The following is a 230,686-nucleotide window of genomic DNA, read 5'->3' on the forward strand; positions in this document are numbered from 1 at the left end:
AAGATGGGATAGGAATAATATTTCATTCGCTGGTACCGTCGGTACTCCATTGGATTCCCCTCCTTATCAGCCTTAACCCTGCCGGCTTCCATTTCTTTTGAATAGGCAATGGCCTCAGCTGCCTCAAGTGTCGCCCATTTGTTATGTCTTTCGGTAAATGTGCTCAGAGACTCAGTAATAATGTCAATTACGTTTGACTTTAATACTATTGACTCACCATGAATAATAAAATGCTGATCGTAGTTTTTTTGTTCACACTCTCCATGCCCTTTCCTGAAAATAATGGCGTGATAGACTGGGTAATGTCCACCTTTTTTAATCCAACGGCCAAGGAACATGGTTCTACGAGAAGCCATAAAACCATTGATATTTTGTGGTATCCCGATTGAGAAATGATTTCTTAGTTCATCAGCCAGCTCAGGCATTGCCCGGTGATCAGCATCAAGATTAAAAATGAAATCATTAGCAATGTCAAGATTTTGGAAAGCCCAGTTTCTCTGGGTACTGTAATTCTCAAAATCATGCTGAACCATCTTTACATCAGGATATTCACTTATTATCTCAAGAGTTCTGTCCGTTGAAAAGGAGTCTACCACATAGATTTCATCCAGCCAATGATAAACACTTTCGATGCAATCTCTGATATTCTTTTCTTCGTTATACGTCAGAATGATAGCAGTGATCGGAAGTTTAGAACCTGATTTTTCTGAAGACATGAAGCAAAGATATATGATGTTTTTCTAAGCCCTGCTCAGCCTGAGAATTTTAAATCCTTATTTTTGCCAAAACCTAAAGACCCTTCTCTCTGAATGAGAATATTGATTGTTCACCAGTTTCTCTGGTCGCATTATAAAGCTGGAATTTTTAAACAGTTGGAAAAGCTGATTGGTAAAGATCAATCAAGCGAGCTACACATCATTCAGACCGCCAAATACGAAAAATCTAGACTTGATTTTGGCGAAGCGGATACTACAATTCACGATTATAAATACGAGCTCCTTTTTGATGATGTTTACGAAAACACAGGACTTTTAAACAGGGTCAAAAGAGTGTTTCACCGGATCCGCAAATTTAAACCGGAGGTAATCAATCTACCCGGTTACTATGAACCCGCTATGATTCTGGTTCACTTTATCTCGAAATTCCTTGGGATTAAAGTTATTCTTTCGATTGACTCTACCGAAGGCGATAATCCGAATACCTGGTATGGTGAATTGATAAAGAAAATCATTATCGGTGCAGCTGATGGCTTTTTCTGCTATGGCACTATGGCTGCTGACTACATGAAAAAGCTGGGTGCTAGCGAAGATGAAATTCTGATGAGAAGAAACTCTGTTAATAACGACCGGGTATTCAAAATATACAGCAATCATAAATTATCTGAAGAATTTAAAACAGAGCGTCCTAAATACCCTAAGCACAATTTCATTTTCGTTGGAAGGTTTCTGGAAATCAAAAACCTCATCATGCTCATCAATGCATTTCAAAAACTGGATACGGGAGAAGAATGGGGTCTGATACTTGTTGGAGATGGGCCTCTGAAACCTCAAATGAAAGAAGTCATCAATGGTAACCCTCAAATTTCTATTCTACCTCCTCAGGAATGGCACGGAGTTCCGAAAAAGATGGCTTTGGCAGATATCCTGATTTTACCTAGTTATTCGGAGCCATGGGGACTGGTAACAAATGAAGCCATGGTATGCGAAATGCCTGTCATCGTTTCGCAGAAATGTGGTTCTTCAGCTGATTTGGTTAAAAACGGTTATAATGGCTTTACCTTTGATGCGTATAACGAGACCGATTTGATTGAAAAAATGAGATTCTTTGTAAAGGATTCGTCGAAAATTCAGGAATTTGGTCAAAACTCCTCTGAACTGATCAAAACATTCAGTCCTGAGAGAGTAGCCCAAGATATGCTAACAGGTTTCAAAAAAGTAGTGAATAAGAAATGATGCTTTTCGATAAAATATTGAAGCATCGTGATGCCATTGCTATCAGTATGGTTTTCTGTAGTGGCCCTCTGAATTATGGAATCAGGGATGGACTGGGTGTAGCTCCAAACAGTGCTATTTTCACTCTAATCTTTATGTTTGGTGGAATTTTTCTTGCATTACCCTACCGTGATCTTAATAAACTGTACAGAAATGATACTCCTCTGACTTTTCTGGCTTTGGTATATTTAGTTGTGACATTGCTTTACATGTTCGTTTATGTGAAGGAATACTATTTCCCCATCACGGTTAAGATATATGATTGTATAGTCATCGGAATTACCCTTTATTTCCTCTTTTACCTTTCAACAGTTAAGGCAAAAACTCTTCGGTTTAATTTCCTCCGCTTTTCAATTTTTATCTCTTTTATTGGTTGTTTAGGCCTTTTGGCCTACGCCGTTTTGAATCCTGACTTCGTATTGGGTCAACGTCTTGCTATATCCTTTAAAGGCGATTCCGAAATGGATTCTATGGGTAACCCGCATATTTTCGGGAGAGGAGCATTTTTCGGAATCATTTCGGCATTGATATATCTCAAATACGAAACAAGAAGCATTTACCGCAACCTGACCTACCTTTCACTTCTGGTCTTTTTGGCCGTCCTTGTTCTTTCTCAGGCAATGTCCAGTATCATGGCTGGCTTCGGGGCCATAGCTTTTTTTGTTTGGCATAATTCATCATTTCTTGGCCTTATAAAAGGAGCCAGAAAATTATTAACCAAATGGTATTTCTGGGTTATACTCATTGCCTTGATCGGGAAAGGGATTGATGTTTTCAGAAAAAATGAGGCTATAATTGAGCTCGGTTATAATGTCATAGAACGAAGGGTTGAGAAACTGGTCAATACTATTTTTGCCTCTGAAGATGAGAACGACATTACCGCTGAAGAAGTAGTTACTGACGAGTCTGCCGAAGGTCGAGTGGCCACACTCAAAATTGTCAGAGAAAGTCTTATCGAAAACTTTGAAGAAGGCTGGTATCATAAGATTTTTTTCGGTCATGGGTATTTTGCTCTATATGTAGATGTCCCCATAGTTGAAGTTTTTCACTCTTATGGCTTGGCCGGGCTAAGCATTTTCCTTGTTTTCTTTATCAGTATGATCATTTACAGTTGGCGGGAAATGAAAAACCCTCAAACGATAATTTCGGAATGGACAGCTTATGGTTTTGTCTATTTCTTCATTTTTACGTTTACCAATGGCTTGATCATGGATTACAACCGGTGGACTTTCTTTATAATGGTCTGCAGGTTTATGCCGCCGGCAATTAAATATGTTACCCAGCTAAAAGTATCTAAAGCTTGACCTATTCGAGAGAAAATAATTTTGACCTTATCAGGTTGGTGGCTGCAATTCAGGTCATGCTTTTCCATGGCTTCACTTTTTTTAACATGACAAATGTCAGTTGGGGAAAAGACTTCCAGATGTTTGTCTATTTGCTTCCGGGTGTACCTATTTTTTTCACCATCAGCGGGTTCCTGATTTACCAGTCTCTGGAAAGAAACAGAACCAGGCTTAAGAAATACTTTGTCAATCGGGGATTACGAATTTATCCGGCTCTTTATGTTTGTCTGGCCTTTACTATTCTTTTGCTTTTAATCTCCGGCAAAATTTACTGGCCGCTAATTTTCAGTAAATCTTTTATTGGATGGCTTGGAGCTCAGTTGACCTTTTTCCAATTCCTCAAAATTCCTGCTTTTGAAAGCTGGGGCGTGGGCCACCCAAATGGGAGTTTATGGTCTATTTCAGTGGAAGTTCAGTTTTACTTGGTTTTACCTCTGATGGTTATTTTTCTTTTAAAAGAAAAGACAAGCCTTCGATCAAAGAATCTTATTCTAGCTGCCATAGTTGCTATTTCGCTGGCTTACAACATTTGGGTGAAAAGAACATTCCCTCAAGATACTCCTGAGTTTAAATTGCTGAGCTTATTTATACTGGAGTATCTCTATTTCTTCTGTACGGGCATTCTAATTCACTTGAACTTCGATTTTCTTAAAAAGTACCTTGTTGGCAAAGGCTGGATTTGGATTCTTATTTTCGTGCTTTTCACAGCTATCTTTCATAGTTGGCTGAATCTTTTCGAAAATGTATACGATGCCTCTATTTTAGGAATAATTGGAGAAATAATTCTTTCATTAGCCACCATATCCGCAGCTTATAGCATGCCTTCGTTAAGTAAAAAGCTGCTAAATGGTAACGACCTTTCTTATGGTATTTATATTTACCATATGCCAGTCTTCAATTACTTTTATAATCAACAGCCAAACATTACCTTACAAAAGTTTATAGTCATTTGTGCGGCTATCATTTTCATTGCTTTCCTTTCATGGAGAGTTGTCGAAAAAAATGTACTTAAATTGAAGACGAAAATACAGTTATAACCTATACCGAGATATGTCAGACAATCAAAACGTACTACCCCATAGTTTATTCACCGATTTTGACATTCACCTTTTCAAATCGGGGAAACATTTCAAGTTGTATGAAAAAATGGGCTCTCATGTCCTAACACATGAAAATCAGAAAGGTACGCTTTTCTCTGTCTGGGCTCCTAATGCCAATGCTGTTTCTGTTATAGGTAACTTCAATGGCTGGAATAAAGAATCTCACAAATTGATGCCTCGCTGGGATCATTCAGGTATTTGGGAGGGTTTCATACCTGGTCTTGAAAATGGCGAGGTTTATAAATATGCTATTGATACCAAACATGGAGAGTGGATTGAAAAAGCTGACCCGTATGCTCTGATGTGGGAACTCCCCCCAAGAACGGCAAGTATTGTTTGGGACACCTATTATGAGTGGGAGGACAAAGACTGGTTGGCTAAAAGAAAAGACAAAAACTCGCTTAAATCTGCCTATTCGGTATACGAAGTACATTTAGGTTCATGGAAACGTGACCCGGCTGACAATGACCGAAGGCTTACTTATCGTGAAATTGCAAGAGATCTTGTACCATACGTGAAAGAACTCGGTTTCACTCATGTAGAGTTTATGCCAGTCATGCAGCACCCATTTGAGCCCAGCTGGGGATATCAGGTTACAGGATACTATGCTGCAGCAAGTCAATTTGGCAATCCTCAGGACTTGATGTTTTTGATTGAGGAACTGCATAAGAACGATATTGGAGTTATTCTCGATTGGGTACCTTCTCATTTCCCGGGCGATCAACACGGACTATACAGGTTCGACGGCTCAGCTTTATATGAGCATGAGAACCCTTTGGAAGGCTATCATCCGGATTGGAAGAGCTATATATTCAATTACGGTCGTTACGAGGTAAGGTCTTTCCTCATCAGCAACGCCTTATTTTGGCTTGACCGTTTCCACGTTGACGGTCTTCGAGTTGATGCCGTGGCCTCTATGCTTTACCGAGACTACTCAAGAAAAGAAGGCGAGTGGATTCCAAACCAGTTCGGCGGACGTGAAAATCTTGAAGTTATTTCTTTACTTAAAGAACTCAATGAAGAGGTTTATAAACAATTCCCCGATACGCAGACTATTGCAGAAGAGTCGACTGCTTTCCCAGGAGTTTCAAGACCGACATTCAGCGGTGGACTTGGTTTCGGTATGAAATGGATGATGGGTTGGATGAACGATACATTAAGCTATTTTGAGAAAGATCCGGCTTACAGAAGGCACCATCAAAATGATATCACGTTCAGTACCGTTTACGCCTTTTCTGAGAACTTTATGCTGCCCCTATCCCACGATGAGGTAGTCTATGGTAAAGGTTCTTTATTAGACAAAATGCCGGGTAATGAATGGCAGCAATTTGCCAACCTTCGCTTGCTATACACTTACATGTTCACCCATCCGGGAGCAAAACTCATTTTTATGGGTGGTGAATTTGGCCAAAGAGCCGAGTGGAATTTTCAATATAGTCTTGATTGGCATGAGGTGGAGAAGCCTTTAAATAAAGGAGTTTCAAAACTGTTGGCCAAGCTAAATAACTTGTACAAAACAGAGTCGGCCCTGACAGAATATCAATTTGAAGGAAAAGGATTCAGCTGGCTGGACACTTCTGACAATGAAAACTCTGTACTGTATTACAAAAGGAAAAGTGATGACGAAGAAGTCTTTGTCATTCTCAACATGACCCCGGTTCCAAGGGAGAATTACGAAATAGGCGTACCTAAATCGGGTACTTATACCGAAGTATTTAACAGTGACAATGGTGATTTTGGTGGAAGCAATATAACCAATGGGAAAATGAAAGCCTCAAAAAAAGAGATTCATGGAATGGATTATTCTATTTCTATCAACCTACCTCCTCTGGCTGGCGTAATCTTTAAACATCAGAAATAAAAGGCCAATATTGAAAATGAGCCGCTGGTAAAGTTATTCTGGTCAAGTCCGGAAAACTTTTATAAGTTGAATGAAATCAAACTATAAAAATTCATGAAAAACATTGTTTTGTCATTTACACTAATGGCAATATCTTTCAATCTATCTGCCCAAACAGCTGAAGAAATTGTTGCCAACTACATTGAGAAGATTGGCGGGAAAGAGAACCTTGAAAAGCTCCAGAGCATTAAAATGGAAGGCGACGCAAATACAAACGGTATGGAGTTTCCCCTAACCATTTTATTAAAAGGAAAAGATCACTACAAAAGCTTTGTTTCATTTCAAGGAATGGAAATTGTACAGCCGGCCTCATATGATGGTGAAGAAGTTTGGAACACCAATCCAATGACCATGCAGAATGAAAGAATGGAAGGAGATGCAGCTGAAGCCGTAAAAAAAGAAGCTCAGGATTTTCCTGACGCATTGCTAACGTATAATGAAAACGGGTACGAATTAGAACTTGGTGAAGAGGCTGAGGTAGAGGGTGAAGCTTGTTACAAAGTCACTTTAGTAAAACCAGATCAGACCATTCAAGGAATGGAAGTTAGTGGCAGAACTGACTTTTATATTAGTAAAGACTCAGGTTTAGTTCTCAAAAAATCCCAAAACTCTGGTATGGGGCCATTAGAGACCATACTCAGTGATTATCAGGAAGTAAATGGGATTTTGTTCCCATTTCTGATGGAAACGAAAATGGGGGGTAATGTTGTAAGCTCAGTGAATATTAAAAGCATAGAAACCAATATCCCAATTGATGATACGCTATTCAGTTTTCCTGAATAAACAATAAAAAGAGGATCTTGGACAATTAAAAAGGAGCTTTAAAGCTCCTTTTTAATTTATAATACTTTTTCAAGATAAGCTTTAAAAGCCGCATATTCGGTGGTCATTCCTTGAGCGACCTTTTCTTTAGAGATGAGTTCTTCCAGCCTTTCAGGGATTGGAAGCTTGCCTCCCAAAACGGCCTCTACATCTGGTAAAAACTTGGCATAGTGTGCGGTTGAAAGAAAAACTCCCGTTGCTTTTGAGATGTCTACCAGATAGTCTCGCAATCCTAAATAGGCAATGGCTGTATGTGGACAGACTACATAATTAAAATTATCCTTTAGTTCTTTAATAGCTACTTTCGTTTCTTCATCTGTATAAGCAAAGCCAACAATTTGATCTTTGATTTCTTCAAATTGATTTCCAAAAAGAGCTTTAAGCCTTGGGAAGTTACTTGGGTCACCTACATCCATAGCATTTGAAATGGTACTGATAGAAGGTTTAATCGGACTGTATTCTCCAGATCTCAAATATTCCGGAACGACCTTGTTTACGTTGGTAGCAGCCACAAACTTCTGAACCGGCATACCCATTTTGTAGGCAATAACACCAGCACTCAGGTTTCCAAAATTTCCACTTGGCACTGAAAAAACAATAGGTAAGCCTTTACCTTTCAATCTTGAATAGGCATAAGCATAATAAAACGCCTGTGGGATCAGACGAGCAATATTGATAGAATTAGCCGAAGCTAAGTGATGCTTAGCTCTCAATTCTTGATCCAGAAAAGCCGTTTTGACTAACTTCTGACAATCATCAAAAGTACCGTCAACTTCTAGGGCAGAAACATTCTTACCTAGAGTTGTCAACTGCTTTTCCTGAATTTCGCTGACTTTACCTTTAGGGTAAAGAATAATTACATTAATGTTGGGCGTTTCATAGAAACCTTGGGCCACAGCTCCCCCAGTGTCGCCGCTGGTTGCCACCAAAATATTGATCTTTCTACTTTTCTTCTGTAAAAAATAAGACATCACCGCCGCCATAAAACGGGCACCGAAATCCTTAAACGCCATCGACGGACCATGAAAAAGCTCCAAACAATACAAGTTCTCCCCTACCTCAACCGATGGTGCATCAAAATCAATAGCTTTCTCTATGAGATTCTGTAAATCCTTTCTCGGAATTTCTTCTTCAAAAAATGCGGCAGCAATCTCCAGTGCTATCTCACTGAGACTCATTTTATCAGAGTTTTCCCAAAAAGAGGAAGGTAAAACCGGAATACTTTCAGGCATATATAGACCATTATCTGAAGGTAGTCCCTGAAAAATGGCTTCCTCAATCCCGACGGATTCACTAATCTGATTTGTGCTGTACAACTGCATTTTTGAGTATTTCCTTAAAGAGCCGCAATTTTAGGAAATTTATTTCCTTATGGCTAAGCTTTGCTTACAAATAAGCTAGTTTTGCCTCATGGAGCCGTATTTGATGACCGCCAAAACCCTCTCAGGACTCGAAAGTATTTTGGCCAAAGAAATTGAAGAACTGGGTGGTTTAAAAGTAGAAAAAGGTAAACGTATCGTATACTTTGAGGGTAATGATGGTCTGATGATGAAAGCAAATCTGGGACTACGCACAGCTCTCTCGATCCTTATTCCGTTTGCGGAATTTCAGGCCAAAAATGAAAATGAACTCTACCAGGAAACACTTGACATCCCTTGGGAAGATATTTTCAGTTTGAGAAATACCTTCTCAATTCAATCTGTTGTTGGTGGCGAATATTTCAATCACTCAAAATATGTGGCTCTTAAAGTCAAAGATGCCATAGCTGATCGATTCAGAAAGGTGACTGGCCGCAGGCCAAATGTTGATCCCAAGGATGCTGATTATCAAATTAACGTACACATCAATCGTGACCGCTGCACACTATCTTTTGACTCTTCTGGCAAAACACTCGATAAGCGAGGCTATCGTTTAAAATCTAACGAAGCTCCTATCAATGAGTGCCTTGCTGCAGGTATAATTTTAAAATCAGGCTGGGATAAAAAACGATGCATTTATGATCCCATGTCTGGTTCAGGAACTTTCGGGATAGAAGCGGCTCTGATTGGCCGGAATATGGCTCCAGGTATGAAACGCCGTTTTTCATTTCAAAATTGGGCCGACTTCAACCAAGAGCTTTTCTATCAAATAAAGGATGAATTAAAAGCTCAAGAAACTGAACTGCAAACAGAAATTTATTGCTCAGATATCGAGAAGCAAAATCTCTCAATAATTACCGAAAACGCTGTGCGAGCAGGTGTAATCGATGATCTGACGATTGAGCATCTTGACTATTTTAAATCCTCGAAAAGATGCGACAGCGGAGTTGCATTTCTTAATCCTCCATATGGCGAAAGAATGAACCTCGACCATAGTAAGGAAACCTATAAAGCGATTGGTGATCAGCTTAAACAGCACTACACTAACTGTGATGCCTGGGTAATTAGTTCTAATATGCCCGCAATGAAAGCTTTTGGCCTAAAAGCCGAATCAAAAGAAATGGTGTTTAATGGCGGCCTTGAATGCCGCCTTCAACACTACAAACTTTTTTAGAGCGTACTCACAAAATCGTCAAAAAGGTATCTTGAATCGTGAGGCCCGGGAGCGGCTTCAGGGTGATACTGCACAGAGAAAACAGGTTTCCCTTTCACTTCCATTCCTTCAACGGTGTTATCATTGAGATTGATGTGGGTAATCTCCACGGTATTTACCTTCTTAGCTTCTTCAATACTCACCGCAAAACCGTGATTTTGAGAGGTAATTTCAGACTTACCTGTTTTCAGGTTTTTCACCGGATGATTCAATCCTCGGTGGCCATTGTGCATTTTATAAGTATCAATACCACAAGCTCTGGCAATAATCTGATGACCCAGACAAATACCAAACATAGGCTTACCGCTATCAATCAGATCTTTTACAGTATCCACCGCATATTTCATAGCGGCAGGGTCGCCAGGTCCGTTAGATATGAAGTAGCCATCTGCACCCCAGGCCTTGATTTCATCTGCCGGAGTTTTGGCATTGAAAACCTTCATATAACAGCCTCTTTGAGTAAAGTTTCTAAGAATATTGGTTTTGCAACCCAAATCCAGAACAGCTAGTTTTTTACCGGCAGTTTCCTCACCATAAAAGAAAGGCTCATTGGTACTTACTTCACTAGAAAGCTCCAGGCCTTCCATTGAAGGACATTTCTTTAACTCAGCCATCAATTCATTCACATCTTCAATTTCAGATGAAATGATACAGTTCATGGCTCCGGCATTTCTGATATGTCTTACAATCTGACGAGTGTCAACATCACAAATACCAACGATTCCGGCCTTCTCAAAATAGTCTTCCAGCGAACCATCAGCGGTTTTTCTCGAATAATAATGCTCAGCATAAGCATTGCATACCATCCCCTTGATTTTTACACTTGATGACTCCTCCTCTTCTCCGAGTTTAATACCATAATTTCCAATATGAGAAGTGGTATTCACGATGACCTGACCAAAATAAGACGGATCAGTGTAAATCTCCTGATAACCTGTCATTCCAGTGTTAAAGCAGATTTCTCCGGCTGAAGTTCCTCTTTTCCCTAATGCTTTACCTTTGAATAGTGTACCGTCTTCTAAGAGTAAGTAAGCGGCTTTCGTCTGAGTGTTGTCCATTAAGACTCTATGATTTCCGATTGAGTAGTATAAATTATCGGAGCGTAAAGTTAGATAAAAAATACGCAATCAAATAACCTTTTGGTAAATTGATGAACAGAACAAACGTTTATGAAACGAAAAATAAGAATTATCATATTTGTTAAAAATGAAACTCATAGTCCTTTCTAACTCATAATAAGAACTTTAGTACATAAACAATTACTCCCATGAAAATTCTTATCGGAACAGATTTTAGTAAAGCATCTGAGAATGCCATTGAATACACTACTCAAATAGCTCGTAATTTTATTGCTGAGGTGGTTTTAGTTCACTCTTACTTACCACCTATGGTAGACCCTTCTATCCCAGTGGGTATGTTGGAGGCCAATGAAATTACAGTTATCAAGGAGTTTGATGAAATTCTGGAGAAGAAGGTTCGCAAACTTCGTGAAAGCGGTGTCAGAGCTTCATACAAGGTTGTTATCGGTGACCTGAGACATGCCTTTGAAGAAGTAACTAAAGACACTGAGCCAGCAGATTTGATAGTACTCGGAAAAACTGAGAATCCTGATTTTTTGGATAAACTCATAGGATCAACCTCTCAGCATCTGCTGAATCAGGTTCAGGTTCCACTTTTGGTTGTTCCTGAGAATTATCCTGTTACTCTTCCAAAGGCATTTGCCTATGCCACTCAATTAGAATTCGAAGAGTCTGATATAATCAAAAAAGTTAAAGAAATGTCAGGAAGGTTAAAGTCCAAACTTCATTTCGTAAAGGTTCAGTTAGATAATGACCTTGATATTAACCCCGACTTGCCTTTAATCAAGGAAATCAATGGAATAACAGGATTGGAGAAAACAGAAGTTGATTATGTTAATGCAGAAAGTCTCAAAGAAGGACTCTCAGCTTATATCAAAGATCATGATATTTCACTTCTGGTATTGGCCTCACATAAGCGAGGGCTTCTTGACGGAATACTGGCTCCAAGCCAGAGCAGAAAGCTTTTGAGTAAGATCAAAATACCCGTTTTAATCTATCACTTTACATAAAAAAAGGGAGGCAAAAGCCTCCCTTTTAGTTTTGCTGCTTATTGATTGATTAATCTTCTTTCTCTTCTTCAGAAGAATCATTAGCTTCTTCAGCCGGAGCTGCTTCCTCAGCCACTACTTCTTCAGTAGTTTCTGCCACAGCTTCTACTGTCTCTTCAGATGATTTCTTCTTACCTCTACGACTTCTTCTTGACTTACCAGCACCAGAAGAATCACCGTCAGTAGAAAGAAGGTTCTCATTGAAATCAACAAGCTCGATAAGAGCCATCTCAGCGTTATCACCAAGACGGGTTCCTAACTTAATGATACGAGTGTAACCACCATTTCTTTCAGCTACTTTTTCACTAATTGTAGTGAAAAGCTCAGTAACGGCTTCCTTATCCTGAAGGTATGAGAAAACAACCCTTCTTGAATGCGTAGTATCATTCTTAGATTTAGTAATCAAAGGCTCAGCATACTTACGTAGTTCTTTTGCCTTGGCTACCGTTGTTGTAATTCTCTTTGACTTGATCAAAGAAACAGCCATGTTACTTAACAAAGCACTGCGGTGAGATTTTGTTCTCCCCAGATGATTTACTTTTTTTCCGTGTCTCATTTTTGTAATTCGTAAGTATCGGTTAAGGTTGCGTATCGCAGCTGGCAATCCCCACCTATTACGATTTTAAAGGTTAATAAAATCCGCGATTATTCTTCGTCCAGTTTGTATTTTGATACATCCATACCAAAATGCAATCCTTTTTCAGCTACAAGCTGCTCAAGCTCAGTAAGTGACTTCTTGCCGAAGTTTCTGAACTTCATCATATCTGCAACCTCAAGCTTCACAAGATCACCAAGTGATCTGATATCTGCTGATTTAAGACAGTTATAAGCTCTAACTGAAAGATCAAGATCCTGAAGAGATGTTTTCAGAAGTTTTCTCATGTGCAAGAATTCTTCGTCAACCATATCGTTCTCATCATCACCAGTGGTATCAAATACCATGTTTTCATCAGTGAACTTCAGGAAGTGTTGAATCAAAATGTTTGCAGACTCCTGAAGAGCCTTCTCAGGGTGAATAGACCCGTCTGTTTTGATTTCAAGCAGAAGTTTTTCAAAGTCAGTTCTTTGCTCAACACGAGTGTTTTCTACATTGAACTTAACGTTTTTAATTGGAGTGTAAATAGAGTCTACAGCAATAAAGCCTACCGGCAATTCCTGATTTTTCTGCTCCTCAGAAGGAACATAACCTCTACCTTTATCTACAACAATCTCAAACTCTAATTCTTTTTTAGAGTCAAGTCGAGCAATTACAAGATCAGGATTCAAAATTTCGAAACTCTGTGTGAATTTAGAAATATCACCAGCTGTAAGCTCTGTTTGGTTTTTAACCTTGATAGAAATTTTATTGTCTACATAGTCTGAAACCTTCTTAAATCTTACTTGTTTAAGATTCAAAATAATTTCAGTTACATCATCCACAACACCTTCAATCGATGAGAATTCATGAAGAACTCCAGGAAACCTTACAGCCGTAATTGCATAACCCTCTAACGAGGATAGCAGAATACGACGCAAAGCATTTCCTATAGTTACCCCATATCCTCTTTCAAGTGGTTTAAACTCGAAAAATCCATGAAAGTCGTCAGCTTTTTCCATCACGACTTTATCGGGCATTTGAAATGCTAAAATTGACATACTATGGCGTATTTTTTCGTTAACGAAAGAAGATTCAGGAATTTCCTAAATCTGAGAAATGCTGGTCGCTTTGGAAGCGACCAGCTATATATTATTTATTGTACAATTCGACTACCGCCTGATCATTGAAGTTTTCAGGAACAAGTTCTCTTTCAGGATATGAAATGAACTTACCAGTCATTTCTTTAGCATCATACTCAAGCCAGCCGTATTTACTTGCAGAGTTAAGGCTTAAGCTTTCAAGGATTGAATCCATAGCTTTTGACTTCTCTCTTACGCCGATTAACTGACCTGGCTTCACTAAGTAAGAAGGGATATTCAAAACCTCACCGTCAACTACGATATGCTTGTGTGAAACCAACTGTCTCGCAGCTCTCCTTGTAGGAGCGATTCCTAATCTGTAAACCAAATTATCAAGTCTTGATTCACAAAGTTGTATAAGGTTTGTACCAGTTTGACCCGGTCTTACAGCCGCAAGGTGGAAGAAACGAGCAAATTGTTTCTCTAGCATACCGTACGTATACTTCACTTTTTGCTTTTCCTGAAGCTGCAATGCATATTCAGATTTCTTACTTCTTCTACCGCGTCCATGCTGACCCGGACCATAATTTTTCTTTTGTAAGGCTTTGCTTGGACCCATTACTGGTTCACCAAACTTTCTTGAAATTTTCGCCTTTGGACCTGTGTATCTTGCCATTTTTAAAATTTAATACTCATGAGAACTTCTGGCCCCAATGTCCAAACCAGCTTTCTCTATGAGCCATGAAACAAATATTAATTAAACTCTTCTTCTTTTAGGAGGACGACAACCGTTATGAGGCAACGGAGTCTTGTCGGTGATAGATACCACTTCGATACCTACACTTTGAATAGTTCTGATAGCAGACTCTCTTCCTGAACCCGGACCTTTCACAAATACGTCAGCCTTTCTCATTCCAGCCTCGTACGCTTTTTGTCCACAGTCCTGAGCTGCAGTTTGAGCAGCATATGGAGTGTTCTTTTTAGAACCTCTGAAACCCATTTTACCAGCAGATGCCCATGAGATTACCTGACCTGTGCTGTTGGTAACAGAAATAATAATATTGTTGAATGAAGCCTTGATGTGAACTTCACCATGAGGTTCTACAACTACTACTCTTTTTTTAGCCTTGTCTTTTCTTTTAGCTTGAGCCATTATCTAATTTAATTAAGCAATTTGGCGGGTTTATTAACCCCTGATCAACGATTAAATCTTATTTAGTAGCCTTCTTCTTGTTAGCCACAGTTTTTCTTCTTCCCTTACGGGTTCTTGAGTTGTTCTTTGTATGCTGACCACGTAACGGTAAACCTTTACGATGTCTCAAACCTCTGTAACAACCAATATCCATCAAACGCTTGATGTTTAGCTGAACATCTGAACGAAGAGCACCTTCAACCATATATTCTTCAGCAATAATGTTACGAACAGCGTTCGCTTCATCATCAGACCACTCTCCTGCTTTCTTGTCAACTGAAACTTCAGCCTTTTCCAAGATTTGCTGAGCTGAACTACGGCCCACACCAAAAATGTACGTAAGGGCAATAACGCCTCTTTTGTTATCCGGAATATCTACACCTGAAATCCTCATATTTCTTAACCTTGTCTTTGTTTAAACTTTGGATTCTTTTTATTGATCACATAGATTTTTCCTTTTCTACGGATAACCTTGCAATCTGCACTACGCTTTTTTACTGATGCTTTAACTTTCATGATCTGAAAAATTAGAGGCAAACCTCATTGATTACTTATATCTATAAACTATTCTCGCTTTTGAAAGATCATATGGAGACATCTCCATCTTCACTTTATCTCCAGGCAAAATACGGATATAGTGCATCCTCATTTTCCCTGAAATGTGAGCTATAACCTCGTGCTTGTTTTCCAATTCCACTCTAAAGCGGGCATTAGAAAGTGCCTCCGTTATAATTCCATCTACTTCTATATTTGCTTGTTTCGCCATATTACACAAAAAACATTTTCTTTTCTTCCAGTACTTTTTCAATGTACTCGAAGGTGGTTAAAATATCATATCCATTTTCAGTAACCATAACGGTATGTTCATAATGAGCAGCAGCGGATCTGTCTTCTGTTCTGATGGTCCAGCCATCTTCTTCCTGAAGAACAAAACGCTTACCTAAAGTCACCATTGGTTCAATCGCAATAACCATCCCTTTTTTCATTCGGGGTCCGTTACCTCTTTTACCAAAGTTTGGAACTTCGGGAGCTTCGTGTAAATGTTTACCTACACCGTGACCTACTAACTCACGAACAATACCATAACCGTTCCTTTCATTGTATGACTGAATCGCGAAGCTTAAGTCACCAATTCTATTTCCTGGTTTTACCTGATTTATACCTTCATATAATGATTCTTTGGTAGTCCTCAACAATTCTTTAACCGAATCATCAACCTCACCAATCATGTAGGTATAAGCACTGTCTGCATGAAAGCCATTTTTATAGACTCCGCAGTCAATAGATATTATGTCACCACTTTTAAGAACTCTATCACTCGGAAAACCATGTACTACAACTTCATTCACCGAGATACATAATGAAGCTGGAAAACCTCCGTAACCTTTGAAGGAAGGAACACCACCATTATCTCTGATGAACTGTTCCGCAACCTCATCTAATCTGGCGGTAGTTACACCTTCATCCAGAATTTTGGCTACTTCAGCATGGGTTTTACCTAGAATATCTCCGTTAGCTCTGATTATTTCAGCTTCCTCTGCAGACTTCAGGTAAATTGATCTTTTACCCATGAAATTATTGAGCTACAACAGTAGTCTGTCTTCCTTGAAGACGACCAGACTGCATTAAGCCCTCATATCTTTTCATTAACAAATAACTCTCAATCTGCTGAAGGGTATCCAAAACAACACCTACAAGTATTAGCAGGGAGGTACCGCCAAAGAATTGAGCAAACACATTACTAACACCAAACAAACTTGCGATCGCCGGGAAAATTGCAATTGCTGCTAAAAGTACAGCACCAGGCAATGTTATTCTATCCAGGATAGCAGCAAGATAATCCGATGTTGCAATTCCAGGTTTTACACCAGGAATAAAGCCACCTCCTCTCTTCATATCATCTGCCATTTGATTAGGATTAATCGTAATCGCAGTGTAGAAGAAAGTAAAGGCGATAATTAAGAATGCATAGAGAGCATTATACTGCCAGGAAGTGAAATCAGAGAAAACAGTCTGAACATTAGCCCAGAAATCACTCTTCTCAGCAAACAAACTCGCAATAGCAGCCGGAGCAAACATCAAAGCCTGACCGAAAATTATTGGCATTACACCTGAGATGTTCACTTTCAAAGGAAGATATTGTCTTTGACCAGATACTACCTTATTTCCTACAATTTGCTTTGCATACTGAACAGGAACTCTCCTAACAGCTTGTGTTACAGCTACAGCAAAAACAACTACAAGGAACAATATTACCATCTCAATGATGAAGAACAAGATTTGTCCACTATTGGCTCTTGAGCTAAACTCCTGAACCAAACCAGCTGGCAAACTTGCAACGATACCGATCATAATGATCATTGAAATACCGTTACCAACACCTTTCTCTGTCATTCTTTCACCTAACCATACACACATCATTGTGCCTGCCACAAGAATAATAACAGAGGAAAAGTAAAATAATCCCTGATTTATTGTGATCGCGTCCGTTGGTATAGCCGTTTTAAGATATGTAAAACCTTGCACAGCTGTAACCGCAATGGTCAACCATCTTGTGATCTGATTTAACTTCTTTCTTCCAGATTCACCTTCTTTTTGAAGTTTACTGAAATAAGGTAAAGCTAAGCCCATCAACTGAATGGCAATAGAGGCAGAAATATAAGGCATGATACCCAATGCCATGATGGAAGCGTTACTAAACGCACCACCTACAAGGGTATCAAGCAATCCAAGAAGACCATTCCCTCCTGTCAGATCCTGTAAACGCGTAGGATCAACACCAGGAAGAACGATAAAGGATCCCACTCTGAAAATTACAATGATCAATAGAGTATTGAGAATTCTGTTTCTCAATTCTTCAATAGACCAAATATTCTTAAGGGTCGTAATCAGTTTATTCATCGTCAGAGTCTTCTGTGGTATTATTCAGGTCTTCCGCCTTTTAATCTGTCTTGTAGTTCGTTTAACTCATCCCACTTACCAGCCGCAGCAAGACCAGCCTGCTCAGGCCATGTAGTTGGGTTATGTGAGGCATATCTTGACCCAGCTTCAGCTAAGATATTCGCGATATCATCAGCACTGGTTTCAGATAATTTTGCAAAGGTACCAATTCCAGCATCAACCAGCAATTCTGCAATTTTAGGTCCGATTCCCTCAATTTTTTTAAGGTCATCGCCACCTTTAGAAGCCTTCTTCTTTGGTGCAGCTTTTTCCTTCGCAGGAACGGCTTCCACTTTAGAAGTAGCTTTCTCTTCCTTAACTGACGTAGTCGCTGCTTTCGGAGTCGATTTCTTCTCTTTCTTTGTTTCCATTGCCACTTCCTTACGAGAAGAAGAAGCTTTAGAATCCAACTTCAAACCTTCTGACGTTTCAGGGCTAAAAGAAGCATCAACAACAGCCGAACCACCGGCTTTTTCAATTGCTTCAACAGCTGACTTTGAGAAGGCATTAACTTTAACTTCCAATGAAGAAGTTAATTCGCCTCTACCAAGTACTTTTACTGTATCTGACTTTTGAATGAAACCTGTATTGTATAGGACTCCTAAATCCACAGCCTTAACACCGGCATCAGCCAAAGATTGAAGTGTATCAAGGTTAATGGCCTTGTGAACAACTTTGTTTGGATTTTTGAAACCAAACTTAGGAACTCTTCTCTGAAGTGGCATCTGACCACCTTCAAAACCTCTTTTTTGAGAGTATCCTGAACGAGATTTTGCACCTTTATGTCCTCTTTTGGCAGTTCCACCACCACCAGAACCTTGACCTCTACCTACTCGCGTGTTCTGCTTATTTGAGCCTTCAGCCGGCTTTAGATTACTTAAATTTATCATTACTCTTGTATTTACGCAGATTTTGAATCTACTCGGTTATCCCTGTTTACTTTTCTACTTTTACTAAATGCTGAACCTTGTTAATCATGCCTTCAATAGCCGGATTCAATTCAAGTTCAACGGTACGGTTGATTTTACCTAAGCCTAAAGCCTCAATCGTCTTCTTTTGCTTTTGAGATCTGTCAATCGTACTCTTAATCTGAGTAATTTTTACAGTTGCCATTATCTATTACTAATTAGCTAAATCTTGGAAATTATCCGTTAAACACTTTGCTTAACTTCACTCTTCTCTGAACAGCCACCTCATGAGGAGCTCTCATCTTAGAAAGAGCATTGATCGTTGCCTTAACAACATTATGCGGGTTTGAAGAACCTTTAGACTTTGCAAGTACATTGTGTACACCTGCAGCCTCAAGCACCGCACGCATCGCACCACCGGCGATTACACCTGTACCGGGAGCAGCCGGTTTAACGAAGACGTAACCACCAGAGTACTTACCATACATTTCGTGGGGCACTGTATCGTTGACGATAGGAATTTTCACCAAATTCTTTCTCGCATCATCTACTGCTTTAGAAATAGCATCGGTAACTTCATTAGCCTTACCTAGACCATGACCCACAGATCCTTCTCCGTCGCCTAAAACAACTATCGCTGAAAAACTGAATCTACGACCACCCTTTACCACTTTGGCAACACGGTTTATCGCTACTACTTTTTCCCTTAATTCAGATTCGTTTACTTTTATTCCTTTACTCATCGTGATAATCGTTTCAGGTATTAAAATTTAAGTCCGCCTTCTCTGGCACCGTCAGCTAACGCCTTCACGTTGCCGTGGTACAGATATCCGCTTCTGTCAAAAACACAAGAAGAAACACCGTTATCAACGGCTTTTTTAGCAAGGCCTTCGCCTACTTTCTTCGAGTTTTCAACACTCACAGAAGTTAAACCAAGCTCTTTGGATGAAGCAGAAGCAAGAGTTACCCCGTTCACATCATCAATTAATTGAGCGTATATTCCTTTATTAGAGCGGAAAACAGACAATCTCGGAGTCTCAGCGGTTCCCTGAACCTTCTTTCTGATTCTCCATTTTACCTTTTGTCTTCTCTTTGCTTTAAAAGTTGACATTATATATTCGTTAATATCTTAAATACAATAATTAAAATTACTTCGCTGCAGTTTTACCAGCCTTTCTGCGAATCTGCTCACCAGTGAAGCGAACACCTTTACCTTTGTAAGGCTCAATTTTTCTAAGTTCTCTTAGTTTAGCCGCAACCAAACCGATCAATTGCTTATCAGAACCTTCAAGGATAACCTTTGGGTTTTGTCCTTTCACCATTTCAGTCGTCACCTTCAACTCTTCAGGTACAACAAAAATGATATTGTGAGAGTAACCAAGAGATAAATCAAGAACATTACCTTGGTTGGTTGCTTTATAACCTACACCAACAAGCTCAAGCTCTTTCTTATAACCTTCGCTCACACCTACTACAGCGTTATTCACCAAGCTTCTGTACAAACCATGAAGAGCCTTGTGTCTCTTCTGTTCTGTTGGTCTTAACACTTTTAGCTCTTCTCCTTCCTGCTCCAGCTTGAAGTCAGGATCAATTGGTTGTGAAAGCTCACCCTTCGGGCCTTTCACAACAACATTATTATCACTTCTACTAACGGTTACACCAGCAGGAAGCTTAATAATTTTATTACCGATTCTAGACATTATAAAAAGTTTAAGGCCACGCTGTCTGCGTGGCGGTCAACAAAAAATTACTTAGTAAATATAGCAGAGAACCTCTCCGCCAACGTTTAGAGTACGAGCCTCTTTGTCAGTAATGATACCTTTAGAAGTAGACAAAACTGCAATACCGAGACCATTCAAAACTCTTGGAAGAGCAGAAGCTTTGGCATACTTACGCAAACCTGGCTTTGAAGCTCTTTTCAAATCTACAATCGCAGATTCTTTTGTAACAGGATTAAACTTCAAAGCGATCTTGATGTTCCCTTGAGGACCCTCATCTTCGAACTTGTAGCTCTGAATATAACCTTTATCATAAAGTACTTTTGTAATTTCCTTCTTCACGTTAGAAGCAGGAATATCTACAACTCTGTGTCTTGCACTTATAGCGTTTCTTATCCTTGTTAGATAGTCTGCTATTGGATCCGTCGTTACCATTCTTTTACAATTAAATATTGGATACCTTAGCCGTCACTGAGTAGTTTCACGGGCGTGACTTTCTCAATTGGGCTGCAAAGATAGTGATTCTAAATTAATTTAAAAATATATTACCAAGAAGCTTTTGTAACTCCTGGGATAAGACCTGCACTCGCCATTTCACGGAAAGTCACACGGTTAATGCCGAACTTACGCATATAACCTTTAGGTCTGCCAGTAAGCTTACATCTGTTATGAAGACGTACCGGTGATGCATTTTTAGGAAGTGCATCAAGACCTTTGTAGTCTCCGGCAGCTTTAAGAGCTGCTCTTTTATCAGCATACTTTGCTACTAACCTTTGTCTCTTTCTTTCTCTTGCTTTGACTGCTTCTCTAGCCATCTTTATCGAAAATTAATTTATTATTTTTTTGAATTTGCGAATGGCATACCTAATGCCTTAAGCAACTCATAACTTTCTGCGTCTGTAGGTGCAGAAGTTACAAATGTGATGTCCATACCCTGAATCTTTGATACTTTATCAATTGAGATTTCCGGGAAAATGATTTGTTCTGTTACACCGAAAGTGTAGTTACCACGTCCGTCAAATCCTTTGTCGCTGATACCCTGAAAGTCTCTTACACGTGGAAGAGCAACAGATACCAATCTGTCAAGAAATTCATACATAACCTCACCTCTCAAAGTAACTTTAGCACCGATAGGCATACCTTCTCTTAACTTAAAGTTAGAGACCGCCTTTTTTGAAACTGTAGGAACCGCCTTTTGACCAGTGATGATTGAAAGCTCTTCAACACTGTTATCTACAAGTTTTTTATCACCGGTAGCATCACCTACACCACGGTTTACTACAATCTTCTTTAATGTAGGAACCTGCATTACTGACTTGTAAGAGTATTTCTCTCTTAAAGCAGGTACGATATCTTTTAAATATTGTTCTTTTAATCTTGCCATTTTTATTTTGTGGATTTCCGACCCACTTTTAAATATTAAATGAATTTGCCGCTTGATTTAGCGAAACGTTGAAGTTTGCCTTTATCATTAGCTTTTCTTCCTGTACGGGAAGGCTTACCAGACTCAGGATCTAAAACCTGTACATTACTGATATGGATGCTACCTTCAACCTCCTGGATTTCGCCTTGTGGGTTTTGAGCATTTGGTTTCACATGTTTCTTGATCATGTTAATACCTTCTACAATAACGCGGTCTTTCTTGGTCAAAACCTCAACCACTTTACCCTGCTTGCCCTTTGAGTTACCGGCAATAACCTGCACAGTATCTCCGGTGCGTACATGACGTTTTTGCATCTTATTATTTTTTGTTTCCATTTTCTCAGATATTTTCCAGAACGGAATGATTATAAAACTTCAGGTGCCAAAGAAACAATCTTCATAAACTGCTTCTCTCTTAATTCACGGGCTACAGGTCCGAAAATACGGGTACCTCTAGGCTCATCATTATTATTCAAAAGAACGACTGCGTTCTCTTCAAATCTGATATAAGAACCATCTTTGCGTCTTACCTCTTTTTTGGTTCTAACCACCACAGCTCTTGATATACTACCTTTTTTCATGTTAGTAGATGAAGAAAGGGCCTCTTTAACAGTAACCACTACTTTATCACCAATACCTGCATATCTCTTTTTGGTACCGCCCAAGACACGAATAACTAATACTTCTTTGGCACCGCTATTGTCAGCTACGTTAGCTCTTGATTCTTGCTGTAACATTTCTAATTATTTTAAACTTTTCTTATTTCTGGCTTCAAAGAAGATTACTTGGCTTTCTCCAAAACTTCAACAAGTCTCCAGTTTTTTGTCTTACTCAAAGGTCTTGTTTCCATGATCTTTACAGTATCACCTATACCGGCTTCACCATTTTCATCATGAAACTTAAATTTTTTCGTCTTGAGCATAAATTTACCATACTTCGGGTGCTTCACTTTACGAACAACCTCAGCTACACCTGATTTGTCCATTTTGTTGCTAACAACTACCCCGATACGCTCTTTTCTTACTTGTCTTTCCATTTGCGGTAACAGATTAGTGGCTTTCACCACGGTATTAGTATTCTGTGTAATTATTCAGATTTTAACTGATTATCTGCTGGTAAGTTCAGTTGATAATCTGGCAATCACCTTTCTTGTTTCAGTGATTCTTTTAGGATTTTCAATTGGCGTAATAGCGTGAGCAAATTTCATTTTTTGCAATCTGTCCTTCTCGGCGGCGATCTGCTCCTGAAGTTGCTCTACTGTCAAACCTTTCAAATCTACTTTTTTCATTGTCCTATCGTTTTACCGGCGACAGCCGATGTATATATCAAATGATAATTGATGCTTAAGCCTGATAATCTCTTCTAACAACAAACTTAGTCGTCATCGGAAGCTTCTGAGCAGCTAGTCTCAAAGCCTCTTTTGCAGTTTCAAGAGAAACACCACCAGCTTCAAACAAAACTGTACCAGGGTAAATATTGGCTACCCAATACTCAGGAGCACCTTTACCCTTACCCATCCTTACCTCAAGAGGCTTAGCGGTGATTGGCTTATCAGGGAAAACTCTGATCCAAACCTGCCCTTCACGTTTCATTGCACGTGTAACGGCAATACGAGCGGCCTCAATCTGGCGAGAGGTAAGTCTACCCGGCTCCAGAGATTTAATTGCGAAGCTACCAAAAGCAATCTGATGTCCTCTGGATGCAATACCCTTGATTCTACCTTTCTGCTGCTTACGAAACTTAGTTCTTCTTGGTTGTAACATAATTGTATAATCTTATGAGACTCAGGGTCTCTTCGGTTCTTTGAATTTTCTTAGTTTCTTCCTCTTCCGCCTTCGCCTCTTCTTCTTCTAGGACGATCATTTCGATCTCCTCTGTCGTTTCCTCTTCTTCTCTTATCGCCGCCACCAGCTTCAGCTATTGCTCCGGCAGGTGTAAGATCTCTCTTACCATAAACCTCACCTTTGAATACCCAAACTTTGATACCGATGATACCGTAAACCGTTAGAGCTTCTGAAACAGCATAGTCGATATCAGCACGAAGTGTATGTAGAGGAATTCTACCCTCCTTGTACATCTCAGTGCGAGCCATCTCAGCTCCACCAAGTCTACCAGAAAGTTTAATCTTGATCCCTTCAGCTCCTACTCTAACGGCCGACTGAATCGCCTGCTTCATAGCTCTTCTGTATGAGATACGGGCTTTAAGCTGCTGAGCAATGGTTTCACCAATCAACTTGGCATCAAGCTCCGGCCTTTTGATTTCAAAGATGTTAATCTGAACATCTTTACCCGTCAACTTCTTAAGCTCTTCTCTAAGCTTATCCACTTCAGAACCGGCTTTACCGATTACAACACCCGGACGGGCTGTGTGAATAGTAAGAGTAATCCTCTTAAGTGTTCTTTCAATTACTACTTTAGAGATCGATCCTTTCTGAATACGAGCATCGATATATTTTCTGATCTTGTTGTCTTCAACCAATTTGTCAGAAAAATCTTTTCCGCCATACCAGCTAGATTCCCAACCTCTGATGTAACCAAGTCTTAGACCAACAGGATTAACTTTTTGTCCCATGTTTCTACTTAAATATTAGTTCGGGGTATATTATTCTTCTTCAGATTTAACTTCTTCAGCCTTCACTTCCACTGGAGCCGCGTTGTCAACAACGATGGTCATGTGAAGGGAACGCTTTCTGATTCTGTAGGCACGTCCCTGAGGAGCGGGTCTCAATCTTTTTAAGATTCTTCCACCGTCAACAAAAACACTTTTCACAACAAGATCAGCGTCTTCAATGTCTACGTCTTCGTTTTTTCCCTGCCAATTAGCCACGGCCGACATCAGTACATTTTTCATTACCGGAGCGGCTGCCTGAGGCTGATGACTCAAAATACCTAGAGCCTGACTTACTTTCTTACCTCTGATCAAATCAGCAACCAATCTTGCTTTTCTTGCAGAAGTAGGGAAATTATTAAGTTTTGCTACTGCTTCCATTTTTCAATAATTTATTATTAAAAAGCCGAGTACTCTAAGATTACTTACGACCCTTATCTTTTTTGTTAACGTGACCTCTGAAATTTCTGGTTGGAGCAAATTCTCCAAGCTTATGACCTACCATGTTATCAGTAACATACACAGGGATAAACTTATTTCCGTTATGAACAGCAAAGGTGAAACCGATGAATTCAGGAGTAATCATTGATCTGCGTGACCAGGTCTTAATTACAGACTTCTTGCCTGATTCTGCCATCTTCTCGACCTTATTTTCAAGGCGAAAATCAACGTAAGGTCCTTTTTTAAGCGAACGAGCCATTATTTATTTCTTTTTGCTACTATTAAACGATTTGAATACTTGTTTTTAGAACGGGTTTTCTTGCCTTTGGCGATCAAACCTTTTCTAGATCTTGGGTGACCTCCGGAAGAACGGCCTTCACCACCACCCATTGGGTGATCAACAGGGTTCATTGCCACACCACGAACGCGTGGACGACGACCCAACCATCTTTTTCTACCGGCCTTACCAAGAGTTACGTTCATGTGATCCGGGTTAGACACAGATCCCACAGTAGCGATACAAACTGACAATACCATTCTCATTTCACCAGAAGGCATTTTCAAAGTCACATACTTACCATCTTTCGCTAAAAGCTGAGCGTAAGTTCCGGCACTTCTTGCAAGCTGAGCACCTTTACCAGGATTCAGCTCAATATTATGAATAATAGTACCCAAAGGCATATTTTTCATTTGCATTGCATTTCCTACTTCAGGAGCAACAGCCTCACCAGAAACTACTGTCTGGCCAACTTGTAAGCCCTGAGGAGCAATGATGTATCTTTTCTCACCATCAGCGTATTCCACCAAAGCAATTCTTGCAGAACGGTTTGGATCATACTCAATAGTCTTAACTTCCGCCTTCACATCAGCTTTGTCACGTTTGAAGTCGATAATACGATATCTTCTTTTGTGACCACCGCCAATGTATCTTGCGGTTCTGTGCCCTTCACTGTTTCTACCGCCAGTTCTTTTAACTACAGTAGTCAGGCTTTTCTCCGGTTTGTTCGTTGTGATGTCAGAGAAATCAGGAGCAATCCTGTTTCTTTGACCCGGAGTCGTTGGTTTAATTTTTCTAACTGCCATCTTCTTTAATTTTGCAACCACTCAACTCGTGGCTTTACCTATTAAATTCTTATTATAAATCAGCGTAGAAGTCGATCATCTCGCCTTCAGCTAATGTTACTATTGCTTTTTTGAATGTTGGAGTTCTTCCGGTTGTAACCTTTGATCTCGTCATTCTTGACTTGCTTTTCCCAAACTGACGGATAGTAGAGACACTGTCTACAGTAACTCCGTACATTGACTCAACTGCCTTGGCTATCTGAATTTTATTAGAACCCATTGCCACCTCAAAAGTGTACTTACCTTTAGCGTTAAGTTCCTGAGATTTTTCTGTGATTATTGGTCTTTTTAAAACACTCATTTTATTAAGCTTTTAACCTTCTGGTTCTTTATTTCAAAATTGTTTCCAGGTGAGCCAAAGCGTTCTCAGAGATCAGAATGTTCTCTGCGTTCACTAAGTCATAAATATTAACCTCATTTTTCTCTGACACCAACGTCTTTGGTACGTTTCTGGCAGACAAATAAAGGTTATTCTCGTTACCGTCAACTACGAAAAGGCTTTTGCCATTTACACCAACTGCGTTTAGGAAATTGATGTAGTCTTTAGTTTTAGGCGTATCAAGAGCGAAATCTTCAACAACAATCACTTTTCCTTCTTTAGCTCTTTCAGAAAGGATTGACTTCTTAGCCAATGACTTAACTTTCTTATTCAGCTTGAAGCTGTAGTTTCTAGGGCGTGGTCCGAAAATTGTACCACCACCTACGAAGATTGGAGATCTTCTGGAACCATGACGAGCTCCACCTGTTCCTTTTTGTCTGTGAAGTTTCTTTCCTGTACGGCTAACTTCAGCTCTTTCTTTAGCCTTATGAGTTCCCTGACGCTGATTAGCAAGAAATTGCTTAACCTCAAGCCAGATCACATGCTCATTAGGCTCAACACCGAAAACCTCTGGAGAAAGACTTACTTTCTTTCCGGTTTCTTTACCTTCTTTGTTAACTACTTTTATTTCCATTTGATAATCCTATTTTTTCGATGTCGTCAGGATTCGACCTTATTTTTATTTATGTAACATTACAACGGAGTTCTTAGGGCCAGGAACTGATCCCGAAACCACGATAAGATTCTTATCCGCCATTACCTTTACTACTTTTAGGTTCTGAATGGTAACCATAGTATTACCCATTCTTCCAGCCATTTTCAGTCCTTTAAATACTCTTGCAGGATACGAACAGGCACCAATTGAACCAGGGTGACGCTGTCTGTTGTGCTGACCGTGAGTAGTCTGACCAACTCCACCAAAATTGTGACGCTTTACAACACCCTGAAAACCACGACCCTTTGTTTTACCACTAACATCAAGGAATTCACCTTCAGCGAAAACATCATCCACCTTAATGGTATCACCCAGATTAAAATCAGTGGTGAACTCTTTAAATTCAGCCAGTTTTCTTTTCGGAGTGGTGTTAGCTTTTTTGAAGTGACCTTGAAGAGCCTTAGAGGTTCTCTTCTCTTTTTTCTCACCATAACCTAACTGGACAGCTTTGTAACCATCCTTTTCCTCAGTTCTTATTTGAGTAACCACACATGGGCCAGCCTCAATAAGCGTACATGGAACAGCAGCACCATCTTCAAAGACGGTCATCATGCCAATTTTCTTTCCAATAATTCCAGACATTGTATTATCTTTTTCGCTTTAAAATTGTCTCTTCTCTAAATCGGGCTGCAAAAGTCTGACTTTCTGCAGTCTTATACAAGATTTGTGACCAAAACTTTTCTTGTCAGTGGTTGAACTCAACTTGACCATTGCATTACAAACCCAAACAGGTAAGGCGTAAATTACTGAGGGTACACCTTGTTACCTTGTAATGATTCCCAAAATTTAATTTCATGCGAACTTCGGAGACTGTGCAAATCTTAAAAAGCTAAACATCTTTTCTCACAGTCGAAATCAGATCGGTTTCACGTGGATGTGACTTCGTCTAATTTGTTTCAGAGAGAATCTCCTCAAATCGAGGTGCAAAAGTATATGTTATTTTACTAATAGCAAAGAGCTAACTGAAAATAAATGAAATATTTTCAAAATGTGTGAATTGTCAATTTCTAAAAGCCAGAATGGCTAAATCGGTTCCAGTGGGAAATTGACTATCCTCCTTTAAATGAAGAGCCAGCTTAATTTCAGCCTCACGATGGGTTTTGTTCGGGACTGTTCCATGCTTGTAAGGATCTTGAGGAAACTGCATAGAGACATTCATCAATACCTCGCAATCACAATGCCCACCCTCTTGAAATAGGAAGGAGACTATGGCATCCTCATCCAAACCCCGCTCAGAAAGAAATTTTCGGGTTATCGTGAATTTCATGTCGCAAGGATTTTGCTCAAGGGATGCCTGCAGGTAATCAAACATTTCCTCAAACTCAACAAGATCCATCGGAAGTGCAGCCATAAAAGCTTCTTGTCGGGTCGGTTCTTTAATATCGGCCTCTGAACTAGCTGTTACATTATTTTCAGTATCTCCTAAGAAATAGATATTAGCCAGGATGCTACCAATAAACAAAATAGAGGCCGCAAGCCTGAAAATACTCGTTTTGTAAAAAGGAATAGGCTTCAGAGACTTATCTTCATTATTAAACAACTGTTCCTTAGCGGCAACACCCAAACCAGTGGGTGATTCTACGGCGTTCTCAAAAGCCAACTTCTCCAATGCATCCTGAATAGCCTCGTATTCTTTTAATAAGGTTTCGTTTTGTTCTATGAGAAGAAAAAGCTCCCGCTCTCTTCTGGCAGAGAGTTGACCAAGTGCCAACATCTCCAATTCGCCATCTTCTATGTTATACGTACCCATTATTCTTCCTTAAAGTTTTTCCTCAACTCCTTCAAAGCCGCTCTAACTCTGGTTTTTAAAGTACCCAAAGGGATATCAAGTTCTTCTGCGAGGTCAACCTGAGTATATCCTTCAAAATATATTTTTTGAATCAAAACTCTCTGATTCTCTTTCAGCTCATTAACCTGCCCTTTCAGACCTATAGTATTAATATTCTGTTCGGTGTTAAACTTCCTGTTAACACTACCTACGTTATCATCTCTTACGAAATAATTGAGATTGTGGTTTTTATAATCTGCAGACCTGATTCGGTCAATCACAAAATTTCTGGTGAGATTAGCCATCCACGTAAACAAACGACCTTTTTTCGAATCGTAACTATCCATTTTTGTCCAGATTCTGACAAAAACCTCCTGAAGCATATCAGCTGACTCATCCGGATCCTTCAACATGCGAATAATCATACCATAAATTACATCAGAGTAATTTCGGTAAAGGATTTGAAAACCTTCCTCATCTTTAGTTTTGAGAAGTTTAAGAAGTTGTTTTTCTTCCAATCGTTATTTCACGTGAGTATTTGTACAGCAATATATGGGCAAATGATTATTCAAAAAAAGACGGAAGATAAAATCCTCCGCCTTTCTACCAATCATTTATTCAACCACTCTTAAAATGCTTAATCTAAAACACAAGCAAAAAAAAGGTATGCTTGCATAACATTGGGCAAAATAAATAAATCATGACCGTACTCGCAATTCTTTTTTAGCATTTTAACTTTGCAACAAAACGACAAATTAATGACTCCCAACGAAGAAGGCTACTTTTTCCCAGCCGAATGGCACCCTCACCGAGCTACCTGGTTAAGTTTCCCACATAACATCGATACATGGGAAGACCGCCTTCCAAGGGTCTATGAGGCATACTTTAAATTTATTGCCGAACTAGCCTCCGAGGAAACAGTTTGTATTTCTTCCGGAAATGATAAGACAAAATCCGTAATAGAGTTGGGACTAAATCAACGAGGTATACCGACTCAAAATATTCAATTGTTCGATTTCAAGACAAACGATAGCTGGTGTCGGGATCACGGGCCATCTTTTGTTATTAACCCTTCGCTAGGCGAAAAAGCTATTGTAAACTGGGGATACAATGCCTGGGGAGGAAAATATCCACCGTTTGATGCTGATGATGCCATCCCCTCTAATGTTGCCAAAACACTGAATCTCAAACTTTACGAACCGGGAATTATAATGGAAGGCGGATCAATTGAAGTTAACGGAGACGGAACATTGATGACCAGTAAAAGTTGCCTTTTGAATAAAAACAGAAATCCTCATCTATCTCAAAAACAAATTGAAGAAAAACTTAAGCTTTATTATAATGTAGAGCAAATACTTTGGCTTGAGGAAGGTATCGTTGGTGACGACACCGATGGCCATGTAGATGACATGACCCGCTTTATTAATTCTGATACCGTGCTCACAGCCTTAGAAACTGATCGGCTTGATGATAATTATTCTCCTCTTCGTGAAAATCTGGAATTGCTAAAGAAGATAAAGCTTGCCGGCGGAACCAAGATAAATATTGAAACCCTACCCATGCCAGACCCTGTACTAGACAGTGGCCTGAGACTACCGGCTTCTTATGCGAATTTTTACATACTGAACAATAAGGTTATCGTCCCTACATACAGATGCAAAAAAGATGATGAAGCTCTAAAGATTATTGAAGGGTGTTTCCCCGATCGTAAAATTGTCGGCATAGACTCTACTGATATTATCTGGGGCCTGGGAAGTTTCCACTGCCTTTCTCAACAGGAGCCAGAGGTATAATAATTGTTAAATTCAAGGCTTTTTCGCAATAAATAGTCAATTTCGCGAATTATTCAATAAAGACGTTTGGTTTAGGTAAACCAAGGCCACATTGTATGCATCGATTAGTCATCCTGTTCTGTTTCATTTTTTCACTTTATTCTTGTAAAACAGTTCAGGTTAGTAGCTCAAAAAGTACTTCTGAAGTTCAATCTAACGAACCACCTTCAGATCCGGTGGTGATAGTTGGTGATAAAGCCCTCACTGAGCCAGAGCTTATTCAGGCTTTTGAAGAGTATCTTATAGCTGACACTACTGGTTTTGAAGAACTAATTGATGAGCTTATCAAAAGAAAAAGAATCTATTTGGCGGCTCAGGATGATGGCTACTTACTGGACGAAAGTCAACTAGAAGAACTGGAAACCTACTCCAGAATCACTGCCAAAAGCTTCATTATTGACACTGGTTTGGTGAATTCCTTGACAAGATTAACCTATGAACGCCTGAAAAGGGAAATCAAAGCCTCTCATATTCTACTAACAGTTCCCAAGTATGCGGCTCCTTCTGATACACTGCTTGTTTACAATCAAATACTAAATCTGAAAAGGGAGGCCGAAGAAGGTGCTTCTTTTGATTCATTAGCTACTCTGTATTCTGCAGATATTAATACTAAAGGTAAAGGTGGCGATATGGGCTATTTTTCTGCCCTGCAATTACTATTCCCGCTTGAAAATGCGGCTTATTCTACTCCTGTTGGCAAGATATCAGAACCTGTCAGAACTTCTGCTGGATATCACATTGTCAAAGTTGAAGATAACAGACCTTTCTCGGGTAAAGTTGAGGTAAAGCATCTTTTAAAATCAGTACCTGCAGATGCCGGACCTGAAATGGATGAATATCAAAAAGCTAAAATCGATTCACTTTACCAACTCATAAAAAACGGAGCTGATTTTGAGGTCATTTGTTCGGCAAATTCTGATGATTTGAATTCAAGGGAAAGTGGTGGACTCTTACCGCCTTTCAGTATTGGAAGCTGGGCGGAGCGAAACTTTGAAAAAGTCGCTTTCGAACTGAAAGTGGGGGAAGTTTCAGGGCCTGTAAAATCTTCTATTGGCTGGCATCTGATAAAGAAAGTAAAGAATTTCCCTCTTGAGCCTTTTCAAGAATTGGAAGAAAAAATAAGACGCAAAGCCACTACGGACTCAAGAGGCGAGTTTTTGGAGAAAAGTGGCTATGCCAAATACAGGAATAAACTAAATATAAACATTGATCAAAAGGCATTTGAAAACCTTCTGAAACTGGCAAATAAAGGCATCATTGACAGGTCCTGGAAACCAAACCGAAACCTCATTGAGAACACTATGATTCTACAAATAGATGATCAGGTCCTCTCATCAATGGATTTTGTGGAATACGCTGAATACAAGCAGGGATTTGAAAAGCAATTCAGTGGATATACGCCTGAAATGTACCTTAGATGGTACTTTGAAGATTTTAAAGAGGAACAAATCAATGCCAGAATTCTTCAAAAGTTGCCGGATTGGAATGCCAATTTTAAAGCTCTGACTGACACTTATCGGGAAAGCCTGATTGTGACAAACTATCTGAACGACAAGCTCTACGAAAAGTCTGTTTCTGACACGACCGGGCAGCGTGAGTTTTATGAACAGCACATTGGTAATTATCAATGGCCAATGGCAGCAAAAGCCACTATTGTCAAGACCAAAAATGACACTTTGATTCAGGAGTATTATGAAATTCTCAACGGTGAAACTCCTTATCGGTTAAAACGTGGAATTCTTCCTTCCTACTACGAGAAAAATGAGTACTCTTTAAATGACGAACTCAAAAGAAAGCTAACAGGTTTGGTTCAAATCCTTGAACAAAATAAAGGATATGTAGTTGAAATTGGTGGTCATAGAGATGTTAATGAAGAGCCGAATATTAGCGGACTACGCATTCGAAGAATAGTGGATTATCTTACCCAGAACGGAGTAGACATCACCAGAATCAGAGAATATGATTATGACGTCAATAAACTTGTTGATCGTTTTGACTGGGTTCAAAATCAGCGGGTGAGCTTTCAGTTTTTCTCAACTGACAAAGCCGACATCGCAAGAATACTTCAGCTAAAAGATACATCCTTTGAGGTGGCCCATGGTACTTATTTCAAAGGTGAGAATGGACTGATAGACGGAACAGGCTTTGAGACAGGAGATTTCGAAGCAAGCTTCGACGGCTTCAGCTACAGAATCACTATTGATGAAATCAAACCAGCAAGAGCAAAGACCCTCAGAGAAGCCCGGGGAGCTGTGATAAAAGATTATCAACTGGAACTGGAGAAGCAATTGGCGGCCTCTTTGGCCGTTAAATATCCGGTGGAAATTGACAATGAAAAAGCTAAAGCCTTGTATGGGGCTCAAAAATCAAAGAATTAAACAAAAACAAATGATTAAGAAGGTACTTTTCTTATTTCTCATTCCTGTTCTAACCCAAGCTCAGCGTGTGGGTACCAATGTCGACAGAATAGTCGCAAAGGTTGACAATTACTACATCCTAAGATCGGAGGTTGAAACGATAATGCAACGCTCAAAAGAACAGGATCAACCGGTAGACAAATGTCAGGCCTTAGAATCCTTGGCCGTTCAGAAATTGCTTGTTGCCAAAGCGGAAATTGACTCGGTAATTGTAGAGCCTGATGTGGTAGAGAATCAGCTAGATGCCAGAATGGGTGAAATGATCAGGATTTATGGTAGTGAGAAAAACATTGTGGAACAGTTCAATAAATCCATTGAATCCTTAAAAAGTGAGGTTCGTCAACAGGTTACAGAGCAATTAACTGCTCAGCAAATGCAACAAACTATCACTGAAGGCATGTCTGTTACACCAGCAGAGGTTAAAATTTTCATGGATAATATTCCAAAAGATAGCTTACCAACCATTCCTACCGAAGTTAAAGTGGCTCAATTAGTTCGGTTGGCCAAACTAACTGTGGCTCAAAAGTCTGAACTTAAGCAAAGACTGGAAGATCTGAAACTACGTGTAGAAAAAGGGGAGAGTTTTGAAGAATTGGCCAAGGAATACTCAGAAGATCAAGGGTCAAGAACCTATGGTGGTGATCTTGGTTGGGCTAAAAGAGGTCAAATGGTACCGGAGTTTGAGGCCGCTGCTATGCGTCTGGAACCTAACCAAATGAGTGAAGTGGTGGAAAGCTCTTTTGGTTTTCACTTAATTCAGCTTCTAGAAATCAGAGGACAGGAATACCACGCACGTCATATTCTTTTAAGACCTGAGTATAATCGTTTAGATATGACTGCACCAACTCAGTTTCTTGATAGCCTGAGAAACTTTATCGTTACCGACTCAGTATCTTTCAGCGACGCAGTACGACTTCATAGCGAAGATGAGAACACTAAATATACTGGTGGCATCCTTCAGGATCCTAGTACGGGCAGTGATAGAATGGCACTGGATCTAAGTATGGAACCAAATCTATACTTCACAGTGGATACCATGAAGGTTGGCACAGTTACTGCACCTCTACCCTATCGTAGTGCTGACGGGAAAACCGGAATGCGATTGCTTTATCTGAAAGACAAGTATGCCCCTCACCAGATAAACATGAAAGACGATTATGAAAAAATCAAGCAATTTGCTTTGATCAATAAACAAAATACAGAAATTGATAAGTGGTTCAAAGAAGCCATTGCTGAGGTATATATTAAAATTGACCCTGAATATCAGGTGTGTAAACTATTTGAATACTAAAACTCAATTCCTAATAAATGGGTAAAACGACATTCAACTCTGACGTAGAAGCAGCTGATGCTTTAAAAGAATCATACGAAAAATTAAGAAAAGAAATAGGGCAGGTTATTGTGGGTCAAGATGAAACCGTTAGGCTTCTGTTGACGGCTATTTTTTGTCAGGGGCACTGCCTTTTGGTGGGCGTACCTGGTTTGGCCAAAACGCTTTTGATTCAAACCATTGCTGATGCCCTTGATCTGGATTTTAACCGTATTCAGTTTACACCAGACTTAATGCCGAGTGACATTGTGGGCTCTGAAACCCTGGATAATGAGCGTAATTTTCGCTTTGTTAAAGGCCCCGTTTTTGCCAATATTATCCTTGCTGATGAGATCAACAGAACACCGCCTAAAACGCAATCGGCTCTATTAGAGTCTATGCAGGAGTACGCCGTGACTGTGGCTGGTGAAAAGCATAATCTTGAGAAACCATTTTTTGTGCTGGCTACACAGAACCCTATTGAGCAGGAAGGAACCTACCCACTTCCTGAAGCTCAGCTTGATCGTTTTATGTTCATGGTCAATCTTGATTATCCTTCTTTTCAACAAGAGCTGGATATTGTAAAAGCCACAACAACAGATATCAAAAAGAAGGTCAATAAAGTACTCGGCGGTGATGAGATTATCAATTTCCAGCATTTGGTAAGAAGAGTACCAGTTGCCGATAATGTTGTGGAGTATGCGGTCAATTTGGTACACAAGACCAGACCGAATTCAGAGAGAGCATCCGCTCAGGCGAACGAATTTCTTGATTGGGGTGCAGGACCCAGAGCCTCACAAAACCTTATTCTTGCCGCAAAATGCAATGCCTTAATCAATGGAAAGTATTCTCCAGACATCGAAGATGTTAAAGCCGTGGCAATTGCTGTTTTACGTCACAGAATTGTAAGAAACTTTAAGGCTGAAGCTGAAGGGATGGGCATTGAGAAAATTATCAATGACATGCTTTAAGGCTTAACCTTTTTCAAATAAGCTTCGATTTCACTTAAAGGCATGGCGTTAAACGTCATGCTTTTTGTTAATCCGGCTTTTCTTGCCACTGCCACCCCGTAATGCATATCCAGGAACCCTTCAATTTTATGAGCATCAGGATTTATCGATAGCATCACCCCTTTTTCCAGACAATAGGGAATCCATCTCCAATCTATATCCAGTCTGTATGGGCTCGCATTGATCTCCATTACTACCTGATTAGCGGCACACGCATCAATCACTTTTTTGTAATCAATAGGATAACCTGCTCTGGAGAGCAAAAGTCGACCCGTTGGATGACCCAAAATTGTGGTATAAGGATTCTCAATAGCTTTCAAAAGCCGTGAAGTAGCCTTTTCGAGGTCCATATCAAGATTAGCATGAACAGAGGCTACAACGTAATCAAAAGTAGCCAGAATATCATTTTCGTAATCCAAACTCCCGTCTGAAAGAATATCCGATTCAATACCCTTTAGGATTTTAAAGGGCTTCATTTGACTATTCAAAACGTCAATTTCTTCCTGTTGCTGAATCACCCTTCCTGCTGTTAAACCACTGGCATAAGCTGCTGTCTGTGAATGGTCGGCAATCCCGAAATATTCTAACCCGAGATCACGACAGGCTTCGGCCATTTCCTGCAAAGTGTTTTTGCCATCGGAGTACTTTGAGTGATTATGCAAACTTCCTTTCAAGCCTTCCCATGAAATAAGCTCATCATTTGTGTGTTCTTTGACCCAGTCAAACTCCTGAAGACCTTCACGCATTTCCGGAACGATGAATTTTGAGCCAAAACCCTCATAATAGGCCTCAGAACTCTCGAAAATATTAGACTTTATATAGTGATGGAAGCTTTGGCCATCGACCACATAATTGAAGTGTTCCCGGGCCCCGTTTCTCAGTAACTTCTCCTGCGAAAACTTCTCCTTATCAACAAAAGAGATTTCTACCGGTATCTTATGCCCCTTTACAAAACCTCTCCACGTATACGGCGACGAAAGCTTCATATCTTCCTCTAAAGGCTCTATGATTTCCATTTTGGCTGTAAAATCAGCACCGACCAAAAAGGAAAGCTTGTCAACAGTTTCCAATTTTCTTGGGATTGCCCCCACTACCGCCAATTGGTCAAATTTAGGACGTAGAAGTTCTTCAATAGCAGCAGAAAGTTCCTCAGCCTGATTCATTTTCAGCTTTCCACTTTGCTGTTTAATAAAAGCCAGAGACTCCAGAATTTTAACCTGGGTTTTCTCTCCAAAACCTTTTGTTTCGGCTATTTTACCAGATTCACATGCAATCTGCAGATCATTGAGGTTATCAATTCCCTGCTCTTGCCAAAGCAGTTTAATTTTAGAAGCACCCAGTCCTTTCACCTTAAACATATCCAAAACACCCTCCGGGGTTTGGGCGATCAAATCTTCTAATTCCGGAGAAGTACCTGAATCAATAATTTGACGGATTGTTGCCAAAAGACTTTTGCCGAGACCTCTTTGTTTCAAAATCTCCTCGTCAGACATTTCCGCCAGCTCTGTTTCCAGTTTATCTATATTGAAAGAAATGGCACCAAAAGCTTTCGCCCGATTGGTATCCATATCATGGAGTGTCAAGAGCTTTCCGGTCAGTTCTATAATATCTGCAATCTCAGAATTTGTGATCATTCTATTTCTCAGTTAGGGTTTTGATTTTGATGCTCAATGCAGCAAAAAGAAGAGTCATAAAGGGTGAAATATAATTGAAAAATGCGAAAGGAAGGTAGGTCAAAACATCAACTCCCAAAACATTTGACTGATAAGCTCCGCAAGTATTCCATGGTACCAAAACCGAGGTTACTGTACCACTGTCTTCAAGAGTACGGCTTAAGTTTTCAGGTGCCAGACCTTTCTTTTTATAGGCTTCTTTAAACATTTTGCCTGGTACTACAATAGCCAAATATTGATCAGAAGCCGTAATATTTAAGGTTAAACAACTGGCAACTGTACTTGCAAAAAGGCCGAAAACACCTTTAGCAGCTTTCAATAAAGCAGCAGAAATTTTATGTAAAGCTCCTATTGCTTCCATGAAACCACCAAAAACCATCGCACATACAATTAGCCAAATAGTATTCAGCATTCCTGACATCCCTTTCGAAGAAAACAAATCGGCCAGTTCTGTATTCGAAGTTTCTACCATAGCAGGCACAGTAATAGCATTCATCAAGCCTTTATAGGCCGTGGGTAAATCAAGCTGAGAGCCCTCTCCTACTTTTATCACAATACCTGGTTGAAAAATTAAAGCAAAAACTCCGGCCAGAATTGTTCCCAAAAACAAAGCAATCAAGGGTTCAGTTTTCCTGACAATTAGAGCAATGACTACCACCGGCACAATAAAAAGCCAGCCGTTTATGTTAAAGGCATCAGTAATGGCCGCCTGCATGATAGAAGTATCTACCTCTCCCTTGGCCGACTGACTGAAGCCAATTACAGCAAAGATGATTATTGTAATCACGATGCTCGGGATAGTCGTATACATCATATAGCGAATGTGTGTAAACAAATCTGTTCCAGCCATTGCGGGAGCAAGATTAGTGGTATCAGACATTGGGGAAAGTTTATCACCGAAGTAAGCTCCTGAGAGTACCGCTCCGGCAACCATTCCAAGGTTAAAGCCCAAAGAATTACCAATAGCAATAAGGGCGATCCCAACCGTCGCAGATGTTGTCCAGGAACTACCGGTAGCCAGTGAAATAATAGAACAAATCACCACCGTGGCAGGCAAAAAGATAGAAGGACTCAAAATATCAAGACCATAGTAAATCATGGCGGGAATAATGCCACTGATGAGCCAGGTACCCGAGAGTGCCCCTACAAAAAGAAGTATTAAAATAGCTCCGGAAGTGCTTTCAATATTTCCGGCAACCGTTTTAATCATCTTATCAAAACTGATCTTCTCTTTGAATCCCATCAAAGCGGCCACCCCACCAGCCAATAAAAGTGCAAACTGATTAGAGCCTGAGAGAGCTCCATCTCCAAAAACATAAACATTAAAAGCCAGAAGGCTGATAAGAACGATAACCGGAATCAGTGATTCAAATAAACTGATGGAAGTTTCAGGGGCGTTAGAGTCTGTCATTTAGCTGATATCAAAGTGTAAAGCCAAAGATAACATGATGACTCAGTTTGACCCTAATTTTCATTTTTTGATTTTCGAATGAGGTCTGTTTGAGATTTTTTATCGTACTTCGCTAAAATTTTTACTGAACCATGGTAATAATGATTGTTTGTAAGCACCGAATCTAGGTGCAACTCCCCTTTCGAGTTTTTTCTTTCACGACAGAACAATCATTTCTCATGTCTAAATTTTTTCAATTGATAAAAGACGCCCTTAAAGGCGACGAAAATACTGATTTTACAACTCTCAGTATAAACAGAGCCATTGTTTTACTCTCAGTACCCATGGTTATTGAGATGTTTTTTGAAGCTCTTTTTGCATTAGCTGACGCTTTCTTTGTAGCCCGATATGTCGGTACTCTTGGTGTGGCGGCTGTGGGTTTAACAGAATCTGTTTTAACCTTAATTTACTCGGTAGCGTGGGGTTTAAGTGGAGCCGCCACGGCCATAGTCGCCCGACGAATCGGTGAAAAAGATAACCGCGGCGGGGGTGTGGCTTTGGCACAGGTCATTCTCATCTCACTTTTACTCGGAGCAGTCATTGCCTTTTTCGGGACATTTTATGCCGAAAAGGTTCTTGAACTGATGGGAGGTTCTCCGGAACTCATTGCTCAGGGTAAATGGTATACAAGGATTCAATTTTTAAGCTCGCCGGTTATCATCCTGATTTTCACTTTGAGTGGAGCTCTCAGAGGATCGGGTAGTGCCTCCCTGGCTATGAAATCGGTAATTATTGCCAACATTCTCAACATCGGTCTTGATTTCCTTTTTGTTCCCATCATGGGCATGGGAATTAAAGGAGCAGCATTAGCAACGCTAATCGGAAGATCTGTCGGGGTAATTTATCAGCTCTGGATGCTTATTAAATTTAGTAAGCTACAGCTTCGCTGGCCTGATTTTACACCTGTTAAAAAGATTATTGTCAATATCATAAAGATTGGCTCAGGTGGAGCAGGTCAATTTCTCATCCAGTCAGCCAGCTGGGTGTTTTTAGTCAGAATTCTTTCAGAGTACGGTAGTGAGGTCATTGCGGGTTACACGGTTGCATTAAGAATTATCGTATTCACTATTTTACCATCATGGGGACTTGCAAACTCTGCCGCAACACTTGTCGGTCAGAATCTTGGTGCGGGAAAACCAGAAAGGGCTATCAAGTCTGCCTGGACCGTTTCTTTTTTCAACATGGTCTTTCTAGCCATTATTGCAGTAGTTTTCTTTCTCTTTGCCGAGGATTTTATCAGCTGGTTTGACCCAACACCACAGGTAGTGGCAACCGGTGTACTTTGTCTTAAAATTCTGGCAGCAGGCTATGTTGTTTTTGGAATCGGGATGGTAATTACTCAGGCTATAAATGGTGCCGGAGACACTCTTCCTCCCACACTGTTTAACATCATCTGCTTCTGGATTATTGAGATACCCTTAGCCTACTATCTGGCGGTCATGATTGACTGGAAAGAAACTGGTGTTTTCTTATCCATCATTATTGCTGAAACCATTCTTGCTATTATGGCGGTGGTATACTTCAGAACTAATCGCTGGCAACGAAAACAGGTATAAAAAAAGCCTTCCCGGATTTTCCCGGGAAGGCTTTCCAATTAAATCATAACGAGTTAATCGGCGATCACAAATCGTTTCGTTTGTCTTCCTTCCTCTGAATTCAGATTGAGCAAGTAAGTACCTGGTAACAAAGACCTTGTATCTACTCGGTAATTGATTTCGTTATTCTCCACCTGAATACGCTCCGTTGACATTTTAATACCCTGGATGTCGTAAATCTCAACCTCCGCTTCGTTAACCGAAGCCATTTTGGCTTTAATATCGATAAAATCCGTTGATGGGTTTGGAGAAATCGCCAAATCAAACAGCTCTTTCTCTGTAGCCAAAGGAGCCGGCTTGGGTACCTGAATAGCAAGATTATCAATGGCCCAGCCCCAGCCTCTAACCCATTGATCGGCATAAAGTCTGAAACGCATCAAAACCTCTGCACCTCCAATGTCACCTGTAAAAATCTCATTAAGGTTAATTTCGCGTGTTCTGAAAAGTGCAGGAGAGCCTTCACCATTACTTGTAGGATTGGAAGCATTGGCCGGAGTTAGGGTAGAATTATAGAGTTCCTCCCAATCTTCGTCCTGACGACTATCATAGCCATCAATTACTTCAAACCAACTTTGACCAAAATCCTGAGAAAACTCTACAACCACAAAGTCCCAGAAATTACTATCCTCATACTCAGATCCATCTTCCCCGGGTTCAACAAGAACAATCTCATCCCAGCTCAGAATAGCAGAGTCAGCTTTAAGGGTAATTGGCTTTCTGAACAAAGCTATAGCGTTGTAATCAAAATCAAGATAGGTCTGACCACTGACAGGGTCATATAACCCAAGACCATTCTTATAAGGGTTTTCTGTATGTAAGTTACCATCACCAAAACCCGAAGGAGTATCAACACTAAAACCTGTTACAGCAAAATCCTCATTAGGTTCATTGAAATCAGTAAAATATTCATCTATCGGATCTAATAAGGATGTGGCCACAAAAGTGTACTCATCCACAACGGTTGGATCATCGGTATTTACTCCACCAGCTGTAGTAGGTATTACCGTCTCGTTTCCCCCAGCATCTATTGCTGTTACCGTAAACCGAACAATATCATTATCATTTAAAGCTGGTACTCCCTCATCAATAACCCAAGCGAATTCATCAGATGAACCTTGTGAAAATAGAGTATCTGTTGCCGGATTAAACCTTCTTAAGCCAAAAGAAGGCTGAGGAGTTCCGTTAATAGAGTATTCAACAAAAACAGTATCAATTCCGCCCTCATAATCATCTTCGACATTGGCTACAAAGCTTATAGGAACCTCAGAACGAATGATTGTTGGCGGGTAATACTCAATTACAGGCCCCCATTGATCCGGAGTACCGACAAAGAAAAGATATGGCCTTTCAGGCATTGATGCAGGTGAAACCGCAGAGTTACCATCGGCATCATTTACACTAAGGAAGTAAGCCACTACTGTATTACTAAACCCGCCTGAAATTGGCAATATGGCTGAAAAATCATCGGTACCCGGAGATCTGGTGAGCGGAATCTGAGCTGGATTTTGCAAACCCGCTTGCAAATCTTCCAGAGTGGCAGTTTCCAGGTCAAGAATAACGTAATTCAATAAGGCAGACTCCTCTATAATCGAAGTATCACTAATAATTTTCGCATTAATAGTAACATTTGACGCAGTCTCAAAATCCTTCAAAGGCGTGTGAATAATAGATGATGAACGCCAACCCATTTCGTTCATCATATTGATAGTGACCGGACCCGGATCGTAATTAATCTCCCTAATACCCGCTGAAGGAGTCATTAAAGAGTTCGGGGTTCCTGCCGGATACTGTCCGTCATCAAGGTGAAAAATACTGGAACCTGCATCGAAAATCGTTGGTGCGTACAAACGAACTCTATCACCATTATTAGCATCAATTGCCGCAGGGGAGTTGAAAAAGAGATTTTCTGATATTAATTCGTTTCTTAAGGCGTTTGATGGGTTAGCAAATTGATTCGTGTCTGTTACCGACTGTCCCTGATCATTGATGACGTATGAATCAAACAATACCGGTATTCCGGAACCAAACCCATAACTACCTTGTGTACCTTCAACATCAAGCGAACCCACGAAACCTAGTCCATGACAAAGCTCGTGAAGAACCACCGAAGTAAAATCAAACTGCCCTACCGCAGGCGTACCTGTAGTACCGTAATACCAGTTCTGATCTGAACTGAAACGAGCGACAATATCAAAATCATCAGGAGAGTTTAGTTCCTTCCCAGCCATCTTTTCAGCCAGGGCAATTGGGTACCAGGTATTCGATTTCTGTGCTCCCGAGAAATTTCGGTAATATGTGCCAGGCCCTGCAGAACCAAGTACATTTGGACCCAATTCCTGCCAAAGAGCGATCACGTTAATTTTAACTGAAGAATTCAGAATTTCCGACCAGATATCAACAGCTCTTTGAAAGGCTTCCTGAGCCACTTCAGGCATATCAGGATCATAAAGCACATCAAATTGAGCAGAGTTAATACCTTTAATACCTCTTAACTTTTTGCGGTTTGCTAATGCCTTTTCAATTTCAGGAGCCATTCCGCGATAGGTATTTTCATCAATATGACTCGCAGGGCAGATAACTTCCGTTCCTTTTTTAAACTCGGGCTTGAGATCAGATCTCAATGCTTTAAGGGGGTGCTGTGCAAAACCAACTGCCGAAAAAGCAAAAGTCAGTGCAATCAGTAATAATCTTTTCATAATCTTTGAAGTACAGGTTTTAAATCCCTATTTCGGGTTTAAGGTTATTTGGTAAATATAAATGTTAATTGGTGAATTCCTTAAAACCATTTCCATTTAATAAGACCTAACAAAATTCATATACGAAAGTTTCCCTGAAAAGGTATGCTGAGCAGTTTAGAAATTCTAAAGAAATACTGGGGCTATCCCGGTTTCAGGCCCTTACAAGAAGACATAATCAGCTCAGCTCTTGCCAGAAAAGATACACTGGCACTCATGCCTACAGGAGGTGGTAAATCTATTTGTTTTCAGGTTCCCGGATTACAGGAAGAAGGTGTAAGTATTGTAATAACTCCTCTGATTGCTCTCATGAAAGATCAGGTAAAACAGCTTAGAGACAGAGGAATACGTGCAGCAGCCATTTATTCGGGAATGCCCCATAATGATATAGACCGAACCCTTGACAACTTTGTACTGGGGGATTATAAATTTCTCTACGTTTCTCCTGAACGCCTATTAACTGAAATGATGATAGAGCGGACCAAGCTCATGAATGTCCGTTTTCTGGTGGTGGATGAAGCTCATTGTATCTCAAAATGGGGGCATGATTTTCGTCCCAGCTATCTCAAAATTAAAGAGTTCAGGCAGTTTTGCCCAAAAGTCAGCGTAATTGCACTTACAGCTACTGCAACAGAGATAACACAAAAAGACATCATCAAACAGTTGGAACTTAAAGAGCCGGTTGTTTTAAAAATGAGCTTTAAGCGGAATAATCTGGCCATTTTCTGTACAGAAACAACCACTAAGGCTCGTGCCATAGCTCAGGTTTTACAGGACAAAAAAGAGTCGGCCATTGTCTATGTAAAAACCCGAAAGCAAACCCAGGAAACAGCTCAGTTCCTTAAAAAATGTGGTGTATCCGCTGATTTTTATCATGCCGGACTCACCAATGAGTTAAGATCAGCAAGGCAAGATGCCTGGATCAATAATGAAACGCAGGTTATTGTTTCTACCAATGCTTTTGGAATGGGTATTGACAAAGCAGATGTGCGGTACGTTTTCCACCTTCATATTCCACAGAATATGGAAGCTTATTATCAGGAAATCGGAAGGGCCGGTAGAGACGGAAAACCTTCTGAAGTCTATTTATTTTATAGTGAGGTGGATATTGAAGCTTTGCAATTACAACTTGAGCAGCGATACCCGGCAGTTGAAATGTTGAGTAAAACCTATCAATCGCTATGCAACTATTATAAATTGGCCTATGGCTCAAATCCTCAAGATAGATTTGACTTTGACCTTAACGACTTTATCACGGTTTTTGGGCTAAAGGCAATCCCTACCCACTTTGCTCTAAAACTTCTCGAAAGCCAGGGCATCATTGAGTTATCTGACTCGTATATGGCTCCATCAACGCTAAAATTTACGGTAAGCAATACTGAGCTTTATAAATGGCAGCTAAAAAACGAAACACTTGAGGCTTTCACCAAAACATTGCTTCGCATATACGGTGGTGAAATTTTCACTGATTTTTGCATGATTTCTGAAACAGAAATTGCCCGAGTTTACCATAGTCCGGCATCCACAGTGGTTAAATTGCTGGATCGCCTGCATCAACTCAAAATCATCCACTACCGCAAACAAATCAGCAAGCCAGGAATCCATTTTCTCGGCAACAGGTTTGACGCTCAAAAGCTACCTTTGAATTTTAAGGAAATCAAAGCAAAAAAAGCTCAGGATGAGTCTTCTGTAAATCTGATGATTGACTATGTTCAAAGTAAGAGAAGGTGTAGAATGGCTCAACTGCAGGATTTTTTCGGAGAGGAAAATGCTGGAAACTGCGGCATATGTGACCACTGCAAAACTAAAGCGAAAGAAGAGATTGTGGTTGACAAGATCATAAGGATTGGAAAAGAGATGGAATTGCAATTCCCTGCTAGCCTTAGCGATTTAGAAAAAACGTTTAAGGGTGAGGTAGAACTGGAATATGTGGTTCATTTTTTTATTGACCGCAGCGAGTGGCTTCTCTCAGATGGAAAACTTTTGAAAGCAAACTAACTTCCGCAAAGCTTTCACGTGTTTTTCTTTATTTTTGCTTTACGCAAACTTCTCTTGGATTTGAACAGAACAGAAAAGAAAATAGCTCTCAACAAGCAAATCAGTGATTTCTCAGACGAGCTTAAAGAAAAGGCGGGAGATTTTAAAATTCTTGGAAGAGACCTTCTGATTATTGGGGGTATCCTTACGGCTGGTTTCGCCCTTAGTAAAATGTTCGATGAAGACGAACCTGAAACCCGAACAGAAGAACGAATTCAGCCCGGAGACTCTATATTCGCTTCTGCTTTCAAAGGAGCTGCCACATCGATACTGTTGGCCGTGGCCAAACAAAAGCTTTCTAATTACCTGGAATCCCTGGATGAAGATGACGAATAGTATTCTGGAACATATTCGCTCATTGAGGAAAAAGGGACTTGCTGTTCTCATTGACCCAGATAAGGTCAACGAAGAACAGCTGGAAGAGCTCATCCTTATTTCAATCAATGCTAAAGTTGATTTCTTTTTGGTGGGTGGAAGTTTGATCAACTCAGACCAGTTGGAAAATGTCGTGACTAAACTCAAAGAAGTCAAAAGTATCCCTACCGTACTATTTCCGGGAAATTCACAACATATCAGCTCTGAAGCTGACGCTATTTTGCTACTTTCTTTAATCTCAGGTCGTAACCCGGAGTTTCTGATTGGTCAGCATGTCATTGCGGCACCGGCCTTGAAAAGATCTGGACTTGAGATTTTGTCAACAGGTTATATGTTAGTCGACGGAGGAAGACAAACTACCGCCTCTTATATCAGCAATACTACTCCATTACCGCATAATAAACCTGATATAGCAGTAGCCACCGCCATGGCGGGAGAAATGCTGGGGCATAAATTAATCTATATGGACGCCGGCAGTGGAGCAGATCAAACTATATCTGCGGAGATGATCAGTGCTGTAAAAAAACAGCTTGACATTCCTCTTATCATTGGTGGTGGAATAAATACGCCTGAAAAGGCAGAAAAAGCCTGGCAAGCCGGTGCCGATATTATCGTTATTGGCAATGCCACCGAAAAAGAGCCCGGCTTTATTACCGAAGTTTCAAAAATTGCAGCAGAACCCTCTTACAAATAAAAAGCATCGGGCTTTTCTTGCTCTGGGCTCAAACCTGGGAGACCGGCAAAAGACTCTCCTTCAGACTGTTGGCCTAATTGAGAGACGGATTGGACAAGTATCCCAAAAATCATCTGTGATTGAAACGCCCGCTTGGGGAGTTACTGATTTACCGGATTATCTTAATCAGGTGTTGGAGGTCTACACCGAACTTTGGCCTCTGGATTTGATAAAAACCACTCTGGAAATTGAAAATGAATTAGGTCGCGAGCGAAAACAGAAATGGGGTAGCAGAAGCATTGATATTGATATATTATATTTCAATGACTGGCATTTTAGTACGCCGGGTTTGATTATCCCGCACCCCTTTATTGCTCAACGCGATTTTGTTCTCAGACCCCTATGTGAAATTGCTTCGGATTTTGAGCATCCTGTTTTAAAACAGAACAACTTCTCTCTTTTTAGTGGCTTAAAACATGAGCAATAGCAGCTTCTGACCTAATTCGTGTGCCTTTAAAGTCTCCTATTGTTTGATACATTTACATCAAAACAAAGCCGATTATGAAACCTTCAAATGAAACAATGCTGGCATTTTATCAGCAACTGGGTAAAGTCTTTTATGGAATCGCACACGTTGATGGAACCGTGAGGTTTGACGAAGTAGAAAAACTAGATACCATTGTAAAAAATCATTGGCTGCCGCTGGAAGACACTTTTGATGAGTTTGATACTGACTCAGCCTACCAGATAGAAATTGTTTTTTCATGGTTGAATGAGAACGATTGGGATCAAAGCTCTATTCTTTCAGATTTCAAAGATTACATAAAAGAACATCCAAAGCTATTCTCAAAAGCGAATCGTCAGCTCATTTATGATACTGCGGAGCAAATCGCTGAGTCATTTCATGGAATGAACAAAAAAGAGAAGAGTTATCTAATAGAACTCGGTCACCTGCTGGATGACTAAACCGCTACGGGAGCTTTGATGAGTGGATGCGGATCATACCCCTCCACTGCGATATCATCATAAGTAAAGTCAAAAACAGACTTCACATCTGGATTTAAAACCAACTTTGGAAGAGGTTTGGGCTCGCGTCCAAGCTGCTCATTTACTTGCTCATGATGATTTGAGTAAATGTGAGTATCGCCCCCAGTCCAGACAAAATCTCCGACATCGAGGCCACACTCTTGAGCAATCATGTGTGTCAGAAGAGCGTATGAGGCAATATTGAAAGGCACCCCAAGGAAAACATCTGCACTTCGCTGATAGAGTTGACAACTCAATTTCCCTTCGGCCACATAAAACTGAAACAATGCATGACAAGGCATTAAAGCCATTTCTGAGAGCTCGCCGACATTCCAGGCAGAAACAATAATTCGACGAGAGTCCGGTGAATTTTTGATCTGATCAATGACCGTTTTCAACTGGTCAATACTCTCTCCAGTTGGTGTTGGCCAATTTCTCCATTGTTTACCGTAGACAGGACCAAGGTCACCGTTTTCATCGGCCCACTCGTTCCAGATTCTAACCTTGTTCTCGGTTAGATATTTGATGTTAGTATCGCCTTTGATAAACCATAATAACTCATGAATCACAGAAGGAAGGTGAATTTTTTTGGTGGTCACCAAAGGAAAACCCTCCTGAAGATTGAAACGCATCTGATAACCAAAAACACTCTTGGTTCCGGTTCCGGTACGGTCTTCTTTCTCCGCTCCGTGGTCAAGAATGTGCTGTAAAAGGTCCAGATACTGTCTCATTTTATTTCAAGGGTTTATTTAGTCAAGGATTTCGTAGGAATGCGTAATTTCAGCTGAAGCACTTAACTGAGCTGTGGCTGAGCAATACTTCTCCATTGAGAGTTTGATGGCTCTTTCAAGACGTTTTGGATCAACCTCACCTTTCAATTGAAAATGCAGATTGATTTTGGTGAAAGGCGACATTTGGGTTCCTTCAATGGTTTCCCTCTCACCTTCAACAATCACTTTGTAATCTTCAATCACCTGCTTTTGCTTTTGCAAAATAAGCACAACATCAATGGAAGCACAGCCTCCAAGACCCATCAAAAGCAATTCCATAGGCCTGTTGCCCAAATTATGACCACCAACTTTCTCGGAGGCATCAATATGTGTCAAAACATCTGAAGAACCTTTCCCGGTAAAATGGAAGGCGTCATCAACACGCGTTAGTTCTATTTTCATCAATCCAGTCTTATATCTTGCGTCTTTTATCTTATATCTTATACCGACCCCTCAATCGCCTGCGTAAAGTCCTCAATCAAATCATCGATATCTTCAAGGCCAACGCTTACTCTCATCAGCCCTTGGGTGATACCCAAAACGTCTTTTAAATCCTGAGCCACCTTGGAGTGGGTTGTGGTATTCGGGTTTGTAATGGTCGTGCGGCTGTCACCGAGATTCGATGTCTTTGATGGTATTTTTAACAATTTCGTGAATCGAATAATTCGCTCAAAACCACCTTCAAGGTCGAACGTTACCAAGGCACCGCCGCTTTTCATTTGCTTTTTCGCCAACTCAACCTGTGGGTGAGAATCCAGAAACGGATAATTGACGGTTTTCACTCCTTTCAGCCCCTGCAAGGCATTTGCCAGCTTCTCCGCATTACTGCAGTGACGCTCCATTCTGAGGTAGATGGTCTCCAAACTTTTTGACAAAACCCAGGCATTGAACGGCGACATGGCCGGGCCGGTATGACGGCAAAAGAAAACAATGGGCTCCATCATTTCTTCGGTACCACAGATGATTCCTCCCATTACACGCCCTTGCCCATCCATAAACTTGGTTGCAGAATGTACAATCAGATTTGCTCCGAATTCGCCTGGTTTTTGAATAATAGGCGTTGCAAAGCAGTTATCGACGTAATAAATCAAATTATGTTTTTTTGCTACCCGACCAATCATTTCCAGATCTACCAAAGCCAATCCAGGATTTGAAGGCGTCTCCAGATAAACCATTTTAGTGTTTTCCTGAATGGCGGCCTCCCATTCCTCCTCAGAGGCTGAAGAATCTAGATAAGTATAAGTGATACCCCACTTGGTCAAAATTTGAGTGATAATCTGATGAGCAGAGCCAAACAAAGCATTACTCGCCACCAAATGATCGCCTGACTTCAAATGTGCAGCAAAGCCCGCAAAAACGGCGGCCATACCAGAAGCAGTGGCAAAACCGGCCTCCATGCCCTCCATCATACACACCTTATCAATAAACTCCTGAACTGAAGGGTTTGAATATCTTGAGTAAATATTCCCCTCAATCTCGTTATTGAAAAGGGCCTGTCCCTCACCGGCGTCTTCAAACGTAAAACTACTGGTAAGAAACAAAGGCGTCGAATGCTCTTTATGCTGTGAGCGTTCGGTTTGAATTCTGATGGCTTTTGTTGTTTCTTTCATTCTTGTTTGAGTTTCATGATTGAAACTCTTCTTTATTCAAAAATTCCTTTTTCGTAATTGGTTATCCAATCTTTATTGACATTGTGAATGGTCTTAAAAAATGGCACAAACCACTCCTGCATGTCTTTTGCAAAGTTACCGCTTGGGCTAAAAGGATCACCAATAATCACGTCCTTTTTCTCAAAATCAAAAGCGACCGGAATGATTGGAATTTCACCTCCGACGGCCATGTAGTAGAACCCGGTTTTGAGTTTTTGTACATTTCCGCGTGTACCTTCCGGAGCCAGAGCAAAAAGCATATCATCAGCCGATTTTATGGCTTTGGCGTAGCTTTCCACAAGATTCATGTTTTTTGATCTTACCACTGGAGTACCACCCAAAGCTTTGAAAATAAAGCCAAAAGGCGGCTTAAAAAGCTCCTCTTTACCCAAATAACCTATTTTCTGCCGCATAGTGGCACGGGCACCTAATCCCACAAAAAAGTCCTGCCATTTGGTGTGCGGACAAACAGCCAGAACCGCCTTCTTCAAATCATGAGGTACTGAACCCGTGACTTTCCAGCCGGCGAGTTTGAAGAAAAAACGAAAAATGGCATTCATCAGTAAAATGGATAAGGGCTAAAGCAAAGCACAAAAATAAGCAGACTTAGCCAACCTAAGATTATACGGCCTGTACTTAGTGGTTCTTTATCCTCTACTGGCGGGTGGTAAACTCCTAAAACCCTTCCTAATAAAAATGAAAAAGCGAGAAAGCCCGAAAAGCCCACGGCATTTGGGAAAAACTTGCTCACCAAAAGTTGAGCAAAGACCACTGCCAGAGCCACTACCCAATTTGTCTTTCGATTTCTACTGATTCGACTAAAGCAGAGATAAATGAAATAGATGTAGAGCAGGAAATTGAAAAGACCTGAAAACCCTTCATCAAACGTCTTTTGCTGGAGTTCGTCGACTGTAAAAAAGCCAAGACCGGAGAAGAAGACAAAGCCTGTAAAAAGAACAGGGGATACCTGATTAAAACGTTTTTCACCAATAAGGGAGAAGAGAATATGCCCTCCATCCAATTGCCCGATGGGCATCAGATTTAATGCCGTAAAAAAGAGACCCAGAAAACCAGCCAGAATAAAAGGATAATGCGGAAGCTCGTTTGGATGGGGCAAGAGACTGGCATCACCAAAATAATCACGAATGAAACCTGATAAGAAGCTATCCCCTACTCTAAGAGCAAGGCCTTCATCCAGTTCATCATACACGTATTTGCCATAATCTGCACCATATTGCTCATACTCGGGATGAATGTCAAAAACGAAATCTGTACCCGGCATGGTGGAATAACCATAAATCAATGCCGCCAAGGCAATCACAAAACCTGCAAGTGGTCCAGCTATTCCAATATCGAAATAATTGACCCGGTTTTTAATCTGATCTTTAATACGGATGAAGGCCCCCATTGTGCCAAAACTCCCGATTATGGCAAACCAAAAAGGAATATAGTAAGGCAATGTGACATCCACTTTTTTCTTTTTTGCCATAAAATAGTGGCCGAACTCATGAACTGTCAGAAAGCCCAAAAACGGCAACGCATAGCCTACGAAACCTTTTCTGAGATACATCCAGTTTAAACCTTCATTCAGAACGGACTTTCCGGTCACCCATTCCATCCCGGCAAAAGTGGTCACAATGACCGTTGCCAAGAAAAGTCCGAGTTGAATAAGTAATGTCTTTTGCTTTTTTTCCAAAATGATCAGAGATCAAAATAATCTGTTAGGTCCCTGCTTTGAGGGTCATGAAAAATGGTTTGAAAACCTATCTCCTTTGCCGTTTGTATGTTCAGCTCATTATCATCAATAAACAAAACATCGCCTGCCGGCATTCCGATTTCTTCCAGAACTTTGAGATAAATTTCTTCATCTGGCTTCCAGAGTCCCATCTCGTAACTCAAAAAAAGTTTATTGAAAAGCAACTCTATAGATGAAATACCATGCCGTGCCTGAAAAATCTTGTTGGAGGCTTTGATGTGAATGTTATTGGTATTGCTTAGTAAATAAAGCGGATAACGGCCTTTAAGCTCCAGCAAGAGTTCAACTCGTTTATTCGGTACGTCAAGTAAAAGACTGTTCCAGGCTTTGTCTATCTCGTGATCACTGAACGGATATCCGATCGTTTGCCGCACAATTTCCCTGAACTCATCATCATCAAACATACCGCTTTCATACCGTCTGAAAAGTTGGCTATCTGTGATTTTTTGCCTGATTCGCTCCACAGACTTCCCTGAAATTTCAGCAAAAGCTTCTACGGTCAATTCAGGATTGATATTGATGATGACATTCCCGAAGTCGAGTAAAACCGCTTTGTAGTTGCTCATGAATTTACTATTCCACTACCACACCCATAGAACAGAACTTGTCAATTCGGGCGTCAATTCGGTCTGAGGGCTTTTGCTTTGCAAGCGTCTTAATTTCTGAAAGAATGGTCTTCTTTAAGGTCTCGCCTGCTTTTTCAAAATCAAGATGAGCACCTCCGCGAGGTTCAGGTATGATGCCATCAACGAGACCAAAGCCCTTCATATCTTCTGCAGTAAGTTTAAGGGCATCAGCTGCCTGCTCCTTAAAATCCCAGCTTCTCCATAAGATGGTTGAGCAGTTCTCGGGTGAGATAACAGAATACCATGAATTCTCCATCATCAGCACACGGTCACCGATACCAATTCCTAAGGCTCCACCGGATGCACCCTCACCTATCACGACGCAGATCACAGGTACTTTTAAGGTCATCATTTCTTTGATATTTCTGGCGATAGCCTCTCCTTGTCCCCTTTCCTCAGCCTCAAGACCTGGAAAAGCACCAGGAGTATCTATTAAAGTCACCACAGGTATATCAAACTTTTCAGCCATATGCATCAGACGCAAAGCCTTTCTATACCCCTCAGGATTTGGCATACCGAAATTGCGATACTGACGTTCCTTAGTTTTACGGCCTTTTTGCTGGCCGATAATCATCACCGTTTGGCCATCAATATTACCGAAACCACCAACAATTGCCGGGTCATCTCCTACGTTTCTGTCTCCGTGAATTTCATGAAACTCCTCACACATCATTTGAATATAATCCAAAGAATAAGGTCTGTCAGGGTGCCTTGAGAGCTGCACACGCTGCCAGCGGGTCAGATTAGTAAAGGTTTCTTTTCTCAATTCTTCAATGCTGTTCGTAAGATTTCTCACTGCTGAGCTCACATCTACATTATTCTCAGAAGCCAGTTTCTTCATGTCTTCTAATTTAGCTTCTAACTCAGCAATGGGTTTTTCAAACTCAAGTAAAGTTCTCATTTATTCTATTTTCGGTGGGCTTCAGCCCAAACAATTTTCAAATTCAACGGAGGGTCAAAACTACAATTCAAATTGTTCTCCCCAGTCAGGCATCTCAATATTTTTGAAGCCTTTTTCTTCAATAATAGATTTAAAGTTAAGCATGGAATCTGTTTCGCCATGAACCAAAAACACCTTTTTTAGTTTTTCAGGGTCTTGCTGATCGATAAAGTCGATCAAATCATCGAGGTCTCCATGACCGCTGAAAACATCCGTAGAAATGATATTCGCATTAACCTCTTTTCTTGCTCCTTTAATAACCAACTCTTTAATATCCTTACTTCGAAGTTTAGCCCCAAGGGTGTTTTCAGTGGTATAACCAATGAACAAAATGGTAGCGTAAGAATTTTCAATATTCTCAGCCACGTGATGCTCTACACGTCCACCCTGGACCATTCCTGAAGAGGAAATAATGATACAAGGCTCTGAATGAGAGGATACCGCCGCTGACTCCTTACTTGACTTTAAATAATGAAGGTTTTCAAAGTCAAATAATCCTTCTTCCAGTTCCTTAAACTCCCTTGCTTCTTCATTGAGGTACCTTGAGTATTTCTCATGAATTTCGGTACTTGATCTAGCCAAAGGGCTATCCGTAAAAACTTTAATCGGCTTTATGCCCTGACTTTCGTAAAGTTTATTCAATGTATACAATAAAGCCTGCGTCCGTCCGACACTGAAAGATGGAATGATAATCCGGCCCGGTTTATCTATGCAATTTTCCTGAATTATTTGTTTTAGCTTATCAACAGGATCGTCCTGATCAGAGTGCCTGCGTTGTCCATAAGTGGTTTCACAAACCAAATAATCGACCTCCGGTACGGGATCGGGATCGCTTAGAAGGGGATAATTTTTACGACCAACATCGCCTGAGAAACAAATGGATTCAATACCTCCATCTTTTTCATACTCAATTAGAATATGAGCGGCTCCTAATAAATGTCCTGCCGGAATAAAAGTGACCCAGGCATTGTCTTTAAACTTGAAACGTCGGTTAAACGCCAGCGGAACAAAATTGTCGATAGCGATCTTCACATGATTACTCATGTAAAGCGGCTCAGTCTCAATTGACTTATACTTTTTTGAAAGTTTCCCTGATTTTTGAATCTTTTTTATTCTCCGTTGATGCAAACCAGCTGAGTCATAAAGCAGAATTTCTGCCAGATCAACGGTAGGTTCAGAGCATAAAACCTGCCCTTCATAGCCTTCTCTATATAAGTTCGGGATTTGACCACTATGATCAATATGAGCGTGGGTCAGTAAAACAAGATTGATCATACTGGCATCAAACGGAAACATACCGTATTCCATTTCCCGCTCTTCTTTAGATGAATCCAGATCTGTTCCGCAGTCTATCAAAATACGGTAATCATCAAGTTCAAGCAAAAACATACTGCCTGTTACTTGTCTTGCCGCACCGAAAAAGGATAATTTCATGTATTCAACTACGTATTGTACCCGGGGCCGGGGTCGAACCCCAGTTTTTCCGACAAAATTGTGTATTGTTGTTACAGTCTTGTCGTTTAAAGGCGACAAAGATAAGTGATTTAGTTTTACCTTTTTCTCTATGAAGTTTATTGCCCTTATCCTTTTACAACTCTCCGGTCTGCAAAGCGAGCTGATCCGCGAACTCACCGATTTTCAGAATCAACCTGATATTCAGCATGGTACTGTTGCAGCTCACATTCAAAGGGTTTCTGACGGTAAGGAAATGGTAAATTTCAACGCCAACAAAGCTGTAAACTCTGCCAGTACGCTAAAACTAATTACCACCGCCACCGCCCTGGGGTCGCTCGGTGCAGAATATAAATTCAAAACGGATGTCGGTTATTCAGGAAAAATTAGCGGAAATCAACTTAACGGCGACCTGATTATCATTCCTGACGGTGACCCAAGCCTGGGATCAGAAAGGAGTCCACTTCAATTTAATGAGATCATCGAGGATTGCATTACCCCACTCAAGGCTCTGGGAGTTCAAAGAATTACCGGCAACGTAATCATCAGAGACTTAAGCATATACTCTTATGACGTGCCCGACTCCTGGATATGGGGTGATTTAGGGAATTACTATGGAGCTATACCCCACCAATTTAATATCAATGAAAACAAGTATACTGTCTATTTTAACCCGGGACATTCGGTAGATGAACCTACCGAGATCTACAGTATTATTCCCATGAATCCTAACTGGCGAATAATCAATAACGTTAAAACCGGTAAGGCAGGAAGTGGTGATCAGGTTTACATTTACGCAAGCCCTTCTTCAGAAACTATCCTGATGAAGGGAACCGTGCCTTTAGGAGAGAATCGCTTTGAGGTAAAAGGGTCAATTCCTAACCCCGCCGGGCTATTCAGATATGAACTTATTCGACAACTAAATGAGAATGGTATTGAGGTGGAGCAATCAGCCATTGAGCCTAACCCCGCTGAGATTATCGAAATCACGGACTTTCATCTGCTGCATCGTTTTCTCTCTGAGCCATTATCAAAACTTGCTCAGGATTGTAATTATAACAGTATCAACCTATATGCCGATGCCTTTTTACACCAATTTGGAGATAGTGGATTCAGCAATTTTGAGTCAGGCCTTGAAAATATGAAGGACTACTGGCTACAAAAAGGGCTTTCACTTGGAGGCTTCAACCCTAAAGATGGTAGTGGCCTTTCACCTTCGGGTGTGATAACCACCCAAAACATGACTGACATCTTGGCTAAAGCCAGTAAAGAAATTTTCTTTCTCCCGTTTTTTGAGTCCATTCCTGTATACGGCGAAAGTGGATCCGTGAGATATAAAGACCGTGGAAATGCTACCAGAGGACGCGTCAGAGCCAAAAGCGGGTATATTGACGGCACCCGTGCCTATGCCGGTTATGTAGAAGATAAAACCGGTGAGCTCTATGCTTTCATGATTTGCGTGAACCGTTATGAACCTGAAGCCCGAAATAAGGTCCGTTTGTTCCTGGATAATTTTGTGGTAAAAATGGGTTCAAGATAAGTTTAGTTTTCGCTTAATTTGAAAACACTTTTGAGTACAACCCTATGAAAATTTTATCAGCAGAACAGATTCGCGAAGCGGATCAATATACCATAAAGTACGAACCCATTGTTTCTTCAGAGCTGATGGAAAGAGCAGCATCTAAATGCTCTGAATGGCTCAGAAAGAAATATGACATACATTACAGCTATCAGATCTTTTGCGGAGTAGGCAATAATGGCGGTGATGGCCTGGCTATAGCCCGTCAGCTGTTTCAGAAAGGTTTTGATGTCAAGGTCTATCAGGTGGCATTTTCATCAAAGAAATCACCTGACTTTATTCTGAATGAAAAGCGAATTCAGGATATGGATATTCCATACAAAATTATCAAAAGACCTTCTGAGTTCCCACCGATTAAGCAGCAGAAAAATATTGTCATCGATACGCTTTTCGGAAGTGGCCTTAACAGGCCTGCCAGAGGTTTGGCGGCTGACATGATCAGCTACTTGAATCAGGAATCCAGGCACACGATCAGTATTGACTTGCCTTCGGGACTCTTCCCTGAGGACAATTCTGAAAATGACATGGACTTTGTGATCAAAGCCAGGCATACGTTGACTTTTGAGTTACCAAAACTCGCCCTTCTTTTCCCCGAAAACGGCCCCTTTGTTGGTCAGTGGCATCTTTTACCAATAGGACTTCACCCAAGATTTATTTCTGAAGCTGAAACGAACTATCATTTCCTTACTCTGGAAGAAATCAAACCATTGCTACAAAAACGTAAAAAGTATACGCATAAAGGGAGCTTTGGTCATGTCAAAATTGTAGCCGGAAGCCGGGGAAAGATGGGTGCAGCAATTCTCGCCACGAAAGCAGCCCTGAGAAGCGGAGCCGGGTTGGTAACCGCTCATATTCCGGGTTGCGGTCTGGAAAGCATGCAGACTAGCACCCCTGAAGCCATGGTTGAAGAAAATTCAGGAACTAATATTCTTCAGGAGAGTTCGGTAGAAACAACTGGTTATTCACTTGGGATTGGCCCGGGAATCGGCAAGGACCATTCAACCAAAAACTTTCTGAGAGCCCTTCTAAAAAACTGTAAATCTCCGGCTGTTTTGGATGCCGACGCCTTGAATATAATTGCAGAAGACGAATCCTGTCAAAAACTGATTCCTGCTCTAAGTATTCTGACGCCCCATCCTAAAGAATTCCAACGTATTGCCGGCGAGTACAAGGGCGATTTGGAAAAACTACAGAAACAGAAAGATCTGGCCAGAAAATTAAATTGCATTGTTGTTTTGAAAGGGGCACACACCAGTATTTGTATGCCGGATGGAAGAATTTACTTCAATTCTACCGGTAATCCGGGTATGGCAACCGGAGGCAGCGGAGATGTCTTAACCGGTCTCATCGCTGGTTTACTGGCTCAAGGGTACTCCCCCGAAAACACCGCATTGATTGCTGTTTTTCTTCACGGAATGGCCGGGGATTACGCCGCTGCTGAAGAATCAGTAGAATCGCTCATCGCCAGTGATTTAATCCATCAGTTCGGTAAAGTCTTCAGAAATCTGATAGATTCTTAATTCTACTGAGCGTAAGATGAGAAACGCCTATGAGTCAGCCCAAAAATAAGGGCTCACTTGCTATATGCTGCCCGTTATATTTCATAATTTTGCAGGCAATTACACTTTCAAAGAAATCCTGAGCAATCAGGAAACCTTCTCAACAAAATGACAGATAATAAACTAGTGGATAATGCCCTCCACCTGGCGGGTAAATTACACGTATCCGAACAGGCAAACTCTAAAAATGAATTTGCAGCACGCCTGGAGCCTATTCTCCGAGAACCTTCATCTAAGAACTTTTTGATTCGATTGATGGATGTGGCCTTTCGTTCAGAACAGTACGCAAAGGTTTCAAATTATGTCTTGCGACTTTTCGACAAACATCAAAATTACCGCATTCTTTTTAGCCCCTTTGAAAAGGTTCTTGTAGCGGCCTACCGATCAATCGGGAAATACTTTCCTGGAATTAGCATTCCTTTAATGCTTGCCCAAATTAAGAAAGTAACAAGCCCCATTCTTTTCTTTGTTGACGACCCAAAATTCAGGAATCATGCACACAAAAGAGCATCCGAAGGGGTAAAACTGAATGTAAATCTCATTGGCGAGGCCCTAATAGGAGAAAATGAAGCCGCAGAACGTATTGACCAATACCGTCAACTTTTGAGACAAAAAGATATCAATTACATATCGATAAAAATCTCAACCATTTACTCACAAACTTCGGCACTGGCTTTTGAACATACAGTAAATGTTTTATCACAAAAACTAAGTCTGATTTATGATGAATTGATTGCCATTCACGGAGAAACCGGTGAGTGGAAGTTCGTCAATCTTGACATGGAGGAATATCGTGATCTGCATCTTACGATTCACACGTTCATTCAAACCCTGAGTCAGGAAAAGTACAAAAGCCTGAGAGCCGGCCTTGTACTTCAGGCCTATTTGCCAGACTCATATGAACAGCTGGACAAGGTTCTCTCTTTTGCTCAGCAAAGATATAAAAACGGGGGAGCTCCGATAAAAATCAGGATAGTAAAGGGAGCAAATATGGAAATGGAGAAAACAGAATCTTCACTTGAAGACTGGCCTTTAGCTCCTTTTTCGGAAAAGGTAGAAACTGATGCCAACTTTAAGAAAATCCTTCTGAAAGTTTTGAAGAAGGAAACTCTTGAGGCTATGCAGATCGGAGTTGCTTCGCACAATATTTTCGACCTGGCATTTGCCCTGCAAATCGTTCAGGAAAATGGTTTGAAAGACTATGTCGATTTTGAAATGCTGGAGGGGATGGCGAACCAAACCGTGAATAAATTGATGGAACAGGGAGCTAAGGTTCTTCTGTACACACCAATCGTTAAACCTCAAAATTATAATTCGGCAATAGCCTACCTGGTTAGAAGACTTGATGAAGGTACTCAGGATGGGAACTTCCTTAAGGAGGGTTTTGACCTTCAGCTGAATTCCGCCAAATGGGACGAACTGAAAACTCAATTTTTGAATTCAATTGAACTGATCGAAAAAATTGACAACCGTCAGAAACGAAATCAGGACAGAGGAAACCAAAAGCCCGAAAAACAGAATTCATTCCGAAATGTTCCAAATACAGACTGGAATTTGAAGGCGAACCGCGACTGGCTCAAAGAAGTAAAGAGTGGCTGGGAGAATCCCGAAGATATAGAAGGAACGGTAATTACTATAATAGGTGGAAAAGCCGGAGAAACACGCGAAGAAATCAGCCTGGAAGGATGGAATGGAAAGCATCCATGGAAGTATCAGCTCGCAACGACTGGTGACTATTCCCACTTTTTAGGTCTGGAGTCAACCTGGAATAAAAAAACAGCTAGCGAAAGAGCCGAACTGCTTAAGATGGCTGCTGTAGAGATAGAAAAGAACCGGGGTGAACTAATGGCCGTAGCTGTAAAAGAACTCGGAAAAACTTTTGATGAGGTCGATGTTGAGGTTTCGGAAGCTATTGATTTTGCCAACTTCTATGCTGAGTCTGCCAAGGAGTGGGAAAATTTGGCTGAGCGAAATATTGGTGACGGAGTTCATTTAATATTATCACCCTGGAATTTCCCTTTGGCTATCCCTATCGGAGGAGTACTGGCTTCTTTGGCAGCAGGAAAACGGGCAATTCTAAAACCATCAACCAATGCAACAGCCACAGCCTATTTGATTTCAAAATGCCTCTGGGCCGCCGGAATAACTCAGGAAGACTTTGCTTTTCTACCTACTGAGGAGTCGAATCTGGATGAGTTTTTGTCTTCAGGAAACACCTTTGATGCTGTCATTCTTACCGGAGGAACTGATACTGCGAAATTTCTTCTGAAAAGAAATCCCGAATTGAAATTATATGCCGAAACAGGAGGTAAAAACAGCACCATTGTTACCAGCCTTGCAGATCGTGAGCAGGCAATAAAAAATGTAGTTCAGAGTGCTTTCGGTAATGCCGGTCAAAAATGCTCGGCCACTTCCCTGCTCATTTTGGAAGAAGAAGTTTTTGAAGATGCTCATTTCAAAACACTCTTGAAAGACGCCACTATGAGTCGCTATTTTGGAAACCCATGGAATAATGAGACGAACATTGGCCCCTTGGGTATGCCAGTTTCGGACAAACTAAAATATTCCATTGAGCATACACCGGATGAGCAATGGCTAATAAAGCCCAAACTTAACGGAGATTTCTTTTTGAGTCCCGGAATCAAGTGGGGAGTGACTTCCGAAGACTACGAATATCAAAACGAACTTTTCGGACCAGTTCTTTCTGTTATGAAAGCAAAAAACCTTAAAGAAGCCGTTTCTCTGGCCAACGGAGTTGAATACGGTCTTACAAGTGGTTTGGAGAGTCTGGACCCACAAGAGGTGGAATATTGGAAGCAAAATATAAAGGCCGGGAACCTCTATGTCAACCGTTCTACTACCGGAGCTATTGTTCTCAGGCAGCCCTTCGGAGGGATTAAGGCCTCTTCTTTTGGTTTCGGGATGAAGGCTGGGGGACTGAATTATGTCGGACAGTTTATGACATTCAATGAACCTGATTTGACTCTTGAAGAAATCCAAAAAGACTACCAAAAATGGCACACTGAGTTCTTTTCAAAAGAGATCGACCCTGTAGGTTTAAGGGGGCAACATAATATCAGCCGTTATCTCAAATCAGAGAAAATCCTTCTGTTAATTGATGAGTCAACTTCCAAAAAGGATATTCAAATGGTAGTTTTGGCCGCTAATGCTCTGAATATTCCTTTGGAAATATTTTCTCAGAAAGATAGTCCCGTTCCCGAATCTGTCATTATTTCAGAATGGTCAGACCTCAAAGACAAGCTTGGTCATGATGTTTGCATACGGTCTTTGACAGGAAGGCCTTTGACAGGAGCTTTTACTGAATTTTGTATTGACCATGCTTACGACATTTTTGACAGAAAGCCTTCTGTTTACGGTCGTCTTGAGCTCCTGAATTATTTAAGCGAGCAATCTTTCTCTTATAATTATCACCGATATGGCAATCTGCTCGGTGAAAAAAGAGATTAGCCTAATAAATAGCCTAAACCGGCTGGTTGATACAGCAGCCAGCCGGTAAGGCTTTTTCTTCCTTTACGAGTTGTAAGAACTTCATGAGGCACATCAGCACTTTTGAAAAGAATGGCTCTGTTCAGCAGTGGCTTAACTAAAAAGTCACCTTCTTCTTTGAAAATTTTCAGCTCTCCCCCATCACCTTCAACCCAGCCTTCATTAAGATAGATAATGAAGGAAATCATTCGGTTTGACCTACCCTGAAACTGATCGAGATGACGGTGATAAAAGGAACCCGGAGGGTAATAAGCCAAATGAAATTCAAAATCGGTAAGGCTTAGATAACAGTATCTGTTCAGAACACCGATAGTTTCAGAGACCAATTCAAAGAAATCATTCATTTCCTGATCGACTTTTGAATCAAGCCAATAGGTATAATCTCCACGAATTTCAGAGACAATTTTGCCTTCGGTCCCAATGGAGGCCTTTGTAAAATCATCATCGGTCTTTTTTTCCCTGAAATAAGTTAATACCCTTTCAAGGAGAGTTTCAGAAAGGAAATCATCGATGATAACGTAATCATTATCAGAGAGTTCATCAACCCATTGAAGCCACTGCTCTTCGCTGAAAAAGCCCATATAAAAAATTTAAGCCCGCGAAAGTAGATAAAAGTGAGTTGACCTGATTCTTCTTCTGATAAATATTTGTGAAAAAAGTAACACTCTAAATTTCTCTACCTGAAAGACTTAAGTGCTTTTTAGATCAATCCCTGACAAAGATCACCAAACCGCTGTTTCAAAATTTATATATTGCTAAAAAAAACGATATGCAATTATTCGGAATAGACGTTGGAGGTTCAGGAATTAAAGGTGCACCGGTAGATCTGGAAACAGGTGAGCTGGCAGCTGACAGATTCAGAGTTGAGACCCCCCGGCCGGCTACTCCGGAGGCTATGGCTCAGGCCGTAAAAAAACTTGTGGATCATTTCAACTGGAAAGGACCCATTGGCGTTGGTTTTCCCACTATCGTGGCCAACGGTCAATGCAGATCGCAAAGTAATCTTCACAAAGACTGGGTTAACGTTCATATTGATGAGCTCTTCAATAAAGTATGTGGAAATGACTTTAAGGTCATCAATGATGCGGATGCCGCCGGCCTTGCCGAAATGGAATATGGGGCTGGAAAAGGTGAAGGTGGATTGGTAGTGACCGTAACGTTAGGAACCGGCATAGGCTCAGGTGTTTTTTATAATGGAGAACTGATTCCAAATTTTGAATTTGGGCACCTGCGATATAAAAAGCACAAACCGGTAGAGAAATATGCCGCTGATTCCATTAGAAAAAAGAAAAAACTGAGACTGGTGGAATGGGCTGAACGACTTGATTACTTCTTTGATTATGTCAATAGAGTTTGTTCTCCCGACCTTATCATTGTGGGTGGCGGTGCCAGCAAAAAGTGGGCAGAATTAGAGCCAATGCTCAATACCAATGTAAATCTTAAAGTAGCCGAAACACGGAATGAGGCCGGTATTATTGGAGCAGCAATGGCGTCTAAAGGGATGAAATAATTTTATCTAACCTCTTTAGAACCTTCTTACCCCGGCTTCGGATTCCTGCCGAATCTGAGCCATACTTTTCAACTACTTCCTGCATGAGAATTTTAAACTCTACGGCCAAATCAGGATATTTCTCTACGACTCTCATACAGACATACATGGCATGGGCTTTGGCAGCAATGCTATGAGGGCCTTCAAGAACCTGAAATCCAAACTCGTAAAGCTCTCCTTCAACTTTCTCTGAAAAACCGAAAGACGCCCAATGCCGAAGAAAGTTTCTCAACACGGCCTCATGGTTATTTTCCGCTTTTACTTTCTCAAGCATGGCCTGCTCGTAGGGTAAAATAAGCCCGGGATTTCTATCTGTTAAAGAGGTAACTACCCAAGCAGCCATTTCGCTGAGTTTAGGCTCAGGAGAAAGCACGCTTTGCATGAGCTCATCAAGTTTTTGAGCGTCCTCACCTATGTAAGTAACAATTTCGTCACAAGTTGCTTTGCTTCTTTCACGCAGTAAGGTCTCCCTGATGTTCATTGCTATTCTTCCTCATCCCGCTCAGGATCAGGCTCAAGTTGGTGAAGATCAATCAGATGATCCAGCAAAGCTTCTGAGCTTCTTTCCAGAAGTATGTAAACCTCCTCAAAAGCTTCAATTGGTTCATAATATGGGTCAGGCACCTCATGTACACCTCTTACCTCGGGATCAAAATCACGGATAAGAAACAGCTTTTCAGGAGCCGGGGGCCTTTTTAGCTTTTTATGAAGATAGTTATGGACATCTTCAAAATTGGCCTCATCCATAACGGCAATATGGTCTGCCTCACTCAAAAGCTCATCATCGATTTTTTGTCCGTGATGGGTCGTTTTTAGTCCATGAGTCTCCAGCACTTCTAAAGTTCTTCTGTCAGGCTGTTTGCCAATATGATAACCAGCCGTACCGGCCGAATCTATCTTAAAGCTGCCACTGTATCCTCTTTTCCTGACCACTTCTCTGAAAACTGACTCAGCCATGGGAGAACGGCAGATATTGCCGAGGCAAACAAATAAAACGTTGATCATAGTTTCTGATTGATTATTCTACCTCTTCCATCATTTCCCCGTTTTCGTCAACAATGACAAAAACCGTTTCTCCTTCCTTTTTCATGAGGTATTTTTCACGGCCATAGGTTTCAAGAGCGTCTTTGTCGCTCAGAATAGCCCTTTCTTTCTCTTTGAGTTTGGCAAGCTCCTCGTCGTAGTACTCAATCTGAGCTTCATAATCCTGAAGCTTATTCCAGAGTTTAAACTGGGTAATAAAATTGGCTCCATCAAAAAAAGTGAGCCAGACCAATAAAAATAGGGAGGAGTAAACGTAATAACCGTTTTTACGAAGAAAAGCAGACCAGTTCATTTTTGAAAGCACAATTGTATTGACTCAAATGTAAGCAAGTCTTCTGAAGTGTAAAAATGGATTTCTGGAAATAAGATGAAAACAGGATGGTTTTGAACCATTTAGCTTTTGTTTCCCCACTACCCCGTTGATAATTTTTAGAAGAAAGCATTCTGATTATTTTTGGTAAAATACCAAACTGCTATGCTTCAAACTCCCTCTCTGAAAACACTTATCTTTCTGCTATTACCATTTGGAATAATGGCTCAAAAGAAAACACCAAGAGAATATGGATTAGAAATTGGAATACTAAAACCCGGAGTATCGAATGCAATTACTGATGTGCCCGGCGTAAAAGTAGGACATACCACTAAAATTGAAGGATCAAATACAAGGACCGGCGTTACGGCCATTTTGCCACATTCGGGTAACATATTTCAGGAAAAGGTACCTGCCGCTATTTTCGTCGGAAACGGATTTGGTAAACTGGCGGGCTCTACTCAGGTCAAAGAATTGGGAACGCTGGAAACGCCCATTGTGCTGACCAATACGCTTGGGGTTGCCACTGCTGTAAACGGACTAATTACACATACACTTTCTTTGCCTGGCAATGAGGATGTAAGAAGTCTGAATAGTGTGGTGGGTGAGACAAACGATGGCTATCTCAATGATATAAGAGCACGTTTTGTCAAAGAAGAAGATGTGCTAAAGGCTATAAATTCTGCATCAGATGGCCCTATTCAAATGGGTAATGTTGGTGCCGGAACAGGCACGGTTTGTTTTGGCTTCAAAGGAGGAATCGGGACGGCTTCCCGTAAAATTCCAAAAGTCAAAGGTGGTTACACTGTTGGTGTTCTGGTTCAAACCAACTTTGGTGGTGTTTTACAGGTTGCAGGAGCTCCGGTGGGACAGGAGCTAGGTCAATACAGTTTCAAAAACCTACTGGAAGAATACAAAGAAGATGGCTCGTGCATGATTGTCGTGGCTACAGATGCACCTCTTCTGGCCCGAAACCTTGAGCGACTCACCTCCAGAGCCCTTCTAGGTCTGGGAAGAACAGGTGGTATAGAAGCCAATGGCAGTGGTGATTATGTCATTGCTTTCAGCACCAGCGAGTTGGTTAGAGTACCCCATCGTTCAGAATCTTCGCTTCAACAGTTTTCAGAACTGCGTGAAGAGGAAATCAGCATTTTATTTGAAGCCGTTATAGAGGCCACTGAAGAAGCTATTCTTAATTCCCTTTTCATGGCTGAAACCATGACTGGTCGTGATGGCCATACTGTTAATGAATTACCGGTGGAGCGGACTTTGGAGGTTTTAAGGAAGTACAATTTGTTAAAATAACAACATCTGAATATTACTCCGTTCAGTAATCATCCTTTCTGAGGCCAATTCGGGCGGAGTTGTGGATTGTCAGTTCGAGCGGAGTTGTGGATTGTCAGTTCGAGCGGAGTCGAGAACCTCTCTCTTGTAAAAAAACAAATCCGACGAAAGCGGCTTCACTTCGTCTTTGCTCAGTGCAAGCTTTTCCGCTCAGCCAGATAGATTCAAACAAAAAAACCCTCACAGTTTCCTGCGAGGGCTTCGAATTTATGGTTGGGTTATTTACCCTCTAAACTTCAAACCTGGGAAGTAAGCAGAATCACCCAATTCCTCTTCGATACGGAGAAGTTGGTTGTATTTCGCCATTCTGTCCGAACGTGAAGCAGATCCGGTTTTGATCTGACCTGTGTTCAATGCTACGGCCAAGTCAGCGATGGTAGCATCTTCTGTTTCACCAGATCTGTGAGACATTACCGATGTGTAGTGTGCTCTGTGAGCCATGTTTACCGCGTTGATGGTCTCTGTCAATGAACCGATCTGGTTAACTTTTACAAGAATAGAGTTCGCAATACCTTGCTCAATACCCTGAGAAAGACGCTTCACGTTTGTAACGAAAAGATCATCACCTACAAGTTGGATTTTCTTACCAGCCAATTTGGTCAATTCAGCCCAGCCAGCCCAGTCGTCTTCATCCATACCATCTTCGATAGATACGATCGGGTATTTATCAGCCCAGTCGTTCCAGTAAGCAGCCATTTCAGCAGAGCTCAATTGCTTGCCTGAAGACTTTTTGAAGGTGTAAAGACCAGTTTCTTTATCGTAGAACTCAGAAGAAGCAGCATCCATCGCGATGAACACCTCTTCACCCGGCTTATACCCAGCCTTCTCAATTGAAGTCAAAATGATTTCCAAAGCTTCTTCGTTAGAACCGATGTTAGGAGCAAATCCACCTTCGTCACCTACGTTTGTAGAATATCCTTTTGAAGAAAGTACTTTCTTAAGATTATGGAAAACCTCAGTACCCATTCTCAAAGCCTCAGAGAAGGTATCAGCCTTTGCAGGCATAACCATAAACTCCTGGAAATCAATTGAGTTATCAGCGTGAGAACCACCGTTCATGATATTCATCATTGGAACAGGAAGCGTGTTAGCATTCACACCACCGATATAACGGAAAAGTGGAAGACCGGCCTCCTGAGCAGCAGCTTTAGCCACAGCCAAAGAAACACCAAGAATTGCGTTAGCACCCAGTTTACCTTTGTTAGACGTTCCGTCAAGATCAATCATCGTTTGATCAATCAGGTTTTGCTCGAATACATTAAATCCAAGAAGATTCTCTGCAATGGTTTCATTTACATTGGTAACGGCTTTCAAAACACCTTTACCTACATAAACACTCTTGTCTTCATCTCTTAGCTCTACCGCCTCATGAACACCAGTAGATGCTCCTGAAGGAACAGCAGCACGGCCTAAGAAACCGTTTTCAGTCAATACGTCAACCTCTACAGTTGGGTTACCTCTTGAATCCAGAATTTGTCTGGCATGTACTCTTACAATTTGACTCATCACAAAATTTTAAATTATCAATACAATATTTTCTTCGAATAAGAATATTTCAACCCTAAATTGGTCAAAACGGTCACAAAGTAAGCAAATTATTTACATTTATGTTCTTAAAAGAGATGACGGAATTATCATGAAATCGTTAAAAAGCTTTCTATTTCTCTTCGTTTTAATACAAGTCATTGCCTTCAGGGCAAAGGCACAAGATTTATACGGCCTTTCACCTGACCTTTTTCAGCAATCTTTGAGAAACTCCACTGATCCTCAGTTAATTGACCTTCGAGAAGAAGAAGAGTTCAGAAAGGCTCATATCCGAAATGCTCAGTTCATTGATTATGCTCAGAAAGACTTTAAGAACATGGTTACGACCAAGCTCCAAAAAACTGAACCTGTTTACCTCTATTGCTTCACGGGAACAGTTGCCAAAAATGCCATGCTTTATTTAAAAGACCTTGGCTTTCAAGAGGTCTACTACTTATATGGAGGCCTTACCGGCTGGATATCTCAAAGCAAACCATATGTTTCTCAAATTCAGAGTACAAAACCCATTGCGGCTCTAACTAATCAGGACCTGGATAAGATCATAAGCCGTAATCAGAATGTGTTTATTTTCCTATCTGCCCCCTGGTGCAAATACTGTAAGATCATGGAACCCATTGTCAAAAAAAATACCGGTGACCTTTATGACATAAAACTGGTCAAAATAGACGGCAGCAAAGAACTAAGCATAGCAGAACGTTTTCATCTTACGGATACTCCTACTTTTGTCTATTTTCAAAACGGCAAGCAGGTCTGGCGTTATTCAGGCCAAATAAGTGAAGACAAGCTTCAGGATGTTCTGTTTAGATAGAAGCCCACCTAATTTCTATATCTTTGTACCGCACCCCTAAATTGTGTTTACAGAATGATTGCTTTCTTAAGCGGGAGATTGATAACCAAAGAACCTACGCATCTGCTTATTGATGTATCAGGAGTAGGTTATCTCGTGAAAATATCCCTACAAACCTACTCTTCTTTACAAGTCAAAGATGACCACATTAAAATTCACACGTTACTGATAGTAAAAGAAGACTCTCACACCCTTTACGGTTTTTCTAAAATTGAGGAAAAACAGCTTTTTGAACACCTGATTTCTGTTTCAGGGATCGGACCCAATACGGCCATTGTGATGCTTTCTTCACTAACATCTGGTGAAATCATGCAGGCACTGGTTTCTGAGGATGTTAAAACTATCCAAAGTATCAAAGGAATAGGGGCTAAAACAGCCCAAAGGGCAATTATTGAACTCAAAGACAAACTCAAAAAAGAGTTGATTTCTGACGGGGTCAATCCTACGGTTTTTGCCAATCAGGACCTCAACCTAAGAAGTGAGGCTCTCACGGCTCTTACTACTTTGGGTATCCCTAAAGCAACCGCCGAAAAGTCTATTGACACTATTCTGAGAAGATCCGGTGGTGATATCAGTCTTGAAGAACTCATAAAGCTAGCCCTTAGATAAAATTTAAGCCTTTGACTAATAATGGCAGGATTTTAGACGTTTAAATCGCAACAGTTGCACACAGGAAAATCACTGTATGTTTCAAGACAATACTCTATTTAACAAATACATACTCCTAATACTGCTAATCACAGGAATAATTGCCCCGGCCGCCGGACAGCAAATAACCCGAACTATACCCACAGCAGACAGCGTATCAAGAAGTAGTCAGGCCCCGGCTTTCAGATGGAAAGATTCGTACCTGAACCGCTTTTCGTTTGACCTTCCTCGTTCTCCCCTCTTTTTTATTCAGTCTGATAGCCTCAAAACCTCTATTCAGTACGCTCCATCAAACAGTCAGATAGAAATTGACGAGAAACTGGCAGATGATATTGAGGTTAAAATACCGCAGGCGATGTCTTTCAATGAGTATTCCAGCATTCAGAATGCCATGGTTCGTAAAAGTATCATGAGAGAGTACGAGCAAATGCAGGATGGTAACAGTGCGACCTCGGGAAGAGGTCTTTCTCCACTCCTTCAAAAAGCTCCGCTGGTTGATCGAATTTTCGGCGGTAAAGTTCCTGAATTCAAACCTAACGGTTTCGTAGCAGTCGATTTGAGAGTGGGTAGCCAATTTATCAACAATCCACAAATACCTCTTTTTCAGCGTAGAAGACCAATTTTTGATTTTGATCAGCAGATCTCTATCAACTTTAATAATAATGCAAACGGAGGTGCCGGACCCGGTGGTCAAAGTGGCTCCGGAGGATTTGGGAATAATAGTGGAAACAACGCTTTTGGAAACCGGGGAAATCAAGGTGGCGGCCTCAATGATTTGAGAAGAATAGCTCAAAGTGGTGGTGCTTTAGGAGGTTTAGGTAACCGAAATCCATACCGCGAGAAGATGGGTATTCTCGGAAACTTCGACACCAAATCTGCCTTCAATTTTGAGAATCAGTTTAAACTCAATTTCAAATCTGATCCTGAAGACATTCTTCAATCCCTAGAAGCTGGTAATGTGAGTTTTCCTTTGAGAAGCCAGTTGGTACCTGGTGTTGAAAACCTTTTTGGAGTGAAAGCCGGAATGCGTTTCGGTAAATTGGATGTTTCCACGGTTTTTGCTCAGCAACGCTCCCGAACAGAATCGATTTATATCAGCGGTGGTGCCAGAAACAGGCCTTTTGAGATTCGCTGCGATGAATACGACGAAAACCGACACTTCTTTCTTTCTCATTTTTTCAGAGAGAAATATGAAAGCAGCCTGAGAAACCTGCCAATGATCACTTCAGGCATTCTCATCACTCGTGTAGAAGTCTATGTAACTAATCGTACCAATACTGTTACCAGCATGCGAAATCTGGTGGGGGTGACTGACCTTGGAGAGGTTAATCCTTTTAGCGATGCAGTTACCCCGGGTTCCGGAAATGCGGCCTCAAATGATGCCAATTCCCTTGGAAACTTATTAGAAGTACAAAACGGCGGCTTCCGCCAAATAGACAATACGAACAGTGCTTTAGAAAGTGAAGGATTGAACAAAGGGATTGATTTTGAAATCCTAAGAGGAGCCAAAAGATTGACCGAAAGAGAGTTCGATTTCCATCCTCAATTGGGGTATATTTCACTGCTAACGCCATTGAGAAATGACGAAATACTAGCTGTTTCGTATGAATACGTTTACAACGGAAAGAATTATAAAGTAGGAGAACTTACAGAAGACTATTCGTTCAGAAAAGAGGATGACGTTATCATGCTCAAGCTCCTGAAGTCATCAACGGTTAGAAATCGTCTGAATCATCCGATGTGGGATTTGATGATGAAGAACGTTTACTCACTTTCTCAAGGTGAAATTGAACGTGAAGGTTTTCAGCTGAGAGTCGTTTATAAGGATGACCGAACAGGAATGGATACCCCAAACCTCCACGAAGGTGAGAACCTTGAAAATGTTCCTTTAATCTCAGCTTTGGGCCTTGACAGGCTCAATTATAATAATGATCCTCAATACGATGGTAACTTTGACTACGTGGAAGGTATTACGGTTAATGAACAGCGTGGTGTGATTATCTTCCCTGTTCTGGAGCCTTTCGGGTCATATCTGGAAACCAAGTTTACTGATGGAGAAGAACGCTTGAAGCAAAAATATGTTTTTGACGAACTCTATGACAAAACCTTAACTGATGCTCAGCAAGTAAATACAAAAAACAAGTTCTTCCTTCAGGGCTCGGTACAAAGTAACAGTTCTGATATTCCGCTTCCTCTTGGAGCCTCCGGCGGATCCGTTCGCGTTTACTCTGGTGGTACAGAATTACAACAGGGAGCTGATTATCAGGTTGATTCTCAACTGGGAAGAATAAGAATCACTAACCCAAGTATTCTGGCCAGTGGAAGACCGATTCGTATTGATTACGAACGACCGGATCTTTTTCAGGCTCAGATCAGACGACTTTTCGGTTTACGTCTTGATTACACCGTTGGCAGAAATCTTCGTTTGGGTGGTACTTTGATGGACCTCAAAGAAAACACACCAGGCTTTTTAACCAGAACGGCTATCGGTAACGAACCGGTGAACAATACGCTCTGGGGACTTGATTTAAATTATAAACAGGAAGGTTCAGGACTAACACGCTTGTTGGATAAACTTCCATTGGTCCAAACCAAAGAGCCTTCGGCCATTTTGCTGAGTGCTGAGTTTGCACAGCTTATTCCGGGCGTAAACAATAAGAAGATCAATGGCAATGCCATGATCGATGATTTTGAGGCTGCAAGAAATATCAATGACCTTACCCGCCAGCCGCAAAGGTGGCGTCTTGGATCTACTCCGGATGAATTCAGACAAGAACAGGAAGGCATTTATGGCTATAACTATAAAAGAGCCAAGATTTCTGCATACACCATTGACCAGACCACTTTTGTGAATAGTCCTTTTGGTGGTGGTAACGGACTTGTTCCATCCGAACTTACGAACAACGCCCGAAACAACCTTTATGAGCGATCTTTTGTTATACAGGACATCTTCCCTGGTCGCTCAAGACCCGTTTTAGGTCAAAACCTACCAACAAGCATTCTTGATATTTCCTATTTCCCGGAGGAACGCGGGATGTATAATTATAACCCGGATCTGACTAACGAAGGATACCTGAAAAGTCCTCAGGAGAATTTTGGGGCCTTAATGCGGGGAATCACTTTTGATGCTGATTTTGACAATTCCAATGTGGAATATCTGGAGTTTTGGCTTCTCGACCCATTTAAAGATAATGTACGTGACGGCCGCAGTCCTGATGGTCGTCCAAATCAATCGGGTGGTAAACTTGTTTTTCATCTTGGTGACATTTCAGAAGATGTGATTCCTGATTCTCGCTTCAATTTTGAGAATGGCATTCCGCCGTCAGACAGTGGTTTTTCTCAACCGGTGGTTACTGCCTGGGGTAAGGCACCAAAGGTTCAGTTTATCACTGATGCTTTTGACAATGACCCCGATAGCCGTGAAAGACAAGACGTTGGCCTTGATGGATTGAGCAATGAGGAAGAAAGGCAATACGAGCATATCAGAAATTTCCTGGATGAAATTCAGCCAAACCTGACCCCTGAAGCTTACAATAGAATTTCAGAAGACCCTTCAGGTGATGATTTCAAATTCTTTCTCGATGACTCTTATCGTACCGATCAATACATTGTAGAGCGTTTCAAGAACTATCTGGGCATGGAGAATAATGCCCCGCCGGTTCAGGAAAATCAACAGATTACGCCTGCTACATCTATTACAGCCGATAAGGAGGACATAAACCAAGATAACACCATCAATGATGTAGAGAGCTACCATGAATATGAAGTTAATCTTGAAAACGGTGGGCTCGCTATAGGGAATAAATACATTGTTGACAAGGTTTCTTCAGGTAATGCAGACTGGTATCTGTTCAGAATTCCATTGAGAACCGCTGACCGCAAGGCGGTTGGAGATATAACCGGTTTTAAATCCATCCGTTTTATGCGAATGGTAATGAAAGAATGGCGTGAGCCTGTGGTTTTACGTTTTGCAGCTCTTCAATTGGTGGCCAATCAATTCAGGGTTTATACTCAGGATTTAGACAATCATGACTTTGTTGATGTTCCAGAACCTTATGATGCCCAATTTAAGGTCACCACTGTTTCTGTGGAAGAAAACGGGTGTAGTGTGGAAGGTGATTGTAATGTCAAAGTTGGTGAAACACCTTATGTAGTACCTCCGGGATTCCAAAGAGATCGTGACTTCTCAACAACCCTTACTAATCAGTTTTTCAACGAACAATCCATCAGTTTAGCAGTAGATAACCTGCGGGATGGAGACAAAAGAGGGGTTTTTAAAAACACTAAACTTGACCTCAATATGTATAAACGCCTTCAGATGTTTGTGCATACCGAGAACGATAATGACGAAAACGGACTGGCTGGTGCTTTCATGAGAATTGGTACAGACGTCAAAACCAACTATTACGAAATTGAGATTCAAAACCTTAGGGCCACACCAAGAGGCTCTCAAGACCCTACGGTTATCTGGCCTGAAGAAAATGAATTTGACATCCCTTTAGATGAGCTCCGAAACCTGAAAATTGATAGAAATATTCAACTAGGACGTGATTCTGTTTCTTTAGACAGACCATTTTCAAGAGTTGTCATTGTATCCGGTGAAGGCGAGGGTGGCTCGTTGATTAGTCGTACTTACAAAATATCAGTCATCGGTAATCCGGACCTCAGTAATATCTTAACCATCATGACCGGTGTTAGTAATCCGGAAGGAGGAAACACCAGCCCGGCAAAATTCACGATCTGGATGGACGAATTAAGAGCCAATGGTTTTGATGAAACCAAAGGAGAAGCCGCAGTGCTGGCTGCTGATATCAAACTAGCCGACCTTGGGACAGTTTCAGTTTCGGGTAACCTCAGCACTTTTGGGTTTGGTGGTGTTCAGGATCGTATTTCATCAAGATCCCGTGAAACGGCCAAAGGTTTTGGTATCGCCTCTTCATTTGAAATAGACAGACTTTTCCCGGAGAAATGGGGTTTAAGCATTCCTCTTTTCCTTAATTATGATCAGCAGGAAATCGTCCCGCATTTTAATCCACTCGACCCTGATATTGTGCTTGAGCGAGCTTTGTCGAGATTTGAAACTGCTGCAGAACGTCAGGCTTACCGAGACTTAGTCATTGACCAAAATGTGAACAAGGGTTTTAATCTGGCCAATGTCAGAAAAATTAAAACCGATCCCAATGCTGTAAACCACTTCTATGATATTGAGAATTTCTCTTTTTCATATGCCCAAAATAGCGTCAATCGAAGTAACATTCTCATTCAGCAATACCTGGCAGAGCAGAAAAAAGGAGCCATCACTTACCAATTTCAACCAAGAACTTTCCTTTGGGAGCCATTCAAAGATTCGGAAGGGCTTCAAAAGCCGATGTTCACATGGATTAAAGATTTTAACCTCTCTCCTATTCCAGATCTTTTTGCGTTTAGAACAGATTTTAACCGGAATTATACCAAAACGCAGTACCGGAATTCTGACCTGACTACAGATGGTATTGAGCCAAACTTCATCAAATACTTCCTGACAAACAGGTTCTACGATATGCAGTGGAACCTGACGAAATCGGTCAATATCACCTATTCCTCTCAGATGAATTCAATCATTGATGAGCCATATGGCGACATTGATAACCCGGAAAATCAATCGGCGATATGGGATCATTTAAAGTCATTTGGTCGTGCTAAAAACTTTAACCAAAACATACAGGCTACTTATCAGCTACCACTTGATAAGTTTTTCCTTTTGGACTGGATTCAGGCAGACAGTCGTTTGAATGTAGATTATAATTACAGAGCTAATGCCTTTGACTGGACCAAAGGAGAAGATATTCGTGTAGCTGGAATTCAGGATGAATTCGGTGATGCCTTCGGTAACTATCTTGATAACAACCGAGAGATTGCGGTACAGGGAAGAATTGACCTTGTAAAGCTTTATAACAAAATCAAATACCTCAAGTTTGCCAACTCACCTGATCAGCCGAAAGAACGCTTCACGCGTACCCCCGGCTCTCTGGATGATGTTGTCATGCCTACTTCAGACGCTCTGAAAACCTTTACGAGATTGTTGATGACAGTCCGTGGTATTAATTTCAATTACTCAATCATTGAGAATACCATTCTACCCGGCTTTATGGAATCACCTGCTTTCTTTGGGCTTGCTAAAGAAACCAGAGCCCCTGGATTACCCTTCGTATTAGGTAGTCAAAACAGAGAAATTCATAAGATTTCAGCAAGAAATGGCTGGCTCTCTGAGAGTAGTGTAAGAAACGATCCTTTTACTCAAGGCCGTCAAAAGAAGTTTGATTTCAGCACAAACCTGGAGCCTTTCCAGGGCTTCAGAATGCAAATCAGAGGAAATTATACTCGTGGAGACTCCTACCAGGAGCTTTACAGACCTGATATTCCGGGTGGTCAGTTTGTTTCACAAAACCCTTTCAGAAACGGAACTTTCAGTATGTCTTTCTGGTCCTTTAAGACAGGGTTTACCAAAATGAACAAAGACCCCAGAAGTAACTATCAGTACGAGATATTTGATAATATGAAGGCCTACCGTTTTGATGTTATTGAGAAACTAAATCAGATAAATGGAGGTGAAGCCGGAGCGTATCATGAAAACTCTCAGGATGTGCTGATTCCTGCTTTCTTTGCGGCCTATAGTGGAAAATCTGTTGACGACATCTTTGCGAAAGCTGCAAAACGAGGTGATGAGACGTTCAACCCTTTCCTGAGATTCCCATTACCAAACTGGAGAGTTGATTATTCCGGAATTGAGAAACTTCCGTTGTTTAAAAAACTTTTCAATTCAGTGACCCTAAGTCACAGCTACACTTCCACCTACAGTGTCGGAAACTTCACAAGTTCTCTGGAATATGGGGCTAATGTGGTTAATCTTTTGGTTAATAATTACCCGCTGGGAGACGTTTTAGGGCCGCAAGCAATGATTGACGGTGCAGCCATGAGTTATTTCATGCCCGTGTTTATCATGAGTACCGTCACTATGGAAGAGCGTTTCTCTCCTATGATAGGTGTGCAGTTTACCACAAAAGGAAGCCTGACTGGTCGTGTGGAATATAATAAAGAAAGAAGAGCCGCTCTTAACCTATCAAATTCACAAGTGGCAGAATATAATTCAAATGACCTTGTGATGGGAGTTGGCCTTCGTAAAAGCGGAATTAAGCTTCCGTTTAAAGGCCGGGATGGCAATAATGTTGTTCTCGAGAATGATTTGAACTTCAGATTTGATGTAACTCTTAGAGATGTCACGGCATTGCAAAGAAGACTGGATGGCGACGCGGTTCCTATTCAGGGAAATTACGTTGTTCAGATTAAACCACAGATTCAGTATCAGTTCAATAAAAAGCTAAACCTTGGTTTCTACATTGAACATTTTGTGAATGAACCATTCACCTCATTATCGTTTGAAACACGGCGAACAGTGGGTGGAATCAATATGAAGTTTAATCTGGCTGATTAATCTTTTCTTTTGCAACAATTAAGATTTGACGTAACTTGCACCACCTTAAGAAACCTGCAAAACAATATGGAATTTCCCTCGGAATTAAAATACACCGAAGAACACGAATGGATTAAAATTGAAGATGGAAACATCGCTGTTATCGGTATTACCGAATTTGCACAAAGCGAGCTTGGTGACATTGTTTTCGTGGAAGTAGAAACCGTCGACGAAGAACTGGAAGCGAATGAGGTTTTTGGTACCATTGAGGCCGTAAAAACGGTTTCTGATTTATTCCTACCCGCAAATGGGAAAGTTTTGGAATTCAACGAGAAATTGAATGATGAACCAGAACTGGTTAATACCGACCCTTATGGTGATGGTTGGATCATAAAAATGGAAATCAGTGATTTAGCTGATCTCGACAGTTTGCTGGACAGCGAGACATATAAGAATCAAATTGGTCAATAAAACGAAAGCCCACAAGGGCTTTTTTTTTGAATACACATGAAGGTTTTAATTAAGAAAGCCAAAATTATCAGCACCGGTTCTCCTCACCACCTCAAGCAAAGGGATATTCTGGTGATTGATGGAGTGATTACAAAAATCGGGAAAATTGATGAGGCTGCTGACCAAATCATCAAAGGCAAAGAGCTTTATGTTTCTACCGGGTTTATGGATTTGAGAACATTCTCAAAAGAACCTGGGCAGGAAGCCATGGAAACTCTGGAAAGTCTTAGTCGAGCCGCGGCAAAAGGTGGTTACTCAGATCTACTGATTATGCCCAACACTGATCCGGTGATCCAGTCAAAGGGAGTGATTAACTATTTAAAAAACTCCTCAAAAATCACTCAGGTTAACTTTCACGCCGCTGCCGCCGTCACCCTTGATAATAAGGGCGAAAGCTTCACAGAAATGTGGGATCTTCATGAGGCTGGTGCCCTGGCTTTTACTGACGGATTAAAACCGCTCTGGAACTCTGACATTCTTTACAAAAGCCTTCAATACCTTTATCCAAAGAAGGCCTTACTTATGAATCGGCCTGAGGAGCCAGCTTTAGCCATGTTTGGTCAAATGCATGAAGGGATAACCTCAACCCACATGGGCACCAAGGGTATCCCGTCAGAAGCAGAAGAAATCATGATCATGAGAGATTTGAAGCTGCTGGAATATGCCGACTTTGAGTCAGAAAGACCTCTTCTTCACTTCTCATGTGTTTCTACTGCTTCAGGTTTAGCCAGAATAAGAAAAGCCAAACAAAAAGGTCTGCCAGTGAGCTGCGATATCGCTGCTCACCAGTTGGCTTTCACAGATGAAGACCTCGGTGGTTTTGATACTAATTTGAAAGTATCACCTCCTTTCAGGTCAAAAAAGGACATAAAAGCCCTACAAAAAGGACTGGAAGATGGAACCATCGACGCCATTGTATCAGATCACAATCCACTTGATGAAGAGCATAAAAACATGGAATTTGATCTGGCAGAATTTGGAGTGATAGGACTTCAGACCTCATTTGCTGCTGCCTTAACATACAGTGGTTTGCCAGTTGAGAATTTGATTCCATTGTTTACCGAGTCTCCAAGGGCTCTTTTGCAGATGAGCCAGCCGGTTATAAACGAAAATGAAGAGGCCAATCTTACGGTTATTGACGCTGCTCAAAACTTCATTTTCACCGAAGATATGATTGAGTCAAAATCAAAGAATTCACCTTTCATCGGAAAAGAATTAAAAGGGAAAATTCTGGCAACATTAAATAAAGGAATGCACTCAGCATGAAAAAGAAAATACTCAAAATAAGTCTGACCTGGGGACTCATTGCCGGATTGGTTTGTTTCCTTTTCTTTTTGATGATGTACGCCGTTGATGATAATCCTCTCATTAAAAAGAGACCGGATATTGGAATAAATATATTATTCATTTTTCTGGCAATCTGGATTTTCAAACGAAGGAGAAATGGCTACTTACACTTTTATGAAGGCTTCAGTATCGGTTTTTTGACCAACCTAATTGCAGCCTTGTTTAGTGGAATTGCAGTCTATTTATTTCTCAAATTCTATGATATTCAGCCTTATCTTAATTGGAACAGCTACTCAAAGCAGTTTCTGATTGAACAAAAGGAGGCTCTGGATAGCGTCATCAATGAAGAAACTTTTAAATTGCAGTTAAAGTCGTTTGACGAGATCAAACCTTACAGGGTCATCCTGGATGACCTGATGTTCAAGCAGTTTGCAATCGTTGCGATAATGCTCATTTCTATGGCCCTCCGCAAACAGGGAGACGCTATTTCTTAAAACCTTAACCCTATTTCAAATGGAACAAAAACCTTCAACAACTCAAATCGCCCTTAAATGGGGGATTATTTCTGCTCTGGCCAGTATTGTTTTAAGTACCGTAATGTACATGACAGACCTCTGGAAAAACACCGTAGTATCCTCTGTGGTTGGGCTTGCGGTCGGAATAGCCATTCTGGTGATGGCCATGAAAGAGTTTAAAGATCAAAATGGAGGATTCATGACTTTTGGTGAAGGTTTTGGGCTTGGAATGCTGGCCAGTGTCATTTCTGCCGTGATCAGCACTTTGTATAGCCAGATCTACATGAAATTCATAGATCCTACGTTTCCCGAGAAAATGAAGGACTTCCAATATGAGCAAATGGAGGCTCAGGGACTAAGCGATGCACAAATAGAGCAGGCAATTTCCATGAGTGAAAAATTCACAACCGGTGGTCTTTCGTTTCTTTTTCCATTGCTTGGGGCTATCCTGTTTTCGCTGATCATGACTTTGATTGTAGCCGCCATCATGAAAAAAAATAAACCTGTTTTTTAGACTTTTATGTTCCCCATTTTCAAGAAAGAGCTCAATGGCTATCTCAATTCGCTGATTGCGTATTTAGTCATTGTGCTTTTTTTGGTATTTACAGGCCTGGTGCTTTGGGTTTTCCCTGATAGCAACATTTTGGACTATGGTTTCGCTGAGATGAATTCCTTTTTCAGCCTGACCCCTTTCATTTTGTTAATGTTAGTGCCTGCCATTACCATGCGAAGCTTCTCCGAGGAGTTTAAAACAGGAACTATTGAATTTTTACTAACCAAACCACTTACTACCTTTCAGGTTTTTGGAGGAAAGTTTCTGGCCGCCTGGCTACTCATTATTCTGGCCATTTTACCAACGGTAGTCTATTATTTTTCGATATCAAGTCTTGGTAACCCAGAAGGGAATATTGACACGGGCTCCGTTATAGGTTCTTATTTTGGCCTTTTCCTCCTGGCGGGTGCTTTCACAGCTGTTGGTATTTTTGCCTCCTCTTTAAGTCAAAATCAGGTCGTAGCCTTTATCAGCGGTGCTTTTTTGTGCTATTTCCTTTTTGATGGAATTCATCAACTCTCTAACCTTTTCAGGGGAGTAACACAATACTTTACCGATTACCTCAGCATTTATTTTCATTATGAATCACTGAGCAGAGGTGTTTTGGACTCCAGAAATATCATCTATCTGGTTTCTCTGATTGTACTCATGGGAGCTTTGACTATCTTCGTACTACACAAAAAAAGAAGATAGGTAGGTTGACTTACAGACCTTCAAAATAAACACATGAAACTTCCGATTTATCAGGCTGACGCCTTTACAGATACTGTTTTTGGTGGAAATCCGGCGGCTATTGTACCACTTAAAGAATGGATTTCTGATGATTTGATGCAAAAAATTGCATTGGAAAATAACCTCTCCGAAACAGCCTATTTAGTCGAAAATAATAACCGGTTTCACATTCGATGGTTTACTCCGGCAGTAGAGGTAGACCTTTGCGGACATGCTACCCTGGCTGCGGCACATATACTCTTTGAAGAGTTAGGTTATGCCGGAGATATCATATTTTTTGACTCCAAAAGCGGTGAATTAACGGTCAAAAAAGAAAGAGATTTACTCACTCTTGATTTTCCGGCTACCAAACCAACTAAGGCTGAGATACCGTCTGAACTGGTTGATGGTTTCAACATTAAACCAGAAATAACCCTCAAGGCTAACGAGGACTATTTCTTCGTATTCAGAAATGAAACCGAAATACGGAACTTAGATCCTGTTTTTGCCAAATTGAAAAAGGTAAAATCGAGAGGTATAATTTGCACGGCAAAGGGCGATGAAGTTGATTTTGTTAGTCGATTTTTTGCTCCCGCTGCCGGTATTGACGAAGACCCTGTAACGGGCTCTGCCCACACTAAGCTAGCACCATATTGGTCAGAAATACTGGGCAAACAAACCATGAATGCTCACCAAATATCTGCCCGACTTGGCAAATTAGAGTGTACGATGAAAGGCGACCGTGTCCTAATTAGCGGTATGGCTGTCTCCTATCTGAAAGGAGAAATAACAGTTTAAACCACTGAGCAGGAATATAAATGGCCATTTGCTTGACAACCCCTATCTCGATTTTGTAGATTTGCGGGCTGTTTGACACAGATAGTGAGCAGAATTGCCGGTTTGACCCAAAAGCCGTCAATCTTATCTAATAATAAATGGGGTTTACTGATAATAAATGAAACTATCACAATTTAAGTTTGACCTTCCGCATAGCCTGATTGCTATGCAACCCAAAGAACAAAGAGACGGAGCCCGAATGATGGTCGTTGACCGTGCCACCGGCAAAATCGAACATAAAATGTTTACAGATATCGTGGACTACTTTGACGAAGGCGATATCATGGTCACCAATAACACTAAAGTTTTCCCGGCCAGACTTTATGGGTCAAAGGAGAAAACGGGGGCGAAAATTGAAGTTTTTCTTTTGAGAGAACTCAATCGCGAAATGCGTCTTTGGGATGTCTTGGTAGACCCTGCCCGTAAAATCAGAGTTGGTAACAAACTATATTTTGGTGAGAGTGATTTGGTCGCTGAAGTCATTGATAATACCACTTCAAGAGGCCGTACCATTCGTTTCCTGTTTGATGGCGATCATGAAGAAATGATGCAAACCATTCATGAGTTGGGAGAAACTCCATTGCCTAAAGATATTATTCAAAGAGAGGTGAACGATCTTGACCGAGAGCGTTTCCAAACCATCTTCGCTACTGAAGAAGGTGCTGTGTCTGCTCCAACGGCAGGTATGCACTTCACCAAAAATATCATGCGTAAAATGCAGATTAAGGGTGTGGACTTCTCTCCTATCACCTTACATATCGGTATTGGTACGTTCAGAGGTGTTGAGGTTGAAGACCTTACAAAACACAAGACAGATTCTGAGAATTTCTCTATTCCTCAGGCTACCTGTGATGTGGTAAATACCGCTCTTGATTCAGGAAAACGCGTTTGTGCAGTGGGAACAACGGCCCTCAAGACATTGGAATCTTCAGTATCTGCAAGTGACAGACTCAAGGCCATTGAAAATAGCTGGACTGATAAATTCCTTTTCCCTCCTTACGAATTCAAGATAGGAAATTCTCTTTTGACCAACTTCCACCTGCCACAGTCTATCGTTTTGATGTCTGCCTGTGCATTTGGGGGCTATGACCTTATCATGGAAGCCTACCAGGTAGCCATTAAGGAGAAATATGAGTTTTTCACTTACGGTGATGTAATGCTTATTCTTTAAGAAATTAAATCGTGTTATATTTGATAGCCTACTCTTTTGTAGGCTATTTTTTTATGTCAACTTCTGAACAAAACCGATTCTCTATCATCGTTGCAGGCGGCAGTGGTACCCGCATGAGGTCAGTCATTGCTAAGCAATTCTTACCTCTTTTTGATAAACCTATTCTCTCTCATACCATTGAGAAGTTTCTGTCTATTCCAGAGAATAAAGTTATTGCTGTTTTGCCCTTGGATGACATGAATTTCTGGGAAGATATTATTGAAAGCAATGAAATCCTGACGGAGGCTGTTGAAGCCGGAAAACTCAAAACCGTAGTGGGTGGAGCTACACGTTATCAATCGGTTAGTCATGGATTGGCCGCTATATCTGAAAATGAAGGCCTGGTAGCTATTCATGACGGCGTTAGGCCTTTGATAACTATTGAATTGATAGGAAATTCCTTTAGAGAGGCTTCACAGAACGGTTCGGCAGTTCTTGCCGTTGAACTCAAAGATTCGGCCCGGGAAATTAATGGACAAAAGAATCACCAGATTGACCGCTCAAAGATCAGGCTCGTTCAGACTCCACAAACCTTTGACCTGAATAAAATCAAAGCGGCCTTTGCTCTGGGTGAGCAATCAAATTTTACTGATGACGCCTCGGTTTTCGAATATGCCGGCCACTCCGTTCATCTGATTGAGGGTGATTACAGAAATATCAAAATTACAACTCCTGAAGACCTTGAGATTGCTGAGGTTTTTATGAAAAGCATGAAATAGGCCATACAGAGCTTAAATAACCTTAATAAGAATGATTGTTTGCGTAGCCTCTAAAAACCCTACCAAAACAGAATCGGCCAAAGATGGCTTTCAACGGCAATTTCCAGAAGAAGAAATTGAAATTATATCGGTAAGTGTACCGTCTGGTGTACCTGACCAGCCCATTGGCTCTGACGAAACTTATAAGGGGGCCCTTAACAGAGCTCAGAACGCAAAAAAAGAATGTCCCGAAGCAGATTATTGGATTGGCATTGAGGGAGGAAACATTCTTCACGGACAAGAAATGGAAGCCATGGCCTGGGTGGTGGTTTTAAGTCATTCTAAAATTGGTAGAGCCAGAACTGCCGGTTTTTTCCTTCCGCAAAAAACCGTTGATCTCATCAATGAAGGTTATGAATTAGGACACGCTGACGAAATAGTTTTTGAGATCAAAAACAGCAAGCAAAAAATGGGCAGCTCGGGTTTATTGACCGATGGACTCATTAGTCGAAAAGAATTATATGTACCGGCCGTGATTTTTGCTTTAAGCCCCTTCAAAAAAATCGACCTCTACCCCTGATCTATCAATAACTGGCTTAGTAAAGCCGGTGCATTTTTCGTACTTTTGCCGTCGTTTTCATAAGCCGATATTCTAATCGCAAAACCCTTTACATGGCATCCCTGAAAAACCCAAAATATTTCCAGGACTTCTGGAAAAAAATTGCCGAATTAATACTCAATAATCGCTTGACCTGGCTGGTGGTCATTTTGAGCATCACAGGACTTATGGGCTACCGGGCCAGCCAGCTGGAGCTGTCCTATGAATTAGCTAAGATTTTACCGCAGTCAGACGAGAGTTTCCAACTCTACGAGCGATTTAAGCAACGTTACGGCGAGGATGGCAGCGTTATGCTGATTGCCCTTGAGTCTGACGATATTTATAAACTCGATGTTTATCGTGATTGGCATGCTTTAAGCCGGGCCATCAAAAATGTTGACGGCATAAATAACGTAGCCTCAAACACCAATCTCTTTGAGATTATCAATAACGAAGAGAAGAAAAAGTTTGATTTCAAACCCATCTCTCCCAAAGCTCCCACCTCTCAGGCAGAGGTAGATAGCATTAGAAAAACCATTGAGCAATATCCGTTTTACAGAGGCTTTTTGTACAGCGAAGATGGTAAAGCTCACCTGATGGCAGTCACCTTCAATCAGGAGCAGATGAACTCCAAAAACCGGATTGGTATCACAGAGGAAGTTCAGGCTTTGGCAGAAGAGTTTGGGCAGAAACATGATATTGACATGCACTTTTCGGGAATGCCTTTTGTGCGTACGAACTTCATGTCAAAAGTTAGTTCAGAAGTTGCCATGTTTATGGGGCTGGCTTTTCTGGTTACTGCTGTTATTTTATTCTTGTTTTTCAGATCTTACCGGGTCGTATTTTTCGCCATCTTGGTGATTGCCATTTCAGTGCTTTGGTCAGTTGGTTTTATTGACCTCTTCGGGTATAAGATCACGCTGCTTACCGGTCTTATTCCATCAATTATTGTTGTTATTGGTATACCAAACTCCATTTTCCTGATCAACAGATATCAGGAGGAGTTCCTCAAATGCAATGATCAGATTCTTGCTTTAAAGATTGCCATTGAAAAGATTGGCAAAACCACCTTTATTGCCAACGTTACCACATTCATCGGCTTCTTTGTTTTCTACTTTACCGGTAGTCCTTTATTGCTCGAGTTTGGCCTGGTAGCGGCCATTAGTGTTTTGGCTACCTGGGCGGTTTCATTGATCCTGATTCCGATCATTTTCAGCTATAATCCGAAGCCAAAGGCCAAACATGTAAGACACTTAGAGAACAAAAACATCTCAAAATTTCTGGAATTTATAGACTTCATTGTTCATAATCGCCGAACAAAACTTTATTGGTTTATAGGTATTTTGGTTGGCCTTTCTGTGCTCGGAATGACCAGAATCCAATCGATTGGTCACGTGGTGGATGATTTGCCTGAAGATGATCCGGTATTTACAGATTTGAAATTTATTGAGTCTCATTTCAAAGGAATTGTTCCTTTTGAGGTTTCTATTGATACAGGTATTGAAAATGGCGTTTTACAACCTGAAATGCTTCAAAAAATCAGACTGGTGCAGCGTGAATTTGCCAAGTATCCTGAATTCACGAAACCAATTTCAGTCGTCGAGGCCATCAAGTTTATTTATCAGGGCTATCGCGGTGGTGAAGAGCGTTTTTATAGACTGCCGGGAGCATTAGAACTGAATAAACTCTCAGCTTACGCCGGTATGGCTGAAGGCCGCGAGAATATGGCCAGTGCCTTTATGGACAGCACCCGTCGCTATACGAGAATAAGTTATCAAAGTGAAGATGTGGGTACCATCAGAATGACAGAAATGATCAATCAACTTGGGCCGAGCATTGATTCTATCTTTAATTACGACCGTGATTTTGAAGAATGGTTGCCTATTGATGAGCAAGTAAAAGCTGAGTTGACCGGAAATGGGGTTGTTTTCACCAAGGGGAACGACTATTTGCTGAGCAACCTGCGAGACAGCACCATTATGGCGATCATTTTGGTATCTTTTGTAATGGCAACTCAATTTCTGAATGCCAGAACTATTCTTATATCAACGATACCAAGTGTGATTCCGCTCATCATAACTGCTGGAGTGATGGGCTTTTTTGGTATCCCATTGAAACCTTCCACTACTTTGATTTTTAGTATAGCTTTCGGTATTGCTTCTGATGGTACAATTTACTTTTTGACGAAGTATAAAGACGAAATAGAGCATGGCAAAACCATCTCTGAGGCTGTAAGCGAGACCATTCGCCAAACAGGTATCAGTATGTTCTATACCGCGATAATTCTTTTCTTTGGTTTTGGGATCTACGTCATTTCAGGATTCAAAGGTACCGTTTTTCTTGGACTTTTGGTTTCACTAACCCTGATGATCGGCATGATTTCTAATCTGGTGCTTCTTCCGTCATTCCTGATGACTTTAGATAAGCGGCAAACGGCGAAAATGAATTTGACCAATGGCTGATTATTTAACTACCCTTGGTTTAAAACTCCCTTCAGACCCCAGATGGGTGGATATCGCTAAAATGAACCTGGCTGATATTCTGATTGATCATGCCTTTTGCGAGCAAAAAGCGGCCAGCAGCTGCATTTCTTTGATTGTTAAATACCCTGAAAAGCAAAAACTAATTGAGGTAATGACCCCGGTTGTCACCGAAGAATGGGGGCATTTTCAACGGGTGTTAAAGGAAATGGATAAGCGAGGCATTCAGCTCACAAAAGCCCGAAAAGATGAATACGTAGCAGCATTGCATAAATGTGGTAAAAAAGGGGGAAGCCGCGAGGAGCAACTCATGGAAGACGTTTTAATCTGTGCCATGATAGAAGCAAGAAGTGCCGAGCGTTTCAAGCTACTCTCCGAGGAAATTTCTGATGAAAAGCTAAAGAAATTCTATTTTGAACTCATGGTTTCTGAGGCCGGGCATTATAAAAACTTTATAGAACTGGCTGAAGAATATAACCCGAAAGAGAAGGTTCAGAAAAGGTGGCAGGAGCTATTGAGACAAGAAGCCGAAATAATGAAAAATCTGGAAGTAAGGCCTGACCGCTTTCATTGATTCACCTTCTCACTCCCGTATTCTCAATCAAATAATACCCTACCAGTAAAGCAGCTCTTGCGGAAGGCGGCTGATGATAAACAAAGATTTCGTAGCTATTCCCCGTGTCAGTGAAATCACCCTCCAGAATTGTAAAATCAAACGAATGACCCTCTTCGGCTATGGCAAATTGGAAATCATACATCCCTTGTTTTAATAAGGCTTTAGTCTGGTAATAACCTTTGTCATAATCATAAACCATTTCACCAGAGTCTTCACATTTGAATTCATTAAACCCTCCCAAAAAACACATTTTCTGATGCGGAGGAAGTTCTTCAGACTCAAAAACAACGAATGTATTGACATAATCAGCCGTAACTGATGGGTGCCCATTATCTCGGGTCTCAATGACATACCTCCCGTTTAAATCCGGAGCGTTAAGGTAAGTTTTGTCTGACCTTCTGATTTGAGGTTTTAACCAGACTTGATCTTCATATAATTGCTTTACATCTGCTATATTATCACCGCGAGTAAAAGTGCTTCGCAAATCGACGTACCTAAATTCATTGCCAGCTTTAAACAGGTTTTCATTATCAAAAAAACGATAAGTCAAGGTATTCCTGGAGCCATTCACAGCATTGGCTGTAAAACCGGTTTTAATGGTTTCATCTCTAAAATTCTGACGAATTTCTATATGAAAATCACTTCTGGGATTTCTTACATCATAATTTCCGAAGCCTAACTCAAAATTAACCTGTTGATGTGTTCGCCACATTGTTGGGTCTTGCGGAGTCTGTACACTAGCCGTCAAAGATATATGAGGCTGCAAAACCCGAAAACGTAAAGAGGCTACCGGAGTGCCGTACAAATCGTTTTCGTAGATTTCAAGAATGTAATTTCCCGCGACTTTGACTTTGGGCAATTCAAAACCATAATGAAAGTACTTAACCTTAGTGCCCTGAGAAACTTCATAGTTATTAATAATGAAGTCATTATAATCATTTAAAAACTCCAGATCACGCAGTCTTGACGGAGTCCAATCAAGATTACAATGTACAATTTTGACATGAAACTGCCTGTAAGAGGCCAGAAGGTCATCAAATTCAAGAATCCATTGCTCACTTGAATTCAAGGTAAAAACGGCAGGACGAAGAGTAGGGTAATTTTGGCCCTCAGTATAGGGGTATAACTGAATTGTTTTTAGGTTGGGGTCATTAACTTGTTTTTGATTCGTGCCATTAATTTGTCCGAAAAGACCAAAAACTATAAATTGAGAAAGAATAAAAAAACTACGGTGAATTCTATTGTTCATAATCCATATAAACTCTAAAGTTAAATGAAAAAGTCTATCCTTTTGTTTTTAAGCTTTATTTCAACTTTTAAAGCTTTTTCAGTAGGCGAAATTGCTTTCACTTCTTATCAGACAGACGGTTTTGACCAATTTAGCTTTGTTTTGCTTGTAGACTTTCCCGGAAATTACGAACTAAATTTTACGGACTCCGGATGGCTGGCAGCCGGAGGTTTTAGAAATGGTGAAGGTGTCTTAAGATGGACGGTACCCGGTAGTGGTCTTTCAGCGGGTACCAATGTAATTGTGAACGCTACCCTGAATACTGTGAGTATAGGTAGTATTTCAGAGATTGATGCAGGTTTTGACCTCTCGGCCTCGGGAGATCAAATTATCGCATACTTTGTTCAAAACGGAACTGGGAATCACATACCAATTGCAGCTGTTGATTTTAATGCAACAAGTACTTGGGATGCTGATGCAGTTGATGCAAGTACCACAGCTTTACCATCAGGCTTAACCGACGGAACAACCGCCGTAGCTCTTACATCCAGTAATGACAATGGTGTATTTGGCTGCGATGGGGTAGCCGTACCCTCCGGTAATCAAAGTTATTTCCTCTCCTTTATCAATGGTTCTGGAAATTGGATCACCAGTAATTCAGCCATCACTGTTCCCGTTAATGGTTTACCACCTTGCCTTTTCAATGTCACTAATCCGGCTCTTCCTGTAAATCTTGTTGATTTTAAGGGTACTGATTTTCAATCCGGTGTTCTACTTCAATGGATTACAGCTTCCGAAACCAATCACAACCTTTTTGAAATTCAAAAAAGCCGTAATATGACTACGTTTGAATCAATTGGAAGAGTCCAAAACATTGAGTCAGACAACATCCAAAAAACTTACCAATTCACTGATTCAAACCCCTTACTTGGCCTAAACTACTATCGCCTCAAACAAATAGACTTAGACGGGACTTTCGAATTTTCAAAAATCATTCAAGTTAATTTCAAGCCTGATGATCTCTTTGTCAGTATTTACCCGAACCCTTTAGTTAAAGGTCAAAAAGTCACTGTAAGGAAAAGTAATGAACTGCTTCTAAAAGGTATTGTTAACAATACAGGAAGGGAGTTTTCCAACGATCTGGAAGACTTAGACCCTGGTCTTTATATTCTTATATTCGAAAGTGAAACTGGCAGTTTCATTAGCAAAAGACTGATCGTTCACTAGTCTTCCAGCTCCAGCATTTTTGCCTCCCATTTTTCATGAGCCTGATTAAGATTGAATTTTACTTTTTCGTAGCGTTTATTTTCTTTGGCTAATTTTTCAGGGTCAGAAAATACTTCCTTTTCCGCTAATTTTGCTTCGATTTTGAGTTTTTGCAGCTCAAAATCCTCGATTTTTTCTTCCAGCTCTTCAATTTCCTTTTCAAGCCGCTTTCTCTCGTCATTCGATTTATCTCTGAAAGACTTCTTTTCGACCGGATTTTCATCAGTTGTCTCAACCTTCTTGGGTATAGTTTGAGAGCCTTGACCGTCTTTTTCACGTTCGGCCTGCCACCAAAGGTATTCCTCGAAAGTTCCTGGGTATACCTTGATTTCCTGATCTTCTATATACCAGATTTTATTGGCTACCTGAGATACAAAGTGCCTGTCGTGAGAAACCACCACGTAGGTGCCTTCATATTGCTGAAGAGCCTGAACCAGAATATTCACTGATTGCATATCTAGGTGGTTAGTTGGCTCATCAAGAAGTAGAAAATTGGCTTCAGAAATCAAAACTTTTGCTAATGCCACCCTCGATTTTTCTCCACCGGAAAGGACTTTTATTTTCTTGAAAACATCTTCTCCTCCAAACAAAAAGCAACCCAAAACAGAACGTAATTCGGTTTCAGACTTGGTAGAATCGGCATATTTTAATTCATCAAGTAGTGTTTCATTCACATGTAGTGATTCCAACTGATGCTGTGCATAGAAGGAGAAATTGACATTATGACCTAGGGCCCTTTGACCTTCATGCTTCTCCGTACCGGCAATAATTCTCAAAAGCGTTGATTTCCCTTTTCCGTTTGCACCAATCAGAGCAATTTTGTCACCTCGTTCTATATGACCTACGGTGTTTTTGAGAATTACATTCTCATCATAAGCCTTTGAGATGTTATCTAATCTCATCACATGACGGCCAGGTTGGGTTCCAAACTGAAATCTGAAGTGAACTTTGGCATCATCGCTGATAACGTCCTCAACCATATCCATACGTTCCAGAGCTTTCACTCTAGACTGCACCTGACGGGCTTTAGTGGCTTTGGCCTTGAAACGTTCAATAAAACGTTCAGTTTGACGAATCTGAGCCTGCTGGTTTTCATAAGCTCCCTTCTGAATCTCGTTACGGAGCTCCTTTTCTTCAAGGTAAAAGGAGTAATTGCCGGGATAGAAATTCAATTTACAATTTGAAACCTCCACAGTGCTGGTGGTTACGTTATCCAGAAATGTACGGTCGTGAGAAACCACAATGACCGCATTCTCATAATTGGCTATATACTTTTCAATCCACTGAATTGAAGGTAAATCAAGGTGGTTAGTTGGCTCATCGAGAAGAAGAACAGACGGCTTTTGCAAAAGCAGTTTGGCGAGCATCACACGCATACGCCAACCTCCGGAGAATTCTTTTAAAGGTCTTTGTAAGTCCTCCGTTCTGAACCCCAGACCTTCGAGTATTTCTTCGGCCCGAGCCTGAATGGAGTAGCCGCCAAGAATATCATACTCCTCCTGAAGTTCACCAAGTTCATGGACAAGTTCATCGGTGTAGTTGGTTTCCATTTTATGAAGAACTTCCTCAATTTGGTGCTGAAGTTCCAATTCACGTTGAAAACCCTGCATGGCTACAAGTAAGATTGACTCTGCCGATTCATAGGATAACAAATCCTGATTCAGGAAACCCAGAGTAACATCACCCGCCATGGAGATGGTGCCTCCATCAGGCGTATATTCACCTACAATTAACTTTAAAAGCGTTGATTTCCCCTTCCCATTTAGCCCGATGAGGCCTATTTTGTCTTTGGGCTTTACCTGAAGACTGGCCTCTTCAAAAATAGGACGGCCGCCAAAATAAAAAGAGAGGTTATGAATTGTAAGCATTAAGCAGTTCCTGATTTAAAATCGAGGGGCAAAAATAGGAATTTGGGTTGGAAGAGGGAAGACTTAAGATGGAAGACTCCAAACAAAAGACAAGTCTCCAGTGTACAAATTCCCCGGATAACCAATCACTAATTCCCTAATCAACCAATTCACCAATAACCAACAAAAATCACCTGTTCACCGCCGTTTCAGTGAATAAATTGACAACTCCTGGGAAAGAATCGTTGGTATTGATTTCTACCTCAGGATAAAGGAAGCGTTGAGGCAATTTTGTAGCTATACTATTTTTGATAGGAAGGTTTAGGATATTATTGGTGCGTCTCGCATCATGAAACACCTGTGGTGAACCTATCATGGTGATGTACTTCTCTTCCAAAATCACTCTGATTAGCGTGTTACCCCCAATAGCCACTTCAGGGAAACTGGCATTATAGATAGACGCTAACTCCCTTCTGATCTCATTAAAAACATCTCGGGCTTCCTCATCATTACCAAGCCTGGCCTCGCATTCAGCCAAAATGAATTGATTCTCAAACCAATCTACGATAGGATAAGCTGCATCCTGAGCAAAATAACCTCCATCATTATAATTCAACTCATTTCCCTGAAAATACACAGCATAACGAGCTTCTTCACCTGGTGTAAAAAGAATTCGGTCTGTAGTGATATCGCTTAAATTCAGCATTTTTCTTAGATGAGAACGTGTGGCTGTCAAATAACCACCACGCTGCTCTATACCGAACTGATAATACAAATTCCGCTGACCGTCTACATCTGAATGTGCCGCCATGAGGCTCCTTTCAGGACTTGAAATACCTTGCAAGGCCTCTGCTCTGGCATTTTCATAATCTTTAGCCAGTAAGTAATAGCGGGCTTTTAACGTATGACCCACCTCATTCCATGTTGCCGAATTGGCCTCAAAAACCGGGCTTCCGAAAAAGTCAGCTACTCTTAAGTTTTCAACGTTTGCAATACCCTGAGAAAGCAATTCCTGAGCTGCATTTAATACATCCACCTGACTGTCATATTGCGGATGCGGGAATTCAACGGGTTGAGCACTTTGAGAATACGGCACGTCACCAAACATAGCCGCCAATTCTGCCGCCATTACAGCTTCCACAATTTGCGAAACACCCAAAAGTCTGGTGTTCCCGGATTCCTGAGCCTTCTGCTGAACAATTCTTGTTTGAGAAATTCCGCCGGTGTAATTATTGCTCCAGATGCCATCAAAATCACCGGAATTTACCTCATAGGTATTATAACTTGTAAACTGATTGCTGAAGCCCGTGTACTGATCCGTAAAAATTCCGCACATTCTGGAGGCCTCTCCTTCTGTCATCAAGACCCAGGAAAGGTTAGCCTGACCAATAATCAATTCACCCGGTGCGTCAGTGAAGTTATTAGGATCAATATTCAATCCATCGGAATAGCTTTCACAGGAGAAAAAAGACAAGCTTAAAAGGACAATTAATATCTTCTTCATGTTTTTAGATTCCTAGTTTTAGTGTGATGACGTATGAGCCAGTTCCGGGGTTTGAGAAATACTCTAAACCACGTCCTTTGGAGGCACCTGTAAGATTCACTTCGGGGTCAACAAAATTCAACGGTGACCAAATGAAAAGGTTACGACCGGTTAACCCCAAACTGGCTGAGTTGATTTTTGCTTTGCTCAAAAGACTGGATGGCAAAGCATAACTTAAAGAAACCTCACGAAGCTTTGTCCAGCTACCATCTACTATAAACTGCTCGGCAGCATTACCAAAACCTCCGCCGACACCGGTGTACCACTCTGAATCAAGTAAAACAGGACCTGAACCAAAATCACCGATATTTCCTCTGACCAGAGTTCCTGCGGCAACTCTTCTGCCATCTACTGTTCGTAATTCCGTCTCCGTAATAAATTCATTGGCGGTTTCGGGATGAACTCCAAAGTATTTCAGGATACTTTCAGTACCGGCCCAGATATCATTCCCTTGAAAAGTTTCAAACTGGAAAGAGAACGAAAGACCTTTCCAGGAGAGATTTGAGCCTAGACCACCTCTCCATTTTGGGTTTGGATCTCCAATAACGCCTTCTTCATCAGCTACTTCAGGGAAACCATTTTGATTTAAAGCAATGAATCCGAAATCATCTCTAACCCATTTACCGCCCCAAAGTGCTCCAAAAGGCTCTCCTTCCACAACCCTGGAAGAAGTCCCTGTAAACCCGTTCAAGAATACACTTTTCACACCCTGAAGTTCAGTTACGAGGTTCTTGTTCATTGAGAAGTTTCCATCAATTCGCCAGTCAATGTTTTTGAATTTGGTGACTCTCAAACCTAAATCGATCTCCAAACCTTTGTTTGTAATCGTGGCGGCATTATCCCAAACAGAACTAAATCCTGAAGATGGAGCGAGATCAACAGCCAGAAGAGCATCCCTTGTAATTCGATCGTAATAGGTGACTCCAAGTGATATTTTATCATTGAGAAACCTCAGATCCGTTCCGACTTCAAACTCTCTCACTCTTTCAGGAGTTAAACTTGGGTTTCCACTATTTCCACTTCTGGCGAAAGGATTACCATAAACAGAAGCTGATAACGCGTCCCCCCATGAAGTTCCTCTGTCAAATGGCCCGTAAACAGTTTGAGTTGCATAAGCCACCGGCTCAATTCCCACTTCACCGTAAGAGGCTCTGAACTTACCAAAGGTTAGCAAATTGCTTTTGATTCTCTCAGAGAAAACCCAGCCAACTGAGGCACTTGGGTAAAAAACAGGATTGAGAAGTGTTGAAGGCAATTCGTATCGACCGGTTAACTCAAAATAAAATTGATTCATCAATTCGGCATTCAGCACAGAATAAACGCCTGATTTTCTCTGTAATAGTCTTGTCAAAGAAGGAGTCTCATTGGCTGCCTCTGCATTACCAAAAGTTCTCAGAATACCGACAAATGGATTTGTAAAGTTTGTAGAGCTTCCTCCCTGGCTAGTAAAAAATGACTCTTCAAACTGTACGCCGCCTATCCAACTGAAATTAAAGTCTGAACTGATTACATGCGTGCCGTTCAAGAATGCATTGAGAGAGGTATTTCTCTCCGTAATATCACTTCGGCCAAAGGAGCCTTGGTAAACATCTCCTGCTGAATTTACAGGAAACCACGACTCACGGGATTCATTATAATAATCAAAACCATAACGTGCGGTAAAGTTGATACCCTTAGTGATGTTCCAGTTTAACTCAGGATTAAATATAAATCGGTGTAAAAGATTGGGATTTTCCTGTTGATTGATCGTCCAGCCCGGGTTTGAATAAAACGGAGCCTCTTCTCCCAAATAACCCAGATTATTTTGGTTTCCTATAAAAGAACGATGGGCGTTGAAAGTAGGAACTCCGTCATTATCATAATAGGTACCAATATAGTCTGTATTATTGAAATCGGCCGGCGTTCGAAGGTAGCCCAAATAAAACCCATTGAGGTTTGAACCTTGCTGAATCCGATTGGAAGAAATGTGTGTAACCGTACTATTGACTTTAAGGCGTACTTTATCACTTATTTTGGTTTCGTTATTAACTCTGGCCGTCGTTCTAACATAATCAGAATTGGCTTTAAGAATACCCTGCTGATCCCAGTGAGAAAAGCTCATGTATGTAGCTCCCCGATCACTATTGAAATTCATGCTCAACGCTTTATTCCAGGTAAAACCGGTCTGAAAAACCTGATCCCGGTTGGTATCATGATAAATAGTCTGATCGTTTTTGGTCAATATGGGATAGTATAACGTACCGTCTGCTGTCTCAAAACGTTTGTTTCCTACACGAACTTCATCTTCCCCACCCGCACGATCGCGGATTCGGTCGCCCCAGGAAAGTCTCGAAGTAGGGTTCCAGATGTATGTATAAGCATCTCTTGCTCTGCCCGTTTCCTGAAGTAGCGGATATCCCTGACCAAATTTATCTTGCTTTTCAAACTCGCGGTTAATAACATCAAAGCTTGTTTGATTGGTAAACTCAAGACTGAAGTTTTTTCCTCGAAGGTTACCCTTTTTGGTTTGAATCAAAATCACTCCATTAGCTGCCCCGGTACCCCAAACTGCAGCTGCAGCAGCACCTTTCAATACAGTTACATTGGCAATATCTTCCGGGTTAATATCATTTAATCTGGACTGCTGAACGACTCCGTCAACTCCACCGCCAATACTGGAGTTGGTAATAGGAACACCATCAAGAATAATGAGTGGAGAAGAACCACCTGAAATGGTATTCTGACCACGAATTTGTATGTAGGCACCAGCACCGGGATCACCTGAATTACGTACAATAGTCAAACCCGAGGTTTTACCTGACAAACCCTGAATCACACCAGATTCTCCGGAACGTTTCAATGCCTGAGCATCCACTAAAGTAGAGGAACTGAGATCATCATCCTTTTTTCTTTCAAGACCAAGGGCCGTCAAAACCACCACTTCGTTCAGTTGATTCTGTCCTTGTTCCAAGGTGATATCAATAACGGATTGATTTCCCACCTCAATTTCCTGAGTTTGCATGCCAATAAAAGAGAAAACCAGCGTCTCCCCTCTGCTCACAGAAACGTCATATTTACCATCAGCATCGGTTTGCGTCCCGGTTTGTGAACCTTTCACCTGAACTGTAACCCCCGGCAAAGGAAAATTATCTTCAGCCGCTTTAACCGTACCAGTGACTCTCTGTTGAGCATAAAGTCCTGAGCTAAAAGCCACTAAAAAGAGGAGAAGCAGTTTGTAAAATTTATCATTCATACGTTTAAGGCATTTGGTTTAAAAGTACGTAGTGAAGCTTAAAAAAGCTGTATGCACACATAGTTTTTTTGACGTTTTCAAGCAATTCAAGCAATGTATCCCACAGAATTCGGGATGTTTTGAAAACGAACAATGACCATTAATAATTCTATTTCCCCTTTTAGAATTATTTCACATTCTCAATCTGCCATTCTGTCAGTCTTTCGTATCTTTGCCCCTCAATTGAAAAAGTGGAAATGGAGAAATTAACCGGAGAGTTAAAAATACTTTCAGAAGAGGAGAAAGAAGGGCTTGATCTGGCCCGAATCAGCGAAGATGAAAAAGCTGAAGGGAAGCGTAAATTGTACATTGAAAGTTATGGCTGTCAGATGAACTTTTCTGATAGTGAAATTGTGGCTTCTATACTCCGCAAAGAGGGCTTTGCCACGACTTCAAATAAAGATGAAGCAGAACTAATCCTTCTCAATACTTGCTCCATCAGAGATAATGCCGAACAAAAAGTACGCAACAGACTGCAGATTTTAAACTCGACTAAGAAAGGTAAACCGAATGTCAAAATCGGGGTACTCGGTTGTATGGCTGAGCGACTTAAAACTAAACTACTGGAAGAAGAAAAGATGGTAGATATGGTGGTTGGGCCTGACTCTTACCGTGACCTGCCAAACCTGATCAGTGATGTGGAGGATGGCCAAAAGGCGGTCAATGTTTTCTTGTCAAGAGAAGAAACTTACGCTGATATAACACCCGTTAGATTGGGCACAAATGGGGTCACCGCTTTTATTTCTATCATGAGGGGCTGCGATAATATGTGCAGCTTTTGCGTGGTACCTTACACCAGAGGGCGTGAACGTAGCCGAGAGCCGAAAACTATTGTTCAGGAAGCTCAGAATTTGTTTGACAAAGGCTACAGAGAAGTAACTCTCCTTGGTCAAAACGTTGACTCTTTCAAATGGAAGAATGAAAACGGTGAAATAGAAACCAATTTCGCTCAATTGCTGGAAATGGTCGCCCAGGTTCACCCTGACTTGAGAGTACGTTTCTCTACCTCCCACCCTAAAGATATTACGGATGACGTGCTTTATACCATCAAAAAGTACGAGAATATCTGTAATTACATCCACCTACCAGCTCAAAGTGGCAGCAGCCGTATTCTGGAATTGATGAACCGTACTTATGACAGAGAGTGGTACATCCAGAAAATTGACAGAATCAGAGAAATTCTCGGTGAAGACTGTGCCATTTCTCATGACCTTATCACTGGTTTCTGCACTGAGACTGAGGAAGATCATGAGGAGACACTTTCTTTGATGGATTACGTTCAGTTTGACTATGGTTATATGTTCTACTATTCTGAGCGACCAGGTACACCGGCCGCCAAGAAACTGGAGGATGACATTGATTTAGAGACCAAGAAGAGACGTCTGGCCGAGATTATTGAGAAGCAAAGAGGGCATTCTATGATCCGTAACGAAAGACTTTTGGGCACCGTGCAAAAAGCACTTGTTGAAGGTTTCAGCAAACGCTCAGAGGACTTTTTGCAAGGTCGGATTGACGACAATAAAGTAGTGATTTTCCCGAAAGAAAATTTCAAAAAGGGAGAATACGTGTACGTAAAAATTGAAGAATGTACTACTGCTACACTAAAAGGAACAGCAGTTATTACTGAAATGGCTTAATATGACAAATAGCCCTGAAATACAATCCGTCAAAAACAGATTTGGAATCATTGGAAATGCCCCGGGTTTAAATTATGCCCTTAACGTAGCCATTCAAGTGGCTCCAACTGATTTGACGGTACTTATCACCGGAGAGAGTGGAAGTGGAAAAGAATCTTTCTCCAAAATTATTCACGGATTGAGTCACCGTAAGCACGGCAATTTTATCGCGATAAACTGTGGAGCCATTCCTGAAGGAACCATCGACTCTGAACTTTTTGGTCATACGAAAGGAGCTTTTACAGGAGCCGTAGATGACCGAAAGGGTTATTTTGAAACAACGGATGGCGGTACTATATTCCTCGATGAAATCGGTGAAATGCCAGTAAGTACTCAGGCTCGTCTTTTAAGGGTTTTAGAGAACGGTGAATTTATTCCCGTTGGCTCCTCAAAAACCAAGAAGACGAATGTACGAGTGGTAGCAGCGACGAATGTAAATTTGGTTGATGCCGTTGAAAGAGGGTCATTCAGAGAGGATTTATATTATCGCTTAAATACTGTTCCCATTTCAGTTCCTCCGTTAAGAGAGAGAGGTTTTGATATTGAATTACTCTTCATCAAATTCACCTCTGATTTTGCAGAAAAAAACCGGATCAGTCCTGTCGAATTGACTGAGGGGGCAAGAAAAGTTTTGACTTCGTTTCGTTTCCCGGGAAATATCCGCCAGTTGAAAAACATTGCAGAGCAAATCACTTTGCTGGAAACGGAGAGGGCTATTACAGCAGAGGTCATGGATAAATATCTGCCAAAACATCAGGCTAGTGGCCTACCTGCATTGATGCGTCAGTTTGGACAGGGAAATAGCGATATTTCTGAGAGAGAAATCCTTTACAAAGTACTTTTTGACATGCGAAAAGACGTGACCGAGCTAAAAAAACTGGTCTACAGTCTCATGAAAGGCGGTCAGGTAAATCAGGAATTTATTAATGATCATGAAGAGCTTTTTGAGGAGATAAATACGTCGACCCTTCCGGCATTGCCCTCAGCAGTACCGAATCATGAAGAAAGCCCATATCCGGTTTATAGCAAAGAAGATGATCAGCATATAGTAACAATTGACAATCTTCAGGGTTCACGGGAAAATGTAGAGGACATCACACATGAAGATGAGGAAGAATCGTTATCTCTGGAAAGAAATGAGCATGAGATCATTTTGAAGGCCCTTCGGAAAAATAATTTCAAACGAAAATACGCCGCCAAAGACCTTGGAATCTCAGAACGTACCCTTTACAGAAAAATCAAACAATACGATATCGAAGACGAGAAATGATGAGTTCTTTCAAATATGTCTTTTCTAAGTTAAAAGTGGTCTACCTTATCTTACCGCTTTTGTTTTTACTGGAATCCTGTGGAGTTTACTCATTTACAGGAACCACGCTATCGGCTGATTTAGAAAGTATAACTATTGAAAACTTTGGCATGGCCACGGCCGGCGGGCCTCCAAACCTGACGTTGAACTTTAACGAAAGTCTGAAAGAGTATTATCAACGAAATACAAATCTGAAACTCCTGCCTTCAAACGGTGACCTCTATTTGGCCGGGGCAATCACGAGATATGATATGACCCCCGTGGCAACAACCTCAGGGGATAAAGCCGCAATGAACAGACTTACTATTGCTGTTGAGGTAACTTTTCAAAACTCCCAGAATGAGGAAGAAAGCTTTGAAAAAGAATTCAGCTTCTATCAGGATTTTTCTCAGGAACAAACACTTACTGATGTAGAACCAAATCTTGTTCCCAAAATATTGGATCAGCTGGTTTTGAACATTTTTAACGACACTGCGGCCCAATGGTAAGTCAGGAAAATATAGACCTGTTGATAAAACTGGCTGAAAATCCGAAAAGTACAACTCCCTTTGATTTTCAAATACTTTCTGAACTTCTGGACCAATATCCTGATTTTGACCTTCTGAGAATGGTATTCATTCAGGCGGGTGAACGCCTCGGAGCCAAAGGTGAAGAATTTGAGAAAGAAAAAAAATATTGGCAACTAAAGGAAGCTCTTCTCCGCAGCCCAACCTCTAAGATGAAAGAAACTCCTTTGGAAGTGGATGAAAATCTCAGTTTCACAGAAAAAATTGAACGTTTTATTAAGAAATTCAAAGAATGTCATTCACCAAGCCATCTAATTTTTCGACAGGGCACTAATAGTTATTAAAGAAAAAAAACTAATTTTGCAGCCACTTTTCAAAATTCAAGAGAAAACATGACAACGACAGTTATTATACTTATTCTGATTGTAGCCCTTTTACTCATTGGAGTTATCCTAATTCAAAACCCGAAAGGTGGTGGATTATCGAGTGAATTTGGTGGTGGAGCTACTTCTCAAATGTTCGGTGTTCAGAAAACCGGAGACATTCTGGAGCAATTAACCTGGGGCTTTTTCGCCTTTATTGTGGTTGGTGCTTTGGCCACCGGCATTTTTATGAGGGCTGGTGAAGCTCAGTCAGGAAACAGTGCTTTAGATGTAGAGACTTCTCAATCTGCTCCGGCAGCACCTGCACCGGTGAATCCGGTTCCGGCATTGCCTACTGAGCCTGCCCCGGCAGAATAGGTCAGAAAAATACTTAAGAAGAAGCCGCGTCAATTTGATGCGGCTTTTTTGTTGTCAGGTTATCCCTGAACAAACTGACATTTCTTCATTGCAAACTGTCATCGTTTTTGACAGAAAAAGGCCTTTCATCGAGCTTTTAGACATAAACATGAAAAAATGTCAGTAATCATTACCTTTGCCAGCCTTTGGCAGATCATTTGATCAAAAGTGCCTGAAACATAAAATTATCGTTAACCTTAAAATATACGGAAGACTATGTCAGTAAACGTAAAACCTTTGGCAGATAGAGTGCTCGTAGAAGCCTCAGCCGCTGAAGAAAAAACAGCCTTCGGAATCATTATTCCTGATACGGCAAAAGAAAAACCTCAGAAAGGAACAGTGGTAGCCGTGGGCCCTGGCAAAAAAGACGAGCCTATGAGCGTGAAAGTAGGCGATGCTGTACTTTATGGAAAGTACTCTGGTACCGAACTTAGTATTGACGGTAAGGAGTATCTGATCATGCGTGAGTCAGACATCTACGCTATCGTTTAATAACACTATTGAAAACTAACATCTAGAACTCTCAAAAAAGAAAATAAAAATGGCAAAGCAAATTCATTTTGATACCGAAGCCAGAGATCGCATGAAGAAGGGAATTGACACCCTTGCGAATGCTGTAAAAGTAACTCTTGGTCCAAAAGGTCGTAATGTAATTATTGATAAGAAATTTGGTTCTCCGTCTATTACAAAAGATGGTGTGTCTGTAGCGAAAGAAATCGAGCTTAAAGACGCAATCGAGAACATGGGTGCTCAGCTTGTAAAAGAAGTAGCCTCCAAAACAGCCGACGCTGCTGGTGATGGTACTACTACCGCTACTGTCCTTGCTCAGGCCATCTACACCATTGGTGCTAAAAACGTAGCAGCTGGTGCTAACCCAATGGATCTTAAAAAAGGTATTGACAAGGCGGTATCTACTGTCGTTAAAAACCTGAAAGATCAGTCAAACGTTATTGCAACCGCAAAAGAAATCACTCAGGTAGCTACCATCTCTGCAAATAACGACCTCGAAATCGGCCAGATGATCTCTGATGCGATGGAAAAAGTAGGAAAAGAGGGTGTAATCACTGTCGAAGAAGCTAGGGGTACTGAAACCGAAGTAAAAACTGTAGAAGGTATGCAGTTTGACAGAGGTTACCTTTCTCCATACTTCGTGACCAACGCTGATAAAATGGAAGCGGAACTTGAAAATCCGTTTATCCTGATCTCTGAGAAGAAAGTTTCTTCAATGAAAGAGCTTCTTCCGGTTCTTGAGGCCGTGGCTCAAACTTCTCGTCCGTTGATGATCATCTCTGAAGACGTTGATGGCGAAGCTCTTGCAACGCTTGTTGTAAACAAAATCAGAGGTTCTTTGAAGGTATGTGCTGTTAAGGCTCCAGGATTTGGAGACAGAAGAAAAGCAATGCTTGAAGATATCGCTGTATTAACAGGTGGTACTGTAATCTCTGAAGAAAGAGGCTTTAAACTTGAGAATGCTGACATCAGCATGCTTGGTCAGGCTGAGAAAGTAATCGTTGATAAAGACAATACTACTGTAGTTAACGGTTCTGGTGATCAGGATGGCATCAAAGCCCGTGTAAACCAAATCAAAGCTCAGATTGAGACTACAACTTCTGATTATGACAGAGAGAAGCTTCAGGAGCGTTTGGCAAAACTTTCTGGTGGTGTGGCCATCATCTACATTGGTGCTGCTACTGAGGTAGAAATGAAAGAAAAGAAAGACCGTGTTGACGATGCTCTTCATGCAACTCGTGCAGCTGTTGAAGAAGGTATTGTAGCCGGTGGTGGCGTTGCTCTTATCAGAGCACAAGCCGCTCTTGAAGGTCTTAAAGGTGAAACTGCTGATGAAGATACCGGAATCGCTTTGATTAAAAACGCTATTGAATCTCCTTTGAGAACAATCGTATTCAACGCCGGTGGCGAAGGATCAGTTGTAGTTCAGGAAGTGAAGAATGGCAAAGGTGCATTTGGTTACAATGCCCGTGAAGATAAATACGAGGACATGATTGCTGCGGGTATTATTGACCCTACTAAAGTAACTCGTCTTGCTCTTGAGAATGCCGCTTCTATTGCCGGATTGTTATTGACTACAGAAGCTGTAGTTTCTGACATTCCTGAAGAGAAAGCAGACGCTCACGCTATGCCTCCGGGTGGCGGAATGGGCGGCATGATGTAATTCGTGTCCAGAGGAAAATAAAAAGGCTGTTCTGTTTTTGCAGGGCAGCCTTTTTGCTTTCATAGAATTAGCACGGTTTTTGACTAAGTTATACCATGAGATTTGTGAAACATCTTCTTATTCCTGCCGGAATGGCCTTTGTGCTCATGGCTTGTAAAAAAGTTAATGATTTGGGTATTCGCCCTATTGGAGAAGCAGCAGTCGAAGTTAAAATTCAGGAATGTGATATCCGCAACGTTTCTTACAGTGAAGGCTTGAAAATGACCGTCGCTTATGAAGATCGCTTACCAGTAGAAGTTCAAGGTATCCAGTTTTTCAATAAACTTAGGTACAAGCAAGATAATCTGAATGAAATTGAGAACACAAGTGACCCTTCCTGGAAAATCGATATTGAGCAGGATGGCCGGGAAAATATCACCAAAATGACATTCAATGGTCGGGACGGTGCCGGCAGACCACTGACGCAATCCTATGAAATGTTTTATGACTCCAATGACCAGCTCATCAAGATGCTTCTTGATCTTCCGGTTTTCTGGGACATCGTTGAGCTAACGTTTGAGTATAATGCTGACGGAAACGTTACAAAAATAAATCGTGTTGAGAACAACACATCTGTTACTCTTTTGGAGAACCTTTCGTTCGATGAAAAAAATGCTCCGTTTGTATATCAAAAACAACTGGGCCAGCTAATGAGCTATCTCCTTGCGACAACGGTCATCAATGGGGATGCAAATTATACGTACTTCCTTAACCAGAACAATGTTACCCGAAGTATCATTACAAAAGGCACTGATAAAATGGAATTGAGTGCTACTTACGAATACATCAATGAGTTTCCGTCAAAGGCTCAGATCAGCAAAAATTACAAAGATCGATTAAGCTCCCTTACTGAAACCTACGCCTACAATTGTCAGTAGTTCTTTTCAAATTTGATTTGATTTTGTCTCGCATTCCCTGAGAAAAAAACTACCTTTGTATCCCGTAATCAGATTCAGGATTTTCTAATTCGTGGTAATGAGCGGGAATAAAAAAACACCAAAGTACATCTTCGTAACCGGTGGTGTAACATCTTCTTTAGGCAAAGGTATAATTGCCTCATCTTTAGCAAAACTTTTACAAGCACGTGGTCTTTCAGTTACCATTCAAAAACTGGATCCATATTTAAATGTCGATCCGGGTACGTTAAACCCTTATGAACACGGCGAGTGTTATGTCACCGATGACGGTGCCGAAACTGACCTTGATCTTGGTCACTACGAGCGTTTTCTAAACGTTAGAACCTCACAAATTAATAATGTAACCACCGGCCGTATTTATTATAATGTCTTAAACAAAGAGAGAAAAGGCGATTTCCTTGGCAAAACAGTTCAGGTTATTCCACACATTACGGATGAAATCAAAAGAAACATTCTGAATGTAGGAGAAACTGGCAAGTATGATATTGTTATTACCGAAATCGGAGGCTGTGTAGGTGATATTGAGTCGTTACCTTTTATTGAGGCTGTAAGACAACTCAAGTGGGATTTAGGTGAAAAGAACATGTTAACTATTCACCTGACGCTGGTTCCTTATCTGGCATCTGCAGGTGAACTAAAAACAAAACCAACTCAGCACTCTGTAAAAAAACTTCAGGAGTCAGGTCTTCAGCCGGATATCATCGTCTGCCGTACTGAGCATTCTCTTCCTTTAGATATCAAGCGAAAGATTGCTCTTTTCTGTAACGTTGAGGTCAAATCGGTGATTGAAGCCAAGGACGCCAGCACCATTTATGATGTGCCTTTATTGATGGAAAAAGAGAAGCTGGATCAGCGGGCTCTTTATCTTCTTGACATATACAATGACAAAGACCCTAAACTAAGCGACTGGAAGAAATTCTTAGGTCGTTTAAAAAATCCTGTCGCACAGGTCAATATTGGCTTGATTGGAAAGTATGTAGAGTTGAAAGATGCCTACAAATCCATTATCGAGGCCTTTATTCATGGCGGTGCTGAAAACGAATGTAAAGTAAAAATTGATTGGATTCACTCTGAGTCTCTCACTCCTGAAAATATTGAAGACAAACTTAAAGACCTTGATGGTGTATTGGTAGCACCAGGTTTTGGTGAAAGAGGTATTGCGGGCAAAATTGCCGCTGTAAAACATGTTCGCGAAAATAATATTCCTTTCTTCGGTATATGTCTGGGCATGCAAATGGCCGTTATAGAGTTCGGAAGAAACGTGTTGGGTTGGGATGACGCTCATTCAACAGAAATGAGTGAAAGCACTACGCATCCCGTGATCGACCTCATGGAGGATCAGCATGATGTTTCTGACAAAGGTGGAACGATGCGTCTTGGAGCTTACGATTGTAAACTCAAAGACAATTCACTTGCCAAAAGCATTTATGGTAAAAAGAACATTTCTGAACGCCACCGTCACAGATGGGAGTTCAATAATAAATACCGTGATGATTACGAGAAAAACGGCATGGTAGTGTCAGGAGTAAACCCGGCCAATGATCTCGTAGAAATCGTTGAGATCCCGGGACATCCGTTTTTCCTTGGCGTTCAGTTTCACCCAGAGCTAAAAAGTACAGTTCAGGAGCCTCATCCTATATTTACCAAGTTTGTAAAGGCTGCCATGGATTATTCAGCAAGTAAAGTATAAAAAGCATATGGTCACATTTCCGAAATTGCCTCGTTCTTTCTTTATTTTTTGGGCAGTCTTTCTGGAATGTGGCTTTTTGTTTGCCCAATCGATTCAGCTAAACTCTCCGGTAGGCCAAATCTGTTATAATCAAGCCTTTGAACTTACTTACAGTTTATCAGGTGATTTTGATGAGGAGGAGGAATTCGTTCTCGTGAGACAATATACCGGTCAGATTGCTGATAGTCTGACCTTTGAAAATCCGAACTCGCTAAGCCTTTCTCTCACTTCTCCAGCCTCCGTGTTTTTAGTTGCCACCAAAACCGGTGTACAATCAAATACTGTTCAGTTAAATCCTGACGCATATCCGGGGCTTTTTCTGAGATATAATTCTGTACCAAGGTGTGAGGGGTATTCAACGCCTATCGAAATCTATACCGGCTTAATGGCCGGTGATCAGATAACCTGGCAAAAAGATGATGAAAATATCTCGGGAGCTTTTCAGAATATTTATCCGGCAAATGTCAGCGGTGTCTATACAGCCACCGTTTTACGAGGACAGTGCTCTTATAAGGTTTTAGGAAGAGCCGAAGTGAAAATCGGCGAGATTGCAAAAGCCCAATTAACCTCGGCAAGTATTCCTGAGGTTTGCGAAGGTTTCAATGTCAACCTTTCTGCCGCTTTACCAGACATTCAGGACCTTCAAATGCAATGGCTCTATGAAGGAGATACCATTGCCGGAGCAAACCAAAAAGTATTCAGTGCCTCAGAAACCGGTAGCTACCAGCTTCTGTTAAAACAAGGACAATGCGTAAGCGAATCTGATCATTTTTTGGTAAACATCGGTCACCTGACAGCAGGCACTATCTCTAGTTCACCGATTCAAATTAGAAACGGAGAAGTCACGATCTGTGAAAACATGACTCTCCAACTAAGGTCTTCAAATTACAGTAGCAGAAACGACCTGGAATATTACTGGCTCAAAGACGGTGAAGGTATACCCGGCGAAAGGAGCAAAAACGTTAGTATTCATGAGCCAGGAGTTTATAGATTAGGTTTGAGGCAAGGGAAATGTGAAAGTTTATCCGAACCTTTAACGGTAAAAACCGGCCCCATAAAAGGCATTAATTTAGCAGAAGGTGGATTATTAAATTTCTGCGAATCAAAAAATTACACCATAATCCCGGAGGCTCAGAATAACGATATAGTTCGAAATACTTTTGATCTCTCTCTTTTCAAAGATGGAACTTCCGTAAGAAGATTAAACCAATTCTTTGACCTTTCAACCGTAAATGAGAGCGGAGATTACTGGATTAGCGGAACATTCGGACAGGAGGGCTGCATTGTCACTTCAGATACTTTAGAAGTGAACTTTCTGGGGGGTGAAGTGCCGTTTAAATTATATTCTTTTACTGATCACCTTGAAGGCTGCTCTTCAGAACTCATCATTGGAAATGATACAACCGTTAGAAACTTGACTAGTCTAAATCCAACTTTTCAATGGCTTCGAAATGGACAAGTTCTGGAAGGAGAGAATCAAAGTTATTTAACTGCTAAAAGTAAGGGAGACTATTCATTAAAGGTATTGGTAGATAGTAGTTGTACCTATATCTCAGAGCCGGTTCAAGTTGATTTTTCTGATTTAACAGGCAAAATAATAAGTTCAGGTAAAGGGCTATGTGCAGGACAATTAAGTACCCTTGCATTCAGTTTTGACAAAACCTTTGTTGATTCCAGTGGAAATTTCTTGCCGAATATTGCTCAGTTTGAATGGTCGAAAAATGGAGAAGTGCTGGGGACTAAATCAACTCAAAAAATTACCCAATCGGGGCTCTATAAAGTAAATCTGAAACAGAATGGCTGTGAGCCTTTTGACGACTCTCTGAGAATTCAGTTGACCGAAATAAACACTCAAGTTCTCCCTTCAGAAGATACGCTCGGCATTTGCCTGAATGGTGGATATGCCACTCTGACTGCCATAGAGATTGCGAATAATTATCAATGGGTTAATAATAACCTTACTGCTGTTTCTGACTCCTTTAGTGTCCAGGCAAATCGCCTGGGCTCCTATAAAGTATGGATTGAAAAGAATGGGTGTTATACTTTCAGCGACCCCAAATTCATTATAGAGAAAGTAGAATTACCAACTGCTACCCTCAGTGGAGGCGGTGAGATTCAGCTTGGGGAGGCAATGGAGATCAAAATTGATTTTACAGGTCCGGGACCATGGACTTTCACCACGCCGGAGGGAAATACTGTTACCTCAGATCAAAATCCTTATACTTTTGAAGTACAGCCCATAAACTATACTGTTTACTCCATAACCACTGTAGAAAACCCTTGTGGTTTCGGGGAAGTTTTTGGTAGTGCAGAGGTTACGGTTATTGTTCTCGGCACTGAAATAGAGGAGGATGTTTTGAAGGTCTACCCGAATCCGGCATCAGAAGTTTTAAAGTTCTCAGCTACCGAAAATTTCTCTTCTATTGAGTATTCTTTGACTGATATTAATGGCCGAACCTTAATGGAGTCAAAATACAAGCCACAAGGCATTAGGATTAACCAATTAAAGGCCGGTATCTATTTGCTAAGCATAAAGGCAGATGATAAAACTTTTCAACGAAAAGTCGTTATTCGTTAGGCAATCACTTGAACTAACTACTTGATAATAAGAACTTAGTATCTTTTTTTGAAGATCGAGAGGATCCCTGTAATCAGCAGCTAGTAGCCTGATCAAACTTGAAAATAGATAATCGAGGCGGACAATCTATATTTCTCTTAACAAATACATCTATTTGTAGACTCAAACGGATAAAGAAACGGCGATTCCACGAAAGAGAACTGAAACAAAAGTTATAACCATCTCAGTCGACCAGCCCAGTTATTTAGAAAATTCAGATCCAATTTTAAAGAGGCTTATGGATAGGTTGACTAATTTAAGGCAAAATCATTGAACCCTTTTCTTCAGGATGAAGCTCGCACTAAAACTTGTTTTTTCTCTCATATTGATTCTCTTGGTAATTGTCCTCAGTCTTGTGACCAGGATTGACATGACGCCTTACCAGCAAATGCCCTATTATCAGGAATGGGAGGAGAATATTTCTGGTTTTGAATTTCAAAGCGAAGGAAAAGACTCTTTAAAAGTCGGATGGGCAAAAACCAACATTACACCGGATAAACCAATGCCAATGGCAGGTTATGGAAAGAGAAAAGGAGCTCCTTATACTTCAGTTCATGATTCAATTTTTGTAAGAACCCTGATAATTGGAAATAAGACTCAAAAAGTAGCCTTGGTGGCAGCTGATTTATTGATTATTCCACCAACAGTAAACGAGTTAGTAGAGCAGAATAAACCTGAAAATATCGATATATACTTTGGAGCAACACACAGCCACAACTCTTTGGGGGCATGGTATAATACACTGGTAGGTAAGCTATTTGCGGGACAATATGACCCCGAAGTCGAAAAATTTCTTTCTGAACAAATTCTTCGATCTATTGAGTTGGCAGAAAAAGAAATGGAGCTGTTGGAGAGCATCAGTTATGAAAAGGATTTAGACGAAAACGATGTTCGAAACAGGTTGGTTAAAAATGGCCCCATAGCACCCTACATCAGAAGCCTTCGATTTAAAACCGATGAGAAATCAGCTCTTTTATCTACATACGCCGCCCATTCCACAGTTTTGAACTCCGCTACCTTCGAGTTGTCAAGAGACTATCCCGGTGTTTTGGTGGATTCTTTGGAAAGAACTGAGACCGACTTTGCCCTTTTTATGGCTGGCACGGTAGGCAGCATGGGTCCCATTGAAAAAGGAGTTGATGATTTTGATGAAGTCAATAATCAGGCAATTGGAGTTTTGAATCAAATAAAATCAGAAAATGAGCGTGAGATTCAAGTTGAAACGAAATCATTATCCTTTGGAAAAATACAGCTTCCACTAAGAAAACCTTCGCCCAGAATAAATACGAATTGGGCAATGAGGCCCTGGGTCTTTAAATGGCTTTTTGGAGAGGCACCTCCCGATGTTAAAATTCTCAAAGTAGGTCAACTTCTTATGATTGGTTTACCTTGTGATTTCTCTGGCGAATTAATGGCTGAGCTTGATGAGTACGCAGCAGAAAAAGGAATGGAATTGATCATTACCAGCTTTAATGGTGGTTACACTGGTTATATCACGGCTGACGAGCACTTTGAGAAAGAAGCCTATGAAACCACAACAATGAACTGGTTTGGGCCTTATAACGGAGCATATTTTAGTGAGGTGGTTAGAGATATTATTAACAAAGCTGCTCAGGCTAATTGAGGCTCCTCTACAGGAATAACATCTCCAAAATAAGGAATGTGTAAAATGACCCTTGTACCGCGTGGATTATTCTCTTCATCGTATAAATCGACGATTTCAAGGCTATGATCACCTCCAAAATTTTTGTAATAATTATTCAATCGCTCGGTCGTAAGATCAATGCCTATTGACTTATTATTTAACGTTTTACGCGATTTTATCTCAGCCGACTGTTTACGCCCAATACCGTTGTCCTCTATTTGAATGGTCAGTTGATTTTCACCCGACCTGTTCACTGAAAGTGTCAGCCTTTTATCGCCGTCTTTTGGAGAAAGGCCATGCCAGATGGCATTTTCTAGGAAAGGCTGAAGAATCAGAGAAGGAATACGAACATGGTTTGTTTCTATACCTGCTTCCACTATCGTTTCAAATCGTATTTTGTTTGAGAACCTTATATTCTCTATATTCATGTACAGCTCCATCGTAGCTAATTCATCCGCCAGAGAGATATCCTTCTCTTTTGAGTTTGAAAGGATTGTTCTTATGAGTTTTGAGAACTTATTGAGGTAGTAAACTGCTTTATCTTTATCGTTATTGATGATGTATAGTTTTATAGAATTCAATGAGTTAAAGATAAAATGAGGGTTCATTTGCGAACGCATCATTTTCTGCTCAAGAGCCAAAAACTCTTTCTCTTTACGTAAAAAGTTTTGACGGTAAAGAATGTAAAAAATAGTAGCCAGCAAAGCGGTAAGAACGATCAAAATGACCAGAAACTTCCGATTATCTTCCAGCTTTAAATTGACCAGTTCGTTTTCTTTTTCCAGAATTTCAATCTGGCTTTTCTTTTTCTCTGAATCATACTTCAAGATCAGATCCGCCACGTATTGCTGATTTTGCTCATTGAGGTATTTTTCCTCGTTTTCACGGTAAAGCTTAGTATAATTCAGAGCCTCCTTATAATTCCCTCTTTTTTCGTTTAAAGTTGACAGATGCCTGTAAGACTCTGCCACAAAATATTGCTGACCAAGCTCTTTCGCTGTACCGAGGGCTTCTTTGAGGTATGATTCGGCCTTAGTAAGTTCACCAAGACCCAGCAGTGCCCAACCATAATTCTGCTTAGACATTACCGTGTAATAAGTATCCCCTATTTTCTCAGCCTTTGCAATGGTGGGTTCAATTAATCGGATAGCTTCCTGAGGCTTATTTTGTTTGAGGTAAATCTGTGCGATACTGTTTTGGCAAATCACCCTTCCCAGATCAGAATTTATGATTTCATTATACTCCAGCGATTTCTGGTAACTTTCTAACGCCTTTGAGAAATCTCCTCTCTCCTCATAAATACCACCCAGGTTTTGATAGTTGATAGCCAGACCAAGATTGTTCCCTATCTTCTCCTCAATTTTTATGGATTCCAGAAACTCCTGCTCAGCAAGATCTTCCTGCTTTAAGGTTAAATAAAGATTACCAATACTATTTCTTGAAACAGCCGTACTTCTCAAATTAGTCTCACCTCGTTTTTCCTGACTTTCAGCCAGCTCCAGAGCCTGTTTATGAAAGTCGAGAGCACTTCTAACCTCTTCTTTTCTTCTGGCAACAACACCCAGCATATTGAGGGCCATAATTCTGAAATCCATGAGGCTTTCATCATATTCAGTCAGCCGAAGTGCTTCCTGATGATAGGCTTCAGCCTTTGGGTAATCTGCTTTGTTTCGGTAATAAATTCCAAGCTGATTATTAGCGTAGGCCTGTCCGGCTCCATACTCCTTTTCTTTTGACTTTTTAATGAACTCTTCAAGCTCTTCGGTGCTATACCGTATACTCTTAAGCACACTGTCAATATGTATGTACTCCTTTACATTCTCGTCCAAAAGATTCTGATAACCTTCGGGCAATGAGGCGTAAGTATCTTTGATTATGATCAAAGACAACCAAAACAATATGTAAACCTTTATTTTCAAAATTTGCGAAGAAAGTCAGATTTTCGGTTTCTGCTGACAGGGATATTTCTTCCGTCAGTCATGATCACCATTGAATCTGTTTTTAAATACTCTCTTACTTTGGTTAGATTAATTACGTATGAATTATGAATTCGGTAAAACTCGCTACCGCCTAGTTTCTCTTCAATTTTTTTCAAGGTCTGTGTGATAAACAACTTTTCTCCATTTTCCAGAAAAACCGAGGTGTAGTTTCCGTCACCCTCGCAGTACATCAGTTCATCAGGCCTTAAAAACATTATTTTACCGTCAATATTGAGGCCAATTCTCCGATGCCCGGTGCTGGAATTACTCATGGCATTCATAAGTGTTTCCTCAAAACGGTCAATCAACGAATGTTCCTTTCGGTACTGCTCAATTTTATCACAAGCCTGAATCAGGTCATCAGAATCAATTGGTTTCAGCAGATAATCGAGAGCTCTTTCCTTTATTGCGTTTATTCCATATTGATCGTAAGCTGTGGTTATGATTACCGCAAAATCACGCTCACCCAGCTGATCGAGGAACCTGAAACCATCCATCTGAGGCATTTCAATGTCCAGAAAAAGACAGTCTATTTCAGGAAGGCCTTCAAAGTACTTCAAGGCCTTTCTGGGGTCAGTAAAAGTATCAATAACCTCAATCTCAGGACAGAAGTTTTCAAGCTCCCATTTAAGGCTCTCAATGGCCTTAGGCTCATCGTCAATAAGTACTACTCTACTCATAAGGTTCAGTGGTTGCAATAAAATTACCTTAAAGCCATCTTATTTTTAAGTAAACTGTATAATTGGTAGGATTTTCTTTGTGTAAGGTAGTTTTTACCTACAACTACGTAAAAATACTTATCTTCTCTCTTGACAACAAAAAAGCCAGACAATGCTGCCTGGCTTCTTATTAAACGGAGTTTCAGAACTAAATATCAAATCTGTAAATCGGGTCAATTTCATCTAGCTCTCCGGCCTCAATCTCATAAATCTTTTTGATTGTTCCGGTTTTCAATTCTAACACCCATCCATGCAGATGAGGATAATCCCCTTTTTTCCAGGCCTTTTGAACTATAGAAGTTTCAGCCAGATTCTTGACCTGCTGAACTACATTGAGTTCGACCAGTCTGTCAAACCTGTCATCCTCATTAGTAATGGCTTCTAATTCCTTTTTGTGATCTACATAAACATCTTTGATATTACGCACCCACTTATTAATCAGACCAAGTTCGGCATTTGACATGGCAGCCTTAACGCCACCGCATCCATAATGCCCGACTACCATAATATGTTTTACATGCAGATGCTCCACAGCATATTGTAGAACCGCCAGCATATTCATATCCGTATGAACGACGAGGTTGGCAACATTACGGTGCACAAAGATGCTTCCCGGGTCGGTTTGAGTTATTTTATCTGCCGGGGCACGGCTATCTGCACAGCCTATCCAAAGGAATTCAGGACTCTGGCCGGCGGCCATTTTCTCAAAAAAGGTAGGATCTGCTTCTGCCTGAGCCTTTGCCCAGGCCTTATTACTTTCTAAGAGTTGATCGTATTTTTTCATGTAGTTTTATTAATGGTCAAGTTTTATGGTCTCGTCCGTTTTACCAAATTTTATTTTTTTTCGTGTGATATCAAGTACATTCACTTTAATATTCTTCTTCTTGGAATCCTTTACGAAATCTTCAATGGCCAGAAAAATGTCATGATCCATGAAATCAACATTTCTGCCGTCTAAAGTCAATTCATCTCCTTCTTCCAGTTTACTAAAAATCTTCATCAATTCAGCTCTGTTATAGAAAAATACGTCTTTTTTGAAGTCAACGATTACATGATTCCCTTCATCGTGAAGATTTATTGCAGATCTGAAATTAGTATAAAGTACATATCCAATACCAATCAACAATCCAATAAGAATTCCTACCAAAAGGTCGGTGAATAAAACGGCTATAATTGTGGCTATAAAAGGTATAAACTGATCTTGTCCCTCTGCCCACATTCTTTTGAAAGTCTCAGGTTTGGCAAGTTTATAACCCACTATGATCAGCACCGCAGCTAAAGCCGACAAAGGAATCATATTCAGTAAATCCGGAATAAGGACCACACAGAAAAGTAAAAGAAAACCGTGAATTACAGCTGCCAGCTTTGTTCTGCCGCCAGCCTGAATGTTTGCCGAACTTCTGACAATTACCTGAGTCACGGGAATCCCTCCAATCAAACCTGAAAGCATATTTCCAGCTCCCTGAGCTATCAATTCGCGGTTTGTTGGCGTAATATTTTTTCTTGGGTCAAGCCTGTCTGTAGCCTCAACACACAGTAAGGTTTCGAGACTGGCAATAATGGCGATAAGAAAGCCCGTTTTTATTACCGCGAAGGAAGTAATCGAGGAAAAGTCAGGATACCTGAACAAGTCAACAAATCCAGCAAATGAACCGGAAATTGGGATCTGAACAAGATGAGTACCGGCAAGTCTTAGATTTTCAGGGTAAAACATATTGATCACGACACCGAGAACAACCGCCAACAAAGGGCCTGGAATAAGACTTAGAATAGGATTTTGCTTAACCCATTTACGGTCCCAAAGAATTAAAACGAGCATACAAACCACGCCAATGATTAAAGCTCCTTCGGTAAAATATTGAAGATTGAGTAGCTCTGAAAATGTGTTTTCTCCATCAGGTTGTAAAAACTGGAATTCTCCTTCAGGGTCACGGTCTATCCCAAAAGCATGAGGAATTTGCTTCAGAATAATAGTTAAACCAATAGCCGCCAACATACCCTTGATTACTGAAGAAGGGAAATAGAAAGCGATTTTACCCGCCCCCACAAGCCCAAGGACTAGTTGCAAGGCCCCTCCTAAAACTACCGAAGCCAGAAAAACCTCGTACGATGGGAAACCCGCGATGGCATTGGCAACAATCACGGCCAAACCAGCCGCCGGGCCACTAACTCCCAGTTTGGAGCCACTAATAAGGCCTACCACAATACCGCCGATAATACCGGCTATTATACCGGAAAATAATGGTGCATCGGAGGCCAGCGAAATTCCAAGGCATAGAGGCAAAGCCACTAAAAAGACTACTAAACCGGCTGAAAAGTCTTTTCCAATATGTTTAAAATCGAATTCTTTTGTCATGAATTTAATATTGATTTTTCATAGAAATTCTAGCCTGAACGGATAGAAAAAATTGCTTAGATAAAGCAAGGGTTGAAGAAAAGTCAATATTCTGGTGGGAAAAGAATCTCCCGATGAAAATCACCGGAGTAATGCTTGCTTTTATGGCTGTAAAGTGACGAAATAGTCTTGCTAAGACGAGTCTCACTGGTAGAATTAAACCAAAGAAAGAATGTTTTTTGATCGTATTCTTCTTTTTCTGATTCATCTTCGCCAGATTCAATATCCAGCAGTTCAACCTGAGTATCAGTATCAAACAGGTCAAAAAACTCCTGACGCCCTCCAATGAAGACGAAAAGCATCAGTATAAGGGTTGAATATTTTATGATGCGACTTACCATTCGGTAACTACAAAGTAAAGAAAACCCCTTCAAAAGTTTCTATTTTTGGCTTTAAATTAGCTCTTAATGGAACTCCGGACCATTCTAAACGCAAATGCTGAAGCAAGGAATCTCGGGCAGATTGATCCGGCAGACTTTGCTTTAAAAAATCCTGAAAACTGGAGCCTTGACTTTTTGAAACTGGTATTGACTCAATATCAGTTCCTACAAAAACTGTCTCAAAAACTTCCTGAATGGGCCAAAAATCAAAAAATAATAGGTGGCGAGAACGTCAATATTGAGCAATCTTCATCTGAGCTTACAGCCCGCCATAAATTCTCGCAGTACCGTGGTAAACGAGCCGCTGACCTCACCGGCGGTTTTGGCATTGACACTTACTTTCTTTCGAAGAAGTTTGAAATGGTTGATTACTGTGAACCAAACCCTGACCTTTTTGAAGTTGTTAAACACAATTTCGAATCGCTAGTAGTCAACAATGTCAATTTTCATTGCTGTACGGCTGAGGATTTTCTCAATCAAAACTCGGAGAAATTTGACCTGATCTACCTTGACCCTGATCGGCGATCAGAGAAAAGTAGCAAGCTGGTTTTAATTGAAGATTGTCGGCCGAATCTCATTGATATTCAGGATACACTTTTACATTTTTCTTCAAAAGTTCTCATTAAGTACTCTCCATTACTGGATATCAAACTGGCACTAAAAACCTTTAAAAATACAGTCAACGTAAAGGTTTTAGCAGTTAAAAATGATGTTAAAGAGCTACTCTTTGAGCTCTCTAACAACACAGAAATTGAGGACATTAGTCTATCAACACTGAATCTAAGTGGGGAAGACATTCAAGATTTTGAATTCAGATTAATGGAAGAGGAAAATGCTACGGTGGCTTATTCCGAACCATTGAACTACCTTTATGAACCGAACGCCGCCATTATGAAGTCCGGGGCTTTTAAATCCGTTGGTAAGCGTTTTGGTCTTTCAAAAATTGCTCAGCATTCTCATTTCTACACCTCTGAAAAGCTTGTAAAAGATTTCCCCGGAAGAATTCTCAAAGTCGAAGAGTCCACAACCGCAGCCGGAAAAGCTTTGAAAAAATGGAAAAATGCCAAAGTCAATGTTATTTCACGGAATTACCCTTTAAAACCCGAGACTTTACGACAAAAGTACCGTCTTAAGGATGGTAGTGATGAGTTTTTGATCTTCACTACCGATTATAAAAACGAAAAGATACTTATAACTTGCACCAGAAACTTATGACTTCAACATTCATGAAAAAAGCCGTACTTCTATCATTCCTTTTCTTATCCGCAATACAGGTGACTATTGCTCAGCACATTCTAAAAAGTGACTTCTTGTATAATGATGAGATTCATACCTCGCATTATTTGTACATCAGATCTGAAGCCAAAACCATAACCGATGAATGGGGTACCTATTTGAATAAAATTGGCAAAGTGGATGAGAAAAAAGGAGAAATAACGGTAACCAATATTAAAAAAAGTGGACTCAGCGGATACCTGGATAAGGTGGTAAGTTATGTTACCGAAAACGATAATTTCGTGGTCATAAACACGCTCTTTCTTGATGAAAACGGGAGGTCACTGGACATCGCTCAATTCGATAAAAAAGGGCTTGAAGACTTCTTTTATCAATTCTATGATATCGCCTACCACAATGAAGAAGTGCGTATGGCTGAAGCCGATCTCGAATGGTCTGAAGACCTTATGGATATCGCTGAAAAAGACAAAGGAAAGGCCGAAAGGGCTGTGGAAGCTAATATCAGAGCTCAGGAAAGGCTGGGTAAGAAAATCAACCAAACTCCTGAAGAACTCAGTAAAGTGATTGAGAAAAAAGATGAGGTTTTTCAACAGTTATTAAGATCTGAGGAGACTGAAAAAACGGAGGAACTTCAGGAAGAAGTGGAAAAGCAAGAGAAAAAACTGGTTAAACTGAAAGACAAAAACGAAAGAGACGCGGACCGCCTGGATAAGCGTGAAGAGGAGTTTCCGGAATTAACAGAAGAACTTTTCAAGGCCCGCGAGAATCTTGAAAAAGCCAAACAGGTAGTAGAAAGTAAAAAAGTAGTTCTTCAGGAGCTCAAAGCAAACAAATAGAGCCTAACGTAACTTAAACTTTTTACCCGGCAAAGCTTTTACGGCCTCCTGAAACTCAAGATTGAGCAGAAGGGAGGCCAGTTTATTTAAAGGAATATTCGATTCAAAACTCAGATCGTCTATCAGACATTCTCCTTTGTCTCTCAACAGAGATAAGATTTTGCTCTCATCGTCCGTAAATTGGGTTAAATCAAGCTCAGCCCGGTAAACTGCCTCACTTTTCTGACCGTCTAAATCCCAGCCCATGTCTTTCACCAAGGCGTTAATTGATGTAAAAATCCTCGCTTTGTTTCTCTTAATAAGGTTATTTGGCCCTTCTGAAAAAGGCTGATTGATATTCCCGGGTATGGCGTAAACATCCCGGTGATAGTTATTGGCATATTCGGCCGTAACCAAACCTCCACCACGTGCGGCAGATTCCACAATCAAAGTAACATCGCTTAAAGCAGCGATTATTCTGTTTCTGGCAATAAATTGAGGACCCACAGGAAGCGTACTATTTTTATTCTCGGTCACCAAAGCTCCTTTTTGAGCAATATCTCTGGCATATTTCTTATGGGCCGCCGGATAGACCGAATCAAGTCCGCCTGCCATTACAGCAATTGTACTCATCTCATTTTTAAGAGCTGATTTATGGGCTGTGATATCAATGCCATAGGCCAGACCACTGATGACTGAAACTCCGTAGGGCTTCAAGCCACTCACGATCTGATCTGTCACTTCTTTGCCGTATTCGGTGGCTTTACGAGTTCCAACTATCCCGATCGTTCGGTTTTCATTTAAATCTGATTCACCATGAACAAATAAAACCGGTGGAGCATCGTATAAACCTTTGAAACGCAAAGGGTATTCGGCATCCTGAAAAGTGATGATTTTGTAGCCTTTTTTGAGGCTATCTTCCAAAAGCCTTTCTGCCTCAATCAGACCTTCTGATGCTTTTTTGATTTTTGAGATATTACCCTTCCCAATGCCCTGCACTTTTTGCAATTGACCTGAAGGGGCCTCCAAAACGGCTCGGGCTGAACCAAAAAAACTGACGAGGTGCCTGAAAAGCACACCTCCTACCCCATCGGCCTCTTTAAGGGCCAGTTTGTAGATTAAATCTTCCTGCATGGACTTTATTCACCTCTCAGCCTGACCAGAACCTCCCTAAGGTTTTTCAGACGGCTGATGACCTCCTCGTTCTGTGTGGCTTCGTGTTTTCTTTTTTTGAGCTGCTCTTTAGCTCCTTGTATGGTATAGTTTTCTTCATCCAGCAAGGCTATGATTTCACCCAGCTGTAAAATGTCTTTCTTCGTAAAGGCTTTATTTTTGCCTACTGTTTTGATTTTCAACTCAAACTCTGCTTCATAAAACCTGATTTTTGAAGCCGCTACATCAAAATGCTCGGCCACCTCTTCAGTGCTATAATAGAGTTTTAAATCTTTCATTTCTAACGGACATTTACGCCTCTTGATTCCAAATCTACAATGAATTCCTGAAAAGCCGATTTGGTTTTTGGTTCGTCTTGCACAGGATTATCGCTGAGGAAGATATTCTCCAGTTTTTCTAAATTTTTTAGCATTTCGGGCACCTCTTTCAGACGATTGTTTGAAATGTCCAATTCGTAAATATCAGGTAATTCAATTATCACTTCAGGAAGCTTCTGAAAACGATTATAACCGATATCAAGATAGGTTACCGAAGGACTCAAAGAAGGGAGGGTTTCCAGCTTATTATGATGAGCATAAAGGGTTTGCAGATTATACAATTGACCCAACTCCTCAGGCAATTTCCATAAACGATTATTAGAAACTGCCAGCGTTTTTAAATGTTGAAGCTTAGCAATTTCAGGCGAAAGGATATTCAATGCGTTATAATAAAGGTCAAGCTCCTCCAGATTTTCAAAAGTCTCAATTCCTTCCGGATAGCGAACCAATTCGGCATTGTATAGATTGAGTGTTTTTAATGAAGGCATGGCCTTCATTTTTTGACTCTCCAGACTAGTCAGAAAATTATTGCCCAGTAATAAATCAGACAATGACCTGAGGCGATGAATATTATCAGGAATTTCAGTAACCCTATTGTATTGAATATTCAGCGAAACCAAATTTTTGTTTCTTCTGAAATTAAAATCATCATTACCAATCTGATTTCGACTGAGATTGAGATATTTCAGATTATCCAACTTCCATAACTTTCTGGGTACTTCTTTCAGCAGATTTTGCGTTAGATCCAGCTTTTCCAAATTCTCAAAACTGAAGATAATCTCCGGAAATTCTCTCAATTTCAGGTTGGAGAAATCAACGCTTTTAACGCTCAAAGGATCCACTATCATAGCTTCTTCAAGTGTGGAAATGGCTCCAGGTTCAACCTTTCTTTCACTCATTTTAAGGTTATAGCTCAACGGATAAAACTCTGAATTGAGTGAAACGCTGTGCATTCGGTATTCTCTTGCAAAATCGAAGAGAATAGTTCTTAACTTCTCCTCGAAGCCATCAGGATAATTATCATCATACCTCACCCTGTAGGTATCTTCGCTACTCCCTTCCATCGTTTCACGAGTCATGTAAAGAAGGCTTTTTATAAAGCCTTCCGGCCCCATTTCTACGGAAATATTGAGGGCTAAATCTGAATCGTATTCCTCAAAATCGAGTCCATTTTCAAGTGCAAAAACTTTGAGACTCTGCCAGATTTTATTGCGGGAAGGACCGTTCCATTGCCCAAAAGTAGTTCGCCGGCCTCTCAAACGACGCATGGTACTTAAATCTACCACCCCGTTTTTCTTTTCAAACTGATACATGTTCATGACCTCTACCTGAGCATAAGAAGAAACAGTGATAAAAAGAAACAGAACCGTTAGTAGACGCATCAATACCCAAATTGAAAAGACCCAAATTAACTAAAGAATTAGTAGTTCTAAAACAATTGCCAATTCTTTCGTCAAGCTTTTTATAAACGCTATTTTTGCGACGTTTTTGGAAATTCAAACCGCAAAGGCCCTCAAAAGGCCGTTTTAATTTTATACGCAATGATGACCTCTCACGAGATTCGTAAAGCATTTCTTGATTTTTTTGTTTCAAAACAGCACCTGATTGTTCCGTCAGCCCCGATGGTCGCCAAAAACGACCCGACGCTGATGTTCCAAAACTCAGGAATGGCCCAGTTTAAAGACTTTTTTCTGGGTAACGCCACCCCACCAGCCACAAGAATTGCAGATACTCAGAAATGTCTTCGTGTAAGCGGAAAGCATAATGACCTTGAAGAGGTGGGTTTTGACACCTACCACCATACGATGTTTGAGATGCTGGGCAACTGGTCATTCGGAGATTATTTCAAAACTGAAGCTCTTCACTGGGCCTATGAATTGCTGACAGAGGTCTATAAACTACCAAAAGACAGACTGTACGTCTCTGTTTTTGAGGGAGATAAAAAGGATAATGTACCGTTTGATCAGGAGGCTTTTGATATTTGGAAAAGTATTCTGGGTTCTGACGAACGCATCATTTACGGAAATAAAAAGGACAACTTCTGGGAAATGGGTGATGTAGGCCCCTGCGGACCTTGCTCTGAAATCCATATTGATTTAAGACCGGAAGAGGAAATCGCCAGGAAACCAGGTAAAGATTTAGTTAACGCTGATCACCCACAAGTAGTGGAAATCTGGAACGTGGTATTTATGCAGTTTGAGCGTAGAGCTGATGGCTCGCTGGATGTGCTGGAAGACAAATGCATCGATACCGGAATGGGCTTTGAACGCCTCTGTATGGCGATTCAAGGCAAGCAGTCGAACTATGACACCGATATTTTCCAGAACACCATTCAGGTACTGGAAGAAATGAGTGGACTGAAATACGGTGCCAATGGCACACTTTCTTCTGATAATTATGGCGATGTGGCTATGCGTGTGGTGGCTGACCATATCAGAGCGGTTGCTTTTGCTATCACTGACGGTCAGTTGCCTTCTAATAACGGAGCCGGCTATGTGATCCGTCGAATTTTGAGAAGAGCGATTCGTTATGGCTATTCGTATCTGAACTTCAAAGAGCCGTTTATGAGTAAACTGGTTCCTGTTTTGGCCAAGCAGTTTAAGGATGTTTTCCCTGAGCTGAAGCAGCAGGAAGAGTTTGTCACCAAGGTGATTGAAGAAGAAGAAAAAACCTTCCTTCGTACTTTGGACATGGGTCTTAAACGTTTGGATCAGATTTTTGAGAATGAAGCCGACAAAAAAGAGATTGACGGAAAAACAGTGTTTGAATTATCTGACACTTTTGGTTTCCCTGTAGATTTGACGGCTCTAATTGCCCGTGAGAAAGGTTTCAAAGTGGATGAGGCTGGTTTTAAAGCTGAGCTTGCCAAACAAAAAGAGCGTAGCCGTAAAGATGCGACGAAAGAAGCGGCCGACTGGTTTGAGGTCAATGAGCTGGATAACCCGAGTTATATCGGTTACGACCATCAGGAAGCCGTGACCAAGCTGGTGCAATACCGCAAAGTGAAAACCAAAAAAGGTGAGGAATTCCATGTGGTGCTGGAGCAAACGCCTTTCTACGCCGAAATGGGTGGTCAGGTTGGTGACACAGGTGTGTTGGAGTTTAAAACTCCGAAAAGTGAATTCACTTTAGAGGTCGTTGATTGTCAACTGGAGGCTGGTTTGCATGTACATATCGTGAAAAAGGCTCCGTTTGAAGACATCAGCATTGAAGACCTGAGAGCGGCTCAGGTGACGGCCAAAATTGATAAAACAAGACATTCCAATATCATTAAAAACCACTCGGCTACACACTTAATGCTGGCGGCCTTACGTGAGGTGCTGGGTGATCATATTGTACAGCGTGGTTCTTACCAAAATGACGAAGTAACGCGTTTCGACTTCTCTCACTTCTCGAAAGTGACGGATGAAGAGCTTCAAAAAGTGGAAGACATTGTCAATACCAAAATCAGACAAAACATTGCTCTGGACGAACGCCGCAATGTGCCGATTGACGAAGCCATGACGCTGGGAGCCACGGCTACTTTTGGTGAGAAATACGGTGATTTTGTACGTGTCATCATCTTTGACCCTAAATTCTCCATTGAGCTTTGCGGGGGTAACCACGTACCGGCTACGGGAGAAATCGGTTTGTTTAAATTCACTTCAGAGGGTTCTGTTTCTGCCGGTGTTCGCCGCGTGGAAGCTGTGACAGGTATCAAAGCTCTGGAAAGACTTCGTGAGCAGGAGGCCATCATCAATGAGCTGAAAGCTGTGATGAAATCACCTCAGGATCTGGTCGCCAGCATCAAAGCACTGCAGGAAGAGAAAACCGCTTTGCAGAAAAAGGTAGAAGCTCTGGAAAACGAGAAACTGCAAAACGTGAAGCTTGACCTACTCAAAACCGTTGTGGAAAAAGACGGAGCTCAGCTCATATCGGCCAAAGTGGAAGTAGCCAACGCCGACGCTTTAAAACAACTGACCTACGATCTGAAAGCCAAACTGGAAAAACCGTATGTCGTTCTGGGAACAGAATTAAACGGCAAGCCCTTACTGGCAGTTATGATCGATGACAGTCTGGTCAGCGATACCCTTCATGCCGGTAAAATTGTCAAAGAAGCCGCCAAAGAAATGCGTGGCGGCGGCGGCGGTCAGCCTCATTTCGCTACAGCCGGTGGCTCAGATGTGAATGGTCTGCAGAAGGCGATTGAGAAGGCGGTGAGTTTTCTTTAAGAGTTAGAACATCTTGAATATTGAAAAGCCGGGGCGGGAGCTTCGGCTTTTTTTATGATTGATCAAACCAAACTTTGGATAAACAATCATTAACTTCAGAGTTAATATAACCAATTAATCCTTTATTGATGGCAAAATACCACGCATATGCTGAAAATATATTTTGATACGAATATTTACTCCTCATTGAGTAAGAATGAAGATAAAGAGCTCAATAATTTCCTTAAAAATAAGTCCGAAAATGAGTTTTTATTCCTCTACAGTCAAGCTCATTTGAATGATTTAAACAGTGATTTAACCGACAATAAGTTCAAAGAATTAAGAACAATAGGAGAATTAGCAAGTACAAATTTTTTGCATTTTGATTATAAGGAAAAGCGTGTAACAAACTCAATTGCCGAAGTTGAGGAAGTATTCCAGTACATGTCAAATTCAGATGAGGGTATCAAAAACATATTTGACGATTTATTTAAGAAAACTGGAGATCCTATTTGGGACACTTGGATCAATTTATTCAAGGATCAAAACATTGATCTAGGACCTCATATTGAGGAAATAATGTCCCGACCTGATAGTGACTTAGAAAAAGCTCAACTAAAGTCTTTTGGCCTAACTCAGAGGTATTACACCATTGATGAGTTGCTCAAATACCTTGCTAAAATTACGGATGATTTTGAGAACAAACCTGAGCTTCTAAGAAGTATTAGACTGGAGAGTATGAAACAACTTGAGGTGAATAAATTGAATATCAAGATCAATGAAGTAGATTTTGACAAAAAGTTAGTTGAGAGTAAGCTGGGCAAAACTTACGCACAGCTTATCTCTGAACAACTTGAAAACATGCCTAAAGACCAAAAAGGCTTTTTCACAGAATTTACACTAGGCTATAATTTAATTAATTTCTATGGATTGGATTATGAGAAAAATAGAAAAGTAAAGTTTAAAAACACTCAAAATGATGGACAGCATGCATTCTTCGGGGGAATGGCAGACATTATTGTCAGTCAGGATAAAGGCTTATTGAACAAATGTCGCTTTTTGTACAATTACTATGGCGTTGATACAAAAATTATTTCTCTTGAACAATTCAAAATATTCATAAAAGACTACAGAACAAACAATTACACTTTAGAGTCTGTATTCATTTCTGATTTATTTTCAAGAAGAAGGAGAAGCATAATTTTGAATGGAAAACGTCCAATGCTAAGGCACAATCAGAGTGAAGAAATAATGATAATCGACTGGAGCTACTGGGGATTTTTCAATCGACTATCTGAAGTAAAATCATACGATAACGATGATGAATATATCATTCTCTACAAGCAAAATTATCGAACTGGAGATACTACATTTTATAAGGAATTAAAGTTCATCATTGAATCTATGAATTTGATGCTCAAAGCAGACTTCAATACCCTTTCTCAAGAAGAGATTAAATTAATCGAGGAAAACAATTGGAAGGGCTTTTGGTGGCATACAGATGTAACTGACTACTGGCTTAGATTTAACAAAGAAACAAAAAGGTTTGGACTACAAATTGGGCCATTAAATAACAAGGCCCCAGACTAACTTCGATTTAATTCCTTCTCCTCGAAATCTATTCAACTTCAAAGTAAATGGCCACATGGTCTTCTAACAAAACCTGATGCAAAGCCAGAATCATTTTTCTACAGCCAAAAGACCATACAAAACTCACGTTAAATAAAACATTTGCCAATCTCCTGGCCACAACCGAGAAAATACATTCTTAATGGGGTATCTTACTTACAGGCTAACAAGTTAGCTTCTGTTCTTTCAAAAAACTTCTGAAAACTACGCCCATGAAACTATCTTCTCTCTTTCTTCTTGTTACCCTTTCGGTCATTTTGACCAATTGCACCAAAACCGATGATGTCGACCCTGATGTCATTGATAAGCTCCTCGGCACCTATGACGTCTTTGAGCAATGTGATAAAACGCTGGACTGGACATACACCATTGAAATCGTAAAATCAACGACTTCTGATGCCGATGTAATCATCAAAAACTTTGGAGATTATAAACGGGAAGTTCCGGCTACGGTCAGTAATGATGCCCTTCTTTATGACTATGCCGAACCCGAGTTTACGCTAAGAGGAAACGGCGATATTTTGGTGGATGCCCTTACCCTCTACTATGTCAATACAGAGAAAGACTTTGTCTTGACCTGCACGGCCAATTGTACTAAGCAATAGGCGGGACTTGAACAATAGACTTTCTATTAAGCAAATGAAACTCGAAAAACTGGTTTATTAATCTGTTAGCAGATTCAGAACTTCTTGCTTAATTTAGAAATTCTCTTTCTTAAGAATTGATACTTAGTCAGACTAATGCATTTTGTAAGTGCCAGTATTTATCATAAAGCAGTATATCTGGCTCTGAAAGAAGGGCTGTCTCCGCAGTCTATCCGGCATCATAAAGATGCTCCCGAACTTCAAAAAAGTAGTAAATATATCCCCATCTCATTTTTGTATGATGTTTACGAAGGGGCAGATCAACAACTTTCGGCCGGATTTAGTGTAAGACAAGGCATGCAACTTGATTCTGACGACTACGGGACGCTCGGCCTTTCCTGGAAAACCTGTTGGCTGGCCCGCGAGGTCTTTGACCGGCTGGAGCGTTTTATGATTCTGGTAACCGATCACGGCAATATCCGATTAGAAGAATCCGGTGGTTTCACCACGCTTGAAATTGTAAGAAACCCCAATCGAAGAGGAGTGGAAATGGCCAATGAAGTTTCCTTTGTGATGATCGCCGGAATTTTCATAGAAGTCACCGGTAAAGATATTTCACCTTCAGCAATTCAGTTCAAACACTCCGCTGCTTCGGGTCAACTGTTTGAAGACTACTTTCAATGTAAAGTTTCTTTTGACCAGTCAAAAAATATAATTTCCTACAAAACAGCTGACATCACAGTTCCTACGCTCAAAGCTGACAAAAGTATTCATCAGTTTTTGCTGGAGCGTATGAATGAAGAGAAAGAAGGCATTTATCAAAGTGCTGATCACCTTTTGAAAGAAATCATCAGACTCATTACCGAAGCTTTACCGAGCGGAATCCCAAGTATCATTCAGGTTGCCGAATACCTTGGCCTCAGTGCAAGAACTCTTAAAAGAAGACTGGCTGACAAAGGACTCACCTTCAGAGAACTCGTTCAGAATATTCAACAGGATGAGGCCCGAAACCTCCTCCGTAACCCTGGCCTTTCCATGGGTGAAATCGCTTTCCAAACCGGTTTCTCTGAACAAAGTGCCTTTAACCGGGCCTTCAAACGCTGGACCGGCCTCTCCCCCGCCGATTACCGAAAAAATTCCTGAAAAGAAATCACTGGCCTGAAGTGTCAAGGCATTGGCCTCTTTGGTCAAAAAATCGGGTATGGTACCCGGTACTTTTGCTATTGAACATTAAACAATAGCAATTATGAAAAAGACAAACAAATTTATGATGGGTCTCGTACTCATGGCCGGGCTAAGCTCTTGTGGTGTGAACCACAGCTGGATTCTGAATCAAAATCAAAACCAAACACAGGTACACCTGGGTGACCGAAATTTCAAAACCCTCGGCAGAGTCCAGGGCACGGCAGAAGTAGAATATGCTTTACTTTTCGGAGGTGTCAAAAAGAAACAGCTTTACAGCAAAGCTTATGCTCAAATGCTGGAGAATGCCGGGCTGGAGCAAGGTTCAAGGGCTGTTACGAATGTTATCACCGAAGAACACCTTGGCGGTGCCCCACCCTTCTATACCAAAAGAACACTGACGGTATCAGCCAGTCTTGTGGAGTTTACTGATTAACCTTCCATTAAAATGAACACTATTATGAAAAAGTTGGAATTCAATTCCATGACAAAAAGCCAGGTGAGATTCACCGGCTTTTTGTATCTCCTTGTCATCATTTGTGCCGGCTTCAGTCAAGGGTATGTACGGGCTAATCTGGTCGTTGCGGGTGACGCAGCGGCCACAGCAGCTAATATCCTTTCCAATGAAGGCTTATTTCGTATAGGTTTGGTCGCTGACCTCATCGCTTTTTTACTGGATGCGGTTCTATCAGTACTTTTTTATAAAATGCTGAAACCCTATGGTCAATCGCTGGCTCTGGTATCCTCTTCGTTACGATTACTCGCACACCCGGCCATCGGTACACTCAATCTACTGAATCATTATATGGCTTTGCATGTCTTGGGTGAAGCCGGCTTTATGCAGGCTTTTGAGCCTGCTAAGCTGGAAGCTCTCAGCCTATTTTTCATGGAAGCCCATCGCTACGGCTATCTACTGGCGGGTGGTTTCTTCGGAATACATTGCCTTCTGCTTGGAGTCCTTTTGATCAGATCGGGTTTGATTCCACGTGTCTTTGGTTTTATGATGATGATTGCCGGAATTGGTTACCTCATGGAAACCTTTGGTGACTTTCTTTTTCCCGGGAATGAGCATTGGCTCGCATGGGTGGTCGGACTTTCGGCGGCCTTAGGTGAAGTGGAGCTTACTCTTTATATGCTCATCAAAGGAGTCAAAAAAACATCTCACTAAAATTTTATGGTTATGAAAGCTATCATTAGAGAAAACTACGGAAACTCATCCATTTTACAACTCAGGGAAACCGAAAGACCGGAGCCAGGTCAAGGACAAGTCTTAATCAGAGTACTTGCCTCAGGTGTCAATAAAGCTGATTTGCATCTTTAATCGGAAAACCATTCCCCATTCGGCTCATGGCAGGGCTTATCCGCCCAAAATATAAAATACTGGGAGCTGATGTCTGTGGAATCGTGGACCGAATTGGCCCGGGAGTGACTCAGTTCAAGCCGGGCATGGAAGTGTATGGAGACTTGTCTGCATCCGGGTTTGGGAGTTTTGCTGAATTTGCGATCGCCAATGAAAACGCTTTGAATATGAAACCATCGGGTATTGGTTACAAAGAAGCCGCCTCCACTCCCATGGCCGCCATTACAGCTTTACAAGGCCTGCGTGATCATGGAAAACTCAAGACAGGTGAAAAAGTATTGGTTATTGGAGCGGCCGGAGGTGTCGGCAGTTTTGCGATTCAAATGGCTAAGATTCTTGGTGCTCGGGTCTCGGCAGTTTGTGGATCTTCATCGGTCTCAACTTTGCAAACAATGGGAGTACAACAGGTTTTTGACTATCAACAGAAAGATATCACTTCTATCGACCAGAGATTTGATCTTATTTTTGATACTGCCGGTAAATATCCTTTATCTAAAATCAGGAAACTTCTGGAGCCCGGGGGCTGGTATATCTCCACCGTTTTTTCACCTTCAGCACTGCTGACAGGTCTTTGCTTTTCATCCATTTCTGATAATGCCTTTGGCGGATTCTTAGCAAAAACCAATCAGGCTGATCTTCAATATCTCGGTAAACTGTTGGAGGAAGGAAAACTCAAACCACTGATTCACAAGACATACATACTTGATGATGTACCTGAAGCTCTCTCTGATTTAAGCAGAGGCAAGATTACCGGAAAACTGGTCATTACCATTTAAGTCAGCTTTTTTTACTCAATCACCTCTCGGCAGCACAGACTTCAGAGAGGTTTTATGTTGGACAGGATTCTGAAAAGATAAAACTTTCAGGCCATCTCAATTACATCCAGGAAATGTACGCGAGTCAAAATAAAGGCTATTAATATTCAGGAACCTTCGATTTATCTTGCAGAAAATTTGTTGCTTCACCTTTATGTCATTTCGTATCAGACTTGCCGTCTTTCAAGACATCGAAGAACTGGATATACTTATCAATTCGGCCTTTCGTGGTGATTCCTCCCGAAAAGGCTGGACCACCGAAGCTGACCTTCTAGGTGGAATACGGACAGATCAAAGTCAACTAAAAACATTTATTGAAGAGCCTGACAGTGACATCTGGATCTATGAAGAAGATGGCCGGGCTTTGGGATGCATCCATTTGAGATATCGTAAGGATCACATTTATTTGGGTATGTTTACGGTTTCTCCTTCTCACCAAGGGTTAGGAATCGGGAAAACACTAATGAAGTTTTCCGAGGAAAAGGCCATGGAATTAAAAACACCAAAAATGGAGATCACGGTGCTTACCCTTCGCACCGACCTGATTGCCTGGTATGAGCGTCATGGATATTTCAGAACGGGAGAAATACGCCCTTTTCCAATGGATAATCCTGATTTTGGTCTGCCAAAGGTTTTTCTGGAGCTGGCCGTGCTTGTGAAAGAATTATGAAATCTAAGAGACTAAAAAAGATTCTGAAAGGGATGCAGACTATTCAGCCAGAACTACTGATCTGCCTTTGTTCTAAGCCTTTCTATCGCTTTGGCATAACTCTCTTCATATCCCATTTTATACTTTTTTGAGATTTCTGTAGCCTTTTCAAAAGTTGAAATAGCCAGGTCTATCTGACCGCTTTTTTCATACAATTGAGCAAGGCTGGTTAAAAGCCCCACGTAGGTAGGATAGGCTTCAGTGGCCCTTTTTAGAACTACGATGGCCTCTGCAATTCTGCCTGCTTCATGAAGCCGTGAATAAAGCTTAATGTATTCCATAGCCGGGCGTCTTGTCAATTCGCCGTACCGGTTTAAAAGGTCTTGCTCCTGCTCGATAAATTTTTCCTTTGTAAAATCTTCTAAGGATAAGTTTGCCTTCTTTAAATCGGAAAAAATAAAGCGTAAGCCATTATAGTTTAAAAGAAGCCGGCTTTGATTATGGTCCTCATCTCCCACTTCCTCGAATTTCCACCGCAAAGCTCCGGGGGGGGTGACTTTGACCACTTCAGTAAAACGTTTTAATTCCTGTTTCATCCCCCATCCGTCATCTCCTCCGATACCGAAATAGATTGTTTTATGAAGTGTTCCTTCAGACTTGAAAAAACGTTCAGCTCTTAGTATCATCTCTTCATTATTCCACCACAAAGCGGGAGCCTGTATGATAAATGCATCAAAAAGGTCAGGATTCTCCATCAGGGCAAACGTAGCGAACAAGCCACCGAAAGAATGCCCTTCCAGAATCCGAAAAGGGTGCGTCCTGTATTTCTCTTCCACAAACGGGATGAGTTCGTCTTCCAAAAATTTCAAAAACAAAGGTGCACCCCCACTCTGAGGAATTCCCGCACCCCCAGCCGCACCATATGTATTCTCACCCGCTCTGGAAGGAGTGAAATCTTTTGCTCTGTCTAAACTTTCGATCCCTACGATAATGAGTGGTGAGATAAGCCCCGTCTCCGCCAGTAGTTCGGCCGTTGCAATGGTATGTTTGATATTAGCGAGGCCATCCAAAAGGTATAGAACCGAATAATGGGCTTTTGTTTCCTCATAGCCCTGTGGCAATGAAATGATTACCGGGCGTTCTTCATCTAAAATATCGGAGTTAAGCATGTATCGCGTTCCCAGCCCCAAAAGCTGATTGTTTTCGTTTACGGGAATGTTCGCTGCCAACTGACCACAGGAAAAATGATTTGAAATGAGGGCAATAAACAGAAAAGGTAATGTTCTGGCTTTCATTGATTTTTGACTTAAGAGTACGATGAGATATTTCAATCGATGCTCAGGTTATATGATAGTGGCAAAGATCAAGGATGGACTTTGGGGCCTATTGACCCTTCATGCCAATCATTTGACATTTCAGGCCACCGGGTTAAACTAATTACCCAAACTCTTTTCGGATCGTAATCTCTTCTTTGAAATTTGTCAAAAACATCCCAAAAGCAAGGTTGCTTTTGTTGAGTTGCACGACTAAGTTTGTCTCCGGACATTGTATAAACCTGAACGACTCACCATGGAAAATAATGATTCAAACCTGACACTGGAGGAACTTCAGGACGAAGAAAAGAAACTAAAAAAGAATGAACTCCTGGCCGCTGGAGGAATAGGCTTTCTTGCCGGAATTATCCTTTACGGTTTGTTTACAGGTGGTTTTGGGTTTCTTTATACCGGTATTTCTGTTGGCTTGATTTATATGATCATCAAGAATTCCAGGAAATCGAAGGAGCGGTTGAAGGTTATTCGGGAAGAGTTAAATAAAAGGTAATTTGCTTAACAAGAAGCTTGAATTAGTAATCAAGATCAGCCGAGGCGTAAGTAACCCAAATTCTGTAGCTGCGAAGAATAAAATCACATCCGGCAACGGCCCCAAATTCAAAGTCGATATTGCTTCCACTTATTTTGTAAGCGTACTCGTGGTTATTGAACCTTTCGCCTGGCCCGTACCAATTATTATTATCATGACTAACGAGTACGTCAACTGAAATTATTCTATTCTCATTTAAACCTAATCCGATACTTAGCGACGAATTACTCGAGCAGGTTCCGGTAGCCTGAGAGTTGATGAGTTTTGTTTTGTACGGGACCGACTCACTACCCGATTTTGTAAAGCCATTGACATCGAGGCGAGTTTCGGGGTTTGTGTTATTTATTCCAACCCATCCATTTCCGAGAATGGTCATTGCATTACCGTAACCACTATTATAAATATTTAGCCTGTCGTTCTCAAGGGCTTCTCCATTACCGAAAGCAGCAATATCCCAGTATCGTCCTCTGCCCTCCAGTATCGATACTGCCGTACCTGTTTGAGTATATCCTGTGGTCCTTATCCAGGAATTCCTAAACCTAAGTCTGGAATAACCATCAGGACTGTTTTCATCCAAAAGAAGCTGAGGGCCTTGGCCGGACCCATCATTATGACCACTAGACCGCGTTCGAATATGAAACTTTGAATGTGTTGGATAATTCAAAGTATTGCCAGTGTAGAAATGCGTATTGACCCCAATATTCCCATATCCATCTGATAAAATCATGATTGGTGTGTCATCAACCCCAATGACTGTAGGCCGTTCATTATCAGAGCCTAAAAACATTTGAAAACCATCATCAGCAGGCCTTAGAACCAGTTGTGCCTGAAGCAGTTGAATTGTTAGCAAGAATAATAAAGAAGTGGTCAGTACTTTTTTCATAGGAACAGGAGTTCCCCAAAACAAGTATACTCAGCTCTCGTTCAAAAGATTATTTGAAGAGTTTTATTTTATGACACGACAATTGTTAATGGTGGGGAGAGAGTCGATTTAACGGTTACCAAAAAATAGTACCATTCTCACAAACAATTATAACCATCTATAAAAGTGAGGTTTAGAATTAAAAGGTATAGTAATTGAGCAAAAGCTTCTTCCCAATTTTGCGATATAGAATTACGGAAAACGATGACTATTGATTATCAGATAGCAGATAAAGGCCTGGCCACAAATATTCAATCGACAAGATCAAGAGTAAGGCTGGCCGTATCAGCTTTTTACTTTTTTCAAGGCTTGTGCTTTGCCTCGTGGGCCAGTCGAATTCCAGATATTAAGTCAGCTCTGATGCTTTCTGACGGTGCCATGGGTTCCATTCTTTTTGCCCTGCCTGCCGGTCAGATGCTCACCATGCCCTTCTCCGGATTTTTAGCCAGCAAGTACGGCAGTAAGAAAATTATGCGTTTTGCACCGCCCATGTATGCCATCGCTATGGTTTCCTTGTCACTAGCTACCAGCTCTTTACAACTGGCCATGGCTTTATTCTTTTTTGGAATTACCGGAAACATCAGCAATATCGCCATCAATACCCAAGCTGTAGTGGCTGAAAAAATGTATCGCAGGCCTATCATGGCCTCCTTTCATGGCTCATGGAGTCTGGCTGGCTTCGCAGGTGCACTAATTGGTTTGTTGATGGGTATTTTGCAGCTCTCGCCCACTCATCACTTTCTGATGGTTTGTGCGGTGGCCATTGGATCTACCTTGCTCAACTCCAATTACCTACTAGATGATGTTAGCAGCTCACCAGAAAGAAAGAAATTCTTCACCAAACCAGATGGACTTCTTTTTTCGCTGGGTGTCGTAGGTTTCTTTGCCATGTCTTGCGAAGGAGCAATGTTTGACTGGAGCGGTGTTTACTTCAAAGATATCGTGGGTGCCACCGGCGGCTGGGTAACTTTAGGATATGCCAGTTTCATGGTCATGATGACTGCCGGCCGATTCATCGGTAATAAATTTATTTCGGCCTTTGGTCAGAAAAGGCTCATGCAAATCAACGGAGCTTTAATTGCCATCGGCTTATTGATCTCTGTTTTGTTACCAACCATTCCTACCGCTGTTTTCGGCTTCCTTTTGGTTGGTTTTGGGGTTTCTACCAATATCCCCATCGTTTTCAGTTTGGCAGGAGCCCACAAAACAATGGCTCCCAGCAAGGCTCTGGCGGCTGTTTCCAGCATCAGTTATTTAGGTTTTTTGCTTGGCCCACCCATGATCGGGTATATTTCTGAGGTCTTTAACCTTAGAATTTCCTACCTGCTGATTGCCGTTTTTGGATTGATGATCAGTTTGATGGTGACGCGATTGAAAGCGATGAAATAAGTCAGCCTCCCGTCTTCTGCCGATTTATTTTAAGGTTTGGTAACGCCATTATGACGATCCTAAATTGCGATATGCAATCATGGATTAAAAAAGTCTGTTTGGCCATAAGTTTTTTGATTCTTTCCGGTCAAAGTTGTTTCGCCGATTCTCCTTTAAGGTCCACTCAATTTTATGAGGCTTACGAAGATGAAGAAATTGTACAGATCGCTGCCGAAGCCAATGGTGTACTAAACAATCAATTGATTGACTTTATTCTAAACAAAGAAAATCCAATTGACCTGAAATTGGCAGCTATAAACAGGTTAGTCCTATTAAAAGAGAATTTGAATAACTCTGAAATTCTGGTCAACTATGCCATTGAGAATGGTTTATATCAGAACAAATCTGAGTTGTACAGACTGTCTGATGCTGATCTCAAAATTTGTCTGGCCTATCTTCAGGCCTTTGATGAAAAGGTTTCTTTAAGCGTTGCCTCATCTACTGCCTGGTCTGCCACCTACAGGAATAAAACCAGTTTTTCTATCCACATCATTTATGCCATTATAGAGGCCCAGATGGTGAATTATGAAGATGAATGGTGTAAAATTTATCAATTCACCGATGAAGTTCGTCAAAACACCTCTTTAAAGATGGATATGAAGCCAGAGGCCGTCAAAATCATTTTTGAGTACATGGATTTGTATAAAGAGTATTGCGAAGAGTAACTACCAGCTGTACCCCAGGCTTACTCCAATTAAAGGCAGAAAAGCCCACTTCACCCTGTAAAACGGCGTAAAGCCTGCTCTGAATAAGAAATGATCTGCTTTTTGGTAACGGTAGCCTAAACTACCATGCAAAGACAATGGAGAGTCATTTCCACTATATTTTCGCCAGAATACCGGAGAAACACTCAAACCCAGACCGCTCTCAAAATAGTGTGATCTCCTTCCACTCAGGTGAAAATACATGACTCCGGGAGTTGGTAAAACAAGATTAGGATATTCTTCTTCGTCCGCTTCCTTTTCAAACTCATTATCAAGAAGCGTCAGTCCCAGGTTCAATCTGTTGCGGCTATTTAGAGGCACTTCAAAATTGCCGGACACAAAGCCCTTACCTCCCAGTTCCAGATAAATTGCTTTACCCAAAATGGTCTGATTTTGAGCTATACCAGTCAGAGAAAAAAAGACCAAAAGAGATATCAATACGGGTTTCATAATTAAACATAAATTTTTCTAACGGCTAAAATCATGATGAACCAAAGTTTCAATTATGAAGATGATCAGTTTACGAGTGTCTTGATTTATCAATACTTTTCAATAAAACTCAAAGAACCCTTCTTTTCTTTGGTTAGCCACCATAGTTTTTATATACTTTCGCCGAATCAATAACAAGGGAGAATTTACCCTTAAAAAGTAAACAAACTTAAATGAAGTTATTAGTCATAGGAGCTGGTAATATGGGGCTCACGTATGGAAGAGCTATTGCAGATTCTCAAATCATGGGAGAGAAAGTCATGATCATGGATCTTGACCAGGACAAAATGAAAACTCTTGAGGAAGAGGGTGTTTTTGAAACCTACTCCTCACTCGAAGGCTGCGTTTCAGCTGCCGATATTATCATGGTGGCAGTTAAACCACAGCATAAAGATGGCCTTTTTGCAGAAATGAAACCAATGGTTAGACCGGAGCAATTGATTGTTTCTGTAATGGCTGGTGTAAAAATTGAAACTATGCAAAAGGCCCTGGGGCTTGAAAAAGTAGTGCGGGCCATGCCTAACCTCCCGGCCCAGGTGGGTCTTGGTATGACCACATATTACGCACCTGAAAATATTTCAGAAAAGGAAGTGGAGTTGGTAGACAAAATGTTAGCCTCCACCGGCCAATCTCTTCGTATTTTCAAAGAGGATGATATCAATACTTCCACCGCTGTGAGTGGCAGCGGACCGGCCTATATTTTCTATTTTATTCAGGGTATGCTGGATGGAGCCAAACATTATGGTTATGATGACGAAACGGCTAAAGCACTGGTTACCCAAACTTTTGCCGGGGCGTTAGAACAATTTAAACAGGGGGATCTAACCCCGGTAGAATGGATGGATCGTGTCGCTTCAAAAGGCGGGACCACCCGAGCTGCTCTCAATAAATTCGATGAAGAGAAAATTAGAGAAGGTATCAAAAAAGGAATGATTGCCTGCTACGAGAGAGCTATTGAGTTGAGTAAACTTTGATCTTTCGCTCTTAACATTCAGAGCCATTGGTGATTGCAATCTTTTGAAAAGAACGCTTAGAGCCAATGGCTTTTTTATAAACAAAAGTTTGAGAGGAAATCTATCGAATACGATGTCCTAAAAGAATCTCATGAATAAACTCCAGTTTTCTTTTAACCGGCTCTGATATAACAAAGGGATAAATATCAGGGATACCCATAGAACGATTCAGGCTATTAATAGCAAAGAAAAGAGGAACGGTTTCCTCTATTATCTTTTGAAAAGACACATTGGTATAAGGGTCAACACTTTGAATCTCCATGTGCTCGGTATTCGCCAGATGTGGATCTCCCTTTAGGCCGAAATGATAGGCGGTATCCATCGCATTGATGATATGAAGGTAATGAGCCCAGGTCTCAGCCCAATCTTCCCATGGGTGAGCTGTGGCATATTGGCTGATAAACGAATTCTGCCAATTTTTCAATCCGCCTGTCTGATAATAAGTTTTAAGCGATTGAGAATAATCAACCTTTTCATCTCCAAAAAGCTCTCTGAACCTTTGAAGGTGGTGCTCATCACTTAGAACAAGCCGGGGCCAGTAATAATGACCAATCTCATGCCTGAAGTGCCCCGCAAGTGATCGATAAGGTTCTTCCAAAGAAAGACGTATTTGCTCACGCTGAATAGAATCGGCCTCCGAAAGTACTATTGTGATTTCACCGCTTTTATGACCCGTCATCGGCTTATTCCCATTTTTATCAGGAACGGCTGATGACAAAAAATCAAAGCAAAACCCAGACAGGTCATTGTTTTTACTTATCACTGGTAGTCCCAATCGCTGTAACGAATAAATAAGCCTATGCTTTGCTTGCTCCAGCTTGGCCCAAAGTTCTTTATTTTCATCAATCCTCAGATCAGGTATGGTTCTGTTGAGGTTACAAGCTGTGCAATATGATGACGATTTATACTCCGGAACGAGCCAGTTACAAACGCCATGTTCTACATTTTTGCAGTAGGTGTACTGAGTGCCATTAATGGACCATGAAGAATCATAAGATGAAAGAGCAAACATTTCATTCACTGAATCAACGTACCCCAGCAGATGACCACAGCCTCCGCAATAGGAGTTTTCAAAAAAGACCGGTTGGTAGCAATGATTACATTGAAAGATTCGCATGGTATTGAATTAGGTGCACGATTAAACAAAAGAAAGTGCCATACCATTCAGTATTTCCTCTATATCTATAGTCCTACCTCAATGCCAGCAAAAAGTACTATTGTAGAAAAAACACCTCACCCTGCGTGTAGATAGGCAACACATTTGCTTCCCAGTCGACTCGCTGAAAAGAAACCAGCCGGAACATTGATTTAAGGACAATGGCAAACAAAATCAATTCATCTATGTTTGAAACAGACCTTTCCGCTTATAGCGAGCCCCTACAACTTATAGTCGAAAAAGTGATTGGCTGGGGCAAAACGGCTATAACCATGCTTCCAAACTTCCTGGTTGCCGTAATCACTGTCGTCATTTTTGCACTCCTTGCTAAACTTTTAAGTAAAGTAATCCATAAAATCTTATCCAAAACAACCAGTAACCTCACCCTTCAAAAGCTCTTCAAAAGAGTGGTTTATTTTGCTGTTTTAGCCGTTGGACTTTTTGTGGCTCTGGGAATACTGGAATTAGATAAGACGGTAACTTCATTACTGGCAGGTGTAGGTGTCATAGGGCTGGCTCTTGGTTTTGCCTTTCAGGACATCGCCTCAAACTTTATTTCAGGAGTTATTCTCGCGGTCAGAAGTCCCATCAGCATTGGAGATATCATTGAAGTTTCAAGACACATGGGAACCGTAACGGATACAAACCTTCGTGTTACGACCATCAAAACCTTTCAAGGTCAGGAAGTTTTTATACCTAATTCTAATATCCTGCAAGACGCTATTGTCAATTATACCACATACGGCAAAAGAAGAGTTGATTTGGCCGTGGGAGTATCTTATGGTGAAGACCTCAGAAGGGTAAGAGAGATTGTTCTCAAAACCATCGAAAAAATGGATAACGTTATAGACCCTGAAAATACTATCTTTTCTTACACCGGCTTTGGCGGGAGCTCCATTGATTTCGAAATTATGTTTTGGATTGAATACCCAAATAACCCGAGCTATCTGCAAATGAGAAGTGAGGCGATAATGTCCATCAAAGAAGCATTTGACCAAGCCAATATTACTATTCCGTTTCCTATCCGAACTTTGGATTTTGGTATTAAGGGTGGTCAAAAGCTTTCAGAAATGCAAATGCACATTAATGGAAGATCAGATAACTAGAGGAACTAACAAGTCATATCAAGGCCGGGAATCCCGGTCTTTTTTTGTCTTCAAATTGATATCATTAACCCAAAAAATGTAAGAGATCTAAACGGAAACAGTAGAGCAAAGAAAAAGCCTCCGAAAACCGGAGGCTTTTGTCTAACCCCTAAAATAAACCACTATTTTAAGATTATTATAACATGGCCGGTTTGGCCACAGATGTCTTTACTATAATAGAGTAACGTCATCACCCCCATCTGAGATTGCACAGTCTGCCACAATTTATTTAACGGTTCATTTACCATTAACAGTCATTAACAAACCCCTCACTAAACCCTTCATTACCATCGCAGTCTAAAAACCAAATGATTGAAACAAACAAATGGTTGTACTCAATCTCAACTTTAACTATAAATATTGTCAATTATGAAAAAGTTATTTGCCTTCGTCTTTTTGAGTTTATTTTTCGTAGGTACAACGTACGCCCAGTACGCAGGCAACCGAACCGAGGCCCGAAAGGGTAAAGTTTACGCAAGTAACGATTTTCACAGGGGGGCCTACGGCAGAAGTGTCCGAGGTGCCGGCATGAAAATCAACATAATGCAAAGAGAAGCCAGAGAGCGAATTGCCAATGGCATCATCAATGGAACGATTAATTCTTATGAAGCAGGAAGGCTTTTAGGAATTGCCGAAAAAATCGAAATAAAAGAAAACAGAATGTTACGCAATGGTCGCTTAACTGGAAATGAAGTAAGAGAGTTAGAGGACGATCTTATCAGATTGAATAAGATGATCATGCGAAACAAAAGAGATAATGACGTGGCCCCGGTAGATAACTACGGACGTCACGGAAGAAGATTCTAAGGGTTAAATGAGTAATAGTTTTGAGTAATGGAAACGGGCCGCCTTCTGGGTGGCCTGTTTTTTTTAAGTCAAAACACTCTCCAAATCTTCCAGACTTTTGATTTTCAAGTTAGCAATATTAAACTTCGGATCTTCAAACTCATGGTGACCAGGCACCGCCACAACCTGAGCACCGGAAGCTACAGCACCTTTCACTCCGCCGCCGGAGTCTTCCAAAATCAGACAATTTTCAATGGGCACGCCCAAAATCTTCGCAACCGTCAAATAAACAGCCGGATGTGGTTTATTGAATTCTTCAAGCTCGGCAGAGTGAAAAAAATCAAAGCTATCAGTAAGGTCAAATTTCTTTAAAACCATCCCGATCATATTGATTGGTGAGGCCGAAGCAAGACCTACCTTCCAATTCTTATTTTTCGCTAAACCGACAGCTTCTTTTAAACCGGGCATCAAAGTGGCTTCGGTTTTTATAGCTTCAGTAGCTTCAGCAAAAAGATCACTTTCCATTTGATCAAAATCCGGGTTTGGCCACGGTTTACGCTGAAACCAGTATTGAATAACTTCTTTCACCGGTTTTCCGGTGGTTTCCAGACAGTTTTCGGTGGAAAGCTCCAAACCGACTTTGCCAAAAACAATTTTCTCAGCTTTGTGCCAGCAGGGCTCTGAATTAACCAAAAGGCCGTCCATATCAAATATGACGGCCTCTATAATATCTTTATTTATCTTACTCATATTAAGCTTCTTCTTCCATGCTCATTTGCTTGTCGTACAGCTCTTTATATACGCCATTTGCATCAAGCAGACTTCCGTGCGTGCCTTGCTCCACTATTTTCCCGTCATCCAGAACCACTATCTTATCAGCCAGTTTTGCAGAACTAACCCGGTGAGAGATAATCACAGAAGTTCTATTTTCCATAATCCTCTCCAGATTATTCAGAATCTTATTCTCTGTATTGGTGTCAACTGCCGAAAGGCAATCATCGAGAATAAGTAGTTTCGGCTCACGCACAATGGCTCTGGCAATAGATAGTCTTTGTTTCTGTCCACCTGAAAGCGTTACACCCCTCTCCCCTACTTCGGTTTCAAAACCATCTTTGAAGCCAAGGATATTCTCGTACAAGTCGGCATCTTTAGCTGCCTGTTCTATGGCCTCATCCTGAATTTCAGGACTTCCAAAGCGAATATTATTTCGGACGGACTCAGAGAACAAAAAGACATCCTGCGGCACATACCCTATCTGAGATCTCAGATTTTGAATATTATATTCTCTAATGTTATGATCGTCAATCAAAATATCACCGGAAGTGGTATCATACATCCTGAGTAATAAATTAGCGATGGTACTCTTCCCTGACCCAGTGGTCCCCAGAATTGCGACAGATTCGCCCGGTAAAACATCAAGATTAAAATCTTTAAGAGCATGAATACCCGAATCAGGATAAATAAAATTGACATTCTCAAAATGAATAGCTCCGACGATTTCAGTCTTCAAATTTTTCTCTGAAATAATATCATTTTTGACATTCAAAAACTCATTGATGCGATCCTGCGAAGCCGCAGCCTGCTGAATTTGACTTGTGGTCCAGCCCAAAGCCGTCAAAGGCCAGGTGAGCATGAACACATACATGATAAATTCCGTGATATTACCCGGGGTCAGTAAACCGGCTACAATCTCCTGACCACCCACATACACACAAATCACCGTACTAAGCCCAATCAAAAACATGATCAACGGGAAGAACAAAGCATCCACTTTGGTAAGATCAAGCTGTTTTTCACGATAAATATTGCTTTCCACCTCAAAACGCTCCAGCGAGCTTTTCTCACGGGCAAAAGCTTTGATGATACGAATGCCACTAAAAGCCTCTTGTACGTAAGTTGAGAGCTTTGACAAGCTCTTCTGAATCATCGCCGAACGCTTATTGACAATACTACTCACAAAGAAAATACTGATAGAGAGCACCGGCATCGGTACTAATACCCACCAGGTTAATCTGGCATTGACAGAAAACATATAGCCCAAAATGAGGACCACTAAAGTCACCATATTCAGCAAATACATGATGGAAGGGCCGATGTACATTCTCACTTTACCGACGTCCTCAGAAATACGAGCCATCAGATCGCCCGTCGAGTTTCTTCTGTAAAAGCTTAGTGGAAGCGATTGATAATGATCAAAAATCTCATTTTTCATGTCAAACTCCACATGGCGAGACATCACAATAATAGTTTGTCTTACCAAGAAGAGGAAAAAGCCTTTCAGGATGGCCATGACCAGAATAAGCACACCATACACGCTCAGGCTGTAAGCAAAAACACCATACATACTTTCCTGTAGATCAAGCCCATCATACATGAAGTAGATGTCAATATTCTCCTTCACCAAATCCAGGGCATGACGTACTACCTGAGCTGGAATAACCCCAAAAAGGTTTGAGATTAAAGTAAACAAAGCACCCAAAACAAGGTACCATTTGTACTTCCAGAGGTATTTATTCAGATATGCTAAACTTTTCATTTATTGACTTTACTCCGGTAAATGTTCGCTTCTATGGTCTTACCAAACAGCTTTGGTTTAATAATCAATCTTAAGGACTGGTCATAGGTGATGTAATTCCAGAGCCAATTGATAAACACCATGACTTTGTTTTTCAGGCCCAAGATACCCATCAAATGCACAAACATCCAGACCAACCATGCAAAACCACCCTGAAAACGCCAGTAAGGTAGATCAACGACGGCGAGATTTCGACCCACTGTGGCCATTGAACCCAGATCTTTATATTCAAATGGAGTCGTTTTTTCTCCTTTTATGAGTTGATAAATGTTTTGTGCCAGCAATTTCCCTTGCTGAATAGCCGGCTGTGCCATTTGCGGATGCCCATGAGGATATTCTTCAGAAATCATCATGGCCTGATCCCCAATAGCGAAAATATCTTCATATCCTTTCACCTGGCTTATTTCATTGACAAGCATACGACCATTCCTGGCATATGATTCCGGGTCAATTCCTTCAATCGTATTACTCTTAACACCAGCGGCCCAAACCACATTATTGGTTCTGATTCTTTCACCCTTATTGGTTGTAGCGTATTTTCCGTCGAAATCTGCAATTCTCTCACCTAGCCGCAACGTAACTCCCAAGGCCTCCAGATAATCGGCTCCTTTTTCGGCAGCTTGTTCTGACATTCCAGGGAGTACACCGTTTGAGGATTGAAAAAGGTAGATTTTCATTTTGTTGAAATCCAGCTCAGCATAATCCTTTGGTAGAATGATGTTCCGCATTTCAGCCAAAGTTCCTGAAACTTCAACTCCCGTAGGACCTCCACCGACTACCACCACACTCATCAGCCCTTCCTGTTCTACTTCGTCAGGTTCAGAGAGAGCGTCTTCAAAATTTTGCAGAACTCTGTTTCTCAAATAAATAGCCTCCGATACAGATTTCATTGGCATGGCATGTTTCTGAATATTGTCCATGCCATAATAATTGGTATCCGCCCCCATGCCAAGTACCAGGTAGTCATAATTGATAACCCCAATATCGGTTTGAAGCTGCTTTATTTGGGTATCAACAGAATTGACCACCGTTACTCTGACGTGAATATTTTTCTGGTGATGAAAGATTTTCCGGAGTGGAAAGGCGATGGAACTGGGCTCCAGACCGGCCATAGCTACCTGATAAAACAGAGGCTGAAACTGGTGGAAATTGTTCTTATCAACCAGTACCACCTGTACATCATATTTGCACAGTTTCTGGGCCAAAGTTAGGCCTCCAAAACCGGCACCGATGATTACTATTCTTTTTTGACCCGTTTCCGGTAAATTTGCAAACATTCAGAAATTCTTAATTAAGAGCCATGGTTTCTGCTTTTACCTTCTCTATGATCTTACGATAGTAGGCTTCGTACTTTGGCACTATATTCTTGATATCAAATTCCTTCGCTCTCTTCAAGGCATTTGTCTTAAATGTAGCCAGATTTTCATCAGAAAGTATATGCAAGGCATTTTTGACCATGTCATCCACATCGCCAATTTCGCTCATGAAGCCAGTGACTCCGTTGACGTTTAACTCAGGTAATCCACCGGCATTGGTACTGATCACAGGCACCTCACAGGCCATAGCTTCAAGGGCCGCTAAACCGAAACTCTCCTTTTCTGAAGGCATAAAAAAGAGATCAGCCACAGAAAGAACCTCTTCAATCACATCCAGTTTACCTATGAAACGAATGTCATCACACAGGCCAAGGTCTCTGCAGAGTTTCTCCATTTTGACACGCTCAGGGCCGTCACCAATCAGCAGAAGCTTTGACGGTATACTTTCTCTGATTTTGCCAAAGGCCGTAATTACATCCCCGATTCTCTTTACACGTCTGAAGTTCGAAATATGAACTATTAATTTCTCGTCGTTCGGACAAATGATTTTTTTGAAATGATCTTTTTCCTGCTTGTGGAATCTGCTCATATCCACAAAATTGGGAATTACTTCAATCTCGTTCGTGATTTTGAACGTGTTGAAAGTATCTTTTCTAAGGTCATCTGAAACCGCGGTTACCCCGTCAGACTTATTGATACTAAAAGTAACCACCGGTTTATAAGTTCTGTCTTTTCCCACTACAGTGATATCAGTACCATGCAGCGTAGTCACCACCGGAATATGAATACCCTCTGTTTCCAGAATTTGCTTCGCCAAAAAAGCCGAAGTAGCATGAGGTATGGCATAATGCACATGCAACAGATCCAGCTTTTCGTACTTGACCACATCTACCATTTTACCGGCTAAAGCCGACTCATATGGAGCGTATTGAAAAAGAGGATAAGAAGAAATATCAACCTCGTGATAAAAAAGATTCTCGTTAAAGAAGTCAAGTCTTATGGGCTGTGTGTAGGTGATAAAATGCACCTGATGACCATTTAGAGCCAATTCTTTGCCCAGCTCGGTGGCTACAACACCGCTACCCCCAAAAGTTGGATAGCATATTATACCAATTTTCATGTGTTTAATTTCTATTTATTTTCAGCGGTCACATGCGACCTTTGATGATTGAAATAATCATTCTCCTGAGTGATTAATGATAATTTCAATCATGTCGGTTTCATTTTATAAACTTCTAAGTTTTGCTGTAATTAAGGGTACAAGTCAGCACCATAACGCCTAATCTTTTTAAATAATTCTTCCGACTCTCACTCCTTTTGCTTTTATGATCGTTTATTTTGAAAGACGAATTCAAAACAGGCATGTTGCTCATTCAAAAATTCTTTGAACTTATTCGCTGGAAAAACCTGCTGATCATTTTACTAACGCAATACATGGCCAGAGTTTTTCTGGTGGGTAAAGGTAACTCTATTCCTGAGTCTCTTTTGGATAAAAATCAATTTCTGATTTCGCTTTCAACTCTCCTTGTGGCAGCGGCCGGATATATCATCAATGATTATTTTGACATCAAAATTGATCAGGTCAATAAACCGGAGGAAGTGGTGATAGGCCGTTTTATAAGACGTCGCCATGCCATGCTCGCCCACCAAATTCTCAATGTCTCGGCAGCAGTAATATCTTTTACACTGGGCTGGAAAGTTTTTGCTGTTAATGTTATCGCCATGACCATGCTTTGGTTTTACGCCAGCGTGTTCAAAAAGCTGCCTTTTATTGGCAATTTTATGGTAGCGGGACTTACTGGAGCCGCCTTAGTGGTAATGGCAGTTTTCTACACTGAAAACGATTTGCTCATTAATATTTATGCCCTTTTCGCCTTCGGCATAACGCTCATCAGAGAAATCATCAAAGACATTGAGGATATCAGAGGTGATAAAAAGTACGGGAGTACTACCCTCCCAATAATCTGGGGTATTCGTAAAACCAAGTTTCTTCTTTTCCTTTTCATGATTGGTTTTGTGGTTTCTGTGGCCTTTATGGGTATAGCCTTGCATAACAAAAAGCTGTCGCTGTCTTTTCTTCTTTTGGGCATTCCTTTTCTTTATTTGGCTTTTCGCCTTTACTTTGCCGACCGCAAGAGCCACTTTGCCCAGCTCAGTTTCTGGTCAAAGGTTATTATGATTCTGGGCGTGGGAAGTATGGTGTTTGTGTGATGAGGTTTGGGGTCGGAAGTTTGAAGTTTTATGACCGATGACGGGTGACCGGGGACCAGTGTCTGAATATTGATTCCTGACAAATAAAACTACCTCCGGTGTGATAAACATCTGATGTCTCTTGTCTTACATCTTTTGTCTTAAGTCTTATTTCTTAAAAAAATGTCCTTCAGTAAAAAAAGAATAGCCATTTTCGCTTCAGGTAGCGGCTCAAATGCCGAAACAATAACCCGATATTTTGAGAAAAAAGACAATGTAATTGTCAGCCTTTTCCTGACCAATAATGCTGAAGCGGGTGTTATTAAGCGTGGAAAAAGATTGGGGATTCCAACTGTTGTTTTTTCAAAAAAGAACTTTTCGGAGAGAAACGATGTGGTTAAAATTCTTGAAAATCTCCATATTGACTTTGTCGTCCTCGCTGGTTTTCTCTGGCTAATTCCTGAATCTTTAATTAAAGCCTATCCCAACAAAATCATCAATATTCATCCGGCACTTTTACCAAAATATGGTGGTAAAGGTATGTGGGGACATTTTGTTCACGAAGCGGTGGTTGAGAATAAAGAAAAAGAGAGTGGAATCACCATTCATTTTGTCAATGAACATTATGATGAGGGTGAAGTTATTTTTCAGGCCAGTTGCGAAGTCACTTCATCAGATACTCCCGAAGATGTAGCCCGTAAGGTTCAGGTTTTGGAACATGAACATTTTCCAAGGATAGTTGAAGAAATTTTGCAGAAGCTATAAACCAAAAAGAGAGGGCTTTCGTTAAGAAAGCCCTCTCTTTTTTCACTACGATTTTATTTCTTCAAGTTCGAAAGAAACTCAATCACATCTCTCATTTGTCGTCTGTCCATCAATGAAGCCATTGGAGGCATTCCTGAAGGGAAATTCTGACGATCTGTAATTCTGCTTTTGGCTACTTCCAGCGGTTCGGCAGCAGAAGTTCTAAGGATTAATTCATCCTCGGTTTCCTGCTCAAGAATACCTGTCACTTCCTGACCATCTTTGAGCGTCAAGGTTACAGTACCATAACCCGGAGCCAGACGTGCACTTGGCTCAACCAAAGCCTGAAGAAGCTCTTTACGCTCCAAAGTATTGCCTATATCTGACAAATCAGGCCCTACTGTACCTCCCTGGCCGCCAATGGCATGGCAACGGATACACTGACCGGTTTCATTTCTGGTGAAATACATATAACCATCACGACGACTTCCACCGTACAGCACATCGGCATACTCCTCAAAAATATTTCCTTTTGGAATCGCCTCGTCGAGTTTTTGAGCCAAAGTTTCTGAACCTGCTGCAGCAATGGCTTCAGATAGGTCAAGTCTTAATTCCTTTGGCAGTTTTTCATTTTTGAGTTGAGAAATCAAGTTCTCAAAAACAGATTCCGTTTTAGCCAGCGGCATTTGCCCCAAACTCTTCAATAATTGCTGTTTTTCACCCAAGCTACCCTTGTCAAGGACATTTTCAACCATTCCAGGTAAGAGATCAGCTGAAACATCAACCTTATTCAAAAGACTAAGAGCCGTGGTTCTCACATTTCTATTTTTATCTGCCAAAGCTTTATCAACCAACTGACCAATCTGCGGATATGATAAAGCCGAAAGCCCTTCAAGTATGGCCGACTTGGTCTCTTCGGAGTTTGTTTTATCGTACAGACCAGCCATTTTGTTGTTAAACCCTCTGATTCCTAAATCTTTCAATAAACCAATTGCCGCTTGAACTACTGCCTCATTGCTATCATCCAGAAAACCTGCAACTTTCGGTATTACTATATTCCTTACATGCTCTCCATCCCGCTTAATGACACCTCTGTAGCGACCGTCCACCCGGTCTAGTACAGAAGGCTCAGCCCAGGTGCCTATTGTAGCCAGAGCTTCAGCTTTCATAGCATCGCTCACATCGGCACGTTGTGCAAAAGCCAGAAGGTCATTTAATTGTTTATCACCTCCAACGCGTAAAGCGGCATTGATAGCCCTTCTCAGAATAACTTCTGAGGAGATGGCATCATCATTCACAAGATTTGCCAAAGCCGGTAAAGCCTCAGGTACAGACCAGTCATCATTGATAGCTCTCGCAGCCTCGGCCACCACATATTGCTCATGATCGTTGAGGAAATCGGCAAGTTTGGGGTCCTGCCATTTTCTCAAAACCATTACAGCTGCAGTTCTCAATGCTTTTGAAGGGTGATTCACCAGATCATAAACCGGCTCCTTATCGCCGATTCTGGAGAGAGCAAGAACAGCCGCATGTCTGATATATAAATCCTCATCATTGTTTTGTTCCAAAAGTCCAAGCAAACGATTGACTGCAGGCTTATGTTCAATTCGACCCAAGGCCTGAGCTGCATAAAATTGAATTCTTGGATTCATTGAGCTCAGCAACTGAGTTAGTTTGTTTCCTGCCTCTTTATACCTTACATCACCAAGAACTTTCGCAGCCTGAGCTACAATTTCGCCATCCGAATCTTCCAAGAACGGAACCAGTCTGAAAGCTTCACTATTATTACTGGAAGCCACCTGGCCAATTCCCCAAATACCATGAACACGAGCCAATTGATTCTCGGTCTGATTGATTGCTTTCGTAAATTGATTAGAGGCACCTGAACGAGTTGCTAATTCGAATTGAGCTTTTTGTCTTATTCTCTGATCAGCGTAGAACAACAAACCATACAAATCATCATCAGACATCCCTTCGTAATCAGCAGCCATAAGCTCTTTTGTTCTGGCTCTTTCTGCCTTCAGATCATTATCTTCAACATCGACTTTCCAGATACGTCCGTAATCTTTCGTACCCCAGCCGTTAATCCAGTCAGCGGCATAAAGAGCACCATCCGTTCCAAAACGAATGCCTGTGGCCAAAACACCATTCACCATATCCACTTCAGAGTTGAAATCAAACGTAGCCCCTTTTTGCTTCAGGTCAAACGACCAGATATGTGCTCTTGAAGGTGTTCCGGTGAACTCAACAAGGAAAAACTTGTTTAGCCAGTCTTTTCCCAAAGCAGTGCCCGGGTTATACAGCATACCGGTAGGGCCGTTATGATAATTCCTGATAGGCGGAAGAAAATACGCTGCCTGCCCCTCCTGACGAGGCTTGTACATTTCTTCATCCATCCAGATTTTGTAGCCATTATTTCTTGGGTCGGTATATTTACCAAACTGCCAGTTGATACGCCAGCCACTGTCAGAACCTTCTACAATATGTACCAAACGCTCAGATTCACCACGGTGATCACCATCATTATCTGAACTGATCAAATTGCCGTACTCATCAAAAACGAACTCATGCGTATTTCTGTGGCCATGAGAGAAAACCTCAAAGTCTGAGCCATCAGGATTACATCGAACTATAACTCCCTGATTCGGGAAATGATGCTTTTTCCCCGTTTGATCAATCATACTTAAACCGGGATCACCGATTCCCCAGTAGATTTTACCATCCGGTCCTTCAATCAGGCCTGACATTCCGTGACCACCGAAACCAATATGAATATTGAATCCATGGGCTATGGAGGTTTTCTTGTCATAGTAACCATCGCCATTCGTATCTTCTATTCTCCACAGATCTGGACCCAAACCGATGAAAGCATCATTCCTTCTAATGAGTAATGCACCGGCTACATCCGTTATTTCTTCGTTGAAGTCTTTCAAAACCTGAGTTGAAACATCAGCAAGACCATCTCCGTCAGTATCTTCAAGCCTCCAGACTTCCTCCTGCTCTACAGCCAGATCTCGCCAGTCATGCGAGCCATCACCATTCAGGTCTTTCAACCAATCATTATCATCAGATTTTTGAGGATCAAACACCTTTCTCAGAAAAGCCCTTCTGTCCTCCACAGATTGAAGTGCGATTGACTCGGTCATCCAGTCACGGTGTCCACGAATGTCAAACTCAGAGTTTTTCTGACGATTGGTTCTGGTCAGATAGATCCTATTCTGGTCGTCAATAGACATGGCGATGGGATCCGGAGCCAATGAATCCGTAGCCCAAATATTGATTTTTAAACCATCGGCCAACTTGATAGGAGTTTCACCCTCTATTTGTTTGGCGTAAGCAGCATCATCTGCACCTGCTATTATTTGAACTAGAGATCCTGATTTCTGGGCCACCTTCATGCATGACCAAACGGTTACCGAACCCAGCAGAAGAGCTCCGGCAAAACGAAATGTTTTATTCATAGGGATGTATTAGTAAAGAATTAGACCTGCAATTTACATGACCTAATGTGCTTGCAAAAATTTTATCCGCAGAACTACCACTTTTGAAGACCAAAACCAATCAAAAAGCGAATTTGATCAAAGCCCCGGGCTGTGAAGGATAGTTGATCCCAGGAATTAATTAGTTTTGTCGGGATATATTATTAACTCAACCTATTGAAATGAAGAATACCAGAAGAGACTTTATCAAGACTTCGGCTCTTGGTGTGGCTGGCATGGCCTTCTCAGCCAAAAGTTATGCCCGAATCATCGGAGCCAATGATCGTATTAATATCGCTACAGCCGGTCTGAACGGCCGCGGACGTGCTCACCTGAACATGGCTCGCTCGCTGAAAAATCAAATCAATGTCATCGGACTTATTGACCCGGATAGCCGTGTTTTTGCAAAATGCTTCAAAGATTTTAGTCAAATTCTTGACAGCAGCACCAAAACAATGGCAGACTACAGAAGGGCTCTTGAAAACAAGGACCTTGATGCTCTGACCATAGCTGCCCCTGACCATTGGCATGCTCCCATGGCAATTGAGGCTATGAAGGCAGGTAAACATGTTTACTTAGAAAAGCCTTGCTGTCATAACCCGGCAGAAGGTGACATGCTGAAAGCCGCAGTAGCCAAATATGGAAAAAAGTTACAGATCGGAAATCAGCAGCGTTCATCACCCACAACCACCGCATTGAAAGAAAGCCTTGACAGTGGTATTATCGGCGATGTTTATTATGCCAAAACCTGGTATGAGAATAATCGTGGAAGTATAGGAACCGGTCAGAAAATGGCTGCTCCCGCAGAATTTGACTGGGATCTATGGCAAGGACCTGCTCCAAGAAAAGACCTGATGGACAACTATATACATTATAACTGGCACTGGTTCTGGCATTGGGGTACAGGCGAAATCAGCAATAATGGTCTTCATGAAATGGATGCTGCCCGTTACCTGCTGGGTGTTGATCTGCCTTCAAAGGTTTCTTCTGCAGGTGGCCGGTATGCCTGGAATGATGACTGGCAGTTCTGGGACACACAAAATGCTTCTTTCGAGTTCCCTGAAGGTAAAATGATTACCTGGGAAGGTAAAAGCTGTAATGGAATGGATGTACATGGCAGACCGGGAGGCCGCGGCACCTGGGTTTACGGAACGCAGGGGACTGCTGTTGTGGATCGTGGTGGCTATCAGATTTTTGACAAGTCAAATCGTGAGATTAAGGCGGAGTATGAGCGAAACAGTAGCTCTTCCGTTGATACCTTAGGGGTAACCGGCCTTGATAATTATCACATGCAGAATTTCGTAAATGCGGTTACAAAAGACGAAAGTCTGAACTCACCTATTGATGAGGCCGTGAAAAGCACATTGCTTTGTCATTTGGGCAATATGTCTCAGAAGTTCAATAAAACATTAACTGTGGATACCAAAACCGGTAAACCACAGGATGCTGAAGCAATGACACTTTGGGGACGTACTTACGAAAAAGGCTGGGAGCCAAAAGTGTAACCACGTCATCTTATTGTAAATAAAGGGTCTCAATCGAGACCCTTTATTATTTCACTTCCTTAAGTTCAAAATGAAAAGGCAAAAACTGGTTAACATCAGATGCCACAAAAACCTGATCTGTCAAATCCCACATCCAGACTTCAATAGGACTTTTTTGACGATTCCGGATATCTGAAATTACCTGCAGACAACCGGCACAGGGCACAAGCGGGACCGGTACTTCATACTTCTCTGACTTGGCACAGACCGCTATTCGAATAACCCTATCTGACAAATCTTTGGCACATTGAAAAAGGGCAACCCGCTCAGCACAGAGACCGGAGGGAAAAGAGGAATTCTCCTGATTAGCACCGAGAACTACCTCTCCACTTTCTAATTGCACCGCACAGCCTACATAAAATTCGGAATATGGAGCATAAGATTTTTGGGTAGCCTCCAAACTTTGTTTGAGAAAACTCTGGTCAGTTTCCCTGAGACTTTGGAAGGAAATTGGTTGCAATTCTACGTTCTTTTTCATGAGTTTGCTGTTGTAGTGTAATCAGAAGTTAGTATCAAAGAATCTGACCTCCGTCATACTTATTGAGCTCAATCTACACTAATTTGTTTGAACAAAACGACGTTAGTATGAAAACAACATATTGGAGCTTCCTGATTCTATTAAGCCTTTCACTAGCCTGCCGAACTCAAAGAACTGTTGTCGTTGAGCCTAGTAGTTATGATATTTCCGATAATCTTGATCTTAAAGCGGTCGGTGATTTATTTGGCCGCTCAAGGGATTTAAGGGAGTTTGAACGTAAGCTAAACGACCCCGAAAACCGAATTTCTAACCTTGATCTTAATGGAGATGGTTTTGTGGACTATCTGAGGGTAATGGAGTCAACTCAGGGGTATACTCATGTGGTAACCATCCAAGCAGCCATTGGTCAGGACCTATTTCAGGATGTCGCCACCATTGATGTAGACCGTGACAGGAATCAAAGAGCTTATGTTCAGATCATTGGTCACCCTTATTTCTATGGGCCGGGTTACATCATTCAGCCATCCTATTATTACACTCCACTATTTTATGATACATTCTGGAACTCCGGCTACATGATTTGGAGATCGCCGTATTATTACAACTATTATCCCTCCTATTTCTCGCCATGGAGACCATTTACCATCAATAATTATATCACTCACATCCATCAGTACCGCGATAACAGAGTAAATTATATCATTGCCGAGCAAAGGAGAAGCAGCACGGCTTCACAATTGCAAAACAATATTCAACGGAATGATTATACCTCAAAAAATCCTCAGCAATCATTTACTCAAAGAAATCAGGACGTGAGAAACAAGGCTGAAATGGTGGAGCGTAGAGACAGAACTCAGCAATCTGATAATATCAGAAGGCAAACGCCTTCAAGCCGGGAAACCAGCCCAAGCCGAACTCAACGAGACACAAGAACCCGGACTGAAACACCTTCTAACAGAGACAGCGGTAAGGAAAGACAGCGACAGCCGAGTAGTACCAGATCAAATGACTCTGACAGTCGTGGAAGCAGCAGCTCAGACAGAAGTGGCGGTTCATCACGGGGAAGCAGCTCTTCCGTTGGATCGAGCCGTGGTAGTGGAAGAAATTAAACTGAAAAAGCCCCGAAATCGGGGCTTTTTCAATTATCAATATTTCCTTTTTAAAGTATCTCAATAGGAAACTCGACAACCGTATTTTCCCAACCGGCTTTCAGATGAGCAACTCCCGGAGAGCCCTCATAAAAAATAATAGAAAAAGCCTCAAGTGTCTTCTCTGATTTTGCGGTAGGAGCTGAAACCGAAGCAAGCGTCTTTGAGGTGTCATACCCATAATTACCCCATCCATCTAATCTTGGATGCACATGAAGGGTCCATTGATTTTCTGAAGGCGTACAGTATAAAGTGTAACGACCAGGAGCTAAAACCGTCTCTCCTACTTTTACATTCGTGTAAAAAGTAATTTCAGTAGATTCATTTGCACCGAATCTCCAGTCCTGATCATACTTCACTAATTCGCCAAAAATCTTACGACCTTTCATTAAAGGACGAGAGTAAATCACTTTAATTCTCGGCATTAAAGCTGCTTTTTCGTCCGCCGTTTTAGAGAAACCTGCCCGATGAGCTCCATTCGGATAATAGGCTAAATCCATGACACTTTGGTCTACCTCAGCAAACTCCTGAGCCGAAACCTGATAACTCAATGCCACCAGAAGGGCAATAATCATTTTTTTCATTCTTACGATTTTATTGTTCGTTTGAAAGTAAGAAGAATACACATCTTCTGAAAGAAAAGAATAGTAAACCAATCTGTTTTGAAGATCAAAAAAGATAATTGCAATGACTTGGAATCAAATCAAGCCGTTCATCTGTTTCCAATGAATGAACGTATATTGAGCCTTAATCAGCCTTCCAAATTATCAAATGAAGTATCTATTTCTCATCATTTCAGTATTTGTGGTAGCCTGTCAGAAAAAAACAGCTCCATCTTCTTCAGCTTTGGGTTCTTCCCTCAGGTATTTGGCTCTGGGCGATTCCTATACCATAGGCGAGAGTGTAGCTGAGGAAAAAAGATGGCCCGTTCAATTATCAACTAAACTTCAAGCTGATGGTTTTGACATGGGTCAACCACAAATCATTGCCCGTACAGGATGGACTACGGATGAACTGGATCGGGGAATCAATCAGGCCAATCCTATGGGTGAATTTGACTTGGTTTCACTACTTATTGGCGTAAACAATCAATACCGCGGAAGATCGTCCACTGAATTTGCAAGTGAGTTTGAGGCCTTACTCAAAAGAGCCATCGATTTTGCGAATGGTAAAAAGGAAAGAGTTTTCGTGGTTTCCATCCCTGATTATGGTGTAACCCCTTTTGCCATAAACAGAAACCCGGATAAAATTGGCAGGGAGATCGATGAATTCAATGCAGCACAGAAAAGAATCTGCGAAAAATATCAAATCGATTTTTACGATATTTCTCCGATTTCAAGAGAAGCTGACCAAAAGCCTTCTTTGGTGGCCGGGGATGGGCTTCATCCCTCAGGTGAAATGTACAAGCTGTGGGTAGAATCATTCTATGATAAGGTCAAACAAAAACTTGGTAAATGAATTTGAGAGAAATAGCCCTGCAAAAAGACCGTTTATCCGACGGTCCGGGGCGATATAAAGATCACTTTGAAATTCCTGATCAGACCATCTATTTGGATGGCAATTCCCTTGGCCCTCCACTAATCAAATCTTTAGAAGTTGTTAAAAAAACAACTGAAGAAGAATGGCAGAATCGACTCATCAGAAGCTGGAATGAGGATTGGCTTGAAAGCTGGGCAAGGATATCCCATAAAATAGCCACGCTGATCAATGCCGAGCCCGGAGAGGTGATTGTGACCGATTCTGTTTCCGTAAATCTGTATAAACTTGCTTTTGCAGCTATTGCTCTGCAGCAAAACCGAAAAGAAATACTTACCGACAACCTGAATTTTCCATCTGATATTTACGTGCTTCAAGGCCTGACTAAAAACCACTTTCAGGCTAAAATCCTGAATATTCTGGAGCAAAAAAACGAAGACAAGGTTGAAGAAAATATTCTGAATCATATCAACTCAGAAACCGCTTTAGTCACCTTCAGTCATGTCAGCTTTCAATCAGCCAGGCGTTATCAGATGGCTGAAATAAATCAAAAAGCTAAAGCCTTTGGAGCTATCAACCTTTGGGACTTCAGTCATTCCATTGGTGCCGTGCCCATTGATGTAAAAGCTTCCGGTGTTGATTTGGCTGTTGGATGTACTTATAAATATCTCAATGGTGGCCCGGGGGCACCTGCTTTTCTATTTGTTCGTAAAGAGCTTCAAAAACAACTGCGAAACCCGATCCAGGGCTGGTTTTCTCATCAAAACCCTTTTGAGTTTGGTTTATCTTTCAAAAGAAAGGAAAACGCCTGGCAGTTTGCCATCGGCACTCCTTCGGTGATATCCCTGAAGGCAATTGAACCCGGACTTGATTTACATCTGAAAGCCAGTTCAGCCCAATTATGGGAGGAGTCAAAAGAGCTTTTTGAATATTTTTTACTATATTTTCAGAATTTTCTGAAAGGAAGAAATTTTTCAATTTCATCTTCCTCTAATCCAGAATTTCGAGGTTCTCATATTGCTCTTCATCACTCGGAAGCCTACCGAATAAATCTTTCATTGATACATCCTCGTACATCCGAAAAAACATTTATCACTGATCACCGACCGCCGGATATCATCCGAATCGCACTAACTCCGCTTTATTTGGGTTTTAAGGATATCGCAGACTTTTGTGAGCGGCTTATTGAAATTATTGATAGTAAAGAATACGAAAATCATTCTTCGGAGAAACTTGGCGTTATTTAATTGACTCGACTTTCTCTCGAAGAACTAAAAATTAAACGATGAAAAACTTACTTTTGGCAAGTCTACTACCTCTTCTGGCCTTCTTTCAACTTAGAGATTGTGAGGGCGGTAACCAACAAAACTCTGCCTATGAGGCCCCATCTGCCGATGAATTGGCGAAACTAGAAACCGCTTATTTTGCCAGCGGCTGCTTCTGGTGCGTAGAAGCCATTTACGAGAGTGTCAAAGGCGTTAAAGAAGTGGTTTCAGGCTATAGTGGAGGGTTTAAAAACAATCCCACTTACGAACAGGTGGGTCGTAAAACCACGGGGCATGCTGAAACTGTGGCGGTTTATTATGACCCTACCGTGGTCAGTTTTAAAACTTTGGTTGATGTCTTTTACGGTTCGCAAGACCCTACTACCTACGGACAGCGACCTGACTTTGGCGAGCCCTATCGTTCGATTATTTTCTATGAGAACGATAAAGAAAAGGCAATTGCTGAGGCGGCCAAGGAGGCTGTTCAAAAGAACTACTCAAAACCCGTGGTTACTGAAATTAAAAAGTTTGAGAAATTTTGGCCGGCAGAAGACTACCACCAGAATTACGAAAAACTGAACCCAAACCAGCCTTACGTAAGGTCAGTATCGGTACCGAGATTAAACCGTTTTAAAGAGAAGTTTCCTGAGTTGCTGAAGGAGGGAGAGAAACTTTAAATAAACAATATTCAAATTTCAGTTTTTTGATCCCTGATCATTGAAATTACATTACCGCACCATCACCTTCTTCCGAATCACAAAATCTCCGGACTGAAGTAACAAATTGTATTTTCCCGGGGCAAGGCCCTGAACTGGTATCTGTACTCGGGTTTTCCAAACGGAAAGCTGCGGTAGACTGAGGACATGCTTCCCGGCCGCATCAAAAAGGTCGGCTTTAAAATTTTGGTGTGACTCGTAACTTTCAAGATAGATTATTTCAGAGGCAGGATTAGGGTAAACAAAGACTTTGTCAAAGTCAGTTTCACTTACCGAAAAAGACAAACTATTTGACAATTCTGAAGAACAGGTAAGATCCTCTGAAATTCGACGAATTTCTCTGGCGGTATACCTAAAAGTGCCGGGCTCTGAAACTTTCAATACTTCCGTTTCCGAGTCCACCAGCTCTTCATCTCTGAACCATAAAATCTCTGTATCAGCCGATTTATCTAGGATCTGAATCCCTGATAAGCCCAAAACAGAAATAGTGGGCGATGGCGGGTTTTCTATTACTGTAAAACTGATTTCTGGAGATGATTGAGAAAAACACCCTTCACCATAGGATCCAATATAAGTAAGGTTTTGAGAGTTGGTGAGGCTTCTTTCCTCAAAGACAGAGCTATCTGACCAAACTACGGCGTTCCAGTCGCCCAAAGCTTTAAGGTTCAAACCGATGCCTGCACAAACCACAAAAGCCGTATCTGAGGTATGAACCCCGCCATTTGCTTCAACAGCCATATTTGTTACAAAATCAGGCTTTTCTTGTTTTTCAATGGTCAGAACAGGAGACTGATACTGGCATCCGATACTATTCTCGGCCAGGAAACTATATTGACCACGTTCAGAAACCTCGATTTGAGAAGTTGAATCCTCTGTATTCCATACAAAATTCTGATAATTGAGATCGGCAGTCAGCACGTCACTTTCATCAGGACAAAGAAGTGTTTTCTCAACTGTGGGAGCCGCCGGAGCATTAAAACGAATAGCTTCAATATTTACCGAGTTACTGAATTTCAAATTGTCGCCCTCAGTCCTCAATGCAGCATTCCATTGACCATTAGAAAATACTCGTTCCTGAGCTGTCTGGCCGTCGTTCCAGCGATATGCCGAATAACCTTCCGGTATTTTCAATTTTGCGGAGTTATTGTTTTCACAAAAGATCTCAAACTCCACAAGAGGATCTTCTAAAATGGGTTGACACTGCTCAAAAAAACTTTCGGTAAGCTTGCCTAACCAGGCATCCGCCAATAACCCAAGCCCTCTTACCTGAGCGGTATTTTGAAAATGAACGCCATCCGGTCTTGGAATTTGAAGGTTATCCGTGAAAGGTCCCTCAAAAATATTGAACCCCGGCTCATTGATAATTCGCGTTTGGGCATTGATCACGGCATCTGAAAGAAAACCTCCACTGTACGATACCTTTGAGAACATCCAGGCCACATTTTTGCCATAATCATTTCGGGTATTCTCAATAATCTCCTTGTAATACCCAAAAATCTCATCTTCCCGAGGGACCCCGGGAGAGGTATCTGTCTCGCCCTGATGCCATAAAACGGCTCTGACACCAAAAAGTGATGCATACTGCTGTAAACTTATTTTCAGGTTATGGTAAGGAAAGCCCAGCTTAAAAAAGTTTTGAAAGATGGCACTCAGTGTAAATTCATTTCTACTGGCCTGCCACCAGTTATAACTCAGCGTACCCGTTTCGGCTGAATTAAAAAACATAACGGGCACACCTAAACGATTCACCAAACTATCCCCGATTTCACCCCAAATCCATGGTGTGAGGCCGTTAGGACCAATATTTGAATTATCATCAAGATGAGAAAACTGCAATGGCAGCTGTGGATCGTAGGAGTCAGTGTTATTGTGAAAATCAGCACAATTCACCCGATCATCTTTGCTGCCTGTGCCACCATAATTAGGAACTCCCTGAGCATTCGATTGACCGGAAATCACAAAAACCTCACCGACCCCAACCTTATTGACCTGATTTTCAAAAACCACATCGCCATTGCTGAAAGCCCGTAACTCTAATCGATACCAGCCTCCCTTGATGGTCAACGATGACAAAACATAGCCCTTTGCCGACTGATTATCAATATTTTGCCAGGGCAATACCGCCGATTCTTCACTACCGGTATATTCAATTAGTCTGGCCTGCACACTATCAACTCTCTGACTTATAGCAGCAGAAATGTAGATTTTGCCCTGATTATTCAAATCTCTCTGAAATACACTCCGCTCTACTGGAAAGTGAATATCGAGCTGGGCTCGTGCGGATAAGGAAAGACCTATAAATAGAAAGGCCAGTAGTGATCTTTTCATGCAGATTTATTTGCTTCGCCAGTATGGATTTTTAGCCTCAATAAATTCAATTTTCATATTTGGGTAAAAACCCTTGAGCCATTCAGCACAATACTCCATGCCCAATTCTTCAGAGTCGGCATGCCCCATTACGATAAGGGCTTTATTATGCCCAAGCTCTATAGCATCCTGAACATAGGGCACCGTCTCCCATTCATTACTTTCCCCGACAATGAGCAACTCACAATCAGGATTGCCTAACATTCTGAAATGTGCACCCGAACCGGCAGCACCCAGTACCATACCCACTTTTGAGAATTTTGCTTCAGGATCGCCAACAATACGCATTGTTTTAGCACCAAACCGACTTTCAATGTCATTTACAATTTCAGAAAGCGTCATTTCAGGAATGGTATAAGTCCGATCACCATTATGGTATTTCTCCCAGCCAAAGCGGCCAATCACTCCTTCGTAAATCTGATCTGGTTTGGTGGCATGAATATGGTCATGAAAACGCCAAACCACCATATTATTATCTTTAATATATTTCAGCTTTTCTTCCTGAACCGGGTCACCAGCATGTGTTTCCAGATTATCAGTATGCGAATAGAAGGTGGGCTCATGGGTGATCACAAAATTCAATCCTTTCGCATGGGCTTTTTTGAGTACCTCCATGGTCGCCATAAAAGTAGTGGCGATTCCCGTCACTTCCGTTTCAGGATTTCCAGCCTTAACGTTATCTACTGTTTGTGAAGCCCAGTCTACCGTAACTTCTGATTTAATTTTTGCGATGACATCATTGACGGTTTGTTGCGAAAAGGATTTAAGACTCAGGCTTATCAGTGCCATTAAAAAAAGCTTTCTCATAGAAATAGGAAAAGGTTGAAAAACAAAAATAGCCTTATTTTGCTTTTACCGGCAAGCACTACCTTTTTTCTGATTTTATGGTCTTTATGGCCACCAGAGTGGCGATTGTGTGGTAGCCTCTCCCATATTGTACATGTCGCAATAATAACATTGACCTGATTTCCCACCCGGTTCATTGTCAAGCAAAAGACAAAGCTCTTTCAGGTTATTTTTTATGGCATAACTCAGAACGTCAGGGTCAAAAGTCCAGCGGGTGGATTTGCGTGACACCACTGCAAAGTAACCATTGACTGTCCAATCACTGTTAGTGGTTGTAAAGTTGGTATTCAGGCCGAAAGGAGGTTGATCAAAAAGTCCTCCCCTTTCATCCTGCTCCTTTAGTTCTTTCCAGAAATTATAATAGCCCTCTGAAATGATATCCTGATTCACGATACTCGAGAAATACCGGTAGAGGCGGTCATTACCCTGAGTTTGTAAAAAGAAGAGTTCCTGATCATACCCACCTCCGGCATCACTTCTCAAAACCGTATGATGTTGATAAAAGGCACTTCTCACCCAGCACATCACGCGTGTGGAACGCACCGTTTCAGCCAGCTCAGCCCTGTATATCCACAAAGGCTCAAAATTCCATTTATAATAGACCGGCTGCTGGCCGGCATGTTCGGGAACTCCCAAATTCAAGGTAATACCCTCAACGTTTTTGATCACTCTGTCACCGGATTCGTAGACATATTGAAGAGGGCTGACCTCCTTAATTGAAAAATCACCAAGCTTGTTCTGAGCCTCAGGCACAGACTCCCAGGAAGACTCAAAATGTTGTCCTTCTTTCAGGTCAACGTTCAACTGATATTTCATTTGAGGTTTGGCCTTGAAATCGGGCTCCAGCAGTTGGTATTGACCCGGAGCTTCATGATTCTCGGTATATGTAAAGGTTTGTCCAGTCTCATCTTTCAAATAAACACTAGCCCCCGTAACTTTTTTATCAGCAACGTTATTGACATTACTGGTTTCTCCCAATTTGACGGTAAAGTATCGGCCTTCTGAGGGAATAGCCAGCGTTTCATTGTATGACTGATTACTGATAAAACTTTCAATCACCAAACCTCTTTTCATATTGATGACATTGAAGTCATATTTTGACTGGCAACCGGTCAACAATAAAGTGAATGCGATGTAGTTAATAAATTTCAATGGTTTCTCAGAAATAGTTCAGGTTATTAGTTCAATCCCCTCATCGGGGGTCCTTGTACTTTTTAAGCCACCATTCGGGTGGATAGTTTAAAGAAGTGCCTCTGGGGTAAACTCTGCAATCCTTACAGGAGTCAAGACCTTCAGGATCAGGCTCATAATACAGTTCGCAAAAATGCAGGAGATCGTCTTCAATGGGGTAAGACAATTTTGACCTATCCAACTCCCAGCGGGTCATTTTCTCCTTAGTAACTGAAAAGTACCCATTGGTGCTCCAGTCATTATTGACGGCCTTAAAATTAGTAGTCAGCCCGAAAGGTGGCTGATCAAAAAGACCACCTTTCTCCCGCTGTTCGTTCAAGTCTTTCCAGAAATAATAAAACTCAGAACTCACGACATGCTGATGAATGAGTACGGTGAAATAATCATAAACCCGTTCATTTCTTGTGGTTTTAAGATTAAAGAGCTTTTTCGCGTATCCTCCGGTTCTATCCTCTAAAATCTCAGTGTCTTTTAAATAATTGGGGCTTGTCACCCAGCAATGTTTGCCTTCAGCTCCTTCTTCAGCCAGAGCCGCGGCGTAGGTCCACATGGGCTCAAAACTCCATAACAGATGACGGGTATTTCCCTTTTTATTTTCAGGAATATCGATGTAGACATCAATGCCATCCTCATCAATGATAACCCTCTCTTCGGCCTGATAGGCATAAACCTTTGTACGGACTTCATTGATGCTGATTTCACCCAATGCGTTCTCTTCTTGCGGTATTTTTTCCCAATCAGACTCAAACTGCTGCCCTGTACTTAACTGAACTTGTAATTGATATGAAATAAGGGGTTGTGCCTTAAATTCTTGATAGTTCAAAAGATATAAACCGGGATTTGAAACATCTTCTTCGTAACTCCAGGAATGCCCATCGTCATCTTTCAAAGTAACTTTGGCATCGGAGATTTTAGAATCTCTAATATTGTCAACATCGTTAGTTTCCCGGAGTAACACTGAAAAGTAACGCCCATCAGAGGGCACAGAAAGAGACTCCGTGAATGAAACATTACTTATCTGAGCTTCTATGACAATGCCTTTTTTTTGATTCAATACATTGAAATCATACTTCTCATTGCAAGACAAAAAGATCGTCAGCGTCAAAATGAAAGAGATTTTCCGCATGACTAATTGATTGAGAAATTATATGTAACCGAAGGAAATGCCGCTCCCAGAACCGATGTTTTAAAGGCCTGACCGGTATTGTCAAACCATATGGCATAGGCATTTTTACGACCGAGAACATTGAAAATAGAAAAGATCAAATCACCTGAAAAGAGCTGATCTTCCAGGTGTTTTCCTTTTATGGTTAGCGACAAATCTACTCTCAGATAGTCTGGCGTACGATAGGAGTTTCTTTCTGAGTAATTGTTTACCGACAAAATACCGCCGTAGGAGTATTTTGATATCGGAATGGTGATGGGCCTTCCACTGTTATAGGTAATGTTTCCTGATAAAGATGACCTTCCTCCGAGCTCAAAATTACTGACGACTGAAAGCTGATGAGGCTGATCAAAAGTCGATGGGTAGCGATTGCCATTATTGATAGCCTGACCTTCAAACTCAGACTTGAAAATTCGCCAGCTACGTGACCATGTGTAAGAAACCCATCCATTCACCGCCCCTCCCCTTTTTTTGACATATAACTCCACCCCATAAGCCTTACCAAGTCCCTGAGCCAAACCCTGTTCATAGGTTGGATTGAGTTTGAGATCAACACCCTCCAGATAGTCAAGAGCGTTAAATGTTTTATTATAGAATGCCTCTACTGATGTTTCAATCTTATTATCAGCCAGATTATTAAAAAAACCAAAGGAAAATTGATTGCTTCGCTGTGCTTTTAAATTATTACTGCTCAGTACCCAATAATCTATGGGAGAAGGACTAATCGTGGGTGAAACCTGCTGAATAAATTGCTGGGTTCTGCTGTAGCCCAATTTCACTGAAGAGCTTTCTGCGAACTTATAGCGAAGTGAAAACCGGGGTTCAAAACCACCCGAAGTACTGATAAGCTCATTGCGGGAATAGACTTTTGTTTCTGAAACTGAAGGCAACCTGCCATCCCGATCAGCGTAATCGAGTGTATAAACATTACCCGGCCCTAAGCGATTAAAATGAGCATAACGCAGTCCGATGTCAAACCCGATCCTTGGGGAAGGTTCAATAGAGGCTTCTGTAAAGGCAGCGGCCTCAAACCCCTTTTGAACATCAATGGAAGCAGGCACCCACCGGCTATTTTCGCCGAATGGTACAGAAGTGCCTGGTGTTAAATCGTATGTATGAGCAGAAAGACCACCGTACCATAGAATTTTCTCAGACAGATCATTATTGAGCTGAAAATTAGCCGAATGTACTATAACCTGGTTGTTATAATCAAAGCCAAAAAGCTCATCATCACTGAGCTCACCGCTTTTATAATCACTTCTCGCCAGAGTCAAATCAGCGTTGAGTTTTTCGTTGAATTCTTTATGGTAAGTACCAGATACATTTGCCGTACTCCATGAGTACGTGGAAGAGGCATTGAACCTGAAAGAGTCATAACTTCGATAGCCCGTGACACTCAAGGCATCCTTCTCCCCAATACTCAAAAAGAGCTTCCCGGTGAGATCATTAAATTTTGATGAGCTGTTTTGAAGTTCAATATTATCATACTTCTGAATAAGCCAGTCTGAGTAGGAACTTCTACCACTCAAAAGCAGCGAAGACCGTCCTCTTTTCAAAGGCCCTTCCAGACTTAAACGACTCGATACCAAACCTAATCCTCCACTGGCTTTGTATTCGTTCAGGTCGCCGTTTCTGGTCTGTAAGTTTAGAACCGAAGCCACCCTACCACCATATGCTGCCGGCCCGTTGCCTTTGATCAGTTCCACACTTCTGATAACATCCGGATTAAACGAAGAAAAAAAACCAAAGAGATGACTGGGGTTAAAAATGATACCTCCGTCTTGCAATATGAGGTTTTGACTCGTTTCGCCTCCTCTGACATTAAAGCCGGCCCCTAAATCGCCGGAAGATGTTACACCCGGTAAAGTAGTAATGCTTCTGATGGGGTCGATTTCACCCAGAAAAGTAGGAATCTGTCGAATGGTCTGAATACTCATTTTCTCAATTCCTGAGCGGTGATCGCTCACATTAGCGTCGATAGCTCTGGCTGTGACTTTGAGTTCATCCAAAAAGTTATTTCTGTTTTCCAACTCAATGGTCACTCTCTGAGAAGTACCTCCTTTCTGGCGTATGACAGCAATACTCTGTCTGGCCACTCCGGGATGTTGAATTTCAGCATACGAATAATCAGATTTGATTGCGATGGTAAAACCTCCTGCGGCATCTGTTGTAGTGCCTCTCTGACCGTCAGCAATGTACACCACAGCATCTGCAATGGGGCCAAAGTCTGATCTGTTCATCAATTGACCCGAAAAACGCTCCGAATTTTCGGGAATCACGAAAACTTGGGGGTTGCCTATGTCATCAATTAACCTTGACCGCAGCGAATTATCCAAAATAAGATAAGTGGTGGCATTCACTCTAAGATTGGAGTAAGTCGGAAACATATCCTCCACGAGATCGAAGAAATGTTTCTTTTGAAAAATTTCTTTGACAATCGTATTCTTTACCGCCTCATCATCAAAAATGAAATGAAGGCCAAACTCCTGATTCAGGCGATTGGCTACCTGGCCGAATGTCTTACCATTCTCAGTATCGGGTACGAAGAAGTTGGTTTTCTCATTTTGCCCAATAGTGAGAATCGGACATAGTAAGATTATGAGGACCAAAAAGCCCCTGGTTTTAGTTTGTTTGAAGATGCTCCGCATCGTGATGATTATTATTTAAAAGATTTCTTCTAAATAATTGTGTTGAAAACCATCACCGTGAAAGTACTCACGCAAGACTAAAGAAACACGAACTGACTAAAGTTTTTCCTTGAAAACCTCATAACCAAAGCTTTTGTGTAGCTCAAAGCTCCGATTTTCTCTCCAAACGCCAATAGAAGGTAAACCGACCCCATTGAAAGTGGTGGTTTTTACCATGGTATAGTGGATCATATCTTCAAAAACGAGTGTGTCTCCGATTTTCAAAGGTTCATCAAAGGCATAGTCTCCCATATAATCTCCGGCGAGACATGTCATTCCACCCATGCGGTAATTGTGTTTACCCGGCATATCGGTTTGATATGCTCCCTGAATTCTGGGTTTGTAAGGCATTTCAAGGGTATCTGGCATGTGAGCAGCGAAACTGACATCCAGAATAGCTACATTAACTCCCTGTGCATCGACGATATCAAGAACTTTGGAAACAAGTACTCCGGTTTCCCAGGCGATAGCCGAGCCCGGCTCCATGATGACCTCAATATTGTATTTCTCTTTCAGGCGTTTGATCTGCATAATGACGTGATCAAGGTTATAGCCCTGCCGTGTCATCAGATGCCCTCCGCCCATATTCAGCCATTTCACCTCATGCAGAAGATCACCAAATTTCTCTTCGACATGCACCAGTGTACGCTCCAAAACGTAGCTATCATTCTCGCACATGGTATGAAAATGTAGTCCCTCAATGCCCTCCGGCAGAGAATCACCTAAAGCATCGCGTGTAATCCCAAGACGACTACCAACAATACAAGGGTTGTACATATCAGTCTCTACTTCGGCGTATTGTGGATTTATCCGAAGACCCATTGAGATTTTGCGTTCATATTGATTCACCTGATTTTTAAACTGCTCATACTGAGAGAGTGAATTGAAAGTTATTTGTGAACTGTAGCTCATCATCTCATCAAACTCCTCTGGCTTGTAAGCAGGAGCGTAAGTATGGGCCAGACAACCCATTTCCTCAAAAATCAGCCTTGCTTCATTCAGACTACTGGCTGTAGCTCCTTTGAGGTATTCTTTCACCAACGGAAACATCTTATACATGGAGAAGCCCTTCAGAGCCAAAATAATATTGGCTCCGCTTTCGTCCTGTACGAACTTCAGCAAACTGAGGTTTTGCTTTAGCCTGCTTTCTTCTAATACATAACATGGAGATGGTATCTGTCTGTAGTCTATTGACATTTTCTGCTCTTTATAATCGTTTTGAACCATCTTCAGCCCTAAAGTGACCTCAATGGTAGGATTCGGCACAAAAATAAAGTCTCTGCCCCCAAAAAGAGCAGAGACCTGTCAATTTATTCAGTCAGACTTCAGGAATTGATTTTAAAAGTAAGCGGTAATGTGTATTTAACTCTGACCGGCCTGCCATTTTGTATACCTGCTTTCCACTTCGGCATTGCCTTTACCACCCTTTCAGCTTCTTCATCACAGCCAAAACCTATGCCTTTCAGAATCTTCACATCCGAAATTCCGCCGTTTTTCTCTACGATGAACGAAACCACAACCCTACCCTCTATTCCATTTCTGCTAGCGTTATCAGGGTATTTCAGGTTTTTACCTAACCACTTATACATTTTAGACATACCGCCCTCAAACTCAGGCATCACCTCAGAAATCACCATTGGCTCGTCTACTTTAAGAGCCGGCGGTGCCGGAGGCTCCGGTGCAATAACATCACCGGGAATTTCAATTGGTCCAGGATTAGCAAAGGAGCCCTCCACAGGTGGACCGTCTATTGTTTCATTTCCGATCGCAGAAATTTTCAGTTCCTCTTCTGTTGGTACTCCTTTGTCATCTTCGGGTTCATTATTTTGCACAGGAGTCACTTGGGGCGGATTTTGAACCTGTTTGACTACTTCTTGTTTGGGCTTTTCAACGATAGCCTTTTCAGGTGGATCCTCAACATCCTGTAATGACTCCGTTATTTTATCCAGTTCAACAATCTTGTAGATGTGACCAGTTTTGGGCTCAATGGGTTTCATTTTATTTATCACAAAACTGCTTAGAAAAACAGTGATCATAGATAAGGACCCAATAACAGCGGCTTTGGTAAGATTAGCCCTGTATTCTTGCCTCATGGCATAGGCTCCGTAGGCCTTATTGCGATGCTCGAAAACGATATCGTCAAGGCTCATTTGAATTTTCTTTTTCATTTGTGAAATGTGTTAGAATAAAAAGAAAACCCCTGTCAAAATTTTCAGAATAGTGTTCAATCAACGAATCAGACAGGTTGCCGGCATGATTCTAAGATCAAGTTAAATGGAATATTTGAATGGAAAAAGCTTTTAACTAAATTTTTAGTTATTGTAGTTGTGACACTTCATTCGAGCAAAGGAAGTTCACAACATCCCAATTATTATTTTAAAGCACAACTCCTAAGATTTATAAAATTCAGTCATAATAAAATCGGTTATCACAAGAAAAAGCAGTAAACCAGTCTTCTGAAAACTTCTTTTTCACTGTCCATTGTTTCCAGAATGAAACATAATGGAGTAAAAATATAATCGTGCAATTGGACTAACAAACCACGGCTATCTTATTAAAAAACAGTTACTCTTTCCCCTCTTTTGGTGATTTTGGCACGGCATTTATCACCCAAAAAAGCTTTTTCTAATGTGCCAGAACGCTTACAGTTCTAAGGTTTTAGTCTGATTATTAATTATCCAAAAAATTATTACCTAACCCTTTCAATACATTCATCATGTATCCTCAATAAAAAGATTCGATGTACGTATTAAAGAATTGTAAATGCAAATTATATTTTTCACTATACCGTTAAATAGATATTTTATTCTTAATTAGCACTTTTTACATGTTATATCTTCTGTATAACAACTGTGCTGGCACAAAAATTGAAACACTCATTACCATAACAATAAGCATTAATCACCTTGAGATCTTACCTTACATACACCCTGATTATTTGTACTTCTTTTGTCGGAAGTATGAACCAAGATTTATTCTCTTCATCATTTAATGAAAAACCGGATTCGGCATTTACTCATTTGATGAACCTGGATCTTAACTATTCAGTGAAGGAATTGACTAAAAAATATTCGTCAACAGAAAAATCAGATGATTCTACATCAGATGATGATAAAAACAAAGTTTCAAATCAGGCTACAGAAAAAAAGAAGACTATTACCAAAGTGGAATTCTCGAAAGAGTCTAATAATCAAGCTGCAAGCCATTTGACAACCGAAGCAAAAGTAGCGGCAACGGCTACCATCTGCATGCCTTTCAATATTGTCAAAACGAAGTAATGAGTTATAACTCTTAAGCAAACCGCAGTTATGCTTTCATAGGGCTCCGGCCCTATTTCAAGATCTCGGTCATCACTGATAATTCATTGTTCAGGTAGTGTGTCAAGACTGAGTTTTAGTATAGAATTGAGGGGCCAGAAACGAACGATTACGCTTTATACAAATTCAATCACAATTCCGAACTTACCTGCTTTCCTTCATTGCTGAACAAAACGTTAAACAGTTCACTAAATAAAAGAGTACCTATCAAAGGTACTCTTTCATCTTTTAAACCCTTCATGAGTTTTTAGCTATCCTTTCGGCTTCTGTTATGGTTCGTACTCAATTATATCGTAATAAATACTGATTGATTCTTTAGATCGAAACTCTCTCCGTTCTTTTCCCGCGTCTGAATTCTCCCGGAGAGACACCACTTAACTTTTTGAACCAACGGTTAAAATAGCTTTGATTAGAAAAAGATAGCCTGTGAGCGATATCTGAGACAGAATCGGGCTTCGATATTAAAACTTTCTTGGCATGATCCAGTTTAATGATGTTGTAATAGCTGATGATACTCGCACCATAGAAATCTTTGAAGGTATTACACAGTTTTGTCTTGCTCATGCCAAATTTCTCAGAAAGTGAGACCAAATCAGGAGTCTCTCCCTCGACATTATTTCTAAGATGCTTTTCCAAGCCGAGTATAGTTTCCAAATCTCTCTCAGGCATAACCTTACCTCTCGAGTTTGGATCAAACCTCAGACAATGAATTGTTTCAAAAAAGCCACTTAAAAAAGTGTAGAGCTCACCTAATTTTTCAAGTCTTTTGGCACCTTTAATCTCCGATTCATGGAATTCTTTCAGAATTTCAAATAATTCATTGATATCTATATGGCTACCTGATATAATCAGATGAGATAACCGGCTTTTGAAAACGAAAGGGATATTAAAAGTTTCAAAAAATTTATCCGGCAAGATTTCCGCAAGCCATTTTTTATTGAGAAAAATAAAATCAAGACGACAATCCTCTCCTTCGACGATAGTAAATTCCGGGATCTCGTTCAGTTTGGTTGTAACGTAGTGAATTACACCTTCTCCTTCATCATTCTCCGGCTTATTCTCTTCCCAATCTTTAAAAGTGAGTTGATCTTCTATACCGAAATGGATTGTGCCATGCCCATTTGACCTGCAGAAAATAATGGTAAGATACCGTTCTTCTTCGTTACCTGGGTCAAAAACAAATCTGGTTTTTTCATTAAAACTGAACTCCGCAAAGAGGTGCTTCAAATCAAAACCAACTCTTTCAAAACTCATCCAACCCGTGCCAAACTTATCCTTGAGTTTGAAATGCGAAGGCTTTTCCTTTTCAACCTCAAAAGAATGCAAAAAGTCACACCAAAGATCAGATGGTGTTTTTGTGATCAAATTGAGTTCTCTCATGACCAATTTAAGTTTTAAGTGTATGAATTACAGTTATTTTTTTAATAGCTGTGTCTGGAAACGAATATACGTAAATAAGAATTAACGCCAAAAGAAAAAGGCTCTCAAAAGTTGAGACTTATGGTCAAAAGAAAACATTCAAAATCGTACATTTTTATTTTCAATATGTTCACAAAAGACATCATAACTTACTGATGGTATTGGCTTTGAAATAGTGTTTGAAAAAAATAAAATACTATGAAAACACTATTGCCTGTTCTTTTTATGGCTGCCCTATTTTTTGGCCATATGGCAAACGCCCAGACTATTGAAACTAACGGCCTATGCTCTGACCCGATCGTCGGAGCCGGTACATTTGTTAACCAGGCCCGTACTGCCGGCATCAACCTTCTTGGAGGTGTTTCGAGTGCCGGAAACGCTATTGATGGAGATCTTACGAACTATGCCGATATGCAACTCGGAGTATCGCTTTTAGGAGGTGGTTCAGCACTTTCCATTAAAGACTCTGTTTTTACATACCCGGCTGGTAACAGAGTCGGTGTAATAATTCAGCCTGTTGGTGGTATCTTATCTGCAGATATCATTGACGCAATTACCATCAACCTGTACAATGAAGATGTTTTAGTGCACTCGGCCACTACCGGAACAGACTTGATTTCCTTAGGCGTTCTGGATAATAATGCCGATTTGCACAGAATTGGCTTTACAGCCTCCAGCGATTATGACGAAATACAAATTATAGTTAGCAGTACACTGTCTTTACTTTCAGGATTTAGGGTTTATAACTTTTTCGAAGAACCTTTAAGTTGCCCCATAGATTGTATCAATCCAATAACAGTTTCAGACGGGGCTTCTATCTCAGCCTCCCGAACCGGAATAAGCGGAATTTGTATCGGCTGCTCGGTAAGTAATTCCGCAAACGTAGTTTCAAATGACACTACCGATTTTGCAACAATAACTCAAACTGTCGGAATTGGAGCAAGTGGATCCATTGCTGTAAATACAGGCACAACAAACGCAGCCGGAACCGAAGCGGGTTTTGCTCTGGCTCCGGCCTCAGGGCTACTGGATCTGGCCGCTCTCTCAAATATTCAGATCTCTACTTACCTGGGAGGCACAATACGTGAAACCTATTCAGGAGGTTCGTTACTCGTCAATGCGTCGGTGCTTCCAGGTTCTAACATCCAAACCTTGGCTTTCAAAAGCTCTCAGTCATTTGATGAAGTAAGAATCACGGTTTTTGCAACTCTTTCATTACTGAGCAATGTCAATGTTTATTATGGTTTTACCCGAATAGACAGCGATGGTGATGGAATCTATGACTGTATGGATAATTGTGCAGGTAACGATAATTTTGACAACGACGGTGATGGTATTCCTGACAGCTGCGACCCTGATGACGATAATGACTTATTGACCGATCTGGAAGAAACAAATACGTACTTTAAATCCATTTGATGGGGATACCGACGACGATGGACTCACGGATTATCAGGAGGTTAATGGAGTGGCCCCTCTTTCTGCCAGTACAGACCCTAACCTGGCCGATTCTGACCTTGATGGTATTCAGGACGGAACTGAAATTGGTCTTACCAACGGAACCAAGTATACCGACCCGGGAATTTTTGTTCCTGATGCAGACCCTCTTACAACTACAGACCCGAATCTTTATGATACAGATTCGGACGGACTTTCAGATGGTGCAGAGGATGCAAACTTAAATGGTCAGATAGACTCTGGTGAAAGTGACCCCAACGACCCTTGTGATCCTAATCCATGCCAAATTGATTTAAGTTTAAGTCAGTCTGTTAATGTATCTCTCGCCGAAATTGGAGATACACTTACCTTTAGTTTAACACTTGTCAACGAGACTCCCGCATACCCTGCTACAGGCGTTATGGTTCAAAATTACTTCGATGACAAAGCGGCTTATACCAGTCACTCGGCACCTTCAGGCACTACATTTGACCCGGTCTTGGGTATCTGGTCAATTGACTCCGCAGCCATCAATACCACCGACACTGTTACTCTGGAAATTTCAGTTATTGTTCAGGGATCTGGTGTTATTTCAAATTCAGCTGAAGTGATAGCCGCTGACCAAACTGACCTTGACTCAACTCCCGCAAATGGTATTAAATCAGAAGACGATTACAGTACCTCCTGCTCCAGCGTGCCATTTAGTATTTGTTTTGGTGATTCCGTAGTTCTTGTCATTGACTCAAGCTATTCCTCATACCAGTGGAATCTGGATGGCAACCCTATACCCGGTGCAACTAGCTACAGCTATTTTGCAAGCACTCCAGGCGAATATACGGTTGACATAAATGGTAGCACGGGTTGTGAATCAGGCTTATGCTGTCCTTTCATTCTTGAGGGCGGTATTGAGTTCGACCTGACTATTTCAGGTACCTCTCAGGTATGCAGCGGAGATACTATAGAATTAACCTCGGGTACAGTGGGGGGAACAATCGTGAGTTATCTATGGATAAGGCCCAATGGTACAACAAGCACTGACACCAATCTGGTCATTGCCAATGCCACCCAGGCAAATAATGGGATTTTCACTCTCATCGCTACTTATGAAAGTGGTTGTGTAGTCACCGAAACATTCAGCGTTATCGTTAATCCGGCAGTGGTTTCCGCTAATATTATCGCCCTTTGCAATAATAACGGAACGGCAAATAATGACACTGACGATATTTTCAGCTTTAATGTCAACCCCGTTGGTGCTATTGCCAATACATACAGTATTACGGGAACCGGCATCTCCGACACAGGCTTATCATTCGGTGGCCCCTCTCCGGTCATAGGGCCTTTCAATATTGCAGATGGTTCTTTTAACATTACCATCCAGGACGAAGTAAGCCTCTGCAGCCTTGAGGTTACCGTTACACCACCTGCGACTTGTTCCAGCTGTATTAAACCAATTTGTATTCCGATACAAATTGTAAAAAATAACTAATTGAATCTTTCAATAGGATAGTTACATTCAATTCGCTTTTTGATCCGAAAAAGGTCGCTTACTGAGCGACCTTTTTTTGTTTTTCCCATAAAAAAGGCACCCTTATAAGGTGCCTTTTCACATCTTATGTTAATTCATTAATCTCAATACTCATGTGGCAGAGCTCCACCAATCTGCTCGTTCCAAGGTAAACCATGCGTATTAAGCTTTTCCATAAATGGATCAGGGTTTAACTCTTCGCAGTTATAAACTCCGGGCTTCATCCACTCCTCATTCGTTAGCATCAGCATCGCTCCGATCATGGCTGGCACACCAGTGGTGTAAGACACCGCCTGGGAGCGAACTTCTTTATAGGCTTCAGAGTGGCTGCAGTTGTTCCATACATAGTAGGTCTGTTCTTTACCATCTTTAATTCCTTTGATCTGACAACCGATAGAGGTCTGACCTGTGTAATTTTCTCCCAATGAATCCGGCGGTGGAAGAACAGCCTTCAAAAACTCGAGAGGCACTACGTCCATTCCCTGAAACTTGATGGGCTCAATGCTGGTCATTCCAACATTTTGAAGCACCTGAAGGTGAGTAATATAAGCCTGCCCGAACGTCATCCAGAAACGTGCTCTTTTCAGGGTCGGGAAGTTTTTCACCAAAGATTCCAGCTCCTCATGGTACAGCACATAAGATTCTCTCTCACCGATATTCGGATAGTCAATCGGCTTATGAATGCTCATTGCAGGAATTTCTTTCCACTCGCCATTCTCCCAGAAACGACCCGGTTGAGTTATCTCACGAATGTTGATTTCCGGGTTAAAATTAGTAGCGAAAGCCTTTCCATGATCACCTGCATTGCAATCTATGATATCCAGGTAATGCATTTCATCAAAGTAATGCTTATTGGCATAAGAAGTGAAAACCTGAGTTACACCCGGGTCAAATCCACAACCTAGCAAGGCCATTAAACCTGCTTCTTTGAACCGATCCTGATACGCCCACTGCCAGCTGTACTCAAATTTAGCCACATCTTTTGGCTCGTAGTTCGCCGTGTCCAAATAATGAACCCCGGTCTCCAGGCAAGCATCCATGATGGTCAAGTCCTGATACGGAAGAGCCACATTGATCACCATTTTCGGACCGAAAGATTTGATTAGGGTTACCAGTTCAGGAACATTATCCGCATCTACACCGGCGGTTTGAATATCTACGCCGTGCATCTCTTTGATGTCTGCGGCTATTTTGTCACATTTTGATTTTGTTCTTGAAGCCAGCAAAATACTGCTGAAAACTTCGGAATTAATGGCACATTTATGAGCGACCACTGTTCCTACGCCACCGGCTCCAATAATGAGTACTTTTGACATTTTTGACTTTGTATTTAGTTAATAACACCCTGACATTTGTTTGATGTCAGACATTTGATGTTATCGGTTTATTTCCTTTTGCAAAGAAAAGGGAAAATGACTGTTGTCTTAAAAAGGATGGTGAGTTTTATTACTAAATGAGATGTAGGTTTCCTTTTTCTTAAAAAAAATCGTGGCACGACTCCTGTTCTTTTGAGGTTCGTCATGCCACGATATTCTACAATTTCTCAATTTTTAAACGCTTGCCAAATCTATGGGTAGTTTTCTCAATCGCTTACCGGTAAGATTGAAAATAGCGTTGCCCAATGCCGGGGCAATTGGCGGCAAGCCCGGCTCTCCTACCCCACCCGGATGTTCCATATTCTCAACAATATGAATATCAACTTCAGGCATTTCTGCAAAACGCATGAATTGGTAATTATGGAAATTCTGCTGATCACATTTACCGTTTGAGAATGTAATTCCTCCTTTAACTGCCGCCGAAAGTCCCATAACGATATTTCCCTCTGTCTGAGCTTTTACGTGATCAGGGTTTACATGCATACCGCAATCGACGATTGACGTAACTTTGACCACTTTTAAACCTTCATCTGTTTTGGTCAATTGAACCGCGGCAGCACTCATGGTCTCAAACGAACGGAACATCGCAATACCACGAACGTGTCCATCAGGCAAAGCTCCCTGCTTTTCAAGAACCTCCTCAAGTTTTGCAATGACCTTTAAATCTCTCGGCGAGTTTTTCAATAGCTCTTTGCGTGCCGCAATCGGATCCTTTCCAGCTTTGTGAGCCATCTCATCGATGAAACACTCCTGCCCCCAGCCGAAATTTGAGGCATAAACAGAACGCCACCAGAGAATTGGAATCTGCGTTTTCACCCGACTGTAAGTGAGTTTATGTACCGGGAAATTGTATTTGTGATTGTCTTTGCTAAGCTCACCTCCTATCCAGCCATCGGCCTGATACGGCATTAACCCGCCCCAGTGCTGACCCATGATTGACTCACCAACTGCATGATGACTCAACGCAGCCAGAGAATTTCCACGACCAATAACACCCTGCATTTTACTCAACATGGCCGGTCTGTATGGACCCTGCGACATATCTTCTTCCCGCGACCAAATAACCTTAACCGGTGCCTTCATTTGGCGGGAAAGGTCAACAGCCTCTTTCATAAAGTTCATGAAGGCTTTTCTACCAAAAGAACCGCCAAGTAATTGCGGATGGATTTTCACTTTATCAGGAGAAATGCCTAATAACCCGGCTGTTTCACTTAAAGCTCCATCTGGCCCCTGAATCGGTGCCCAAACGTCGACTGTTCCGTCTTCTTTAACATGAGCCGTAGCATTAACAGGCTCAATGGCAGAATGCGATAAGAAAGGCGTCTCATAAATGCCCTCTAATTTATTTTCAGAAGCGGCATAAAAAGCATTGAAATCTCCATCTTCTTCAGAGTTGATTCCTTCGCCCTTGGCAGCCTCATACATATCGCTCACGTATTTGTCTGTATTGAGCGTCTTCTTCAAGTCACCGTCATCCCATTTGATATCAAGGAGTTTGGCTGCTTTTTGAGCACTCCAATAGTTATCTGCCACAACGGCCAAAGCTTCGGTATCTCCCCCCGGATAATAACTTTTGGTTTTCAAAACCTCTTTAACTCCAATGACCTTGCGGGCAGCAGAATCATCAAAACTGATCAATTTACCCTGAACTGATGGTGGGTGAATGACCGAAGCATACAGCATACCAGGCACCTCCACATCTATCCCGAAGACTGCTTTACCCGTTACACGATCAGGCACATCAAGACGCTTATTGAATTTCATCAAGTACCTGAAGTCAGCCGGATCTTTGAGTTTTGGATTCTCGGGCACAGGAAGTTTGGAAGCCGCTTCAGCCAATTCGCCATAGCCCAAACTCTTGTTTTGACCTTTGAGAATGACTTTGCCATTTTCGGCATAGCATTGATCGGTACTTACACCCCATTGATTGGCCGCGGCTTCGATCAACATTTCCTTGGCTGAGGCTCCCGCTTTTCTGAGGTTTGTCCAAAGTCCACGGACAGTACTGCTACCTCCTGACTGCTGTGAACCATATTTGCGACGGCCATCAGACTGAATCAGGTTAATATCTTTCAAATCTATTTCCAGCTCTTCCGCAATAAGTGAAGGAACAGCCTGAGTACTACCCTGCCCCATATCCGGGCGGCTATTCACCAAGGTTACGATTCCGTCAGTACCAATAATTACGAAGGGATTAATCTCCAGCTCAGCAGCAGCAACAGTGAGTTTTTTCACTCCGGCCGCATGGCCCAGTTGATTCACACCCAGCACCAAACCAAGCCCTCCGAGTGAAGACAATTTTATAAAGTCTCTTCGAGTATTTACATTCTTCATCATTTCTTTCTTTAGGGTTTGAATTAACGTTTTCCAATATCATCCTTGGCGGACTCACCCGCGGCTCTGTGAATAGCCTTTCTGATACGGTCATAGGTTCCACAACGGCAAAGATTACCGTTCATATAAGCATCAATGTCTTCATCAGTAGGTGAAGGATTATCTTTCAAAAGAGCCACGGCAGACATGATCTGTCCACTCTGGCAATAGCCGCATTGCGGTACCTGTTCTTCTATCCAGGCCTCCTGCACAGCAGAAAGTGTTTCTGGTGTACCCAGACCTTCAACGGTTGTTATCTTTTGCTTTTTTGAGATATTACCCACCGGCATCTGGCAGCTTCTGATAGCCACCCCATCTAAATGAACGGTGCAGGCCCCACACTGGGCGATTCCGCAGCCGTATTTAGTGCCTTTTAGCCCTACGAAATCACGAATAGCCCAAAGAAGAGGCATGTCTTCTTCTGCTTCAAACTTGTAGGTTTGGTTATTGACGTTAAGATTTATTTTAGCCATAGTTCAATAGTTTATGCTCCAAATATACAAATATAAGGAGGTTTAGAAAGGTTGAATTCTTTTAGAAAGCGTTGCTTAAAGGCTTATTCGAATACTATCTAAGCGTCGATTTTGGATGGGATCGATCAAAAGACGGGCACTATCTCTGGCCAGACTGTCCATCACAAATTGCAACGAATCTGAAATAACCTCAGGCTCATAACAATAAACCGACTCGGTGTAGTCCTCCGGTTTTGGAAACTTACCCTTTTTATATTGGGTGTTTTTATCTGCATAAACAGCTTTCATATAACGTCCAAAAATAGGCAAAGCCGCCCGGCCTCCCTGGCCATTGGCATTTGTAAAATGAATGCGATTATCCTCACAGCCTACCCAAACTCCGGTGACCAGTCCGGGTGTGATTCCCATAAACCAGCCATCGCGGTAGTCATTGGTGGTGCCTGTTTTACCTCCGATTTCATTGCCCTCGGCAACGCCATAAGAATAAAGCCTCCTGGAAGTACCTCCACCCACTTCTACAGAACCGCGAAGCAAGAAAGACATTTCATAGGCGGTATGAGGCTCAAGCAACTGTTCCATTTTGGTCTCGGATTCGTAAACTACCTCTCCTTCCTTATTTTCAATTTTTGTCAGAATGACGAGATCACCTCCCTGACCAAGGTTGACAAAAGGAACGTAAGCACGGGCCAATTCCTCGAGACTAATATCGCTGGTACCCAATGCCAGTGAAAGATTTGCATCAAGATTTGAGCTGATGCCTAACTTTTTAGCCGTTTCAATCACCTTGTCAACCCCAACGCTTTGCAACATACGTATAGCCACAGAATTCACACTTCGGCCCAAAGCTGTACGCATAGGCATCGGAGCGTAAGAGAATTTGCCGGAGGAGTTCTTCGGTTCCCAATTGGCAGACTCTCCGTTAATGACTGTTTTGATTGAAAAAGGCTCATCTACCACCAAGGTGCACTTATCAATACCATTTTCAATGGCCGATGCATACACTATGGGCTTAAAGGCACTACCTACCTGACGTTTGGCCTGTGCTACGTGATCGTATTTGAAATAATCAAAATTACTGCCGCCTACCCACGCTTTAACATGCATATTGGAGGCGTCAACACTCAATAAACCCGCCTGAAGAAACTGAGCCACGGTTTTGATAGAATCAATAGCGGAAATGGTAATTTCCTTTTCGCCGCGATGCGTCAAAATACGGGTGGCATGCGGTTCAGCCATTTTTACTCTGATCTGGCTATCATTCAAACCTGAGCTTTTCAACCGCTTATAAACCTCAGAATTCTCAATCAAAGAATTCAAGGTTTTTTCAGCGGGCATCAGCGGCAGTTCCTTCTCCTTAGGATGCTCCCTTTTGTATTCGGCTTTTTCTTTAGCTATCTGACGATCAAACCAGAATTTATAAGAACCTTGCTCGGCAACGAACAGCTTCTGCAGCTCCACCAAATGCTCTTCAACAGCCTTTTCAGCCATTTCCTGCATAGTATAGTTGATGGTGGTGTAAACTTTCAATCCATCGGTGTAAAGATTGTAGCCGTTTTCATCACACCATTTTTCCAACACTGGCCTCAGCATGGTTCTGAAATAAGGAGCTTTGGAGTGCTCTTTCACCACCTCGGTAAGTTTCAGTCCCAGAGGCTGTTGCAGGGCTTTATCGTATTGCTCCTGATTGATTTTTCCGTAGCGGAGCATTTGTGATAAGACCACATTTCGTCTATCCAGAGCTCTTTCAGGATGGCGTTTAGGGCTGTAATAGCTTGTTCCTTTGAGAATACCAATCAACAGAGCCGATTCGTGTAAACTTAGATCTTTAGGCTCTTTTGAGAAAAAGTGCTTGCTGGCCAGTTTGATTCCATAGGTGGTGTCTCCAAAATCCACGGCATTGAGATAGAGGGCCAGAATTTCATTTTTCGTGAAAAAGAAGTCCATTTTAATGGCTACATCCCACTCCTTGAGTTTGGCAATAATGGTTCTTACCACCGGAATGTACCCCAGTAAACCCTGAGATCTGTCTCTCCGGGTTTTATAAATATTTTTCACCGCCTGCTGATTGATGGTACTCCCTCCTCTGGTGTCTCCCGTAAGTGTGGAGAAAAACATACCAGGAAGCGACCGTAAATCAAGTCCGTTATGCTGATAAAATCTTATATCCTCGGTCGCAATGAGAGCGTCAATGGTGAGTGAATCAATCTCTGAGAAGTCAACTGGGTTTCTGTTTTCGAGATAAAATTGACCTAAAACCTGCAGGTCTTCTGTCAAAACCTGAGTAGGTACCGAAAGTTTGGGGTTACGGGCCTCTTTCATGCTGGGCATTCCCCCAAAAAGCCACAGGAAATTAAGCTCAAGGGCAATAAAAAAAAGAACAATCAAAGTAAATATAGCCTTGGTGGTTAACAGAATTCTTTTTCTTTTACCCGCTGCTTTAAATTGATCTTTATCAAAAACAAGTTTTTTCCAGAGCTTTTGAGTACCTGACAATCCCTTTTTGACATATTCATGATTGACAAAATCATGATAATAAACTTTCAACTTTGACCAGTCCATTCTAAAAATTTTGCAAAGTTTGATGAAATAAATTAATACTAAGTCTGAAACCCATCGATTTAATTACGCAGTTATCAAAAAGGTCGTTTATCCCACGAATTGTGGTTATGAGAGCCGGACACTTCTCACTAAATTTACCTCAACTTTATCAATTAAAAAACATGACCGCTGATTTCAGAAGCGATACTATTACAAGACCAACACCTGCTATGCTTGAGCAAATGCTAGGAGCCAAAGTAGGTGATGATGTTTTTGGCGACGACCCCACCGTGAACGCTTTGGAAGAAAAAGTTGCTCGACTTTTCGGGATGGAGGCTGCCCTTTTTACAGCCTCAGGCACCATGGCCAACCAACTAGCCATAAAATGCCAGACCCAGCCGGGTGAAGAGGTTATTTGTGACGAACTTTCACATGTATACCTTTATGAAGCAGGAGGTATTGCCGCAAATGCCGGATGTTCTGTAAGGCTTCTTCATGGCGATCGTGGAAGAATTACAGCCGATATGGTCAAATCAGCCATGAAAACAGAAGATATTCATTTTGCTATGCCCACTTTGGTTTCTTTGGAAAACACCATGAACAAAGGTGGCGGTGCGATTTATAATTTTGAGGAAATAAAAAAAATCAGTTCTCTCTGTCAACAAAATGGTCTCAAACTCCATCTTGACGGAGCTCGACTTTTTAACGCTCTGGTAGAAACCAATGAAACGCCTGAAGACTACGGGCAGGTGTTTGACAGCATCTCGGTGTGTTTGTCAAAAGGTCTCGGGTGCCCTGTAGGCTCCCTTTTAATTGGCTCTAAATACTTGATAAAAAAAGCACGCAAGCAACGCAAAACCTGGGGTGGTGGATGGCGTCAGGCTGGCATTTTGGCTGCAGCAGGCATTTATGCTTTGGATTATCATGTGGAAAGACTCAAAGAAGATCATCGTCGTGCCAAAGAGCTGGGAGAGATACTTAAGCCTTTACCTTTTGTAAAATCAGTCTACCCAATCGAAACGAATATTGTGATTTTTGAACTTCAGGATAGTATTTTAGCGACGGATTTCGTTAGAGCTTTTGAGAAAATAGGTATTAAGACTGTAACCTTTGGAAAACATTTGGTTCGTTTTGTAACTCATCTTGAGATAACTGATGACCATCTTTCAATAGCCGAAAAGGCCTTAAAAAATTAGACTTTGCGTAAAACCCTGTTCTTCCTTCTTGCTTTCCCTCTTTTTTTACAAGCACAAGAATTGCCTGAAAACAGTTTAAAAGTAAATCTGGCCAGTGCTGGCTTTCAGCTTTATTCTGTTCAATATGAGCGAATGCTGGGCTCTAATTTTTCCTTCAATAATACCTTTTTCTACCGTCCGTTAAAGAGCATACCCTTTGGAACAACTGCAGATAAGGTTGCAAAAAAGCACGGCTTAGGTGTCACTGGAGTTGATTTTGAATACATTTTCGTCGACCTCGCTGAAATGGGAGTTAAGGGTTATTCCCCAGAGCTTCGATATTACTTCGGAAAGAAAAAGAACAGAGCGTTTATAGGATTTTTTGGTCAGTTTGAAGACTTTGACGCCAAAATTCCTGCCTCTTTGGAGGTTCAATATGATGGTCAGACAGTTGAGCTCTCAAAAGTCCCCATCGCTTTTGATATCAGAACGATCTCAGGCGGTATTTTGGTTGGAAAACAGTTTAATCTTGGAAAGAGACTGAGTCTGGATGTCGTTTTGATTGGCCCTCACTTAGGCAAGGGTCAAAAGGTTTACGCCACAGTGGAACAAAGCCTGCTTTCAAGGCTTGATGAAAACGAGAAAAACTATCTTAAAGGCAAAATTATTGACCGTTCCAAACTTAATACTGATTATTACTCTGTAACCGTTGGCGACGAAAAAGCCGAAATCAATGCCTTCCAAAAAGTGCCTTATGTTGGTTTAAGAGGACTTGGGTTTAACTTAGGGTGGCGGTTTTAGTATTTAATCAAAGATTCTCCTCAATAAACTCTACAACCTTATTAATAAAGGCGTCATCAGAAAAGCCGGGGCCGCCGTGTGTATCATTCGGTAGAATTTCAATGACAGTTCTGACGCCAGCCTCTTTTAGTTTTAGCCAAAGTTCAATGGATTGATTAATAGGTACCTGTGGATCTTGGTTACCATGTACAATGAACATAGGCGGATCGCTTTGATCGACATGAAAGACCGGACTTGCCAATTTTGCAAGATCAGGAACCTGATCAAGTGGTTTTCCTAAAAGTAAAGCCAAAGCCGGAGCTCTGACGCTCACGCCATGCGGAGTTGATTGATTAAGAATCGTTGTAAAGTTTGTCGGGCCAAAAAAGTCAAACGTCAAATTGACATCAGAGCTTTCGCTGAGATAATCTCCCAAATTACCTTCCAAAGCCTCGTTTCCATTCGTCAGACCAGCTAAAGCTACCAGATGTCCACCGGCAGATGATCCCCAAATGATTATTTTATCTTTTTGAAAGCCGTATTTTGAGGCATTGCCACGCAAAAAACGAACGGCAGCCTTGATATCATGCATCATCGCCGGAAAAGGTGCTTCTACTGAAAGCCGGTATTCTATGCTAGCCAGAGCGAAACCCCTTTTCAGCAAATCCAGTGGCGGATTTTCTTTACTACCCGAGTGCCAGGCACCACCATGTACCCAGACAATCATTTGTGGATTTGCAACGCCTGCAGGCAAATAAATGTCTAATCCAAGGTCTCTTTGAGGTGTTTCGGCGAAGATGAGGTCTTTAAACTGCTGAGCTTGGAGAACCTGACAACTCAGAAAAAGGCCTAACAAAAAGAGCTTTCTGAACATAGCTGGACTTTAAATCAAACCTCAATTTAAGCTTAATTCAGAATTTTATTCAACTCCGCCCACATATCATCCTGAAACTGAATACCCGTTTGGCTGGCATCCGGACTTTCACCCATTCTTACTATGATCAGATTTCTGGAGGGTACAATATTTAACTGCTGCCCGTTTTTGCCCATAGCCGCGAACATATCTTTTGGAGCGTTCGGAGTGATCCATCGTTTAAACACAATCTGAGCACCCGGCACCATTCCAGTGTCTTTGCCATTTAACCACCACAGATATCCGTAGGCTTCATTCAAATTTTGAGACGTATTAACCATGCTTTTGAAATAGGATTTATCCTTCATAATGACCTCACCATCCCAATCGCCATTATTCATCATTAAAATGCCAAAACGAGCCATTGAACGGGCTGTCGAAAAGTAAACGTGATTGTTATCCACGTATCTCCAAAAGCCATCCATACCTATTTTATCCCTAAGGTTTTGGTTAAAATAAGTATCGAAATTTTGTTTGGTGGCATTTGCTATCACATTATCAAGCAATGTATAGGGGCCATTATGGTAATCCCACCGGGTACCTGCATCTGCTTTGTATTGTAGACATTGAGGCTCAAAACAAAAGGGATCTGGCACTTCAATATCCATTCCACTGGTCATGGTCAATTGATGTTTGACTGTCACCAAATCTTCCTTTTCCTTTGTCATGGCCGTCCAGCCAACCCCAAGAAAGTCTGATGTTTTTTGATTGATATCCAGAAAGCCCTGCTCCTGAGCCAAACCAACAGTAAAAGCAGTCAATGTTTTACCGGCTGAGGCCCAGTACCAGTAACTGTCTTTATTAAAGTTCTGACCAGTTAAAAGGTCTTTCCCAAAATATTCTTCCAGAACGATTTTGCCATCCTTTAGCAACAGGAAAGCTCGGGTATTGGTACTTTCCAGAAAATCACGAAGCTTCTTTTGTTCGGCATTAGTAATTTCCAGGGCATCTGGGCCTACTTCGGTCCATTCAGCCCCTTCAGGGAAGTAAGACCCCGAAATACTCGAAGGCGGAGCTACTTCTTTACATGAGGTTTGGAGAATTATAAGAGAAAAAAGCCAGAGTGGAGTACCTTTCATTGGTCGCTATTTTTGGGTAGATAGATGCATTAACGGTTGTAAGGTTTGAATTAGTACCGTTGTTTGTTCATCATTTATACTCAAAAAGCGATCCTGAGCCGTTATTTGGCAAATATTTATTTTGGAATCCTGATTGACCTGATTTTGCGGAGAAAGCTCTCTTTTTGAATCTCATAGAAAGAACCTGACATCAATTGACCAGCAGCTAAATTTGACACTGTCCCCGCCAATAAAAAATAGAAGATAGCTGAGTGCCGGTCGGTCATTTCCAAGACTAAAATTGCTGCTGTAAAAGGCGAGCGAGTTACTCCAGTCAAAAAACCGATCATACACACGAGTACCAAAAGATTATGATATGAACCTGTAATGTTCAGAAAATTAACCAGAAAATGCCCCAAAGAAGCTCCGGAAGACAAAGAAGTAGCAAATATTCCTCCGGCACCACCAACTGAAAAGGTTAAAACACTACCAAAAAAACGGGCGGGAAACATATACCAAGGTAATTCTCCCGGTTCAAAAAGTATCCTGTTAATCAGTGGCTTACCTGTACCCATGGTAAAGGTACCGGCAAAAAACACAAGCGTAGCAAAAGAAAGAGACAAAAGAAGAACCACTAAAATCTGATGACTCCTCTTATTAACTTGTTTCCGTAACTTATTGATGTACAGTAGAATTTTAGAAAATAATGCACCGGCATATCCTGAAATCACGGATAAAAGAATAACCCAAACGATACCCGTGAGCGGCATAGGATTCAGCTTGGGGTAACCTAAATAAAGATAGGAACCAAGAAATAACTGAGCAGACATCCCAGAAATAATCACCGCTGAGAAAACAGCAGTTCTGAACTTACCAATATGTGATTTCGTCAATTCCTCCACCACGTACACAATCCCTCCGAGTGGTGTATTAAAAGCCGCGGCCAGACCAGAAGCCCCGCCGGTAATTATCATGATTTTATGCGAAACCTTTGCCCAGCCATCAGGAATGAAGCGATAGACCGTATGGAAAATAGAGCCTGAGATTTGAAGTGTAGGCCCCTCTCGCCCAATAGCCCCGCCACCAAGTAGTATTAGACAGCTACTTGAAATTTTGATGACAATGGTTTTGATACTCAATAAAATATTGACTGCCCTTGCCCTTCTGGTTCCGGCAATTTCTACCGCAGCCATTAATTGAGGAATACCGCTACCTCCTGAATTCTTGTCATATTTATCAACAAGAAACCAGCCCAAAAGCATAAAAACAGGTGCTGAAACAAAAATCAGGTAAGGATTATGATGAAAGATCGCTTCACCACCTTTTTCAAACCACTCAAAAAGCTTCTCGTAGAAAACAGAGACTAAGCCCGTCAAAACGGAGGCAATCCAAAGTGGAATAGCCTCATAGGGCATATTATCTCTGATTCTTTGAGGCATTCTCTGAAGCACCTTCAGCCCGAAACGAGAATGTTTTAATTCTCTAAAGAATCGCTGCCAACGAATTTCTAACGGACTTAAATGGTACTTCCCTTTCATTCTGAAGTTGAATCTGAATGTCCAAGTTTTTTCTGTGGAGCAATAGCATCCCGAACCAATTGTTTCAACACCTTGGGTTCAGGAAAACCACCGTATTCTTTACGGTCAAAAACCAGTTTATCCGGTGTTCTTACCTGAAAAATACCGCCAGTCTTTGACGGAACGAGACTCACCTCCGTCAGTTCTTGCTCAAAAGTGGTCAATAACTCCTGAGCTATCCATGCGGCTCTCAGCATCCAACCACACTTGGGGCAATATTCTATACTAATCTTCAAGGTTGACTATTTCAATCCGCTCAGGTACTCCACTAAATTAACCATCTGCTGTTCCTCCAGTGGAAACTTCGGCATTAAAGAGGTATTCAGCTGTTTGATCGATTTAACATCTGATAATGGATATCGGGTTTGGTCTGACTGACCAAGCAATTTGACATTGACCTCATTCTCCGTCTTTGAAGTAATAATCGCCTGAATTTCGGTACCATCATTCATGATAATCTGCTGAGTCTCATAGCCAAAGCCCATACCCTCCGAAGGATTCAAAATGGCATTGTATAATCCATCTTTTGAGAGTTTTGCTCCGATTTGACTTAAGCCAGGACCAAAGTCAACACCATTTCCATTAACCATATGACAAGTCTTACAATACATGTCAAAAACTTTTTGACCTTCAGAAGGCTTCCCTGTTTTGGCCAATAGAGTTTTTACATCAATTTCTTCTTCAGAACCGTCGTCAAAAAAGTCATTGGCCTTGGCCCTGATATCATTATGCCAGGTAGCCAGCATGTGTCTTTTAGCGATAGGCATGACTTCCTCAGAAACCTTATTTTTCTGAATCATATCCCAAAGGATCTCCTCGCTTCTCCAGCCATTCATGGCCTCCATAGCCATTTCACGTTCGGCAATAGCCTTATTTTTATCATTAAAAATGGAAATCAATAAGTTCGTTACCGGAGTTTCATCCACAAGACCAAAACGTTCTATGGCATTAAGGGCATTATCCTGATTTTCATCATTCATTAACTTTTTGACCTCACCAATACCATACAAGTTTATGAACATTCGGGCACCTTGTTGAATATCCCGTCCTTCTTCACTTTTTCGAACAAGCATCAAAAGGCGGTCTTTTTCAGACGAAATTGAATACTTGCTAACCAAATCAAGGAAATCAGTATCACTGACTTCCGCCAGAATACTGCTAAGCTCCTCTTCAAGTTTAGGATATTCAGAAAGGTCGTTAATATCCAATTGCTTGAAGATGACAACTTTCTCAGAAACGTCAGATGTATTTCCTAAAAGACTCAACAGAACGCTGTTTTTGTCTCCGTTCGATTGAAAATCCATGGCTCTGAAATAACGAAGCTTATTCTCACCTTTTTCTTCAGCAATGAGCCTTCCAAGCAAATCCATGGTCATACTACTTCGGCTTCGCCAAACAATATCCCTTGCGGCCTTTTCGTCATCCCAATTTTCTCCCATCTGCTCCAGATAGGACGGCAAATAAATATCCCATTGATCTTCGGCTGCGATACCGAGAGCTTCCAGGTACCATCTATCCTGACCATCATAGGCTTTGGCCAGATTCAGCCATGTTTCCGGAGCATCTTTAAAACGAATCGCTAAAGCGACTTCTCTTCTCACCTGAGCTGATTGATCTTGAGAAAGGGTATTGTACAAAAAGGACAAATCTTCATTTTTTAATTCCCGGGCAGCCCGAATCGCAGCGACTCTGATATCTTCGCTTTTGTCTTCCGCCGCTTTTTCGATATACTCTCTTCCCTTACCATCAAGTTTAGTCAGTAACCAGAATGCCCTGGCTTTCATGAGCTCATCTGATCCGCTGTAAAGAGCAACCAAAGCTTCTTCTGCCTCTGGGCCCATTTCATGCAGACTAACCCAACCTTTATATCTTGTGGCTGTATTAGGACTTTTTAAGGCCTCTAACGCTCCTTCTAGGGAACTATAGTCAGGCGTTTTCACCTCATAGCCCTTATGCCCTTTGGATGTTACCCTATAGATTCTTCCTTGTGCCACATCGCCCATGGCATGACCACCCACACCCGGATCGTACCAGTCCGACACAAAAACAGAACCATCCGGAGCTACAGTCACATCAGAAGGTCTGAACCAATTATCCCTTTTGTTACCATCCAAGATTCCGGAAATTTCTGCTGTAAAACCAGCACCACTCTTCTTAACAGGATAAGCTCTCATCACATTAGGCCCGGCATCTGTATGAAGCATCTGGCCTTTGTATTTTGCAGGCAGCATATCGCCTTCATACATCGTAATTCCTGTTGGCGAACCAGCCATGGTTTGAAGTAGATTCGGCACCACTCCAGGATCATTTAAATGCCAGTGAGCCAACGGAATAGAATCAGACATATTAACCCTTCTGGTTCGCCAGTCGGCTCCGGTCATCTCATCTTTGAAACCGTAGTTTCCATAATCCATTACGTAGTTGATACGGGTACCTCTGTTACCGTCGTCATCGTTGTCAGACTGCCACATACGACCGTAAGAGTCAACGGTAACTTCGTAATTATTCCGAAAATTCCAGGCAAGGATTTCTACATTACTCCCATCCAAGTCTGAGCGATAAACCATTCCTTCCCGGTAAGGCTTTCCTTCCGCAGCTATTTTGCGACCTTTAGAATCATAAAGTGGCTTACCACCTTTCGTCAACAGCCCTTCTCCTGCGTTACCGTAGTTAAAATAAAATTTACCGTCAGGCCCGAAAGTAAATGCGTGCATGCCGTGGTCATGCTGCTCTCCTCCAATCCCTTCAAATAGTATTTCCTTCTTATCCGGAACGTCATCACCATCTTCATCGGTAAAAACAAAAACGTGCGGACTTCTGGATACAATAACTTTATTACCAAAAACGCCTATACCAAGAGCTGAATTGATGTCTTCTCCCTGATAGAATACTTTAGACTTATCCGCTTTACCATCACCATCGGTATCTTCCAGAATCAGAATTCGATCGCCTTTCTCGTCGTACGGATTTCTTGGATTCAATTCGTTTCGGTAATTAAACCCTTCACAAACCCACACTCTTCCTTTGTCGTCGATATCCATATTTGTTGGATTTCTCAGCATCGGCTCAGAAGCAAACAGAGAAAGCTCAAGGTCCTTGTCTAACAAGTCAATGCCTTCCAAAGCATATTCAACACTTCTTTTTTGTTCATCAGTGAGAGCATTGTATTCCTCCTGACTCAGCTTTTGATGAGAAGAATTACACGCAGCCAAACCCGCGAGCAATAAAACACTAAAGAGAGATTTCTTCATTTTAATAAAATGTAATAGGGTTGAGACGGGATACTAGATCGCTATCAAGTACCCTTTTAGCAAATAAAAATCTATTGCGATTAAACTCATCATATTCAGGTGAAGCAGGGTCAAAACTTCCGTATTTCACCATTCCTGAAGAGTGTATAAAACGATGATTTCCAAGATATATAGCAACATGCGTAACTTTGCCTGGTGGGCGACCAAAAAACAAAAGGTCACCTCTTTCAAGATTCTCAAAGTTTTCTCCGGTTTCAATTTCATCACCAACAAGGGCCTGCTGTGAAGCATCTCGTGGCAGATAAAGACCTTTTTGGAGCATTACATTTTTTGAAAAACCACTGCAATCAACACCTTTAAAGCTAGTTCCACCCCAAAGGTACGGCACACCAAGAAACCGGGAAGTCATAAATTCTAAATCGCCTGCAGAAGCCGTTGAGACAAAATCATGAATAGATTTCAATTGATTTTGAGGGATAAAGCCCTCCCTGCCATCGGGCAATTTAACCTTTTGAAAACTACCGTCAGACTCCATTGGCTCAAACAGGTTTCCCAAAACCAAATCTGACAAGTGTTTCGAGCCTTCAGCAGGTTTTTCAAAAATAAACCCAAGCTCTTTAGAGAAAACAACCCTGTTATCAGGAATTTCATTGACGAAGCTTAAAACACCAGACTCAATGTATCCTAAATACTTGTCCGGGGTTTGTATCCTGTACCAACCTCCGGTTTTGTACAGAACTCTCACCGGCATACCCATTAAAGCCTGTGTGCTCAATTCGGCGGAGTGTTTCGGCTGACTTCTGATATTGGCTACTGAGACGTTGACCAAGGCCAAAGTATCACTCTGCTGAGTTTCATTGGGTACAAGAAATACTGAATCAATGATTGATTTCTCCACTAGAAACTCCTTCAGCTCATTTTTAAGAGAAGGTTGATCGGTAAAACCTTTGACTACATTTTCTTTAATCTCAAATTCAAAAAGTTTTGTTCTGGAGTCTTCAATATAGCTTGCCTTTAATTCATCCAATTGCTGACTAAGCAACTCTGAATCATCCGATTTGCATTCGGCAAAAAGAACAATAGAAAGAAAGAATAAGCCTAAGAGTTTTCCAGATGTTTCCATCCCTGAGCGTTTATTTGAACGTGTTCGCCTGATTTAGTGACTAAAATATTATTTTTCTCTTTGGTTACGAAACCAATTGGCGTTATCTCAGGTATTCCTTTGATTTCTTCATAGTCTTTCTGAGAAATGGTCATCAAAAGCTCGTAATCTTCCCCTCCATTCACTACTGCTGTTATCGGATTGACTTTGAACTCTTCAGCTGCAAGTAAAGTACTGTTTTCAATAGGAAGATTATCTACAAAAACAGAGAAGCCCATACCTGAATGCTGAGAAAGATGTAAGATTTCAGAGGCAAGTCCGTCTGAAATATCAATCATACTGGTAGGTACTACATTCCTCTCTTTCAGCTCATGAATGATGTCAGTTCGCCCTTCTGGCCTCAGTTGACGCCCCACCAGATACTCATGTTCCTTTAATTCAGGTCTCATATTCGGGTTTTCCATGAAAACCTGCTTCTCTCTTTCAAGAATCTGAAGACCGAAATAGGCAGCTCCTAAATCTCCGGTAGCACACAAGACATCATTCGGCTGAGCACCTTTTCGATAGGTAACGGCTTCTTTAGGCACTTCCCCGATAGCAGTAACGGATATAATTAATCCTGATTTAGAGGAAGCTGTGTCACCACCTACCAGATCAACTTTGTAATTCTTACAGGCGGCATGAATTCCCTCATAAATCTCATCCACGGCCTCTACTGAGAAACGGTTACTTAGCCCAATACTCACCGTAATTTGCTTTGGAAAACCATTCATAGCAGCAATATCTGAAATATTGACAGCCACAGCTTTATAGCCTAAATGCTTTAGCGGAGTATATGAAAGGTCAAAATGAATACCCTCTACCAACATGTCCGTTGCCACCAGAGTGTAATGTGAACCCGAGTCGATTACCGCAGCGTCATCGCCAATACCAACAATAGTTGATGGCTGAACAGTCTCGGTATTCTTCTTAATTCTTTCAATCAGCCCAAACTCACCAAGTTCGGCTAAGTCAGTTCTTTGCATATTTTAAAATAAAAAAGGCAGGCCAAGGCCTGCCTGATTTTCTAAGTAATTAATGTTATTGAGAAATGAGTGTATACTCATTCTTGGTATTTCCGGTTTTCGGATATGGAGTACTTAATTGAACAACCAACTCCGTGTTATCTTCAGTGATAGAGTTAATATTAAACTCAAGAACTCCGTTCGTTCCGGTTGGCTCAGGCGATATTCCGGAAATAACAATTTTGCTATCTCCCTGAACCGAATATGTTCCGGTGTAAGACTGTCCGTCAATTTCAGTGATAGTGGCCGTAGGAGGAGATGACAAGTTCAATCGATAACTGCTGTAAGCAGGTTTAATATTATTAGAACCACCGCTGGAGTAAACGATAGTTGAATTTTCTTTTACAATTCTGGCCACCCAAACTTTAGCGATTCTCTCCTGCGTGGTGAGTTCTTTTTTGCAAGAAAGTGAGCTTAGGCAGAAAAAAGCTACGATGGATAGTACAGCGATGGTCTTTTTCATTTCTGAATTTTAGATGAAATAAATATAGGTCAAAATTATCTGTATTCTGTTTCAATGACAATTTTTTTGCCATTTTTTATGCCCTAATCATTGGATTACAAAAAACAAACGATCTTTGAGATTCAATACGTAATAAGAATGCAAAAAGATGCTTTGAGGTCTTTCTCAAAAAACCAACTAGCCCTTAGAAACGGCCAGGATAAACCCGAAATTTGGGTGGCTTTTCAGGGGCTTATCTATGATGTCAGTGACTCAAGACTATGGCGAAATGGCAAACACTATGAACATTGGGCAGGACAAGATCTAACGCATGAACTACCTGATGCTCCCCATACCGCTTCGGTTTTTGAAAAATTTAAAGTTGTGGGGCAATTGAATTAATTTTGTGAAATGAAAAAATACCTGAACACTCTTATCCTTTTCGGCAGCCTTGCCTTTTTGATCATGTGGGTCGATCGTATTGTTTACAAAGGTGAAGAATTGAAGTATAACTACTTTTTCCTAATGTTTGCTTTGGCGGGTTTTCTCTTCTACACCTACCGAAGAGGTCTTCAAAAAATAAAAGAAAAAGAGGAGGAAGAAAAGAAGAACAGTAAAGGGAAAAAGCCTAAACGAAAAACAAAATAGCGGGTAGAAGGAAAACCCCATCACCTATCCACCTGTATCTATCATTTTTGAGAAAAAAGTTCTCAAAAGCAGGCATTAACGAAAGGATGAGGGACATAGCCATCATCAACAGGGCTACTTTATTAATATACTCCCAGCCTCCCGAAAATAGGAATATGGTCAAAAACATGATAAGTGCCGCGATACCCGTTATAATTTTCTTTGAGGTAGATTGACCAAAATAACTCACTGTATTCTTAACTGCAGGCTCATTGAGATCCTCAAAGTACGAGAACAAAAGCAGATTCTGAGAAGCTATTAAAAACAGAAAGATGGCGAGAATCCAGCCACTTAGATTAACTGAACTTTGATTCACAAAAGCAATTCCTACTACCGCCAATGTATAGGTAACAGCGGTTACCGGTTCTTTCATCCAAATCAGTTTATTCCCGTTGAAAACTTTGTTTAAAACATAAAAGTACACGACAAGGGTAAGTGATATGCAAGCTCCAAAAGTGAGAACCTTTAAAGGAATAAGAAAGCAAAATACCAGCCCAATAACTGAAAGCACAACCAAAAGAATTGATAGGTTATACTGATGATCAGCATGAAACCGGTGCCGTTCCGATAGGTTTTCAGGGTAAATTCTGAGATCTAAAAGGCGGTCAAGAATGTATATAACCCATGTACTGATGCCTAATAAAATCACCGCCGACATTTCAATAGGGCCTGAACCGTCAGGTAAACGCCAGAACATAACTGATGTGAGCATGGCACCCAATACCACATCAAGACTAAGCAAATGAAGAAATTTCAAGAAAGGCTTCAAAAAAGAAGATTTTCAACAAAGTTAAGCCAGCTCACCCTGAGAAAACAGAATGCTTTCCATTTTCTGCCTCTTTCTTCTTGAGATTTTCATAGGGTCATGGTTTCTAACCTTTACCATACCTTCGTTTTTAAGAATTTTAGCCGCGGAAATATTAACCATTTCAGACTTATTAAACCGCCAGAAACCCAGACCCTCAAGTCGCTCTTCTAGTTTTTTTAAAGTAGTGGCCACCACATAGTGATCGCCATTCCGCATATGTATGTGCGTATAGTTGACGTCGGACCGCAACAATAGCACCTGATTGGCGGGTTTCCGGATTCTTCCACCCAAATGAACTTCTGTAGTAAATGTTTTCATGTCATAATATGAGTTATAGTAGGATTTAATTGTCCCCAAAATTAACAAAGTAATTCTGTTCCCTTGGGGTTAGAAACAAAATAATCGACAGATGTAGATACTTTTCCCCAATTTTTCTCAAAAAATAAGGGGATAAGCCAAATACAATTCTAAAAAGTGACCAATTCTACTGAATCACCGACTTGTATCGCACCATTGGATCCAACTAAAAAATTTCTTCCAAACAACACTTTAGAGCCATCTTTGCGATAGGTAGAGAGGGTTTTCAAAGGCTCTTTTCCAAGCGTGGCTTCCTTGGGGTCAATGGTTACCATGACGCATCTGCCACAGTTTTTCACCCCAATAAGCTCTGCTTCTCCAATTTTAATAGAGCCCAAATTATCCTCAGCATAGGCTTCTATACCATCAATTACCAGATTGGGCCTGAATCTTAGCATTTCAACGGGCTCGTCCAACCGACCATTCAGATCCTCCAGACTCGCCTCACTAATCATCAAAACCGGATAGCCGTCTGCCGTGCTTACAACGTCTTTATCGGTAACCGCATATCTGGGATCAATGAATCTTAAAGAGTCATCAGGCTGGTACATCAATCTTACCTGCTCTCCCAATTTATCTGAAAACCAATGACTCACTGCTTTACTTACCTCTACCATTTCAAACTCATCTCCCCAAACACTCACTTTTTCTCTCTTTGAAGAACTCGTCTGAAACGGAATCAAACATTGACTACCATCTTTAGAAAATACTATTCCAATCCCGTCTTTTCTTATCAATGTTAGAAAATAGACCAATGAAGGATAGCTTCTTTGAGTCATAACTTCTCCTTCCTCATTTATCAAAAGCCACCTACGATCAAACTCCAAGCCCCTGTCACTCAATTGACTATTATTCAGCGAAATACCACCAAGGGATTTAACCGGGTAAATATAAATTTGCGTTACTTTCATTCTGAATCACTTACCGAATTTGAGCCCGAAATTAAGTATATAAGTTCTGTAAGGCTGAAAATAGTTATCGGTTGAGTAAGTTGATAGTAAAGCCGGATCCTGATATTCTCTTATTACCTGTAGTCCATTACCCTCATATCTGGAGTTAGAAACCACGTATTGCCCAAAAAAGCTAATGCCGCCCACTCCTAGCTCTGCCATCAGTCCTACCCTGCCAAGCCCCGGTCGAGAGCCGCTAATTAAAATCGGGTCTGTTATAGCTTCGGAGTTATTTACTTTGGTTACCGATTTGCGAATGAGGTTAATTCCTGCTGTTGGACCAATCGCCAAAGAAAACAAACGCTTCCCTTGAGTATTATAGACTGAAAACTTTGGCATTAATTTAAGGTTTAGTCCCGCTTTTAAAACATCATACGGAATTGATGTGAAAGTCTGGCTATCATCCTGACCGTTATATAATTTATAACTGTAGGTGTTATTGAGCTCGTTATAGCTGGCAATAGCAATGGTGTCAACTATTCTTGACTCTTGAAAACCTGGATTAAATCCGGGCATCGATTCGCTGGCATCTGTTTTAAAAACTCCACCCAAGCCAAATAGGTTTTGACGACTTCCGGGGTCAAAACGTAGGTTTTCATAGGTAAAGAATGGTTCAGCACTGAGTTTTACCCCAAGTCTGGACTTTTCTTTTTCAATTAATCTCAAATCTTTATTGACTGAAAATGCCAAATATGGAGATGATATAACCTGATTTTTTAATCTGTTATTGACATTCAAAAAATAACTACTACCAGCTGCGTTAGCCAGATTGTTATAACTATTAGCGGCTTGCAATAGGGACAATTCTGGACTGTGATAAGCATTATCGCCGAAGGTTAACCCAATGTTGTAATTAAAATAGGTTTCACTCAAAAAGGCTTTTTTTTCAGTCTTGTACTTGTGTCCTTTGTTATCCCGCATAAAAGCTACCCGGGTTTCAGATTTTTCCAGATTATCAATCATCTGCCCCACCATTTTATTGATGTCCATCTTCCTGAGTTCATCATATGCTGATGGATCTTTGGCGATGATGATAATTTCCGCACAATCTTTAATTTTTGCCTGCAAAGTATCTGCCTTTTGAGCTAGTAGCAATCCTGGTACAAGCAGAAATGGTAAAATTAGCTTTTTCATAATTGTATTGCTTTTTGATCAGGCTTAGTGCTTTCTATAAATCGTGCCCAAATACCTTTCTCTTTATCCGTTTTCTCCCATTCCCCTGTTCGGTTGAACTTCCCGATTTTACGGAAAAGATTGTCTTTCTTATTAGTTCTGCCCTCTTCTAAATCATCAATAATCAGAACCACTTTCTTGCCTTCCATACTTTCAACTGATGAATTTGAGGCCAAAAGGGGTTGCTTTTCAACTACTTCTTCTATTTCCATCTTATCATGTACCTCTATTTCTTTTACAGGTTCGACTCTCTTTTCAGCAGCAGAGGATTGATTTTTAGCACGCATTTCTTTAGAATCTTCGATTTCCGTAACCGCTACAGCCGCCAGTAACCTTTCGGAGCTTTCTGCCTGCTCTTTATTTTTAGAAGTTTTTTTCTCAATCACAGAGGCTAAAACAGGAATACTCGCTGGCTCACTTCTGCTTAGTTCTTCCTTTTCCACTTGTGCATTTGCCAGGGATTTGGGAACTATTGTTTCTTCAAAAGGAGCATTTTTCGTTGTTGCAGACTCCTGGCTGTTTTCAACTTCTACTGGTATTACATTCGCCACCTCCTCTTGCCCTTTCGGGAGTAGGAAGAAAGTTCCGCACAGTAAAACCATAGCGGCTACTGCATACCACCACCAAGCCACACTTTTCTTTTTGGTTTGAAAAACCTGAGCAGAGATATCACCCCAAACCTCATCTTTTGAAAAGTCTGTTACCTCAAAACTTTCCAGCTTTTCAGCCAGAAGCCTATGGTCTTGATCCAGCTTCTTTTCCATATATTTTTGTCAGTTTATATCTTAAAAACTTTTTAGCATGACTTAGCTGAGATTTTGAAGTTCCCTCAGAAATACTCAGCTTTTCTGCGATTTCAGCGTGAGAATAGCCCTCCACCACATAAAGGTTAAAAACCGTTCGGTAGCCCGTGGGCATCTCTTTTACTTCTTTCATGATTTCATTGGCCGTGAGTTCCTGAATAATGTTGGGCTCTATACTCACAAAATCAGACTCGGCCTCAGGCATCATTTTAAAATTTGACTTTCGCCTGAGCTCCATCAGACATTCATTAATCAGGATTCGCTTCATCCAGCCTACAAAGGCCTTCTCATTTTCAAAATCTGCTTTTTTGACGTGCTTGAAAATTTTCACGAAAGCATTGGTCAGCATATCCTGAGCTTCAGCCGTATCACCCAGATACCGTCTTGAAATAGCCATGAATTGATTGGCAAAGCCATCAAAAACCTCTTTGCAGGCTCTCTGGTCTCCTTTTTTGAGAAGTGCTATGTTGGCTTTTAAATCCAAATTTGAATATCTGTTCTTTAAATGAAACGTTGGTTTGAAAGGTTGTATATGTTCCTTAAAGATTCTTCTTTTCAAGGTTAAATCGTTAGGCAAGGTTCATTAATTGATACCCTTTTTGAATATAGAGAGAAATAATGCCCAGCCATAATTGAGCATTGACTTCCATATTTGAGTTTCCTTGCCTAATTTTGCCCGCCTAAAAGGCAGATGCCGATCATTCATTAAATTACCCAATGAGAGAGATTCAATTTAGAGATGCCATAAAAGAAGCGATGTCAGAAGAAATGCGTCGCGATGAAAATGTTTATCTGATGGGCGAAGAAGTAGCCGAATATAACGGTGCTTACAAAGCCAGTCAGGGAATGTTAGACGAGTTTGGGCCGAAACGCGTGATAGACACCCCGATTGCTGAGCTTGGCTTCGCAGGTATTGGTGTCGGTTCTGCCATGAATGGTTTGAGACCTATTGTTGAGTTCATGACTTTTAACTTCTCTTTGGTGGCGATCGATCAGATCATCAACTCTGCGGCTAAAATAATGGCAATGTCTGCCGGGCAATATTCTGCCCCAATCGTCTTCAGAGGACCTACCGGTAATGCAGGACAATTGGGTGCACAGCACTCTTCAAATTTTGAAAACTGGTATGCCAACACACCAGGTCTTAAAGTAGTCATTCCATCAAATCCATACGATGCGAAAGGCTTGCTCAAAGCCTCCATTAGAGATAACGATCCTGTTATTTTTATGGAATCTGAGCAGATGTATGGTGATAAAGGTGAAGTACCTGAAAGCGAATACCTGATTCCACTCGGGCAAGCGAAGGTTGTAGAGAGCGGTTCTGATGTAACCATCGTTACGTTTGGCAAAATGCTTCCTCGCGTGGTGATGCCTGCAGTGGAGCAGTTGAAAAAAGACGGTGTGAGTGTTGAAGTAATTGATCTTCGCACTGTACGTCCTATTGATTATGCCACAGTGGTAGAATCAGTAAAGAAAACCAACAGATGTGTGGTGGTGGAAGAAGGACCTCCAATTGCCTCCCTATCTGCTGAAATTGGTTATCATTTGCAAAGAAATGCCTTTGATTATCTGGATGCTCCGGTAATTCGTGTGAACAGCATGGATATTCCGTTAAACTATGCCCCAACGATAATTGAGGCTACTTTACCAAACGAAAAACGAGTAATTGACGCTGTAAATCAGGTGATGTACAGATAAAATTTTTGAAATAGAATTTATAGAAGGCCGTACGTATGTGCGGCCTTTTTTATTTGATTCGAAAAAGGGTTTTTCTAATTTGAAGCTCAATAACTGAATAACAAAAAACACTGAAATCAATGACTAAAATTCGTGTGCTGGTGGTCGGAGCCGGCAATATGGGTGCCTCTCATGCCAAAGCATATCATAACATGCCTGAGTTTGAAATCTGCGGAATCGTTTCGCGAGGGCAAAGTAAGGTGAATCTCAATGAAAAGCTTAACGCTACTTACCCTTTATTCGATGATTATTATGAAGCCCTGAAATCCTCAAAACCAGATGCGGTGAGCATTTCAACTTACCCTGATACACATGAAGATTATGCCATTGCAGCGTTAGAATCAGATTGTCATGTTTTTATTGAAAAACCGCTTGCGGATACTGTTGAAGGTGCTGAACGAGTTGCAGTTTTGGCAAAAGAGAAAAATAAAAAGTTGGTTGTCGGATATATTCTTAGAGTTCATCCTTCATGGGAGCGTTTTGTGACCGAAAGCCGAAAAATGGGCAAACCCCTAGTCATGAGAATGAATCTTAACCAGCAGAGTCATGGCTATATGTGGGATGTTCACAAAAATTTAATGAACAGCCTTAGCCCTATTGTAGACTGTGCGGTTCATTATATTGATATCATGTGTCTAATGACCGAGGCTAAGCCTGTTAAGGTTTCGGCCATTGGAGCCAAATTAACCGATGAAATTCCGGATTGGAATTATAATTATGGTCAATTGCAGATTCATTTTGACGATGGATCAGTGGGCTGGTACGAAGCCGGATGGGGCCCTATGATGAGTCAAACCGCATTCTTTATCAAAGATGTGGTGGGTCCAAAAGGCTGTGTTTCTATTGTCGCTAAAAATGCGGCTTCTGAAGGAAAATCAGATGATGTGGATTCACACACCAAAACCGAAGCAATACGAGTACACCATGCGGCTATTGATGATAAAAACGAATTTGTAAAAGAAGATGAGTGGATAGAAATGACTGATGAGCCTGATCATGACGAGCTTTGCAAAAGAGAGCAGCAGTATTTCCTTAGGGCTATCCAGGAAGACCTTGACCTTACAAATCATATAAATGATGCTGTAAATAGCCTTAAAGTGGCATTTGCCTGCGATGAATCAGTGAAGACCGGGAAGATGGTGGAAATCTAAAGGCAAATACTTAGCGAATTCATATTTTTTTAGAAATTTGTAAAGATTGGCACTCCAAAGAATTTAATGAGAAAAGAGCTCGACAGACTAATAGAAAATCTTGATACGGTATTCAGAGGCGATGCATGGCACGGGCCTAGTGTGACAGAAATTTTGAATAGCCTGAAACCCGATATAGTCGATCAGAAACATGGGTTTTCAAAAAGAACAATCTCTGAGCTCATATTCCATTTAGTAGCTTGGAGGAAGTTTGCGATTGAAAAACTCAATGACAATATTCATTTCACAATGGATACCGAAGAAGATAACTGGGGAACACCAGAAATCACATCGAAAGAAAACTGGCCTCAACTCAAGAAATTACTTACAGACACCCATAAAGAGTTTATCGCCAAGCTTGAAGAACTTGATGATGAACTATTAGACAAACGGGTTCCTGGCGAATTCTACGATTTTTACAAATTATTGACCGGAATAGTACAGCACGACACCTATCATCTGGGTATGATATGGGTTTTGTGGGAATAAAATAAATACAATGAGCAAAGAGCAAGAAATAGATCAGAATAAAGTTTTGGTTACCAGAATCATCAATCTTTTAAACGCGGGTTTTCATGGCGGAGCTTGGCATGGGCCTTCCGTACTTGAAGCGGTAAAAACCATCACTCCAAAAGAAGCCAGCTATAAAACACCCACTGTTCATACGGCAGCTGAGCTGATTTATCACATTACAAGCTGGAGAATTTTCTGTCTCAAAAAGTTTCAGGGAGATGCTGATTATCTGATCGATGATGACAAGAAGAATTTCGGACCGGCAGCTAAAGTTGATCAGTTTGAGCTGGAAACACTTTTGATGGAACTTAGCCTCAGCCATGACGAACTTGTCAAGGAATTGCAATCAAAAGACGATGACTTTCTTAATGAAATTGTACCAGGCACAGAGTATACATATTATACGCTGATACACGGGGTTATTCAACATGACCTTTACCATACAGGTCAAATCATCCTGCTTAAAAAGATGGCTAATGCCTCCAAAAGTGATTATGATGAAGATGATGAAATGACCAGCAGCCGCTATTTTGACGATGGGATGGGCGATGCGTTTTAGGGTTTATAACCCGTTTTAAATTAAAAGGGCAGATTTCTGTTAAGAAACCTGCCCTTTTTCTATTTCATAGAACCATTAATTCCCTTTATAACGGGTAAACTCCGAAGTTCTGCCAATCAATGAAATACCGATATAGCCTCTGACATCTAGCTGATCAGCACTTACCAATGTCATTTCTGAAGAGTATGTTTTCCCGTTTCTTGGGTCGTAGATGGTACCATCTTCCCAGGATTTCTCACCGTCTTTTTCAAAACCTTTGAGAAAGACCAAGCCCATTAAAGGCTTAGATTTTAGTGCTTCTTTCGGGTTATTCTTGTCTACTTTTGGTTTACCATTTTCAGTAGGCTCTGACAACCAAACAATCTTGCCATACATCTTTCCACCTTGCTCATAAAACTGAACTCTGGATGTTTTTTCTTCATTCCACCAGGTTCCTTCTGTTATGCTTTGAGCATAGGAAACACACGAAAAGGCCATCAGAGCCAGAATTAATCCTAATTTCTTCATAATCGATTTTTAAGTTTTGTTGTTGTTAATAGGTAATTGAGGAGCAAACTAATAAAAATTCCAATGAATGCACCGGCAATCACATCTCCCGGATAATGAACTCCCACATAAATACGGCTGTAGGATACAATTATTGCCCAAATGAACATTGCCCACCACAACCATTTTTTAGACGTCAAAATCATACACAGGCCACAAGCAAGAGCAAAACTATTGGCAGCATGCGATGAAGCAAAGCCATATTTACCTCCACAGCCTCCCACCACATGTATCCAATCACTGAGGCTTTGATTTTGACAAGGTCTTAGTCGTTCAAAAGCTGGTTTCATCCATCCGGATGTGACGTGATCAGCCAAACTCACCACGGCAATGAGATACAAAATATATACTCCTCCCTGTTTCCAACCGAAGGACTTGATCAAATAAAAAATGATAAAAAGATATAAAGGCACCCAGGTTAATCTGGCTGTAATCCATGACATCAAGGTGTCAAAAAAGGGCGAATGAAGGCCGTTGAGTATCCTAAAGAGTTCAAGGTCAATATGCCCCAAACTTTCCATTTAATCAATGAAGCCTAATAATTCACGAACTTTTTGCATCGTAGCTTTTGCGATAAGCTCAGCCTTTGCTTCGCCGGCCTTAAGCTTTGCTTCAAGCTCCTGGGTATTCTCCATATAATAGTTATAAAGCTCCCTTTCTTTAGCAAATTTCTCTAAAATGAGATCAAGTAAAGCCTTTTTGGCGTGGCCATAGCCATAATTACCACCCTCATAATTTTGACGCATTTCTGCTACCTGAGCCTCAGAGGCCATCAGTTTGTATAATGCAAAGACATTACAGGTATCAGGGTCTTTAGGCTCTTCTAAAGGTGTAGTGTCAGTAACAATTTTTTTGATGACCTTATAGAGCTGTTTCTCAGGGAGGAAGATATCGATATAATTCCCGTAAGACTTTGACATTTTCTGGCCGTCAATGCCCGGAATAGTCATTACATTCTCATCGATCTTTGGTTCAGGCAAAACGAAAGCCTCTCCGTAAGTTCTGTTAAAAGCCGCTGCAATATCCTTTGACATCTCCAGATGTTGCTTTTGATCTTTGCCCACAGGCACAAAATTGGCCTGATAGAGTACAATGTCCGCGGCCTGAAGAACCGGGTAAGTAAAGAGACCGGCATTTACATCAGAAAGCTTGTCAGACTTATCTTTAAACGAATGGGCATTTGCTAACATCGGAAAAGGCGTCAGACAATTCAAATACCACATCAGCTCGGTATGGTACCCCGCCAGACGGCTCTGGCGATAGAAATAATTCTTTTCAGTGTCAAAACCGCAGGCAAGCCAGGCAGCCGCCACCGCTAAAGTATTCTCTTTCAGAGCATCGGCATCCTTCACTGTGGTCATACTGTGCAGGTCTGCAATAAAAAGAAAAGACTCATTTTTTGGGTCTTGTGACAATTGGACCGCAGGTAAAATCGCACCTAAAATATTACCTAAGTGAGGCTTACCGCTTGCTTGAATACCGGTCAGAATTCTGGCCATTGAACTTTCTGTTTTCGAATTTGATAATTGCAGAGCAAAATTAGAGATTTAGGGCATGATAGACCCAAACACACTTCACTTTTTGGAGGATTTAGCAAAAAACAATGAAAAAGAATGGTTTCATGAAAACCGAGGTCGTTATGAAGAGGCCCGAGCTAATTTTATAGATTTTTCATCCGAGGTTTTGGAACAACTCAAAACCATTCAGGACGACCTTCTTAATACTGAGGTCAAAAAGTGTATTTTGAGAATCAACAGAGACATACGGTTCACAAAAGATAAAAGACCCTACAAAAACTACTTTGGAGCTGGTTTTGGTCCCGGAGGGAGCAGCAGTGGCCGGTCAGACTTTTATTTACAGATAGAGCCTGGAGGCAAAAGCTTTTTAGGAGGCGGAATGTGGTCACCATCCCCTGAAAATATGGCCAAGTGGCGTCAGGAAATTGACTATAATCCTGATGCTCTTAAAAGCATCATTTATGCTTACGAATTTAAAAACTACTTTAAAGAGATTGCTGGCCAGCAACTCAAAACAAAGCCTAAAGGTTATGAAATTGACCACCCTGAAATAGAGCTTTTAAAATATAAGGAGCTATTTTTTTATAGATACTACTCTGATAAAGAAGTATGTTCAGAGAATTTTTCTGATGAGATTTTCAAAGCTTGCAAACTCATGAAACCCTATCAGGATTATGTGAATGAGCTATTCTTTGATTCATGAATTTCAAATGAAATTAAATCATTTGGATCAAGGTCTCTTTCAATTCAGGCAAAACTTCACCTGCGGCTCCCTGATGAAAATGGATATTTGAAGGTAAATTCGCCTGTGGCCTCTTTTTGTCAATTACAAAAACCGGAATGTCATACGGAGTGTAATCAATAAGGCCGGCTGCCGGATAAACCTGCAGACTGGTACCTACGACCATAAAAATATCCGCTGATCTGCAAATTTCTACGGCAGGTTCTATCATGGGAACCGCCTCTCCAAACCAAACAATATGCGGCCTTAATTGACCACCATCTTCTGCCAAGTCACCCATTTCTATCTGCCTATCCCCTATTTCATAAATGAGACTTTCATTTTTGACACTTCTTACCTTATTCAGTTCGCCATGCAGGTGTAAAACTTTTGAAGAACCTCCACGCTCATGAAGATCGTCAACATTTTGAGTGATAACACTTATACTAAAATGACTTTCAAGCTCGGCCAGCGTTTTATGAGCTTCATTTGGAAAAGCCTCTGCTGCGGCCTTTCTTCGCATATTATAAAAACGCTGCACCAAATGCGGGTCACGATGCCAGGCTTCAGGGGTCGCCACATCTTCTACCCTATGGTTTTCCCAAAGACCATCTGAATCACGAAAAGTCTTCAGTCCACTCTCCGCCGAAATACCGGCTCCCGTCAGTACCACAAGGTGCTTTCTCATTATTTTACAATTGAGTTTATCCAGTTCAATTGGGAAGAGACTTTAATAAATACACTGATATCACCATAGCTGCTATCTTCATGCCCGGAGAATGGCTCCGGCACTCCACCAGAGAGAACTCCGGCTAATTTCCATTGACCATTTTCTTTCAAAAATATCGGACCACCACTATCACCTTCTACCGTAGTTCCTTCAAGATTTAGGGGTATAGACGAGCTACTCCCCTCACCCAACAGAGCTTCATCTTCATTAACAATTTCATCTCCCAGGGAGTTAGCATTTTCTTCAGGACTATCGAAATCAAAAGCCAACAGACCTCCGGAATAAGTCACACTATTCGCTGTGCTCGTAATTCCATCCGATTCACGATCCAGTGTATTCTCTAAGGCATGTTTCTTTGAAAATAAGTTAGGGTCCTGCCCCTGCAATCCTGAATAATCTCCAAAACCACAATACCATACCTGACTGCCTAAAGTCTCAGTGGTTGAGATATATAAAGCCACAGGATTTACACTTGTGACCGGAGTCTTCAATTTAACCAGACACATATCATTCGCAAAAACAAAATCGCGATTATCCACCAGCCATGTGGGATGAAAATAAAGCTGCTCCACCTCAATAAGTTGATCGGGATTATTGGGATCATTGCCAACCAAAACTTTAATTCCTGAGGCCGGAGCAGGTGAAGATTGCTCTTCGGCCACAAAAAAATTATGTCCAGCTGTTAGTATCCAATTGGGTGCGATCAGAGTCCCAGTAGCAACATAATCCTCATTATCACTTCCATTAAGGCTGTAAGAAAAAGCAACTACTGCAGAGAAATCCGGTTTATCTCCACCGCTTTGCACCGCATTTTCATAGTCTTCAAGAGTACGGTCATGTCTTATACCAAATGTACGCGAGGCCGACGGCTCAATGATATCTTCAATTTCTTCACAGGAAATCTGAAAGAAAGCCATTGAAACCAACAGTAGATATAGTCCCTTCTTAAACATTTTGATTTAAATTGGTTTTGGTTTGAATGTAATATAAAAAAACTCCCCGCCATAGCTGACGGGGAGTTAACGTAAATACTTAGTAATATCTTGCTATTTGCCTTCACCGAGTTTCAGGCAATCTTCCAGCGTCAATTCCTCAGGCTTCATATCCTTCGGTATTTTCACATTACGCTTCCCTATTTTGATATAAGGACCGTATCTGCCATTCAATACCTGAACTGTTTCATTTTCAGGGAAGGTTTTGATGGTTTTTTTAGCTTCAGCAGCAAAATGCTCTTCCAGCTTTGCTACCACTCCCTCGTCGTCAATAGTCAACGGATCCTCACCTTTGATATTAATGTACTTCCCTTTGTATTTGATATATGGACCAAATCTTCCCTTGCCTACAATAACAGGCTCTCCTTTGTAATCGGCCATATCTCTGGGTAATGCACTTTCAGGATCCTTCCGTTTTTCTTCTATAATCTCAATCGCCCTCTCTTTATTGACCGTAAACGGATCTTCTCCTTTAGGTAAATTATAATATTTACCATTGTGAAGGACGTATGGGCCATATCGGCCTTCATTGACTACAAGAGCATGATCTTCAAAAATACCTACCTCCAAAGGAAGTTTTGGTCCTTTGATAATCTCCATGGCTTCTTCAAAAGTCACGGTATTGATGAGCGTACCTTTTTTAAGCGATACAAATTCAGGCTTATCTTCATCTGTACTTTCCCCAATCTGTAAATAAGGACCAAATTTGCCGATTTTGGCAAATATTTTCTTTCCACTTTTCGGGTGTTCACCGAGCTCAAAAGAGTTGCCAGCGGCTGCATCACTTCCGGCGGCTTTATCCACTTTTTCGTGAAACTCCTGATAAAAAGAGTCAATCATGTTCTGCCATGAGAGTTTACCCTCGGCCACATCATCAAACTCATCCTCTACTTTAGCGGTGAATTTATAATCAAGAACTTTGTCAAAATTGGCTACCAAATAATCGTTTACGATCATTCCCACATTGGTAGGAAATAATTTAGCTTTCTCTGAACCATAGGTTTCAGTACCATGATTCTCTTTGACATCGCCACCTTCAAGCAAGTACTCTTTATACTCTCTGGTCTGACCCGGGCGATCTTCTTTCACTACATAATTACGCTTAATTACCGTCGAAATAGTTGGAGCATAAGTTGACGGACGACCGATACCCAGTTCTTCAAGTTTCTTAACCAAACTTGCTTCCGTGTACCTGGCCGGTGGCCTGCTAAACCGCTCTGTAGAACGCATCGTTTGTAAAGCCAGCTCCTGACCTACTGATAGTGGAGGCAGCATATCTTTGTTTTCCTCATCTTCGTCATCTGTTGACTCCAGATACACTTTAAGAAAACCTTCAAATTTGATTACCTCACCGGTAGCGTTCAACTCCTCATCTCTGGTAGATATTCCAACCTTAGCTGTAGTTCTTTCAATCTGAGCATCGCTCATTTGAGATGCAATAGCTCTTTTCCAGATCAGATCGTATAGTCTTTTCTGATTCCTATCGGCACCCGCATCCAACACTCCAAAATCTGTAGGTCTGATGGCTTCGTGTGCTTCCTGAGCTGAATCGCTTTTGGTTTTATAAACTCTAGTTTGAAGAAACTCATCACCATAAGCCGAAGTAATTTGAGCAGAGGCACTTGCAATCGCATCCTGAGAAAGATTTGTACTATCTGTTCTCATGTAGGTAATCTTACCGCTTTCATACAGTCGCTGAGCCACCTGCATCGTTTGAGCCACCGAGAAGCTCAGTTTCCTGGAGGCTTCCTGTTGAAGAGTGGAGGTTGTAAACGGAGGAGCCGGTTTTCTCTTACTCGGCTTTGTCTCTAAACTATTGATAGTAAAAGCTGCGGCTTTGCAATCTTCCAAAAACTTTTTTGCCTCTTCTTCTGATTCAAAATTCTTAGGGAGCTCAGCTTTGAGTATTTTACCTTTCTCCACCTCAAAAAGAGCAACCACCTTATAAGTTGAATCGGCTTGGTGTGCATCTATTTCTCTTTCCCTTTCAACTATAATTCTTACCGCTACAGATTGTACCCGACCAGCTGAGAGATTGGTCCTGTCGGCCCCACCAAGTCTAATTTTCTTCCAAAGAACAGGCGAAAGTTCAAAACCTACCAATCTGTCAAGCACTCTACGAGCCTGCTGAGCATTCACCAGATCGATATCAATCCCTCTTGGATTTTGTATCGCTTTACCTATGGCACTTTTAGTGATCTCTCGAAAAACAATTCTCTTGGTATCGTCACCAAGGCCTAGAGCTTCTTTTAAATGCCATGAAATGGCCTCTCCCTCGCGGTCATCATCGGTTGCGAGCCAGACTTCTGATCCTTTAGCCAGCTTTTTGAGTTCACTTACTACCTTCTTTTTGTCAGAGGAAATCTCGTACGTAGGTTCAAAATTTTTCTCAACATCAACACCCAGTTTTTTACTAGGCAGATCCCGGATGTGACCGAAACTGGATTTCACTATAAAGTCTTTCCCCAAATAGCCTTCGATAGTTTTGGCTTTGGCAGGAGACTCAACAATTACGAGATTTTTAGACATAAGAAGTATTTTTGGCTGTGTTCTTTTAAGCACTTTGAGGGCACAAAGTAAGTACATTATCTACTGAAACTGAAAATAGTTTTTTGCCCTGTACCCCCAATAGTACCAAAAAAGTGCCAGTTTGGTTCTTAATTTATATTATTCGGTCAATTCCTGAAATGGTTTCAGAATTTCATCGAGACCACATACTGGTATGAAAAAAACGAATTATCTCTACCGTTTTTGTGTTCTAAAAAAGGGGTTCATCACCAAAATATCCTTACTTTTGTGACCCGAAATAGGTGAGTTAAGAGTTTACAAACACCATTTCTATTCCTTTCATTTAAAACCTTAAGATTATATGGCATCTAAAACTTTCGATTTAGATATGATAAAAGAGGTTTATGCTAAACTTGACAGCAGAGTAAAAGCTGCACGTAAGCAAGTTGGCAAACCTCTCACACTAGCTGAGAAAATTCTATATACACACCTTTGGGATGGCGAGGCCACCGAGGCCTTCACCCGTGGTAAGTCATATGTAGACTTCGCTCCTGACAGAGTAGCGATGCAAGATGCCACAGCTCAAATGGCCCTTTTGCAGTTTATGCAGGCGGGTAAAAAGAAAGTAGCGGTTCCTTCGACAGCCCATGCCGACCACCTGATTCTTGCAAAGCAGGGTGCGGCGGCTGACCTTCAGGAATCAATCAACAAGAATAATGAGGTTTTTAACTTCCTGAGTTCTGTTTGTAATAAATATGGTATCGGTTTCTGGAAACCAGGTGCCGGTATTATTCATCAGGTGGTTTTAGAGAACTACGCTTTCCCTGGCGGAATGATGATTGGTACCGACTCTCACACGGTAAATGCCGGTGGTCTTGGTATGGTAGCTATCGGTGTTGGTGGTGCTGATGCCGTAGACGTTATGGCTGGTATGGCCTGGGAACTTAAATTCCCGAAATTAATTGGTGTTAAACTAACCGGTGAAATGAACGGATGGACATCAGCTAAAGATGTCATTCTTAAAGTAGCCGGCATTCTTACTGTAAAGGGTGGAACCGGAGCTATTGTTGAATATTTCGGTGATGGTGCCAAATCACTTTCATGTACGGGTAAAGGTACTATCTGTAATATGGGTGCTGAGATTGGTGCTACTACCTCAACTTTCGGTTATGACGAATCAATGAGAAGATATCTGAAGGCTACCGGCCGTGCAGATGTTGTTGAGCTTGCTGACGAAGTAGCGGATCACTTAACAGGTGACCCAGAAGTATATGCCAACCCTGAGCAATATTTTGATCAGGTCATTGAAATTGATCTTTCTACGTTGAGCCCACACCTAAACGGTCCTTTCACTCCGGATTTGGCTACGCCAATTGCTGAAATGAAAGAAAAGGCTGAGAAGAATGGCTGGCCTACAAAAGTAGAGTGGGGCTTGATCGGTTCTTGTACAAACTCTTCTTATGAAGATTTATCAAGAGCAGCGTCAATTGCACAGCAGGCTGTTGACAAAGGCTTGATCACCAAAGCAGAGTTCGGTATCAACCCGGGCTCTGAGCAGGTACGATTCACTGCTGAAAGAGATGGCTTATTGAAATCATTCAATGACCTTAACGCCACCATCTTTACCAACGCTTGCGGACCGTGCATTGGTCAGTGGGATAGAAAAGGAGCTGATGAAGAGAAAGTGAATACTATTGTTCACTCTTTCAACAGAAACTTCAAGAAAAGAGCTGATGGTAACCCAAATACTAACGCTTTCGTAACCTCTCCTGAAATGGTAGCAGCTCTTGCTATCGCTGGTGATTTGGGCTTCAACCCGATTACTGATACCTTGACAAATAAGGATGGAGAGCAGGTTAAACTTGACCCGCCAGTTGGAATGGAATTACCTGAAAAAGGTTTTGACGTTGAAGATAATGGCTATCAGGCTCCTGCTGAAGATGGTTCAGGAATTGAAGTTACGGTCAATCCTGATTCTGATCGTCTTCAATTATTGAGTCCGTTCAAAGCATGGGATGGCAATAACATCACGGGTGCCAAACTATTGATCAAAGCCTACGGAAAATGTACGACTGACCATATTTCAATGGCTGGCCCATGGTTAAGATACCGTGGTCACCTTGATAATATTTCAAATAATCTTTTGATTGGTGCGACTAACGCTTTCAACATGGAAAGCAATAAAGTGGTTAACCAGCTGTCTGGTGAAATTAATGATGTACCTGGTGCGGCAAGAGCATATAAAGCTGCAGGGGTACCGACAGTGGTAGTGGGTGATCATAATTATGGCGAAGGTTCTTCAAGAGAGCATGCTGCCATGGAGCCTCGTCATTTAGGGGTTAGAGCAGTGATTGTAAAATCTTTCGCTCGTATTCACGAAACGAACCTTAAGAAGCAAGGTATGCTTGGTCTTACTTTTGCAAATGAGGCTGATTACGATTTGATTAAGGAAGACGATACTTTCAACTTTATCGATCTTAAAGACTTTGCTCCTGACACTCAATTAACACTTGAAGTCGTTCATAATGACGGTAGCAAAGATTTGATCAAATTGAATCATACCTATAATGCCCAGCAAATTGCCTGGTTTAAGGCCGGTTCGGCCCTGAATCTGATTGCTGCTGAAGCAAAAGGAAAATAAGTTAGCAATTCCTTAGAAAAGATAATCCCGGCTTTAAAGGCCGGGATTTTTTTTGACTCAAACACGGGTTTAATTAGAAACTTCTGAAATAAGTATTAAATGATAAATCAAAAAAAAGCCCCGACTCAAAGAGCCGGGACAGGATATTATTTGACCATATAATGAAGTCTAAGCTTGTCTTTTCGTTGGAGGTATATAATCGAACCCATTTTGAACTTTAAGATTGTACTCAAAAAATTCCATTGCCCTTCTCACGTTTTTCCTGTTGATAGCAATGAAATAAGGACGCTTCCCCTCCTTTCTCACCAGTTTAGTGTCTAACTTATATATCGTACCCTCCGGGAATTTTGAAATATACTGTTTGGGGCAACTCACCTTTAAATTTCCGGGAATTGGCTGACCATCAATCGTCTCTAAACGCATTCGGGACTGATTTGCATCTAAAATTGCCTCGGCATAAACATCCAAAAAGAAACTTTTTGACAACTCCGGAACCTCATCAACCAGCGATAATTGCATATTCTTACTTCATATAGATTTAATACAAAAATAAAGTTTTTAGCAATTTCACCAAAACAATAAATAGATAGAATTACAGATAGCTTTTCACTAATATTTTATCTACTTTTGCACCTCGTTTCAGAAAACGCACATAAATGGCTGAAGTTAAAATCTTTTCGGGTACCAATTCTCAATACCTGGCCAGCATGGTCGCAGACCAATATGGCAAAGAATTGGGCAAAATGTCAATCAAAAGATTTGCAGACAGTGAAATCTCAGTAGCGTTTGATGAGTCGGTAAGAGGTTGTGATGTATTTCTGGTTCAGAGTACTTTCCCTAATGCCGATAACATCATGGAGCTGTTACTGATGATAGATGCTGCCAGAAGAGCATCAGCACATTATGTGGTTGCGGTAATTCCTTATTTCGGATACGCTCGCCAAGACAGAAAAGACAGACCAAGAGTAGCAGTTGGAGCCAAACTGGTGGCTAACATGCTAACGGCGGCCGGAGCAGACAGGATCATGACACTTGACCTTCACGCAGGTCAGATTCAAGGTTTCTTTGATATTCCGGTTGACCACCTTGAGGGTACATCTATTTTTGTCCCTTACCTGAAAGCAAGAAAGCTCGACAACCTGCTTTTTGCTTCTCCTGATGTGGGCGGTGTAGCCAGGGTTCGGAAATTTGCCACGCATTTTGATGCGGACATTGTGATTTGTGACAAACACCGAAAAAAAGCAAATGAAATTGCCTCAATGCAGCTTATTGGTGAAGTAGAAGGTGCAAATGTAATCTTGATCGATGACCTGATTGACACCGGCGGAACCATGTGCAAGGCGGCTCAGCTCATTATGGACAGAGGTGCAGCTTCAGTTAGAGCAATCTGTACACACCCGGTTTTGTCGCACAATGCCCATGACAATATTGCGAATTCTGTATTGGAAGAACTTATCGTAGCAGATACAATTCCATTAAAGCAGGACAACCCAAAAATTAAAGTTCTTTCCACAGCTGAGCTTTTTGCAAAGGCCATCGGAAGAATAAGAGACAATGGCTCAATAAGCACGTTATTTATAAATTATCAACATCAAATTACTTTTTAAAAATGAAAAAAACCGAGATTGTAGGGTATAAAAGAGCGAATCTTGGTCGTTCGGCGGCGAATCAGCTAAGAGCTGAAGGCCAGGTACCATGTGTACTTTACGGCGGCAAAGAGCAGGTTTCTTTTTATGCACCAGCTTATCTTTTCCGTCCGTTAATTTTTACTCCTGACGCTTACGAAGTAAAACTTAACATTGAAGGCACTGAGTATTCTGCTATCCTTCAAGACAAGCAGTTTCACCCTGTAAATGACACACTAGTTCACGCTGATTTCCTTGAAATTACGCCTGAAAAAGTAATTAAAATTAAAGTGCCAATTCGTTTGGTAGGTACACCTGCAGGTATCAACCAAGGTGGTAAATTGCAGCATAAGCTTCGCCAACTTGCTGTTAAAGGCCCTGTAAGTGCAATTCCTGAATACGTTGACGTTGACGTTAAGGCATTAAAATTAGGGCAATCCGTAAAAGTTGAGGTTATCAGCCTTGATGGTATTGAGATTCTTGATCCTACTTCTAACCCAATCGCTTCTGTTAATATTCCGAGAGCCGCTAAAATGGCTGCCGAACTTGACGAAGAAGATGATGAGGATGGAGAAGCCGAAGGAGGAGAAGCTGGTGCTGACGAAGCAGCAGAATAATTTCTCTGAATCTGATTTTATTAAATCCCCGGCCGGAAGGTTGGGGATTTTTTTGTTTACAATTCCATATTCTGCACTTAATGATGTGGTAATAGTCTTTGCAGTAATTGCATCATGCAAAGTCAACATCATTTTAAGACCATTGTGCTTTCTGATATTCATCTTGGCACCGCCGGTAGCAAAGCGAGGGAAGTAACATCTTTCATCAAACAGTATTCCTGTGAGAGGCTAATTCTAAACGGAGATATTATTGACGGCTGGCAACTGAAAAAGTACGGTAGCTGGAAAAAGAGACATACGGCATTCCTAAGGGCTATTCTTAAAACCATTGAGAAGAAAGACACCAAAGTCTATTATTTACGAGGCAATCATGATGATTTTCTGGATCAGATTCTGCCGTTTAGTATTGGTCCCAACTTTAAAATTCTCAAAGAGCTGACTATTGAGTCTGGCGACAAGAAGTACTACGTTGTCCATGGAGATATTTTTGACCTGGTCACTAAAAAAGCAAAATGGCTGGCTCATATTGGAGATTTAGGATACACTTTCTTGCTCTGGGTCAATAAAAAATATAATCACTATCGTCGGTCAAAAGGTCTTGCCTATTACTCACTCTCCAAGAGAGTAAAACAATCTATTAAGGTAGCGGTCAATTATGTCTCAGACTTTGAAGAACAATTGGCCGAGCTGGCAAGATCTAAAAATTGCGACGGAATTATTTGCGGGCATATTCATCAGCCTGCTATCAAAACATTTAACCAAATCAAATACATGAATTCAGGAGATTGGGTAGAAAACCTATCAGCGTTAGTGGAAGACCACAACGGAAACTGGGAAATCGTTTATTACTCAGTTCAGAAAAAATATCAGGAATACGACGAAGAGGCCATCTCAAAACGGTATCAGAAAGATTTTGATGATAATGAGTCAGACATCGACTTTTCCTATTCAGACTTATTTAATCTAAAATGAGAATCCTGTTCATTGTTCAGGGAGAAGGTCGCGGGCATATGACTCAGGCCATTAGTCTTAGCCAACAGTTGAATCAAACGCGACATGAGGTTGTCGCTTGTCTTATTGGCAAAGAAACTCCGGATGATTTCTGCTCCACTGTGGAAGAACAATTGAACGTACCTACCCATTTTTTTGCCAGTCCTGGTCTGGCTTACAAAGCTGAAGGTAAAGGGCTGAGCCTTAAGAGTACCTTGCTCAATAACTTTGGCAAAACCGGACGATATTTGAAGTCATTGAACATGATGCACCATTGGATTGGATCTTACCAACCGGATATCATCATCAATTTCTATGATCTTCTGGCCGGAATCTATCAAATCAGATACGCTTCAGCTGCACCTCCTATGGTGTGCATTGGTCATCAATATTTATTACTACATCCACAATTTGAATTTCCTCAGGGCAGGCAGCTTGATCGTTTTTTGATCAATCTCAACAGCCGACTTACAGCCATGAAAGCTAAAAAGCTGTTTGCCCTTTCTTTTTCACCGGTTGCTCCTCAACGAAACATTATTGGAGTACCTCCCCTACTGAGAAAAGAAGCCACTTGCCAAACGGTGAAACACTATGAGTACTATCTGGCTTATGTTACAAATCCTTACTTGCTCAAGCACCTTGCCGAGTGGCACAAGAAGAATGATACCTTAGAAATGCATGCTTTCATTAAAACCGATCAGGAAAATGAAGTGGAACAATGGCACAAAAACTTTTTTGTGCACAAACTGGACCCGGTCAAATTTCTGCGATTAATGGCTAATGCTAAAGCCCTGATCACTACTGCCGGGTTTGAGTCCGTTTGTGAAGCCATCTATTTTGACAAACCTATCATGATGGTGCCGGTTCCTAATCATTTTGAGCAATTATGCAATGCTCATGATGCCCAGAAGTACGGTGCAGGTATTGCTCAGCAGGAGTTTAACTTGGACAGGTTCATCTCCTACGTAAAACACCATCAAAGCCCGGGTCAGCAATTCAGAAACTGGCTGAATGAAAGCCGCGAAAAAATTATTGCAGAAATAGAGGCTTTTGAGATAACCTCAAAGGCCACGGCCTAAACAGGCATAGGAAAACTGTAATACCAGATCATAAAAAGCAGCAAACACAGCTGGGGCCAATACTTTTCCAGAAAACTCATTCCAATTTGAAGTAGATCTTTCATTTGTTTGTCTTTTGAACAAAACTACTTCCCGTTTATTAGCCGGATTTTAAGCCAGTATTAAGAAACAAAAAACCCCGAAGAAGCTTCGGGGCATTTGCGTTCACCAATATGAATCAAGTTTAATACGTAGATTAGTTTTGGTTATAAACTATAACCAAGGCTCAGACCCATTGATCTTCCCGGCTTGAACAAGTCATACACCTGAGAAGCTGCGTTAAAGCCCTCATAAAAACGCTGACGCTTAGCATTCAGAATATTGTTAGCTGAGAAGCTAACAGACCCTTTTTGAGCTTTGCCAAAACGTTTTGTTGTTTTAAAATTCAGTGAATTGAAAGGCATTTCAAAGACATCCGGGTTACGGCCAATACCTACTACAGATAGTCTTTTGCCCTGCACGTTATAGCTAAGATTTGCTTCAATTCCACTCTCTTGTTGATTATATGAGATATAACCGTTTACAATAAAAGGTGACTGCCCCTGAAGCTGACGTGTATTTTTTACCTGCTCATCAAGTCTGGCGTTCTCCAATCTTGACTCATACTCATTCGGGTTCATTTCTACCTGAGAGTACACCACGGTAAGGTTAGCACCTACGCTTAAGGGCATTTCATTTGCTACTTTAAGGCCAAGATTCTGACGAAGTTCAAACTCACCTCCAAGTACCTGAGCCATGCCTACGTTACGAGGCTGCACATTATTAGGAGCCGCCTGGCTATACGCTACAACCTCGATAGGATCTTTGAATGTTTTATAGAAACCACTTACTGAAACCATTTGACCTTTATCCATGAATTTCTCAAGACGAAGGTCATAGTTCATAATTTTTGTGGTCACAAGGTTTCTGTTACCAATGAAGGTTCTGTCAGAAAGTGCATCATAAATCTGTGAGATTGAAGCCTCTTTAAATGATGGTCTTGCCAAAGTACGAGCCACAGCCAGTCTCAGGTTTGTTTTCTCTTTCAGTGCGTACACAAAGTTTGCTGATGGAAGGAAATCAAGTGATTCGTTGATTTTCTCATTGTCAAGGATTTCGTCACCAAGGTTTGTCTGACCAGTATAATAGTGATCAAACTTCTCAACTCTCAAACCGTAAATTGCTTTCAATTTTTCCGTTAGGCTGATTTCGTTCATTACGTAGGCAGCAGCAATATTCTGAGTAGCATCATAAGTGTTAGCAGGCTCAAAGTTACCCACCACATATACACCCATGTTAGTCTCTTTATTCCAGATATTTTGTGGTTGCAAAAGGGCGTTGGCATCTCCGTTGATGTCAAACTGGTTTTGACCACGAATGTTAAATACGTACTGAAGAATCTCGTAATTTCTATTCTTCAATGTGTTAGCTACACCAAACTTCAGTTTAGAGTCTCCATAGTTAGTCACAAATTTCTTAGTGAAATCAAGGCGACCACTGTAATCTATCTCTTTCAGTGACCTGAACAATCTCTTTGGCTGGGCACCTTCAGAAGGTTCAATAGAATATGCACCTTCATCAAGCCTGAAAGGAGTAACACGTACATCTTTGTCTTGAATCTGGCTGATTGTAGGAGAAAGAGACCAGTCAATTCTAAAATTATCAGCCTGACCAAACGAATGCTCACCTTTCAAATTAAGGTTTGAAATTGATCTTTCTGAATATTCCTGATTATCCTGAACAAGTGTTGAAGAATTGAAAATGAAGGTTTCCTGTGTAAACTTACCTGCAGTGCTTTCTCCATTTTGAATACGTAATGCATTCAAGGCAATTTTATGTCTGTTAAACTTAACAGCTACACCCGCAAGACCGCTGGCCAGGACATTATTCTTACCAAGAGAACCATACTGAGCCTGATTTCTTTCGAATTCAAAATCGGTATTTGGGTCAAAACCTTTGATAAATGCATTGTACTGAACTTCTTCGTAGAATTCTGTATCGTTACGGTAATTTGCCGCCAGGTTATAACCAATGGTCATTTTTTTCAAATTGACCTGATTTCCCGTAGAAATAGAGGCGTTAAAGTTCATTGGACTTTGGCCACTTAAAACCCCTAAATCTGGTGTAAACCTTTCGGTCAATGTCGTAAGAGAGGCGTCTCTTTTTGCGATTGAAGGCACTACCTGTCTTGAGTCAATCGGCAAACTTCTCAAACCATTATCAAAACCTAACCAATCAGTTGAGCTCTTACTTCCCTGAATGTAGTTATTGTTGAAATGCATGGATGGATTGTAAGAACCACCAACAGACACATTGAAAGACTTTTCAAGAGGGAAATCTTTTGTTGTAATATCAACGATCCCCCCTGTAAAGTCACCTGATAAGTTTGGGCTGGCCGTTTTAGTAACGGTCATATTATCGATAATGTTGGTTGGGAAAAGATCCATTTGAATGGTATTTCTATCAGGATCAAGACCAGGGATATCCAAACCGTTCAAAATTGTTTTGGTATATCTGTCACCCAAACCACGAACGAAAACGTACTTTCCACCTTCTACAGAAACACCTGTTACTCTTTTAATTGCTCCACCGGCATCATTATCTCCGATTCTTCTGAACGTCTCTTTTGAGATACCATCCATCATATTAGGAGATTTACGCTGCATTGTCAGAATAGCAGACTCGCTGTTTTTTACGATTGTAGCTTTCACAACTACTTCCTGTAGCACCTGGGCATCATTACCCATTTTGATATCCAAAACATTCACTTCACCATCTTTGATGATCACGTCCTGAACAGTCAAATTATTGTACCCCACATAGGTAACCTCCAGGGTATAAGTTCCCGGAGCCAGATCTACTGAATAAACACCGTCAAGGTCGGTATTCACACCTTTTTGGACTTCCTTTACAAAAACCGTTGCAAACGGAAGCGTTTCACCATTGGAATTATCAATGATGGTTCCTCTAATAGTACCCACCTGAGCCACCGCAGAGACAGTACAGAAAGATCCTAACAAGAGGATCAAAACACTGAAAAATGATTTTACTGATTTCATATTGGTATTAAACTGATTGTCAAAAATTGGGTGGGGTACTAGCCCCACCCTATATTGGTTTTGTTAAAATCCTGTAAGTGCACCTTTGTGAGCTGCAAATGTCCAGGCAAAGTTTGCCGGATCAGCCCCTACGGTTCTTGTTGTCACTGCCGAGTTAGCAGCTGTCATGTCTGCTTTAAATTTCGTATCATCTCCTGTGGCGAAAGTATCTTTCCATAGAGAAGCGAAATCTGTTACTGCAGCCGGCAGCATGAATTCGTTGCCAGAGATGATGATGTTACCAGCCAAATAGTTAGCCTGTACACCTGCGTTGTCATCCAACTCTACATCTGAGTTATCCGAGAAGTTAAAGAAGTAGTTGTTTAGCAGACTACCCTGGGCATTTGATCTCCAGTCAGCATATTCGCCTGTCAAGCCTTTGAAAGAGCAATTCTGGATAGTGAAAAGTCCTCCGGCATTGATTGAGTTTTCAGGACCGTCAATTTCCATTGCATGATCAGAATCAGCACCTGCGATATAGATAGAGCCATCAATTGTTCCTGAATATGATTGATCAATATCGTACCCGTCATCACCCTGACCCCATACAAGACCATACTTTAGGTTAACAGAGCCTCCGAAGAACTCGATACCATCATCAAGATTACCAACAACCTCAACATTCTCAATTACAGTACCTGAACCGACACCACCGAGTGTGATACCGTTGATTTCGTTACCATCACCGATAAGTGCACCACCATGTCTTACAGACACATACTTAATAACACCTGAATTGTCAGCAGCATCAGAGCCACCGTAAGCACCGTATGTATCATCAGCAGGAATTCCTTCAATTTGTGCTTCAGCACCTGACTGAGCAGAAACAGGGGCATTACCCAGGATGATTAAACCTCCCCACTGAGCATTTATAGTTTCATCCAGATTTGAGCCAGCAGATTGACCAACCTCAATATTGTCATCTAAAGCTGTAAAAATAATTGGCTCAGCTGCAGTACCTTCTGCCATCAATTTACCACCTCTCGCAACAATCAAAGCAGCTGCAAGTGAACCTGTCCCTTTCGCACCTTTAATAATGGTACCTGGCTCGATAGTTAGAGTTACACCATTGTCTACAATTACTTTTCCTTGTAGAATATAAATTCTGTCGTTGGTCCAGGTTTCATCTGAAACCAATAAGCCTGACTTTGCCTCATCTTCTTTAGTTTCTGAGACTTTAGGCACACAATTACAATCTGCTGTTAAAATCTCATTTTCAAGACAAACTACTGTACAATCATCATCTGTTTCACAAGATGTGATAGCAATAGAAAGAACAGCAAGGGCCGCAAAAGCCGCATTTCTAAATAATTTCATGTTTCGGGAAAAATTTTGGAGTTTTAAAGAATTATTTTTCAGTCTATTAAACTTGACTCCATTTACGTCCATTAAGGATCTTTTTTGATTCACTCTGATCAGCAATTAATTTGCTTGTTTCTTGATTTCGTTGCAAAAGTAGATAGCCAATATTAAGCTAATGTTAAGCCCATGTTAGGCTTAGATTAAATCAAGGAGAGGTCACCATTCTATGAGGATGCATTTAGACAATAGTCTAATTATAAAGGGTGAATGGTCTCAAAAACTTCTTCTGAAGGAACAAAAGTATATTCCAAAGGGTTATTAAAACGAAGGGAATCAAGAGATTATGAGCCTCCCGATAAAATTCTTAATTTTTTTTAATAAATATTTGCCTCGTACTCTCAGTAGTAATACCTTTGAATCATAGAAAGTCAGGAAAACAAAAGATATTAAAGATAAAAGTTGTGTGGATTTAGTAGCGGGAAAGGCTGGAACATTTTGTTCCAGTCCTTTTTTTTTGAACCTACCCTATTTGTGGCCGATTTATGGCAACTTTCAGCATTAACGAATTCTATTTGATCTCTTTCGAATTACTTAGCTTCCAAATGAGCATCAATTGGACAAAGCCAATAATTTGAGGAAAATGCCGTATCCAATTTGATCTGTATCTGGATATCAACTTTTATGTCGGCAAATGGGAACTTCAAACCGGAATGGGCAAAGGGGGAGAAAATCCTGCTGACATGATGCTCTTCATCATTTTTCATAGTCACCAACATAGAAACTGAGGTGCACCTTAGGCTTTTGTCTGACTGGAAAACTTATGTTTCGATGGACCGGAGTAAGAATCCATACCACCAGCCTTACAAGGCTTAAACAGCTTGATTTTTTTTCAAATTCAATGAAAAACAAAAACAAACTGAGATCTCTCTCAGGCTTTTGCCGGTGTGGCAAGATTTGAACCGGCAGGCGATCCTGTTGCGGTCTACCAACCCAAAAAATCGCAAAAGAGAGAAAAACAAAAAAGCCTGAGATTACTCTCAGGCTTTTGTCGGGGTGGCAAGATTTGAACCGGCAGGCAATCCTGTTGCGGTCTACCAACCCCCAAAATCGCAAAAGAGAGAAAAACAAAAAAGCCTGAGATTACTCTCAGGCTCTTGTCGGGGTGGCAAGATTTGAACCGGCAGGCGATCCTGTTGCGGTCTACCAACCCAAAAAAAACGCAAAAGAGAGAAAAACAAAAAAGCCTGAGATTACTCTCAGGCTTTTGTCGGGGTGGCAAGATTCGAACTTGCGACCTTCTGCTCCCAAAGCAGAATTATATTTGTTATTCTATTTTGCATCACTTTGATTAAAGTCTTATAAATAACTATTTAACAGCAATTTAAGACAATTTATATTATTGTCAACTTTGCAATACTATTAGTTTATTTTGTTAATTTGTGTGCAAATAGTGTGCAAATTAAATGAGACCTGTAATTACAATTGTTCAAGACCGAAGAAGACAAAAAGCCAATGGCACATACCCGGTCAAGCTTAGTGTCTTTCAATCAAAGCCTAGAATAAGAAAACTATTCCCAATTGGTTTAGAGTATAATGAAAAGGAATTTGAGTCCATATGGAATAGTTCTCGACCAAAAGGCAACCATCGAGATCAAAACTTAAAACTCAATGCAATCCTAAGTAAAGCTTGCAATATTGCAGATGAAATGGAGGTCTTCTCTCTTGAAACTTTTGAGAAAAAATTATTTAGAAACTCAGAGGATGGATTATCTGTAAAATACCACTACGAGATAATTATTAGTGAGCTAAAAAAAAGAGAGCAACTTGGCAATGCAAGTAATTATAATTTGAGCTTAAAATCTCTCAAAAGGTTCCTTGAAGGGAGAGGAAAAAAACTAACCATTGACAAGCTTAAGTTTCTTGATATCGACAAAGAGTTTCTTGAAGATTATGAATTCTTCATGATACAGGAAGGTAGAAGTCTAACAACTGTTAGTTTCTATGTCAGAGCCTTAAGGGCTGTATTTAATAGAGCAATCGAAGAAGGAGAAATTGGTAAAGAAAATTACCCATTCGGCAAAAGAAAGTATAAAATACCGGCTGCTAAGAAAGTTAAAAAGGCCCTTTCTAGTTCTGATCTTCACAAACTCTTTCATTCAAAACCCGAAACACCTGAACAAGAAAAAGCGAGAGACTTTTGGTTCTTTTCATACATGTGTAGCGGCATGAACATCAAAGACATAGCCCAAATAAAATTCAAAGACATAAAGGAAGACAGGTTTGAATTCATAAGAGAAAAAACCAAACGCACTGCAAAAGCAAATATTACACCTATCGTTGTTTACCTTAACCCATATGCCAAGGGTATTATTGAAAGATATGGAAATGAGGACAGGTCTTCATATGTGTTCCCCATCCTCTGTGACGGACTAAACGCAAAAGAGCAAAGAGCTAGAGTTCAAAACTTCACTAGGTTCATTAATCAGCACATTAAAAAGTTAGGGAAAAGTTTAGACTTACCTGATGAATTATCAACTTATTGGGCCCGACATAGTATGGCAACCAAAGCTCTCAGGGATGGCCGATCTCTTGAATTTATACAAGAATCACTTGGCCATGAAAACTTGAAAACTACCCAGAATTATATAGCCGGATTTGAGAATGAAGTCAAAAAGGACTTTGCTGAATCACTGATGAACTTTTAGACAGAGAATGGAAAAACTATTAAAAGACATTCGCAATTTCCTAAGGATAACGTTAAAGGGCTTTATCGTAATCGAAGATTATGAGGCTCCGGTAGAAATGACTCCATATGGATATTTTTATTATTTAAATAGTACAGGATTCGAAAAGTTCAAGGACAATTTGAATTTGCTAAAGTACCGAAACACTGAGAATGTCTTTAATCAGATCAAGCAAGACTTACTTCAAGAAGAAGTTTTTACAACTGACCAGAATTCTGAAACTGATATTGATAAAATTAGGAAGATATGTGTAAGCAAGGGGATTGAATATACTGATTTGGTAACCTTTGACTTTGATTACAAAGATTCTGCACCTTTTGATATTTACCTATATGATCTTCTTCAATCGGATTGGTTAATACTTAATCAGGATGAAATTAAAATCTATGAAACATTCAAAGAATTTTGGATTAAGCTATTCATTGAAAAAACGAAGAATCAATTATTACAGCAAAGTGAAACTAATGATACCGAAAAAGAGACAGAAACATTACAATCTAAATTCACTCTATCATTTAACGAAAACTTCAAACAATTTGAAGACAAAAATCCAAGAAACCATAAACCGTGTTTTAGTGAATCTGATTTCAAGTCACTTAGGGAGGAGCTTGAAAATTATTTCACTAAAGACGATGTAAACCTAGCCAATGTTCACTTTTTGAAATCGGCAAATGTTACCCAGCAGAAAATAGTTTGGGCATTTAAAAATCTTTATCGCTCAACTAATCCGGGCAGTAACTATCCAGATAGCCTATTTCAATTAATTCTTAATCTAATTCCGTCCGAAAGTAACAAAACGATAAAGACTTTACGAAAAGCTAGACGGCCATAGTGCGGTACACCGTAAATACGCACTTAATCCCGTAAAAGAAGCGTATTCGGAGTTTGTTAGTTGCAGCCCAATTAAAACTAAAAGGGTGATGTACACATTTAACGAACTACCAGAAGCTGTAACGGCTATAGCAAATAAGCTAGACGTTATTGAAAGGCTCCTCAAGCTTAAGAATTCAAAAGAGACTGAGGATTTCATTTCAAATCGTCTTCTAACTCTTGACCAAGCTTGCTCTTTACTCAAACTTCAAAAATCAACTCTCTATTCTAAGGTATCCAGAGGCGAAATACCGGGAGTATATAAACAAGCCGGAAGGCTCTATTTCAAGAAAGAAGAGCTTCTAAAGTGGCTAGAAGCTGGGGAAAAGAAAACAACCACGAAAATACTGGAAGAAGCAGACCAGCACCTTGCTGGTTTAAAGAAAGGAGGTGTGAATTGATGAAGCTTCCATTTCCAAAAAACACTGATCGAATATTGAAGGTGGTTCCTACTCTTAAACACCCAGTTTGTGAACAACTAATCAGAACACTAAGTAAAGATAGTTTGACTCTAAGTGAAAAAGAATACTTGGAGGCTTGGCACAAACTTGCTCAAAGAAGCTGATCACTTGGCCCTAAATGATTGATGGCTTTAAAATATTGAATCTTAGGTCTGAAGCGAACCTACATGGAAACTCAAACCTGTTTAACAATTGGGAAACAAAGATTTCTAAAGATGGAGAAATCAAATACCATGTTCAGGAGTTCAAGTCCTTAGTTTTTATAAACAAACCTCCACCAAAGAACTGCACCAGTTTGAGAGGTAGCCTACACAAGTACTATAACAAGGGCATACACAACCATGATGATTTCTATTTTCAACAGGTATGCGATACAATAGATGATTTATCGAAAAGGTTTAATTTGAACCTACATAAATGCCATCTGAACAACTTAGAATTTGGAGTTAATCTCAAACTAAACGATGATGTTAGCAAACTCCTTTTAAGCCTTATAAGTTATAGAGGTTCAATTTTCAATGAAATAAGGGAGGATAACATTTCGTACTTCCAATGCAGGAAGAGCCAGTACATTGTAAAGATTTATAATAAAGGTCTTCAATACCAATTAAAAGACAATGTTCTCAGGTTTGAAGTTAAGGTTACAAGAATGCAGTTTTTGAAATCAAGAGGCATTCCTATTTCAACCCTTCATGACCTAAAAAATAAGAAGATTATCACCGAGCTTGGTAATTTATTAGTAGAAATATTCTCCCAAATTGTTTTTGCCCCGGTAGACGTTGATTTCTCATTAATGAGTAAGAAAGAAAAAATCCTTTTTTTCGAACTTTCAAATCCACATTACTGGAGAAATAATGATACTTCAGCCAAAGCATACAAAAGAAAACAACGCAACAAGAAAAAATTCATTGAACTACAAAAATCTTATTCGAATGAACCTTTCTATCATGCTGCGATTTCCTATGCAATAAAAGAAAAGTGGAATTCTCTTTTTGTCCAAAATTTACACCATACCTAAAATGTAAAAAGTGGACATTTTTTAAAAAAATGGGCCAGTTTAAGAAATGAAACCTTTTAAGAAATTAACTATTAGGCAACTTTTTCCAATCGGATTTTACGTAACCCATCTGTTTGCCAGCCTTTAATTATCCTTAATTCAGCTATGGCTCTTGAATGAATAATATGCTTTTCATGATCGTCAAATACTTCTCCAATTTCATGTGCCGCTTTATTCCTTAAATCTTTCAAATCTCGCAGAAATCCGATGTTACAAAGTTTTCTCAAACGCTCATCCGAGTTAAGGATATCAATCATATTTCCAAAATTTAGGTATTTCCCTTTCTCTACTTTTTTTTGGAATTTATTCTCAATACTAGACTCGCTTATGATGACATTGTGTAAAAGCACTTCTAATAACTTTGCCAAAGAAAGAACGGACATATTATAATTTTTCATTTCAATCTGCCCCCTACAGGACTCTAATTCTTCCCTCTCATTTTCTAACCAAATAAAGTCAGTTACAAGCCTATTTAAATTCATGACCACTTCTTTAAAAGCCTCTTCCGGCTCAAACTTTTCATTTAACTCTTTCAGCCACCTCCTATTCTGAAAATACCTTCTTTGATACATAATGCTCTCGGCAGTCTTTTCTCTAAGCATTTTTTCCAAATCAGAAATGACCCCTTTCTGCCTCTCTATCTCATCAGCTTTTTCTTTGTTTCCTAAAAACTGAAAGAAATTACCCAAAATAGATGCTCCAAGTATTGTATTTTTTACTTCTTTTTTCATGTTGATTATTGTCCTAATTCATGGATTTTTAATTTTTGATAAGAATACTAGAATGTTGGTGAATCGCTGTCGTAAGCAAAGGTACAAAGGAATGTTGACCCCTATTTTTACTCATTTTGTTATTACGAAATCTTATTGCATTTCCAATAACACTACTTATCAACTTTTTCTAAATCCTTCAAAAGATTCTCAATCTCCTCTCTAATTTTTCCTTTGATTTTAGGCAGGTCCAATTTTTTCGATTTCATATTCGAGGGCTCTTGTCCACTCTCAATCCTATCCCAGAAATTCACTCCTTTGTTTAAGAGAAATCCCACTCTATCTAATAATTTCTTTTCATCGTCAGAAAGAATTGTATCAAATTCCTTATCCCATTCAGTACTATGAGAGATCAAATATTCATTGGAACCAATTAGTAGTGAGAGCTCTAAGATATTCTCAAATCTCTGACTTGCTATTTTTATGAATCCAGCCCACGAATTATTTCTTGGGAGATCAAAACTTGGCCAGCTTGAAGACCAACGGTTAGATTTTCTTTCTCTAACACTCTCTAAAATTTCTAGAAGATCTCCGAAATTGTCTACTGGAGACTCAATGAACGAACTTTTATACCGATGATCCCACAGCTTCAGAATAGTCTCAAAACACTCTTTTTTCTTAAATTCATTTTCCTCAACATCTTGACTCTCATTAATACCATTTATCAATTCAGCCAAATAATGCGACATCCATTTAGCTAACGTATCTGATGTCCCATGAATTTCTAAATCCTTGACAATCTTTTTTCCAAGCTTAATAAGCTGATCATCCGAGTGTGTTGACTGTTCCATTTGAGCTAATTAGGTAAAATTTACGAGCTTTAATAGATGAGTCTTCTGAATAAGAAGAACTTACTTCATTCCTTTCATAACGTTTTACTCTACATTCCAGTAAAAGATCAAATCCTACTTTTCTTAAAAAACTTAAGAGGAAAGATGAGTCAACTTCAAAAGTGTTCCCGCTATAACCAATAGTATTACCACGAATTCTTTTATGAGTATTGTCCCAATTTTTAATTTCACCAATTTTTAAATTTTCACAAAAAAAAGATTTCCCAATATCATCACTTTGGATCTCGTACAGTTCTTTAACAATATTATCAAATGAATAAAAGAATGGTTTAAGCTCATTTGCGAACGAATCAAACTCTTGTTCGCACCTTAATCCAACATATATTTGCTTGATCCAACCTATGAATTCAAATTCCTCTACTTTCATATTTGACCCATCAATGTCATTATCATATTCATCTTCATAAGGAAAGCCATCTTCATACCAATTCTGGGTAGAATGTAAAGCTCTCATTAAGGCCTTGGAGGTCTTAGGGGAGACAATTGCCGATGAAATGTCTACTTTTTCCCAAATATCATTTCGGTGCTTTGAATATTCTCCATAGACAAAAACTTTCTTATTCAGACTATTATTCTCGATACCGACAATTTGATCATATTCTTTGGTTCTTATGTTCTTAATCCAATCGTTGACATTTATTGAACTTTCTATCTCAAAAGTAAACTTTGGTGGAATAGAGTCCCGGTATTCTGATAACAAGAAACCTCCGAGTTCCGACCCGGCCCAAGTACCAATCCAATTTTCCCATTTACCTGAATTACCATCAAATTCATCTATATATAACGGCTCTTTTCGAAGCAATTCTGTTGCAGAGCAAAACATTGCGTGGTATTCATAATATTTTTGAAGGTTTTCGATTGCTGGAAGATTTCCTTGGCGATTACTAGTCAAGTAACTTTCATTGTAACTGTCAATTATAACATGATTATCCTCTAAAGCATTACCTAAATAACCCCAACTTTCAGTAATATATTTATCGGATAGGTCAGCTACATCATATTCAGTTAAATTGAAAACTCTACCCAGAGGGCTATACCAGTAGGGCAAGGTATCCATTGAATCAAAATGAAATTTCCAATCCCCATTTTTTGATGAGTATTTTCTTTGTTCTCTAATGTACCTTTTTTCATTGACTGGTTCAAATTGGCTCACCAAACAGCTGTCAATAGTTTTACATTCATCAATTGTAAAAAAATCAGGGTCATTTTTTATGAAATTTTGACAAGCTCCTTTTACAAAAAAAAGGATTAGAGCATGAGGAAAATCCGTACTCTGAATTTCGGCTAGAAAGTACTCCTTATATTCCTTTAGAAGTTGATGATTGTCAAATGAAACCCTATTGATACAAATCCACAGGTATAGCTTAGCTGACATCCAAAAAAAGGTATGTTCTTTCTTTTGAAAATCAGAACAAGAAACGTCATTCTGCCATTTCAGTAAATAAGACAAAACAGTTTTATTCCCAGAAATAATTAATTCCTTCAATGTATGAACTGCAATCCACCGTCTTCTTTTATCAGGTTGACCTAGCATATAGCGTATAACTAATGCAATAGCCTCCTCCACATTGTCTATTGTAACAGCATCTGATATTTCTTCCCTCGATATTTGACTAAACCATCTATTAATAGTCCATTCTAACAACTCATTTGAACTTGAGGAAGTTAAGCCATTTTTCAGTATGAAGCACAGATCAAGAATATGCCTCGTGGTCAATGAATCAACAATATCTGGAAGAACATCAAGTAGTTCATTGCCTATAACTTCATCCGACACCCTAAATGCCTTCGCTAATGAATAGATTTTACCTATTTGAAATCCATATTCCCGTTTAAGAGAAGGGATTAATAGTCTCCTTAAAACTTTACTAAAGTTCGACCTTGCCCAAGTATCAACCAAAGGATAATCAATCCAATCGTTTATACGCTCCTCTATCAATTCTTGATAATCCCAATCATTTAAATATAATTTGTCAATTTCCGAAATAGCATTTAAGTGTGAAACGTATTCGGAAGTTTTAACTCTATCTTTTACAAATCCCCAAAAGCTCTTGGTATCAGGATATGAAGATCCGACCCTCTCTTTACTCCTAATTTCATTTAATGCACCTTCTAATGAATGCTTTGAAGTTAATTCAACCGTTTCTGCCAATAATCGATACTCATTGAGATTTTCCTTTAATTTTTCGGAGTTTGAATGAAAGGAAGGTTCTTTCCAGCTCTCATCGGCCTCCCTGAGAAAGTTATAATAGTTTAAGAGTTTTTCTTTTACCTCCGAACTTAAGTTTGAATCCTCTTTAAAAAAGCTGTAAAGTTTTCCAAACATATAGTGATCTCTCGAAAACCTCTCAATTTTTTCCAGTTGGGATTTGGTAAATTCATTTTGCTCTTTAAAACTATGGTTATCGAGCAACTTTTTTAATAAAATTATTTCTAAATCCTCGTCATAAGTTCTCCTAGGGTTACATAAATCAATAAGATGTATACAAAATTCTGGATCAAGACTTTCTTTCTTAAGTGACACTTTAAGAATTACATCAAGAAAATCCTCAACTTCTAAATCTCCTTGATGATCCCATTGACAAAGGATTTTTAGAGCTGTCAACAAATCCAATTCAGCAATTGTGTTTAGCCCTTCTTTCAATGGAAACTTATCATACCCTGAAAGAGCATCCATTGAAAATTTAAGATATTGTGAAAATTTCAAAGCCAAAACTGGCTCTTTACTCTTAGAAGTATGATTTGTTAGTGAACTTATAAATCTAATATTGTCCATTGCTTCAAGGTCAACTTCACTCACCGCCGATACAGCCTCGTTAAAATAGAACCTGCTCAAATCGTTATCATGAGAAAGAAATATCTTCGCAAACCTTACAAACCAGCCTATCCACTCCTGAGAAGACCATGTCCTTTCATGTATTTCCCTTTGAGCCTCTTTTATTAAAGGATCGAATAAAAGAGAGCTCATCCCCTCAAGGCCGCTTAGCTTTTCTGCCAAAGCAACTCTTAAGGAAATAACATTTTGCTCATAGTTTTGGAAAGAGACTAATAACCTTTTTAAGCAGTCTCGTTTTTTACTTACACAGGGAAGTACATCAGCTAAAGCGACTGCAAGGAATTGTAATTTTTCTGGAGCCCTTAATCTATCAGAATACCGTAAAAAATGGTCATTCTTCATTTTTGTACATATTGACAAGAATTCAGACCTAAGACTTTCATCAGAATAATTTGAAAAAGTGCTAGCCCTTAGGTTATATATACTCAAACCAAAGGAGATGAAATGATAATAATTTGAAGTTTCTGAGGTTCGATTTTTAATCCTTTTTTCCTTTGGCCCAAACACTTCATCTAATACGCTGTCAGTTGTTATAATCTTATCAGGTGATAAGGAATTAATTAATCCAGCTCGTCTGAAATAGTTTTCAAATACAATATTTGTGCCCTCAACCTGCCCGAATGAAATAGAAATGTATTTGGGTATGACGACAGAAAAACGTTTTAACAGCCGAAGAACTTCTTCTTTTCGATTTTCTGAAAAAAGTTCACAAAATGAAATAATGGCTGAAGCCATTTGCTCGGTTAAGGAATTAACACGAGATAGGTATGCAGAAATAACATTGTAAATTCTTTCAAAATCGAAGTTAGAAATATCTTTTCCCCGTCGATTCTTTATAAGCCAAAGCTGTATGCCAACTGGTAATTTAAAAGTTGATTCGGAGTTACCTTTTAATTGATCTAGATTCTCTGATTTTAAAATCCTTTGTATCGTAAAATCGGCTATTTCGGCCCAATGCTCTTTTGGATTCCACCTAAACAACCATCTTTTTGCTTTTTTCGCTCCAAAAATTCTAAAATGTGCCTCTAAACCATATGAAATATCTAGACTCTCAATCCCTGTGTAATTATTCTCTTCTTCCTCATCATTTATTTTCTTTGACCACCAATTCACCCATTTATCAGCATTCATTAAGTTTTGAGAAGCAAGATCAGGATCAGTTCCTAATCTTGAGAGCAATGTTGAGAAGTAGAAGCCATTGAGAGGCTCCATTCTTACATGTCGTATTGGTTTAGTGTAATTTTCTAAAGAACGTGAAAGGCTATCTAGTTCAAATATAAGCCCCCTATTTTCAACTAATAGTTGGTTCAAAGCAGCATCAGCCTTTAAAGCTTCAGACGCGATAAGTAATACCTTCATGGGAGTAAGCCTCTCTTCTTTATGACTACATCCCCTTAAGGCCAATTTAACTCTATCAATAAAAATCTCTTTGGCTTTAACCGGATCAGTAATAGGGATGATATTTGATTCATCTTCAATCAGCTTAAGGAGTTGATCATACTGCTTCGATATAAAAAGAGCTTTACCCAAGTTTGTTGCAGCATACCAATCCTCGTCCTTTCGCTCCAACAGCAAATCAGATATTGTTCTTCTAATCTTCTCTGTAGGGACATAACTTGACCGAACAAAGTTTTCAAAGTCCTCATCTCTAAAACTAAAATAACTATCAGAAGATAAGATTAATCCATCCCAAATATCTGTGTACAGATCATTAACCGTTGAAAGATCTAATTCCGAAACTTGAACTACAATATCTATGGGAATAGGTCGGGGTAAAGCTATAAGAGTTTTAAAGAATTTATCAACAGTAATTTGGCCTGTAGGTCCCAATCTCTTGACAGCTAAATTTATTTTATCACGGATCAATTCATCAACTGTCTTACCATTCGGTTCCAAATAGTCTATTATCTCATGAACGCCTTTCGATATCAAATCGATTGAATAGAACTGGACACGTGGAATACCATGTGATAATTCATGAAATTGTTCGATAAATTTATCGTCAAAATCATACATATATCCCTTGAGAAACTGTTTCGTCTCTTGAATTGAAAAGGGTTTTATTGTAAATAAAGTATGTTCATATGGAAGACTAAGAGTATTAACTCTGGATATCCGAGAGGTCAGAACCAATCTAAAATTTTCAGGAAATTGTTCACAGAGAATATCCGTAACAAAGCTCTTTTCTCCATAATGCTCAGCAGCACTTATACTATTATCTGCGGCATCAATAATTAAGACCAAGATTGAATCAGTCGTAGATTGTAATATTTGACAAACCTCCTCAATTCTTTTTCTAAATTCTCGTAATATCATATACGGTTCTAACTCTCTATTCGCCAAAAAAGAAGACCCATACGATATTGCCAACTCATTTGAGATTTGGACTAAAGCCTCTTTGTGTAGATGTCTTTTGTCACTTCCATTCAGATAATCACCTCCTCCGTAGCAATCAAAAGTTAGAATTTTCATCTCAGGAGGAGAATCCCTTTCTAGTAACTGTGTACAAGTTGACTTACCTACTCCCGCTCCTCCTTGAAGGCAAATTGGCTTATTAGATCCAGAATTGGCAATGAGATCAATAATCTCATCGGTTTGCTCTCTCTTAACGATATTTTTAACCTCATCAATTCTTTTCCGAACCGGAAATAGCATAGACATGCTAGTATCAAGACAATGAAGTAGGTCTTCAACTACTATTTTATTTGAACCTTCATTCATTGCATTTGGAAGCATGGCGTTTATAATAAACCTGTATAAATGATTGGACAAATTGCTTCGCCGATAACCTAATTTTTTAATTCTATTAACTATTTCAATATCTTGTCCATAGCTAGATTCTACTCCACATTCGCTTAAATCAAGTATTCGGATAAAGTTTGAGAAGTCAGATAAGTTTAGTTCACTTGCCGACCTCATCTTTGTAAGTGCATCACTTAAAGCCTTAGGGTAATTAGAAATTTGTTTTTGGGTAAGTTTTTTTGACCTTTTCAAGTCATTTTTAACCGTATTGAGGAACCCTAATTGATTTGGGTTGAATTTTCGATTACTTATGAATTTGATGATTAGCTTATTTCCCAATTCTCCATCTCCATAATTGTCCTTCAAGCTTTTGAAAGACCTAGCAAGACGGTTAATTACAGAACCTAGATGAGAGCCGCTTTTTTTTCCCTCGTACAATCCATAAAAAGTCCAATTATCTCCAGCTTTTCGTGTGCTATACTTGAGTTGAGAAAGCACTACCTTTTTGGCATCTTGGAAATTACTTCCACCATAGTACTCGGTTAAATCAACACCAAGAAATTTCGTTCCAGTGGTGTCTATCTCCTGACTATCTGATGGATCAATACCCTCCAAAACCAATAGCTTCAAAGCTTCTGGGTTAAAATCCAATAGTTCAAAAGATTTTTTGAGAGCCCATAAAACGTGAAAATCATCTCCGGCATTTGATTCTGCTGCTTCAGGAATTCTTTTGTTAGTCATAGGATTGAGAATTATACTTTAACCTTGTTGCGAAAGGAATAATTATGATTTTGGACTTTATTCACTTTAAAAATCAACATTTATTAACTTCAAGACAAAGCTTCAGGTAATAAGTATTTTCTCAAAAAATACTTTAAACTACCTTAAAGAATAATATTTTCAGTCGTAAATTTCATTACTAAGTGATGTACTCTAAAGAGCAACTAAATTTTCAGAAAAAACTTATCGGAGTTTTCGAAGAGTTAGAAATTGAAAAGAAAGAAGCTTTTTCAAAAGTTGTTGCGACTGGATATGGCCAAAGGAATGAACTAGTAAAGCATGTTTATTCCAATTATACCTTGCATGAAAGTCTCAATAAAAAAAGAGAGGAATGGGAAAAAGCGTCTCTTTACTCTAAGGTTGTTAATTGGCTCTACGACATTTTTGTAAATCACAGAGACCTTTATGGCTATTTTGAAAACCCAGATGAAATGATAAAAGAGATATCTGAACTTTTAGAAACTGCTGTTAGAAAAGAAGAATATATGATAGCCGAACACCTGAAAAAATGGCTTAGCAAAATTCAAAGCAAAGATTTGTAAAGTAGTAATCAATTTTAATCATCAGAATTGCCCTCAGGATACCTTTTGTCATATGCATCTCTCATGTCTTTTTCAATCTCTTCTAGAACTTCAAAGGCTTTCCAAAACAAAGTGAACGGTAGTAATAAAATACGCACAAGAGCGAAAATTATCTCATCGCGGAAACTCATTTCTTTTTTGTCCTTTTTCTTTTCCATATATGTCCAAAAGTTAATGTCAAATACCTAAAGACTCCACCCTGAGAAGACTAAGAATCTGATTACATGTCTCTGAAACTTCATCAAACTTCTCGTTTTTCATACATCCCCTCTCATCCAGATACAGCCTTCTATTCACCTCAATCATAACTGTATGAACTTGTTTTTCTTTCCTAAAGAATTTTAATGGCACTATAGAACCTGAATATGGCCAGTCAAGACCTACTGAAAAACCTTTTGATTTGAGGAATGTTTCCAGAATTTTCACCAATTCAGAAGGTGTATGATAGGGATCAGTACCAATGTTAAAGTCCGGCCTATTTAACCTTTGATCTAACGCTCTTTTTAAAGGTATCTTAGGAAATGAATGACAGTCTACTATCAAAGCCTTCCCAACTCTTGCTAATTCACCTTCTACAGCTTCTGTAAGTCTTTTATGATGAGGGATATAAAACTCATTCAATATCCTTTTTCTCAGCTCTGGATTCACCTCTCTCATCAGTTCTCCTGAATCAAGGTGTGAGTATAGAACTCCCATTCCAACGGAAGCCATAACTTCTTGTTCATCATCTATAAACCTTTCTACATCACAGAAAAGCCTTGAAAAGTCTGCTTTAACGGTGATATCTTTTTCTGAATAAAATAACTCGTTTGTAAACCAATCTGTAAGTCTTTTTAATTCATTTTTGAGCACCTCCTCATTGACCACATAGCCGGAATTATCGGGAATAATGGTGGATGAGTGAGGGATATGTAAAATCATTTTATTCATACTCAGTAATCCTTGGGTCAACTTTAGGTGACATTTCAAACATTACTGTTTCATCTAAATATATGAGAACTACTCTATTTTGCTCAAATTCCAGCATCAAGGCTCTTAATAAGTTTTCTATGTGCAGCTTCAATTCAGACTCTCCGATTAAGAATTTAGGATAATTGATAAATGAGATTTCGAAATGAGGTTCAATTTGACCCGCCATTACTATCTGACAAGGTGTAACCTTTGCACTCAACAGAAAACCGGTTTTGGCATAAAGCTTTTGCTGCCAGTCTTGGATGAAACCTACATATTCAGCTTCTGTAATCTGTTCATCAGAATATCCTCTTCTACTCCCAATAACCATTTCCGCAATGAATGTAGGATTTCTAACGATTTTCACCACTCTTATTAATTATGTAAAAAGCTTTGTAAATGTTCATCTGATCCTGTCTTAAAAATAATTCAGTCACCTGCGACAAACAGACCGTTACTAATTACAAAATGTTGACATTTATGTTTACCCCTTGTGCAAGTATATCAAGGAAATTTGACATTAATGTCAAGTCTCCCGGAAAACTATGTCCAAAACAAAATCCTCTTCGGAAAGAATGTCTGTAGGGAAAGGAATGAAAAAGGCATGTCTCAAAATGACTTAGCAGCTACTTGCGGGTTTGAGAAAACAACTATTTCGAGAATTGAGAATGGGAGAACCAACTGTACAATTAAAACAGCCACTACTTTAGCCCAAGCACTAGGTATATCAACCAGTAAGCTCTTCAACGACCTCATTTAAAAACAAAGTCCATCTTAATTTTTAATCAGCAACCTTGCTTGTACATATAGGCAAAAGTCTAACCTGTGAATGGGCTACCCTTCTTGTAGTTTTTAAAATACCCCCCGGTTAAGTATACTTTTGGAGTAAAAAAGGAATCCCTAATATAATTTAGCAATTCGGTGACATCTAATAAAAATTTTATGATCGAACTGCTTATCAATGCCTTAGGAGAAAATCCCGGAGATTGGAGCCTAAATTTCTCAGTAAAGAGTTTAT

208 protein-coding genes and 2 pseudogenes (1 of these 210 cut by a window edge) are annotated in these 230,686 nt (G+C 40.8%); 95 read left to right on the forward strand and 115 right to left on the reverse strand.

All coding sequences use genetic code 11. The annotated features are described in order from the left end of the window. Positions 1 to 716, reverse strand: partial view of a glycosyltransferase family 2 protein gene (locus AFM12_RS04580; RefSeq protein WP_055144338.1) — the 5' portion only. The gene continues 184 nt to the left of window position 1, outside the view; the window shows 716 of its 900 coding nt (coding positions 1-716); the start codon lies at positions 714 to 716; its stop codon lies beyond the left edge, outside the window. Between the two features lie 93 nt (positions 717 to 809). Between AFM12_RS04580 and AFM12_RS04585 the strand changes: the two genes are divergently transcribed. The 5 genes from AFM12_RS04585 to AFM12_RS04605 all read left to right on the forward strand — a co-directional run bounded on the left by AFM12_RS04585 (position 810) and on the right by AFM12_RS04605 (position 7,117). Next, entirely contained in the window at positions 810 to 1,952 is a 1,143-nt protein-coding gene (locus AFM12_RS04585) for a glycosyltransferase family 4 protein (protein WP_055144340.1), read from the forward strand. Continuing rightward, complete coding sequence (locus tag AFM12_RS04590) at positions 1,949 to 3,295, forward strand: hypothetical protein (protein WP_131458189.1); 1,347 nt, start codon at positions 1,949 to 1,951, stop codon at positions 3,293 to 3,295. The genes AFM12_RS04585 and AFM12_RS04590 overlap by 4 nt, the downstream gene beginning before the upstream one ends. Next, positions 3,292 to 4,371, forward strand: coding sequence for an acyltransferase family protein (locus AFM12_RS04595; protein ID WP_055144344.1), 1,080 nt, complete (start codon positions 3,292 to 3,294; stop codon positions 4,369 to 4,371). The genes AFM12_RS04590 and AFM12_RS04595 overlap by 4 nt, the downstream gene beginning before the upstream one ends. Before the next feature lie 13 nt (positions 4,372 to 4,384). Continuing rightward, on the forward strand, positions 4,385 to 6,295 hold the full coding sequence (gene glgB / locus AFM12_RS04600; RefSeq protein ID WP_055144346.1) for a 1,4-alpha-glucan branching protein GlgB: 1,911 nt from the start codon (positions 4,385 to 4,387) through the stop codon (positions 6,293 to 6,295). A gap of 93 nt (positions 6,296 to 6,388) precedes the next feature. Next, entirely contained in the window at positions 6,389 to 7,117 is a 729-nt protein-coding gene (locus tag AFM12_RS04605) for an outer membrane lipoprotein-sorting protein (protein ID WP_055144348.1), read from the forward strand. 56 nt (positions 7,118 to 7,173) lie between these two features. On the opposite strand, the gene thrC is transcribed toward AFM12_RS04605, so the two are convergent. Then, positions 7,174 to 8,478, reverse strand: coding sequence for a threonine synthase (thrC, locus tag AFM12_RS04610; protein WP_055144351.1), 1,305 nt, complete (start codon positions 8,476 to 8,478; stop codon positions 7,174 to 7,176). A gap of 88 nt (positions 8,479 to 8,566) precedes the next feature. Between thrC and AFM12_RS04615 the strand changes: the two genes are divergently transcribed. Further along, a complete protein-coding gene (locus AFM12_RS04615) occupies positions 8,567 to 9,688 on the forward strand; it encodes a THUMP domain-containing class I SAM-dependent RNA methyltransferase (RefSeq protein ID WP_082391194.1) in 1,122 nt (373 codons plus the stop codon). On the opposite strand, the gene carA is transcribed toward AFM12_RS04615, so the two are convergent. Then, complete coding sequence (gene carA / locus AFM12_RS04620; RefSeq protein WP_055144353.1) at positions 9,685 to 10,785, reverse strand: glutamine-hydrolyzing carbamoyl-phosphate synthase small subunit; 1,101 nt, start codon at positions 10,783 to 10,785, stop codon at positions 9,685 to 9,687. The genes AFM12_RS04615 and carA overlap by 4 nt on opposite strands. A 209-nt stretch (positions 10,786 to 10,994) precedes the next feature. Here carA and AFM12_RS04625 point away from each other — a divergent pair, with 209 nt between their 5' ends. Further along, the gene (locus AFM12_RS04625; RefSeq protein ID WP_055144355.1) at positions 10,995 to 11,816 is read left to right on the forward strand and encodes a universal stress protein; all 822 of its coding nucleotides are present in this window, start codon (positions 10,995 to 10,997) and stop codon (positions 11,814 to 11,816) included. A gap of 49 nt (positions 11,817 to 11,865) precedes the next feature. Here the strand turns inward: AFM12_RS04625 and rplQ are convergent, their stop codons facing one another. The 32 genes and pseudogenes from rplQ to AFM12_RS04780 form a co-directional block, all read right to left on the reverse strand. Next, positions 11,866 to 12,411 carry a 50S ribosomal protein L17 gene (rplQ, locus tag AFM12_RS04630; protein ID WP_055144356.1) on the reverse strand — a complete coding sequence of 182 codons (546 nt, stop codon included), beginning with the start codon at positions 12,409 to 12,411 and terminating at the stop codon, positions 11,866 to 11,868. Positions 12,412 to 12,500: 89 nt separating this feature from the next. Then, positions 12,501 to 13,490 carry a DNA-directed RNA polymerase subunit alpha gene (locus tag AFM12_RS04635; protein WP_055144357.1) on the reverse strand — a complete coding sequence of 330 codons (990 nt, stop codon included), beginning with the start codon at positions 13,488 to 13,490 and terminating at the stop codon, positions 12,501 to 12,503. Between the two features lie 91 nt (positions 13,491 to 13,581). Further along, on the reverse strand, positions 13,582 to 14,187 hold the full coding sequence (rpsD, locus tag AFM12_RS04640) for a 30S ribosomal protein S4 (protein ID WP_055144358.1): 606 nt from the start codon (positions 14,185 to 14,187) through the stop codon (positions 13,582 to 13,584). An 81-nt stretch (positions 14,188 to 14,268) separates the two neighbouring features. Then, positions 14,269 to 14,664, reverse strand: a complete 396-nt coding sequence (gene rpsK / locus AFM12_RS04645; RefSeq protein ID WP_055144360.1) for a 30S ribosomal protein S11 — start codon at positions 14,662 to 14,664, stop codon at positions 14,269 to 14,271. A gap of 58 nt (positions 14,665 to 14,722) precedes the next feature. Beyond that, a complete protein-coding gene (gene rpsM, locus AFM12_RS04650; protein WP_055144361.1) occupies positions 14,723 to 15,097 on the reverse strand; it encodes a 30S ribosomal protein S13 in 375 nt (124 codons plus the stop codon). A gap of 5 nt (positions 15,098 to 15,102) precedes the next feature. Beyond that, a complete protein-coding gene (ykgO, locus tag AFM12_RS04655) occupies positions 15,103 to 15,219 on the reverse strand; it encodes a type B 50S ribosomal protein L36 (RefSeq protein ID WP_055144362.1) in 117 nt (38 codons plus the stop codon). A 31-nt stretch (positions 15,220 to 15,250) separates the two neighbouring features. Further along, the gene (gene infA / locus AFM12_RS04660) at positions 15,251 to 15,469 is read right to left on the reverse strand and encodes a translation initiation factor IF-1 (RefSeq protein WP_055144363.1); all 219 of its coding nucleotides are present in this window, start codon (positions 15,467 to 15,469) and stop codon (positions 15,251 to 15,253) included. Position 15,470: 1 nt separating this feature from the next. Next, the gene (gene map, locus AFM12_RS04665; RefSeq protein WP_055144364.1) at positions 15,471 to 16,274 is read right to left on the reverse strand and encodes a type I methionyl aminopeptidase; all 804 of its coding nucleotides are present in this window, start codon (positions 16,272 to 16,274) and stop codon (positions 15,471 to 15,473) included. Between the two features lie 4 nt (positions 16,275 to 16,278). Then, the gene (secY, locus tag AFM12_RS04670) at positions 16,279 to 17,604 is read right to left on the reverse strand and encodes a preprotein translocase subunit SecY (protein WP_055144366.1); all 1,326 of its coding nucleotides are present in this window, start codon (positions 17,602 to 17,604) and stop codon (positions 16,279 to 16,281) included. Between the two features lie 20 nt (positions 17,605 to 17,624). Then, positions 17,625 to 18,014, reverse strand: a complete 390-nt coding sequence (locus tag AFM12_RS19970) for a DUF4332 domain-containing protein (protein WP_165492335.1) — start codon at positions 18,012 to 18,014, stop codon at positions 17,625 to 17,627. A gap of 81 nt (positions 18,015 to 18,095) precedes the next feature. Continuing rightward, a pseudogene (rplO, locus tag AFM12_RS19805) lies at positions 18,096 to 18,530 on the reverse strand (50S ribosomal protein L15); the annotation flags it as partial. Between the two features lie 49 nt (positions 18,531 to 18,579). Next, on the reverse strand, positions 18,580 to 18,756 hold the full coding sequence (gene rpmD, locus AFM12_RS04680; RefSeq protein ID WP_055144367.1) for a 50S ribosomal protein L30: 177 nt from the start codon (positions 18,754 to 18,756) through the stop codon (positions 18,580 to 18,582). Positions 18,757 to 18,787: 31 nt separating this feature from the next. Further along, positions 18,788 to 19,294, reverse strand: a complete 507-nt coding sequence (gene rpsE / locus AFM12_RS04685) for a 30S ribosomal protein S5 (RefSeq protein WP_055144368.1) — start codon at positions 19,292 to 19,294, stop codon at positions 18,788 to 18,790. A gap of 20 nt (positions 19,295 to 19,314) precedes the next feature. Continuing rightward, complete coding sequence (rplR, locus tag AFM12_RS04690; RefSeq protein ID WP_055144370.1) at positions 19,315 to 19,662, reverse strand: 50S ribosomal protein L18; 348 nt, start codon at positions 19,660 to 19,662, stop codon at positions 19,315 to 19,317. Positions 19,663 to 19,699: 37 nt separating this feature from the next. Beyond that, complete coding sequence (rplF, locus tag AFM12_RS04695; protein ID WP_055144371.1) at positions 19,700 to 20,251, reverse strand: 50S ribosomal protein L6; 552 nt, start codon at positions 20,249 to 20,251, stop codon at positions 19,700 to 19,702. A gap of 51 nt (positions 20,252 to 20,302) precedes the next feature. Next, on the reverse strand, positions 20,303 to 20,704 hold the full coding sequence (rpsH, locus tag AFM12_RS04700) for a 30S ribosomal protein S8 (RefSeq protein ID WP_055144372.1): 402 nt from the start codon (positions 20,702 to 20,704) through the stop codon (positions 20,303 to 20,305). 110 nt (positions 20,705 to 20,814) lie between these two features. Further along, positions 20,815 to 21,084 carry a 30S ribosomal protein S14 gene (rpsN, locus tag AFM12_RS04705; protein ID WP_055144374.1) on the reverse strand — a complete coding sequence of 90 codons (270 nt, stop codon included), beginning with the start codon at positions 21,082 to 21,084 and terminating at the stop codon, positions 20,815 to 20,817. A gap of 20 nt (positions 21,085 to 21,104) precedes the next feature. Beyond that, positions 21,105 to 21,653 carry a 50S ribosomal protein L5 gene (rplE, locus tag AFM12_RS04710; protein WP_055144375.1) on the reverse strand — a complete coding sequence of 183 codons (549 nt, stop codon included), beginning with the start codon at positions 21,651 to 21,653 and terminating at the stop codon, positions 21,105 to 21,107. 35 nt (positions 21,654 to 21,688) lie between these two features. Then, positions 21,689 to 22,027 carry a 50S ribosomal protein L24 gene (gene rplX / locus AFM12_RS04715; protein WP_055144376.1) on the reverse strand — a complete coding sequence of 113 codons (339 nt, stop codon included), beginning with the start codon at positions 22,025 to 22,027 and terminating at the stop codon, positions 21,689 to 21,691. A 29-nt stretch (positions 22,028 to 22,056) separates the two neighbouring features. Beyond that, positions 22,057 to 22,428, reverse strand: coding sequence for a 50S ribosomal protein L14 (gene rplN / locus AFM12_RS04720; protein ID WP_055144377.1), 372 nt, complete (start codon positions 22,426 to 22,428; stop codon positions 22,057 to 22,059). Between the two features lie 44 nt (positions 22,429 to 22,472). After that, entirely contained in the window at positions 22,473 to 22,727 is a 255-nt protein-coding gene (gene rpsQ, locus AFM12_RS04725) for a 30S ribosomal protein S17 (RefSeq protein WP_055145156.1), read from the reverse strand. A gap of 69 nt (positions 22,728 to 22,796) precedes the next feature. After that, positions 22,797 to 22,979, reverse strand: a complete 183-nt coding sequence (rpmC, locus tag AFM12_RS04730) for a 50S ribosomal protein L29 (RefSeq protein ID WP_055144378.1) — start codon at positions 22,977 to 22,979, stop codon at positions 22,797 to 22,799. 55 nt (positions 22,980 to 23,034) lie between these two features. Next, positions 23,035 to 23,454: a 50S ribosomal protein L16 gene (gene rplP, locus AFM12_RS04735; RefSeq protein ID WP_055144380.1), complete on the reverse strand. Its 420-nt coding sequence runs from the start codon at positions 23,452 to 23,454 to the stop codon at positions 23,035 to 23,037. A gap of 50 nt (positions 23,455 to 23,504) precedes the next feature. Beyond that, complete coding sequence (gene rpsC / locus AFM12_RS04740; protein ID WP_055144382.1) at positions 23,505 to 24,263, reverse strand: 30S ribosomal protein S3; 759 nt, start codon at positions 24,261 to 24,263, stop codon at positions 23,505 to 23,507. 30 nt (positions 24,264 to 24,293) lie between these two features. Next, positions 24,294 to 24,680, reverse strand: a complete 387-nt coding sequence (gene rplV, locus AFM12_RS04745) for a 50S ribosomal protein L22 (RefSeq protein WP_055144383.1) — start codon at positions 24,678 to 24,680, stop codon at positions 24,294 to 24,296. 40 nt (positions 24,681 to 24,720) lie between these two features. Then, positions 24,721 to 24,999 carry a 30S ribosomal protein S19 gene (rpsS, locus tag AFM12_RS04750; RefSeq protein WP_055144384.1) on the reverse strand — a complete coding sequence of 93 codons (279 nt, stop codon included), beginning with the start codon at positions 24,997 to 24,999 and terminating at the stop codon, positions 24,721 to 24,723. Then, positions 24,999 to 25,823, reverse strand: a complete 825-nt coding sequence (gene rplB, locus AFM12_RS04755; protein WP_055144385.1) for a 50S ribosomal protein L2 — start codon at positions 25,821 to 25,823, stop codon at positions 24,999 to 25,001. Before rplB ends, rpsS begins: the two co-directional genes overlap by 1 nt. A 52-nt stretch (positions 25,824 to 25,875) precedes the next feature. Beyond that, positions 25,876 to 26,163 (reverse strand): 50S ribosomal protein L23, encoded by a 288-nt coding sequence (rplW, locus tag AFM12_RS04760; RefSeq protein WP_055144386.1) that lies wholly within the window; start codon positions 26,161 to 26,163, stop codon positions 25,876 to 25,878. A 28-nt stretch (positions 26,164 to 26,191) separates the two neighbouring features. After that, entirely contained in the window at positions 26,192 to 26,815 is a 624-nt protein-coding gene (rplD, locus tag AFM12_RS04765; protein WP_055144387.1) for a 50S ribosomal protein L4, read from the reverse strand. A 45-nt stretch (positions 26,816 to 26,860) separates the two neighbouring features. Next, positions 26,861 to 27,478 carry a 50S ribosomal protein L3 gene (rplC, locus tag AFM12_RS04770; protein ID WP_055144389.1) on the reverse strand — a complete coding sequence of 206 codons (618 nt, stop codon included), beginning with the start codon at positions 27,476 to 27,478 and terminating at the stop codon, positions 26,861 to 26,863. A 418-nt stretch (positions 27,479 to 27,896) separates the two neighbouring features. Continuing rightward, positions 27,897 to 28,646: a DUF2695 domain-containing protein gene (locus AFM12_RS04775; RefSeq protein ID WP_055144390.1), complete on the reverse strand. Its 750-nt coding sequence runs from the start codon at positions 28,644 to 28,646 to the stop codon at positions 27,897 to 27,899. Continuing rightward, a complete protein-coding gene (locus AFM12_RS04780) occupies positions 28,646 to 29,182 on the reverse strand; it encodes an RNA polymerase sigma factor (protein ID WP_055144392.1) in 537 nt (178 codons plus the stop codon). The genes AFM12_RS04775 and AFM12_RS04780 overlap by 1 nt, the downstream gene beginning before the upstream one ends. A 240-nt stretch (positions 29,183 to 29,422) precedes the next feature. Here AFM12_RS04780 and AFM12_RS04785 point away from each other — a divergent pair, with 240 nt between their 5' ends. The 4 genes from AFM12_RS04785 (at position 29,423) to AFM12_RS04800 (ending at position 35,193) form a co-directional block, all read left to right on the forward strand. Further along, positions 29,423 to 30,457, forward strand: coding sequence for an agmatine deiminase family protein (locus AFM12_RS04785; RefSeq protein WP_055144394.1), 1,035 nt, complete (start codon positions 29,423 to 29,425; stop codon positions 30,455 to 30,457). Between the two features lie 95 nt (positions 30,458 to 30,552). Continuing rightward, the gene (locus AFM12_RS04790; RefSeq protein WP_055144396.1) at positions 30,553 to 32,874 is read left to right on the forward strand and encodes a peptidylprolyl isomerase; all 2,322 of its coding nucleotides are present in this window, start codon (positions 30,553 to 30,555) and stop codon (positions 32,872 to 32,874) included. Positions 32,875 to 32,884: 10 nt separating this feature from the next. Continuing rightward, positions 32,885 to 34,204 (forward strand): foldase protein PrsA, encoded by a 1,320-nt coding sequence (locus tag AFM12_RS04795; RefSeq protein ID WP_055145159.1) that lies wholly within the window; start codon positions 32,885 to 32,887, stop codon positions 34,202 to 34,204. Positions 34,205 to 34,221: 17 nt separating this feature from the next. Then, entirely contained in the window at positions 34,222 to 35,193 is a 972-nt protein-coding gene (locus tag AFM12_RS04800; RefSeq protein WP_055144398.1) for an AAA family ATPase, read from the forward strand. On the opposite strand, the gene AFM12_RS04805 is transcribed toward AFM12_RS04800, so the two are convergent. Both AFM12_RS04805 and nhaC read right to left on the reverse strand, forming a co-directional pair. Then, complete coding sequence (locus AFM12_RS04805) at positions 35,190 to 36,866, reverse strand: DNA polymerase/3'-5' exonuclease PolX (RefSeq protein ID WP_229308459.1); 1,677 nt, start codon at positions 36,864 to 36,866, stop codon at positions 35,190 to 35,192. The two genes, AFM12_RS04800 and AFM12_RS04805, sit on opposite strands and share 4 nt — an antisense overlap. Position 36,867: 1 nt before the next feature. After that, on the reverse strand, positions 36,868 to 38,316 hold the full coding sequence (nhaC, locus tag AFM12_RS04810) for a Na+/H+ antiporter NhaC (RefSeq protein WP_055144399.1): 1,449 nt from the start codon (positions 38,314 to 38,316) through the stop codon (positions 36,868 to 36,870). 218 nt (positions 38,317 to 38,534) lie between these two features. On the opposite strand from nhaC, the gene AFM12_RS04815 reads away from it, so the two are divergent. Then, complete coding sequence (locus AFM12_RS04815; protein ID WP_055144401.1) at positions 38,535 to 39,911, forward strand: MATE family efflux transporter; 1,377 nt, start codon at positions 38,535 to 38,537, stop codon at positions 39,909 to 39,911. Between the two features lie 53 nt (positions 39,912 to 39,964). Here AFM12_RS04815 and AFM12_RS04820 read toward each other — a convergent pair whose 3' ends face one another. Beyond that, positions 39,965 to 42,646, reverse strand: a complete 2,682-nt coding sequence (locus tag AFM12_RS04820) for a T9SS type A sorting domain-containing protein (RefSeq protein WP_055144403.1) — start codon at positions 42,644 to 42,646, stop codon at positions 39,965 to 39,967. Positions 42,647 to 42,790: 144 nt separating this feature from the next. Between AFM12_RS04820 and AFM12_RS04825 the strand changes: the two genes are divergently transcribed. The 5 genes from AFM12_RS04825 (at position 42,791) to AFM12_RS04845 (ending at position 46,736) form a co-directional block, all read left to right on the forward strand. Then, positions 42,791 to 44,683, forward strand: coding sequence for a RecQ family ATP-dependent DNA helicase (locus AFM12_RS04825; protein ID WP_055144405.1), 1,893 nt, complete (start codon positions 42,791 to 42,793; stop codon positions 44,681 to 44,683). A 60-nt stretch (positions 44,684 to 44,743) separates the two neighbouring features. Beyond that, entirely contained in the window at positions 44,744 to 45,058 is a 315-nt protein-coding gene (locus AFM12_RS04830) for a hypothetical protein (RefSeq protein ID WP_131458191.1), read from the forward strand. Then, the gene (locus AFM12_RS04835; protein WP_095533193.1) at positions 45,042 to 45,791 is read left to right on the forward strand and encodes a phosphoglycerol geranylgeranyltransferase; all 750 of its coding nucleotides are present in this window, start codon (positions 45,042 to 45,044) and stop codon (positions 45,789 to 45,791) included. Before AFM12_RS04830 ends, AFM12_RS04835 begins: the two co-directional genes overlap by 17 nt. Further along, complete coding sequence (gene folK, locus AFM12_RS04840; protein WP_055144411.1) at positions 45,766 to 46,257, forward strand: 2-amino-4-hydroxy-6-hydroxymethyldihydropteridine diphosphokinase; 492 nt, start codon at positions 45,766 to 45,768, stop codon at positions 46,255 to 46,257. The genes AFM12_RS04835 and folK overlap by 26 nt, the downstream gene beginning before the upstream one ends. Positions 46,258 to 46,331: 74 nt before the next feature. Next, a complete protein-coding gene (locus AFM12_RS04845; RefSeq protein WP_055144413.1) occupies positions 46,332 to 46,736 on the forward strand; it encodes a TerB family tellurite resistance protein in 405 nt (134 codons plus the stop codon). Here the strand turns inward: AFM12_RS04845 and AFM12_RS04850 are convergent. The 8 genes from AFM12_RS04850 to AFM12_RS04885 are packed head-to-tail and all read right to left on the reverse strand — an operon-like array spanning position 46,733 to position 53,971. Then, a complete protein-coding gene (locus AFM12_RS04850; RefSeq protein WP_055144416.1) occupies positions 46,733 to 47,527 on the reverse strand; it encodes a thymidylate synthase in 795 nt (264 codons plus the stop codon). The genes AFM12_RS04845 and AFM12_RS04850 overlap by 4 nt on opposite strands. Positions 47,528 to 47,545: 18 nt before the next feature. Further along, complete coding sequence (locus AFM12_RS04855) at positions 47,546 to 47,968, reverse strand: OsmC family protein (RefSeq protein WP_055144419.1); 423 nt, start codon at positions 47,966 to 47,968, stop codon at positions 47,546 to 47,548. Positions 47,969 to 48,006: 38 nt separating this feature from the next. Then, positions 48,007 to 49,176 (reverse strand): trans-sulfuration enzyme family protein, encoded by a 1,170-nt coding sequence (locus AFM12_RS04860; protein ID WP_055144422.1) that lies wholly within the window; start codon positions 49,174 to 49,176, stop codon positions 48,007 to 48,009. A gap of 32 nt (positions 49,177 to 49,208) precedes the next feature. Beyond that, a complete protein-coding gene (locus AFM12_RS04865) occupies positions 49,209 to 49,775 on the reverse strand; it encodes a 1-acyl-sn-glycerol-3-phosphate acyltransferase (protein ID WP_055144425.1) in 567 nt (188 codons plus the stop codon). Beyond that, positions 49,775 to 50,866, reverse strand: a complete 1,092-nt coding sequence (locus tag AFM12_RS04870; RefSeq protein ID WP_310586848.1) for a site-2 protease family protein — start codon at positions 50,864 to 50,866, stop codon at positions 49,775 to 49,777. Before AFM12_RS04870 ends, AFM12_RS04865 begins: the two co-directional genes overlap by 1 nt. A gap of 50 nt (positions 50,867 to 50,916) precedes the next feature. Beyond that, on the reverse strand, positions 50,917 to 51,537 hold the full coding sequence (locus tag AFM12_RS04875) for an HAD family hydrolase (RefSeq protein ID WP_055144431.1): 621 nt from the start codon (positions 51,535 to 51,537) through the stop codon (positions 50,917 to 50,919). A 7-nt stretch (positions 51,538 to 51,544) separates the two neighbouring features. Continuing rightward, positions 51,545 to 52,498, reverse strand: a complete 954-nt coding sequence (locus AFM12_RS04880; protein ID WP_055144433.1) for an acetyl-CoA carboxylase carboxyltransferase subunit alpha — start codon at positions 52,496 to 52,498, stop codon at positions 51,545 to 51,547. Positions 52,499 to 52,558: 60 nt separating this feature from the next. Then, positions 52,559 to 53,971: an MBL fold metallo-hydrolase RNA specificity domain-containing protein gene (locus AFM12_RS04885; protein WP_055144436.1), complete on the reverse strand. Its 1,413-nt coding sequence runs from the start codon at positions 53,969 to 53,971 to the stop codon at positions 52,559 to 52,561. 130 nt (positions 53,972 to 54,101) lie between these two features. Between AFM12_RS04885 and dacB the strand changes: the two genes are divergently transcribed. The 3 genes from dacB (at position 54,102) to AFM12_RS04900 (ending at position 60,595) form a co-directional block, all read left to right on the forward strand. Then, positions 54,102 to 55,529, forward strand: a complete 1,428-nt coding sequence (dacB, locus tag AFM12_RS04890; RefSeq protein WP_055144439.1) for a D-alanyl-D-alanine carboxypeptidase/D-alanyl-D-alanine endopeptidase — start codon at positions 54,102 to 54,104, stop codon at positions 55,527 to 55,529. 44 nt (positions 55,530 to 55,573) lie between these two features. Continuing rightward, on the forward strand, positions 55,574 to 57,088 hold the full coding sequence (locus tag AFM12_RS04895) for a bifunctional ADP-dependent NAD(P)H-hydrate dehydratase/NAD(P)H-hydrate epimerase (RefSeq protein ID WP_055144441.1): 1,515 nt from the start codon (positions 55,574 to 55,576) through the stop codon (positions 57,086 to 57,088). A gap of 147 nt (positions 57,089 to 57,235) precedes the next feature. Further along, complete coding sequence (locus AFM12_RS04900; protein WP_055144444.1) at positions 57,236 to 60,595, forward strand: bifunctional proline dehydrogenase/L-glutamate gamma-semialdehyde dehydrogenase; 3,360 nt, start codon at positions 57,236 to 57,238, stop codon at positions 60,593 to 60,595. Here AFM12_RS04900 and AFM12_RS04905 read toward each other — a convergent pair. Continuing rightward, a complete protein-coding gene (locus tag AFM12_RS04905; RefSeq protein WP_055144447.1) occupies positions 60,592 to 61,215 on the reverse strand; it encodes a 2OG-Fe(II) oxygenase in 624 nt (207 codons plus the stop codon). The two genes, AFM12_RS04900 and AFM12_RS04905, sit on opposite strands and share 4 nt — an antisense overlap. 188 nt (positions 61,216 to 61,403) lie before the next feature. Between AFM12_RS04905 and ppgK the strand changes: the two genes are divergently transcribed. Beyond that, positions 61,404 to 62,144, forward strand: coding sequence for a polyphosphate--glucose phosphotransferase (ppgK, locus tag AFM12_RS04910; RefSeq protein WP_055144450.1), 741 nt, complete (start codon positions 61,404 to 61,406; stop codon positions 62,142 to 62,144). Here ppgK and AFM12_RS04915 read toward each other — a convergent pair. The 3 genes from AFM12_RS04915 to AFM12_RS04925 are packed head-to-tail and all read right to left on the reverse strand — an operon-like array spanning position 62,128 to position 63,519. Further along, a complete protein-coding gene (locus AFM12_RS04915; RefSeq protein WP_055144453.1) occupies positions 62,128 to 62,664 on the reverse strand; it encodes a HEAT-like fold family protein in 537 nt (178 codons plus the stop codon). The genes ppgK and AFM12_RS04915 overlap by 17 nt on opposite strands. A gap of 2 nt (positions 62,665 to 62,666) precedes the next feature. Further along, positions 62,667 to 63,188 (reverse strand): low molecular weight protein-tyrosine-phosphatase, encoded by a 522-nt coding sequence (locus AFM12_RS04920; RefSeq protein ID WP_055144456.1) that lies wholly within the window; start codon positions 63,186 to 63,188, stop codon positions 62,667 to 62,669. A 13-nt stretch (positions 63,189 to 63,201) separates the two neighbouring features. Beyond that, on the reverse strand, positions 63,202 to 63,519 hold the full coding sequence (locus AFM12_RS04925) for an FtsB family cell division protein (protein ID WP_055144459.1): 318 nt from the start codon (positions 63,517 to 63,519) through the stop codon (positions 63,202 to 63,204). 183 nt (positions 63,520 to 63,702) lie between these two features. On the opposite strand from AFM12_RS04925, the gene AFM12_RS04930 reads away from it, so the two are divergent. After that, positions 63,703 to 64,842: a DmpA family aminopeptidase gene (locus tag AFM12_RS04930; RefSeq protein ID WP_055144462.1), complete on the forward strand. Its 1,140-nt coding sequence runs from the start codon at positions 63,703 to 63,705 to the stop codon at positions 64,840 to 64,842. Between the two features lie 261 nt (positions 64,843 to 65,103). Here the strand turns inward: AFM12_RS04930 and eno are convergent, their stop codons facing one another. Beyond that, positions 65,104 to 66,387 (reverse strand): phosphopyruvate hydratase, encoded by a 1,284-nt coding sequence (gene eno, locus AFM12_RS04935; protein ID WP_055144465.1) that lies wholly within the window; start codon positions 66,385 to 66,387, stop codon positions 65,104 to 65,106. Between the two features lie 130 nt (positions 66,388 to 66,517). Here eno and AFM12_RS04940 point away from each other — a divergent pair, with 130 nt between their 5' ends. The 14 genes from AFM12_RS04940 (at position 66,518) to AFM12_RS05005 (ending at position 85,344) form a co-directional block, all read left to right on the forward strand. Then, complete coding sequence (locus AFM12_RS04940; RefSeq protein ID WP_055144468.1) at positions 66,518 to 67,234, forward strand: DUF6568 family protein; 717 nt, start codon at positions 66,518 to 66,520, stop codon at positions 67,232 to 67,234. Between the two features lie 54 nt (positions 67,235 to 67,288). Then, positions 67,289 to 67,882 (forward strand): Holliday junction branch migration protein RuvA, encoded by a 594-nt coding sequence (gene ruvA / locus AFM12_RS04945; protein ID WP_055144471.1) that lies wholly within the window; start codon positions 67,289 to 67,291, stop codon positions 67,880 to 67,882. Between the two features lie 76 nt (positions 67,883 to 67,958). Next, on the forward strand, positions 67,959 to 75,392 hold the full coding sequence (sov, locus tag AFM12_RS04950) for a T9SS outer membrane translocon Sov/SprA (RefSeq protein WP_055144474.1): 7,434 nt from the start codon (positions 67,959 to 67,961) through the stop codon (positions 75,390 to 75,392). Positions 75,393 to 75,458: 66 nt separating this feature from the next. Beyond that, positions 75,459 to 75,842 (forward strand): glycine cleavage system protein GcvH, encoded by a 384-nt coding sequence (gene gcvH, locus AFM12_RS04955; protein WP_055144477.1) that lies wholly within the window; start codon positions 75,459 to 75,461, stop codon positions 75,840 to 75,842. 36 nt (positions 75,843 to 75,878) lie between these two features. Next, positions 75,879 to 77,147 (forward strand): dihydroorotase, encoded by a 1,269-nt coding sequence (locus AFM12_RS04960; protein WP_055144480.1) that lies wholly within the window; start codon positions 75,879 to 75,881, stop codon positions 77,145 to 77,147. Further along, entirely contained in the window at positions 77,144 to 77,662 is a 519-nt protein-coding gene (locus tag AFM12_RS04965; protein ID WP_055144483.1) for a DUF4199 domain-containing protein, read from the forward strand. Before AFM12_RS04960 ends, AFM12_RS04965 begins: the two co-directional genes overlap by 4 nt. A gap of 19 nt (positions 77,663 to 77,681) precedes the next feature. Next, positions 77,682 to 78,197, forward strand: a complete 516-nt coding sequence (locus AFM12_RS04970; RefSeq protein WP_055144486.1) for a DUF4199 domain-containing protein — start codon at positions 77,682 to 77,684, stop codon at positions 78,195 to 78,197. Between the two features lie 6 nt (positions 78,198 to 78,203). Continuing rightward, entirely contained in the window at positions 78,204 to 78,929 is a 726-nt protein-coding gene (gene gldF, locus AFM12_RS04975; RefSeq protein WP_055144489.1) for a gliding motility-associated ABC transporter permease subunit GldF, read from the forward strand. Positions 78,930 to 78,962: 33 nt separating this feature from the next. Continuing rightward, entirely contained in the window at positions 78,963 to 79,745 is a 783-nt protein-coding gene (locus AFM12_RS04980) for a PhzF family protein (RefSeq protein WP_055144492.1), read from the forward strand. 157 nt (positions 79,746 to 79,902) lie between these two features. After that, positions 79,903 to 80,955, forward strand: a complete 1,053-nt coding sequence (gene queA / locus AFM12_RS04985) for a tRNA preQ1(34) S-adenosylmethionine ribosyltransferase-isomerase QueA (RefSeq protein ID WP_055144495.1) — start codon at positions 79,903 to 79,905, stop codon at positions 80,953 to 80,955. Between the two features lie 53 nt (positions 80,956 to 81,008). Beyond that, the gene (locus AFM12_RS04990) at positions 81,009 to 81,713 is read left to right on the forward strand and encodes a 2-C-methyl-D-erythritol 4-phosphate cytidylyltransferase (RefSeq protein ID WP_055144498.1); all 705 of its coding nucleotides are present in this window, start codon (positions 81,009 to 81,011) and stop codon (positions 81,711 to 81,713) included. A 31-nt stretch (positions 81,714 to 81,744) separates the two neighbouring features. Continuing rightward, a complete protein-coding gene (yjjX, locus tag AFM12_RS04995) occupies positions 81,745 to 82,272 on the forward strand; it encodes an inosine/xanthosine triphosphatase (protein ID WP_055144501.1) in 528 nt (175 codons plus the stop codon). 92 nt (positions 82,273 to 82,364) lie between these two features. Further along, positions 82,365 to 84,752 (forward strand): efflux RND transporter permease subunit, encoded by a 2,388-nt coding sequence (locus AFM12_RS05000; RefSeq protein WP_055144504.1) that lies wholly within the window; start codon positions 82,365 to 82,367, stop codon positions 84,750 to 84,752. Further along, entirely contained in the window at positions 84,745 to 85,344 is a 600-nt protein-coding gene (locus tag AFM12_RS05005) for a MiaE family protein (protein ID WP_055144507.1), read from the forward strand. The genes AFM12_RS05000 and AFM12_RS05005 overlap by 8 nt, the downstream gene beginning before the upstream one ends. A gap of 1 nt (position 85,345) precedes the next feature. Here AFM12_RS05005 and AFM12_RS05010 read toward each other — a convergent pair whose 3' ends face one another. Continuing rightward, a complete protein-coding gene (locus AFM12_RS05010; protein WP_055144508.1) occupies positions 85,346 to 86,635 on the reverse strand; it encodes a type IX secretion system plug protein in 1,290 nt (429 codons plus the stop codon). A gap of 24 nt (positions 86,636 to 86,659) precedes the next feature. Here AFM12_RS05010 and AFM12_RS05015 point away from each other — a divergent pair, with 24 nt between their 5' ends. Then, on the forward strand, positions 86,660 to 87,841 hold the full coding sequence (locus AFM12_RS05015; RefSeq protein ID WP_055144511.1) for a T9SS type A sorting domain-containing protein: 1,182 nt from the start codon (positions 86,660 to 86,662) through the stop codon (positions 87,839 to 87,841). Here the strand turns inward: AFM12_RS05015 and abc-f are convergent. The 3 genes from abc-f to AFM12_RS05030 all read right to left on the reverse strand — a co-directional run bounded on the left by abc-f (position 87,838) and on the right by AFM12_RS05030 (position 94,502). Then, complete coding sequence (gene abc-f / locus AFM12_RS05020; RefSeq protein ID WP_055144514.1) at positions 87,838 to 89,748, reverse strand: ribosomal protection-like ABC-F family protein; 1,911 nt, start codon at positions 89,746 to 89,748, stop codon at positions 87,838 to 87,840. The two genes, AFM12_RS05015 and abc-f, sit on opposite strands and share 4 nt — an antisense overlap. 169 nt (positions 89,749 to 89,917) lie before the next feature. Continuing rightward, complete coding sequence (locus AFM12_RS05025; RefSeq protein WP_082391197.1) at positions 89,918 to 91,231, reverse strand: SusD/RagB family nutrient-binding outer membrane lipoprotein; 1,314 nt, start codon at positions 91,229 to 91,231, stop codon at positions 89,918 to 89,920. 4 nt (positions 91,232 to 91,235) lie between these two features. Continuing rightward, entirely contained in the window at positions 91,236 to 94,502 is a 3,267-nt protein-coding gene (locus tag AFM12_RS05030; protein ID WP_055144519.1) for a SusC/RagA family TonB-linked outer membrane protein, read from the reverse strand. Between the two features lie 236 nt (positions 94,503 to 94,738). Between AFM12_RS05030 and miaB the strand changes: the two genes are divergently transcribed. From miaB to AFM12_RS05085, 11 genes are all read left to right on the forward strand, one after another. Then, positions 94,739 to 96,178 (forward strand): tRNA (N6-isopentenyl adenosine(37)-C2)-methylthiotransferase MiaB, encoded by a 1,440-nt coding sequence (gene miaB, locus AFM12_RS05035; protein WP_055144522.1) that lies wholly within the window; start codon positions 94,739 to 94,741, stop codon positions 96,176 to 96,178. A 1-nt stretch (position 96,179) separates the two neighbouring features. Then, the gene (locus tag AFM12_RS05040; RefSeq protein ID WP_055144525.1) at positions 96,180 to 97,487 is read left to right on the forward strand and encodes a sigma 54-interacting transcriptional regulator; all 1,308 of its coding nucleotides are present in this window, start codon (positions 96,180 to 96,182) and stop codon (positions 97,485 to 97,487) included. Further along, entirely contained in the window at positions 97,484 to 98,014 is a 531-nt protein-coding gene (gene lptE, locus AFM12_RS05045) for an LPS assembly lipoprotein LptE (RefSeq protein WP_055144528.1), read from the forward strand. The genes AFM12_RS05040 and lptE overlap by 4 nt, the downstream gene beginning before the upstream one ends. Further along, positions 98,008 to 98,376: a hypothetical protein gene (locus tag AFM12_RS05050; RefSeq protein ID WP_055144531.1), complete on the forward strand. Its 369-nt coding sequence runs from the start codon at positions 98,008 to 98,010 to the stop codon at positions 98,374 to 98,376. Before lptE ends, AFM12_RS05050 begins: the two co-directional genes overlap by 7 nt. A gap of 48 nt (positions 98,377 to 98,424) precedes the next feature. Continuing rightward, the gene (gene secG / locus AFM12_RS05055; RefSeq protein WP_055144534.1) at positions 98,425 to 98,772 is read left to right on the forward strand and encodes a preprotein translocase subunit SecG; all 348 of its coding nucleotides are present in this window, start codon (positions 98,425 to 98,427) and stop codon (positions 98,770 to 98,772) included. A gap of 255 nt (positions 98,773 to 99,027) precedes the next feature. Further along, positions 99,028 to 99,303, forward strand: a complete 276-nt coding sequence (locus AFM12_RS05060; RefSeq protein WP_055144537.1) for a co-chaperone GroES — start codon at positions 99,028 to 99,030, stop codon at positions 99,301 to 99,303. Positions 99,304 to 99,352: 49 nt separating this feature from the next. Further along, positions 99,353 to 100,984, forward strand: coding sequence for a chaperonin GroEL (gene groL / locus AFM12_RS05065; protein ID WP_055144540.1), 1,632 nt, complete (start codon positions 99,353 to 99,355; stop codon positions 100,982 to 100,984). A gap of 95 nt (positions 100,985 to 101,079) precedes the next feature. After that, positions 101,080 to 101,901, forward strand: coding sequence for a hypothetical protein (locus AFM12_RS05070; protein ID WP_055144544.1), 822 nt, complete (start codon positions 101,080 to 101,082; stop codon positions 101,899 to 101,901). A 97-nt stretch (positions 101,902 to 101,998) separates the two neighbouring features. Next, the gene (gene pyrG / locus AFM12_RS05075; RefSeq protein WP_055144547.1) at positions 101,999 to 103,630 is read left to right on the forward strand and encodes a CTP synthase; all 1,632 of its coding nucleotides are present in this window, start codon (positions 101,999 to 102,001) and stop codon (positions 103,628 to 103,630) included. A gap of 7 nt (positions 103,631 to 103,637) precedes the next feature. Then, positions 103,638 to 106,247, forward strand: a complete 2,610-nt coding sequence (locus tag AFM12_RS05080; protein WP_055144550.1) for a T9SS type A sorting domain-containing protein — start codon at positions 103,638 to 103,640, stop codon at positions 106,245 to 106,247. A 328-nt stretch (positions 106,248 to 106,575) separates the two neighbouring features. Further along, the gene (locus tag AFM12_RS05085; RefSeq protein WP_055144553.1) at positions 106,576 to 107,910 is read left to right on the forward strand and encodes a neutral/alkaline non-lysosomal ceramidase N-terminal domain-containing protein; all 1,335 of its coding nucleotides are present in this window, start codon (positions 106,576 to 106,578) and stop codon (positions 107,908 to 107,910) included. Here AFM12_RS05085 and AFM12_RS05090 read toward each other — a convergent pair. The 5 genes from AFM12_RS05090 to AFM12_RS05110 all read right to left on the reverse strand — a co-directional run bounded on the left by AFM12_RS05090 (position 107,898) and on the right by AFM12_RS05110 (position 113,326). After that, entirely contained in the window at positions 107,898 to 109,820 is a 1,923-nt protein-coding gene (locus AFM12_RS05090) for a tetratricopeptide repeat protein (protein WP_055144556.1), read from the reverse strand. The two genes, AFM12_RS05085 and AFM12_RS05090, sit on opposite strands and share 13 nt — an antisense overlap. A gap of 26 nt (positions 109,821 to 109,846) precedes the next feature. After that, complete coding sequence (locus AFM12_RS05095) at positions 109,847 to 110,590, reverse strand: LytR/AlgR family response regulator transcription factor (RefSeq protein ID WP_055144559.1); 744 nt, start codon at positions 110,588 to 110,590, stop codon at positions 109,847 to 109,849. A gap of 187 nt (positions 110,591 to 110,777) precedes the next feature. Further along, positions 110,778 to 111,413 (reverse strand): carbonate dehydratase, encoded by a 636-nt coding sequence (can, locus tag AFM12_RS05100; protein WP_055144561.1) that lies wholly within the window; start codon positions 111,411 to 111,413, stop codon positions 110,778 to 110,780. A gap of 9 nt (positions 111,414 to 111,422) precedes the next feature. After that, positions 111,423 to 112,985 (reverse strand): SulP family inorganic anion transporter, encoded by a 1,563-nt coding sequence (locus AFM12_RS05105; RefSeq protein WP_055144564.1) that lies wholly within the window; start codon positions 112,983 to 112,985, stop codon positions 111,423 to 111,425. Between the two features lie 83 nt (positions 112,986 to 113,068). Next, complete coding sequence (locus AFM12_RS05110; RefSeq protein ID WP_131458193.1) at positions 113,069 to 113,326, reverse strand: hypothetical protein; 258 nt, start codon at positions 113,324 to 113,326, stop codon at positions 113,069 to 113,071. Positions 113,327 to 113,431: 105 nt separating this feature from the next. Between AFM12_RS05110 and AFM12_RS05115 the strand changes: the two genes are divergently transcribed. Both AFM12_RS05115 and AFM12_RS05120 read left to right on the forward strand, forming a co-directional pair. Then, positions 113,432 to 114,619: a class I SAM-dependent methyltransferase gene (locus AFM12_RS05115; RefSeq protein ID WP_055144570.1), complete on the forward strand. Its 1,188-nt coding sequence runs from the start codon at positions 113,432 to 113,434 to the stop codon at positions 114,617 to 114,619. Positions 114,620 to 114,630: 11 nt separating this feature from the next. Beyond that, entirely contained in the window at positions 114,631 to 115,476 is an 846-nt protein-coding gene (locus AFM12_RS05120; RefSeq protein WP_131458195.1) for a coiled-coil domain-containing protein, read from the forward strand. Between the two features lie 3 nt (positions 115,477 to 115,479). Here AFM12_RS05120 and dprA read toward each other — a convergent pair whose 3' ends face one another. From dprA to AFM12_RS05135, 3 genes are read right to left on the reverse strand one after another with little or no spacing between them, the layout of a single operon-like run. Further along, positions 115,480 to 116,589 (reverse strand): DNA-processing protein DprA, encoded by a 1,110-nt coding sequence (gene dprA / locus AFM12_RS05125; RefSeq protein WP_055144576.1) that lies wholly within the window; start codon positions 116,587 to 116,589, stop codon positions 115,480 to 115,482. 5 nt (positions 116,590 to 116,594) lie between these two features. Continuing rightward, on the reverse strand, positions 116,595 to 116,906 hold the full coding sequence (locus tag AFM12_RS05130) for a MerR family transcriptional regulator (RefSeq protein WP_055144579.1): 312 nt from the start codon (positions 116,904 to 116,906) through the stop codon (positions 116,595 to 116,597). Positions 116,907 to 116,908: 2 nt separating this feature from the next. After that, complete coding sequence (locus AFM12_RS05135; protein ID WP_055144582.1) at positions 116,909 to 118,327, reverse strand: leucine-rich repeat domain-containing protein; 1,419 nt, start codon at positions 118,325 to 118,327, stop codon at positions 116,909 to 116,911. Positions 118,328 to 118,489: 162 nt separating this feature from the next. Here AFM12_RS05135 and alaS point away from each other — a divergent pair, with 162 nt between their 5' ends. The 9 genes from alaS (at position 118,490) to AFM12_RS05175 (ending at position 127,375) form a co-directional block, all read left to right on the forward strand. After that, complete coding sequence (gene alaS, locus AFM12_RS05140) at positions 118,490 to 121,156, forward strand: alanine--tRNA ligase (RefSeq protein ID WP_055145165.1); 2,667 nt, start codon at positions 118,490 to 118,492, stop codon at positions 121,154 to 121,156. A gap of 147 nt (positions 121,157 to 121,303) precedes the next feature. Next, positions 121,304 to 122,725, forward strand: a complete 1,422-nt coding sequence (locus tag AFM12_RS05145) for a hypothetical protein (RefSeq protein ID WP_055144585.1) — start codon at positions 121,304 to 121,306, stop codon at positions 122,723 to 122,725. Between the two features lie 251 nt (positions 122,726 to 122,976). Continuing rightward, positions 122,977 to 123,369, forward strand: coding sequence for a hypothetical protein (locus AFM12_RS05150; protein ID WP_055144588.1), 393 nt, complete (start codon positions 122,977 to 122,979; stop codon positions 123,367 to 123,369). Positions 123,370 to 123,504: 135 nt separating this feature from the next. Beyond that, positions 123,505 to 124,491: an AraC family transcriptional regulator gene (locus tag AFM12_RS05155; protein WP_055144591.1), complete on the forward strand. Its 987-nt coding sequence runs from the start codon at positions 123,505 to 123,507 to the stop codon at positions 124,489 to 124,491. Positions 124,492 to 124,594: 103 nt separating this feature from the next. Continuing rightward, positions 124,595 to 124,966: a DUF6567 family protein gene (locus AFM12_RS05160; protein WP_055144594.1), complete on the forward strand. Its 372-nt coding sequence runs from the start codon at positions 124,595 to 124,597 to the stop codon at positions 124,964 to 124,966. A gap of 24 nt (positions 124,967 to 124,990) precedes the next feature. Continuing rightward, entirely contained in the window at positions 124,991 to 125,698 is a 708-nt protein-coding gene (locus tag AFM12_RS05165; RefSeq protein WP_229308460.1) for a DUF4386 domain-containing protein, read from the forward strand. Positions 125,699 to 125,710: 12 nt separating this feature from the next. Beyond that, positions 125,711 to 125,851, forward strand: a complete 141-nt coding sequence (locus AFM12_RS19675; protein WP_157687288.1) for a hypothetical protein — start codon at positions 125,711 to 125,713, stop codon at positions 125,849 to 125,851. 26 nt (positions 125,852 to 125,877) lie between these two features. Beyond that, on the forward strand, positions 125,878 to 126,666 hold the full coding sequence (locus AFM12_RS05170) for an NAD(P)-dependent alcohol dehydrogenase (RefSeq protein ID WP_055144597.1): 789 nt from the start codon (positions 125,878 to 125,880) through the stop codon (positions 126,664 to 126,666). Positions 126,667 to 126,859: 193 nt separating this feature from the next. Further along, positions 126,860 to 127,375, forward strand: a complete 516-nt coding sequence (locus AFM12_RS05175) for a GNAT family N-acetyltransferase (RefSeq protein ID WP_055144600.1) — start codon at positions 126,860 to 126,862, stop codon at positions 127,373 to 127,375. Between the two features lie 53 nt (positions 127,376 to 127,428). On the opposite strand, the gene AFM12_RS05180 is transcribed toward AFM12_RS05175, so the two are convergent. Further along, the gene (locus AFM12_RS05180; RefSeq protein WP_055145171.1) at positions 127,429 to 128,649 is read right to left on the reverse strand and encodes an alpha/beta hydrolase-fold protein; all 1,221 of its coding nucleotides are present in this window, start codon (positions 128,647 to 128,649) and stop codon (positions 127,429 to 127,431) included. A gap of 274 nt (positions 128,650 to 128,923) precedes the next feature. Here AFM12_RS05180 and AFM12_RS05190 point away from each other — a divergent pair, with 274 nt between their 5' ends. After that, complete coding sequence (locus AFM12_RS05190) at positions 128,924 to 129,175, forward strand: DUF1304 family protein (protein WP_131458197.1); 252 nt, start codon at positions 128,924 to 128,926, stop codon at positions 129,173 to 129,175. Positions 129,176 to 129,197: 22 nt separating this feature from the next. Here the strand turns inward: AFM12_RS05190 and AFM12_RS05195 are convergent, their stop codons facing one another. Beyond that, complete coding sequence (locus AFM12_RS05195; protein WP_055144609.1) at positions 129,198 to 130,097, reverse strand: hypothetical protein; 900 nt, start codon at positions 130,095 to 130,097, stop codon at positions 129,198 to 129,200. 243 nt (positions 130,098 to 130,340) lie between these two features. Between AFM12_RS05195 and AFM12_RS05200 the strand changes: the two genes are divergently transcribed. Both AFM12_RS05200 and AFM12_RS05205 read left to right on the forward strand, forming a co-directional pair. Continuing rightward, positions 130,341 to 131,525 carry an MFS transporter gene (locus tag AFM12_RS05200; RefSeq protein ID WP_055144612.1) on the forward strand — a complete coding sequence of 395 codons (1,185 nt, stop codon included), beginning with the start codon at positions 130,341 to 130,343 and terminating at the stop codon, positions 131,523 to 131,525. A gap of 71 nt (positions 131,526 to 131,596) precedes the next feature. Continuing rightward, entirely contained in the window at positions 131,597 to 132,229 is a 633-nt protein-coding gene (locus AFM12_RS05205; protein ID WP_055144615.1) for a hypothetical protein, read from the forward strand. Here the strand turns inward: AFM12_RS05205 and AFM12_RS05210 are convergent, their stop codons facing one another. Further along, positions 132,230 to 132,718 (reverse strand): hypothetical protein, encoded by a 489-nt coding sequence (locus AFM12_RS05210; protein WP_055144618.1) that lies wholly within the window; start codon positions 132,716 to 132,718, stop codon positions 132,230 to 132,232. A 212-nt stretch (positions 132,719 to 132,930) separates the two neighbouring features. Here AFM12_RS05210 and proC point away from each other — a divergent pair, with 212 nt between their 5' ends. Beyond that, a complete protein-coding gene (gene proC, locus AFM12_RS05215) occupies positions 132,931 to 133,731 on the forward strand; it encodes a pyrroline-5-carboxylate reductase (protein WP_055144621.1) in 801 nt (266 codons plus the stop codon). Between the two features lie 100 nt (positions 133,732 to 133,831). On the opposite strand, the gene AFM12_RS05220 is transcribed toward proC, so the two are convergent. Beyond that, positions 133,832 to 134,887 (reverse strand): zinc-binding metallopeptidase family protein, encoded by a 1,056-nt coding sequence (locus tag AFM12_RS05220; RefSeq protein WP_055144624.1) that lies wholly within the window; start codon positions 134,885 to 134,887, stop codon positions 133,832 to 133,834. Positions 134,888 to 135,087: 200 nt separating this feature from the next. Here AFM12_RS05220 and AFM12_RS05225 point away from each other — a divergent pair, with 200 nt between their 5' ends. Continuing rightward, on the forward strand, positions 135,088 to 136,032 hold the full coding sequence (locus tag AFM12_RS05225) for a mechanosensitive ion channel family protein (protein ID WP_229308461.1): 945 nt from the start codon (positions 135,088 to 135,090) through the stop codon (positions 136,030 to 136,032). A gap of 408 nt (positions 136,033 to 136,440) precedes the next feature. Continuing rightward, entirely contained in the window at positions 136,441 to 136,878 is a 438-nt protein-coding gene (locus AFM12_RS05230) for a hypothetical protein (RefSeq protein WP_055144627.1), read from the forward strand. Positions 136,879 to 136,941: 63 nt separating this feature from the next. Here AFM12_RS05230 and hxpB read toward each other — a convergent pair whose 3' ends face one another. The 4 genes from hxpB to bshA are packed head-to-tail and all read right to left on the reverse strand — an operon-like array spanning position 136,942 to position 141,868. Beyond that, entirely contained in the window at positions 136,942 to 137,607 is a 666-nt protein-coding gene (hxpB, locus tag AFM12_RS05235; RefSeq protein WP_082391198.1) for a hexitol phosphatase HxpB, read from the reverse strand. A gap of 1 nt (position 137,608) precedes the next feature. Beyond that, on the reverse strand, positions 137,609 to 139,393 hold the full coding sequence (locus tag AFM12_RS05240) for an ABC transporter ATP-binding protein (protein WP_055144633.1): 1,785 nt from the start codon (positions 139,391 to 139,393) through the stop codon (positions 137,609 to 137,611). Continuing rightward, positions 139,390 to 140,709: an NAD(P)/FAD-dependent oxidoreductase gene (locus AFM12_RS05245; protein ID WP_055144636.1), complete on the reverse strand. Its 1,320-nt coding sequence runs from the start codon at positions 140,707 to 140,709 to the stop codon at positions 139,390 to 139,392. Before AFM12_RS05245 ends, AFM12_RS05240 begins: the two co-directional genes overlap by 4 nt. 10 nt (positions 140,710 to 140,719) lie before the next feature. Continuing rightward, on the reverse strand, positions 140,720 to 141,868 hold the full coding sequence (gene bshA, locus AFM12_RS05250) for an N-acetyl-alpha-D-glucosaminyl L-malate synthase BshA (RefSeq protein WP_055144639.1): 1,149 nt from the start codon (positions 141,866 to 141,868) through the stop codon (positions 140,720 to 140,722). Positions 141,869 to 142,110: 242 nt separating this feature from the next. Between bshA and AFM12_RS05255 the strand changes: the two genes are divergently transcribed. Together AFM12_RS05255 and purN are read left to right on the forward strand one after the other, a co-directional pair. Continuing rightward, the gene (locus tag AFM12_RS05255) at positions 142,111 to 142,959 is read left to right on the forward strand and encodes a geranylgeranylglycerol-phosphate geranylgeranyltransferase (protein WP_055145175.1); all 849 of its coding nucleotides are present in this window, start codon (positions 142,111 to 142,113) and stop codon (positions 142,957 to 142,959) included. 162 nt (positions 142,960 to 143,121) lie between these two features. After that, positions 143,122 to 143,703 carry a phosphoribosylglycinamide formyltransferase gene (gene purN, locus AFM12_RS05260; RefSeq protein ID WP_055144642.1) on the forward strand — a complete coding sequence of 194 codons (582 nt, stop codon included), beginning with the start codon at positions 143,122 to 143,124 and terminating at the stop codon, positions 143,701 to 143,703. Between the two features lie 53 nt (positions 143,704 to 143,756). Here the strand turns inward: purN and AFM12_RS05265 are convergent, their stop codons facing one another. Then, complete coding sequence (locus tag AFM12_RS05265; protein WP_055144644.1) at positions 143,757 to 147,143, reverse strand: HEAT repeat domain-containing protein; 3,387 nt, start codon at positions 147,141 to 147,143, stop codon at positions 143,757 to 143,759. A 200-nt stretch (positions 147,144 to 147,343) separates the two neighbouring features. Here AFM12_RS05265 and AFM12_RS05270 point away from each other — a divergent pair, with 200 nt between their 5' ends. Beyond that, the gene (locus AFM12_RS05270; RefSeq protein WP_055144647.1) at positions 147,344 to 148,666 is read left to right on the forward strand and encodes a Gfo/Idh/MocA family protein; all 1,323 of its coding nucleotides are present in this window, start codon (positions 147,344 to 147,346) and stop codon (positions 148,664 to 148,666) included. A gap of 46 nt (positions 148,667 to 148,712) precedes the next feature. On the opposite strand, the gene AFM12_RS05275 is transcribed toward AFM12_RS05270, so the two are convergent. Next, a complete protein-coding gene (locus AFM12_RS05275; RefSeq protein WP_055144650.1) occupies positions 148,713 to 149,183 on the reverse strand; it encodes a cytidine deaminase in 471 nt (156 codons plus the stop codon). 107 nt (positions 149,184 to 149,290) lie between these two features. On the opposite strand from AFM12_RS05275, the gene AFM12_RS05280 reads away from it, so the two are divergent. Continuing rightward, positions 149,291 to 150,292, forward strand: coding sequence for a hypothetical protein (locus AFM12_RS05280; RefSeq protein WP_055144653.1), 1,002 nt, complete (start codon positions 149,291 to 149,293; stop codon positions 150,290 to 150,292). Positions 150,293 to 150,342: 50 nt separating this feature from the next. Here the strand turns inward: AFM12_RS05280 and AFM12_RS05285 are convergent, their stop codons facing one another. Then, positions 150,343 to 150,915: a DUF2911 domain-containing protein gene (locus AFM12_RS05285; protein ID WP_055145178.1), complete on the reverse strand. Its 573-nt coding sequence runs from the start codon at positions 150,913 to 150,915 to the stop codon at positions 150,343 to 150,345. 187 nt (positions 150,916 to 151,102) lie between these two features. On the opposite strand from AFM12_RS05285, the gene AFM12_RS05290 reads away from it, so the two are divergent. Genes AFM12_RS05290 through msrA form a run of 3 tightly spaced genes read left to right on the forward strand, consistent with a single transcriptional unit; the run spans position 151,103 to position 153,749 of the window. Next, positions 151,103 to 151,789 carry an SGNH/GDSL hydrolase family protein gene (locus tag AFM12_RS05290; protein WP_082391199.1) on the forward strand — a complete coding sequence of 229 codons (687 nt, stop codon included), beginning with the start codon at positions 151,103 to 151,105 and terminating at the stop codon, positions 151,787 to 151,789. Next, positions 151,786 to 153,054: a kynureninase gene (locus tag AFM12_RS05295; protein WP_055144656.1), complete on the forward strand. Its 1,269-nt coding sequence runs from the start codon at positions 151,786 to 151,788 to the stop codon at positions 153,052 to 153,054. The genes AFM12_RS05290 and AFM12_RS05295 overlap by 4 nt, the downstream gene beginning before the upstream one ends. 38 nt (positions 153,055 to 153,092) lie before the next feature. Continuing rightward, a complete protein-coding gene (gene msrA / locus AFM12_RS05300) occupies positions 153,093 to 153,749 on the forward strand; it encodes a peptide-methionine (S)-S-oxide reductase MsrA (RefSeq protein WP_055144659.1) in 657 nt (218 codons plus the stop codon). 51 nt (positions 153,750 to 153,800) lie between these two features. On the opposite strand, the gene AFM12_RS05305 is transcribed toward msrA, so the two are convergent. From AFM12_RS05305 to AFM12_RS05335, 7 genes are all read right to left on the reverse strand, one after another. Then, a complete protein-coding gene (locus AFM12_RS05305) occupies positions 153,801 to 156,116 on the reverse strand; it encodes a T9SS type A sorting domain-containing protein (RefSeq protein ID WP_055144662.1) in 2,316 nt (771 codons plus the stop codon). A gap of 6 nt (positions 156,117 to 156,122) precedes the next feature. Beyond that, entirely contained in the window at positions 156,123 to 156,962 is an 840-nt protein-coding gene (locus AFM12_RS05310) for a Nif3-like dinuclear metal center hexameric protein (protein WP_055144665.1), read from the reverse strand. Positions 156,963 to 157,046: 84 nt separating this feature from the next. Next, on the reverse strand, positions 157,047 to 158,153 hold the full coding sequence (locus AFM12_RS05315; RefSeq protein ID WP_157687290.1) for a DUF4249 family protein: 1,107 nt from the start codon (positions 158,151 to 158,153) through the stop codon (positions 157,047 to 157,049). Positions 158,154 to 158,193: 40 nt separating this feature from the next. Next, positions 158,194 to 159,318: a DUF4249 family protein gene (locus AFM12_RS05320; protein WP_055144671.1), complete on the reverse strand. Its 1,125-nt coding sequence runs from the start codon at positions 159,316 to 159,318 to the stop codon at positions 158,194 to 158,196. Positions 159,319 to 159,320: 2 nt separating this feature from the next. Further along, the gene (locus AFM12_RS05325) at positions 159,321 to 161,966 is read right to left on the reverse strand and encodes a TonB-dependent receptor (RefSeq protein WP_157687292.1); all 2,646 of its coding nucleotides are present in this window, start codon (positions 161,964 to 161,966) and stop codon (positions 159,321 to 159,323) included. Between the two features lie 135 nt (positions 161,967 to 162,101). Beyond that, complete coding sequence (gene nspC / locus AFM12_RS05330; RefSeq protein ID WP_055145184.1) at positions 162,102 to 163,241, reverse strand: carboxynorspermidine decarboxylase; 1,140 nt, start codon at positions 163,239 to 163,241, stop codon at positions 162,102 to 162,104. Between the two features lie 128 nt (positions 163,242 to 163,369). Further along, positions 163,370 to 164,212, reverse strand: a complete 843-nt coding sequence (locus AFM12_RS05335) for an energy transducer TonB (protein ID WP_055144676.1) — start codon at positions 164,210 to 164,212, stop codon at positions 163,370 to 163,372. 792 nt (positions 164,213 to 165,004) lie between these two features. Between AFM12_RS05335 and AFM12_RS05340 the strand changes: the two genes are divergently transcribed. Then, a complete protein-coding gene (locus AFM12_RS05340) occupies positions 165,005 to 165,322 on the forward strand; it encodes a hypothetical protein (protein ID WP_055144679.1) in 318 nt (105 codons plus the stop codon). A gap of 354 nt (positions 165,323 to 165,676) precedes the next feature. Here AFM12_RS05340 and AFM12_RS05345 read toward each other — a convergent pair whose 3' ends face one another. Beyond that, complete coding sequence (locus tag AFM12_RS05345; protein ID WP_055144681.1) at positions 165,677 to 166,741, reverse strand: helix-turn-helix domain-containing protein; 1,065 nt, start codon at positions 166,739 to 166,741, stop codon at positions 165,677 to 165,679. Between the two features lie 237 nt (positions 166,742 to 166,978). Here AFM12_RS05345 and AFM12_RS05350 point away from each other — a divergent pair, with 237 nt between their 5' ends. Next, positions 166,979 to 168,199 carry a hypothetical protein gene (locus AFM12_RS05350; RefSeq protein WP_055144684.1) on the forward strand — a complete coding sequence of 407 codons (1,221 nt, stop codon included), beginning with the start codon at positions 166,979 to 166,981 and terminating at the stop codon, positions 168,197 to 168,199. Between the two features lie 49 nt (positions 168,200 to 168,248). Beyond that, the gene (locus AFM12_RS05355; protein WP_055144687.1) at positions 168,249 to 169,703 is read left to right on the forward strand and encodes a DUF11 domain-containing protein; all 1,455 of its coding nucleotides are present in this window, start codon (positions 168,249 to 168,251) and stop codon (positions 169,701 to 169,703) included. A 143-nt stretch (positions 169,704 to 169,846) separates the two neighbouring features. Here AFM12_RS05355 and AFM12_RS05360 read toward each other — a convergent pair whose 3' ends face one another. From AFM12_RS05360 to AFM12_RS05375, 4 genes are all read right to left on the reverse strand, one after another. Beyond that, on the reverse strand, positions 169,847 to 171,058 hold the full coding sequence (locus tag AFM12_RS05360) for a saccharopine dehydrogenase family protein (protein WP_055144689.1): 1,212 nt from the start codon (positions 171,056 to 171,058) through the stop codon (positions 169,847 to 169,849). A 234-nt stretch (positions 171,059 to 171,292) separates the two neighbouring features. Beyond that, positions 171,293 to 173,455 carry a xanthine dehydrogenase family protein molybdopterin-binding subunit gene (locus tag AFM12_RS05365; protein WP_229308462.1) on the reverse strand — a complete coding sequence of 721 codons (2,163 nt, stop codon included), beginning with the start codon at positions 173,453 to 173,455 and terminating at the stop codon, positions 171,293 to 171,295. A gap of 20 nt (positions 173,456 to 173,475) precedes the next feature. Further along, positions 173,476 to 173,964: a (2Fe-2S)-binding protein gene (locus AFM12_RS05370; RefSeq protein WP_055144692.1), complete on the reverse strand. Its 489-nt coding sequence runs from the start codon at positions 173,962 to 173,964 to the stop codon at positions 173,476 to 173,478. 75 nt (positions 173,965 to 174,039) lie between these two features. Continuing rightward, the gene (locus AFM12_RS05375; RefSeq protein ID WP_055144693.1) at positions 174,040 to 176,523 is read right to left on the reverse strand and encodes a penicillin-binding protein 1A; all 2,484 of its coding nucleotides are present in this window, start codon (positions 176,521 to 176,523) and stop codon (positions 174,040 to 174,042) included. A 161-nt stretch (positions 176,524 to 176,684) separates the two neighbouring features. Between AFM12_RS05375 and AFM12_RS05380 the strand changes: the two genes are divergently transcribed. Next, on the forward strand, positions 176,685 to 177,698 hold the full coding sequence (locus AFM12_RS05380; protein ID WP_055145189.1) for a threonine aldolase family protein: 1,014 nt from the start codon (positions 176,685 to 176,687) through the stop codon (positions 177,696 to 177,698). 3 nt (positions 177,699 to 177,701) lie between these two features. After that, positions 177,702 to 178,478: a DUF3575 domain-containing protein gene (locus tag AFM12_RS05385; protein ID WP_055144696.1), complete on the forward strand. Its 777-nt coding sequence runs from the start codon at positions 177,702 to 177,704 to the stop codon at positions 178,476 to 178,478. A gap of 7 nt (positions 178,479 to 178,485) precedes the next feature. Here AFM12_RS05385 and AFM12_RS05390 read toward each other — a convergent pair whose 3' ends face one another. The 8 genes from AFM12_RS05390 to AFM12_RS05425 all read right to left on the reverse strand — a co-directional run bounded on the left by AFM12_RS05390 (position 178,486) and on the right by AFM12_RS05425 (position 187,885). Then, entirely contained in the window at positions 178,486 to 179,331 is an 846-nt protein-coding gene (locus AFM12_RS05390; RefSeq protein ID WP_055144699.1) for an alpha/beta hydrolase, read from the reverse strand. Between the two features lie 32 nt (positions 179,332 to 179,363). Beyond that, the gene (locus AFM12_RS05395; protein ID WP_082391201.1) at positions 179,364 to 180,449 is read right to left on the reverse strand and encodes a serine hydrolase domain-containing protein; all 1,086 of its coding nucleotides are present in this window, start codon (positions 180,447 to 180,449) and stop codon (positions 179,364 to 179,366) included. A gap of 116 nt (positions 180,450 to 180,565) precedes the next feature. Further along, positions 180,566 to 181,966, reverse strand: a complete 1,401-nt coding sequence (locus AFM12_RS05400) for a chloride channel protein (RefSeq protein ID WP_082391202.1) — start codon at positions 181,964 to 181,966, stop codon at positions 180,566 to 180,568. After that, positions 181,963 to 182,241 carry an Rdx family protein gene (locus AFM12_RS05405; RefSeq protein ID WP_172678806.1) on the reverse strand — a complete coding sequence of 93 codons (279 nt, stop codon included), beginning with the start codon at positions 182,239 to 182,241 and terminating at the stop codon, positions 181,963 to 181,965. Before AFM12_RS05405 ends, AFM12_RS05400 begins: the two co-directional genes overlap by 4 nt. Positions 182,242 to 182,247: 6 nt before the next feature. Continuing rightward, a complete protein-coding gene (locus AFM12_RS05410; protein ID WP_055144705.1) occupies positions 182,248 to 185,256 on the reverse strand; it encodes a PVC-type heme-binding CxxCH protein in 3,009 nt (1,002 codons plus the stop codon). A gap of 1 nt (position 185,257) precedes the next feature. Beyond that, the gene (locus tag AFM12_RS05415) at positions 185,258 to 186,379 is read right to left on the reverse strand and encodes an SH3 domain-containing C40 family peptidase (RefSeq protein WP_055144708.1); all 1,122 of its coding nucleotides are present in this window, start codon (positions 186,377 to 186,379) and stop codon (positions 185,258 to 185,260) included. Next, a complete protein-coding gene (thiL, locus tag AFM12_RS05420; protein WP_055144710.1) occupies positions 186,355 to 187,383 on the reverse strand; it encodes a thiamine-phosphate kinase in 1,029 nt (342 codons plus the stop codon). Before thiL ends, AFM12_RS05415 begins: the two co-directional genes overlap by 25 nt. 55 nt (positions 187,384 to 187,438) lie before the next feature. Next, positions 187,439 to 187,885 (reverse strand): hypothetical protein, encoded by a 447-nt coding sequence (locus tag AFM12_RS05425; protein ID WP_055144713.1) that lies wholly within the window; start codon positions 187,883 to 187,885, stop codon positions 187,439 to 187,441. Positions 187,886 to 188,023: 138 nt separating this feature from the next. Between AFM12_RS05425 and AFM12_RS05430 the strand changes: the two genes are divergently transcribed. Together AFM12_RS05430 and AFM12_RS05435 are read left to right on the forward strand one after the other, a co-directional pair. Beyond that, positions 188,024 to 188,266 (forward strand): cytochrome b5 domain-containing protein, encoded by a 243-nt coding sequence (locus AFM12_RS05430; protein WP_374754261.1) that lies wholly within the window; start codon positions 188,024 to 188,026, stop codon positions 188,264 to 188,266. 9 nt (positions 188,267 to 188,275) lie between these two features. Continuing rightward, entirely contained in the window at positions 188,276 to 188,512 is a 237-nt protein-coding gene (locus AFM12_RS05435) for a hypothetical protein (protein WP_055144716.1), read from the forward strand. On the opposite strand, the gene AFM12_RS05440 is transcribed toward AFM12_RS05435, so the two are convergent. The 6 genes from AFM12_RS05440 to AFM12_RS05465 all read right to left on the reverse strand — a co-directional run bounded on the left by AFM12_RS05440 (position 188,493) and on the right by AFM12_RS05465 (position 193,126). Next, positions 188,493 to 189,308, reverse strand: a complete 816-nt coding sequence (locus tag AFM12_RS05440) for a hypothetical protein (protein WP_131458204.1) — start codon at positions 189,306 to 189,308, stop codon at positions 188,493 to 188,495. The genes AFM12_RS05435 and AFM12_RS05440 overlap by 20 nt on opposite strands. Before the next feature lie 33 nt (positions 189,309 to 189,341). Beyond that, entirely contained in the window at positions 189,342 to 189,677 is a 336-nt protein-coding gene (locus AFM12_RS19460) for a LytR/AlgR family response regulator transcription factor (protein WP_131458206.1), read from the reverse strand. Between the two features lie 149 nt (positions 189,678 to 189,826). Then, on the reverse strand, positions 189,827 to 190,627 hold the full coding sequence (locus AFM12_RS05450; RefSeq protein ID WP_055144725.1) for an MOSC domain-containing protein: 801 nt from the start codon (positions 190,625 to 190,627) through the stop codon (positions 189,827 to 189,829). A 6-nt stretch (positions 190,628 to 190,633) separates the two neighbouring features. Then, positions 190,634 to 191,800 (reverse strand): hypothetical protein, encoded by a 1,167-nt coding sequence (locus tag AFM12_RS05455; protein WP_055144728.1) that lies wholly within the window; start codon positions 191,798 to 191,800, stop codon positions 190,634 to 190,636. After that, positions 191,797 to 192,603, reverse strand: a complete 807-nt coding sequence (locus tag AFM12_RS05460) for a hypothetical protein (RefSeq protein WP_055144731.1) — start codon at positions 192,601 to 192,603, stop codon at positions 191,797 to 191,799. The genes AFM12_RS05455 and AFM12_RS05460 overlap by 4 nt, the downstream gene beginning before the upstream one ends. Beyond that, positions 192,575 to 193,126 (reverse strand): RNA polymerase sigma factor, encoded by a 552-nt coding sequence (locus AFM12_RS05465; protein ID WP_157687294.1) that lies wholly within the window; start codon positions 193,124 to 193,126, stop codon positions 192,575 to 192,577. Before AFM12_RS05465 ends, AFM12_RS05460 begins: the two co-directional genes overlap by 29 nt. Positions 193,127 to 193,344: 218 nt before the next feature. On the opposite strand from AFM12_RS05465, the pseudogene AFM12_RS05470 reads away from it, so the two are divergent. From AFM12_RS05470 to AFM12_RS05485, 4 genes and pseudogenes are all read left to right on the forward strand, one after another. Beyond that, positions 193,345 to 194,340, forward strand: a pseudogene (locus AFM12_RS05470) (pyruvate dehydrogenase complex E1 component subunit beta); the annotation flags it as partial. A gap of 119 nt (positions 194,341 to 194,459) precedes the next feature. Next, on the forward strand, positions 194,460 to 195,530 hold the full coding sequence (locus AFM12_RS05475; RefSeq protein WP_055144740.1) for a Gfo/Idh/MocA family protein: 1,071 nt from the start codon (positions 194,460 to 194,462) through the stop codon (positions 195,528 to 195,530). 66 nt (positions 195,531 to 195,596) lie between these two features. Continuing rightward, positions 195,597 to 196,058 carry a DinB family protein gene (locus tag AFM12_RS05480; protein ID WP_055144742.1) on the forward strand — a complete coding sequence of 154 codons (462 nt, stop codon included), beginning with the start codon at positions 195,597 to 195,599 and terminating at the stop codon, positions 196,056 to 196,058. A 10-nt stretch (positions 196,059 to 196,068) separates the two neighbouring features. Then, entirely contained in the window at positions 196,069 to 196,641 is a 573-nt protein-coding gene (locus AFM12_RS05485; protein ID WP_055144745.1) for a DinB family protein, read from the forward strand. A 75-nt stretch (positions 196,642 to 196,716) separates the two neighbouring features. Here AFM12_RS05485 and AFM12_RS05490 read toward each other — a convergent pair whose 3' ends face one another. From AFM12_RS05490 to trpS, 3 genes are read right to left on the reverse strand one after another with little or no spacing between them, the layout of a single operon-like run. Continuing rightward, positions 196,717 to 197,148, reverse strand: coding sequence for a DUF2147 domain-containing protein (locus tag AFM12_RS05490; RefSeq protein WP_229308463.1), 432 nt, complete (start codon positions 197,146 to 197,148; stop codon positions 196,717 to 196,719). Then, the gene (locus AFM12_RS05495) at positions 197,145 to 197,708 is read right to left on the reverse strand and encodes a phosphatase PAP2 family protein (RefSeq protein ID WP_055144748.1); all 564 of its coding nucleotides are present in this window, start codon (positions 197,706 to 197,708) and stop codon (positions 197,145 to 197,147) included. Before AFM12_RS05495 ends, AFM12_RS05490 begins: the two co-directional genes overlap by 4 nt. Then, entirely contained in the window at positions 197,709 to 198,686 is a 978-nt protein-coding gene (trpS, locus tag AFM12_RS05500; RefSeq protein WP_055144750.1) for a tryptophan--tRNA ligase, read from the reverse strand. Between the two features lie 55 nt (positions 198,687 to 198,741). Between trpS and AFM12_RS05505 the strand changes: the two genes are divergently transcribed. Further along, the gene (locus AFM12_RS05505) at positions 198,742 to 199,407 is read left to right on the forward strand and encodes a DUF2461 domain-containing protein (protein ID WP_172678807.1); all 666 of its coding nucleotides are present in this window, start codon (positions 198,742 to 198,744) and stop codon (positions 199,405 to 199,407) included. A gap of 13 nt (positions 199,408 to 199,420) precedes the next feature. Here the strand turns inward: AFM12_RS05505 and AFM12_RS05510 are convergent, their stop codons facing one another. The 3 genes from AFM12_RS05510 to topA form a co-directional block, all read right to left on the reverse strand. Next, positions 199,421 to 200,113 carry an SIR2 family NAD-dependent protein deacylase gene (locus AFM12_RS05510; protein WP_055144754.1) on the reverse strand — a complete coding sequence of 231 codons (693 nt, stop codon included), beginning with the start codon at positions 200,111 to 200,113 and terminating at the stop codon, positions 199,421 to 199,423. Then, complete coding sequence (locus tag AFM12_RS05515; RefSeq protein WP_055144757.1) at positions 200,113 to 201,108, reverse strand: S1 family peptidase; 996 nt, start codon at positions 201,106 to 201,108, stop codon at positions 200,113 to 200,115. Before AFM12_RS05515 ends, AFM12_RS05510 begins: the two co-directional genes overlap by 1 nt. Before the next feature lie 93 nt (positions 201,109 to 201,201). Then, complete coding sequence (topA, locus tag AFM12_RS05520) at positions 201,202 to 203,676, reverse strand: type I DNA topoisomerase (RefSeq protein WP_055145204.1); 2,475 nt, start codon at positions 203,674 to 203,676, stop codon at positions 201,202 to 201,204. 340 nt (positions 203,677 to 204,016) lie between these two features. Between topA and AFM12_RS05525 the strand changes: the two genes are divergently transcribed. Next, positions 204,017 to 206,296 (forward strand): aconitate hydratase, encoded by a 2,280-nt coding sequence (locus AFM12_RS05525; protein ID WP_055144760.1) that lies wholly within the window; start codon positions 204,017 to 204,019, stop codon positions 206,294 to 206,296. Positions 206,297 to 206,464: 168 nt separating this feature from the next. Here AFM12_RS05525 and AFM12_RS05530 read toward each other — a convergent pair whose 3' ends face one another. Then, positions 206,465 to 206,815, reverse strand: coding sequence for a hypothetical protein (locus AFM12_RS05530; protein ID WP_055144766.1), 351 nt, complete (start codon positions 206,813 to 206,815; stop codon positions 206,465 to 206,467). A gap of 137 nt (positions 206,816 to 206,952) precedes the next feature. On the opposite strand from AFM12_RS05530, the gene AFM12_RS05535 reads away from it, so the two are divergent. From AFM12_RS05535 to AFM12_RS05550, 4 genes are all read left to right on the forward strand, one after another. Beyond that, positions 206,953 to 207,903 (forward strand): ribose-phosphate pyrophosphokinase, encoded by a 951-nt coding sequence (locus AFM12_RS05535; RefSeq protein WP_055144770.1) that lies wholly within the window; start codon positions 206,953 to 206,955, stop codon positions 207,901 to 207,903. A 2-nt stretch (positions 207,904 to 207,905) separates the two neighbouring features. Then, the gene (locus tag AFM12_RS05540; RefSeq protein ID WP_055144773.1) at positions 207,906 to 208,538 is read left to right on the forward strand and encodes a 50S ribosomal protein L25/general stress protein Ctc; all 633 of its coding nucleotides are present in this window, start codon (positions 207,906 to 207,908) and stop codon (positions 208,536 to 208,538) included. A 114-nt stretch (positions 208,539 to 208,652) separates the two neighbouring features. Beyond that, on the forward strand, positions 208,653 to 209,510 hold the full coding sequence (locus AFM12_RS05545) for a UDP-2,3-diacylglucosamine diphosphatase (RefSeq protein WP_055144776.1): 858 nt from the start codon (positions 208,653 to 208,655) through the stop codon (positions 209,508 to 209,510). After that, a complete protein-coding gene (locus AFM12_RS05550; RefSeq protein ID WP_055144779.1) occupies positions 209,507 to 210,607 on the forward strand; it encodes a glycosyltransferase family protein in 1,101 nt (366 codons plus the stop codon). Before AFM12_RS05545 ends, AFM12_RS05550 begins: the two co-directional genes overlap by 4 nt. Positions 210,608 to 210,852: 245 nt before the next feature. Here the strand turns inward: AFM12_RS05550 and AFM12_RS05555 are convergent, their stop codons facing one another. Both AFM12_RS05555 and AFM12_RS05560 read right to left on the reverse strand, forming a co-directional pair. Further along, the gene (locus AFM12_RS05555; RefSeq protein ID WP_055144782.1) at positions 210,853 to 213,684 is read right to left on the reverse strand and encodes a TonB-dependent receptor; all 2,832 of its coding nucleotides are present in this window, start codon (positions 213,682 to 213,684) and stop codon (positions 210,853 to 210,855) included. A 63-nt stretch (positions 213,685 to 213,747) separates the two neighbouring features. Further along, the gene (locus tag AFM12_RS05560) at positions 213,748 to 215,040 is read right to left on the reverse strand and encodes a beta-helix domain-containing protein (protein ID WP_055145206.1); all 1,293 of its coding nucleotides are present in this window, start codon (positions 215,038 to 215,040) and stop codon (positions 213,748 to 213,750) included. Between the two features lie 1,448 nt (positions 215,041 to 216,488). Between AFM12_RS05560 and AFM12_RS05570 the strand changes: the two genes are divergently transcribed. The 4 genes from AFM12_RS05570 to AFM12_RS05585 all read left to right on the forward strand — a co-directional run bounded on the left by AFM12_RS05570 (position 216,489) and on the right by AFM12_RS05585 (position 220,118). Beyond that, entirely contained in the window at positions 216,489 to 217,730 is a 1,242-nt protein-coding gene (locus tag AFM12_RS05570; RefSeq protein WP_055144788.1) for a tyrosine-type recombinase/integrase, read from the forward strand. Between the two features lie 7 nt (positions 217,731 to 217,737). Next, complete coding sequence (locus AFM12_RS05575) at positions 217,738 to 218,601, forward strand: hypothetical protein (protein WP_055144791.1); 864 nt, start codon at positions 217,738 to 217,740, stop codon at positions 218,599 to 218,601. 88 nt (positions 218,602 to 218,689) lie between these two features. After that, entirely contained in the window at positions 218,690 to 219,040 is a 351-nt protein-coding gene (locus AFM12_RS05580; RefSeq protein WP_055144794.1) for a helix-turn-helix transcriptional regulator, read from the forward strand. A 178-nt stretch (positions 219,041 to 219,218) separates the two neighbouring features. Then, on the forward strand, positions 219,219 to 220,118 hold the full coding sequence (locus AFM12_RS05585) for a hypothetical protein (RefSeq protein ID WP_055144797.1): 900 nt from the start codon (positions 219,219 to 219,221) through the stop codon (positions 220,116 to 220,118). Between the two features lie 71 nt (positions 220,119 to 220,189). Here AFM12_RS05585 and AFM12_RS05590 read toward each other — a convergent pair whose 3' ends face one another. The 3 genes from AFM12_RS05590 to AFM12_RS05600 all read right to left on the reverse strand — a co-directional run bounded on the left by AFM12_RS05590 (position 220,190) and on the right by AFM12_RS05600 (position 228,097). Next, positions 220,190 to 220,888 (reverse strand): hypothetical protein, encoded by a 699-nt coding sequence (locus AFM12_RS05590; protein WP_055144800.1) that lies wholly within the window; start codon positions 220,886 to 220,888, stop codon positions 220,190 to 220,192. A 152-nt stretch (positions 220,889 to 221,040) separates the two neighbouring features. Next, positions 221,041 to 221,718, reverse strand: a complete 678-nt coding sequence (locus AFM12_RS05595; RefSeq protein WP_055144803.1) for a hypothetical protein — start codon at positions 221,716 to 221,718, stop codon at positions 221,041 to 221,043. Then, on the reverse strand, positions 221,693 to 228,097 hold the full coding sequence (locus AFM12_RS05600) for an ATP-binding protein (RefSeq protein ID WP_055144806.1): 6,405 nt from the start codon (positions 228,095 to 228,097) through the stop codon (positions 221,693 to 221,695). Before AFM12_RS05600 ends, AFM12_RS05595 begins: the two co-directional genes overlap by 26 nt. Before the next feature lie 185 nt (positions 228,098 to 228,282). On the opposite strand from AFM12_RS05600, the gene AFM12_RS05605 reads away from it, so the two are divergent. Then, positions 228,283 to 228,678, forward strand: coding sequence for a hypothetical protein (locus AFM12_RS05605; RefSeq protein WP_055144809.1), 396 nt, complete (start codon positions 228,283 to 228,285; stop codon positions 228,676 to 228,678). A gap of 14 nt (positions 228,679 to 228,692) precedes the next feature. Here AFM12_RS05605 and AFM12_RS05610 read toward each other — a convergent pair whose 3' ends face one another. From AFM12_RS05610 to AFM12_RS05620, 3 genes are read right to left on the reverse strand one after another with little or no spacing between them, the layout of a single operon-like run. Beyond that, positions 228,693 to 228,875, reverse strand: coding sequence for a hypothetical protein (locus AFM12_RS05610; RefSeq protein ID WP_055144811.1), 183 nt, complete (start codon positions 228,873 to 228,875; stop codon positions 228,693 to 228,695). A 19-nt stretch (positions 228,876 to 228,894) separates the two neighbouring features. Further along, entirely contained in the window at positions 228,895 to 229,647 is a 753-nt protein-coding gene (locus AFM12_RS05615; protein WP_055144814.1) for an N-formylglutamate amidohydrolase, read from the reverse strand. Beyond that, complete coding sequence (locus tag AFM12_RS05620; protein ID WP_216598494.1) at positions 229,640 to 230,038, reverse strand: hypothetical protein; 399 nt, start codon at positions 230,036 to 230,038, stop codon at positions 229,640 to 229,642. Before AFM12_RS05620 ends, AFM12_RS05615 begins: the two co-directional genes overlap by 8 nt. Positions 230,039 to 230,191: 153 nt before the next feature. Here AFM12_RS05620 and AFM12_RS05625 point away from each other — a divergent pair, with 153 nt between their 5' ends. Further along, positions 230,192 to 230,428: a helix-turn-helix domain-containing protein gene (locus AFM12_RS05625; protein WP_082391205.1), complete on the forward strand. Its 237-nt coding sequence runs from the start codon at positions 230,192 to 230,194 to the stop codon at positions 230,426 to 230,428. Positions 230,429 to 230,686: the final 258 nt, after the last annotated feature.

Source organism: Jiulongibacter sediminis (assembly GCF_001306455.1).
GTDB lineage: Bacteria > Bacteroidota > Bacteroidia > Cytophagales > Spirosomataceae > Jiulongibacter > Jiulongibacter sediminis.

Excerpts from the sequence above, each read along its gene's own strand:
- AFM12_RS04585 (WP_055144340.1), top strand. The coding sequence starts at position 810 with ATGAGAATATTGATTGTTCACCAGTTTCTCTGGTCGCATTATAAAGCT.
- AFM12_RS04590 (WP_131458189.1), top strand. The coding sequence starts at position 1,949 with ATGATGCTTTTCGATAAAATATTGAAGCATCGTGATGCCATTGCTATC.
- glgB (WP_055144346.1), top strand. The coding sequence starts at position 4,385 with ATGTCAGACAATCAAAACGTACTACCCCATAGTTTATTCACCGATTTT.
- AFM12_RS04605 (WP_055144348.1), top strand. The coding sequence starts at position 6,389 with ATGAAAAACATTGTTTTGTCATTTACACTAATGGCAATATCTTTCAAT.
- thrC (WP_055144351.1), bottom strand. The coding sequence starts at position 8,478 with ATGCAGTTGTACAGCACAAATCAGATTAGTGAATCCGTCGGGATTGAG.
- AFM12_RS04615 (WP_082391194.1), top strand. The coding sequence starts at position 8,567 with ATGGAGCCGTATTTGATGACCGCCAAAACCCTCTCAGGACTCGAAAGT.
- carA (WP_055144353.1), bottom strand. The coding sequence starts at position 10,785 with ATGGACAACACTCAGACGAAAGCCGCTTACTTACTCTTAGAAGACGGT.
- AFM12_RS04625 (WP_055144355.1), top strand. The coding sequence starts at position 10,995 with ATGAAAATTCTTATCGGAACAGATTTTAGTAAAGCATCTGAGAATGCC.
- rplQ (WP_055144356.1), bottom strand. The coding sequence starts at position 12,411 with ATGAGACACGGAAAAAAAGTAAATCATCTGGGGAGAACAAAATCTCAC.
- AFM12_RS04635 (WP_055144357.1), bottom strand. The coding sequence starts at position 13,490 with ATGTCAATTTTAGCATTTCAAATGCCCGATAAAGTCGTGATGGAAAAA.
- rpsD (WP_055144358.1), bottom strand. The coding sequence starts at position 14,187 with ATGGCAAGATACACAGGTCCAAAGGCGAAAATTTCAAGAAAGTTTGGT.
- rpsK (WP_055144360.1), bottom strand. The coding sequence starts at position 14,664 with ATGGCTCAAGCTAAAAGAAAAGACAAGGCTAAAAAAAGAGTAGTAGTT.
- rpsM (WP_055144361.1), bottom strand. The coding sequence starts at position 15,097 with ATGAGGATTTCAGGTGTAGATATTCCGGATAACAAAAGAGGCGTTATT.
- ykgO (WP_055144362.1), bottom strand. The coding sequence starts at position 15,219 with ATGAAAGTTAAAGCATCAGTAAAAAAGCGTAGTGCAGATTGCAAGGTT.
- infA (WP_055144363.1), bottom strand. The coding sequence starts at position 15,469 with ATGGCGAAACAAGCAAATATAGAAGTAGATGGAATTATAACGGAGGCA.
- map (WP_055144364.1), bottom strand. The coding sequence starts at position 16,274 with ATGGGTAAAAGATCAATTTACCTGAAGTCTGCAGAGGAAGCTGAAATA.
- secY (WP_055144366.1), bottom strand. The coding sequence starts at position 17,604 with ATGAATAAACTGATTACGACCCTTAAGAATATTTGGTCTATTGAAGAA.
- AFM12_RS19970 (WP_165492335.1), bottom strand. The coding sequence starts at position 18,014 with ATGGAAACAAAGAAAGAGAAGAAATCGACTCCGAAAGCAGCGACTACG.
- rpmD (WP_055144367.1), bottom strand. The coding sequence starts at position 18,756 with ATGGCAACTGTAAAAATTACTCAGATTAAGAGTACGATTGACAGATCT.
- rpsE (WP_055144368.1), bottom strand. The coding sequence starts at position 19,294 with ATGAGTAAAGGAATAAAAGTAAACGAATCTGAATTAAGGGAAAAAGTA.
- rplR (WP_055144370.1), bottom strand. The coding sequence starts at position 19,662 with ATGTCAACTTTTAAAGCAAAGAGAAGACAAAAGGTAAAATGGAGAATC.
- rplF (WP_055144371.1), bottom strand. The coding sequence starts at position 20,251 with ATGTCTAGAATCGGTAATAAAATTATTAAGCTTCCTGCTGGTGTAACC.
- rpsH (WP_055144372.1), bottom strand. The coding sequence starts at position 20,704 with ATGGTAACGACGGATCCAATAGCAGACTATCTAACAAGGATAAGAAAC.
- rpsN (WP_055144374.1), bottom strand. The coding sequence starts at position 21,084 with ATGGCTAGAGAAGCAGTCAAAGCAAGAGAAAGAAAGAGACAAAGGTTA.
- rplE (WP_055144375.1), bottom strand. The coding sequence starts at position 21,653 with ATGGCAAGATTAAAAGAACAATATTTAAAAGATATCGTACCTGCTTTA.
- rplX (WP_055144376.1), bottom strand. The coding sequence starts at position 22,027 with ATGGAAACAAAAAATAATAAGATGCAAAAACGTCATGTACGCACCGGA.
- rplN (WP_055144377.1), bottom strand. The coding sequence starts at position 22,428 with ATGTTACAGCAAGAATCAAGAGCTAACGTAGCTGACAATAGCGGTGCC.
- rpsQ (WP_055145156.1), bottom strand. The coding sequence starts at position 22,727 with ATGGAAAGACAAGTAAGAAAAGAGCGTATCGGGGTAGTTGTTAGCAAC.
- rpmC (WP_055144378.1), bottom strand. The coding sequence starts at position 22,979 with ATGAAAAAAGTAGATTTGAAAGGTTTGACAGTAGAGCAACTTCAGGAG.
- rplP (WP_055144380.1), bottom strand. The coding sequence starts at position 23,454 with ATGTTACAACCAAGAAGAACTAAGTTTCGTAAGCAGCAGAAAGGTAGA.
- rpsC (WP_055144382.1), bottom strand. The coding sequence starts at position 24,263 with ATGGGACAAAAAGTTAATCCTGTTGGTCTAAGACTTGGTTACATCAGA.
- rplV (WP_055144383.1), bottom strand. The coding sequence starts at position 24,680 with ATGGAAGCAGTAGCAAAACTTAATAATTTCCCTACTTCTGCAAGAAAA.
- rpsS (WP_055144384.1), bottom strand. The coding sequence starts at position 24,999 with ATGGCTCGTTCGCTTAAAAAAGGACCTTACGTTGATTTTCGCCTTGAA.
- rplB (WP_055144385.1), bottom strand. The coding sequence starts at position 25,823 with ATGGCAGTTAGAAAAATTAAACCAACGACTCCGGGTCAAAGAAACAGG.
- rplW (WP_055144386.1), bottom strand. The coding sequence starts at position 26,163 with ATGAGTGTTTTAAAAAGACCAATAATCACAGAAAAATCTCAGGAACTT.
- rplD (WP_055144387.1), bottom strand. The coding sequence starts at position 26,815 with ATGGAAATAAAAGTAGTTAACAAAGAAGGTAAAGAAACCGGAAAGAAA.
- rplC (WP_055144389.1), bottom strand. The coding sequence starts at position 27,478 with ATGTCTGGAATTATTGGAAAGAAAATTGGCATGATGACCGTCTTTGAA.
- AFM12_RS04775 (WP_055144390.1), bottom strand. The coding sequence starts at position 28,646 with ATGGGTACGTATAACATAGAAGATGGCGAATTGGAGATGTTGGCACTT.
- AFM12_RS04785 (WP_055144394.1), top strand. The coding sequence starts at position 29,423 with ATGACTCCCAACGAAGAAGGCTACTTTTTCCCAGCCGAATGGCACCCT.
- AFM12_RS04790 (WP_055144396.1), top strand. The coding sequence starts at position 30,553 with ATGCATCGATTAGTCATCCTGTTCTGTTTCATTTTTTCACTTTATTCT.
- AFM12_RS04795 (WP_055145159.1), top strand. The coding sequence starts at position 32,885 with ATGATTAAGAAGGTACTTTTCTTATTTCTCATTCCTGTTCTAACCCAA.
- AFM12_RS04800 (WP_055144398.1), top strand. The coding sequence starts at position 34,222 with ATGGGTAAAACGACATTCAACTCTGACGTAGAAGCAGCTGATGCTTTA.
- AFM12_RS04805 (WP_229308459.1), bottom strand. The coding sequence starts at position 36,866 with ATGATCACAAATTCTGAGATTGCAGATATTATAGAACTGACCGGAAAG.
- nhaC (WP_055144399.1), bottom strand. The coding sequence starts at position 38,316 with ATGACAGACTCTAACGCCCCTGAAACTTCCATCAGTTTATTTGAATCA.
- AFM12_RS04815 (WP_055144401.1), top strand. The coding sequence starts at position 38,535 with ATGTCTAAATTTTTTCAATTGATAAAAGACGCCCTTAAAGGCGACGAA.
- AFM12_RS04820 (WP_055144403.1), bottom strand. The coding sequence starts at position 42,646 with ATGAAAAGATTATTACTGATTGCACTGACTTTTGCTTTTTCGGCAGTT.
- AFM12_RS04825 (WP_055144405.1), top strand. The coding sequence starts at position 42,791 with ATGCTGAGCAGTTTAGAAATTCTAAAGAAATACTGGGGCTATCCCGGT.
- AFM12_RS04835 (WP_095533193.1), top strand. The coding sequence starts at position 45,042 with ATGAAGATGACGAATAGTATTCTGGAACATATTCGCTCATTGAGGAAA.
- AFM12_RS04845 (WP_055144413.1), top strand. The coding sequence starts at position 46,332 with ATGAAACCTTCAAATGAAACAATGCTGGCATTTTATCAGCAACTGGGT.
- AFM12_RS04850 (WP_055144416.1), bottom strand. The coding sequence starts at position 47,527 with ATGAGACAGTATCTGGACCTTTTACAGCACATTCTTGACCACGGAGCG.
- AFM12_RS04855 (WP_055144419.1), bottom strand. The coding sequence starts at position 47,968 with ATGAAAATAGAACTAACGCGTGTTGATGACGCCTTCCATTTTACCGGG.
- AFM12_RS04860 (WP_055144422.1), bottom strand. The coding sequence starts at position 49,176 with ATGAAAGAAACAACAAAAGCCATCAGAATTCAAACCGAACGCTCACAG.
- AFM12_RS04865 (WP_055144425.1), bottom strand. The coding sequence starts at position 49,775 with ATGAATGCCATTTTTCGTTTTTTCTTCAAACTCGCCGGCTGGAAAGTC.
- AFM12_RS04875 (WP_055144431.1), bottom strand. The coding sequence starts at position 51,537 with ATGAGCAACTACAAAGCGGTTTTACTCGACTTCGGGAATGTCATCATC.
- AFM12_RS04880 (WP_055144433.1), bottom strand. The coding sequence starts at position 52,498 with ATGAGAACTTTACTTGAGTTTGAAAAACCCATTGCTGAGTTAGAAGCT.
- AFM12_RS04885 (WP_055144436.1), bottom strand. The coding sequence starts at position 53,971 with ATGAAATTATCCTTTTTCGGTGCGGCAAGACAAGTAACAGGCAGTATG.
- dacB (WP_055144439.1), top strand. The coding sequence starts at position 54,102 with ATGAAGTTTATTGCCCTTATCCTTTTACAACTCTCCGGTCTGCAAAGC.
- AFM12_RS04895 (WP_055144441.1), top strand. The coding sequence starts at position 55,574 with ATGAAAATTTTATCAGCAGAACAGATTCGCGAAGCGGATCAATATACC.
- AFM12_RS04900 (WP_055144444.1), top strand. The coding sequence starts at position 57,236 with ATGACAGATAATAAACTAGTGGATAATGCCCTCCACCTGGCGGGTAAA.
- AFM12_RS04905 (WP_055144447.1), bottom strand. The coding sequence starts at position 61,215 with ATGGGCTTTTTCAGCGAAGAGCAGTGGCTTCAATGGGTTGATGAACTC.
- ppgK (WP_055144450.1), top strand. The coding sequence starts at position 61,404 with ATGCAATTATTCGGAATAGACGTTGGAGGTTCAGGAATTAAAGGTGCA.
- AFM12_RS04915 (WP_055144453.1), bottom strand. The coding sequence starts at position 62,664 with ATGAACATCAGGGAGACCTTACTGCGTGAAAGAAGCAAAGCAACTTGT.
- AFM12_RS04920 (WP_055144456.1), bottom strand. The coding sequence starts at position 63,188 with ATGATCAACGTTTTATTTGTTTGCCTCGGCAATATCTGCCGTTCTCCC.
- AFM12_RS04925 (WP_055144459.1), bottom strand. The coding sequence starts at position 63,519 with ATGAACTGGTCTGCTTTTCTTCGTAAAAACGGTTATTACGTTTACTCC.
- AFM12_RS04930 (WP_055144462.1), top strand. The coding sequence starts at position 63,703 with ATGCTTCAAACTCCCTCTCTGAAAACACTTATCTTTCTGCTATTACCA.
- eno (WP_055144465.1), bottom strand. The coding sequence starts at position 66,387 with ATGAGTCAAATTGTAAGAGTACATGCCAGACAAATTCTGGATTCAAGA.
- AFM12_RS04940 (WP_055144468.1), top strand. The coding sequence starts at position 66,518 with ATGAAATCGTTAAAAAGCTTTCTATTTCTCTTCGTTTTAATACAAGTC.
- ruvA (WP_055144471.1), top strand. The coding sequence starts at position 67,289 with ATGATTGCTTTCTTAAGCGGGAGATTGATAACCAAAGAACCTACGCAT.
- sov (WP_055144474.1), top strand. The coding sequence starts at position 67,959 with ATGTTTCAAGACAATACTCTATTTAACAAATACATACTCCTAATACTG.
- gcvH (WP_055144477.1), top strand. The coding sequence starts at position 75,459 with ATGGAATTTCCCTCGGAATTAAAATACACCGAAGAACACGAATGGATT.
- AFM12_RS04960 (WP_055144480.1), top strand. The coding sequence starts at position 75,879 with ATGAAGGTTTTAATTAAGAAAGCCAAAATTATCAGCACCGGTTCTCCT.
- AFM12_RS04965 (WP_055144483.1), top strand. The coding sequence starts at position 77,144 with ATGAAAAAGAAAATACTCAAAATAAGTCTGACCTGGGGACTCATTGCC.
- AFM12_RS04970 (WP_055144486.1), top strand. The coding sequence starts at position 77,682 with ATGGAACAAAAACCTTCAACAACTCAAATCGCCCTTAAATGGGGGATT.
- gldF (WP_055144489.1), top strand. The coding sequence starts at position 78,204 with ATGTTCCCCATTTTCAAGAAAGAGCTCAATGGCTATCTCAATTCGCTG.
- AFM12_RS04980 (WP_055144492.1), top strand. The coding sequence starts at position 78,963 with ATGAAACTTCCGATTTATCAGGCTGACGCCTTTACAGATACTGTTTTT.
- queA (WP_055144495.1), top strand. The coding sequence starts at position 79,903 with ATGAAACTATCACAATTTAAGTTTGACCTTCCGCATAGCCTGATTGCT.
- AFM12_RS04990 (WP_055144498.1), top strand. The coding sequence starts at position 81,009 with ATGTCAACTTCTGAACAAAACCGATTCTCTATCATCGTTGCAGGCGGC.
- yjjX (WP_055144501.1), top strand. The coding sequence starts at position 81,745 with ATGATTGTTTGCGTAGCCTCTAAAAACCCTACCAAAACAGAATCGGCC.
- AFM12_RS05000 (WP_055144504.1), top strand. The coding sequence starts at position 82,365 with ATGGCATCCCTGAAAAACCCAAAATATTTCCAGGACTTCTGGAAAAAA.
- AFM12_RS05005 (WP_055144507.1), top strand. The coding sequence starts at position 84,745 with ATGGCTGATTATTTAACTACCCTTGGTTTAAAACTCCCTTCAGACCCC.
- AFM12_RS05010 (WP_055144508.1), bottom strand. The coding sequence starts at position 86,635 with ATGAACAATAGAATTCACCGTAGTTTTTTTATTCTTTCTCAATTTATA.
- AFM12_RS05015 (WP_055144511.1), top strand. The coding sequence starts at position 86,660 with ATGAAAAAGTCTATCCTTTTGTTTTTAAGCTTTATTTCAACTTTTAAA.
- abc-f (WP_055144514.1), bottom strand. The coding sequence starts at position 89,748 with ATGCTTACAATTCATAACCTCTCTTTTTATTTTGGCGGCCGTCCTATT.
- AFM12_RS05025 (WP_082391197.1), bottom strand. The coding sequence starts at position 91,231 with ATGAAGAAGATATTAATTGTCCTTTTAAGCTTGTCTTTTTTCTCCTGT.
- AFM12_RS05030 (WP_055144519.1), bottom strand. The coding sequence starts at position 94,502 with ATGAATGATAAATTTTACAAACTGCTTCTCCTCTTTTTAGTGGCTTTT.
- miaB (WP_055144522.1), top strand. The coding sequence starts at position 94,739 with ATGGAGAAATTAACCGGAGAGTTAAAAATACTTTCAGAAGAGGAGAAA.
- AFM12_RS05040 (WP_055144525.1), top strand. The coding sequence starts at position 96,180 with ATGACAAATAGCCCTGAAATACAATCCGTCAAAAACAGATTTGGAATC.
- lptE (WP_055144528.1), top strand. The coding sequence starts at position 97,484 with ATGATGAGTTCTTTCAAATATGTCTTTTCTAAGTTAAAAGTGGTCTAC.
- AFM12_RS05050 (WP_055144531.1), top strand. The coding sequence starts at position 98,008 with ATGGTAAGTCAGGAAAATATAGACCTGTTGATAAAACTGGCTGAAAAT.
- secG (WP_055144534.1), top strand. The coding sequence starts at position 98,425 with ATGACAACGACAGTTATTATACTTATTCTGATTGTAGCCCTTTTACTC.
- AFM12_RS05060 (WP_055144537.1), top strand. The coding sequence starts at position 99,028 with ATGTCAGTAAACGTAAAACCTTTGGCAGATAGAGTGCTCGTAGAAGCC.
- groL (WP_055144540.1), top strand. The coding sequence starts at position 99,353 with ATGGCAAAGCAAATTCATTTTGATACCGAAGCCAGAGATCGCATGAAG.
- AFM12_RS05070 (WP_055144544.1), top strand. The coding sequence starts at position 101,080 with ATGAGATTTGTGAAACATCTTCTTATTCCTGCCGGAATGGCCTTTGTG.
- pyrG (WP_055144547.1), top strand. The coding sequence starts at position 101,999 with ATGAGCGGGAATAAAAAAACACCAAAGTACATCTTCGTAACCGGTGGT.
- AFM12_RS05080 (WP_055144550.1), top strand. The coding sequence starts at position 103,638 with ATGGTCACATTTCCGAAATTGCCTCGTTCTTTCTTTATTTTTTGGGCA.
- AFM12_RS05085 (WP_055144553.1), top strand. The coding sequence starts at position 106,576 with ATGAAGCTCGCACTAAAACTTGTTTTTTCTCTCATATTGATTCTCTTG.
- AFM12_RS05095 (WP_055144559.1), bottom strand. The coding sequence starts at position 110,590 with ATGAGTAGAGTAGTACTTATTGACGATGAGCCTAAGGCCATTGAGAGC.
- can (WP_055144561.1), bottom strand. The coding sequence starts at position 111,413 with ATGAAAAAATACGATCAACTCTTAGAAAGTAATAAGGCCTGGGCAAAG.
- AFM12_RS05105 (WP_055144564.1), bottom strand. The coding sequence starts at position 112,985 with ATGACAAAAGAATTCGATTTTAAACATATTGGAAAAGACTTTTCAGCC.
- AFM12_RS05110 (WP_131458193.1), bottom strand. The coding sequence starts at position 113,326 with ATGCTTTTCGTCTTCATTGGAGGGCGTCAGGAGTTTTTTGACCTGTTT.
- AFM12_RS05115 (WP_055144570.1), top strand. The coding sequence starts at position 113,432 with ATGGAACTCCGGACCATTCTAAACGCAAATGCTGAAGCAAGGAATCTC.
- AFM12_RS05120 (WP_131458195.1), top strand. The coding sequence starts at position 114,631 with ATGAAAAAAGCCGTACTTCTATCATTCCTTTTCTTATCCGCAATACAG.
- dprA (WP_055144576.1), bottom strand. The coding sequence starts at position 116,589 with ATGCAGGAAGATTTAATCTACAAACTGGCCCTTAAAGAGGCCGATGGG.
- AFM12_RS05130 (WP_055144579.1), bottom strand. The coding sequence starts at position 116,906 with ATGAAAGATTTAAAACTCTATTATAGCACTGAAGAGGTGGCCGAGCAT.
- AFM12_RS05135 (WP_055144582.1), bottom strand. The coding sequence starts at position 118,327 with ATGCGTCTACTAACGGTTCTGTTTCTTTTTATCACTGTTTCTTCTTAT.
- alaS (WP_055145165.1), top strand. The coding sequence starts at position 118,490 with ATGACCTCTCACGAGATTCGTAAAGCATTTCTTGATTTTTTTGTTTCA.
- AFM12_RS05145 (WP_055144585.1), top strand. The coding sequence starts at position 121,304 with ATGCTGAAAATATATTTTGATACGAATATTTACTCCTCATTGAGTAAG.
- AFM12_RS05150 (WP_055144588.1), top strand. The coding sequence starts at position 122,977 with ATGAAACTATCTTCTCTCTTTCTTCTTGTTACCCTTTCGGTCATTTTG.
- AFM12_RS05155 (WP_055144591.1), top strand. The coding sequence starts at position 123,505 with ATGCATTTTGTAAGTGCCAGTATTTATCATAAAGCAGTATATCTGGCT.
- AFM12_RS05160 (WP_055144594.1), top strand. The coding sequence starts at position 124,595 with ATGAAAAAGACAAACAAATTTATGATGGGTCTCGTACTCATGGCCGGG.
- AFM12_RS05165 (WP_229308460.1), top strand. The coding sequence starts at position 124,991 with ATGAAAAAGTTGGAATTCAATTCCATGACAAAAAGCCAGGTGAGATTC.
- AFM12_RS19675 (WP_157687288.1), top strand. The coding sequence starts at position 125,711 with ATGAAAGCTATCATTAGAGAAAACTACGGAAACTCATCCATTTTACAA.
- AFM12_RS05170 (WP_055144597.1), top strand. The coding sequence starts at position 125,878 with ATGGCAGGGCTTATCCGCCCAAAATATAAAATACTGGGAGCTGATGTC.
- AFM12_RS05175 (WP_055144600.1), top strand. The coding sequence starts at position 126,860 with ATGTCATTTCGTATCAGACTTGCCGTCTTTCAAGACATCGAAGAACTG.
- AFM12_RS05180 (WP_055145171.1), bottom strand. The coding sequence starts at position 128,649 with ATGAAAGCCAGAACATTACCTTTTCTGTTTATTGCCCTCATTTCAAAT.
- AFM12_RS05190 (WP_131458197.1), top strand. The coding sequence starts at position 128,924 with ATGGAAAATAATGATTCAAACCTGACACTGGAGGAACTTCAGGACGAA.
- AFM12_RS05195 (WP_055144609.1), bottom strand. The coding sequence starts at position 130,097 with ATGAAAAAAGTACTGACCACTTCTTTATTATTCTTGCTAACAATTCAA.
- AFM12_RS05200 (WP_055144612.1), top strand. The coding sequence starts at position 130,341 with ATGACTATTGATTATCAGATAGCAGATAAAGGCCTGGCCACAAATATT.
- AFM12_RS05205 (WP_055144615.1), top strand. The coding sequence starts at position 131,597 with ATGCAATCATGGATTAAAAAAGTCTGTTTGGCCATAAGTTTTTTGATT.
- AFM12_RS05210 (WP_055144618.1), bottom strand. The coding sequence starts at position 132,718 with ATGAAACCCGTATTGATATCTCTTTTGGTCTTTTTTTCTCTGACTGGT.
- proC (WP_055144621.1), top strand. The coding sequence starts at position 132,931 with ATGAAGTTATTAGTCATAGGAGCTGGTAATATGGGGCTCACGTATGGA.
- AFM12_RS05220 (WP_055144624.1), bottom strand. The coding sequence starts at position 134,887 with ATGCGAATCTTTCAATGTAATCATTGCTACCAACCGGTCTTTTTTGAA.
- AFM12_RS05225 (WP_229308461.1), top strand. The coding sequence starts at position 135,088 with ATGGCAAACAAAATCAATTCATCTATGTTTGAAACAGACCTTTCCGCT.
- AFM12_RS05230 (WP_055144627.1), top strand. The coding sequence starts at position 136,441 with ATGAAAAAGTTATTTGCCTTCGTCTTTTTGAGTTTATTTTTCGTAGGT.
- hxpB (WP_082391198.1), bottom strand. The coding sequence starts at position 137,607 with ATGAGTAAGATAAATAAAGATATTATAGAGGCCGTCATATTTGATATG.
- AFM12_RS05240 (WP_055144633.1), bottom strand. The coding sequence starts at position 139,393 with ATGAAAAGTTTAGCATATCTGAATAAATACCTCTGGAAGTACAAATGG.
- AFM12_RS05245 (WP_055144636.1), bottom strand. The coding sequence starts at position 140,709 with ATGTTTGCAAATTTACCGGAAACGGGTCAAAAAAGAATAGTAATCATC.
- bshA (WP_055144639.1), bottom strand. The coding sequence starts at position 141,868 with ATGAAAATTGGTATAATATGCTATCCAACTTTTGGGGGTAGCGGTGTT.
- AFM12_RS05255 (WP_055145175.1), top strand. The coding sequence starts at position 142,111 with ATGTTGCTCATTCAAAAATTCTTTGAACTTATTCGCTGGAAAAACCTG.
- purN (WP_055144642.1), top strand. The coding sequence starts at position 143,122 with ATGTCCTTCAGTAAAAAAAGAATAGCCATTTTCGCTTCAGGTAGCGGC.
- AFM12_RS05265 (WP_055144644.1), bottom strand. The coding sequence starts at position 147,143 with ATGAATAAAACATTTCGTTTTGCCGGAGCTCTTCTGCTGGGTTCGGTA.
- AFM12_RS05270 (WP_055144647.1), top strand. The coding sequence starts at position 147,344 with ATGAAGAATACCAGAAGAGACTTTATCAAGACTTCGGCTCTTGGTGTG.
- AFM12_RS05275 (WP_055144650.1), bottom strand. The coding sequence starts at position 149,183 with ATGAAAAAGAACGTAGAATTGCAACCAATTTCCTTCCAAAGTCTCAGG.
- AFM12_RS05280 (WP_055144653.1), top strand. The coding sequence starts at position 149,291 with ATGAAAACAACATATTGGAGCTTCCTGATTCTATTAAGCCTTTCACTA.
- AFM12_RS05285 (WP_055145178.1), bottom strand. The coding sequence starts at position 150,915 with ATGAAAAAAATGATTATTGCCCTTCTGGTGGCATTGAGTTATCAGGTT.
- AFM12_RS05290 (WP_082391199.1), top strand. The coding sequence starts at position 151,103 with ATGAAGTATCTATTTCTCATCATTTCAGTATTTGTGGTAGCCTGTCAG.
- AFM12_RS05295 (WP_055144656.1), top strand. The coding sequence starts at position 151,786 with ATGAATTTGAGAGAAATAGCCCTGCAAAAAGACCGTTTATCCGACGGT.
- msrA (WP_055144659.1), top strand. The coding sequence starts at position 153,093 with ATGAAAAACTTACTTTTGGCAAGTCTACTACCTCTTCTGGCCTTCTTT.
- AFM12_RS05305 (WP_055144662.1), bottom strand. The coding sequence starts at position 156,116 with ATGAAAAGATCACTACTGGCCTTTCTATTTATAGGTCTTTCCTTATCC.
- AFM12_RS05310 (WP_055144665.1), bottom strand. The coding sequence starts at position 156,962 with ATGAGAAAGCTTTTTTTAATGGCACTGATAAGCCTGAGTCTTAAATCC.
- AFM12_RS05320 (WP_055144671.1), bottom strand. The coding sequence starts at position 159,318 with ATGCGGAAAATCTCTTTCATTTTGACGCTGACGATCTTTTTGTCTTGC.
- nspC (WP_055145184.1), bottom strand. The coding sequence starts at position 163,241 with ATGTCAATAGACTACAGACAGATACCATCTCCATGTTATGTATTAGAA.
- AFM12_RS05335 (WP_055144676.1), bottom strand. The coding sequence starts at position 164,212 with ATGAAAAAGAAAATTCAAATGAGCCTTGACGATATCGTTTTCGAGCAT.
- AFM12_RS05340 (WP_055144679.1), top strand. The coding sequence starts at position 165,005 with ATGAACCAAGATTTATTCTCTTCATCATTTAATGAAAAACCGGATTCG.
- AFM12_RS05345 (WP_055144681.1), bottom strand. The coding sequence starts at position 166,741 with ATGAGAGAACTCAATTTGATCACAAAAACACCATCTGATCTTTGGTGT.
- AFM12_RS05350 (WP_055144684.1), top strand. The coding sequence starts at position 166,979 with ATGAAAACACTATTGCCTGTTCTTTTTATGGCTGCCCTATTTTTTGGC.
- AFM12_RS05360 (WP_055144689.1), bottom strand. The coding sequence starts at position 171,058 with ATGTCAAAAGTACTCATTATTGGAGCCGGTGGCGTAGGAACAGTGGTC.
- AFM12_RS05365 (WP_229308462.1), bottom strand. The coding sequence starts at position 173,455 with ATGATGAAGAATGTAAATACTCGAAGAGACTTTATAAAATTGTCTTCA.
- AFM12_RS05370 (WP_055144692.1), bottom strand. The coding sequence starts at position 173,964 with ATGGCTAAAATAAATCTTAACGTCAATAACCAAACCTACAAGTTTGAA.
- AFM12_RS05375 (WP_055144693.1), bottom strand. The coding sequence starts at position 176,523 with ATGGACTGGTCAAAGTTGAAAGTTTATTATCATGATTTTGTCAATCAT.
- AFM12_RS05380 (WP_055145189.1), top strand. The coding sequence starts at position 176,685 with ATGACCGCTGATTTCAGAAGCGATACTATTACAAGACCAACACCTGCT.
- AFM12_RS05390 (WP_055144699.1), bottom strand. The coding sequence starts at position 179,331 with ATGTTCAGAAAGCTCTTTTTGTTAGGCCTTTTTCTGAGTTGTCAGGTT.
- AFM12_RS05395 (WP_082391201.1), bottom strand. The coding sequence starts at position 180,449 with ATGAAAGGTACTCCACTCTGGCTTTTTTCTCTTATAATTCTCCAAACC.
- AFM12_RS05400 (WP_082391202.1), bottom strand. The coding sequence starts at position 181,966 with ATGAAAGGGAAGTACCATTTAAGTCCGTTAGAAATTCGTTGGCAGCGA.
- AFM12_RS05410 (WP_055144705.1), bottom strand. The coding sequence starts at position 185,256 with ATGAAGAAATCTCTCTTTAGTGTTTTATTGCTCGCGGGTTTGGCTGCG.
- AFM12_RS05415 (WP_055144708.1), bottom strand. The coding sequence starts at position 186,379 with ATGGAAACATCTGGAAAACTCTTAGGCTTATTCTTTCTTTCTATTGTT.
- thiL (WP_055144710.1), bottom strand. The coding sequence starts at position 187,383 with ATGCAAAGAACTGACTTAGCCGAACTTGGTGAGTTTGGGCTGATTGAA.
- AFM12_RS05425 (WP_055144713.1), bottom strand. The coding sequence starts at position 187,885 with ATGAAAAAGACCATCGCTGTACTATCCATCGTAGCTTTTTTCTGCCTA.
- AFM12_RS05430 (WP_374754261.1), top strand. The coding sequence starts at position 188,024 with ATGCAAAAAGATGCTTTGAGGTCTTTCTCAAAAAACCAACTAGCCCTT.
- AFM12_RS05435 (WP_055144716.1), top strand. The coding sequence starts at position 188,276 with ATGAAAAAATACCTGAACACTCTTATCCTTTTCGGCAGCCTTGCCTTT.
- AFM12_RS19460 (WP_131458206.1), bottom strand. The coding sequence starts at position 189,677 with ATGAAAACATTTACTACAGAAGTTCATTTGGGTGGAAGAATCCGGAAA.
- AFM12_RS05450 (WP_055144725.1), bottom strand. The coding sequence starts at position 190,627 with ATGAAAGTAACGCAAATTTATATTTACCCGGTTAAATCCCTTGGTGGT.
- AFM12_RS05455 (WP_055144728.1), bottom strand. The coding sequence starts at position 191,800 with ATGAAAAAGCTAATTTTACCATTTCTGCTTGTACCAGGATTGCTACTA.
- AFM12_RS05460 (WP_055144731.1), bottom strand. The coding sequence starts at position 192,603 with ATGGAAAAGAAGCTGGATCAAGACCATAGGCTTCTGGCTGAAAAGCTG.
- AFM12_RS05475 (WP_055144740.1), top strand. The coding sequence starts at position 194,460 with ATGACTAAAATTCGTGTGCTGGTGGTCGGAGCCGGCAATATGGGTGCC.
- AFM12_RS05480 (WP_055144742.1), top strand. The coding sequence starts at position 195,597 with ATGAGAAAAGAGCTCGACAGACTAATAGAAAATCTTGATACGGTATTC.
- AFM12_RS05485 (WP_055144745.1), top strand. The coding sequence starts at position 196,069 with ATGAGCAAAGAGCAAGAAATAGATCAGAATAAAGTTTTGGTTACCAGA.
- AFM12_RS05490 (WP_229308463.1), bottom strand. The coding sequence starts at position 197,148 with ATGAAGAAATTAGGATTAATTCTGGCTCTGATGGCCTTTTCGTGTGTT.
- AFM12_RS05495 (WP_055144748.1), bottom strand. The coding sequence starts at position 197,708 with ATGGAAAGTTTGGGGCATATTGACCTTGAACTCTTTAGGATACTCAAC.
- trpS (WP_055144750.1), bottom strand. The coding sequence starts at position 198,686 with ATGGCCAGAATTCTGACCGGTATTCAAGCAAGCGGTAAGCCTCACTTA.
- AFM12_RS05505 (WP_172678807.1), top strand. The coding sequence starts at position 198,742 with ATGATAGACCCAAACACACTTCACTTTTTGGAGGATTTAGCAAAAAAC.
- AFM12_RS05510 (WP_055144754.1), bottom strand. The coding sequence starts at position 200,113 with ATGAGAAAGCACCTTGTGGTACTGACGGGAGCCGGTATTTCGGCGGAG.
- AFM12_RS05515 (WP_055144757.1), bottom strand. The coding sequence starts at position 201,108 with ATGTTTAAGAAGGGACTATATCTACTGTTGGTTTCAATGGCTTTCTTT.
- topA (WP_055145204.1), bottom strand. The coding sequence starts at position 203,676 with ATGTCTAAAAATCTCGTAATTGTTGAGTCTCCTGCCAAAGCCAAAACT.
- AFM12_RS05525 (WP_055144760.1), top strand. The coding sequence starts at position 204,017 with ATGGCATCTAAAACTTTCGATTTAGATATGATAAAAGAGGTTTATGCT.
- AFM12_RS05530 (WP_055144766.1), bottom strand. The coding sequence starts at position 206,815 with ATGCAATTATCGCTGGTTGATGAGGTTCCGGAGTTGTCAAAAAGTTTC.
- AFM12_RS05535 (WP_055144770.1), top strand. The coding sequence starts at position 206,953 with ATGGCTGAAGTTAAAATCTTTTCGGGTACCAATTCTCAATACCTGGCC.
- AFM12_RS05540 (WP_055144773.1), top strand. The coding sequence starts at position 207,906 with ATGAAAAAAACCGAGATTGTAGGGTATAAAAGAGCGAATCTTGGTCGT.
- AFM12_RS05545 (WP_055144776.1), top strand. The coding sequence starts at position 208,653 with ATGCAAAGTCAACATCATTTTAAGACCATTGTGCTTTCTGATATTCAT.
- AFM12_RS05550 (WP_055144779.1), top strand. The coding sequence starts at position 209,507 with ATGAGAATCCTGTTCATTGTTCAGGGAGAAGGTCGCGGGCATATGACT.
- AFM12_RS05555 (WP_055144782.1), bottom strand. The coding sequence starts at position 213,684 with ATGAAATCAGTAAAATCATTTTTCAGTGTTTTGATCCTCTTGTTAGGA.
- AFM12_RS05560 (WP_055145206.1), bottom strand. The coding sequence starts at position 215,040 with ATGAAATTATTTAGAAATGCGGCTTTTGCGGCCCTTGCTGTTCTTTCT.
- AFM12_RS05570 (WP_055144788.1), top strand. The coding sequence starts at position 216,489 with ATGAGACCTGTAATTACAATTGTTCAAGACCGAAGAAGACAAAAAGCC.
- AFM12_RS05575 (WP_055144791.1), top strand. The coding sequence starts at position 217,738 with ATGGAAAAACTATTAAAAGACATTCGCAATTTCCTAAGGATAACGTTA.
- AFM12_RS05580 (WP_055144794.1), top strand. The coding sequence starts at position 218,690 with ATGTACACATTTAACGAACTACCAGAAGCTGTAACGGCTATAGCAAAT.
- AFM12_RS05585 (WP_055144797.1), top strand. The coding sequence starts at position 219,219 with ATGATTGATGGCTTTAAAATATTGAATCTTAGGTCTGAAGCGAACCTA.
- AFM12_RS05590 (WP_055144800.1), bottom strand. The coding sequence starts at position 220,888 with ATGAAAAAAGAAGTAAAAAATACAATACTTGGAGCATCTATTTTGGGT.
- AFM12_RS05595 (WP_055144803.1), bottom strand. The coding sequence starts at position 221,718 with ATGGAACAGTCAACACACTCGGATGATCAGCTTATTAAGCTTGGAAAA.
- AFM12_RS05600 (WP_055144806.1), bottom strand. The coding sequence starts at position 228,097 with ATGACTAACAAAAGAATTCCTGAAGCAGCAGAATCAAATGCCGGAGAT.
- AFM12_RS05605 (WP_055144809.1), top strand. The coding sequence starts at position 228,283 with ATGTACTCTAAAGAGCAACTAAATTTTCAGAAAAAACTTATCGGAGTT.
- AFM12_RS05610 (WP_055144811.1), bottom strand. The coding sequence starts at position 228,875 with ATGGAAAAGAAAAAGGACAAAAAAGAAATGAGTTTCCGCGATGAGATA.
- AFM12_RS05615 (WP_055144814.1), bottom strand. The coding sequence starts at position 229,647 with ATGAATAAAATGATTTTACATATCCCTCACTCATCCACCATTATTCCC.
- AFM12_RS05625 (WP_082391205.1), top strand. The coding sequence starts at position 230,192 with ATGTCAAGTCTCCCGGAAAACTATGTCCAAAACAAAATCCTCTTCGGA.